Source organism: Pseudomonas sp. Irchel 3F6 (assembly GCF_900187595.1).
Lineage (GTDB): Bacteria > Pseudomonadota > Gammaproteobacteria > Pseudomonadales > Pseudomonadaceae > Aquipseudomonas > Aquipseudomonas siliginis.
On the sequence record NZ_FYDP01000001.1, the window covers coordinates 982,911 to 1,213,596 of the forward strand.

A 230,686-nucleotide genomic window follows, 5' to 3' on the forward strand; every position below is an offset into this window, starting at 1 on the left:
TACCACAGGGAAATCCGGGGCTGACCGGGCTTTGTGATTCGGCACATAGACTTGTGGGAGCTGGCTTGCCAGCGATTGCGGTGGGTCCGTCAAAGAAGGTGGTGGATGTGCCGACCAATCGCTGGCAAGGCAGCTCCCACAGGGATTCGGGGTGGAATGGACATTGTTGGTCACCACAAAAACCTGTGGGAGCGAGCCTGCTCGCGAAAACGGTGTGTCAGTCAATGTGGATGTGGCTGACCTGACGCCTTCGCGAGCAGGCTCGCTCCCACAGAGAAACCCGGGGCTGACCGGGCTTTGTGATTCGGCACATAGACTTGTGGGAGCTGGCTTGCCAGCGATTGCGGTGGGTCAGTCAAAGAAGCGGTGGATGTGCCGACCGAATCGCTGGCAAGCCAGCTCCCACAGAGAAATCCGGGGCTGACCGGGCTCTGTGATTCGGCACATAGACTTGTGGGAGCTGGCTTGCCAGCGATTGCGGTGGGTCAGTCAAAGAAGGCGGTGGATGTGCCGACCAATCGCTGGCAAGCCAGCTCCCACAGGGATTCGGGGTGGAATGAACATTGTTGGTCACCACAAAAACCTGTGGGAGCGAACCTGCTCGCGAAAGCGGTGTGTCAGTCAATGTGGATGTGGCTGACCTGACGCCTTCGCGAGCAGGCTCGCTCCCACAGAGAAATCCGGGGCTGACCGGGCTTTGTGATTCGGCACATAGACCTGTGGGAGCACACCCCTCTCCCACAATTTTGCGCTGGTCAGTCGTCCCCCGGCGCCAGCAACAGATTGGGCGCCAGGCGCTGATAACCGTCCTGGGCCAGGCGCATGTCCAGCAGCAAACTGCCGAGATCCGCCGACAACGCCTCGGCTTCGGCGTCGTTCTCCAGATAGAGCAATTTCAGGTAGCTGTTGCAACTCGGGCAGACTTCGGCGCGCAGCGGCGCCTGTTCGGCGCTGTGCCGGTCGTCTTCCTGGCTCAGATACTCAAGGCCCTTGCTCTGCTCGCAATACACGCACTTGACCCGCACCACATGCCATTCGCAGGCGCACAGCGAACACACCAGATAGCGCAAACCGTTGTGCTTGCCGCGATGGCGAATCACCCCGGCCATGGCCGGCGAACCACAGGCCGGGCATTGGCTGAGGCTGTCGCCAGGCTTGAGTTGCAGATTTGGCACACTGAGCAGCCAGTGGCTCCAGGCGGTTTGCAGGGCGGCGCCGAGAAACGGCACCAGCGCCGCCGGCACCAGCGAATACTGCCCACTGACCAGCGCCACCGCCCACGCGCGCAGCTGGCCGGAACTGGCGCCGCGCAGAGTGTCCAGCGCGTCGATCACTGCAGGTTGATCCGCTGGCGCATAGCGCTGCAGCAAGGCGTCAAGCCACGGCTGCCAGGCATCTTCGCGCACCAAGGTGTCTGCGGCGAACGGCGGCAGACCGTGCTGCTGACAGGCTTCGAAACGCTGCGCATCAAACGGCGCGGTGAGCGGCGGATCGTCGAAGACCTGCTGCTGCGCCCGGCACAATCCGGCCATCAGCCGCAGATAATCCGCCAACCCGTTGCCCTCGGCCAGACGCTCGAGGCGTTCAGCGCGCAGGGCAAACAGGTTACGTGGCGGCAGATACAGAAACGGCGGCGAACTGGCCGCCGCCTCGATTTCCCCAGGTTCAAGAATGCTTGGCAAAAGTCAGCCCTTTTTTGTCAGCGGTCGCTCGGGCACGTCCCGAGGCTGTTCGTCGCGGGTCACCTCGCGGTACCACAGTTCATGGTGTTTTCTCGCCCACGGCCGGCTGACCCAGCCATGCAACATGGCGTCGACCGAACCCTTGATCCACAAACCGGCGTAGATGTGCACGATGATGCTCAGCACCAGCACGAACCCGGCCAGCGCATGCAGCAGCATGGCCCAGCGGATCGTGGTGATGCCGAAGTACGCGCTGAACCACGCGCGCCAGATCACCAGCCCGGTGAACAGCAACGCGAGCATGCACAGCAGTAAAGTCCAGAACAGCAACTTCTGCCCGGCGTTGTATTTGCCTACCGGCGGCACGCTTTCTTCGTCGTTGACCATCACCCGGTTGATCCGCCGCAGCCACTGGCGATCATTGGCGATGAAGAAATTGGTGCGCCAGAAGCTGAACACCAGGCCGAGGAACAGCACGAACATGGCGATGCCCATGTACGGGTGCAGAATCCGCGTCCAGGTGCCGCCGCCGAACAGATTACTGAGCCAGAACAGCGACGGATGAAACAACGCCAGCCCGGACAACCCGGCCATGAAAAACAGAATCGCCACCAGCCAGTGATTGGTGCGCTGGTTGGCGCTGTAACGCAGGATCGTCTTGTTGCTCATGGCCGCTCCTCCCCGCGTGGATCGAAGGTGTGCACCGCCGGGTCGACCACGTGCACCGAGGTATCGGGTGGTGTCGGATGCTCATCCTCCTCGACACGATTCGGCCCGATGCGCACATAGTGGAAGAACCCGGCCAGCACCGCCGCACCCATCGCCAACAAGCCGAGGGGTTTGCTGATGCCTTTCCACAAGCCCACCAGCGGACTGATCGCCGGATGGTCCGGCAAACCTGCATAGATTTTTGGCGTGTCGGCGTGATGCAGCACGTACATCACGTGGGTGCCACCCACGCCAGCGGGGTCGTACAGACCGGCGTTTTCAAAACCACGGCTTTTCAGATCGACGATGCGTTCGGCGGCATGTTCCTTCATATCTTCCTTGGTGCCGAAGACGATGGCGCCGGTCGGGCAGGTTTTCACGCAGGCCGGCTCCAGCCCCACCGCCACGCGGTCGGAACATAGGGTGCATTTGTAGGCCTTGTGGTCTTTCTGCGAAATGCGCGGGATGTTGAACGGGCAACCGGTGATGCAATAGCCACAGCCAATGCAGTGGTCCTGATCGAAATCGACGATGCCGTTGGCATGCTGAATGATCGCCCCGGGGCTCGGGCACGCGGCCAGACAACCGGGCTCGGCGCAGTGCATGCAGCCGTCCTTGCGGATCAGCCACTCAAGGTTACCGGCGTCGGTTTCGTGCTCGGTGAAGCGCATCAGCGTCCACGAATCCGCCGTCAGATCCTGCGGATTGTCGTAGGTGCCGTGGTTGTGGCCGACCTCGTCGCGCAGCTCGTTCCATTCCGAGCAGGCGACCTGGCAGGCCTTGCAGCCGATGCACTTGGTCGTGTCGATCAGCTTGGCAACGCCCTGCTGAGTCCTTACCGACGGCGGCACGGTGGTGGTGGCCGAGCGGGCAATGATGTCTTGGCTGGCCATTTACAGTTTCTCCACGTTGACCAGGAATGACTTGGATTCCGGGGTCTGAGTGTTGCCATCGCCGAGGAACGGCACCAGGGTGTTGGTCAGGTAACCGTGACGCGTCAGGCCAGTGAAACCCCAGTGCAGCGGGATGCCGATCTGATGCACGACCTGGCCGTTGACCTGCAGCGGCCGGATCCGTTTGGTCACCACCGCCACCGCTTCGATAAAGCCGCGCTTGCAGCTGACCCGCACGCGATCACCGGCAGCGATGCCCTTCTCGTTCGCCAGCACTTCGCCGATTTCCACGAACTGCTCGGGCTGAGCGATCGCGTTCAACTTGCAGTGCTTGCTCCAGAAGTGGAAATGCTCGGTAAGCCGGTAGCTGGTGCCGGCGTACGGGAAGTCCTTGGCTTCGCCGAGGGTTTCCCAGACCGAATCGAAGATCCGCGCCGCCGGGTTGCTGGTGGCCTTCTTGTTTTGCGGGTGCAGCGGGTTGATGCCGATCGGCGTTTCGAACGGCTCGTAGTGCTCAGGGAATGGGCCTTCGTTCATCTTGTCCACGGCGAAGAACCGCGCGACGCCTTCGGGGTTCATGATGAACGGGTTCATCCCGGCTTCCGGCGGCACGTCGGCCTTGTAGTCCGGCACATCGGTGCCGGTCCAGGCCTTGCCGTTCCACCACACCAGCCGCTTTTTCGGGTCCCACGGTTTGCCCGCCGGGTCCGCCGAGGCGCGGTTGTAGAGAATCCGCCGATTCGCCGGCCAGGCCCAGGCCCAACCCTGATGCTGGTGCATGCCGAACGGGTCGGCGTTATCGCGCCGGGCCATCTGGTTGCCGGCCTCGGTCCAGCTGCCGGCGAAAATCCAGCAACCGGACGCGGTGCTGCCGTCATCCTTGAGCAAGCCGAAACCGGCCAGTTGCGTACCAGCCTTGACCGTAACGCCACTGGCGTCGGTGAAATCGCTGACAGCGGTGCCGTTGATTTCCCGCGCCAGTTCTTCCGGCGAAGGCTCGTCGGGGATCTTGTACGGCCACGACAGTTTCAGCAGCGGATCAGGAAACTTGCCGCCTTCGATCTGATAACGCTGGCGCAGGCGCAGGAACAGTTCGCTCATGATGCGAATGTCGGTCTGTGCTTCGCCGGGGCCGTCGGCACCCTTCCAGTGCCATTGCAGCCAGCGGCTGCTGTTGACCAGCGAGCCGTCTTCCTCGGCAAAACAGGTGGTCGGCAGGCGAATGACTTCGGTCTGGATTTCAGCGGTTTTCACGTCGTTGTACGGCCCGACGTTCTGCCAGAACTCCGAGGTCTCGGTGGCCAGCGGGTCCATTACCACCAGCCACTTGAGCTTGGCCAATGCGCCCATCACGCGGTTCTTGTCCGGTAACGCAGCGATCGGATTGAAGCCTTGGCAGAAGTAGCCGTTGACCTTGCCCTGGCTCATCAGGTCGAACATTTTCAGCACGTCGTAGTTGGGGATGTCGAGCTTCGGCAAATGGTCGAACAGCCAGTTGTTCTCGGCGGTGGCGTTGGCGCCGTACCAGGATTTCATCAGGCTGACGTGGAACTTGCTGTAGTTCTGCCAGTACGAAAGCTGCCCCGGTCTGAGCGGAACCTGCGTGCGTTTGAAGATGAACTGACCGTAATCCTGCTCGCTGTCGCTGGGCAGCGTGAGGTAGCCGGGCAAGGCGTTGGACAGCAGACCGAGGTCGGTCAGGCCCTGGATGTTCGAGTGCCCGCGCAAAGCGTTGACGCCACCGCCGGGCATGCCGACGTTGCCCAACAACAACTGCACCATCGCCGCGCTGCGGATGATCTGCGCGCCGATCGAGTGCTGCGTCCAGCCGAGCGCGTAGAGAATCGTCATGGTCTTGCCCGGTGTCGAGCAGGTGGCGATCTCTTCCCAGATTTTCTGCATGGCGTCGACCGGCATGCCGCAGATCTGGCTGGCCAGGTCGATGTTGTAGCGGCTGTAATGCTGCCTCATCAATTGATATACGCAGCGCGGGTCCTGCAGGGTCGGGTCGACGCGGACGAAACCGTCCTCGGCGAATTCGTAGCCCCAGCCGGACTTGTCGGTGTAGCTGCGTTTTTCCGCGTCGTAGCCGCTGAACAGACCATCTTCGAAGCCATAACCGGCTTTGACGATGAACGACACGTCGGTGTAATTGCGCACGTATTCGTGCTGGATCTTGTCCTCGGTCAGCAGGTAATTGATCAACCCGCCCATGAAGGCGATGTCGGTACCGGTGCGGATCGGCGCGTAATAGTCGGACACCGAAGCGGTCCGGGTAAAACGTGGATCGACCACGATCAGCCGCGCGGAGTTGTGCGCCTTGGCCTCGGTCACCCATTTGAAGCCGCACGGATGCGCTTCTGCTGCGTTGCCACCCATCACCAGGATCAGATTCGCGTTGGCGATATCGGTCCAGGTGTTGGTCATGGCACCACGGCCGTACGTCGGGGCAAGACTTGCCACCGTCGGGCCGTGTCAGACACGCGCCTGGTTATCGAACCCCAGCAGACCGAGGCTGCGAATCACCTTCTGAGTGATGTAGCCGGCTTCGTTGGATGCCGCCGATGCCGCGAGAAAACCGGTGGTCAGCCAGCGATTCACCGTTTGCCCGTTGGCATTTTTCTCGATGAAGTTGGCGTCGCGGTCGGCCTTCATCAGGTCGGCGATGCGATCGAGGGCTTCGTCCCAGCCGATGCGCGTCCATTCATTGCTGCCGGGTTTGCGCACTTGCGGGTACTGCAAGCGGCCGGGGCTGTGAATGAAGTCGAGCAGGCCCGCGCCTTTCGGGCACAGCGTGCCGCGATTGACCGGGTGGTCGGCATCGCCTTCGATGTGAATGATGTTTTGCGCCACGTTCTTGCCGGCATCGCCCTGGCTGTACATGATCAAACCGCAACCGACCGAGCAATACGGGCAGGTGTTGCGGGTTTCACGGGTGTGGGCGAGCTTGAAGTGACGCACCTGCTCGGCGAAGGCCGCCGTCGGGGCCATGCCCAACGCGCCCAGGCTTGAGCCTGCAAGGCCGATACCGGCGACCTTGAAGAACTGACGACGGCTGAGATCCATCGTGCACTCCTGATCAGGTGGAACCCGGTACTTGTGCCGGGCTTTATCTGGACAATCACGGTTGCGACGCCTTGACGCCGACTTTTTCACTGTAGACAAAGACCTTGCCGATTGTGTGAAAACCGACCGTCGGGTGTCTGGCCCGGATTTCCAGCCAGTACACACCCCCCCCTGTGGGAGCGAGCCTGCTCGCGAAAGCGCTGGGTCATCCAACTCGATGCTGCCTGACCCGACGTATTCGCGAGCAGGCTCGCTCCCACACAGGTCGCGTTGCGCATAGAATGTCCGGCAGAACCAACTCCGCCTCGACGAGACCGCGCATGACTTTCGATTTTGATCAGCTGTTCGACCGCCACCACACTGGCAGTACCAAGTGGAGCCGCTACCCGGCCGATGTGTTGCCGATGTGGGTCGCTGATATGGATTTCGCCGCGCCGCCGGTCATCGTCCAAGCCTTGCAACAGCGCCTGCTGCACCCGCTACTCGGTTACAGCGTGGCCCAGGACAACCTGCGCGACGCCATCGTCGCCGACCTGTGGAACAAGTACGCATGGCAGGTCAAACCGCAGGAGCTGATTTTCCTGCCGGGCGTGGAATCGGGATTCAACATGGCCCTCAAGGCTTTGGTCCAGGCGCAGCAGAATGTCGTCGTGCAAGTACCGAACTATCCGCCGCTGCGCCATGCGCCTGGGCATTGGGGCCTGAACAAGGTCGAGCTGGAATTCAACGCCCAGGCCGATGGCACTTACGCCACGCCGCTGGAATCTTTGCGTGAGTCGCTCGAAGGCGGCGGCGCCCTGCTGCTGAGCAACCCGCACAACCCGATCGGCAAGGTCTTCGATCGCGAAGAGTTGCAGGCAGTGGCGGATATCTGCGCAGCGCAGGACGCGTGGATCATCTCCGACGAGATTCACGCCGAACTGTGCTTCGACGGCCGCGTGCACATTCCCACCGCATCGCTGAGTCCGGAAATTTCCAAGCGCACGATCACCCTGATGTCGGCGAGCAAGGCCTACAACATCGCCGGTCTGAAGACCTCGTTCATGATCATTCAGGACGCCGCGCTGCGCGAACGCGTCAACCACGCCCGCTGCGGCATGGTCGACAGCGTCAACCCGCTGGGCATGGAAGCCACCCGCGTCGCCTACAGCGAAGCCGGGCCTTGGCTCGCGGAATTGAAAATCTACCTGCAGGCCAACCGCGACTGGCTGGTGAACGCCGTACGCACGCGGCTGCCGGGCGTGACCATCAATGTGCCGCAGGGCACGTATCTGGCGTGGCTCGATTGCACCGCGCTGGACCTGCCGGATCCGCAGCGGTTCTTCCTCGAACAGGGCAAGGTCGGGCTGAGTGCCGGGCTCGATTTTGGTGACCGGCATCAGCAGTTCGTGCGCTTGAACTTCGGTTGCCCGAGGGCGTTGCTCGAAGAAGGGATTGCGCGGATGGAGCGGGCGCTGGCCAGCCGAAAACGCTGATCCTTGCCCGGTATTCCCCTGTATAAATGACCCCCTGTGGGAGCGAGCCTGCTCGCGAAAGCGCAGTGTCAGTCGACATATTTATCGTCTGACAGACCGCTTTCGCGAGCAGGCTCGCTCCCACATTGGTTTTGCATCGCCAACCAGAATCCAGCGCAAATCCGATCGAACTCAAGGCAAAGCCACCGGGTCAACCCGGAACACTGGACTTGAAATCAGGAGACCCTGCGATGACTGACTATCCAAAACCACCCTTCCCGAAACAAGCCCAACCGGTGCCCGGCTCGCAACGCAAGATGGAACCGTATCCAGACTGCGGCGAGCAAAGTTACGTCGGTTCCGGCCGCCTCGCCGGCAAGATCGCGCTGATCACCGGTGCCGACAGCGGCATCGGTCGCGCGGTGGCGATTGCCTTCGCCCGTGAAGGCGCCGACGTCGCCGTGGCTTACCTGAATGAACACGAAGACGCCAAGGAAACCGCACGCTGGGTCGAGCAGGCCGGGCGTCAGTGCATCCTGCTGCCGGGCGATATCGCCGAGAAGGCTCAGTGCCAGGCGCTGGTCGACAAGACCGTCGAGCGCTTTGGCCGCATCGACATTCTGGTCAACAACGCCGCGTTCCAGATGACCCATGAAAACTTCGAGGAAATCCCCGATGACGAATGGGTGATGACCTTCGACGTCAACATCACCGCCATGTTCAGGATCTGCCAGGCAGCTATCAAACACATGCGCCCCGGCTCGTCGATCATCAACACTAGCTCGGTCAACTCGGACATGCCCAAGCCGACTCTGCTGGCCTACGCCACCACCAAAGGCGCGATCGCCAACTTCACCGGTGGCCTGGCGCAGATGCTCGGGCCGAAGGAAATTCGCGTCAACAGCGTCGCCCCAGGCCCGATCTGGACGCCGCTGATCGTCTCGACCATGCCCGATGAAGAAGTACAGAACTTCGGCGGCAGCACCCCGCTCGGCCGACCGGGCCAACCGGTGGAAGTCGCACCGATTTACGTGCTGCTGGCCTCCGACGAAGCCAGCTACATCACCGGCCAGCGCTACGGCGTGACCGGCGGCAAACCGATGCTGTAACCGTGCAGCAGAAAAACTGAACCCGAGCGGCATGGCATCTCTCCATACCTGTAAGCGCCTACGGGCCAACAGGAACAGGAGGTTGTCATGTCCGCCCCCCTCGTCAGACTCTTCACCCAACCCAACTTCGCCTGGACCGATATCCGCCGCGAAGAAGAAACCCATCCCCGCCACTACCTCGCGCATTTGCTGCTGCTCGCGCTGATTCCCGCCGTGTGCCTGTTCATCGGCACCACTCAAGTCGGCTGGAGCCTCGCCGCGGGTGAGAACGTGCGCCTGAGCACGGCCAGCGCCCTGCAATTGAGCGTGCTGCTGTACGTGACGATTGTCGCCGGTGTGGCGGTTATCGGCGGGTTTATCAGATGGATGTCGCGTTCATTCGATGCGCGACCAACGCTGAATCAATGCATCGGTTTTGCCGCTTACACGGTGACGCCGTTTTTCCTCGCCGGGATCGCCGGGCTGTACCCGAGCCGCTGGCTGGCGATTCTGGTGCTCGGCGCGGCGTCGATCTATTCGACGTTCTTGCTGTTCGTCGGCCTGCCGACCTTCATGCATGAGCGCAAGGAGCAAGGCCTGCTGTATTCGGCGTGCGTGTGGGGCGTCGGCCTGCTGGTGCTGGTGACCATGCTGGTGTCGATGATTCTGCTGTGGTTCAACGTGCTCATCCCCGAGTACCTGCGCACGACCGTGAGCTGACCCGGTGCGCCTGTCCTTGAGAATTCACCGAAGTGAGCGGTCATGAGTTTCGGCGTATGGGTCGCGGTGCTCGGCGCCGTGCTGCTGACGCTGGCTCTGACGTCGTCGTGGTTGCGCTGGATGCCGGTTACGACCTCGGCAGTGTGCCTGCTGCTCGGCATCGCCATCGGCCCCAGCGGCCTCGAACTTCTAAAACTGTCGCTGGAAGAATCATCATTGTGGATGGAGCACCTGACTGAAGTCGCGGTGCTGTTTTCCTTGTTCGTCTGCGGTCTGAAGCTGCGGTTGCCGTTGGCCCACAAGACCTGGCGTATCGCTTTTGGTCTGGCCGGGCCGGTAATGATTCTGACGATTATCGGCGTGTGCCTGCTATTGCATTGGGGCCTGCAATTGCCGTGGGGACCGTCGTTGCTGATCGGCGCGATTCTGGCCCCGACCGACCCGGTGCTCGCTGCACTGGTGCAGGTCAATGATGCGCAGGACGTCGACAGCGTGCGCTTCGGCCTCTCCGGTGAAGCCGGGCTCAATGATGGCGTGGCTTTCCCTTTCGTGATTCTCGGTCTGCTGTTGCTGCACGGTGACGGCAGCGCTGGCGAATGGCAGCACTGGGTGCTTCGCAGTCTGTTGTGGGCGGTGCCGGCGGGTTTGCTCACCGGTTACTGGATGGGGCGCGGCATTGGCCGCATCGCTCTGTTACTACGCATTCACAACGAGGACAGCACCCTCGGCCCGAACGATTACCTGACCCTCGCGCTGATCGCACTGTCCTACGTGGTGGCCGACGCCATTGGCGGCTACGGCTTTCTCGCGGTCTTCGCTGCTGGCCTGGGTCTGCGTCAGGAGGAAGTGAAATCCACGGGCATCACCCAAGCGCCTGCCGAGCATCTGGTGCAGCCGGTGGTCGGTCATCAGAACGTCGAACCACAGAACGCCGTGCATGGCGACACGGAGCAGTTGGAAGACAGCCAGGTCGCGGCGGGAATCATGATGGGCGACATGCTCGCATTCGGCAGTCTGGTCGAGCGGGCGATGGAAGTGTTTCTGGTGACCCTGCTCGGTGTCGTGCTGATTGCGCATTGGGACTGGCGGGCGTTGTGGATCGGCGCCGTGCTGTTCTGTCTGATTCGTCCACTGAGCGTGGCGTTGATGCCGTGGGGCAATCTGCTCAGCGGACCGCAGCGTTTGTTGATCGGCTGGTTTGGCATTCGTGGCATCGGCAGCCTTTTCTATCTGTTCTTCGCCCTGAACCATGGCCTCGATTCCGACGTGGCCAAGGTCTGTACCGACATCACGTTGTCGGTGGTGGCCCTGAGTATCCTGCTGCATGGCATCAGCACACAGCCGATGCTGGCGCGCTATGAAAGTCTGAAGCAACGAAAAAGCTGATTCTTCAACCGCTGCGCTTTGCCGAAAATCATCGAAGATTTTTCTACAAAAAAATGGATCGCCGGGCGCGACCCAAGGGTCACACCTTTAACCGCGCCAACCATCCAGCGCGACCCGGCAGGTTCGGTTCCCCTGCGGTGAACAGCCTATCAAACGGAACCCCGACACAAACAAGGTCACAGTCATGAACGAATGCTCGACTCCTGCGCAAATCAAGGCTTGCAGAGCACTGGCTCTGGAACGCAATCGTCAACTGTTCGAAGAAGCCCACGAACTGAACCGAGCGGCCAACGCGCTGCTGGAACAGACCCCGACCGACTTCGAACGCTTTGAGCAATACCGGGCACTGCGCAAGAAAGCCGATGCGAAATTTGAAGATGCGATTGATCATCTGTGTGTGCTGAATGAGGATTTTCCGCCGATTCCGGCAGCGGTGCAGAATGCTGTTACACCGCGGCGTGAGCTGGAAACTGCGTGATAAAAGTCAAAAGCCCCTCACCCTAGCCCTCTCCCCGAGGGAGAGGGGACTGACCGAGGTGTTCTCACGTGCTACACCGACCTGGCATACCGCGCCGAATGTAGATTTTGAAAAGCATGAAGATCTGCTCCCTTTCCCCCTCGCCCCCTTGGGGGAGAGGGCTGGGGTGAGGGGGTAAGATCTCACTAACACCACAAAATCCAGCACCTGTCCCCTGCCCCCGACCAATCCACCTCAAGGATTGGTCACCTGAATAAACACCGCATACACCCCCAACATCACCCAGAACGTCGCAAAAATCCAAGGCGTGCGCACTGAGAACAGCAGCGACTTGCGATAGCCCTTATGGCTCGATTCCATTTCGCTGAACAGTGGAGACTCGTCATACGCCGCGCCCATCACCGGCTCGCTGTGCAGCAACTGGCTCTGTTTGAAGTGCCAGTGATCGATGATGTCGTACGCCGCACGAATCCCCGGCCAGGCATTCAGCGAACTGAGCACACCAAGCAGCGCCAGAAACGGCGGCACGACAAGGGTGAACATCTTGCCCCACTCGGGATTGAGGTTGGCCATGCACGAGGCGAAAGCGATCACCAGAAACGACTGCGCCGCCAGATAGGCGTCGGTGCGGTTGGCGAGGATGCTGGTTTCGTACTGGATTTCCCGGCGGTAGAAATCCAGCCGCTCCTTGGGTGAGCCAAACATCTTGGCGTCGTGTTCGGCCAAGGCTTCTTCAACGGCGCTTGGCTGGGTCAATATGCGTGACAAGAGACGTGCCCTCCAAAAGTGAACAAGACTTTTGGAAAGGCACGCGTCAGCACTAGTTCAGCCGGATCGACCAGCGCGTCACTTCATCGATTGGGCGATGATCTGCACCAGATTCAACTGAGTGAACGGTTTCGGCAGACGCGGCAGATCGGCGGCGAAGCCTTCCAGGCGTTCGGCATATCCAGTGGCGAGAATGATCGGCAGATCCGGCTTGAGCATACGCAAGGCATGGGCCAGTTGCGCGCCGCTCATTTTTGGCATGGCCATGTCGGTGATCACCAGATCGATGACCTCGCGCTGATCGAACAGCGCCAGCGCCTGAGCGCCGGAAGTCGCGCCGATGACCCGATGACCGAGGTCTTCGAGCAACAGACTGGTGCTGGTCAGCACCAGTGAATCATCATCGACCACCAGCACGCTGAGCCTTGGGACCGCAATGGGCGCAGCGTTGCTGTACGCCGGGCGGCTGGCCGTTGGCTCAAGCGCCACTGGAATCCACAGTTCGGCCGCCGTGCCGTGGCCCTTCTCGCTTTTGAGAGTAAAGCGCCCGCCCAACTGCTCGATGAAGCCATGCACCATCGACAAACCGAGCCCGGTGCCTTTGCCCAGGCCTTTGGTGGTGAAGAACGGGTCGCGGGCGCAGGCCAGCGTGGCTTCGTCCATGCCTTCGCCGCTGTCGATCAGGCTCAGGCAGACGTAACGCCCCGCCGCCAGCGGTCGAATGAGTTTGTTCCAGCACCACTTCGGCTTGCGCCTGAATGATCACCGTGCCGCCCTCGGGCATGGCATCGCGGGCGTTGGTCGCCAGATTGAGGATCGCCAGTTCCAGCTGATTGCTATCGGCCAGCACTGGCTGCAGATCGTCGGGAAAGCGCGTTTCGATACGAATGCCCGGCCCGAGCGAACTGCGCAGCAGCCCGGTGATGCCTTGCACCAGTTGCGGGATATCCACCGATTCGGTCTTGAGTTCCTGACGCCGGGCGAAGGCCAGCATGCGCTGGGTCAGCGAGACACCGCGCAAGGCCCCTTGGGTGGCGTTCTCCAGCAGTCGAGCGATTTTCGGCGCGTCGCCGATGCGTTTCTGCACGATCTCGAGATTGCCGAGAATCACCGTCAGCAGGTTGTTGAAGTCATGGGCGATGCCGCCGCTGAGTTGGCCGATCGCCTGCATCTTCTGCGCCTGGAACAACGCCTCGCGGGTCTTTTCCAGGGCTTGCTGCGCCTCGTGCGCCTCGGTCACATCGCGGGTGATCTTGGCAAAGCCGAGCAGCGTGCCGGTGTCGCCGCGAATTGCATCGACGACCACATGGGCAAGAAACCGCGTGCCGTCCTTGCGCATCCGCCAACTGCGGCTCTCGAACCGGCCTTCGCGGGTGGCAATCTCCAGCGAGCGCTGCGGCTCGCCGAGTTCGCGGTCTTCGGGGGTGTAGAAAATCGAAAAATGCTGGCCGATGATTTCTTCCGGCAGGTAACCCTTGATGCGCTGCGCGCCCTGGTTCCAGTTGCTGACGCAGCCTTCGGGGCTGAGCATGTAGATCGCGTAGTCGGTGACGCCCTGCACCAGCAGGCGGAACTGCTGTTCGCTTTGCTTGAGGGTTTCCTCGGCCATTTTGCGGTCGGTGAGGTCGCGAGTGATCTTGGCGAACCCGAGCAGCTTGCCGTTGGGGTCGATGATCGGGTCGATCACCACGTGCGACCAGAAGTGCGTGCCGTCCTTGCGCACGCGCCAGCCCTCGCCTTCGAAGCGACCTTCACGGATCGCTGTGTCCAGCGCCCGTTGTGGCATGCCGTTGGCGCGGTCTTCCGGGGTATAGAAGCGCGAGAAATGCTCGCCGATGATTTCCGCTTCTTCGTAGCCCTTGAAGCGTTTGGCGCCGGAGTTCCAACTGGTGATGGTACCGTCGGGGTCGATCATGTAGATCGCGTAGTCGACAACCGCGTCGATCAGCAGCCGGAAACGGCTGTCTTCGATCGCTGCGGTACTGTTGTTTTCACTCATCACACTCACCAGCCACTGTCATGGGCTGAAGTATGCGTGAATCCACTGATTTGGAAAGTGCCGGCTCGCTTTTGATTGCCCACCACTGCGGCAGCAGTTGCTGGATGCGGCTTTCGGCAAAGCGGTCATCAATGAGCATGACCGTGCCGCGATCCTCACGGGTGCGAATCACCCGCCCGGCGGCTTGTACGACTTTTTGCATCCCCGGGTACAGATAGGTGTAATCGTAGCCGGCGCCAAAAATGGCGGCCATGCGCCGCTTTATCTGCTCGTTGACCGGGTTGAGCTGCGCCAGCCCCAGCGTGGCGATGAACGCACCGATCAGCCGCGCGCCGGGCAAATCGATGCCCTCGCCAAACGCCCCGCCCAGCACCGCAAACCCGACGCCCTGGCTGTCGGCGCTGAACTGGTCGAGAAACGCCTGCCGCGCGCCCTCGGCCATGCCCCGCGATTGCAGCCATTGAGTGATGTGCGGATGGCGCTCGGCCAATAAGGTCGCGACCTGTTGCAGGTAATCGAAACTGCTGAAGAACGCCAGATAGTTGCCCGGGCGCTCGCTGAACTGGCGCGCGATCAGTTCGACGATAGGCTCCAGCGAGGCCTGGCGATGGTTAAAACGCGTGGAGATCTGGCTGACGATGTGTACCTGCAATTGCTCGGCGCTGAACGGCGATTCGACGTCGACGCACACCGTGTCGGCGGGCGTGCCGAGCAGGTCGGCGTAATAGTTGCGCGGGCTCAGCGTGGCCGAGAACAGCACGCTGCTGCGCGCCGCTGTCAGGCGCGGGCCGATGAACGCCGCCGGCACCACGTTGCGCAGGCACAGTTGCGACAGCGGACGCTTGCGGTCGAGGTCGCGTTTGCTGATATCGAACAGGTAATGCTCGTCGTACAGCTCGGCGACCCGGGCAAATTGCAGCAAGTCGAAATAGAAGTTCTGCAGACCGCTGTCGAGGCCTTGCGGATGTTCGTTGAGGTAATCGCCAATGGCCGCGCAACACAGCGAGATGGCTTGCAGGAGCTTGTCCGGCGCCTTGTCGTAGGCCTGATACGCCGCCAGTTGCGGCGCATGCAGCGCGTTCCATTCGCGGTTGACCCGTTGCAGGGCATTCTTCAACGCTGCGGGCGCGGTTTTGCGCACGCTGGCGAGGGTGAACTGGTCGAGACTGGCGCTGTACATCTGCCGGCCGCGCTCGACCAGGTTGTGCGCCTCGTCGGCGAGCACCGCGACTTTCCACTGATTGAGCTGGGCCAGACCTAACAGCAGCGCGCTGAAGTCGAAGTAATAGTTGTAGTCGGCAACCACCACATCCGCCCAGCGAGCCATTTCCTGACTGAGGTAGTACGGGCACACGCTGTGCTGCGCGGCGACTTCACGCATCGCCGCCTGATCAAGCAGATTGATATGGCTGGCAGATTCGCGGGCGGCCGGCAAGCGATCATAAAAACCCTGGGCCAGCGGGCAGGATTCGCCATGACAGGCCTTGTCCGGATGTTCGCAGGCCTTGTCGCGAGCAACCATTTCCATCACCCGTAGCGGCAAGTCCGGCGTTTGCCTGAACAACACGTGGCTGGCATCCAGCGCCAGCTTGCGTCCGGGAGTCTTGGCGGTGAGAAAGAACACTTTGTCCAGTTGCTGCGGCGCCAGGGCCTTGAGCATCGGGAACAGCGTGCCAAGGGTTTTGCCGATGCCGGTCGGCGCCTGGGCCATGAGGCAGCGGCCGGTGCTGACGGCTTTGAACACTGATTCGGCCAGATGCCGTTGGCCGGGGCGAAAATCCGCGTGCGGGAACGGCAGTTGCTGCGCGGCCAGATTGCGCGCTTCGCGATGGGCCATTTCCTGCTCGGCCCATTGCAGGAACAAGCCGCACTGCTGCGTGAAAAACGTCTGGAGTGACTCGGCGCTGTGGGATTCGACCAGGCAGGTTTCCTTTTCGCTGACGACGTCGAAATACACCAGCGCCAGATTGATCTGCTGCAATTGCAGTTTCTGGCACATCAACCAGCCGTAGATTTTCGCCTGCGCCCAGTGCAACTGGCGGTGATTGGCCGGTTGCCTGCTCAGGTCGCCGCGATAGGTTTTGACTTCTTCCAGGCAGTTTTGCGCCGGGTCGTAGCCATCCGCCCTGCCCTTGACCTTCAGCTCGCCGAATTCGCCTTGCAGCGCCACTTCGCTCTGGTACTGCTCGCTGCGCCGCGACGCCACGGTGCGATGGCCGACGATGCCTTCGAGCGCCGTTGGTGACGGGGTGAAGCGCAGGTCGAGATCACCGGTCTTGGCGGTGAACTCGCACAGTGCACGCACGGCAACGCTGTAAGTCAAGCGCTCTGCTCCGCCCATTGCACGTAACACACCGCCACCGGCATCCGGTGCTCGTGGCAGAACTCCAGCCAGCGAAGTTGATTGTCCTGCAAGCGGTCGCCGGGGCCTTTGACTTCGATCATCCGGTAGGTCTTGTGCTGCGGCCAGAACTGGATCAGGTCCGGCATGCCGGCGCGGTTGGCCTTGATGTCGAGCAACAGGCGATTGAACCAGTGTTTCAGGTGTTCGGCGGGCAGACAGGCCAGCGCCTGCTCCAGCAAGTCTTCATTGAGCGCGCCCCAGAACACGAAAGGCGACTGGATGCCCCACTTGTCGACGAAGCGCTGGCGGATGGTCTCGGCGTAGCGGCCGTCATCGAGTTCGCCCAGGCAGGCCTGGAACAGCTCGGCGCGGCGCTCGAGGAAGTCTTCGCTGAGCAGATCCACCGGGCCGCGCTGGAACGGGTGGAAGAACGCGCCCGGCAACGGCGCGAAGATCGCCGGCCAGCACAACAGGCCAAACAGCGAATTGATCAGGCTGTTCTCGACGTAATGCACCGGGCCGTCATCGGCATGCAAGTGCGCTTGTACGTGAAATTCCACCGACCGCGCCGGATCGCTGCGCGGCAAATGCAAATCGAGGCGTTCGACCTCTCTGGCCTTGGCACGCTTGAGCGGCGAGCCACCGAGTTTGCGCCGCAGACGCGGGACGATGCGTTGCAAGCCCTGCTGCTCGGCGGCACTTTGCGGCGCCTGTTCGGCCAGCGTGCCGAGTTCCAACGCCAATGCATATTCGCCGCAACGTTCAAGCACACGGATCATCCGCAGTCGCGCACCAGGATAGGCGCAGTCGCGGTAAACACTCAGGGCCAGCGCAAAGTCGCCGATGCGCTCGGCATACTGGCCGATCTGGAACAACGCCTTGGCTTGCCGACGGCGTAGCCACGGGTTGTCGAACTGCACGGCGTTGATCTGTTCGACGATCTCTTCCAGCGGTTCGCCGGCCTCGAAACGCAGCTGGCATTGATGCAGAAACAGGCAGGCGTCGACGTCTTCACGACTGCGCAGGCCTCGGGAGTCGGCGCAGAACTCGACTTTTTCATAAGTGAAGATGCCGAGGTCGGCCAGCACGAACTCCGACCAGTCCTGATAAAGATTGCCGAAGAACATCAGGCGCAGGCGATCGCACAAATCCATCAGGGTCAGGCTGAACAGCCGGTCGGCCAGTTGCGGCGCCCAGGCGCGCAGGGTTTGCGCCTCGCTGAACTGTTCGGCCAGCACGGGCAGCCATTCGTCCTTGCGCCCTTTCGGTTGATCGATAAAGGTGCCGAACGCTTGCAGCAGCTCGGCCTTGAGCAGGACATCAAACAGCTCTGCCAGGGTCAGCGCAGCGTGTTCATCGAGCCAGCCGCGATCAAGCAACGGCTGCGCCGCCTCAGCGATGTCGCCGATTTCCAGATAATTGAGTTTGCTCGCGCGAAAGTGAATGCCCTTGCGCATGACCATGCGCACCAGCAATCCCTGCGAGGCTTGCGGCAGCGTATTGAAGTCGCGGATGAAGCCGTGTTCGCTTGCGCTCATCACATCGGCATAGCGAAGCCCAAGCCAATCAAGCACTTGCCGGAAGTTGTTGAGGTAATACAACGGATCGTCGAGAGGGTTGGAGGTCACGGGAATTCAAAGCCACGGCAAGCGAACACTGGTTATGCGTACAGATAACAGCTCAGCCCCGCCCGGCGCAAACGGAAAAAGATCAATGGCATTTTTTCGTGCCGCCATCGAACTTTTCCGCCGCTGCTGGCACCAACCGCGTTACAGGGCCGACAATGCCCGCAATCACATTCAAGCAAGGAGTCAGAGGTGGGTATGAAAATCAAGATGCTGGGTATTCCTGTAGCGGTCGCAGCCCTGTTGGCGCTGGGCGGCTGTTCGACCCAGACCGTGGTGACGCTGCAGAACGGCACCCAGTACCTGACCGAGGACATGCCGAAGACCGAGACCGAAGATGGTTTCTATGAGTTCGAGGATATTTCCGGCGCCAAGGTCAAGGTCCGCGCTGATGAAGTCGCGACCGTGCGCAAGGAAGACTGATCCGATAATTACCGCGTTATCCTTCAATCGCGGGCAAGCCCGCTCCCACAGGTCTTATGTCGTTCACAGCGTGGATGTACGACTCGGACTCTGTGGGAGCTGGCTTGCCAGCGATGGCGCCATTACTGGCGCCGCGTAACCATCAGGCAATCACGATCCCGTCGCTGTTGAGGCTGCCAAGCGCCACCCCCACCAACGTCACCGAATCCCCACCAAATGTCAGTACGGTATCCTGCCCGACCGCCGACGCATGGGCGCGCAAATCATCCCCCGGCAACACACCCTGTACGCCGAGAAACACCAGTTTGTCATCGGCCGTATAGCCAACGACCCGATCCTGGCCGAACGCGCCGTGGAACAGAAACGTATCCGCCCCGCCGCCCGATTCCAGCAGGTCATTGCCAGCGCCGCCGACAAACACATCATTGCCCGCGCCGCCGAGCAAATGATCATTGCCCTCAAGGCCAAACAGCCAGTCACCGCCGGTATGCGCCTTGAGCATGTCAGCAGCGGCCGTGCCTTTTACGCTCGATTCATAAACGGTGAGATTACTGCCGACTTTCAGCCCCGTGGCCGTGACGCTGTGCAACACGTCGTCCTTGAACACGCCCCAGAGAAAACCCGGCTCTTTGCTGACAATGCTGCCGATGTCGCGGGTAATGCTGATCCCGCCGTTGGCATCGCGGATGTACAGGTTGCCGGCACCGTCGTTGGCGAAATCAAAGTTCTTCACTGTTTGCTGCAAGTCGAGCGTGTTGTTGCCCTGCCCGCCCAGAATGACGTTGTAGCCGCCGTTGTCGCGGAAGCTGTCGTTGCCGGCGCCGCCCTCCAGATAGTCATTGCCGCTGCCGCCCTGGATCAGGTCACTGCCGTCACTGCCAATAATGAACGTGCTGCCCTTGTGGGTTTCGGCGTTACGGTTGAGGTCCTGTACCCAAGTGTTTGCCCGCGCCGGGTCGGAGAGGTTGGCGACGATGAGCGTCGAGTCGCGGCTGGTCAGATCGTAGAACTTCGACTCCAGCACGCGGGTCATGCCGTCGCCGTAGCCAGTGGGCAGGTGCGAAATCCAGGTCGGGATATTCAGGATCGAATACGGCAGCACGTTCCAGGCGTTCGAGGCGTAGTGATCGTTGAAGCTGACGAGGTTGTCGGTGGTGGATGTGTGCGGCGCATCGTGCACACCCACCGAGGCACTGCTGAAGGTCGAACCGTCGAGGGCGCGAAACACCGGGTCGTTTTCGTAGCCGATATTCAGCACCTTGTCGGTGCTGCTTTGCGTCGGTGAGGCGTAGGCGATGTAGTTGGAATCGGCGAAAAACCCGCCCCACTTGCCAGCGCTCAAGTCAGCCATGCTGTTCACCGCCAGACCGCCCAGGCTGTGGCCGCTGACCAGCACGTCCTTGCCGCTGAGGCCGTTGGCCCGGGCGAATGCGACGACATCGTTGAGCAGATTGCCGAAAGCTTCGCCGACGTAGTTTTTTGCGTAATCGGCCGGGCCGAACGCTGCGAGCAGATCGTTGATCACGTCGCCAATCGAATCACCAATGAGAATTTCGCGCGGACCGCTGGTGCCGCGAAAGGCGATACCCAGTTCGGTGAGATGCCCCTGGGCGTCGTATTTGCCGAGGATTTCCACTTGCGCGCTGGTGTAGCCAGCCTTCTCGCCGAAGAACGTCCCGCGTGCATCGGTCTTGCCGTCGTAGCCCAATTGCGCAGCGGTGATGGGCGTCCAGCCGGCCTTCTGTACGGCCTGGAGGGCGAGTTTTTCCGAATCGGGATTCCACGGGATACCGGGGATCACCCCTTGCGAATCGGTGCCGCCAATCAGCGCGGTGACCAGCGTCGCCGGCAGGCCCAGGCCGAAGCCGTTGTGCTGATAACCGGCGGCGAAGCCGTTATCGAGGTTGTGATAGGAATACAGCGTGATCGCCATGGCATCACTGAACAGCGCCTTGGAATCGGCTGTGCCGAAGTTCTTGTAGTCGCATACACCCATTGCCATTGCCTCTCTTGTTGTTGGAATTGTCAGAGATAGCTCACAGCCAGAGCGCGGGGCTCTGGAGCATTCGTTACATCTTGCACATCCTCTGTAGGAGCTGCCGAAGGCTGCGATCTTGTGGGACGCAGAGCGCCCCCGGCTGCATTCCCACGCAGAGCGTGGGAACGATCATGTGTACGCCGTACCTGTGGGAGCGAGCCTGCTCGCGAAGGCGGCAGCACATTCAACATCACAATCGCCTGACCCACCGCTTTCGCGAGCAGGCTCGCTCCCATAATGAGATCTCCTGCACCTTCGGAATCAGGCAAAGACGAAACTCGAGTCCGTCAGGTCAGTCACGCCGACGCCAACCAGCGTCACGGCAAAATCGCCGACCTTCAGCACGGTATCAGCGCCGGACTGCGCGGCATGCTGCTTGTAGTCATAACCCTGTCCGGCGCCCGCGACGCCCATGAACAGCAGTTTGTCGCTGCCTTGATAACCATTGATCGCATCGAAACCGAACGCGCCGCTGAACAGGAAGGTGTTGTGGCCACCCACCGCCGTCATCACGTCGTTGCCGGCGCCACCCACAAAAGTCACCTGCGACTTGTCGCTGATCAGTTGATCATCACCACCAAGCCCGAACAGCCAGTCGCCATCGGCCGTGGCATGCAAGGCATTGCCGTAGCCATCACTGCTGAGCGAATGGTTGTACTGGGTCAGTTCGCTGCCGTTGCTCAGGCCCTTGGCGGTGACGCCCCAGGTGATTTCCTTGCTGCCCCACCACGAACCGGCCTCTTTACTGACCAGCGCGCCGATGTCGCGGGTCAGGCTGATGCCGCCGTAGGCGTCGCGGACATACAGCGTGCCGTCGCCGTCGTTGGCGAAGCTGAAGTTCTGCAACGGTTTCTGCAGTTCGAAGGTGTTATGGCCCTGCCCGCCAAAAATGACGTTGTAGCCGCCGTCATCACGGAAACGATCGTCGCCGCCCAGCCCTTCAAGAAAGTCGTTACCCGCCCCGCCCTTGAGCCAGTCGCTGCTCTGCGTGCCGATGATGAAGGTGCTGCCGCTGTGCGGCTCGCCGCTGCGGCCCAGGTCCTCGACCCAGGTCTTGCTCCGCGATGCCTCTTCGAGATTGGCAACGATGATTGTCGAGTCGCGCTCGGTCAGGTTGTAGAACGCCGAATCGATCACCCGATTCAAGCCATCGGCGTAGCCCAGTGAACTGTGCGCCGACCAGTTCAGCGGATTGGCGATGCTGAACGGCACCAGGTTCTGCGCCGTGGAAGCGTAGTTATCGGTGAAATTGACCAGGTTGTCGGTGGTCGATTCGTGGGGCTTGTCGTGCTTGCCCATCGATGCCGTGCTGAACGTGGTGCCGTCGAGCACGCGAAATACCGGATCGTTTTCGAAACCGATGTTGAGCACCTGGGGGCCGGTGCTGCTCTGGGTCGGCGAGGCGAAGGCGATGTAATTGGCATCCTTGTAGAAGCCGCCCCAGTTGTCCGCGCTCAATTCAGCAACGCTATTAACCCCAAGCCCGCCGAGGCTGTGGCCGCTGATCAGCACATCGTTGGCGGCAATGCCGTTGGCGATCGCGAAATCGGCGACGGCGTTGAGCAGATTGTCGAACGCGTTTTTCGCGTAGTTGCTCGCGTAATCCGACGGCCCGACCGCCGCGAGCAGATTGTTTTTCAGATCACCGAAAGTGTCGCTGTAACCCAGCCCGCCAGTGCCGCGAAAGGCAATGCCAAGGCCGATCAACTTGCCAGCAGCGTCATACTTGCCGAGCACTTCGGCCTCGGCGCTGGTGAAGCCATCCTGTTCCCCGAAGAACGTGCCTTGCACGCCGACCTTGCCCTGATAGCCCAGCGCCGTCGCCGTGACCGGTGCCCACGCCGTGGCCGGCAACGGTTTGCCGGTGGGCGTATAGGCATACAGCGTCAGTGCGATGGCGTCGCTGTACAACCCTTTGCCGTCGGCATTTTTGTAATCGAACAATCCCATGTGCAGCGCTCCTTTTCCTTGAAAAACCGGCAGCCCGAGAAGCGCTGCCGGTTACGCCTCAGAACTGCCAGTCGAGGGTCAGACCGACGCCGTGATCCTTCTCGTTCGAGCCGATCAGGCCGTTGTAGTCAAGGTTGACCCGCACGTCGCGATTGAGCGCCAGCCCGGCGCGCACTCCGACCACAGCAGCGTCACGATCCATCGACACGCTCTGCACGGTGAACGCGCTGTTGCCGTTGGCGAAGGCCAGATGGCTGTCGGCATCGACGCTGCTCAGGTTGTGCTGCCAGCCGAGACTGGCGCCCAGTTCCAACTGACGCTGATCCGACAAGGCGAAGCTGCGCTTGGCGCGCACGCCGAGGGTCGACAGCACCACGTCGCGGTTGTCTTCACCACCCTTGAGCGCGGCAGCGTCACCCTTCTCGGTGAAGCTGTCGGTGTTGAGGTGCACGTAGGACAGATTGGCGAACGGCTCCAGGTTCATCGGTTGCAGGCCCAGATCGTATGCGGCCTCGGTGAACACTTGCGCGGTGGTCGCGTCGCGTTTGGTTTTCTGTTTGCCGCTGACGTCGCCGAACTGCAGATCACGTTTGACGTCGATGCGATGCCAGCTGTAGGCGCCGCCGACGGTCAGGCGCAACGCGTCGATTTCATGGCCCAGATACGCACCCAAGTGGTAGCTGTCGACCGACGCCGACGAATGCGTGCCGCTGCCCATGCTCAACGAGCTGTCGCTGTAACCGGTGACGAAACCGAGACGGGTATCTTCAGCAATCAGACCGTCGACGCCAGCCAGCAGCCCGCCGATGGAGCTATTGGAATCGGCATTGTCATGGCCGCCATCGCTTTCACCCCATGAGCCGAGGACCTTGACCCAGACGTTGCTGCGCTCATCAGTCGGCGCATCGGCGTTGAACAGATCACGCTCACGCAGGCGCTCGCCGACGGCTTCGCGCAGGTAGCGGCTGTCGTTGATCAGCAGCGTGCCGATGGCCGGGTGAATCTCGCCGGACAACTGTTGAAAGGCCTGCTGCGCCGACGCCGCGTTGGGCGACAGCAACAGGGTTTCGAACAGCGCGTTGCCCGCACCCAGACGTTCGGCAGCCGCACCGACGGCGCGCTGGTTCGGCGTCAGACCGACGCTGGCGAACGATGCCTCATTGCGCCCGACCGCCAGTTGAATGCCGCCCGCCGAATAATCCAGAGTGCCGCCAAGGAAGGCGTAATTCGGCAAGACCTGACCGAAGCGCCCTTCAATGCCGCCCGCCGCTTGCAGGATGTTGTAGCGAGTGCCGAGCAGGCTTTGCACTTCGCCGGTGCTGAGCAAGGTCGGGCTGTTTTCCAGCGACAGGCTCACCGTGGCACCGTCGATGATGGCTTTGCCGCCCGCAACGATCTGATCGCTGCTGGTTGGCGACAGCTCTACGGCGTAGGTCGAACCCGGCGCGAAGGTCACGTCACCGGCGACGTTCAAGGTGCCGATGGAGTTGCCCGGCGCCACCGTACCGCCGCTGTTCACTGCCAGCGCGCCGATGCGGCCATTGCCGCCGAGGATGCCGCCATTGTTGACAGTGACCGCCGATTGCAGCGAACCGTTGATGGCCAGTCGACCCTGATTGACCAGGGTCGGGCCGCTGTAAGTGTTATTGCCGGTCAGCACCAGGGTGCCGATGCCTTGCTTGGTCAGACCGCCGTGGCCGCCGATGTCGTTGCGCCAGGTGTCGAGGCCGCACGTGATATCGATGCACACGCGTTCGGTGGGTTTGCCCTGATCGATGATCGCACCGATGCCCGGCAAGTCAGCCACGAACTGGCCGGACCCGTAAGCGCCCTGCACGCGGAATTCTTCGGGAATGTCCTGCTCGGTCACGAACATCGCCGGGCCGTCGATGGCCTTGCGCAGGTTGATCATGCCCCAACCGTACAAGGCGTCGATGCCCGGCGCACCGAGGTCGGTCGCAGTGGTGCGCAACACGCTGGCGACCTGGTCGCCGCTCATGTACGGAAAACGCTCCATCAGTACGGCAATGGAACCAGCGACATGCGGCGCCGCCATCGAGGTGCCGTTGTAATTGGCGTAGCTGGTGGTCAGGTTGCCGGCGTTGGTGCCTTCGATGATCGAGCTATAAATCTTGGTGCCCGGCGCCGAGACGCAGTAACTCGCCGTATAGCCGCAGCGCGAGGAAAACGTGCTGATCACGTACGGATTGGCGCTGGCGGTGTCCGGGTTCTGCTGCAACGCGGCGACGGTGATCCAGTTCGGCGCGATGTCCGGGACGAAATAACCCAGGCCGGCAATGGCGTCGGGATTGTTCAGGTTGTAATCGTTGCCGGCGGCAAAAATGGTGACGATGCCGCTGCGAGCGGCGGCGATGGCGCCGTCGTAAGCGCCGCCGGGTTTGGTGCCGAGCAGCGTGCGGATTTCGTTGAATTGCAATTGCGCGTCGTTGACGGTGAAGTGCGGATACGCCGGATCGCGGCCGCCGAGGTCGAAGCGGTCGGTGATGCCGATGCCCCAGCTGTTGTTGATGATCCGCGCCCCGCTGGCGATCAGCGCATCCCAACCGGCCTTGTACACCGCACCATCGTTGCCGCGCACGATGCCGTCTTCCGGGCCTGGGTCGCCGTTATCGGCGCTGATGATCTGCGCACCGAATGCAACACCGTGCATCACCCCGCCGTCGCGACTGCCCGCCGCGATGCCGCCGACGTGCGTGCCATGGGCGCCGAGCTTGCCGTTGGAGCCGACCGAGGGTGAACCGTCATAGAGGAACGCATCGCCGGCCTTTACCGGGATGTACGGGTCGGTGTATTCGCGAATGCCGCTTGTGACCAGGGTGACGACTTTGTTGCTGCCGGAGAACTCCGGATGTGCGGCGTAGACCGGCTGATCGAAGATGCCCAGCTTCACGCCTTTGCCGGTGTAGCCGGCGGCGTAGGCGTAATCCGCGCCGATCGCGCCCAAGCCCCAGTCAGCCTTGAATTCATTGCTGCGCCAGCTCGACGGATCGCCGCTGCGGCCGTTTTCCACGTAAGGCGCTGCCTGTGCCATCGCACTGGCACAGAGCATGGCGACTGTCAGGGTTTTCAGGGCAAAGCGGCCACCCGATTGCGCGGGGGTATTGTTGTTATCCATCCACGACCTTCCTTAGTGATGTTGCGAAAAATCCGGTTGCCTTGATCGTTCCCACGCTCCGCGTGGGAATGCAGCCCGGGACGCTCCGCGTCCCATTGGAACGCGGAGCGTCCCTGGAGGCGTTCCCACGCAGAGCGTGGGAACGATCAATTCCCTTGCTGCACGTGGGAACGATCAGGTTTTGCGACTGCTGCGCAGTCGAGCGGGGATAAATCCCCTCGCCACGGTGACTCAAACACATGCAATCAGAACTGCCAGTTCAGGCTCAGGCCAACGCCATGCAGCTGCTCGCGGCTGGCCAGTTGGCCGTTGTAATCGAGGTTGACCCGCACGTCCTTGCTCAAGGCCAGACTGGCCTGCACGCCGACCAGTGCGGCATCGCGTACCAGCGCCGAGCTTTCCACGGAATACGGCGTGCCGCCGCTGGCAAAACGCAAATGCTGCTCTGATTCGATATCGCTGAGGCTGTGCTGCCAGCCGAGACGCGCGCTGACGTCCAGCGCTTGCTGGTTCGAAAGGTTGAAGGTTTTGCTCGCCCGCACGCCCAAGGTGCTCAGCGCCACATCGCGTCGATCTCCAGAGCTTTTGAGCGCAGCGGCATCGCCCTTTTCGGTGAAGCCTTCGGTGTCCAGATGCAGGTAGGTCAGGTTGGCGAACGGTTCCAGCGCCAACGTTTGCAGCTGCAAGCGATACGCCGCTTCGCCGAAGACTTGGGTGGTGGTCGCGTCAACTTTGGCTTTCTGCTTGGCGCTGACCTCGTCGTATTGCAGATCGCGTTTCACATCGCCGCGATGCCAGCTGTAGGCCGCGCCAGTGCTCAAGCGCCAGGCGCCGATGTCGTGCCCGGCGTAAGCACCAAGGTGATAGCTGTCGACTTTCGCCGAAGAATGCGTGCCCGAGCCCATGCTCAAGGAGCTGTCGCTGTAGCCAGTGACCAGACCGATGCGGGTCTGCTCGTCCAGCGCGCCGTCGACACCGGCCAGCAGGCCGCCGATCGAGGTGTTGTAGCCGGCCGTGTCGTGGCCCGAATCGGTGCTGCCCCAGGCGCCGAGGGCTTTGATCCAGCCGTTGCTGCGGGTCGCCGATTCATCGTGCAGCCGCTCGCCGACCGCATCACGCAACTGGCGGCTGTCATTGATCAGCATCGTCCCCAGCGCCGGATAAATCTCGCCGCTCAGTTGCTGGAAGGCTTGCTGCGCCGAGGCCTGAGTCGGTGCACGAAGCACACTTTCGTAAACCGAATTGCCGGCGCCCAGACCTTCAACTGCAGCGGCCACCGAACGCTGGTTCGGCGTTTGCCCGACGCTGGCGAAGCTTGTGGCATTGCGCTGGATATTCAGCTGGATGCCGCTTGCGGCGTAGTCAAGGGCGCCGCCGATGAACAGGTAGTTCGGCACTACTGCAGCGAACTGCCCCTGCACGCCGCCGGCCGCTTGCAGGATGTTGTACTGGCGACCGAGCAGGCTTTGCGCTTCGGCGCTGCTGAGCAAGGTCGGGCTGTTTTCCAGCGCCAGGCTGACACTGGCGCCGCTGACGGTTGCCGTGCCACCGGCAACGATGCGGTCACTGCTGGTGGGCGATAGCTCGACGGCGTAAGTCGAGCCCGGGGCGAGTGTCACATCACCAGCGACGTTCAAGGTGCCGATGGAATTGCCCGGTGCAACCCGGCCGCCGCTGTTGGCGGTCAACGCGCCGATGCGTCCGGAGCCGCCGAGGGTGCCGCTGTCGTTGACGGTGACCGCTGAGGTCAGCGAACCGTTGACGGTCAGCAGACCGCCGTTGACGGTAGTCGGACCGCGATAGGTGTTTGCGCCACTGAGCAGCAATTGCCCGGCGCCGGACTTGATCAGGCTGCCCTCATACACCCGGTTTGCCGCTGCCGCATCACGCAACATGCCGACGGCGTAATCGGTCTGGTCCTGCTGACTGGCGCCGGCCGGGACACCGTTCTCCCAGCCTTTGTCCTGCAGGGTTTGCTGCCAGGCGCTGTGCTCGGCGAGGTCTTCGCGCTGGCGCTGGAGCAGCGCCTTGTCAGAGATGTCATTGCTCCAGACATCGCGCTGCCCTGCCCCCAGATTCGCGTCGAACGCACCGAGCAATTGCCCCGGCCCGCGCATCGCCCGATTGAGATTGGCGACGCCCCAGCCGACCCGCTCGTTCGGTGCGTCGGTGACCGAGCCATCGAGCTGGGTGGCGGTGGTCAGCAGCACCTCGAGCGCCTGCTGATTGTTCATGTACGGATAACGTTCCATCACCAGCGCCAGGGCGCCGGTCGCGTGCGGCGCCGCCATCGAGGTACCGGACTTGATCGCATAACCGCCACCGGGAATGGTGCTGTCGATCTTCGCCCCCGGTGTGGTGATGCACCAGTATTTGGCGATGCCGCACTGGTTGTATTTCTGCTGATTGCTCTGATCGAGCCCGGACACCGCCAGCCAGTGACCTTCCAGATCCGGCTGAAAGTACGGCAGCGCCGAACGTACGCTGGCATTCGGGTAGCCGCTGTTGCCGGCGCTGAAGACATTGATCACGCCGCGCCGCGAAACATCGGCAGCGGCGTCGAGCCAAGTGCCCTTGTTCCAGTGCTGCGCGTAGGCGGCGTGCAGATCCGCGAGGGTGCGGTAACTGACATCCGGCGGCTGACTGCCCCAACTGTTGTTGATCGCCCGCACCCCGGCATTGGCGAGGCTGTCGTAGACCGCTTTGAAATAACGCGGATCAGGGCTGGGGCCGAAGAGGAAACTGTCGTTCTTGTTGGTGTTGCCGACGTAGATTTGCGCGTTGTACGCCACCCCGTGCATGCCGCTGCCATCACGGGCGGCGCCCATGGTGCCGACCACGTGGGTGCCGTGGGAATCGTTGTTGGGGTTGAGCGTGCCGTCGACGTTGAACGCTGAGCCATCGACGTAGCTGCCGCTGGCGGTTACCGGGTGATAACGGTCGGCGGAGAATTCGGGGTGGGCGGCATCGAAACCGGAATCGAGCGCGCCGATTTTCACGCCCTTGCCGGTGATGCCGGCTGCGTAGGCCTGATCGGCCTGCATGCGTTCCAGGCCCCAGTCGCGCAGGAACTCGGCACTGCGCCAACTGGCCGGATTGCCGGGCTGGCCGGGTTCCAGGTATTGCGCCTGCGTTGCCGAGGTCACCAGCAATAGCGTGCCGAGCGAAATCGGTTTGATGCGTACGTCCATGGTCATCATTCTCTTTTTTGTTGTTTTGTTCAGGGCTGATAGCGGTGTCGCCCGTTCCCCTCACCCCAGCCCTCTCCCAAAGGGAGAGGGAGCCGACCGTGTTGTCTTCAGTTATTCAGCGACCTGGAAAACCAGTCGATTACGGATTCAGCACAGCTCGTTCAAGTCGGTGCATCTCGCCAATCTCCCCGGATCGGTCCCCTCTCCCCCTGGGAGAGGGTTAGGGTGAGGGCTGTTGCGCGACCATAAATGCTTCGTCCACCCGCACCAGATCCTGCTCATTAACGTCTCGGTGCAAAGCCTCAGATCCTGCGGTGTCGCCCGTTCCCTTCACCCCAGCCCTCTCCCAAAGGGAGAGGGAGCCGACCGTGTTGTGTTCAGTTATTCAGCGACCTGGAAAACCAGTCGATTACGGATTCAGCACAGCTCGTTCAAATCGGTGCATCTCGCCAATCTCCCCGGATCGGTCCCCTCTCCCCCTGGGAGAGGGTTAGGGTGAGGGCTGTTGCGCGACCACAAATGCTTCGTCCACCCGCGCCAGATCCTGTTCGTTCAAAGTCCCGGCGTAGTAATGCAATTTGGTCCAGGCCATCAGGTAGTCGTAGCGTGCCTGGGCCAGGTCGCGGCGGGTGGTGAACAGTTGCTGCTCGGCGTTCAACGCATCGAGATTGGTGCGTTCGCCGCCCAAGATGCTTTGTCGGGTCGAGACCACCAGCGCCTCGGCCGACTTCAAGGCCTTCTGATAAGCACGCAATTTGCTCACTCCGGACAGGCACGCGCTGAACTGTCGGCGCAGTTCGATCAAGGTTTCGCGGGTTTTGCCATCCAGCTCGTACTCAGCCTGCTCCATGGTGCGGCTGGCCTGACGTGTGGAGGCCGACACCCCGCCGCCGGCGTACAGCGGCACGCTGACTTCCAGGCCGATGGTGTTGGTTTCGTAGCGCTGGTTATAGGTGTTGCCGCTTTCCGACTCGTTGTCGCGCATCGAGGCATAGGCGCTTACTTTCGGCAGATGTCCGGCGCGGTTGCGTTCGACTTCATAGCGCGCAACTTCCACGGCCTGCCGCTGCGAAGCGAGGTTCGGGTTGTTGCTGATCGCCAGTTCATGCCAAGTGTCGAAATTGGCCGGTTGCAGCGTGAAGGTCTGGAATTGCTGACCAAGCGGCGCCAGGTCGCCGATGTCCACTGCCGGCACGCCCACCAGCGCACCCAGCTCACGCAAGGCGGCATCCTGCTCGTTGCGCGCTTCGATTTCCTCGGCAGTCGCCAGCTCATAGCGTGACTCGGCTTCAAGAATATCGGTGCGCGTGCCCTCGCCCTGCTTGAACATGTGTTCGTTCTGCTGCAACTGCTGCTCGTAGGCCTTTTTCTTCGCCTGGGCGATGTCGATCTGGTCCTGGGCGAACAAGGCTTTGGTGTAGTTATCCAGCACTCGCACCAACAGTTCCTGACTCTTGCCGCGAAAGGCTTCGTCGGCAAATAACGACTGCGCCACGCCTTTGCGATACGCCGCGTAAGCTTCGTAATCAAGCAGCGGTTGCTGCACCGTCAGCGCCGAGCCGTAACTGTTGTAGTTGCGCTCATCGGTGCGGTTGCGCGCGCGATCATCCAGAGACGTAGCCTTGGACGAGTTGCGGCCCTTGTTGTAGGTGTAGCCGATCCGTGGCAGCAACCCGGCGCGGCCAATCGCGCGGTTTTCCAGGCCTGCATCGCGCTCCTTGATTGCACCGAGAAACACCGGATCGTTGCGCAATGCCTGCTCGTAGATCTCAAACGGCCCCATGGCCGCGATTGCCGAGTGACTCGCGAGCAGCGTCATTGCGGCCCCCAGCATGCAAAGCTTTTTCATACAGCCGAACATCCTTATTCCTCGGTCAACGCAGAACCGGCGCGATCGAGCAGCGGTTTGAACAAATAGTTGAGGAGTGAACGCTCACCGGTGCGCACGAACATTTCCGCCGGCATACCGGGCTTGATCACCAGGCCGTTGAGCTTTTCCATGGCCTGATCGCTGACGCTGCTGCGCAACACGTAATACGGCACGCCGGTTTTCTCATCGACCATCTGGTCGGCGGAGATCAGGCTGACTTCGCCGGGCACGCGCGGGGTTTTGCTCTGGTTGAACGCGGTAAACAGAATGTCCACCGGCAAATGCGTGCCGACCTTGTCGATCAGGTTGATCGGCAAATGCCCTTCCACTTCCAGGGTGGTGCCTTGCGGAACGATCTCCAGCAGGGTTTCGCCCTGACGCACCACAGCGCCTTCGGTGTGCACACCGAGGTTGACTGCCACGCCATCGGCGGTGGCGAGGATCTCGCTGTGTTGCAGGTCGAAACCGGCGGAGGTCAGCTGTTCGGACAGCGTCACGCTTTTGAGCTGGGCATCGGCCAGTTGCGTACGCACTTCCTTCTGGTATTCCTCGCCGTGCTGCTGCAACTTCAGGCGCGATTCAAGGATGCCCTGCTCCACGCGCCCGCTTTCACCGGTGTTTTCCGCCAGTTGCTGCTGCACTTGCGACAGTTGCCGCTGGTAGTCCATCAAGCGGTTGCGCGGGATGTAGCCGTTGTCGGCCAGCGGTTGCAGGTTGCTCAGTTGTTGTTGCAGGGAACTGGCCTGGGCATTGAGGTCGCTGCGCGCGCGGCGCATGCCGGCCAGTTGTGCGGTGGCGCCTTCGATATTGGCGCGCAGTGCCGCTTGTTCCCGGGAGAACGCTTCGCGGCGGCTGCTGAACAGTTGCCGCTGGCCTTCCAGCACCAGCGCCAGGCGCGGGTCCGGGTCGTTGCTCAGCTCGGCCGGAAAGGTCACTTGCTTGAGGTTGTCGCGCTCAGCTTGCCAACGCGCGAGGCTGGCCCAAGCCATGCGGTACTGCGCCTGCAGCGATTGCACGTCGGCGGCGACCTGCGTCTGATCAAGGCGGAACAACGGCTGGCCCTGCTTCACGATCTCGCCTTCGCGCACCAGAATCCGGCTGACCACGCCGCTGCTCATCGACTGCACGGCCTTGCGCTTGCCCGAGACCACCACAGTACCCTGCACCGGAATGCCCTGATCCAGCGGCGCCAGTGCCGCCCAGGTGAAGAAACTGCCAGCGCCGACGATGGCCAGAATCCAGCCCATGCGCGCGAAGAATTTCGCATCACGCTCCGGGCGCTCGGTGAGGTAGGCGTGTTCCATGTTCGCTTCGTTTTCAGTGTTCATGCTGGCGCTGCTCATACACCCGAATTCCTTGTCGAGGGCTGATACTGCCGGCTCATGCTGAGCCCGCCCGGTGCTTGTGCGGCTTTTTCGCGTTGCTGTTCGTGCTGGCCGGAAAGTGCCTTGAGCACATCCTGACTCGGGCCGAACGCCTGCAAACGACCATCGTTGAGCACGAGCAATTTGTCAGCCTGAGCCAGCACCGAAGAACGGTGCGTGACCAGAATCACCGTGGTGCCTTGCGCCTTGAGTTGCGCAATGGCGCTGGCCAGTGCGGCTTCGCCGACGGTGTCGAGGTTGGAATTGGGTTCATCGAGCACCACCAGACTCGGCGTGCCGTACAGCGCGCGGGCCAGGGCCACGCGTTGCTTCTGGCCACCGGACAAGCCGCTGCCGTCCTCGCCCAGTTGCGTGTCGTAGCCCTGCGGCAGGCGCAGGACCATCTCGTGGACACCGGCCTGTTGCGCGGCGGTGACGACTTTTTGCGGGTCGGCTTCGCTGAATCGTGCAATGTTTTCGGCAATGGAGCCGCTGAACAGCTCGATGTCTTGCGGCAAATAACCAATGTACGGGCCGAGCTGATCTCGGTTCCAGCGGTGGATATCAGCGCCGTCGAGGCGCACCGTGCCGCCCAGAACCGGCCACACGCCGACCAGCACTCGAGCCAGCGTCGACTTGCCGGAACCAGACGCGCCGAGCACGCCGAGCACTTCGCCAGCACTCAGATTGAAATTGACCATGTGCAAAGTGGCCGCACGCTGCCCCGGCGGGCCGGCGCTGACTTGTTCGAAGCTGATCTGGCCTTTCGGTGCCGGCAGTGCCATCGCCTCGTCGCTAGGCGGAAACGCCTGCAACAACGCATCAAGGCGCCGGTAAGCCAGCTTCGCCCCACTCCACTGCTTCCAAACGGCGATCAACTGATCGATCGGGCTCAGTACGCGCCCCATCAGGATCGAACCGGCGATCATCATCCCCGCAGTCATGTCGCCCTTGATCACCAGCAACGCGCCCAGGCCCAGCACCAGGGATTGCAGGCATAGACGCAAGGTCTTGCTCAGCGAACTGATCACCGCGCCGGTGTCGCTGGCCTGGTTCTGCAAGCCGAGAAAGCGCGAATGCACCCCGAACCAGCGCTTGCGCAGCGAGCCGAGCATACCCATCGCCTGAATGGTTTCGGCGTTGTGCAAGTGACTGGTAGCCAACTGACTGGACTGCTGGGAAAAACCGGCGGCTTCGCCCAGCGGTTTTTTGGTCATGTATTCGTTGAGGCAGGCCAGTGCGATCAGCAGCAACGCGCCTGCCGTGGCCAGCACGCCAAGCCAGACGTTGAACAGGTAAATGACAAACAGATAGACCGGGAACCACGGCGCATCGAAGAAGGCGAACAGCGCCGGGCCGGTGACGAACTGGCGGATGTGGGTCAGGTCGCCCAGCGACTGCCCGGCGTTACCCTCACCCTTGAACAGGTTGCGCTCGAACGCGGCCTGATAGACGCGCAGATTGAAGCGCCGCTCCAATTGGCTGCCGATGCGGATGACGATAAAGCTGCGGATCACTTCCAGCAGGCCGATGAAGGCGAAGAACCCGACCACCATCAACGACAGCATCGCCAGAGTGGTTTCGTTCTGTGACGACAGCACCCGGTCGTAAACTTGCAGCATGTAGATCGACGGCACCAGCATCAGCACGTTGATCAACGCAGTGAAACAACCGACGCTGATCAGAATGCTTTTATAGTCGCCCAATGCCTTGATTAACGGAGCGGCCGGAGACTTCGCCATCTTCATTGATTCTTCCTGAGTTCATAGTCTCGTCGGTGCGGACGAGCATTCCATTGATATTTCGCGTACCTGCCAAAGATCATTTGCAAGTAGTGCTTACAATTTCATAACAAGTTGATCGGCTTCGCGGTTATAACGCTCAGTTATTGCAGTACATCAACTTCGCGCAACTACCCAGCCACCGCTTAGTGCCCGACGCGTTCGAGCAAGATAAGCAATTGCGAACTCAACCTGCTTGTGTAAGAGCCATCCCCCCGGCGGCTGAAAAAGGCGATTTTCGAACCATCCTTGCCAGTGATGGCAATGCCATCGGGTTCTGGAAACCAACCAATCGGGGCTTCGCTCAACCACGCGCCCAGGCAATCGGCGCCCTCGCCCAAGGTCTTGTCTGGCGCAAGATCGACAACGCATGTGTTCGACGGCTTGTCTTGCAACGACCGCGTTTCGGGTGTGTCGTTGTGACCGGTCAATGTGGCCTGCCAGCGCCCGGCGAATGCCGAGGGTTCTTCGAGTCTGAGGCTGCTTGCCATGCTTGTCGCTCCGGTCATCATCAGCGTGACTGCCATCAGCCATGCCATCGTCGTGTCAGTTAAAACGTATCGAGTCATAGGAAATTTCACTTCCGCTCGTAGCCTTGCTCGGGGATCAGGCCGATGCAAGCGAAGAAAGCGACGCACGAGGCGCCGCTTTCCTTTCACATCACGCCACGATGTCGCTGGTCGCAGCCTGGCCCACGGTGCTGACGATGAAGTCAGCCACGCCATGCCCGGAGAAATCCACCGACAACAGGCTATTGCCGCCCGACGAGGTCAACACTGCGTCGCCGGCCGAACCGGTGAAGCTGTTGACGAAGTGCAGGCCCGCACCGTTGGTGATGCCGGTCAGGTCGATTTTGTCCAGACCGCTGACGAAATCGAGGATCTGATCGATCGCACCCGGCTTGGAGTCCGAGCTGGCGGCGAACACGAAAGTGTCCGAACCGGCGCCGCCCCACAGCTTGTCGGCACCGCCAGCGCCGTACAGGATGTCGTTGCCGGCACCGCCCTTCAGCTCGTTGGCCACGCTGTTGCCGATCAACAGATCGCTGCCCGAACCGCCAATCGCGTTCTCGATGACCGCGCCCTTGGCGATCGACACGTTACCGACCATGCCGCCAACGTCGGAGAACGAAGCGCTGTTGAGGTTGATCTTCTGGTTCTGGGTGAAACCGGAGAAATCCAGGGTGTCCTTGCCGCCGGCATCCCACACCGAGAACACCACTTTGTCGCTCGACGACGACGCGCTGAGGAAATCGCGGCCGGTATTGGAGTTGAAGCCGTAGGTGGTGTCGCCGGTGCGGGTGGTGGTGTTGGCGCCGTAGAGTTTCTGGATGGCTGCGATGTCGTCCATCAGCGGGCCGGACGAATAGGCTTCGACGCCGCCCTTGCTGAAGTTCTGGTTGGTGTTGCTCTCGCTCCAGTAACTCATGACGCTGTAGCCACGGGTGTCCTGGCCGTAGGTCGCGTCGTTGTAGGTCGGGTTGCCGTTGCCGGCGTTGTAGTCGCCAGGGTGAGCAAGGCCCAGGGTATGGCCGATTTCGTGGGTCAGGGTCTGACGACCGTAGTTGTTCAGATCCGGGTTCTTGTTCTGCGTGTAACCGCTGTTGATCAAGTACCACGAGGTGCCGTCATAACCGGCGCCGGTCCCCGGCAGATAGGCAAACGCCGCAGCGCCATCCTGGCCACCGCTGTAATTACCGAAGGTCATGTGCCCGTCGCCGCCCGAGGCTCTCTCGGTGAAAGTGACATTGGCCACATCGGCCCAGGACTGCATGGCGAGCTTGGCCTGCGCCTGTTGCTGCGCGCTGAACTGACTGAACCCGGTGATCCCGTGCTTGTTCATCGTGCTGTTCGAGGCCGAGGTCAGGAACGTATAGGTGAGTTCGATCTTGCCGCTGCTGTCCTTGTCCTGGTAGGCAGCGCCGTCACGCAGCAATTGCGTAGCCGCCTGGTCGACGGAGTACGAGGGTTTGCCATTGACCGTGAGGTTGCCGCCACGGTCATACTGATGGCTGAAGCTATTGATCTGGTTGTACGCCGAGCTGAAGGCGGCCAGCTGGAAAGCCTGTTCGGCGGAATCAACAGCATTGGTTTTAACTTTCGACATAAACACACTTCCTTGTTTAGCAATGGAACAGTTTTTGTCCGACAGGACGATCTTTGGCGAGATCGTCCTATCACTCGCCCAATGAAGGCGTAACGAACCTGACACAATTGGAAATCTGTCGTAAAGGATTTTTTTGCGATCCAATTTGGTGGTATCAGGAAACTGCCGTAAACAAAGCGTGCGGGGAGGAAAGATTGTTTTTAGTTGTAGCGAGGGCGCAAATTGTCTGACGATTTTCTATTTAAATATTAAATATCGCTAAGTTTGAATTTGTTGGGCAAGTCACACTTTCAGTCAGCGGTGCCAGTGCTTTGATATCAACTATGCTGATTCATTGAATAACAAATGTGGGAGCGAGCCTGCTCGCGAAGGCGCCAAGCCAGTCAACATAAGAGTCGAATGACAAACCGCTTCGCGAGCAGGCTCGCTCCCACAGGGGTCTTGTACGTTGGCCTGAAAAAACTCAGCTGCCGGTACGAATCTTGTTCCAGACCCGCGTACGAATCCGGTCGATATTCAGCGGCATCGCCTCCAGGGCGAACAGCTTGCCCATCATTTCCGGGCTCGGGTACACCTTGGTGTCGTTCTTGATCGCCGGATCGATCAGGCCGTCCGCCTGTTCATTGCCATTGGCGTAGTGCACGTAGTTGGTGATGCCCGCCATGACGTCCGGGCGCAGCAGGTAGTTCATGAAGGCGTAGCCGGCCTTTTCGTCCGGTGCGTCGGCGGGCATGGCGACCATGTCGAACCAGATGGCCGCCCCTTCCTTGGGAATCGCATAACCGATCTCGACGCCGTTCTTGGCTTCCTTGGCGCGGTTCTCCGCTTGCAGGATGTCGCCGGAAAAGCCGACTGCTACGCAGATGTCGCCGTTGGCCAGGTCACTGGTGTACTTCGAGGAATGGAAGTAGCTGACGTAGGGCCGCACTTTCATCAGCAAAGCTTCGGCTTTTTTGTAGTCTTCGGGATTCTTGCTGTGGTGCGGCAGGCCGAGGTAGTTAAGTGCCGCCGGGAGCAGTTCCGGGCCGTTGTCGAGGATCGCCACGCCGCACTTCTGCAGTTTTTCCATGTATTCGGGTTTGAAGATCAGATCCCAGGAATCCACCGGCGCGTCGTCGCCCAGCACCGCTTTGACCTTGGCGATGTTGTAGCCGATACCGGTGCTGCCCCACAGATAAGGGAAACCGTGCTCGTTGTTCGGGTCGTTGGTCTGCAAGGCTTTGAGCAGTGCCGGGTTGAGGTTCTTCCAGTTCGGCAACTGACTCTTGTCGAGTTTCTTCAGCGCCCCACCCTGAATCTGCCGCGCCATGAAGTGGTTCGACGGGAAGACCACGTCGTAACCGGATTTGCCGGTCATCAATTTGCCGTCGAGGGTTTCGTTGCTGTCGTAGACGTCGTAGGTGACGCCGATGCCCGTGTCTTTCTGGAAATTCTTCGTGGTGTCCGGGGCGATGTAGTCGGACCAGTTGTAGACCTTGACCGTCTCGGCCGCGTGACTGACGGAAGCGGCCAGCAGCAGCGGCGCCAATGCGAGGGTTTTCTGGATCATGGGGCGATTCCTGTATGGGCTTTTTTTGTTGGCAGGCAATCAAAGGATCGAACAATCAGAAAATCAGCACGTAGCTCTTGCGCACGGTTTCCTGGATATCCCAGATCCCGAGCGTGTTGGCTGGCAACATCAGTGCGTCGCCGCCTTGTATGTGCAGGGTTTCGCCGCCACCGTCGGGGGTGAAGGTGCAGCGCCCGGAAATGAAATGGCAGAACTCCTGCGCGGTGATCTGCCGCCGCCAGCGGCCCGGGGTGCATTCCCAGACGCCGGTTTCAACGCCGTCATCGCGCTCGACGCTGGTGGTCGAGGCAATTGCGACGCGCTCGCCGAGGGGCACGGCGACCGGGCTGGATTCATCGAGTTCGAGCGTGGCGGTGTTCTTGAATTGGGTGATGCTCATGACGTGACCTGTTTATTGAGGGAAACGGCGTTTAGTGCATGAAACCTTCCATGAACCCGGCGACTTGGCTGGCGAGCTTGCGCCGCCAGGGCGCAGTCGCCGGATTGGCCAGCGTCTGGTCTTCATGCACGAAACTTTTGATGATCGCGTTGTAGCCGAGCCAGCGGCATGGCTCTGGCTCCCAGGCACGCAGCGCGTGAATGCCACCGTCGGGCAGGACCCACGGTTGTTGGGTCAGCTCGCTGTCGCGCTCGAGAATCAGATCGGCCAGGGTGCGCCCGCCAAGGTTGCTGGCGCCGACGCCCTCGCCGCCGTAACCGCCAGACAACGCGATGCCGTTGGCGCGGTCGCAGAGCATGTGCGGCTTGAAATGCCGCGACATGCCAAGGTTGCCGCCCCAGGCGTGGGTGATCTGCACATTTTTCAGCTGCGGGAACAGTTCGCCGAACAGATAGCGGCGCAGTTCGACCTCATCGCGGGTGAGGTTGAAGTCATGGCGCAGCTTGCCGGCGAACTGATAACCGCCACGGGCGCCGAAGATCAGACGATTGTCGGCACTGCGCTTGCCATAGGTGACCTGACGGCTGAATTCACTGAAGGCCTGGCCGCGATTGAGGCCGATTTCGTCCCAGGTCGCAGCGGACAGCGGCTCGGTGGCGACAATCAGGCTTTGCACCGGCAATTGATAACGGCCAAGTGGCGGCAAGGTCACCGAATAACCTTCCACCGCCGGGACGATCCAACGGCTGCGCACGCTGGCCTTGGCGGTACGCAGACTGCCGGGTTGCCAGTGGGTGACCGGGCTGTTTTCGTAGATTTTCACGCCCATGTTCTGCACGGTCCGCGCCAGACCACGAACCAGTTTCGCCGGGTTAATGGTCGCGACATGGGGGGCGAAGATGCCGCCGTAGGGCTTGGCCACGCGGATCTGCTGAGCCAGTTGATCGGGACTCAGCCAGCGGTAATCGTCGTCAGTCAGGCCTTGGGCATGCAGCTTGCTCAGGTAATCGCGCAGAACGGTTTCCTGCTCTGGGTAGCGCGCGGCACAATAAAGCACCCCGCCCTTGCGGTAATCGCAGTCGATGCCTTCGCGTTCAACGACGATCTCCACTTCATCGGGGATGCTGTGCAGCAGATCAAACGAAGCCCTGCGCTGCTGCGGCGATAAGCCTGCGAGCAAGCGATCCTCGCCCAGCAAGTTACCCATCAGCCAGCCGCCATTGCGTCCGGACGCACCGAACCCGGCGGTTTGCGCCTCGATGATGGCGATATCCAGGCCGGGCGCCTGTTTTTTCAGGTAGTACGCCGTCCACAGTCCGGTGTAACCGGCGCCGATGATCGCCACGTCGACATCCAGGTCCCGCTCCAACGGAGGGCGCGCCAGCAGCGGCTCATCGAGCTGATCCATCCATAAACTGATCGTGCGCCACGCCGACATGCCAGACTCCGCCACTGAAAACCTTCGATGGCGTCGATCCTAGTGGCTGCCGTCAGTGGATGTCTTGCGCGCGTGCCCGCAGAGAAATTTGTTTGGCGTAGGCTTTGGGCGACTGACCGGTGTGCTCGCGAAAGCATTTGTAAAACGCCGACAGCGAATTGAAACCGGCGGCAAACGCCAGCTCGTCGACGCGCAATGGCGGTGCGGCGCTGTCCAGTGCACGCAGCAAATGCTGCAGGCGCGCCTGGTTGACGTAGCGATAAAAGCTTTGCCCGAGTACCTGATTGAGCAGATAGGAAATCTGATTGCGGCTGTACCCGCACTCCTTCGCCACCCGTTGCAGGTCAAGCTCAGGGTCCAGATAAGGCTGCTGCTTTTCGAAATACTGCTGCAGGTCTTCGGCCATGAAGCTCAGTTGGCGCGGTGACAGACCGAGACGACTGACCGCCGGACGGCTCGGTGCCGAACTGCCGTCGGTTTGGGTACGCACCAGCGAGGCGTATTCATTGACGCGCCATATCAGGCCGTCCTTGACCGTGATCGCTTCGCTGGAACGAAACGACACCAGGCCATCGCCGCCACGCAAGGTCACCTCGTACTGAATGAACGCGGTGTTGCCATCCACCCGGATGCGGTCGCAATGCTCGAGCAGTTCGTCGGATTCTCGCGGCATGCTCACGCGCACGTAGTCGCGTAACTCATCCAGTCTGAGTACGCGATTCTGAAAGAAATCGCTGTACTGGATATCGGCGTGATAAAGCGCCATGACGCTGTCCAGATCCCGGTGTTTCCAGCTCAGGTGATAGCGCATGACCGTGGCGGCCGTGGCCTGGGTCTGTTCTGGGCCGTCGTCATCGGCGTGCATAAGCGGCTCGGCAAAAAAGAACCGAGCTTGCCCAACTTCCTCTGCCGCTTCAATGGAAAATCCATGGTGGCGTTTTGGCGATAATCGATGAGCCAGTGACTTACATCAAAAAATGCGAATCAATCGCTAAACGGACTGAAAAAACTCACAGTTTTTTCACACACGGATGCTACTTTTAAAGCTCAAGCACTGGTTGAGCCAATGAAGGCTCTTCCCACCTAACATGAGCAAAAGGAAGCGCTCGATGAAGCAGGCGGGCAACACCATGAATAAAGGGTTCAGCAAAGTCACCTTTCCAAACGCCTGCCAGCTGATGCGCTGGCATTTTCATCCCATGGGTTTCGAGGCGACGATGGATGCGCCGGGCAGCCTGATCGCCCGTCTGTTTGATCGTGCCAGCGGCGAAACCATGATCGCCATTGCCGGCATTCCCTGCGCAACGGTGATGAACGCGGCAGACGTCGAGCGCATCATCGAAGCCATCGAAGATGAGCTGGAAGCTTTCACTCCTCCGGAATCCCTCAAGAACTACGCATAAGCGCCTGATTTATAACAAAAAGCCCGCAGCGATTCGGGCTTTTTTATTGATCAGGCGCTGGCCTTCTCGGTTCGATGATCGACGAAGAACGGCTTGCCCTTGGCAACTCGATCCGATGCCCTCGGCATGTTTACCGCTTGGGTTTCCTGCGGTTCGACGTACCAGTAGCAATGGCTGACGGCGCGCGTGATACCAACGTAGGCAAGGCGCAGGATTTCGTCTTTTTGCGCATTGTCGTACGGCTCGCTATCGCCACTTTTGCCCAATCCCGCCATGCGATACACCTGGTTCTTGTACGGAGAACTGGTCAGATGCTGGCAATCACCCAGCAGGAATACCGCATCAGCCTGCAAGCCTTTGGCGCTGTGATAGGTCAGCTGTTTCAGCCGCCGCGCATCATAGGGCAAGCTCGAATCCACATTAATTACAGGCTGAATATGCTGCTCAATCAATAACTTATCGCTGCTTTTTCGATAAAGCATCAGGATTGAATCACCCCGCCGGTAATGCTCGGCCAGACGCTGCCCCAACGCTTCATCGTCACGCTCAAGCACGTTGACCGGGTGAAGCGGCTTGGGCTCACCACTGGCCTTGGCCTTCTTGCCTGCGATCGCCGGCGCTGCACGGACAATGTGTTCGGCTGCGTCGATGATGTGCTGATGGCTGCGATAGTTGTCACTGAGCATCACTCTCGTGGTGCTCGGGGAAGGAAATTCCTTGTTGAACTCCATGAAGTAGCTCGGAGAACTGCCGCGCCAGCCGTAAATCGACTGCCAGTCATCACCGACGCACAATAGCGACGACCGCTGCGCCCCTCGCCCAACGTGCATGGCCGGGCCACGGCTGCGGATTTCATTGAGGCTGGCGCGAATCCACGAAACGATCTGCGGCGATACGTCCTGGAACTCATCGATCATCAAATGCGCCATAGGCCGCAGCAACTCATCGCTGAGCAGCTTGAGGTTTTCCGGCGAGTGCTCGCTGAACAGCGCGAACATGCGGTTGTAGGTCATCACTGGCGGTTTCTGATCCAGCAGATGATCTTCAAATGCGCGCCAGAACAGGCTCAGGGCTTCAAAGAAAAAGCGATCGGGATCGTCCTTGGCGAAGCTCATCCGACTGACCGCGTCCGGCACATCCAGGCCGAGGTTTTCGATAAAGCCTGCTGCGGCGACAAAACAATCCAGCAATGGCGCGGATGCCAGCTCGCCTTTGACCTTGTAATCAAAGCCGGGACCGGCGCTGGCATCTCCGACCAACGTCGCAAGAACGCGCCTGGATGACTCGTAACTATCCAGCCATATCAATGGCTTACGGCAGAAAGCTTGAAATAGGGTGCGCTTGACCGCCCACTCTGCACGGACACTCAGCTTGGCGTTGGGTCGGGTCAGCTGGGCGTTTTCCCTGGGATCAAAGCCGAGCACCACCCAGGCATCTAGGCTGGGAATATAGCCATGAGCGTGGAACTTCGAGCCATTGATTTCGAAGGCCTGCCGATTCGGCTCGATGCCTTTAATGGGCCACGCCCCTGCACGAAACCATAAATCTTCAATCACATCGCAGAGCTCTTCATCGCGCTTGGCCGCCAGTTCGGTGACCGCCATGCGTTTCTGCACATCGGGATGATCGCGATCCAGTTCCTTTAATTGCAAACCCGCGCGGGACAGCGGCTGGATCAATTGGCGGAAACGCTCATCCTCGTTGAACAAGCGGTGGTAGCAGGCATTGAGTTGCTGTCGTTGCGCGTCGTTGATCCGCAGGTCAAACGGATTGCTGTCGACCTCCTCTGCGCCACTTTGCGGGCGGTCGCTGAGGTTCTCGAAGGCCTGCAAGCGCTCGAAACCCGGCAGGCTGCGAACCATCGGCAGGATGCGCGAGTGGAAGGTTCGCACCAGTTCGCGCGCCTGCTTGAGGTTCAACGGCTGACCCCACAGCGTGAATATTTCGATGAGCTTGTTGATGAAGTCCTTGCGCGATTCACGGGTGAAGGTCACCACGGTCATCGAATCCAGCTCAAAACCCAGATAATGGCTGAGTAACAGAATGCGCAGCACCAATGTGGTCGACTTGCCGGCGCCCGCACCGGCGACCACCGAGGTGGACGGCGTATCGCTGAAGATCATTTTCCATTGCGCGGCGCTGGGCTGGGCGTGGGCCGGGAGCAAACGAGCGACGTCAGCCTTGATGCGTTTTTTCAATTCGGCGGTGAGCGGCAGGCGCCAGTCATCGAACAGGTGGTTATCGACGCTGGGCGGCCGATGCTCGGTGTTGCGGCTGTCGCGAATCAGCAGAACCTGGCGGCCTTCCTCCAGACCCTCAAGCTTGCCCTCCTTGAAACCATATTCGACGCCGGCTGTGTGGCCACTGCGAAATCCGTCAGCTTGCCCGTGCAGCCACGATGCCCGGTGCTGCGCGCGCAGCTTGGTCAGACCGTGACCAAAGAATCGCGCGGCCAGACGCTTGAACCAGGGCATCTCGGCCAGTGGACGAAGTTCAGGGGGAAGATCGGGGGTGTGTTGCGCCACGCTGACGGACTCCAGGGTGTGAGGCTGTGGCGGCTATGGTGTCTGGATTTGCTGATGAGTTCTAGCGAAATGCTTACAGGTCATCGGTTTAGGCGACGAATTGAAAGTCGGATAAGACGATTTCGAGGCACATTCCCATCAAATAAACTGATCATGATGCGGCAGTTTTTGCGCTTTTTATCGATGTTTACCTGATAGATGATCGTCGTCATCAACCACGGGGCCCGCCCCCTGACGAACCTAATTTAAGGAGACGATCATGCTTGAACTCAGACCCTTCAGCTCGCTGGGCGGCGCCCATCATGGCTGGCTGGACGCGCATCACCACTTTTCGTTTGCCGAATACTACGATCCGCAGCGGATGAGCTGGGGCAACTTGCGCGTGTGGAACGACGACATCATCGCCGCAGGCACCGGTTTCCCGCAGCATCCGCACCGCGACATGGAAATCATCACTTACGTGCGTGAAGGTGCCATCACGCACCAGGACAATTTGGGTAACAAGGGCCGCACCGAAGCCGGTGATGTACAAGTGATGAGTGCCGGCACCGGCATCGCCCACAGCGAGTACAACCTCGAAGACAAGGAAACCAAGATCTTCCAGATCTGGATTCTGCCGACCGAAACCGGTGCGCCGCCTTCGTGGGGAGCCAAGCCGTTTCCCAAAGGCGAGCGCGAAGGTTTTGTCACCTTGGCCAGCGGCAAGGACGGCGACGATGAGAGCCTGCACATTCGCGCCAATGCGCGCCTGGTGGCGGCGAACATCAAGGCCGGTGAAACCGCAGAATATCGACTGGATGAAGGACGGCGCGCCTATCTGGTTCCGGCCACTGGCGTGATCGAGGTCAATGGCTTGCGTGCCCAAGCGCGTGACGGTGTGGCGGTAGCCCATGAGCAAGTGCTGACGGTCACGGCGATCGAGGACAGCGAGATCGTACTGGTCGACCTGGCTTGATCGGCAAGGCAATAAAAAAGGGCAACCATTACGGTTGCCCTTTTTCATGTGCGCATCATTTGCTGGAAATGGCGCCGTCTACCAAAGTTTGCGCCTCGGCCACCAGTTGCTTGAGGTGGTCGTCGCCGAGGAAGCTTTCGGCGTAGATCTTGTAGATGTCTTCAGTGCCCGAAGGACGTGCGGCAAACCAGCCGTTTTCGGTCATGACTTTCAGACCGCCAATGGCCTGATCGTTGCCCGGGGCATGGCTGAGGATGCTCTGGATCTTTTCGCCTGCCAGCTCGGTCGAGGTAACCTGTTCCGGCGCCAGCTTGCTCAGCAGTGCCTTCTGCTCAGGGTTGGCCTTGGCGTCGACGCGTACCGAGAACGGCTCGCCCAGTTCGTCGGTCAGCGCGCGGTAGGCCTGACTTGGATCGCGCCCGGTGCGCGCCGTCATTTCAGCGGCGAGCAAGGCTGGAATCAGACCGTCCTTGTCGGTGCTCCATACACCGCCATCCTTGCGCAGGAACGAGGCGCCAGCACTCTCTTCACCGCCAAAACCCAGCGAACCATCGAACAGGCCATCGGCGAACCATTTGAAACCGACCGGCACTTCGTACAGGCGACGGCCCAGGCGCTTGGCCACGCGGTCGATCAGGCCGCTGCTGACCACGGTTTTGCCCACGGCGGCATCAGCGCGCCATTGCGGACGGTTCTGGAACAGGTAGTCGATGGATACCGCCAGATAGTTGTTCGGCGCGAGCAAACCACCGGACGGCGTGACGATGCCGTGGCGGTCGTGATCCGGGTCGCAGGCAAACGCCACGTCGAAACGCTCTTTCAGGCCGATCAGGCCCTGCATCGCGTGGCTGGACGATGGGTCCATGCGGATCTGACCGTCCCAGTCGACGGTCATGAAACGGAACGTTGAATCGACCTGTTTATTCACCACTTCCAGGTCGAGACGATAGTGTTCGGCAATGGCCGACCAGTAGCGCACCCCTGCTCCGCCCAGCGGATCGACACCCAGACGCAGCTTGGCGTCGCGGATGGCATCGAAGTCGATGACGTTGATCAGGTCGGCGACATAAGTGTTCAAGTAATCGTGGCGATGGGTGGTGCTGGCCTTGAGCGCCTGCTCGTAGCTGATGCGTTTAACCCCGGCCAGTTTGTTCGCCAGCAGCTCGTTGGCCTTGGCTTCGATCCACTTGGTGATGTGGGTATCGGCCGGGCCACCGTTGGTTGGGTTGTATTTGTAGCCACCGCTCTGTGGCGGGTTGTGCGACGGCGTGATGACGATACCGTCCGCCAGGCCGGAGGTGCGACCGCGGTTGTAGCAGAGAATGGCGTGAGAAACTGCCGGGGTCGGCGTGTACTCATCGCCTTCGGCGATCATCACGGTGACGCCGTTGGCGGCGAGGACTTCCAGCGCGCTGGCGCCGGCCGGGGTCGACAATGCATGGGTGTCGATGCCGACGAACAGCGGGCCGGTGATGCCCTGGGCTTCGCGATACAGGCAGATCGCCTGGCTGATGGCCAGAACGTGCCATTCGTTGAAACTTAAATCGAACGAACTGCCGCGGTGGCCGGACGTGCCGAACGCCACTCGCTGGGTAGAAATCGATGCATCAGGCTGGCCGGTGTAATAGGCCGTAACCAGTCGCGGGATGTCGACCAACAGTTCTGCCGGTGCCGGTTTGCCCGCAAAAGGACTGAGTGTCATGCAAAAACCTCTGAAATCGGAGTGGTTCAGGAAATGCAGCGCAGTTTACTGGCAGTTTGACCACTGTGCGACGGGATGTATCCGAAACTCGCCCGATGTTTTTTAACGTTATTGACCGGGCGACAGGCGCAAGGCATCGCCGAGCAAGCCGATGACACTCGGCAAATCCCGCTCGCCATGGTTCAGCGCGCTCAAACGCAGATGGTCCGCGTGCAAGCCCTGCAGACTGAACAGCTCGCCCGGCGCCACGATGATCTGTTGCTTGAGCAGGCGATGAAAGACGCTTGCCATGTCGACCGGGCGTAACGAACGCACCCACACCGTCGCCCCGCCCTGCGGCTCGACAATCTGCAGGGTATCGCCCAGACGTTCGCGCAGTACCTGAATCAACACGGCTCGCCGCTCACCCAGCATTCGCCGCAACACGAATAAATGCTGATCAAGCCGTCCGCCATTCAACAGCCGCGCAATCGCCTTTTGGCGAATGGGCGACAAGCGAAACGCCCGCAGCAGAAAATGGCGCTGCAATTCCTCGCGCCAGTGACGCGACAAGACAAAGCCGAATGGTGCTTCGGCGCCGATGAATTTCTCGAAAGTGGAAAACACCAGCAGACGATCAGGATCGAGCCAACTGCGCAAACGCTGCGAATCATTGCGCTCGTCAAGCTCGCTGTAGCAGTCGTTTTCCAGTACCCAGACGCCATGATGATTGAGCAACTGCGCCGTGGCCTGCTGACACTCGCGAGTGAAACCGTTGCCTTGGGGCATGCTCAGCACGGAAGACAGCAGGATCAAACGAACCGGCTCGTTCTTCAGCAGTGATTCGAGTGCCGACAGATCGAGCACGCCTCGGGCAAGCAATGGCCACTCGATCACGCGTACTCCGCACGACTCGAGCAGGCGCAGGATGACCCAGTCGCACGGTGATTCGACAATCACGGTGGCCTGACGCAATCCAAGCACCGAAATCAGAATCTCCAGGACCCCGCGCAGATCAGCACCGATATAAATGTCATCGGCGTGCCAGAAGTGCTCTGTCGAGCTGGTATACCGCGCCGCCAGCGCAACCCGCAGTTCCAGTTCACCGCAAGGCTGCACGAATGTCTGCAACTGACGCGGGTATTGACGCAAGAGCTCACGTTCCGAGGTCAGCAACGGACTGTCCAACGGTTGCAGCGAGGCCGGTTCGTCAGCACTCAACACACACATCCCGGGACGCCTGGCGTTGACGTACAGGGTCTCCAGCAGGTCATTGCCGTTGCCGGGTGCATCCATGCTGAACTGCGCTTGCGCGTAATACCCTGACTTGGCGATCGAATAGACCCGGCCTTCCTTTTCCAGAAGCGAATAGGCGTATTGCACAGTTGAGATGGAGACATTCAGCCGGTCCGCCAGTTGTCGCAAGGAAGGCATGCGTACCGCCCCACCACCTCCGGCAGCATCAATCAGCGTTGTCAGATATCGATAAACTGCCTGATAAACAAAGTCGTTGTCCCGCGCGCCCTTCACACCCTCATTTCCGTAGATATTGGTTCACAATCCAGGCTCTGGCTCACCGTCAGCGTTCCGTCGACCGCTCGAACGGAGCAGCCGAACGCGCCTCGTCCGACCCCGAACTCTCTGAGGAGAATTGCGCAGGTGCATCAATCTGCACAGGACCCATCGCATACAGGCGATTCAACAGCCTGACTGGCAAGCCGCTGACTTCCGTCAGCCACTTCATCACCTGCTCAGGTGCGTGCAGACCCTGCATGGCGCGGTGCAGGTCCGGCATGGCGACCAGCATGCCGGGATGACAGTTGCGCAGGAAGCGTTCGAGACCTTTGCCGTTGTCGATGAACGGCGCAAACAGCAGGCACGCCAACTGCGTTTCGGTCAATCCGAAACCATTACTGAGGTAATCCTCGGCAAGCATCCGCAGTTGTTCTGGCCCGCCGGCGTTGTCGTAGCTGGCCAGCAAGTGCTCGCAGACGGTTTCGGCAACCTGCTTTCGCCGCATGTCGGCCAGCGTGTGCCGGACGTAATCGTCGATGCCCGCCTCATAGGCGCGCCCCTCGATGAACCGTGCGTACAAACCTCGCACATGTGCCGAGATCAGAGGATCAGCAAACACCGCTTCGCCTTGGTATAGCGCGAGATCATCAGGTTCATAACCGAGAAACTCGCCCAACAGCGGCCAGCGGTCCTCGAGCTTGCCGACCATCATGTCGTTGATGTCGATAAAACTGGTGCGCCGGCAGGCTTCGAATTCACCTTCCGGTCGCCACACGGTCCGGTCATCATCGGCACGCAGTTCCCGGTAAAAGTCATCACCGAGCTCGTCGAGCAGAGGAAAAAGCGTTTCGAATCCGGCATTGACCAGGCCTGGAGCCGGTATTGCCACTCGCTGCATCGCGCGGTTCAGGCCTTCGAGGAAATGCTGCTGACTGCCTTTGGTTTCGGTGCTGATCATGGCGTCGACGCCGTTGTTCCAGCGCGCGATCTGGCTGTAGTACTCGGCCGTCGCCAGGTAGGCGTCATCCCATAATTCAGGTGTTTCCAGCCAGGTGCGACAGTGCCCCACCAGCAGCAGGTTGACCCGGCTGGCCTCGCGCCCTTCATTGCTGACAGGCGTGCGATGGTCGAACGGCAGGACCTCGCGGTTATCCACCATCAGCACCTCGACCCGCGGATCGTCATAAAGGAATAGCGCGCTGTAGCTGCGATGCAGGTTTTGCAGGGCGAGCGGGCTGTCGCCATTCCAGCGCAGGGAAGCCACGCGTAGCTGAAAGGTCGCCGGAGCACGACCGGCAATGGTCAACTGAGCGGCCCGGAGCAAGGCCAGGGTATAGCAGCCGTCACGCAGGCCGGACTGAGGCACCAGCACCTTGAACTGCCCGATGTTTTCCATGCCGCCAGCGGCCACCGCCAAGCGCTGTATCAGCAACTGCAATGCCGTGCGCTCGGCTCGGGAAAAGAAACTCAGCAAACGCTGCAATACTTGCTGATAGACATAGTTCATTGCCTGATCATGGATCGTGCTCATCGGTATTTACCCGGTATCAAAAGTTTCATGCCGTGCAGACATGACAGTAGGCGCGCGGCAATTGGATCAATAAGTAATAGACGCTGAAATGCTAACACTTACAAAGTTGTAGTTATTTGAAACACTTCACCTGAACAAAGCCTTCCAGATGCCAGGCTGGACGCTCAACCACCCGTATTCATTGGCCTTTCGCCACTCAACAATGTTCTGAGGAAACTTCCCACAACGTCCCACGCCAAATCACTACAAGAAAAAGAGAAGCAACTTCCGAGTCGCCCTACAGCAATTAAACAGAAATTGACGAAGCCAGCTGAACCAGCCATTTGATATTGCATCGGACAAATTGAATGCACAGCCATAGCTCATTCCTTGAGATGAAAGTAATCATTCAATTATCAGTGCTTATAGTGTGATTAGAAGATACAGATGAACGGCAAAAACCAGTTCAGTTGCTGAAAAGGCCAATGCTTCGATATCGGGGAGGGTTTACTGACAGCGAAGGGAATAAACAGAAAAGAGTCCGTGGGGGCCACGGACTCTGATGAGCGGATTTACGCGGTTTCCACTTGCAGGGCCACTCGCTCGCGGCATGGGCATTCGTCCATGTAGCGATGCGCTTCGACGAACTCGTTGAACGGGAATACACGAGTCTTGAGCGGCAGGAGCACGCGGTCAGCGGTCAACTGGTTGATGTCGCGCAGAGCACGCTGCAGAGCGACGTGGTCCTGGACAATGCCCAGCTCCGGCTTGCCGGTGAAGTTGCCGATGCAGTGCACAAAGAACTGAATGTTCTTCTGAAACGCTGCACACGCCGGGAACGGGGTCTGGTTACCACCTTGCAGCCCGTACAGCACCAGACTGCCGCGTGGCGCCAGCACATCGCCGAGCAACGACATCTGCGGACCGCCAAGACCATCGAACACCACATCGACGCCGCGGTTGTCGGTGATCTTGTTGATGCGCATCAACAGATCTTCCTCTTCGGTGACGATGACCTTCTCCGCACCGAGGGACAGCAGGTACTCCCGCTCCTCCGCCGATTTGGTCGCCGCGATCACTCGCACACCCAGCGCCTTGCCCAATTGCACAAAAGACGGGCCGGCGCAGTGGCTGGCGTCAGTCACCAGCGCAAATTGACCGGGTTTGACCCGCGCCAGATCGGCATAAGCGAAGTAGGCGATCAGCAGCGGCGTGTAATGCACGCTCGCTTCGATCGGGCTGAGCACATCTGGATAACGGGTCAGCGCGGTGCGCGGCAGGACGATCGACTCGCCGTACACCGGATAGTCGTTCGGGCTTTCCGCCGGAAAACTGGCCACTTTGTCGCCGACGGACAGGTCTTCGACATCAGCGCCCACCGCAGTGACCACGCCAGCCATTTCATGACCGAGGCCCGAAGGCAGACGTGCCTGGGACGACGCCAGATTCTGGCGCCACAGGGTGTCGTACCAACTGATGCCGATTGCCTCGACACGCACCTGCACTTCGCCAGGACCTGGCTGAGCAGCCGCATGCTCTTCGCATTTGAGCACCTCGGCCGGACCAAACTTGTGAAAACGGATCGTGCGGGACATCGCAAACCTCGTCAAAGTAACCTCTAATGCCATGAACTCTATCTGGGCTTTCGACCCAAGACCATCAGTGGCTATTAATAGTCGACATGCCTGTCATTGATTCCGCATCAAGGGCGGCATTGGCAAAATCCATGAAAAAAGGCCTGCCACCGTCGCAGTAAAGCTGAATTTTCCGGTGCAGAGTACCAGCCTTTCCCCGTAAGATTCATGCCGGCCATTGTTCTCATATGGCCGCCCTCGTCAAGTTTGATGACTCTGCCAGGACTCCAGATGAATCGTAATGACCTGCGTCGTGTCGACCTGAACCTGCTGATCGTGTTCGAAACATTGATGCACGAACGCAGTGTGACTCGGGCCGCGGAAAAATTGTTCCTCGGCCAACCGGCTATCAGTGCGGCGCTGTCGCGTCTGCGCAGCCTGTTTGACGATCCCTTGTTTGTCCGCACCGGTCGCAGCATGGAACCTTCCGCGCGCGCGGTGGAAATCTTCGCCCTGCTCTCGCCTGCCCTTGATTCGATCTCGACCGCCGTCAGTCGTGCCGCCGATTTTGATCCGGCGACCAGCACCTCGGTGTTTCGCATCGGTTTGTCCGACGACGTCGAATTCGCGCTGCTGCCCATGCTGCTCAAGCGTCTGCGCGCCGAAGCACCGGGCATTGTCCTCGTGGTGCGGCGGGTCAACTACATATTGATGCCGGGCCTGCTGGCCTCGGGCGAGATTTCGATTGGCGTCAGCTACACCACCGACCTGCCGGCCAACGCCAAGCGCAAGGTCCTGCGCCGCAGCGCACCGAAGCTGCTGCGCGCCGACACCGTGCCGGGGCCGCTGAGCCTGGACGACTACTGCGCCCGACCGCATGCACTGGTGTCGTTCGCTGGCGACCTCAGTGGTTTCGTCGATGAAGAACTGGAGAAACTCGGACGCAAACGGCACGTGGTGCTGGCGGTACCGCAGTTCAACGGACTGGGCACGCTGCTGGCGGGCACCGATATCGTCGCGACCGTGCCGGATTACACGGCTGAGGCACTGACGGCAGCTGGCGGTCTGCGTGCTGAGGATCCGCCACTGCCGACGCGTACGTTTGAACTGCACATGGCCTGGCGTGGGTCGCAGGATAACGACCCGGGAGAGCGGTGGTTACGGTCGCGGATTCAGATGTTTTTTGGGGATCCGGATAGCCTGTAGCCGGACCTACTTGCCACCCGTCACATCCAGAAAAGTCCCGGTGACAAACGAAGCCTCCGCGCTGGCCAGCCACAAGATGGCCCGCGCCACCTCTTCCGGCTGACCGCCCCGGCCCATCGGGATCGACTCCTTCACGCGATCCACCCGCCCCGGTTCGCCGCCGCTGGCGTGCATGTCGGTATAGATGTGCCCCGGGCGAATGCAGTTGACCCGAATCCCCTCGCGCGCGACTTCCTTGGCAAAGCCGATGGTGAAAGTTTCCAGCGCGCCTTTCGACGCTGCATAGTCGACGTATTCATTCGGGCTGCCCAAGCGTGCGGAGGCGGAAGAAACGTTGATCACTCCGCCACCTGTGCCGCCGTGCCGGTAAGCCATGCGTTTCACCGCCTGCTGCGCGCACAAGATCGGCCCCAACGCATTGACTGCGAAGATGCGCTGCATGCGTTCGAAGCTGAGGCCCTCCATGCGTGACTGTTTTGCCAGAACGCCTGCGTTATTGACCAGAACGTCGATCCGTCCAAATGAGCGATCGACGGCCGAGAACAGTTCAGCAACCTGCTCGGGGTCAGCACTGTCAGCACGCACCGCGATGCCTTTGCGCCCCAACGCTTCGATATCCGCCACCACCTCAAGAGCGGCAGACTCGTTGGCGACGTAGCTGATGGCGACGTCGTAGCCTTGCGCGGCGGCGAGTCGGGCGGTGGCGGCGCCGACTCCGCGACTGCCGCCGGTGATCAGAATCAGCGGTGCTTGTGAGACTTTATCCATGCGACGTTCTCCTGAGCAGTTGGCCTATGTCAGCCGATGATGATGGCGCCGCTGGCGATGACCACGCATGCCAGCATCCTGCGGACGGTGAGCTTTTCACCGAGGAACAAATAGCCGAGCAATGCCGCGAACAGCACGCTGGTTTCGCGCAGGGCCGACACCGCGCCCAGTGGCGCTTCGTTCATCGCGTAGATAACGATTGCGTAAGCCAGTAAGGAAACCAGTCCGCCGCCCACAGCGGCGAGCATGCCGGGCCGTACGGAAAACAGACTGCGGGCGTCGCGCAGGCCGATATACACCAATGGCATCAACACACCCCACAGGGCGCTCATCCACACCGTGTACGCGAGCGGCGCACCGGAAAGCCTGGCGCCAATGCCATCGACGACGCTGTAGGCGGCGATGAAACAACCGGTGCCCAGCGCATACGGCAGGCTCGGCACCGACAGGCTGCGCCCTCGGAACGCCAACGAAATGATCCCCCCGGACACCAGACCAATGCCGAGCAGTTCGCCGGGGGTTATGGTTTCGCCGGCAAACAGCGCGGCGCCGAGGGTGATCAGCGCTGGCGACGACCCACGGGAAATCGGATAGATCTGCCCTAGATCGCCGACCCGATAGCTGCGCACCAGAAACAGGTTGTAGCCGACATGCAGCAGTGCCGAGAGCAGCGCATACCCCCAGCTCTCAGGTGCAGGCGCGGCCATGAAAAAGGTGGCGATGAGGCAGACGATGGCGATGGCCACGCACATCATCGTCATCGACCAGAGCCGATCGGCGCCACCGCGCAGCAGCGCGTTCCAGCTGGCGTGCAGGAGCGCGGCGAACAGAACGAGGAGTACGAGATGGATTGGCATGCAGCATTCTAAGCATCCCTGGCATCGGCCTTACAGTGAAGTCTCCTCATTACACCGTGAGCAATTGCTCATACTTCAGCGCTGTGCGCTCTGCACCTTCAGCGCTTCACTGAGCAACCATTGACGAAATCTGAGGATGTGCGGCTGGGCTTCGATGCCTTTGGGACAGACGAAATAATAAGCAAGCGGCGAAGTGAACGGCACATCGAACAGCCTCACCAGACGGCCATCGGCGATTTCGTTTTCGACATGGCCGCTGCGCACCAATGCAACGCCCTGGCCGAGCAACGCAGCTTCCACCGTCATGTTGGTGTCACCAAATCTGACGCCTTCGCGCAGCGGTAAAAACTCCAGCCCGACGGACTGAAACCACACCTCCCATTTCGGCGCCAACTCGGCGCCGTCGCGAATGAGTAACGGCATCTGCAGCAACTCGGCGGGACTGCCCGGCCTGCCGACGCGCTGCAGCAGTTCGGGGCTGGCCACGGGAAACACCTGTTCGCCGAAGAGGAACTCTGAATACAGACCGGGGTAATTGCCCTTGCCCAAGCGGATTGCGACATCGGCTTCGCCATTGGCGAAGTGGATGATCTTGTCCGTGGTATCCAGCGACACCAACAGCTCCGGGTGCAGGCGCGACAGATTCGGCAAGCGTGGCAGCAGCCACTTCAACGCGAACGAATAGGTGGTGCTGACAGTCAGGCGAACCCTGTCCTTTTGCTCGCGCAGATCCTCCAGCGTTGCTTCAAGGCTGATGAAAAACTCGCGCACGATCGGCGCCAGCGTCGCCCCCGCTGTTGTAAGGCGCAACGCCTTGCCGCGCTCGAACAATTGCAAGCCCCAGAGTTCTTCAAGGTGCCGGAGCTGATGACTGACGGCGCTCTGGGTCACGTGCAACTCTTGAGCGGCAGCCGTGAACGTCGGATGTCGGGTGGCCACTTCAAAAGCACGCAGGGTCGCGGTCGGGGGCAGGTCGCGCATAAAAATGATCCGGGGACGATAAATGTCAGAGCATGAGGTTGCGCTCATGTTAGAGCGAAACTCCCTTGGTTGCCCGTTCCGCGACATTGGCGTATTGCTCCGGCAAGTGGGCGAGGTGCTGGTAACAGCGAGGTATTTAATCGCCGGATAATCCTCCGCGCGCAGCGTCGGTCGCAATCATTGCAGATCAAGCAACACAGAATTGCCTTCAGGCCGATTGTTAGCCCCCTAACGAAAGGTGCATGCTAGAGGGCTGCCTCGGCGCTTATATCATTCCGAATGATAGTTACCTTTGCTTCATTCGATTCGTGCCATCACACCCGCGCCGAGCATCATCCGCCCATCTTCAATACTTCGGCGGATTGCATCCATGGAACAATCACTCAAACATTTGCGCTTCCCGTTGGCCATGCTGGCCGTACTGGTGATGAGCGCCTGCGGCAAAACTCCGGAGACTGCCGGCGCCCCGCCCGCTGCCAAAGTCAGCGTGGCCAAGGTGCTGGAACAACCGGTCAACGAGTGGGACGAATTTACCGGGCGCCTCGAAGCGCCGGAAACCGTTGAAATCCGCCCACGGGTTTCGGGCCAGATCGATCAGGTCGCGTTCACCGAAGGCGCGCTGGTCAAGAAAGGCGACCTGCTGTTCCAGATCGATCCGCGTCCGTTCCAGGCCGAGGTACGCCGCCTCGAAGCTCTGGTTGCTCAAGCCCGCGCCACCGCCACTCGCAGCGAAAACGAAGCCGCTCGCGGTGAACGTCTGCGTACCAGCAACGCCATTTCCGCTGAACTGGCCGACTCGCGCACCAGCGCTGCCCAAGAGGCCCGCGCCGCCGTCGGTGCTCTGCAGGCACAATTGGACCTGGCCAAACTGAATCTGAGCTTCACCCGCGTGACCGCACCGATCAGCGGCCGCGTCAGCCGCGCCGAAATCACTGCCGGCAACCTGGTGACCGCCGATACCACCGCACTGACCAGCGTCGTCTCCACCGACAAGGTCTACGCCTATTTCGACGCCGACGAACGCGTGTTCCTCAAATACACCCAACTGGCCCGCAACGGCCAGCGTGGCGCCACTACGCCGGTATACATGGGCCTGTCCAACGAAGACGGCAACCCGCACCTCGGCCAGATGAACTTCGTCGACAACCAGGTCAATCCGAAAACCGGCACCATCCGTGGTCGCGCAGTCTTCGACAACGCTGACGGCACCTACACCCCGGGCTTGTACGCACGGCTGAAACTGGTCGGCAGCGGCACCTACAACGCCATGCTGATCAATGACGAAGCCGTGGGCACTGACCTGGGCAAGAAGTTCGTGCTGGTGATGGATGGCGACAACAAGACCGCCTACCGCGCCGTAGAACTCGGTCCGAAGATTGAAGGCCTGCGCATCGTCCGCAACGGTCTGAACAAGGACGACACCATCATCGTCAAGGGCTTGCAACGGGTTCGTCCTGGCTCACCGGTCACCCCTGAGGTGATTCCGATGGCCAGCGAGCAGACCCTCGCCGCCCTCGCTCAACAACGTCAAGCGCTGGAAGCCAGCAACCTGCCCAAAGTTGCCCCTTCCAAGGGTGCATCGGGTTCGGCTGCGAAGCTGGCTGCTACGACCCCACGCGGTTAAGGGACGACAACTCCGATGAATTTTTCCCAATTCTTCATTTCCCGGCCGATCTTCGCAGCGGTGCTGTCGCTGTTGATCCTGATCGCCGGTGCGATCTCGCTGTTCCAGTTGCCGATCAGCGAATACCCGGAAGTCGTGCCGCCGACCGTGGTCGTGCGCGCCAACTTCCCGGGCGCCAACCCCAAAGTCATCGGTGAAACCGTGGCCGCTCCGCTGGAGCAGGCCATCACCGGCGTCGAGAACATGCTGTACATGTCCTCGCAGTCGACCGCCGACGGCAAGATCACCCTGACCATCACCTTCGCCCTGGGCACTGACCTGGACAACGCGCAGGTGCAAGTGCAGAACCGGGTGACCCGGACCGAGCCGAAGCTTCCCGAGGAAGTAACGCGCATCGGTATCACCGTCGACAAGGCATCGCCGGACCTGACCATGGTTGTGCACTTGACCTCACCGGACAAGCGCTACGACATGCTGTACCTGTCCAACTACGCGATCCTCAACATCAAGGATGAGCTTGCTCGCCTCGGTGGTGTCGGTGACGTGCAGTTGTTCGGTATGGGCGACTACTCGCTGCGCGTCTGGCTTGACCCGAACAAGACCGCTTCACGCAATCTGACCGCCACCGATGTGGTGACCGCGATTCGCGAACAGAACCGTCAGGTCGCCGCCGGTCAACTGGGCGCGCCCCCTGCCCCGACCGCGCAAAGCTTCCAGCTGTCGGTCAACACCCAAGGCCGTCTGGTCTCCGAAGAAGAGTTCGAGAACATCGTCATTCGCGCAGGCGACGACGGTGAGATCACTCGCCTGAAGGACATCGCACGCATTGAACTGGGTTCCAGCCAATACGCCTTGCGCTCGCTGCTGAACAATCAGCCGGCTGTAGCGATTCCGATCTTCCAGCGTCCCGGTTCCAACGCCATCGACATTTCCAACGAAGTGCGCGGCAAGATGGAAGAGCTGAAGAAAGGCTTCCCGCAGGGCATGGACTACAGCATCGTGTATGACCCGACGATCTTCGTTCGTGGCTCGATCGAGGCGGTGGTGCACACCCTGTTCGAAGCGCTGATCCTCGTGGTGCTGGTGGTGATTCTGTTCCTGCAGACCTGGCGCGCCTCGATCATCCCGTTGGTGGCGGTGCCGGTATCGTTGATCGGTACGTTTGCGGTCATGCACCTGTTCGGTTTCTCGCTCAACGCCCTGTCGCTGTTTGGCCTGGTACTGGCCATCGGTATCGTGGTGGATGACGCCATCGTCGTGGTGGAAAACGTCGAACGGAACATCGAACTCGGCCTGACGCCGGTCGAAGCGACCAAGCGCGCCATGCGGGAAGTGACCGGGCCGATCGTGGCCACCGCACTGGTGCTGTGTGCGGTGTTCATTCCAGCGGCGTTCATTTCCGGCCTCACCGGGCAGTTCTACAAACAGTTCGCACTGACCATCGCTATCTCGACAGTGATCTCGGCGTTCAACTCGCTGACCCTGTCGCCAGCATTGGCCGCTGTGTTGCTGAAAAGCCACGACGCGCCGAAAGACCGCTTCTCGAAAGTGCTCGACAAGATCTTCGGCGGCTGGCTGTTCCGTCCGTTCAACCGTTTCTTCGACCGTGCCAGTCATGGCTACGTCGGCACCGTGCGCCGGGTTATCCGTAGCAGCGGCATCGCCCTGCTCGTATATGCAGGCCTGATGGTACTGACCTTCTTCGGTTTCTCCAGCACGCCGACCGGTTTCGTACCCGGCCAGGACAAGCAATACCTGGTGGCCTTCGCGCAATTGCCGGATGCCGCGAGCCTGGATCGCACCGAAGACGTGATCAAGCGTATGTCCGACCTCGCGCTGAAACAGCCGGGCGTGGAAAGCGCCGTAGCGTTCCCGGGCCTGTCGATCAACGGTTTCACCAACAGCCCGAACGCCGGCATCGTCTTCGTGACGCTGAAACCGTTCGACGAGCGTAAAGCCCCGAGCATGTCCGCCGGCGCGATTGCCGGCGCCTTGAACGGCCAGTACGCGAACATTCAGGAAGCGTACATGGCGATCTTCCCGCCACCGCCGGTACAAGGTCTGGGCACCATTGGTGGTTTCCGCCTGCAAATCGAAGACCGGGGCAACCTGGGCTACGACGAGCTGTACAAAGAAACCATGAACATCATCAACAAAAGCCACAACGTGCCGGAACTGGCCGGTCTGTTCACCAGCTACACGGTGAACGTGCCGCAGGTCGATGCCGCCATCGACCGTGAAAAAGCCAAGACCCACGGCGTGGCCGTCAGCGATATCTTCGACACCCTGCAGATCTATTTGGGTTCGCTGTATGCCAACGACTTCAACCGCTTCGGGCGCACCTATCAGGTCAACGTTCAGGCTGAACAGCAGTTCCGTCTTGAGTCCGACCAGATCGGTCAGCTGAAAGTACGCAACAACAAAGGCGAAATGATCCCGCTGGCGACCTTCATCAAGGTCAGCGACACCTCGGGACCGGATCGCGTGATGCACTACAACGGCTTCATCACCGCTGAAATCAACGGTGCCGCAGCCCCGGGCTACAGCTCTGGCCAGGCGGAAAAAGCCATCGAGAAACTACTCAAGGAAGAACTTCCGAACGGCATGACCTATGAGTGGACCGACCTGACCTACCAGCAGATTCTGTCCGGCAACACCGCGCTGTTCGTGTTCCCGCTCTGCGTACTGCTGGCGTTCCTGGTGCTCGCCGCCCAATACGAAAGCTGGAGCCTGCCACTGGCGGTGATCCTGATCGTACCGATGACGCTGCTGTCGGCCATCACCGGTGTGATCATTTCCGGCGGTGACAACAACATCTTCACCCAGATCGGCTTGATCGTACTGGTGGGACTTGCCTGTAAAAACGCGATTCTGATCGTCGAGTTCGCCAAGGATAAACAGGAAGAAGGCCTCGATCCGCTCGCTGCGGTGCTGGAAGCCTGCCGCCTGCGTCTGCGGCCGATCCTGATGACCTCCTTCGCGTTCATCATGGGTGTGGTGCCACTGGTGTTCTCCAGCGGTGCCGGTGCCGAAATGCGTCACGCCATGGGTGTGGCGGTGTTCTCCGGGATGCTCGGGGTGACCTTCTTCGGTCTGCTGCTGACGCCAGTGTTCTATGTACTGATCCGTAACTTTGTCGAACGCGGCGAGCAGCGCAAAGCAGCCAAGGCGCACACTCTTCAAAAGCCACTGGAGGCGCAACAATGAGTCTGAAAGTCTTCCTGCCGAGTCTGCTGGTGCTGGCCCTCAGCGCCTGCGCCGTCGGCCCCGACTACAAGACCCCAGCCACGGAGGCGGCCAACATCACGACCGCCACCGACGGCGCCGCCGGGCAAAAGAACTTCGACCGTTCGAAATTCGAAGGCGTCTGGTGGCAACAATTCGATGATCCGACTCTGAACCAGTTGGTGAGCCAGTCGCTGCAAGGCAACCGTGAACTGCGCGTGGCGTTCGCCCGCTGGAAAGCCGCCCGGGCGATCCGCGACGACGCCAGCAATGACGCGATGCCGACCATCACCAGCCGCGCCAGCAGCGACCTGGGCAAGGGCCAGATTCCCGGCCAGACCACCAACCGGGTCAATAGCGAGCGCTATGACCTCGGTCTGGACATGGCCTGGGAGCTCGACCTGTTCGGCCGCATCCAGCGCAATCTGGAAGCCAGTGACGCCGACCAGCAGGCCGCCGAAGCCGATCTTTACCAGTTGCAAGTCACCATGATTGCCGAACTGGTCGACGCCTACGGTCAACTGCGCGGCGCTCAGCTGCGGGAAAAAATCGCCGTGGCCAACCTCAACAACCAGCAGGAGTCGCGCAAGATCACCATCAGCCTGCGTGACGCCGGTGTCGGTGATCAGCTCGATGTCGAACGCGCCGATGCGCGTCTGGCCAACGTCGAAGCCACGGTGCCGCAGCTGCAGGCGGAACAGGTTCGGCAGAAAAACCGTATCGCTACCCTGCTCGGTGAGCGCCCGGACAAACTGACCGTTGATCTGAGCCCGAAAGATCTGCCGGCCATCGCCAAGGCGCTGCCGATCGGTGATCCGGGTGAACTGCTGCAACGTCGTCCGGACATTCTCAGCGCCGAACGGCAATTGGCTTCGGCCACTGCGCGCATCGGCGTGGCCAAGGCCGACCTGTTCCCGCGGGTCAGCCTCAGCGGCTTCCTCGGCTGGACCGCCGGACGTGGCTCGCAGATCGGTTCGTCGGCAGCCAACGCCTGGGCACTCGGCCCGAGCATCACCTGGGCTGCGTTTGACCTCGGCAGCGTCCGCGCCCGTTTGCGCGGTGCCGATGCTGACGCCGAAGGCGCGCTGGCCAACTACGAGCAACAGGTGCTGCTGGCGCTGGAAGAATCGGAAAATGCCTTCAGCGATTACGGCAAGCGTCAGCAACGTTTGATCTCGCTGATCCGTCAGAGCGAATCGAGTCGCAAGGCCGCTGATCTGGCAGAAATCCGTTATCGCGAAGGCACCACCGATTTCCTCGTCCTGCTCGACGCCCAGCGTGAGCGCCTGAACGCCGAAGACAGTCAGGCACAGGCCGAAGTCGAGCTGTATCGCGGCATCGTCGCGATCTACAAGGCCCTCGGCGGTGGCTGGCAACCGGAGACAGTTGCCAGCAAGTAAAGGTTGTTAAAGAGCTCCTTTGGTTGGCCGCAACCAACCAAATTTTTTGCCCCGCGTATCATTCGGTCGCGGGGTTTTTTTATGCCTGTTTGCAGCACTGGGATTTTTTGTGGGAGCGAGCCTGCTCGCGAAAGCGTCAGGTCAGACATATCAGCGGTGGCTGATACTCTGCCTTCGCGAGCAGGCTCGCTCCCACAATGGATCAGCGGTGATCCTCCAGGACGGTGACAGTGGCGGTGGTACCGGCGCGCAGGCGATGCTTGCCGGCAAAGTCACCATCAATCCCAATGCGCACCGGCACCCGTTGCGCGAGCTTCACCCAGGTGTAACTCGGGTTGATGTTTGCCAGCAATCGGCTGCCGGGCGCGTTTTCGCGGTCGGCGATGGCGAAGGCGATGCTTTCCACTGTGCCGCCGAAGCGCTCACCACTCATCAATTGAATGCGTACCCGATCACCCTCCGCGATTCGCGGCAGCTTGGTTTCTTCGAAATAGCCGCTGACGTAGAACGAATCACTGTCGACCAACGCCAGCAGTGCCCCGCCCGCCTGTGCGTAATCACCCTGGCGGGTAAGCAGGTTGGTGACATAACCGCTGACCGGCGATTCGACGCGGGTGCGCTGCAAGTCCAGTTCAGCCTGGGTCAGCGCGGCAATTGCCAGTTGCACATTGGCCTCGGCCAAGCCGAGGTTGGCCTGATTGCGCAACAGATCCGCCTGGGCAACCGCCACGTCGGTACTGGCCTTCTCCCATTCTTCACCGGAAATGGCGAAGCCTTGCTTCAGCGTACGTCGCCGGCGCTCCTCGCTCTGGCGTTGCTTGAGCAACGCTTCACTGGCGACGATTGCCGCTTGCGATTGCCCCAGCGAAGCCTTGGACACTTCAACCGAGCGTCGGGCATGCTCGACCGCCAGTTGATAGCGCGCCGGATCGATCTCCAGCAACAATTGACCTTTGTCGACATGCTGGTTGTCCTGCACCGCCAGTTTGACGATACGCCCCGAAACATCCGCCGACAGCGTCACCACATCCGCCCTCACCCGAGCATCCCGTGTCCACGGCGCGCGGGTGTAATACTCCCAGGCAAACCAGCCGAGGACGATCGCCAGGATCACCACTGCCACGGTCATCATTCGTGCAACTAGTGCTTTCAAGACATCAGGCTCCCATCAACAGAATCAGCGTGGCGCAGACACAGGCGTACAGCGCGCCTTCGAACAGCGCTTCATGCCAGACCAGGCGCAGTACGCCCAGGCGGCGCAAGCACCAGTCCAGCAACATGAAAATCGGGATCGCCAGTAACAGAGCCTGGGCAATCGGCGGCAGATAAACCCCGCCAATTTCGAAATCAATGGGCAAGTTGCGGTTCTCCTTCCAGACCTTGAGGTTGCAAATGTTCGCCGTGGCGCTCGAGGAACGACACCACAATCAGCAGCGCCACACGCATGCGAAAAACCGACCATAAATGTTCATGGCTGGCGGCGTGCAGCTCGTCCAGCTGATCTCCGAGTTGGTGCAACGTCGCCAGCAGCGCCGGCAGCTGCACATCCGCGCGTCCGGCAACCAGGCGACCGGTCTTGCGTAACGCCGATGCCAGGCGCTGGCTGAACGCATCGGTGAGTAACGCGTTGTTCTGCGCCTGCTGCCTCAGCTGATGCATGGCCACGCCCAGGGCTACGCAAGCCAGGCTGATTTCATACAAGCGTTGCATGGCGCGATCGTTTGCCGCTGGCAGCAGGCCGAGCATGCTGGTCAGGCGATCGGTCATCCGACTCTCGAAGGCGAATTGTTGTTCATCGGTGGCCGGCATTTTGCTCAGTTGGTACACCTGCTCCCGCGCTTCGCCGTACAGGCGCCGGATGCGCAAGCCCGGGCGGAACGGGAAGATCAGCGAATAAACGATCAGGGCCAGCATCGCTGCACTGACGTAGGCGCCGGCGAATTCGAACCATTGGATCGCCGTATTCTGCCCAGTGCCGGTATTTTGCGGCCCGAGCATGAGGAAACTGGACAGGCCAAGGCCCATGCCGATACCGGCGGTGGCCGGACTGGAAATGCCCACGGCAATGGCATACAGCAGCGGCGCCAGCAGCAAGGCCAGCAGCTCGAAATCACTGATCGCGGGCACCAGCATGAATTGATAGAACGCCGACACTACCAGCGCCAGACCCAAGCCTCGCGCATAGCTTTGCGCAGCCATCAGCGGACGCGGAAACGTCGCCATCAGCGAGCAGAGAATCCCCACCAGAATCATTCCGCCGCGCGCGCCATCCCACGCCGTTTCGATCCAGATCAATCCGCTGACCAACAGCGCGGTAAAGGCGCGAATGGCGTTCATCGAGGCCAGGGTGAAATCCAGATGCAACGGACTGCTCTGGCCGCGATAGACGCAACTGGCCGGGCGCCCTTCCTGAATGGCGTCGCTCAGTTCGAGAATCTGCTCCAGTTGCTGCAGCAGGCGCGCCTGCTCCCAACGCAGCGCCCAGGCCAGTGAACGCAGGGCCGCACTCATGTTCTCGGTCTGCTGCTCGGCCTTGTACGCCAACGCTTCGAACTGTTGCTGCAAGGTGACGAAACGTTGCCGGTCCGCGCCAGACAGCGCACGACCCTGTTGCGCCAGTTGCTCAAGCAACGCCAGTTCCTCGGCCCGCAGTTGCTGCACCTCCAGCGGCAGATCGCCCTCCCAGCGTTCGATGAGCAATTCGCGCTGATGCCGTAGCGCGGTCAGTCGCGACGTCAGCAGCATCAGTTGATTGCCGAGCAGCAACACCAGATTGTCGGCATCGCGCAAACGTGGGGCATCGAAATACAAATGGCGCCGCAACCCCTCCAATGCGCTGATCTCGCCGAGCAGTTGCATCTGCCGACGCTGAAAATCGGCTTCGCTTTCTTCCGTGCGAAGCACTTCGGCGGCGTGGCTGGCGGCCAGTTTGATCACCTGATCGATTTTGGCGAAATAACCTTTGGCCACTGCTTCAGGCCGGGCTGTGAGCAGGCTCACCACGCACACGCAGGCAACGGCCAGCAGGGTTTCGGTGACGCGGGTGACCGCTAGCAAAAACGTGCCTTCCTGGTCCGGGATCGCCAGCAAGGCCACCACCACCGCGGTGTAGCCACTGAGCACGAACGCCTGGGAACTGGTGTAGCGCAGCAAGGTGCCGCCCGCTGTGCACAGCGCCAGCCACAACGCCAATGTCGTGATGAACGGCAGCGGCGCCTGAGGGAAAATCGCCATGATCAGCACCGCCACCGCGGCACCCACGGTGGTGCCGATTACCTGGCCGAAACTGCGCGCCAGTGCCATCCCTGCCAGTGGCTGGCTGACGATCACCACGGCCATGATTGACCATTTGGGCTGTTCGAGATCGAAGATAAACGCCAGATAAAGCGTCAACAGCCCGGCGGCGATGGTCCGCAGGGCAAACAGCAGAACACCCTGACCGGGATGGATCAAAGCCTTGAAATAGGTGTACAGCGCAGACATGGGCACTCTCTTTAAAACGACTTCTGCAAGCGTAGACATTCCAGCAAAAGCCTGACGGATTTCACAGTCGACACGTGTTGTAGGACGATTCGCTGGCAACGGTTTGACTCACGCGCCAAGCTGAACGAAGCTTGCCGCTCTGCTCAAGTTCGAAGCTTTCGGAAACCCCGCATGACTCAGTCCCGCCGCAACCTGCTGATCGGCCTAGGCCTCGTACTGATCCTCGGCGTCGTCTGGCTGTCATGGCGCAGCAGCACACCGACCATCCCCGATGCTATCAAACATGGCTACAGCGAAGCGCTGAACGCCGCGCGCACTGGTGAACCCGGAGCGGCGCGCCAGTTGTACCAGCAATTGGGCCGCCCGGACATCTCGGTCAAACGCCGGGTCTGGCTGCACGGCGAGCTGCCCAACTACCCCAGCCCGCAGGCCTTGAAACTGGCTGACATCGACCTGCATCACGAAGCACCGCAAGTGCGCGTCGCAGCGATCAAAAGCATCGTCGGTCTGGTGCCCGGCGGGCAACGCAGTCTGCTGCTCGGACCGTTGCTCGATGATGAAGAACAAACTGTCCGTTTTGCCGCGATCAACGCCCTGCTCGGCCTGGCCCCGGACGAGCTCGGTCTGTATTTCGCACCGCTACAGCAGGCCATCGACGGCTGGCAACAGACCTTGGAAAGCCAGCCGGAAAGCGCCGCCAACTACGCGCAACTGGCCCGTCTCTATATCCACAACGCCGAATACAAACAGGCCCAACAGTCGTTGGACAATACCTTGCGTCTGGAACCGGGCAACCTGCCAGCGCTGGTCATGCAGATCGATGTGCTCGACCGCCAGGGCCAGAGCGATGCCGCTCGCCAGTTGCTCGCACGTCAACTCAAGGCGCAGCCTGCTTCCGCCTATCTGCAACATGCCCTCGGCCTGTGGCTGCTGCACCACGGCCAGCGCGAATACGCCCTGCTCGGCCTGTCCAAAGCGGTAGAACTGGAGCCGGACAACAAGGATTATCGCTACGACCTCGCCACCACTCTGCACAGCGCGGAAGAACTGGAAGCGGCGCAAAAACAGCTGCAGGAAATCGTCCAGCGCCACCCCGCCGACCGCAAGGCGCGGGTGTTGCTGATCAACTACTGGAAGGAAAGCGGCCAACTGCAGAATGTGCAGATCCTGTTGGCGCAACTGGAGCAGCTGAATCCGGACGACCCGGCCCTGCAACAAGGTCTTTAATCCAGTCAGGGCGGACTCAATTGGCCGCCCGTCCAAGAAAAAGCGGAACCGTGAACACGCCGTGAGGTCAAGTTACTCAGGCGGCTCACTCTAGCCAGCCGCCGGATTACCCTAGTCATAAGAGGGCGTTTTTTGACTACATCAAACGAGTTGATCAGTGCAAAGGCCGCCGTCGGCATTGTAGGCCTGGATGACATCCTTGCCGGTGGCTTGTCTCGCGGCCATGTGTTTTTGCTCGAGGGGGAACCCGGGACCGGCAAAACCACCGTGGCGTTGCATTTCCTGCGCGCCGGTGCGCTGGCCGGGGAACGCTGCCTGTACATCACTCTCTCGGAAACCGAGAAAGAACTGCGTCAAGGTGCGCTCTCCCACGGTTGGGAGCTGAACGAAAACATCAAGATCTTCGAGCTGACACCGCCCGAAAGCCTGCTCAATGCCGAACACCAGCAAAGTCTGCTGTATTCCTCGGACCTTGAACTGGGTGAGGCGACCAGGCAGATTTTCGAAGTGGTCGAACGTTTCAAACCGACTCGCGTTGTGCTCGACAGTCTCTCGGAGATCCGTCTGCTGGCGCAGAGCTCGTTGCGCTATCGTCGGCAGATTCTGGCGATCAAGCATTACTTCGTGCGCTACGACGCCACCGTCCTGCTGCTCGACGACCTGACCACCGAGTCCCTCGACAAGACCGTGCACAGTGTCGCCCACGGCGTGATTCGTCTTGAAGAGCTGACACCGAGCTACGGCGCTGAGCGTCGGCGCGTTCGAGTGGTCAAGTATCGCGGGCAGAAATACCGTGGCGGTTTCCACGACTTCACCATCATGGGCGACGGCGTCCATGTTTTTCCACGCTTGGTAGCGGCGGAACATCGCGGCGACTACCCACGTCTGCAGCTGTCCAGCGGCATCCCGCAAATGGACGCCCTGCTCGGCGGCGGCATCGAGACCGGCTCAAGCACGCTGATTCTCGGCCCGGCCGGTACCGGTAAATCGCTGATCTCAATGATCTTCGCCGCCGCAGCGGTGGCTCGAGGCGAAAAAGCCGCGCTGTTCATTTTCGATGAAGAGCTGGGCCTGCTGTTCGAACGCATGCGTCATCTCGGTATCGACCTCAAAGCCTTGCAGGCCACCGGTAATCTGCTGATCGAACAAGTAGACGCCGCCGAATTGTCTCCCGGTGAGTTGTCCCATCGCGTGCGGCGTTGCGTCGATGAGCTGGGTATCAAAACCGTGGTAATCGACAGCATCAACGGCTATCAAGCGGCGATGCCGGAAGAAAACGCGCTGGTGCTGCACATGCACGAGCTGTTGCTGTACCTGAACCGCAAAGGCGCGGCGACTTTCATGACGGTCGCCCAGCACGGCCTGGTGGGCGATATGCAGGCGCCGGTCGATATCACTTACCTGGCCGACACGGTGATTCTGTTGCGCTACTTCGAAGCCCTCGGCAAAGTCCGCCGGGCGATCTCGATTATCAAGAAACGTACCGGCAACCACGAGTCGACCATCCGTGAATACCGGATTTCCTCGCGTGGCATGACCATCGGCCAACCGCTGGAATCCTTCCAGGGCGTGCTGCGTGGCGTGCCGACCTACATGGGAGCGAGCAATCCATTGCTTGAGGATGAAAGCTTGTGACGGTCAACACGCCGTTGGCCGAGCGGGTGCTGGTGCTGGCGCCCATGGGTCGTGACAGCCAGATCGCGTTGATGATTCTCAACGAAGCCGGTTACGGCGGCATGGTGGCGCCGAATCTCGGCGCTCTGTGCACCGAACTGGAGGTCGGCGCCGGATTGCTGCTGATTGCTGCTGAGGCGTTGCGCGGACCGGAACTGGAAGGGCTTATCGCCTACCTTGACCAGCAGCCCGCCTGGTCGGACATGCCCATCGTGCTGCTGACTCATCATGGCGGCGATGAACAAGGGCCGCCGTCGCGCCTGAGCACCCTGCTCGGCAACGTGACTTTTCTTGAGCGCCCCTTCCATCCCGCGACGCTGGTCAGTCTGGTCTCCGCCGCCCTGCGTGGGCGGCGACGACAATATGAAGCGCGCGATCGGCTGATCGACCTGAGCGAAAGCGAACGACGTCTGCAATCAACTCTGGAAACCCTCGAACAACAGGTTGAAGAGCGCACCGCACAACTTCGCCACAACGAAGAAGCGCTGCGCCAATCGCAGAAAATGGAAGCGGTCGGCCAACTTACTGGCGGCATTGCTCACGACTTCAACAATATGCTCACAGGCATCATCGGTAGCCTGGAACTGCTGCGCCGGCGTCTGGCCCGGGGCCGCACCGAAGACCTCGACAGTCTGATCGATCTAGGCGTGACCTCCGCCAACCGCGCCGCCGGCCTGACTCACCGCTTGTTGGCGTTCTCGCGCCGGCAATCCCTCGACCCGAAAGCCGTGCAGATGAACACGCTGGTGCTGTCGATGGGCGAGCTGCTGCAACGCAGCCTCAATGAAAGCATTCATCTGGAAATGCGCCTGGACGACAACCTCTGGGTTGCCGAGGCCGATCCCAATCAACTCGAGAGCGCCCTGCTCAACCTGGTCATCAATGCCCGCGATGCGATGCCCGAGGGCGGCAAACTGGTGGTGGAAACCAGCAATCAGGTGCTGCATAGCGACTTCACCGCCGCTTACAGCAATCTGGAGCCGGGCGATTACGTGATGCTCAGCGTCACTGACAACGGTAGCGGCATGCCGCAGAGTGTGGTCAGCCGTGCGTTCGATCCGTTTTTTACCACCAAGCCGATCGGCCAGGGCACCGGCCTCGGACTGTCGATGATCTATGGTTTCAGCAAGCAGTCGCGTGGGCATGTGTCGATCGACAGTGAAATCGATGAAGGCACCACGGTAAAACTCTATCTGCCGCGTTTCCGGGGTGAGGAAGTAGAAATTCCCGTCTCGGATTCGCAGCAGGCTCCGTATGCGATGGATGGCGAAACCGTACTCATCGTTGAAGACGACCCTGCGGTGCGCGTATTGGTCAGCGCCGTGCTCAGTGAGCTGGGTTACGCGTTCGTCGAGGCCGGTGATGCCGACGGCGCCATGCCGATTCTCAATTCGACGCAACGTATTGATTTGCTCATCAGTGACGTTGGTCTGCCGGGGATGAACGGTCGTCAACTGGCGGAGGTTGGTCGGCAATATCGCCCAGGTCTGAAAGTGTTGTTCATCACCGGCTATGCCGAGCACGCTGCGGTGCGCGGAGGCTTCCTCGACTCGGGGATGCAGATGATCACCAAGCCATTCACCTTTGATCTGCTCACCGCAAAGGTGCGCGAGATGATCAATAGCTGAATCGATAGGAGCTGCCGACGGCAGCTCCTACATATCAGGCCAGCAATTCCTGAATCTTTTCCTGCAACACATCCAGATCAAACGGTTTTTCCAGAATCGGTGCGCTGTTGGTAATCGGGCTGCCGGTCTCACGGATTTCCTGCGGATAGCCGCTGATGAAAATCACTTTGAGGTCCGGTCGCAATTTCACCGCCGGATCGGCAATCTGCACGCCGGAGATCCCGCCCGGCAGGCGGAAATCGGTAATCAGTATGTCGAGATGAGGTTTGCTGGCGAGGATCTCGAAAGCCTGCTCGCCATTTTCCGCTTGCAACACGCGATAGCCCTGCCCCGACAGGTAATCCGTCAGGACCATCAAGATAACCGGTTCGTCTTCGACGACGAGTACTACATCTTGCGCATCTACGCTCATGGGAAGCCTTTGTTCGGTCAATAGCTGCTGATACGACCGTGTGGTCACTCAGAGGTTGCGTCGGATATGCCGTTTTCCTGGATTGGCAGACAAACGCGAAACAGGGCGCCCTCGTTGATTTCACTCTCGACGACGATGGAGCCGCCATGGGCGGCGACGATCTGCTCGGAAATGAACAGACCCAGCCCGAGCCCGGCCACCACCGTCTTGGCGGACACCCGTTCGAACTGCTGAAAAATACGCTTCTGGTTCTCGGCGCTGATGCCGATGCCGTGGTCTTGTACCTCGACCCGGGCCTCGTCATCTTCGCGATAGACGCGCACCTGAATCGGGCTGCGACCACCGTAACGCAAGGCATTGGTCAGCAGATTGGACACCACTTGCTCGATGCGGAACTCGTCCCAGCAACCTTCTACCGGCGCCGATGCCTCGAAGGAAACGCTGGTTTCTGCCGCTTCCATTTGCGAGGCAAAATTCTGCAGGAGATTGCTGACCAGTTGCACCAGATCGAAACGACTCGGTCGGATCGACAGTTTGCCGGTGCGGATTCGCGAGACATCGAGCATGTCTTCGATCAGGCGAATCAGGCTTTTGATCTGTCGCTCATCGCGGTCGACCATCGCTTGCATCTTGTCGAGGGTGAACGCTGAGGCGTTGTCTCGCGCCAGATGCATTTTACGCAACTGGGTTTCGAGAATCAGGCCATTGAGCGGTGTACGCACCTCGTGGGCAACGATGGACATGAAGTCATCACGCATGCGCACCGCTTGTTCCAGCTCCAGCTGGGTGCTTTGCAGCTGTTGCAGCAGCGCTTCCTGCTCACGCCGGGCCTGCTCCAACGCCTCGACCTGCTGCTTCATCGCCTTGCTCTGGCGATACAGATCGACGAAAACGTTGACCTTGCTCTTCACCGCATGGATATCCAGCGGCTTGTGCAGGAAGTCCACCGCACCGCTTTCATAGCCTTTGAACGCGTAGTTGAGTTCTCGGCCGGCAGCGCTGACAAAGATGATCGGAATGTTCTTGGTCTTCTCTGTACCGCGCATCAGCTCGGCGAGTTCGAAGCCGTTCATGCCGGGCATCTGCACGTCGAGAATGGCCATGGCGAATTCGTGCTGCAGCAACAGCGACAGTGCTTCGTCCGCCGACAGAGCCTTGTAGACCGTGCGATCCTCGCGCTTGATCAGCGCTTCCAGCGCCAGCAGGTTTTCTGGCAGATCGTCAACGATCAACAGTTTGGCTTGGATATTACTCAGCATGCGATTCGTTCCAGCTCGACTAGCAGACGGCCGATGCCGTGAATGGGTAGGACATGATCCGGCTGCAGAACGTTCAGTGCAGCCTGGGGCATGGTGGCAACTTGTGCATCCTCGGGGTCTTGAACAATGGTCAGGCCGGCGCAACGCTTGACGTAAGCGAGCCCGCGCGCGCCATCGTGATTGGCGCCGGTCAGCAGGACGGCGGCGAGTGTCTCGCCGTAAACGTCAGCGGCGGATTCAAACAGGTAATCAATAGACGGCCGCGAATGATGTACGCGGTCCTCCAGGCTCAGTGACAAGCTGCGATCCGCTTCGACCGACAAGTGATAACCGGGCGTGGCGAAATACACCGTGCCGGCTTCAATGTCCTGCTTGTCTTCAGCTTCCTTGACCGGCATCACCACACGGCGGGAGAACACTTCGGCCAGATGACTGCGGCGTTCTTCCGGCAGATGCAAAACGATGATGATCGGCAGCACATAGCCTTTGCGCAATGGCCCGAGCAGGGTCAGCAGCGCCTCGACACCGCCTGCGGAGGCGCCGATCACGACAGCCTCGATGCGAGGCAGGCTCGGGGTGTCGTTCATGATTTGCGGTAGATCCGTTCTTGTTTGACCAACGCCTCGAACTGATTCGAATAGTTGGAAAAATCCAGGGTTTCCTTGCTGCCCAACACCAGAAAGCCGCGATGCGACAGTGATTCATGGAACAGCCCGAATGCCCGGTCCTGCAGCTTCTTGTTGAAGTAGATCAGCACATTGCGGCAGGAAATCAACTGGGTTTCGGAGAACACGCTATCGGTGGCCAGGCTGTGGTCGGCGAATGTCACGTTCTCGCACAGGCTCTTGTCGAAAATCGCGTAGCCATAGGCTGCGGTGTAGTAATCGGCAAACGAACGCTGGCCGCCGGCCTGCTGGTAATTGGCGGTATAGGCGCGGACGTTTTCCATGGAGAAAATCCCTTGCTTGGCCTTCTCCAGCGAGCGCGGGTTGATGTCGGTGGCGTAGATGATCGTGCGGTCGAGCAGGCCTTCTTCGCGCAGCAGAATCGCCATCGAATAGACCTCCTCGCCCGTGCTGCAGCCGGCAATCCAGATCTTCAGCGACGGATAGGTGCGCAGCAGCGGCACCACTTCGTTGCGGATCGCCAGGAAGTGCGAAGGATCACGGAACATCTCGCTGACCGGGATCGTCAGCAGTTGCAGCAGCTGCATGAACGCCGTCGGGTCGTGCAGGACTTTCTCTTGCAGGGCCGAGATGGTCGCGCACTCGAACTGACTCAGCGCGTGCTGCACCCGGCGCTTGATCGAAGCGCCGGAGTAGTCGCGAAAGTCATAGCTGTACTTCAGGTAAATCGCCTCGATCAACAAGCGTAATTCGATTTCGCTGTTGCGCTCGGCTGAACTGCTGCGTTCCACTAGATGCGTTCCATTTTCGGTAACCACACACGTATCAGCGAGAACAGACGATCAAGGTCGATGGGCTTGGCCAGGTAATCGTTGGCGCCCGCTTGCAGGCAGCGCTCCTGATCGTCCTTCATGGCCTTGGCCGTTACCGCGATGATTGGCAACTTGCGCCAGCGCGGATCCTTGCGGATTTCCATGGTGGCTTCGAAGCCATCCATTTCCGGCATCATCACGTCCATCAGCACCAGATCGATGTCCTCGACTTCATGAAGTTTCTCAATCGCTTCGCGGCCATTACGGCCGATCACCACGACTGCGCCTTTGTGTTCCAGTGCACTGGTCAGGGCGAAGATGTTGCGCACATCGTCGTCCACCAGCAGCACTTTACGACCTTCAAAGACCTTGTCGCGGCTGCGCGCGGTCTTGAGCATCTTCTGCCGTTCATGGGACAGCTGCGATTCGACTTTGTGCAGAAAGAGTGTGACCTCGTCGAGCAACCGCTCCGGGGAGCGCGCGCCCTTGATGATGATCGAGCGTGAATACTTGCGCAGCTCGGCCTCTTCATCGCGGGTCAGGTTGCGGCCGGTGTAGACAATGACCGGCGGGAACGAGCAGATGTCCTCGGTGGACATGCGCTTGAGCAAATCGTTGCCGAGCATGTCCGGCAGCTTGAGGTCGATGACCATGCAGTCGTAGATGGTCGTGCGCAGCAATTCCAGGGCGTCCTGGGCCAGGCCGACTGCAGTGATTTCAATGTCTTCGTCGCCAATCAGCCGCGCGATGCTTTCGCGTTGCAGATCGTCGTCTTCGACCAGCAGCACGCGTTTGACCTTCTGCGTCAGCTTGGCCTCGAGACGGGCGAACACATCCTTGAGCTCTTCGCGGGTGGTCGGCTTCACTGCGTAGCCGATCGCGCCCATGTGCATGGCGGCTTCGACGCGGTCTTCCACGGAAATCACGTGCACCGGAATGTGCCGGGTTTCGGCGCGTTCTTTCAAGCGTTGCAGCACGGTCAGACCGGAATGATCCGGCAGGCGCATGTCGAGCAGGATCGCATCCGGCACGAATTCGCGCGCCAGGTCGTAACCTTCGTCAGCGCCGTGGGCGACCAGACACATGTAACCCAACTCATGGGCCAGGTCATAGAGGATACGGGCGAAGTTCGGTTCATCCTCCACCACCAGAATGCAGCGGGTGGCGAACGGCGCCTTGTCGCGATCGTCGGCGAAGCGCGGGATGACAGCCGGAATCGCTGACGCCAGCGGTGCCGCAACGGCCACTGGTGTAGCCACCGCAGGCGCGGTATGAAAAGTCAGCGGCGCGGCCGGCGTTTCGCCGAATTCGCGATACTGACGCGGCAACACCAGGGTGAACGTGCTGCCCTGCCCCGGTACGCTGTCGACGCTGATCGAGCCGCCCAGCAACGTTGCCAGATCCCGCGAGATCGACAGGCCGAGGCCGGTACCGCCGTACTTGCGGTTGGTGGTGCCATCCGCCTGACGGAACGCTTCGAAGATACTTTCCTGCTGATCCGCAGCGATACCAATCCCGGAATCCCTGACGCTGAAAGCGATGTGATCATTCGGCTGCGCGGTGATGCTCAGGCTGACGGCGCCGTGCTCGGTGAACTTGATCGCGTTGGACAGCAGGTTCTTGATCACCTGCTCCAGCCGCTGCCGGTCGGTGAACAGTAAGCCGGGAGCGTCCGGCTGGACCTCGACAGTGAAAGCAAGGTGCTTGTCGGCAGCAAGCGGTTCGAACATCGAGCGCAAGCCATCGACCAGACGATCGACGCGGGTGTTTTCGGCAATCACTTCAAGCTTGCCGGCCTCGACCTTGGAAATGTCGAGGATGTCGTTGATCAGGTTGAGCAGATCGTTGCCGGCCGAATAGATCGATTCGGCAAACTTGACCTGTTCCGCCGACAGATTCTGCTGCGGGTTTTCCGCCAGCAGCTTGGCCAGGATCAGCGAACTATTGAGCGGCGTGCGCAGTTCGTGGGACATGTTGGCGAGGAATTCGGACTTGTACTTGCTCGAGCGTTGCAGCTCTTCGGCACGCTCTTCGAGTTGAATCTGCGCCTGATTCAGCTCGGTGTTTTTCTTGTCCATCGCATCGCGCTGTTCGGCGAGCTGCTCGTTGGTCTGCTCCAGCTCCACTTGCTGGGTTTCCAGATGCGCCTGGGATTCCTTGAGAATCCGCGACTGTTCTTCCAGCTCTTCGTTGGCAGTCTTCAGCTCTTCCTGCTGCACTTGCAGCTCTTCATTGAGCTGCTGGGTTTCGGCGAGCACTTCCTGCAAGCGTTGACGGTAGCGCGCCGCCTCGATCGAGGTGCCGATGTTGCCGGCAATCAGCTCCAGCAATTCGATGTCGCGCTCGGACAGCGGACGCAGGAAGCCCAACTCGATTACGCCGTTGACGCGGTCGTCATCGCTGGTCGGCACCACCAGCACGCTGTGCGGCAGGCCTGCGCCGAGGCCGGAGCTGACTTTGAAATAGTCGCCAGGGACCGCGTCGAGACGGATCAGGCGTGCTTGTTCTGCGACTTGGCCGACGATGCCTTCACCGCTGTAAATCGTCTGGTTCAGCTCTTCCTGCTCGCGGGAGAAACCATAAGTCGCCACGCGCTTGAGGCCGCCATGTTCTTCACGCACATAAAGCGCAGCGACGGCAGTGCCAAGGTATTGCGCGCAGAATTGCAGAATGTTGCGCCCCAGCAGGTTCAGCGTCAGTTGCCCCAGCACCTGCTCGGCCAATTGTGTCTGGCCGTTGCGCAGCCACGCCTGCTTCTCCAGGCGTTCGGCGCTGGCCTGTTGCGCCGCGAGGTTGGCGCTGTAATTGGTCGACAGATTGACCAGGTCACGGCGGCCGATGTAGGCCAGCAAACCGCTGATACCAACGATGAAAATCAGATAAAGGGTGATGCTCCAGATGGTGGTGCGACGCACATCCTCGTTGCGCGTGGCGCGCAGCACTTGCTCGGTTTCGATGACGTCTTCGAACTGCTTGCGAATTTCGTCGGTCAGCCGCTTGCCCCGCCCGGCCTTGACCGCACCGCGATAATCGCCGCTGCTGCGCTGCAGGTCGATCATCGATTGCGCGTAGTTGGCCCATTCCACCTGCAACGCTTGCAGGCGACGCAAGCGGTCGGTCTGCACCGGATTATCGGCGGTCAGCTCCAGCAACGTATTGAGAGCGACGTCGATACGCGGCTTGGCAACTTCGTACGGGTCGAGAAAGTGCTCGTCACCGCTAAGCAGATAGCCGCGCATGCCGGTTTCGAGATCGACAGTGAGTTTCACCGCCTCATTGGCGTTATTGATCACCCGGTCGGTATGCTCGACCCACTGGATGACGGACAGCAAATAGGTGATCAGTGAGACGAAAAACACCGCACTGAGCACGCCGACGCCCAGCGGCAGGCTGACGTTGCGACTCAGAAGTTTGCGGAACCGTTGTTCATCAACCGAGGACGGAGAGGACATGGGGCAGCCTTGTCGAACTGTTGAAAACCCGAGAGTTTGCCCCAAAACCCCGCCATGGATCCATTTTTCTCACACAAATGATGGCATTTTCCTACGCACACCTGCGCATTGGACGACGCCAACGGTTATCCTTGCCGCACCACACTGACCTGTTCTTTTTTGTATCAGCTCGGGAACTTGTGGCTATGCGCCACTTACTCATGCAAGAGTCCGGCAAAATTCGCTTGCCCGGTATCCCCCGATTTCATTTTTCTGAGAGTCCTGCCATGTCTGCCACTCCATCCACTATCCTGGTCGTAGAAGACGACTCCATCGTGCGCATGCTTATCGTCGATGTGCTGGAGGAGCTGGAATACACGGTATTGGAGGCTGATGACGGCAACGCGGCACTCGAAATCCTTGCGGATCCTGGCAAAGCCATCGATTTGATGATGACCGACTACGGCCTGCCTGGCATGAATGGCCGCGAACTATCTCAAAAGGCCCGTCAGCTGCGCCCTGCTCTGCCCATCCTGTTCGCCAGCGGTTATGCCGAGAGTCTCGAAGTACCCGATGGCATGCATGTCATCGGCAAGCCCTTCTCCATCGATCAATTGCGCGACAAAGTTAAAGGCATTCTGAAATAAACGTGATAAATGTCCGTCGCAGATGCAACTTGTCACATCCGAAAATAATCAGCAACTAACTAACACTGCCATTGCTTAACCTGCCAGCTCTATCCTGAATAATTTTTGGCCGCGTTAATAAATAACGAAATACAGCCAGGGAACTTTCGATACTCATTCAGGATAGAGCCCATGCAGTTCATTTCTTCCGACGTGCCTGCCGCCGTCGATTGCTCCGCTTCCGACAAACAGGAACGCGCGCTTATTGTTCAGTCACTTGCCGAAGCCCTTAAGGCAACTGAGTTTGAAGTCTCGGCCGACAGTTACTCGGCAAGCGCCTCGCTGCCGGTCGCCACTGTATTTAATGTGCAAGATCGCTTCATACCCCGGGTCATCGGCAGCAGTTTTGACGAACACTGTGAACCAGCACGCAATGCCTTGAAAAATTTAATTGCAACCCCGGAGTTTGCGCAACTGTTACGCAACCATTCTTTTTCAGCTGATATTCAACTAGCAGTGGATACCGACGCCGGAGTTCTCGTTGTTTATGACTCAGAGTTCGAATCCCATCGTTTCAGCATTGCACTGGATAATGCTGAAGTTTCGGTGTTTTCCGAAGAACTCGATATGCTCGCCGATTTGGCGAAGAACATCGGCGGCGTCGTTTATTCCGGCCAAGTGATTGGCATAGTGCAATGGTTGAAGTTCAACGGTTACGACTTGCCGACGAACATTGCCGAAACCCGGGCACTGATTGAATGGCTGGCCTTCGAACTGCCCGAGCCACCCGCCTTGGGCGACTACCACGAATTGCTCCACGCCGATGAGTCATCACCGTTTCATCTATCGATAGCGGACCGCAAAGTCATAACCCAGACAGTGCATGAGCTGACCCAAGGTGCGACAAGCCTGTTGCAGGTACTGGCGTTCGCCAACTTCAACCTGATTCCGGCACAGGACATACGCGACAACGCGGACAAGTTCCTGCACAACTTCCTGAGGCGAAAAACCGCTCGCGCCCTGGGAGAAACCCTGCATGCACGCCTTGGCTGGCATCTGGAAGCCAATAACGCGGACGTGCGCGAACGCCAGGTCAATGAGTTAGTCATCGCTGCGCTGATCATCGACATGCAATTGCGCTCCGATCAGCCTCTTGTCGCCGGCTATGACTTCTATCAACCGGCGAATTCCACACTCAGCGCTGCCGAAGTACGCGTCCTGTTCGAACAGCATCTGGTTGATCTGGGCCTGAGCGAAGCGCACAACGCGCCACTGGCAGCGCATCTATTGATCGCGGGCGCAGCACCGGAGTTGCTGATCGACCAGATCCCGCCCGGGCTCACGCTGGACAAGCCAGGCTGGGTAACTGCACGCCAGAGCGCTGCCGTGGTCGAGCACGCCGCACCTGGCAGCTCGCGTGCAATGACGTTTGCACAACTCAAGGCGTTTTCCGAGCTGACCCCGGTTTCCGGTGAGCTCGACAAGTTGTACGAAGCGGCGGCGATCCCGGCGGTGGTGGACTGGGCGGTACTCAACGGAGTCATCCCTTACCGCAGCGACAAAGACTACGACAAGACCACGGTGATCAAGGCCAGCGCGTATTTCTCGCGTTACATGGAGGCTCTGGCCCAGTCTGAAACAGGCTTGTCCACCGCGCCACCGGACCGGCGCAAAATCGCTTTGCGTGCGCTGGAGCAAGTGATGCCCGCCGGCGCCTATCTCGAACAGCCGGCCTTCGAAATAAAGTACCTGGACAGTTTCGGCGAACGTAGCTGGCTCGAAGGGTTGAAGGCTGCGCATCCGGCGGGAATTCTCACCGAGTTCTGGAATTTCCTCGCCAGCGCCACTGACAACAACCAATACGCGATCAACGGCCTGTTGCGCCTACGCCTGTCGATTCTCGATCTGTATCTTTCCGGCGATCTGGTTGAAGACGGGCAACTTTCGGACAAATTCAAGACCCGCGACAACTTCCACCCCCCGGCCGATGCCTTCACCCGCCTGGCCGAACTGCAATCGCCGTCGCAACTGTTTGACCAGGCGTTTGATCGTTACTACCGGAACGTGCGCGAGGGTCTATCGTCCCTGATCAAAATGGCGATCACGCAGATGCCAGAGCATGATCGTCAGGCCTTGACCAGCGGCCAAATGACCTTCTACACCGTCAGGAAGGAAGTCAATCCACTGAATACGCAGCAAGAAACGCAAATCCAGCGAGATGAGGCCAATGGGCGTTACGGGATCATTCTTTGCTGCGACAACGGTGATCGGCTGCGCGCTTACGAACTGTTCACGCTGCGCGGCGTCTGCTACGAGCGTCCGGATCTGGCGCTCAAGCTGCAAGACACCGGCCTCATTCATCAACGGCCGACCCTTTCATACACTGGCAGCAAGTACGATTTTCAGGACAAGAACAAAGCCAGCGAGTGGCCCCTCGATTACGCCGCCTACCGCGAAGGCAGCGAACCACGCCAGGGCATGACTTCAAAAGTAGTGGTGGAGAAGCTCTGGCAGTTGCAACTGCAAGAGACTGATGTGCGCGCGGTTCCGCTGTTCTTTTCTGCGCAACTGGATGAGACCGCCCAATGCGTACTGGACAACCATCCTGTCGCCCGCCGCGAAGAGTTGTATGCCGCACTGGATGTGCGCAACGGCCTGGAAGAATGGCGCGACACCAGGGAGATCGTCGAGAACCTGGCAATCAACGTCATCGTGCCGTTCAAACAGTGCATTGAAGACATTCGTTCCGGACGCACCGACCGTGTCGCCGAAGGCATTGGTGGCTGCATTCTGGATGGCCTGTCGGTCATCGGCCTGCTGGTCGGTCTTGGCGCGTCGGCAGCGAGCATCATCGCCAAGACCGGGTCGACCACCCTAAAACTGCTGAAAGTCGCCAAAGCCGTGGCCCGAGCGGCCGTGTCGCTGATCAACCCGCTCGACGGTTTGCCCGCCCTCGCCCGCAAAGGTTTTCGTCTGGTCAAACGCGGCGTGGTCTTTGCCGGTGAAACCGCGCTCGACACCGCGCACACCGCCAGCGTGCAATTGAAAAGGTTGATCCATGGTGTCGAGAGTCGGGACTGGCTCAGGCTCTCCCACACCGGCGATGTGCGTCAGGCGACCTGGCGAGGCGCCGACGCGCTTGGCGAGGCGATCGACATCGCAGTGCTGGAACGCAACCAGGACTGGCACGCGCTGAGCATCCGCACCGGCGGTGCCTGGGGCCCGCGCCTGAAACTGCTCGACCTGGGTAACTTCGCCCCGTTGAAGCGCCTGTTCGGCCGCTTCAAGCCATTCAGTTACACCCGCGGTTATCTGAAAAAAGCCATTCCCCGCGCCCGGACCAAGCTGGACAACTCCATCAACGCGCTGTCGCAACTGTCTTCCAACGACGACATTCGCGCGGTGCTCAAGCATGTGTTCGGTAACGATTCCGATGAAGTGGCACAGCACGTGTCGAAACATCTCAGCGCGATGCGCAAGGATCTCGAGTCGATCAGTTTCAGCAATGTGACGTTCCGCCCGCATCAACCCGGCGTGATCGCCTCGCTTTCGCCACCGGCCTATAAGCGTTGGCAGACAGCGCTGCGCACAGGCGAAAAAATCGATGAGTCCGCAGGCCGGTTTCTGTCGATCTACCCGGACAATCTCGATGAGTTTTACAAGTTGTCGCGTTACGACGACGGCAGCGTCGCCGACGTGCTGATTCACGAAATGTCCCACGGTGGCCCGGACACCCTCGACCTGTACTACGGCAAGGTCTACCCGGAGTTGCATCAGGCGGAGTTCGATGCGGTCGGACTGCTGGAGCTGGCTCGGGACGCGCGCAAGGCGCATCCGGACAACCTGATCAATCCACATCACGCTCTGGCGCACCGACCGGGATTCGTCGAGTTCAACCAGGTAAAAACCAGTCTGCCGAAACTGGTCCAGGACCATCCGGCGCTGGCCAACGCTGAGTCATACATGCTTGCGGTATCGCTGCTCGATCAAGCACAAACGCGTCCGGCCATATTGAGCTTCAATGTGAAGACCATCGACGATGCCGTGCGCAACACCGCTGCAGGCAAGTTTCTACAAGGGCCGCTGCTGCTCAACCTCGCCAAACCGGTCATTTAAACGCTGAAACGGCTGGTCGGTGGACAGGGTGCATTTCAATCACTTCGCTGTGGTTTAATTGCGCCCTTTTTCTTCCATGGGTCAGAGGATCAGTCGTGAGCCATTCGCGTACCACCAAAGTTCTGGTCATCGGCTACGTCTGGCCAGAACCGCGCTCATCGGCGGCCAGCGGGCATGTCATGCAGATCCTCGAGACATTTCTCGATCAGGGATGGGACATCACGTTCAGCAGCCCGGCCGGCCCGGGTGAACACAAAGCTGATCTGACGGCGCTGGGCATTCGCGAAGTATCGATCGAGCTCAACAACAGCAGTTTCGACGTGTTCATCAGCGAGTTGGCGCCGGATATCGTGCTGTTCGATCAGTTCATGATGGAAGAACAGTTTGGCTGGCGGGTGGAGAAACACTGCCCGGGCGCCCTGCGCCTCCTGGAAACTTCCGACCTGCAAAGCCTGCGGCATGCGCGTCATCAGCGCCTGAAGGACCGGCTGAAAAGCAACGACGAGCAGACTGATTTCACCGGGCTGTTTGCACCGGCATTGCACGAAGAATTCCAGCTGATGGCCGGCACCGATCTGGCCAAACGGGAAATCGCTGCGCTGTATCGCTGCGACTTGAACCTGATGATTTCCGAAGTCGAGATCGACCTGCTGGTGGAGGAATTTGGCCTGCCCCGGCAAATCCTGCATTGGTGTCCGTTGATGATTGATCTTCCGGACACCACCCCGCCAGGTTTCGAAGAGCGGGAGCATTTCCTCAGCATTGGCAACTTCCGTCACGCGCCGAACTGGGATGCCGTGCTCTGGATGAAGACCACCCTCTGGCCGCTGATCCGCGCGCGCCTGCCTCGCGCGCAACTGCATATCTATGGCGCCTATACGCCGCCCAAAGCCACCGCACTGCACAACCCGGCCCAAGGCTTTCACATCATGGACTGGGCCGAAGATGCACTTGAAGTGATGTCGGCAGCACGAGTCTGCCTTGCGCCATTGCGCTTCGGCGCGGGAATCAAGGGCAAACTGCTCGATGCCATGCTCTGTGGCACGCCGAGTGTGACCACACCGATCGGCGCCGAAGCCATGCACGGCGAAGCTCCGTGGCCGGGAGCCGTCGCCCTCGACGCAAACACCTTTGCCGAACAGGCGGTGCAACTGTACGAAAATCCGGCGCGCTGGCAGCAGGCGCAGATTCAGGCTTCGGCACTTTTGCAGCAGCGTTATCAGCGCAGCGTACATGGCCCGCGTCTGATCAACCGGATAGATGATTGCCGACAACACTTGGCACAACTTAGAAACGACAACTTCACCGGCGCCATGTTGCGACATCACACACTCAAAAGCACTCAATACATGGCTCAATGGATCGAAGCCAAAAACCAGTTGAGCCCAACAGAGCGCTGATTACATCAATTACATGACTTGCATTAAAAGCCAACTTTCGCAATAACACGAACATGCTTATAAACATCCTGCGCGCAACTTACTAACCACTTCGCAGGATGTGCAACATGGAAAACTTCGACGATATACCAACCCATCAATGGATGGCTTATTCACCACAAATCGATAATCTTTCGTTATTTGAAATGACCCTGCCCGGCGCGCATAACGCCGGTTGTGACTGGGAAGCGTCTTACGCCCTTATTCCCGGGAAAAACTGGCTTGCCTGCCAGGACGTTTCCTTTTATTCGCAGTTGAATCGCAGCGCTCGCGCACTTGATGTACGCCTTGTTTACAACAGCAAGGCGAAACAACTGGCGAGATTCCGTTTCCACCACAATGGATTCAACTCTTCGCGAACGCTTGAAGACCTGATCAGGGACATCAAGGGGTTTTATGAAAGAAGCCCGAATGAGTTTATCATTCTGGACTTTCATGAACTTTCCAGCGCTACAGATCCATTCAACCATGAGGAATTCAAAACAGCTTTGCTGGAGCACCTTGGGGAACGGATCATTCCCACCGACAATCTGCATCTGACAATTGGCCAACTCAAAGCCATCAATCCATTGCAACGCATTATGGTGGCCGCGCCGATGACCTGGGAAAGCGAAGACTTTCGTTTCTACAGACCAATCAATCACAAGTGGATTGGCAAATCACAGGTCAGCACCTCGGATCTTTATGGCTACATAGACAACGTACTGAGCACACCTGTCAGTACGCTTCGCCCATGGTCGCTGTCGGCAACCAGTTACACACTCGGCGGCCCACAGCGGATCCTCGACAGTCTTGACGAGTGGTTCGACCCGGAAAAATCCGATTGGGCGCGCAAGTGCAACATTATCAATTTCGACTTCATCAAAAATTCCAACATCGTGCGTTTCTGCCAAATGGCCAACCTGCAAAAGGCACGCGACAAGCTCAGCTGAGCGGTAACCAAGGACGGCCGGTCGGAAGTGGCACAAATGGCAAAAAACGAGGCATGATCGCGCAGCGATAATAAAAAAGTGCCCCGTCATGACCCGAACCGCTCGCGTGACCGACCCTTCCTACGAGTTGATGGACGACCATAACGGTTTGTCCATCATCTACCGCCAGCACGGCTTCCCCTGCCCGCTGGTGCGCTGGCATTTCCACAAGGAGTACGAGCTGCACCTGATCGTGGCCAGCTCCGGCAAGGTGTTCATCGGCGATTACATCGGCAACTTCTATCCAGAGACTTTGTTTTTGACCGGTCCCAACCTGCCGCACAACTGGATCAGCCAGGTCGCCGAGGATGAAGTGGTGGAGAAGCGCGACATGCTGGTCAACTTCACCGACGAATTGTTCGAGAGCGGGCACCAGGTGTTCGCTGAGCTGAAATCCCTGGCGCCACTGCTTGAGCGTGCGCAGTACGGCATCGAATTTCGTTGCAAGCGCACGATCCGTCAGGCCATGACACTGATGCAGCGGATCGCCGACAGCACGGGCATCACTCGCCTCGGGCATTTTTTCATCCTGATGGAATTGCTCGCGGCCAGTGATGACTTCCAGTTGTTGTCCGGCGCCACCACGCCGCAACTGGCCGACGAACACAACATCGACCGCACCAACCGCGCGGTCGATTACATCTTCAGCCACTACGCGCGGGACATCTCACTGGAAGAAGTGGCCGAGCACCTGGGCATGACACCGACCTATTTCAGCCGGGTATTCAAACAGGCCACCGGGCGCAACTTCATCGAATTCGTCAATCGCCTGCGCATCAGCAAATCCTGTGAGCTGCTGGCCGATGGTGACAAACCGGTGACCGAGGTGTGCTTCGAGTCGGGCTTCAACAATATTTCCAACTTCAATCGACGCTTCCAGCAACTCAAGGGCATGACGCCGTCGCACTATCGACGGCTGGCGGTGCAGAGGCTGACTGAACAGAACCATCTCTGACGACACGCCACCTGTGGGAGCGAGCCTGCTCGCGAAAGCGGTCTGTCAGTGAAAAATCCTGTGGCTGACACACCATCTTCGCGAGCAGGCTCGCTCCCAAAAAAAACCGTGCCCCGGCTGGCGAAATCTGTACGCATTCGCTAACGCCCCCTCGCGCAAAACCCCTTCCCTGCGTTCACCCGCTCAAACCCCAGTGCAAAAAAGTATCGACAAAAGTGCTAGGGATGATTTGTCAGCTCCGCCGTGGAAGGCTGTAATCAGCGCAGATTCTTCCTGCATTCGGAAGACACAAAAACAATAACTGTCCTTCTGCCCCGTCGGGTGTCAGAAAAGGAGTGCACGATGCAACCCACTGCAAAAGCTCTGCTCGCTCTCACCTGCATGACCCTCAGCAGCGTCAGCCTTGGCGCCCAGACCCTGACCATCGCCACCGTCAACAACAGCGACATGATCCGCATGCAGAAACTCTCGAAAACCTTCGAGAGCGAGCATCCGGACATCAAGCTCAATTGGGTGGTGCTGGAAGAAAACGTCCTGCGTCAGCGCCTGACCACCGACATCGCCACACAGGGTGGCCAGTTCGACGTGTTGACCATCGGCATGTACGAAGCCGCACTCTGGGGCGGCAAGGGTTGGCTGGAGCCAATGAAGGACCTGCCGGCCAGTTACGCCCTCGACGATGTCTTTCCGTCGGTGCGCGAAGGCCTGTCGGTGAAGGGTTCGCTGTATGCGCTGCCGTTTTACGCGGAGAGTTCGATCACCTATTACCGCACCGACCTGTTCAAGGAAGCCGGGCTGACCATGCCGGAGCGTCCGACCTGGGAAGAGATCGCCGGGTTTGCGGAAAAACTCACCCACAAAGACAAAGAGCAATACGGCATCTGCCTGCGCGGCAAGGCTGGTTGGGGCGAGAACATGGCGCTGGTCACCACGGTCGCCAATGCTTATGGCGCGCGCTGGTTCGATGAGCAGTGGAAGCCGGAGTTCAGCGGCCCGGAATGGAAAAATGCGCTGAATTTCTACGTCAACACCATGAAGAAATCCGGCCCGCCGGGCGCATCCAGCAACGGTTTCAATGAAAACCTCGCCCTGTTCAACAGCGGCAAATGCGCGATCTGGGTCGACGCCAGCGTCGCCGGCTCGTTTGTCACCGACAAGACCCAGAGCAAGGTCGCCGATCACGTCGGTTTCACTTTCGCTCCGCATCAAGTCACGGATAAAGGCTCGGCGTGGCTGTATTCGTGGGCGCTGGCGATTCCGACCAGCTCCAAGGCCAAGGACGCAGCAAAAACCTTCAGCGCCTGGGCCACGTCCAAAGAGTACGGCGAACTGGTTGCCAAGACCGATGGCATCGCTAACGTGCCGCCGGGCACCCGCGCTTCGACCTACAGCGATGCTTACATGAGCGCCGCGCCGTTTGCCAAAGTGACGCTGGAATCGCTGAAAGCCGCTGACCCGAGCAAACCGACGCTGAAACCGGTGCCGTACATCGGCATTCAACTGGTGACCATTCCTGAATTCCAGGCAGTCGGCACCCAGGTCGGCAAGCTGTTCTCGGCAGCGCTGATCGGCCAGACCACGGTGGATCAGGCGCTGGCGGCGGCGCAGCAGACCACGGAACGCGAGATGAAGCGCGCGGGTTATCCCAAGTAACCGCTGAATGCCTTGCTCCTGCCTCTTGTGGGAGCGAGCCTGCTCGCGAAGGCGTCGTGTCAGCCAACACACATGACACTGACCCAGCGCTTTCGCGAGCAGGCTCGCTCCCACATGGGGATCTCCATAGGTCTGTATGACTCGGTTGTGAATGCCATGAATACTTCAACTGCCAAAGCCCACATCGACCTGTCGCCACCGCAGCGCAAGCTGCGCGTGCGCAATCCCGGCTGGTTTCTGGTCAGTCCTTCGGTGGCGCTGTTGCTGCTGTGGATGATCGTGCCGCTGGGCATGACCCTGTACTTTTCGATGATCCGCTACAACCTGCTCTACCCCGGCGAGAATGAATTCGTCGGGCTGGAGAACTTCACCTATTTCCTCACTGATTCGGGTTTCATGCCCGGCGCGACCAATACATTGCTGCTGGTTGGCAGCGTGTTGCTGATCAGCGTGGTCTTCGGCGTATTGATCAGCGCGGCGCTGGAGGCCAGCGAATTTCTTGGTCGCGGTCTGGTGCGGGTCATGCTGATCTCGCCGTTCTTCATCATGCCCACCGTCGGCGCGTTGATCTGGAAAAACCTGATTTTCCACCCGGTCTCGGGGATCCTCGCCTACATCTGGAAGCTGTTCGGTGCGCAACCGGTGGACTGGCTGGCGCACTACCCGCTGCTGTCGATCATCATCATTGTTTCGTGGCAATGGCTGCCCTTCGCGATCCTGATTCTGATGACCGCGATGCAATCGCTGGATCAGGAACAGAAAGAAGCCGCGCGCCTGGACGGCGCCGGCCCGATCGCGATTTTCTGGCACCTGACCCTGCCGCATCTGGCGCGGCCGATTGCCGTGGTGGTGATGATCGAAACGATCTTCCTGCTCTCGGTGTTCGCCGAAATCTTCACCACCACCAACGGTGGCCCCGGCTACGCGTCGACCAACCTCGCCTACCTGATCTACAACCAAGCGCTGGTGCAGTTCGACGTCGGCATGGCTTCGGCGGGCGGTTTGATTGCCGTGGTCATCGCCAACATCGCCGCGATCATTCTGGTGCGAATGATCGGCAAAAACCTGACTGACAAAGCGTGAGGCCTGCCATGACCCTCCAACAATCCCGTCGCCTGCAAAGCCTGCTGCTCGGCACGCTGGCCTGGGCCATCGCGATCGTGATTTTCTTCCCGATCTTCTGGATGGTGATGACCAGTTTCAAGAGCGAAATCGACGCTTTCGCCACGCCGCCGCAGTTCATCTTCACGCCAACGCTGGAGAACTATCTGCATATCAACGAGCGCAGCGACTACTTCAGCTTCGCCTGGAACTCGGTGGTGATCTCCTTCAGCGCCACCGCCCTGTGTCTGTTGATCGCGGTGCCGGCGGCGTACTCGATGGCGTTCTATGAAACCCAGCGCACCAAAGGCACGCTGCTGTGGATGCTCTCGACCAAGATGCTGCCGCCGGTGGGCGTGCTGATGCCGATCTACCTGCTGGCCAAGAGTTTCGGCCTGCTCGACACGCGCATTGCGCTGATCGTGATCTACACGCTGATCAACCTGCCGATCGTGGTCTGGATGGTTTACACCTACTTCAAGGACATCCCCAAAGACATCCTCGAAGCCGCCCGCCTCGACGGTGCGACGCTGTGGCAGGAAATGGTCCGCGTGCTGCTGCCAATCGCCAAGGGCGGCCTCGCCTCGACCGTGCTGCTGTCGCTGATCCTGTGCTGGAACGAGGCGTTCTGGTCGCTGAACCTGACCTCATCGAATGCCGCACCGCTGACCGCGCTGATCGCCTCGTATTCAAGTCCCGAAGGGCTGTTCTGGGCCAAGTTGTCGGCCGTATCGACCCTGGCCTGTGCGCCGATTCTGATCTTTGGCTGGATCAGCCAGAAGCAACTGGTGCGCGGTCTCTCGTTCGGCGCCGTGAAATGAACATCCCGAATCCAACCCTATCCCCTGTGGGAGCGAGCCTGCTCGCGAAAGCGGAGTGTCATTCAACCCTGATGTCGACTGACACGGCCCCTTCGCGAGCAGGCTCGCTCCCACAGAAAAGCCGATCTGGTTTAACCCAATAATAAATTGCGGAGGCCCATCTCATGGCCAACCTGAAAATCAAAAATCTGCAAAAAGGCTTCGAAGGCTTTTCCATCATCAAGGGCATCGACCTTGAAGTGAACGACAAGGAATTCGTGGTCTTCGTCGGCCCGTCGGGCTGCGGCAAATCCACCCTGCTGCGCTTGATCGCCGGCCTTGAAGAGGTCAGCGGCGGCACTATCGAACTTGATGGCCGCGATATCACCGAAGTCAGCCCGGCCAAGCGCGATCTGGCGATGGTGTTCCAGACCTACGCGCTGTACCCGCACATGACCGTGAAAAAGAACATGTCGTTCGCCCTCGATCTGGCCGGCGTGCCGAAAGCCGAGGTCGAGCGCAAGGTTGGCGAAGCGGCACGTATTCTTGAACTCGGGCCGATGCTCGAGCGCAAACCCAAACAGCTGTCCGGCGGTCAGCGTCAGCGCGTGGCGATCGGCCGCGCCATCGTGCGCAACCCGAAGATTTTCCTCTTCGATGAGCCGCTGTCCAACCTCGACGCGGCGTTGCGCGTGCAGATGCGTCTGGAACTGCTGCGCCTGCATAAAGACCTGCAAGCGACGATGATTTATGTGACCCACGATCAGGTCGAAGCGATGACCATGGCCGATAAAGTCGTGGTGCTCAATGGCGGTAGAATCGAACAGGTCGGCTCGCCGCTGGACCTCTATCACAACCCGGCCAATCTGTTTGTCGCAGGCTTCCTCGGTACGCCGAAAATGGGTTTCCTCAAAGGCAAGATTGCCCGCATCGACGGCCCGAGCTGTGAAGTTTCGCTGGACGCAGGCACGCGCATCACCCTGCCGTTCAACGCCGCCAACCTCAGTGTCGGCAGCGCAGTCACGTTGGGCATTCGCCCCGAACATCTTGAGCTGGCGCAACCCGGCGACTGCACGTTGCAGGTGACTGCCGACGTCAGCGAACGCCTCGGCAGCGACACCTTCTGCCACGTCACCACCAGCGCTGGCGAAGCCCTGACCATGCGCGTGCGCGGCGATCTGGCCAGCCGTTACGGCGAGCAATTGAGCCTGCGCCTGGACCCGACTCACTGCCATCTGTTCGATGCCGAAGGTGTGGCGCTGACCCGTCCGCTGCGTGCTGCGGCCTGATTTCGAGACTATCCGATGAAACTCAACCAACAGAACCTCAATCGCCTCGCCGCCCAAGTGCAACTGCCGGGCTACGACCTCGGCGCCACACGCCAGGGCATCGCCCACATCGGCGTCGGTGGTTTCCATCGTGCGCATCAGGCGTATTACACCGATGCCTTGATGAACACTGGCGAAGCGCTGGACTGGGCAATCTGCGGCGTCGGGCTACGCCCGGAAGATCGCCGCGCCCGCGATGATCTGCGCGAGCAGGATTACCTGTTCACCCTGTTTGAACTGGGCGACAGCGATGACACCGAAGTGCGCGTCATTGGCGCGATCCGCGACATGCTGCTGGCCGAAGATGGCGCCCAGACGCTGATCGAAAAACTCGCCGGACCACAGATCCGCATCGTCTCGCTGACCATCACCGAGGGCGGCTACTGCATCGACGACAGCAACGGCGAGTTCATGGCGCATCTGCCGCAGATTCAACACGACTTGGCCCATCCCGAGGCGCCGGGCACCGTGTTCGGTTTCCTCTGCGCCGCGTTGGCCAAACGCCGTGCGGCGGGTGTTCCGGCGTTCACTGTGATGTCCTGCGATAACCTGCCGCACAACGGCGCGGTCGCGCGCAAGGCGCTGCTGGCTTTCGCCGCCCTGCGTGATCCGGATCTGCGCGACTGGATCGACCAGAACGTCAGTTTCCCCAACGCCATGGTCGATCGAATCACACCGATGACCAGCACCGCGCATCGCCTGCAACTGGCCGACAAACACGGCGTCGACGATGCCTGGCCGGTGGTCTGCGAACCGTTTGTGCAGTGGGTGCTGGAAGATAAATTCGTCAGCGGCCGCCCGGCATGGGAAAAGGTCGGCGTGCAGTTCACCGACGATGTGTCGCCGTACGAAGAGATGAAGATCAAACTGCTCAACGGCAGTCACCTGGCGCTCACCTATCTGGGTTTCCTCAAGGGTTATCGCTTCGTCCACGAGACCATGAACGATCCGCTGTTCGTGCGTTACATGCGCGCCTACATGGACCTGGATGTCACGCCGCAACTGGCGCCGGTGCCGGGCATTGATCTGAGCGAATACAAGGACACGCTGGTGGCGCGGTTTTCCAATCAGGCGATTGCCGATCAGCTGGAGCGTGTGTGTTCGGATGGCTCGTCGAAGTTTCCCAAGTTCACCGTGCCGACGATCAATCGGCTGATCGCCGATGGCCGCGAGACCAAACGCGCGGCGCTGGTCGTCGCGGCGTGGGCGCTGTATTTGAAGGGCGTGGATGAGAATGGCGATACGTATTCGATTCCGGACCCGCGAGCGGCTTTCTGTCAGGGATTGGTAGCGGACGATGAGTTGATCACCGAACGCCTGTTGGGCGTGGAAGAGATTTTCGGCACAGCGATACCGAAGTCGGCGGAGTTTGTTGCAGCGTTCGAGTGGTGCTGCCAGAGTTTGCGCGAGGTTGGGGTTTCGGGGACTCTGGAACGGGTGCTCGGCTGAAAAGCCCCTCACCCTAGCCCTCTCCCGGAGGGAGAGGGAACCGACCGCGTGGTTCTTCCGTTATTCATCGACCTGAAATTCCGAGTCGAATACAGAGTGTGAAAGGCATGAAAATCTGCTCCCTTTCCCCCTCGCCCCCGTGGGGGAGAGGGCTGGGGTGAGGGGGTAGCTCTTGATCTTCAGCGCAATCTGACAGGCCCATACATGACAACAACAAAGCTCTTCCTGGGTATCGACTGCGGCACCCAAGGCACCAAAGCGATCATCCTCGACGCCGACAGCGGTCAGGTGCTCGGTCTGGGCGCGGCGCCGCACACGATGATCAGCGGCGCCAACGGCCGCCGTGAACAAGACGTTCAGCAATGGCTCGATGCATTCGTCAGCGCCACCCGCCAGGCCTTGCAAGCGGCAAACGTCGACGGCCAAGCGATCCTCGGCGTTGGCGTCTCCGGCCAGCAACACGGCCTGGTGCTGCTCGATGAGCAAGGCGCAGTGCTGCGCCCGGCCAAGCTCTGGTGCGACACCGAAACCACGCCGGAAAACGACCGCTTGCTCGCGCAACTGGGCGGCGAGCAAGGTTCGCTGGAACGCCTCGGCGTGGTCATTGCGCCGGGCTACACGGTGTCGAAACTGCTCTGGACCAAAGAGCAGCATCCCGACGTGTTCTCACGCATCGCCCGAATCCTTTTGCCCCACGACTACCTCAATTACTGGCTCACCGGCCGCGCTTGCAGCGAATACGGCGATGCCTCCGGCACCGGTTATTTCAACGTGCGCACGCGGCAATGGGATGTGCAGATCCTGCGCGACATCGACGCCAGCGGCCGTTTGCAAACCGCGCTGCCGGAGCTGATCGACGCGCACGCCGCCGTCGGCACCCTCCTCCCGGCAATCGCCGAGCAACTCGGCATCAACCCCAACGCGGTGGTTTCCAGCGGCGGTGGCGACAACATGATGGGCGCCATTGGTACCGGCAATATCCAGCCCGGCGCGATCACCATGAGCCTCGGTTCGTCCGGCACGGTCTACGCCTATTCGGAGGAGCCGAACGTCAGCGCCGATGCCTCGGTTGCCACGTTCTGTTCCTCCAGCGGCGGCTGGCTGCCGCTGATCTGCACCATGAATTTGACCAACGCCACCGGTGCGATTCGCGAACTGTTCAGGCTCGATCTGCCGACCTTCAACCAACTGGTCGCGCAGTCGCCGATCGGTGCCGAAGGCGTGAGCATGTTGCCGTTTCTCAACGGCGAACGCGTGCCCGCCCTGCCCCACGCCACCGGCAGCCTGCACGGGCTGACGATGGACAATCTGACCCAGGCCAATCTGTGCCGCGCGGCTGTCGAAGGCACCACCTTCGGTTTGCGCTATGGGCTGGATTTGCTCCGCCAGAATGGTTTACAAAGCCTGCGCATCTGCCTGATCGGCGGCGGCTCGAAGAGCGCGGTGTGGCGGCAGATCGTCGCCGACATCATGAACGCCCCGGTGATCTGCACAGAACAAAGCGAAGCCGCCGCACTGGGCGCGGCGATTCAGGCAGCGTGGTGCGCGTCGCGCTCGAACGGCGATGATGTGTCCCTGGACGATCTGTGCAAGCGCTGCGTGAAACTCGACGCGGGCAGCGAAACCCTGCCGATCGCCGCCAATGTCGCGGCGTTCCAGCAGGCCTACGAACGCTATCAACAGCATGTCGCAACCCTATAACGAGCAAACAACTATGTACCTGGTGTGTGGCGAAGCCCTGTTTGATTTTTTCAGCGAAAACGACGCCAGCGGTCTGGCCTCGAAAGTCAATTTCAAGGCAATTGCCGGCGGCTCGCCGTTCAACGTTGCCGTAGGTTTGCGGCGTTTGGGCGTGGACTCGGCGCTCTTCGGTGGGCTGTCCACCGACTACCTCGGCCGCCGTTTGCAGCAAGTGCTGCAGGACGAAGGCGTGCGCCCGGATTATCTGGTGGATTTTGCCGCGCCGACCACCCTGGCGATGGTCGCGGTAGGCGCCAATGGCTCACCGCACTACAGCTTCCGTGGCGAAGGCTGTGCCGATCGGCAACTGAGCGAGGCGCATCTGCCGACACTCGGCGACGAGGTGCGCGGCCTGCACATCGGCTCGTTTTCGCTGGTGGTACAGCCGATCGGCGACACCTTGCTTAAGCTGGTTCAGCGCGAAAGCGGCAAACGCCTGATCAGCCTCGATCCCAACGTGCGCCTCAATCCCGAGCCGAACATCGAGCTATGGCGCGAGCGCATCGCCACGCTGGTGCGCCTGGCCGATCTGATCAAAGTCAGCGACGAGGATCTGAGCCTGCTCTATCCCGAGCAGGATCCGCAGCATGTTATTGAAAGCTGGCTCGAGCATCGCTGCCAGATCGTGTTCCTGACACGCGGTGGCGACGGCGCAACGGTGTTCAGTCGCACCCATGGCTCGTGGTCGGTCCCGGCCAACCCGGTGAAAATTGCCGACACCGTTGGCGCTGGCGACACCTTCCAGGCGGCGCTGATCACCTGGCTGACCGAACATTCGCTGGACTCGGTAGAAGGCGTGCAGCAGCTCAGTCGCGAGCAAATCGACGGCATGCTCAGGTTCGCCGTACAAGCCGCCGCGCTGACCTGCAGCAAAACCGGTCCGGATCTGCCCTATCGTCATCAATTGAGCTGAGCGCGTAGACTGTCGGCCTTTTTGCGCACGACGGAAAACAGCTCTTGAATCACAGGCACATCCTCGCCCTTCTGACCCTGGCCACCCTGCTGAGCGGTTGCGGCACCTCGCCGCCCCGCTCCCCGGAAGACATCTGCGCAATCTTCCGCGAGAAAAGCGATTGGTACGACGCTGCGCAAGTCACGCAGAAACGCTGGGGCGTGCCGATCCAGGTGCCGTTCGCGATCATGTATCAGGAATCCGGCTACCGCTACGACGCCAAGACGCCGCGCAAATACCTGCTCTGGGTGATTCCTTGGGGCCGCGTCTCGACCGCGTCCGGCTACGCGCAAGCCAAGGACGAAGTCTGGGCCGACTACCAGAAAAGCACCGGCCGCAACTGGGCCGATCGCGAAGACTTCGACGACGCCATCGACTTCGTCGGCTGGTACATGGACAAGACCACCTCGATCAACGGCGTGCACAAATACGACGCCTATAACCAGTACCTGAACTACCACGAAGGCTGGGGCGGCTTCCGTAACAAGACCTACGCGAGCAAAGCCTGGCTACCGCCGACCGCGCGCAAGGTGCAGAACCGTTCGGATCTGTATGCGCAGCAGTATGCCGGGTGCAAGGAAGACCTCAATCGCGGGTTCTGGAGCCGGTTCTGGCATTGGTTGTAGAAGCCGTTCGCGAGCAGGCTCGCTCCCACAGGACCTTAGTGAACGCCGATTTTGTGTACACCCGAGAAACCTGTGGGAGCGGGCTTGCCCGCGATGGCAATCTCTCAAACACCATCAAAGTCTATGAAAGGCCCGATTTCACTGACCCAAACCGCCCTCCTAAGGGTTTTCCCTATGACATCAAGGCCCCACACCTACGCCATTTGCGCCTTGAATGAGGCCGTCTAATCCTGCAACATCCATCACCTGCTTATTCAACGGACGGAATTCAAGGCATGCTGGACGCCAATGCAACCCACATCACCCTCTCGATCGAAGACGCCAACGCCGACCTGCAAGTCCTCAGCTTCACCGGTCGCGAAGCCCTCAACGAACCGTTCCGTTTCGACCTCGAACTGGTCAGCGCCCGCCCCGACCTGAAGCTCGAAGAGCTGCTGCACAAGCGCGCCTGCCTGACCTTCGGCGCTACCGGCGAAGGCAAGATTCACGGCCAGGTCTATCGCATCGAGCAGGGCGACTCCGGCAAGACCCTGACCCGCTACAGCATCAGCCTGATGCCGCAACTGGCGTATCTGCAGCACAACCATGATCAGCAGATCTTCCAGCAACTGACGGTGCCGAAAATCATCGCCCAGGTGCTGGAAGATCGCGGCATTCTCTCTGACGCCTACAGCTTCCAGCTCGGCGCCGAGTATCCGGAACGCGAGTATTGCGTGCAATACGATGAGTCCGACCTGCATTTCATCCAGCGTCTGTGCGAAGAGGAAGGCATCCACTTCCACTTCCAGCACAGCAGCAGCGGCCACAAACTGGTGTTCGGCGACGACCAGACGGTGTTCCGCAAACTGAAGCCGGTCAGCTACCAGCAAGACTCCGGCATGGCCGCCGAGAAGCCGGTGATCAAGCGCTTCAACCTGCGCCTGGAAACCCGCACCACCCGCGTCAGCCGTCGCGACTACGATTTCGAAAAACCCAAGCTACTGCCCGAAGGCGCGGTCAAATCCGAATTCGCCCCGGACCTGGAAGACTACGACTACCCCGGCCGCTTCACCACCCGCGAGCGCGGCAAGTTCCTCTCGACCCGCGCCTTGGAACGCCATCGCAGCGACTACAAACTCGCCGAAGGCAAAGGTGATGAACCGACGCTGACCAGCGGCCATTTCCTCACGCTCGCCGAACACCCGCGCGCCGAGTGGAACGACCTGTGGCTGCTGCTGGAAGTCTTCCACGAAGGCAAACAGCCGCAAGTGCTCGGCGAAAACGTCACCAGCGACGTCACCGACAACAAAAGCGATTTCCATCAGGGCTACCGCAACAGCTTCCTCGCCACCCCGTGGGACGCGCACTACCGCCCTGCCCTCGAACATCCGAAACCGAAAGTCCTCGGCAGCCAGACCGCCGTCGTCACCGGCCCTGCCGGTGAAGAAATCCACTGCGATCAATACGGCCGCATCAAGGTGCAATTCCACTGGGACCGCGACGGCCAGTCCGACGATAAAACCACCTGCTGGATGCGCATCGCCAGCGGCTGGGCCGGCGCAGCCTACGGCGGCATTGCCATCCCGCGCATCGGCATGGAAGTCCTCGTCACCTTCCTCGAAGGCGACCCCGACCAGCCCCTCGTCACCGGCTGCCTGTACCACAAGGAAAACGTCGTCCCCTACGACCTGCCGGCCAACAAGACCCGCAGCACCTTCAAAACCCTCAGCTCCCCGGGCGGCAAGGGCTACAACGAATTCCGCATCGAAGATAAGAAAGGCGCCGAACAGATCTACATCCACGCCCAGCGCGACTGGGACGAAAACATCGAACACGACCAGAAAATCCGCGTCGGCAACGAACGGCATGACACTGTTGAAGCCAACGTATTGAGCGAGTTCAAGGTCGAAGAACACCGGATCACCCACCTGGACCGCATCAGCGAAATGCGCGCGGATGATCACCTGACAGTGGGTGTGACGCAGCATGTGAAGGTTGGGACTGGGCAGTTTGTTGAGGCTGGCAACGAAATCCATTATTACGCCGGCCAGAGAGTCGTGGTCGAAGGCGCCATGGAACTGACCGCCAAGGCTGGCGGCAGCTTCGTCAAGGTCGATGCGGGTGGCGTGACCATCAGCGGCGCTGAGGTGAAGGTCAATACCGGCGGCTCGCCCGGGGTGGGCACGCCGGCGGCGCCGTTGTTGCCGGGGCCGATGAAGGTTGTGGATGCGGATAAGGCGGGGAAAGCACCGCTCCCTGCCCGTCTTAATGAGTCAGGTATCACCCCGCTGTGCGGAAAACAGAGTAACGGCGCTTGCAGCCGTAAGGATTGCACATGCATGTAAAAGCGCTGAGCGCTCTCCTCGCCGAGCCTCGTTACGACTTTTCAGACCTGCCCGCTACAAGCGAATCGCTGTGTTTCATCATCGACCAAGGGCTCCAGCCAGACGCTTTGGGTCGTCTTTATCGATTAGGCGAACCCGTCGTCGCTCAAGGTCTGTTTGTAGGGACAGACCTTGCAGAGATTCCTGACGAGCCATTGTGGCTGGTGGCCCCAAAGGGCGGCAAAGTGGCAAAGGTCGCTGTGGAACTATGTGAGGAACGCTTTTCGGGAATTGCAATCTCAACCCGGGATCCTGAAAAAGCTCTGGCTCATGCGCGCTGGCTGCTTAAGGCAAACGATGGTTCAGGTGGCCAAAGTCTGCTGAGTTTCCACAAGCCGAGTTTATGGGCTGCGCTGGCCTACACCGCCGATAAAGCATTCGACCAGTTACTAGGCTGCTGGGAGGCGGTCTACAGCCCTGCGCCGATTCATTTCGGTCAAGAGCGTGGGCGATGGCTGACCTGGAAGGCCACCGATCAATCAACGTGGGACGGTGACAGAGCGGCGTTCAATCTGCCCGAGGCGGCCGCGAAAGTACAAGCGCGCCTGGGCTGGATGTACTGGATCGATGAGGAATACACAGCATTCAATGAGCCATCCGATGACCGCTTGAATGACATGGCGGACAACCTCGACATGCTGCTCAAAAACAACATTTATGATGGCGATCACCTGCTCAAGCTTGGCCATGTCGTGAACGGTCCGCTGTTCGAGACCCAGCCTGGGATCATGGCGATCCTGCAATCAAAGGACGAGTCGTTTATCAAAGTAGATCGGCTCCTGGAATCAGCCGCCGTTGCCCAACACTAAGGCGACGCGACAACAGAACGGAATCACCATGGAAATTACAAATCACGCCGTAATGCCCGGCGAAACTCTGGGCCAGATTGCTACGCGCTACAACACTACTGTGGCGCAACTTCGTCAGATGAACCCCTTCATCACCAACCCGGATAATGTCAAAGTCGGATGGAACCTGAGCGTTCCAAAAGCCGCTCAATCGCCTGCTGTGCCTGCCGCTCAGACACCTGCCGCAGCTCAACCGCCCGCGCAAACGACCCCGGAAGCCGCAACTCAGTGCTCTGCGGAGGATCTGGTTGAACTGGAGCCTGTCAAAGACACCCCAGATCAGAGCTCAAAGACTTTCAAACCGCACGCGCCTCCCTGCTCGAAAAAGTTTGCCAGTGCGATTTATGCCACCGAAGAACAAGAATTTTGGCTGCTTCCCGAACGGGCAAAGTCCGCTATCAAAGAATCCATGTTTGCCTTGGATAAAATGATTGCGCCCAGCAAATCACGTGATGCACGCCTGAACGGGTTGCAGGAATCTGGTTTGCTGGAATACTTCCTTGAGCCCAAGTTGAGCAACTTTCTCACTGGCGCGCAGCGTGCACGCATGGAAGAGTTTGAAGCGATGGGCGATGAGATCGAAATCGATCCCGCCACCGCTAAAAAAAGGCAGAACGACGCTAATGGAAACAAACCGGCAGTCGCTCCTGCTCAGTCCACGGATGAGGACACGCCGGTATCTCGCCTCGACCGTCTAGCGACAGACATAGCTACTGACCAGCACGTTCACAAAGCATATGCCGATTTTTACAAGCGGCGGGCTGAGTGGGTCGCGCTAAAAAAAGAAGCGGTAGCGGCCGCTAAGTTGGAAGGCTACACCTACGAAAGCGGCTCGCTGTACTCCAAGAAGGCGATTGAAGCGCGGGCACGTGTGCAAGCTTATCTGGAGGCTCGCAAGAAGTTCCTCGGCAACAAAGACTTCAAGCAGGTATCGCTGGAAGACGTTGCCAAAGCCTTGGCGGAAAAGAAAAAAAGTTACGACAATATCTGCAGTGGCATGACTGACTGCACCGCCGATCTGGTCGGTTATGTCTACACACTACACAAAAATGGCGAAGCGCTTGATTACCACGCTTATACTGAATCCATCATCAAAGCGTCCGAGTATGGTCTTGCTCTTCCGGAATTCGCCTTGATCAGTGACGGACTCCCTTCCGGTATCGAGCAGTTTAAACTGTATCTGGACACAGAGAAAAAGCAGGTAGAAGTTACAGCGCAGCTTCAAGAGAAATACAAACGCTGGATCGAGGCAACAGGCCAAAATGCCCAGGCGCCAGCCGGCCTCGTTGATGCAGAACGTGCCAAGTGGGATCAACTACAAAAAATCAAAGATGACCTCCAGGCCACAGCCCAAAAAAATGTCAGCACCAGTAAACCTGGTCGTTATTTAATTTGGGAACCAGAAGAGTTCCAACCGAAACCAATCGACCGTATGGTAAAGCCAGGCTTTCCACTGCGTGAAGTCAGCCTTTCTGACGCCAAGGGCACGCCCCTTGGATGGTTCAGCATGGCGAACCTGAAAGATGCAAAAAAAATCATCAAAGAAGATTTAAAAAAGGCGGCTGGCTCAATAAAGAAGGTAAAAGAAAGTCTACCAACCGATGCTACCGAAGGCTCCGATAAAAACAGTGAAATCAGTTCGTTCCGCCAATGGCTCTTGGATCAGGGCGCAATAAAAATCAGTGATCAGGCTGGCGACTGTTTCGACGAAAAAGGCTGGTTCAAAGCTAAAGACTTTTACGCGCACTTGAAAAAGCAAGGTTATGAGGTTACTGAACTAGAAGACGACGCGGCCCTAACTAACTGGGGCAAGCACCTTCAGCAACTAGTGTTCCAGAAAAGTGTGCGCGGCGAAGTAAGGCTGTTTGATGCAAGTCCTCAGGCTCAATTCGTCCGCTGCCTGACTCCTCCACAGCCGAGCATTCACGGTGAACTGAAGCTAGAAGGCCCGAAGATGTCCGCCGCGGAAGGCTTCCAGATATCTGGGGAGATGGGATTGAGCCTGGACTTGGCACGGGGCGAAGTTCAGTTAATGAAAGTGGACATGCCTGCCAAAGCCAACGCTCAAGAAATCATGCTTGACTATCTCTTGGACGGCAGCCCACGACAAATGAGTTTCGGCCGCTTCTCCTTTCACTTTGGTGCAAAGGCCTGGGGTTACGCTGGAGCGTCGTTATTGTTAGCTGGCAGCGTCGAGCTGAGCCCTATCTTCGGCAACGTCAAATATGGAGCGTCGCTGAGCCCGGTAAAACGCGCACAACGTGAAGACGCTTCTGCAAAAGAAGAACGCGCCGATCACGCAGCCGCCAAGCAAGCAAAAACCGATAGCGGTGACGATAGTCCTACTCCTGATCTTGAACACAAGTCGAAATCCGGCACCTACGCCGACTCCAAAAGCACAGAGCAACTGCGCGGCGGACGTTTCGCAAAAGTACAAATCGAAAACGGCGCAAAAGCCAGCTTCAATGTCTTTGGGGGTTTGCAAGCCGCCATTGAGCTTACCGGCGTATTGAACTGGGCGCCGCCAAAAGAACTCGCCGCCTTACGCACCGCACCTTCAACGGGGATTGGCAGCGCTAAAGACGCGAAAAATGCAAATCCATGGTTGACGCTGGCCAAGTTGAGCGGTTCAGTTGGGGTGGCGTTTGGCGCGGGCTTTCAGGGAACGGCGCAGGTGTCTCTCGATAAGGGGCGTTTTATTTTGAACTTGAAAGCGGCTGTGGTACTTGGCCCAGGTGCAAATGGTAGCTTCAAGTTCGAAGTTGGTTATGAGGCAGTGGTTGACCTTGTAAACTTGTATCGCCGGGAGTTGCACAGAGCCAAAGGCAGAAAAGTGGAGTGGATGGAGACAGAAGCGGGACAGTTTGCATCGGCGCTGAACGCATTAGGAGCTGCTGGGCTTAGTGTGGAAATGTCTTACCTGATGGGTTGGAGTGTTGTCATGGACTTGTATGACGCGATGACCAGCGGAGGAAAAGGTGGTCCGATTGCTCATGCTATTATTGAATACCAAAATCCAGACGAGTTAAAAAAATGGGTTGTAGAGGCCACCCCTGCCGCGTTAGGCCCGATTTTGTTGACACTGATATCTAATCCGGAGGAGTTCGCCATAGCCACAGCGAAACAAACTAGCATTAGCGCTTCAAACGATGGCAAGAAAAAATATACTAGAGATACAGCATATTTAGCGCAACAGACAGCGATCGAGATGATAATTACTCATATAACTACTAACGCTCAAGAGAAAGGAAGCCTACCGGAGGCTCAAAAACAATTTGAGCTAGCTTGCGCATGCATGAACAAATTCGGGGTCGAACCGGTTGATACAGGGCAAAAATACTGTGAAAACCGCTATTTGTTGGACAATTTCATGAGCGAACCAGTGCTTGCGGTAACTGAAGCACTCGGAAACACTACTAGGGCTCGATATAAGAAAAATGCTTCGATATTAGGTGGGCCGATTGATGGATCCTGCAAAATTGTTATGCATGAAAACAGCTACATACCAAGGCCTTCTGTGAAATTTTCAGCTCCAGCGGGAGAATCAAATTGATAAACTTAAAAAAATTGTTCGCTACAACCTTCTGTGTCCTCCTTATATTTCTCTGCAATACCGCTAATGCAACACTAACAAAAGAGCAAGAAGAAGCGAAGAAGAAAGGCATTGAGCTCTACAATCAATACAAAGCAATATCCGCAATCGAGTTTTTAGAAATCGCTGCAAAGGGTGGTGATAATGAAGCACTTTACTATCTAGGAGAATCAATAAGAAAAAACAACAGATATATGACCCAAGAAGCGCAAAAGGCTTACGAGGAGTCAGCAAAGAAAGGCAATATTTACTCTATGATTCGGCTCGGCGGCGCGGATCAAGATTTGTGCGTAACTATGAATAATTGTTCTTCCTCTGAGCAATCGCCTAAAGATTGGATGAACAAAGCCAAAACCCTTGCTACAGATCAGGCATCTCATGGTGACGCTGAGTCGATGTACCTACTATGGGAGATAACAGGAAACGATGAATGGCTTGAAAAGTCCGCAGAAAAAGGTTTTGCATTAGCGCAATTTCGTTTAGCGACCAAGTATCAAGAGGGGGGAGGCATGTTCCTACTACCCTCTAGCAGATCAGATGAAATCGAAAAATGGATGAAAGCCGCTGCAGAGAATGGTTATCCACCAGCCATGATGGGATTTGCCGCTACGAGGATTGAAAAAGCCGATTTGTCATCATTTAGAAAATGGAATGAAAAAGCTGCAGCCTCAGGCTATGCATCTGCAGTTTTTGGTTACGCGTCATATATTGGCGAAGCTGAACCAAAATACGGATTCGAATCAGACCCGGTAAAGTCATACGCACTATTGTCGAATCTACTGGAGCTTGATGGTGGTGGAAACGTAATAAACAACGTTAACGACGTATTGCCGGAAGTAGAAAAAAAGCTGTCAAAAGAGCAACTAGAAAAAGCAAAAGAACTCGCAAAAACGTGGAAGGCCACTCACCCACCGCTCTCGTTTTTTCCAGATAAGTTAGGGTACTGAAATTTAGCAGCACAGCCTTATCATTAATTTTTTTCGAGCACGTCAAAGCCCGTACCCTAATGATTCATATCGCAAACGACAAATGCCCGAGACAAGGGAAAAGCAACCGTAAATAACTCAGCTCATGTTCACATCGGTTAACTCAGCCTTAACGCCACAGTCAGAGACTCCATATCACCGCACACCCTCAGCTCTCCCCCGCTGACGCCCAGTGCGGCAGGCTCGCCCGGCTTCGTGCCGGGCGCCTACCCGCAACGCTGGAGTCCTCTCATGAACATTCGTCCCTTCCTGCTCACTGCCACCCTCGCCTGCAGCTCATACGCCGCACTGGCCCAAGCCAACGTCACCTCCGCCACATCGAATCAAACACCCTACCAATACGGCATGCCCCTCCACGTGGCAAAGGTGCTTTCGCTAACCGAGCCGCCGACCTCGGAATGCAAAGTCATCACCGCCGACATGAAATACATCGACAACACCGGCAAGCCCGCACAAATCAGTTACAGGAAATTATCTGACGCTTGCAGTCAACAGAACTGACAGACGCTTCTGATTTTCCGGTTGGCCATAGGCTTGGGGTGGCTTCGGCGGTTATGCTCGGGGCCTTCCCTACTGCCGCAAGGATTGGCCATGCAGTTGTCGTTCCGCACGTTGTCGAGCTTCACTTCAATCCTGTGTTTTCTGCTGGCGCTGGTCTGGGGATTTTTTCCGGAGGCGTTGCTGGCGATCTGGAGTATTGGCTATTCGGAAGGCACTGGCGTAGTCGCTCGGCGCAGCGCGGTGCTGTTTGCGGCGTTGGGGGTCATGTTTTATTTGCTGCGCAATGCTCCGCCGTCAGTGGCACGCAGTGCACTGAGCAATGGTTTTATCGTCGGCTGTTTCGGTTTGGCGGCGTTGGGTTTTGGCGAATGGCTCAATGGTCATGCCGGCCCCGGGATCTTGCTCGCGGTGCTGGTCGAGTTCGCGCTGGGCCTTGGTTTTGTGCAGGCCCGGCGCGTGACGGACGAACTGGGTGAGACGGTGGGTTAAACGGCTCGAGAACGAGCGCTGGTTTGATGTGTCGTGGTCTGTTGCGCGAGGTCGGAACGCAGGCCAGCGACCAGGTTGTTGATTTCACGGCAGCTGTTCAGGCGGCTGGCGTCGATTCCACTGACGTAGAGATCGGCTTGGTCGGTTCGATGGTCGCCAAATACTTTGACGGACATCGACAAGTCTGGTGTCAACGTGCACTGGCAGCGTTTCGGCAGGAAGCTGCTTTCAATGATGTTGCGTAATTCCAAGGCAGATAAAAACATGGCGAACCCTCTCCTTTCTGTGCGATTGCCAATCAAGTATTCACGCTGACCCTCTGCTGCGCCTTCACGGGTGTGCCCCCGCTGTTTCCCTGGTGCGGCAAGTGGTGGTACTGCGAAATGCCCATTGGAGTGTAGGCGCCCAAATCCTGTGCGCCTCACCAAAAGAACGCATAAAACGTGCCTTTGATCGGTTCGTTTTGCTCCCTTCAAAATCAAGCACTTGGAAATGTGGCCAGTATCCTGCTATTTGCAAATTGCATGAATCGACCACCCGTCCCCTGCAATCTGCAATCTCCGGGCAAATTTGCTTTCGAAGACTATGACGGCAAGAATGTCTCCCATGCAATTCAACCCGCACGGAGGCCTTCATGAATTCCTTAAGCGTTTGCGCGATCACCGGTCTGTTGATCGCCAACCTTTCCACCCTCGCCCACGCCGCCAAGCTCGAAGACATCGCGCCGTATCCCAAAGCCGAAGCCGGGTTTACCCGACAAGTCATCCATCTGCCCAAGCAAGAGCAGGAAGAGAATTTCCAGGTTGAAATTCTCGCCGGCAAAACCCTCGAAGTGGATTGCAATCGCCAGCGTTTGGGCGGTGTGCTCGATGAAAAGAATCTGCAAGGTTGGGGCTATCCGTTCTATCGCCTGGAAAAGGTCGTCGGCCCGATGAGCACGATGATGGCCTGCCCGCCTGGCAGCAAGAAAAAGCGCGCTTTCGTTCCGGTCGTCGGTGATGGCTTCATGTTGCGCTACAACAGCAAGCTGCCAGTCGTGGTATACGCGCCTTCGGACGTCGAAGTGCGCTATCGCATCTGGTCGGCGTCGGACAAAGTCGGCACCGCCCTGCAGGAATAACCGGAGCCCAGCCCTTGATTACTTGCCACGTCAGATATGTGATCGATCCTTACCAGTTACCCGCTTTCGAAGCCTATGCCAAAGCGTGGCTCGACATCGTTGAGCGCTTGGGCGGCACCCACCACGGCTACTTCCTCCCCTCGGAGGGCGCGAGCAACATTGCTTATTGCCTGTTCAGTTTCCCGTCGCTGGCCGATTACGAAAGCTATCGACATATTGCAATGACAGACCCGGAAAGCACCGCACTGGTTGCCGATCTGGTCGAGAAGAAATTCATCGTCAGTTACGAGCGCACGTTTCTGCGCCCGCTGCTGCCCTGATCGACATCACGCCGGCACGCCGCAAGCAGCGGCGCGTTCGGCGACATGGCGCAGGCTGTCGAAGTTGATGTTGGCCCCGGAGTCGATGGCGACGAATGTCTGATCGCGAACCCCACTGCGCGCCACGTACTGCTTGATCCCCGCAACAGCCAGCGCACCCGAAGGTTCAGTGATCGAACGGGTATCGTCGTAGATATTCTTGATCGCGGCGCAGAGTTCGTCATTGCTGACCGTGATCACTTCATCTACACAGAAGCGGCAAACCTCAAAGCCATACGCGCCAATCTGCGCTACCGCTACGCCATCGGCGAAGGTGCCGACACTGGGCAGGACCACCCGCTCGTCCGCACTTAAAGCCACTTGCAGGCACGCCGAATGTTCGGATTCGACGCCGATGATCCGCACTTCCGGGCGCAGGTATTTGACGTAGGCCGCGATACCGGCGATCAAACCTCCGCCGCCGACCGGGATGAAGATCGCGTTCAGCGTGCCTTGATGCTGGCGCAGGATTTCCATAGCCACGGTGCCTTGTCCGGCGATTACGTCAGGATCATCGAAGGGTGAAACGAACGTGCATCCGCTCTGCTCGGCCAAATGCAACGCGTGGGCCAGAGCAAAGGGAAAACTCTCTCCATGCAGCAGGGCTTCGGCACCGCGACTGCGCACGCCGAGCACTTTGAGCTCAGGGGTGGTAGACGGCATGACGATCGTCGCGCAGATGCCCAACTCCCGTGCCGCCAGCGCTACACCCTGCGCGTGATTACCCGCCGACGCAGTGATCACTCCCCGCGCTCGCTGCTCATCGCTCAGTTGCACGAGTTTGTTGTAAGCACCACGGATCTTGAAAGAGAACGTCGGTTGCAGATCTTCGCGCTTGAGCAGGACCCGATTGCCCAATGCTTGCGACAATGCCGGCGCAGGCTGCAACGGGGTACGCACCGCAATGTCGTACACCGGCGCGGCCAGGATTTTCTTTACGTAGTGCTCGAGCAGGGCTTGCTGGTCGGGGCTGTGCGGCATGGTCGTCTCCTGACATTTATCAGAACCCCGGAGACAGAAAGTAAAAACCCGCCTCTAGGGCGGGTTGGGTGCTGCAGTCGTGAGCTAGCCCGCCAAATGAGGAATGGCGGTAATAATGCTTGGCTGGCAGCGCGATACGGTGAAAGTCATGGGCTGGAAATTAGCCTGCCAGCGGATGACAAGTCAATGGCCCGCTGCAGAACTTTGAATCTTCCGCAGAACTGAGCAGTCACTGCAAAGGAGAACAACAACTTCTGCTCCAAGCCGATGAAAGTGGAGATCGACCATGAATATTCGCCAAATGCTGTTCGCCGTCCCGCTGCTGGTCGCCGCCCTGTCCAGCCCTGCTGCTTTCGCCGTCGATGAAAGCGACGCCGTGAAGAAGCCCGAATGTCCGAAAGGCCAGGTGTGGGACAGTAAAACCCAGCAATGCGTGCTGCAGACCAGTGGTTGACAGAAGCCCTGCTAAACTGGCCGAGGTTTTATTCTCAGGAAGATTTCCCCGTGTCCATTACGTCCCGCGCTGCATTGCTGGTCATCGATGTTCAAAACGACTTCATTCCCGGCGGTCAATTGCCGGCGCCTGAAGGTGACCGGATTGTGCCGCTGATCAACCGCCTCGCGCGGCAGTTCAGGCAAGTCGTGATTGCGCAGGACCGGCACCCGAGCGGGCATATCTCGTTTGCGTCCAGCCATCTTGGGCGCCAGCCCTACGATGTCATTGAGTTACCGTACGGCGCACAAACGTTGTGGCCCGATCACTGTGTGCAAGCCGGTGTCGGCGCCGAATTTCATCCGGAACTGGATCTACCGCACGCGCAATTGATCATCCGCAAGGGCTGCAATCCCGATATTGACAGCTACTCGGCTTTTCTCGAAGCGGATCGAAGCACCACCACCGGGCTCGCCGGCTATTTGAAAGAGCGCAGCATCGACACCGTTTACATGGTTGGCCTGGCGCTGGATTTCTGTGTAATGTTTTCGGCGCTGGATGCGCGCGCGGCGGGTTTTAATGTCTGTGTAGTGCTGGATGGCTGTCGCGCGATTGATCTGGACGGTTCGCTGGCAGCCGCCATAGCGCGGATGCAAGAGGCCGGCGTCAGCCTGATTCAATCATCAGATGTCCGTTAGGATATTCAGGCCGTGGCCGGCAACCACAGCCTGAATCGCGCTCCACCCAACGGCGAACCTTCAACCGTCAAAGTGCCGCCCTGCGCTTCGAGCGCTCGGCGGCTTATTGCCAAACCGAGGCCGAACCCACCCGTCGCGCGATCACGGCTGCGGTCGAGCCGGTAGAACGGTTCAAAGATCCGCTCGCGCTCGTCGTCGGGAATGCCGATGCCATCGTCGTCAACCCAGATCTCACACCCGCCAGCAATGACCTGCACGCCAATCTGAATGCGCTTTTCGCAATAGCGCATGGCATTGCGCAAAAGGTTCTGGATGGCCCGGGCGGTCAGGCGCGGATCCAGCGCGAAGCGTTCGAGCTGACCGTGCAGCAGAACGTCAATCACGATGTCTGGCGACTCCAGTTCCTCATCGACGCTGCCGAGAATGCTGTCGATGAATTCGTCCAGCGACACCTCGATGCGCTCAGGCGACTGCGCCGGATTCTGCAAACGGCTGTAGGAAAGCAACTCCAGCACCAATTCATCCAGCTCACGAATATGCGCGACCAAACTCTGCAGGCGCTCGCGGCTGGCGGCCGGCAAGTCTTCTGACAACGCCAGCGCCAGGCCGAAATCCAGACGCGTCAACGGCGTACGCAGCTCATGGGAAACAGCGTTGAGCAAGTCGCGCTGCTGATTGAGCAGGTTTTCTATATCGCCGGCCATGGTGTCGAACACGTTGGCGAGGCTGCCGATGTTCGAACTCGGGGCGATTCTGGTTCGCTCGCTCAAGTGGCCTTTGCCGAAGCGTTCGGCGGTGCCTTTCAGGCGCTCGAGATCGCGCCAGTGCGGGCGCAACCAGAGCAGCAGGCAGCCGAGCAACATGGCGCCGATCAGCACGTTGATGCTCCAGTACAACAGATCGACGTCGACCGGATCCGGCGGTACGACCATGCGCACGGCCATGTCCGCATTCAGCGGAGTCACCGCCAGCGTTCGCCAGCCCCAATCGCCGATGCGCACCACGTTCTCACCACGGTGCAACCGTTCCTGCTCGATGGGCGTGAACACCGGGTCGTCGATTGGCGTCAGGACGATGTGCAGCGGCTGGAATTCCTTGTCCATCGCCGCCGCAATCGCCGGCCATTGCTCTTGCGGCGCAGCATGAAACTGCTTGGTGATCAGCGATTGCAGACCTCGGGAGAATTCCAGATTGTAGGTGACGAAGCGATCCCGAAAGGCCATGACCACTAGATCCGGCACCAGATAGATCGCCGCACTATAGGAGACGATCGTCACCAGATACAGGCGAAACAGAATGCGAAACATCAGCTCAACATTCCCATTCGGAGCGGCTGAACAGATAGCCCTTGCCCCACACGGTCTTGATCTTGCGCGCCTCGCCGGCGTGATCATCGAATTTGCGCCGCAGCTTGGAAATCGCCACGTCCACCGAGCGGTCAGTGCCATTGAATTCAATACCGCGCAGCCGCTGAAGAATCTGATCGCGACTCAGCACTTCGCCGGCATGTCGGGCCAGCACCACCAGCAAATTGTATTCGCCGCTGGACAGTTCAACCGCTTGATCACGCCAGGTCACGGTGCGCTCGGACAGATCAATGCACAGATTGCCCATGACGATCCGATCGTTGACCGCCAGCGGTTCGCCGAGGCTGCTGCGCCGCAACAACGTGCGCACCCGCGCCAGCAGCACTCGTGGCTCGCAGGGTTTGGTGACGTAGTCGTCAGCGCCCATTTCCAGGCCCAACACCTGATCATGGCTGTCATCGCGAGCCGTGAGCATGAGGATCGGCAGTGTCGCCGAATCGGCACGCAGCAAACGGCACACCTGCAAGCCGTCGAGGCCCGGCAGCATGAGGTCGAGGATCACCAGATCCGGCGGACTGATCCGCGCCCGCTCGCGCACATGGTCGCCACGGCCGATGACGCTGACGGAATAACCGTTGCGCTCCAGGTAGCTGGAAATCAGTTCGGCGAGGGCGGTGTCGTCTTCGACCAGGAGGATGTTGGGCATGGGGTGTTCCAGAGAATGCTGTGGCGACAGTCGGGACTCATTCGCTCGCACATTGAAATGCGATCTCCTGTGGGAGCGAGCCTGCTCGCGAAAGCGATCGAACTGTCGCAATAAATTTCAAGGCCTGCAGGATATACGCCCTCGCGCACCACCGAGCAAAACCCTTACACAATTTCACACAGCAGCTACAAAGCTTCACCGCTAACCTCCCCGTCTGGCCGTAGGATGCGGCCTTCAATATTGGGGGTTGTACATGTCTGGAAAACTGCTGGCCGGGCTCGCCCTGATCGCATTGGCGCAGACGCTGAGCGCCTGTGACTCATCCTCGAACGCCGAAGAGCAAGCACCACCAGCCACCGTGCGCATCGAGACCATCAAAACCCAGCCATTGTCGATCAGCAGCGAACTGAGCGGCCGCATCGCCGCGCCACGGATTGCCGAAGTGCGCGCACGCGTGGCCGGCGTGGTGTTGCAGCGCACCTACCGCGAAGGCAGTGACGTAAAAAAAGGCGATGTGCTGTTCCGCATCGACCCGGCACCTTTCAAGGCGGATCTGGACAGTGCCGAAGCCGCGCTGCGCAAAGCCGAGGCCAACGCCTTTCAGGCCAGATTGCAAGAACAACGCTATGCGCAGTTGATCGAGGACCAGGCCATCAGCGGTCAGGACTACGACAACGCCCGCGCCGCTGCCCGGCAGACGGCAGCTGATGTCGCGGCCAGCAAAGCGGCGCTTGAACGGGCGAAACTGAACCTCGGCTATGCCACCGTCACCGCGCCGATTTCCGGCCGTATCGGTCGCGCCTTGGTCACCGAGGGTGCGTTGGTCGGGCAGAACGAAACCACGCCGCTGGCGTTGATTCAGCAACTCAACCCGATCCATGCCGACCTCACCCAGTCGACCCGCGAGCTCAATGAACTGCGCCGGGCATTGCGCTCCGGGCAGTTGCAGGAAGTCGGTCAGGATCAAGCGAAGGCCACGCTGATTCAGGATGACGGTAGCGTGTATCCGTTGCCCGGCAAGCTGCTGTTCAGCGACATCACTGTCGATCCCGGCACCGGGCAGATCATTGTGCGCAGCGAGTTTCCCAATCCGGATCTCGACTTGCTGCCGGGCAGCTTCATCCGCGTACGCCTTGAGCAGGCAACCATCCAGAACGGCATCACCGTACCGCAACGCGCGGTGCAGCGTGACAGTGCCGGCATTGCCCAGGTGCTGACTGTCGATGAACAGATGCGCGTGGCGCAGCAACCGGTGCAACTGGGTGCGGTGCAGAACAATCGCTGGATCGTCACCGGCGGCCTGAAGCCCGGCGACCGTGTTGTCATCGAAGGCCTGCAACACGCCCGTCCCGGGGAAAAGGTGCAGATCGACGAAACCCCACTTCCACTTGCCCAGACCACTGGTCAGTAAGCAGGACGCTTCTATATGCCGCAGTTCTTTATCGACCGCCCGGTGTTTGCCTGGGTGGTCGCCCTGTTCATCCTGTTGGCCGGTGTGCTGGCCATTCCGCAGTTGCCGGTGGCGCAATACCCCGACGTCGCCCCGCCGCAAATCGAGATTTACGCCGTCTACCCTGGCGCCTCGGCGCAAACCGTCGATGAAAGCGTGGTCAGCCTGATCGAGGAAGAGCTCAACGGCGCCGATCACTTGCTCTACTTCGAATCACAAAGCAGCCTGGGCAGCGCGACGATCAAGGCAACCTTTCAGCCGGGCACCAATCCCGAGCTGGCGCAGGTCGATGTGCAAAACCGCCTCAAGGTGGTCGAGTCGCGCCTGCCGCAAGCGGTCAATCAGCAGGGGTTGCAGGTGGAGAAGGTCTCTTCCGGTTTCCTCTTGCTGATCACCCTGACCTCCAGCGACGGCAAGCTCGATGACGTTGCGCTCAGCGATTATCTGGCGCGCAACGTGATGAACGAGATAAAGCGTCTGGACGGTGTCGGCAAGGCGCAGTTGTATGGTGCCGAGCGGGCTATGCGCATCTGGATCGATCCGCAGAAGCTCATCGCGTTCAACCTGACGCCGGCCGATGTCAACGACGCCATTGTTGCGCAGAACGCCCAGGTTTCGGCAGGTAGCATCGGTGATCTGCCGTCACCTTCGACGCAGGAAATCACCGCGACAATTCTGGTCAAAGGCCAATTGTCGACGCCGCAGGAGTTTGCCGACATCGTGCTCAAGGCCAATCGCGACGGCTCCACGGTGCGCATCGGTGATGTTGCGCGGGTCGAAATCGGCAGCCAGGAATATCAGTTCGGCACACGCCTGAACGGCAAGCCGTCCACCGCCGTTGGCGTGCAGCTTTCTCCAGGCGCCAACGCGCTGAACACCGCGACACTGGTGCGGGCGAAGATGGATGAACTGGCGCGCTACTTCCCGGCCGGCGTGGAATACAAGATTCCTTACGACACTTCGCCATTCGTCAAAGTCTCGATTACCAAAGTGATCTACACCCTCGGCGAAGCGATGCTGCTGGTATTTGCAGTGATGTTCCTGTTCCTGCAAAACGTGCGCTACACGCTGATCCCGACACTGGTGGTGCCGGTGGCGTTGATGGGCACTTTCGCGACCATGCTGGCGCTGGGGTTCTCGATCAACGTGCTGACCATGTTCGGCATGGTGCTGGCCATCGGCATTCTGGTGGACGACGCCATCGTCGTGGTGGAGAACGTCGAGCGCATCATGGCCAGCGAGGGCCTGTCGCCCAAGGAAGCCACGCGCAAGGCGATGACGCAGATCACCGGGGCGATCATCGGCATAACGCTGGTGTTGGTCGCGGTGTTTATTCCGATGGCGTTCATGCAGGGTTCGGTCGGGGTGATCTACCAACAGTTCTCGCTGTCCATGGCCACCTCGATTCTATTCTCGGCGTTCCTTGCTCTGACGTTGACCCCGGCATTGTGCGCGACCTTGCTCAAGCCTGTTGCCAAGGGCGAGCACCACGAGAAGTCCGGATTTTTCGGCTGGTTCAATCGTCGCTTTGAGCAATTGACCGACCGCTATCAGGGTTGGGTCGGCTATGCGCTCAAGCGTACGGGTCGCTACCTGATGATCTACGTGGTCCTGCTGATTGGACTCGGAATCTGTTTTGCGCGCCTGCCCTCCTCGTTTCTGCCGACCGAGGATCAGGGCTACACCATTACCGATATTCAATTGCCACCCGGCGCAACGAAGAACCGTACTGTACAAGTAGCCGAGCAGCTCGAAGCGCACAACGCCGGTGAGCCGGGAATCAGTGACAGTGTGGTGATCCTGGGTTTCAGTTTCTCCGGTAGCGGGCAGAACGCAGCGCTGGCGTTTTCGACGCTCAAGGATTGGTCGGAACGTGGCAGTGACGATACTGCCAGCTCAATCACCGACCGCGCCAACGCGGCGCTGAGCCAGATCAAGGACGCCATGGCCTTCTCGGTGCTGCCGCCGCCGGTGGATGGCCTTGGCACGTCCAGCGGTTTCGAGTTCCGCTTGCAGGATCGCGGTGGTCTGGGCCATGCGACGTTGATGCAGGCGCGTACGGAACTGCTCGCCGCCGCCGAGAAAAGTCCGGTATTGATAAACGTCCGTGAAAGCGCGCTGGCAGAAGCACCGCAGGTGCAACTGATCGTAGACCGCAAGCAGGCGAATGCCTTGGGCGTTTCGTTCGCCGACATCGGCAACGTGCTGTCCACTGCCGTGGGTTCGAGCTACATCAATGACTTCCCCAATCAGGGCCGCATGCAGCGGGTAGTCGTGCAAGCCGAAGGTGATCAGCGCAGTCAGGTGGATGATTTGCTGAAAATGCATGTGCGCAACAACGCCGGGAACATGGTGCCGCTGTCGGCCTTCGTTCAGGCCAACTGGATTCAAGGCCCGGCGCAGTTGACCCGGTACAACGGCTATCCGGCGATCGCGATATCTGGTGAACCGTCACCCGGGCACAGTACCGGCGAGGCCATGGCGGAAATCGAACGACTGGTTGCGCTGGGGCCGAAAGGTCTGGGTCAAGAGTGGACCGGTTTGTCGTTGCAGGAACGCCTGTCAGGCAATCAGGCGCCGGTTCTGCTTGGCCTGTCGCTACTGGTGGTATTCCTGTGTCTGGCGGCGCTGTACGAGAGCTGGTCGATTCCGACCTCTGTATTGCTCGTTGTCCCGCTTGGTGTGCTCGGCGCGGTACTCGCCGTGACACTGCGCGGCATGCCCAACGACGTGTTCTTCAAGGTCGGACTGATCACCATCATTGGTCTGTCGGCGAAAAACGCGATCCTGATCATCGAGTTCGCCAAGAGCTTGTATGACGAAGGTCACGATCTGATCGATGCGACGTTGCAGGCCGCGCGTTTGCGTCTGCGGCCGATCGTGATGACATCGCTGGCATTCATTCTCGGCGTAGTGCCGCTCGCGATTGCAACTGGCGCGAGCTCGGCAAGTCAGCAAGCAATCGGCACAGGTGTGATTGGCGGGATGATCACTGCGACACTGGCGGTAATCTTCGTGCCGGTGTTTTTCGTCGTGGTCATGAAGCTCGTACAACGATTCACCAAACAACGCTGATCAAACTGTGGGAGCGAGCCTGCTCGCGAATGCGTCCGGTCTGCCAACATTAATGTTGAATCTGCTGACGTCTTCGCGAGCAGGCTCGCTCCCACAAGGATTGGCCAACATCATGCGCAGTGGCCACATCTGTCAACGCTGGGCTAAGGTGGTGAAACCTCCCTCGCCTACCGAGCTTTCATGCGCTTCCTCGCCCGCACCCACCCTCGCCTTTCCGCTGCCGCCTCGCTCGGTCTCGCCAGCGGCCTGTTGGTCCCGGCCGATTCCATCGTCAGCAAAATCCTCATTGGCTGGAACGCCGGTGTCTGGACTTACCTGATCCTGATGTTCTGGCTGACCATACGCGCCAAGGCCCCGGACGTGCGACGCATCGCCGAAGTCGAAGACGAGAACGCCGGGCTGGTGCTGTTTGTGGTGTGCATTGCCGCGTTGGCCAGTCTCGCCACCATCACCCTTGAACTGGCCGGCAGCAAAGACCTGGAAACTTCACGCAAACTCATGCACTACGGGTTCACAGCGCTGACAGTGACCGGCTCATGGCTGCTGATAGGTGTGATCTTCTGTGTGCACTACGCCAGATTGTTTTACACCTGGGACGGCAAAGAGCCGGCGCTGCGTTTTGCTGAAGGACTGACCACCCCCAATTACTGGGATTTTCTGTACTTCTCGTTCACCATCGGCGTGGCTGTGCAGACTTCGGATGTGGGTGTTGCAACGCGGGATATTCGAAAAATTGTGCTGGCGCAGTCGTTGATCGGTTTTGTGTTCAATACGGCGATCCTCGGGTTCTCGATCAACATTGCAGCAGGATTGTTCGGCTGAAAAACACGGCTTGTTCTGGCAGTTCAAAGCTCACAAAAACGTACGCCTGTAAACTGTCAACACTGACAGTTTACAGGCGTACTGTATTCACGCTTCCATACAACATCCAGAAGTAGGACGGGTCAGTCTTTGGATGTCCCCAACCATATTGTATGGAGATAAAACTCATGAGCTATGCAGCCCGAGCCTACACGACGATCTCTCCGGTTTTAGCGCCGACCTATTTGTCAGCCACTATCAACGGCGATGCCAACCCAAACTACAGGTTTGTCAAAATCCCTCAATTCATGGAGTTTCGATCTACCTCTGTACCTTCCTTCGGGCCGAAGCCCTACCCGGAAGGCCTGCGTTACGTTCTGACAGCTGGACACACTAAGGATGGTGTGACGCGTACGCTTGAGTTTGTGTTCCCTTTTAAACCCCAATCGTCGACCTATGACCTCTCCAAAGATAGCGATGATGTCAGAAGTACCTACTATTCCAATCCTGCGACGGGTGATCTGCACGTCTCTGTGAGCGGGAGCCTGACATTGAAATATGACGACATTGAAAAAACCCTGAGTGGCACTTGGTCCGGCACATATGACCATGGTGGAGAGAACGGCAACGAAGAGTTTCCGATCACTGGGGAGTTTGTCGCTACCGCAGACCTGAGCAAGAGAAAAAACGCTAACTGACTACGACAAAAAGGAAGCTGCGAGGCTTCCTTTTTTTAATGCTGATGCAATCAGAAACTGAAGCTCAGCCCGACACTCCCTCCTAGCTCCTGATCAGCTTTGCTGCCCCTGCTGGTCCCTATCTCGCCATACAGTTGCCATTTGTTATTGGCCGGCACCCAATTGAGGCCCCCGGTCAGCTCTAGGCTGGTGCTGGACAAATCGTTGTTGAATCCAGTGTCATTCACGCTGACACGATTATTGTTGACGAATTCATGACTTAACGCCGCGTGCAGCCTGGGTTGCAATTTTCCGCCATTGTTCAGCACCACCTCGCGGCCAACGGTCATTCCGACCTTGCCGAGCAATGAGCGGGTCTCGTTGCTGTCTACCTGCAGTCCGTTGTCCAACTTGTAGTCCTTGCCTTTCACCGTCGCAACACCAATCTGAGCAGAGGGCTCGATGAAGTAACCTCGGTTAAAGACTATATGCTTACCCACTTCGACGGTTCCACTGATGCCGAGATTATCGAAGTCACCCTTTGTTCGAGTGTCATCGCTCAAGGTGACTTTGACGTCATTACTGAAACGGTTGATTTTGCCAACGGTATCCACGTAATACCCGGTCGTTTCGTCATACCAGGACAGATACATCCCGCCATAGGTGCTGTTGATCGTGCCGGCGCTGCCGCGGGCCAGGTTAAGGCGAGTGGTGCTGTAGCCACCAAAAACCCCGATCAACCATTGGCCATCACCTATCGGTAGTGGCGTGTCCACCCCCAATGAGACGCCAGTCTGATTTTGTTTATAACCATCACCGTAGGCATTCTTGACGTTGTACTGATTGGCATGAGTGCGTATCCACAGGCCGCTGGTCGCGTTTTGATTATCTGAGTCCAGTGCCGCAATCGATCGCGATCGCGGCTGAGTGCCGGCCATGCGACGGTCGCCGAGGCGAGTATTGAGAGTGGTCATTTCCGAATAGATAACCGTAGGAGCGGTACCGGCAATAGCCAATGCTGTTTGTGAACCTGTACTCGGCGTTGTCCCATCAGTCCGCAGGAAAATACCTTCGCCCTCTCGCACCAGTTTGTACGCCAAAGCACCACGATCAACCTGACCGTTTCTCAGATCGAACTCAGCATCCCCGCCAGCGATGTTAGCCACTTGAAGCGGTGCACCGGTGACAGGTTCGCTGGCGCTTGCACCAACTACCAGCTCGTGACGGCCACTGGCCGATTCCGTGACATTGAGAAAGTCCGTTTCACCGGTGGACACGTCAGCATCCAAAAAAACCGGCCGTTGCCTGACAGGTTGGCAACATCCAGACGGACGAACTCGGCGGGCGTGCCGAATCTGACGTTCCCGCCCTGCATTTCGAGATTCGATAACGAATTGCTGCCATCCAGGTTCCATTCAGCGCCACGCCCGATGGACATAGCGCTAACGCCAGTAACCGAACCGTGCAGGATCGAGTCGTTATCCAGCATCACGACGCCAGCCCCGGAGCCCTGAATGTTACCGGTGAGTATGCTTCGGGTATCAAGCGAAACAGAATCGACGTTGGTCAAATCGCCGTCAAGGCTGGCATTGTTTTGCAAGAAAACCGCGGCGGTCCCGCCGTCAGCAACCGCTACATTGCCGGTCAAATGGCTGTCGTCGATTTGAAAGCGCGCTGCTGCGCCATCCATAACCTCGAGGATATTACCGTTGCCGCCGATCAGATTCGAACGGTTAGCTATCTCGATCAATACCGGTTGATCGTCCGGCGTCGCAAAATCGACATTGATCGCTGCGCCGGTGCGGCCCTGCACGGTTGACCCATCAATCTTCAGTACACTCTGTGCGGTGACATCGCTCGGGTTCAGGACAGTATCCTCGCCAAAGATGATCCCATCCAGTTCTCCGATGACCTCGCTGGCTGCACTGATGTTGGCGTTGCCGCCGTAAAGTTCGAGGCCAACACCGTCTGCGTCGGTCCCTTCAACCCGGCTGTCCACCAGATTCAACGTACTGAGGGATGTCACCGCTGCACCCGAAAAACCGCCTGTCAACGTACTGCCAGTGACGGTCGCTGTTGAGCCAACGGGTATATTCAGGTCGCGCGCAAGCGACATTGCTCTGCCATCGCTGGACAGCGTACTGCCGGATACCACTGCCGAGCTGTCGGTCAAGCTCAGCGCAGTGTCGAAATTGCTAGCCGTCACCGTTGCCGCGTCCAGAGACACTCGGGCGTCTGCTGAGGCTTCAATCTGTGAAGTGCTGGCGGAAATCGCGTTTAACGTCCCACCGCCGACAACGATGTTCAGCGTATCACCGCCATTGACGTTAAGCGTGGCAGTGGCAGGGATGAACCAGGCTTCTGGCGTAGCACCGACGGATACGGTTTCGACTTCACCAGGATTGAGATTTCGGGAAAAGGCCGTCTCGGATATTGCGATCAGTAATGCTGCACAAGAGAGCGTGCCAGTGAGTTTCAAAACTGTCGGTCCCAAGCTATTTTCAAACGTCATATACACTTCTCGTTGAGGTTTATCGGGACGGAAGAAGGACGGTTCAGACGTACATATTCCATCAGACGACCTTTGTAGGCGACGCCGGAGAATACCTGCTAGTCTGGACTTTCTCTGTAGGACTAATCCTCTTAGTAGGTGGGCTTAATCGCCCACTCGCGACATTTCGAGATATTTCTTGCTTCCCCAATTAAATTGCATTGCCTGAAGAGGCTGGCTCTCCGGCAATGCAATGATCGCGAATGCCGTTTATGGAGCAGGCGCAGGATCCCAGCCCGGTTCCGATTCGCAGTACAAGAAGTCAGCATTGAGCAGGTAGACAATCATTTCCTGAACTTCTGACGTGGTTACAATTGGCGTCGAATACCAGATTTTTACATAACCTGCGTAAAAGTCGGTCGGATCAGGCGTGGTAGCAGGTGGACGAGGAAGATTACGAATAAAAGGTGCGTATGGCACTTCCCAAAGCATCCCCTCCGTTAACTCGAGCGAAGTGATCGCACGAGTATCGGAAAAAACCGTATCCGGCGGTGCGTCTATGGTGTATTTATCGTCATGCCAGCCTTGCCAATTGAATGTGATATTCATCCCATCGGTGAAATGATCATTAGGTTTGATCTTGAACGTCGCAACGTGATCATCCCCCGTCAAGCTCTCGCAAATAATGTATGGGTCTTCGGTGCCATCTGTAGGTGGGCGTTGGAATTCTGGCTTATCGAGAACGATGACTACAGTATTGACAGTTACCGTCTCCTTTGCCGAGTCTTGAGTATTATTCCGGGCGGGGTTTTCATATGTCCACCAAGCCTCTTTAAGCCCGATACCACCCGGACCGACAACGGTATATGGCAAATCTATCTGAACGACATTATTGATATTCGACTGAGTCATTTGAATGGAATTAACGATAATTTCGCCTTGATCCCCAAGATACTTCAGGGTAACCAGATCGCCCGGTTCGGGATCGGGAAACGACGTCCCGGCGGTGACAGGCGAGACATCGATGTGAGCCTTGGCTGTCTGATCGACATCCTGAGGGCCCAGTAAGTTATCCGTGACAGGTGGCTGTCCGCGGACGATCAGTTTCCGGAATTCGGGATTAACTTCAGGGGGCGGGGTCGTCGGGTCGACGGTATAAGGCGGATGCGTCGAGAAATCTGTTTTGACAGTTGTTGATCCGTCGTCGATGGATAAGCCGCCACGCATCAAGTCAGCTTTGACGACCACGTCCAATTCAAAATTCGTACCCGTCTGGTTATCAAAGTATTGTTTGCTCAGACTCGACCAAGGAATGGTGAACTCCAGCTCCGTGAGTGCGTTGAATGGCAGATCCTGGGCTGGTTGAGCGCCGTATGTCAGGCTCACTACGTCGGTGCCGATTGTATCTACCAACCGGCTGACTTTTACCTTCACACCTGCACGCGCATCTTTTAAATCGATCAGACCATCTTCGTTTGCCGGGACGGTAATGACGCCCAGTTTGGGCAGTGGCAGAAAACGCACGTTTTTGAAATACACGCCCCATGCGCTCTGGTTGCCAGCAGCGTCAGTAATGATGAACCAGATGAAGGCCCGGCCGCTCGTTACCTTGCGTAGCTCTGCGGTCGGGATGGACAGCTTGCCATCGGTGGGCATCGGTCCGTTGAAAAAAGGGGGCACCTGCGGAGGGTTGGTACGTGTACCTGCCACGTACAGGGTCAACGTGTCATCCGGCTGAACGTTGGCGTAGCCGGTATCAATTTGTACCTGCAATCCCCCTTCGTTACCTGGCTGACCTGCCCATGTGTCATCCAGATCCCCGGGGGCATTTGGAAACGTGGCTGGCGGAATTGTTCTGGCGCCTGGAACCTGTCCTGGATTTGTACCTGTTTGTGCAGGTTTCGCTTGCCAGGCACCAGTACGGTCGATAAAAAACTTCATCACAGGACCGGTCAGCGGGTTGAGCCCCCGCTCATACAGCACGCTACGCACCCAGATCGGCGTCGGCCCCACCGGGGTTGCATCCTCACCCAGAAATTCGGTAGGCACTGTGATCGGAAAATCTACAGGACGGCTGGCCACGTCGCCGAGGTTTACCCTGTTTAACCGCGTGAAGTCTGTCGGCAGCGGATTGGCAGGAGGCTGGGTTCGCGTAACGTCAAGGGCGATCTGATCTCTGCTGTTAGGATTCGACCACACATTGGTCTTGACCATAAGTGTCAGCGCGGCGCCCACAGGTATCGCAGCTATCGGAATGATGTCCTTGTTCGTGCCGCGCCCGTCTGGCAATTCGGGGGTAGGTGCGACCAGAACGCCCAAGGGTGTGCCTGACTCCGCAGTTTGAATACTTGTCATGTGCCTTCTCCATTGCGTAGAAAATGTTTTTTGATCCATGCATCTTCGACAATGACGAATGTCGCCAACTGCAGTCGTAATATCGCTGCTACTGTTGCGGCCTGATCACTTCATCCAACTTGCATCCGAGCAATACTTGCTTTCTCCCGGAATTTTCCTGTCTACCTTCACCAGCCCGGTAAACGAGCGAAAGATAGGTACACCGTCGCGCAATAGTTGGTAATTAACTAAGGCCGAATCTTTTTCCTCCATGGGTTCTATATGTGAAGCAAAGGGCTTGATTACAATCTTCACTGGCTCCTTGGTCACAACATCTGTCACAACCTCAGTAAAGTTAAACACCTGTGTCAAAGGGTTTCCCGACCCGTTTAAAGAATCCCATGCCTGCCAATCCAGGCTGAGGACATCCGTAAGCTGAAACAAGTCATCGAAAGGAATTTCGATACGTACCCCTTCCCAGATAAACAAGGCTTCCGGATCGCCGGGATGGTTCTTGTAACATCCGATATATCCCCAAGCATCCGCATCGGGAAAAGTAACCTCCTTCAAAAGTTGCGGCGGCTTAACTATCGCAAAAGTCAGGCGTCGTGAAGGTGACGTAGTAGGGTTGATCGAACGTACTGTGTAGAAAAGCTCAAACGAAGCCACATCCGGAAGTTTCTCGGGAGCTACTGGAATACGAAACTCCGGCGCATCGTCCGCGGCCCCATACTCGCCAAAGGCGACGAAATCAGGGTTACCAACAATGAAAATTTCAACACGATCTTTATTCACGCCTGAAACAGGAAAGTTCGGCCAGCGGTCAATAATACAAACGATGCCCACCTGTTTTGCGTCCGGCGGCAATGTTCCGGCCGGGTCAAGCGGATCGACGCCTTCCACTCGTGGCAGGCTCAGAAGCACGCCGGGATTCAATGGATTGCTGGAGGTAGTCGGCGTTTCGATCGGCATGGAATTTCTCACTGGCTGGTCATCTAGGCCTGAAAGAAATTAAGCGCTGGTATTGGAAAGATGCCTACTGTCAGATCTGACAGGTAAAGCAACCGTTTGTCGGAAATCCATTTTGCCGTGACTGCTTCCGCTGCATTTGAAGGTTGACGGCTCAAGGTCAGATAGTGTCTTCTGAAACCGGTTTCAGCGGTATCCATGCCGTTAAAACGCTACATTTCAAAAATAAGGTCTGCCCCATTGAACGACTTCTCCGCCGCCCAGCGCAGCCGCGTGACCATGCTTGATGTTGCCGAACGCGCCGGTGTATCCAAGGCCAGCGTCTCGCGTTTCATCGGCGATGACCGCGCGCTGCTCTCCGATGCCATTGCCCGGCGCATCGAGCAGGCGATTGATGAACTCGGTTACCGCCCCAACCAAATGGCCCGTGGCCTGAAACGCGGGCGCACTCGGCTGATCGGCATGCTGGTGGCCGATATCCGTAACCCCTATTCGATTGCCGTGATGCACGGGGTGGAAACCGCCTGCCGTGCGCACGGCTACAGCCTGGTAGTGTGCAACACCGACCGCGATGACGAGCAGGAACGCCAGCATCTGGCGCTGTTGCGCTCGTACAACATCGAAGGGCTGATCGTGAACACGCTGGGCCATCACCGGGACGAACTGCATGAGCTGCGCCGCGAGATGCCTATGGTGTTGGTGGATCGCAAGGTCGACGGGCTCGACAGCGACATGGTCGGGTTGAACAACTCGCAAGCAGTACAGATGGCGCTCGCGCATCTTGAGCAGCGCGGATATCGGGACCTATTGATGGTCACCGAACCGTTTGACGGCACCAGCTCGCGGATCGAACGGGTCAGCAGTTTTCAAGCGCAGATTGCCCAACGCTCGGCCCTGACCGGGGCGGTGCTGGAAACCGGCGATGATCTGAAGGCGCAACTTCAAACTTTTTTAAACACCCACGTTGACGGTCCGAAAGCACTGTTTTGCGCCAACGGCGTGGCGGCGCTGGCGGCGACTCACGCGTTGCGCGCACTCGGTGTGCGCTTGTTCGAGGATGTCGGGCTGATTGCCCTGGATGATCTGGATTGGTATCCGCTGGTGGGCAGCGGGATTACCGCGCTGGCACAGCCGACGCAAGAGATAGGCGCGCGGGCGTTTGAGTGTCTGCTCAAGCGCTTGCGCGGGGATGATGAGGTGGCGCGAATTGTGGATTTTGCGCCGGTGCTGATTGAGCGGGGTTCGACCCGAGGGATTGGCGGCGTCTGATCTGGCGCTTTCGCGAGCGGGCTCGCTCCCACAGGTGACCGTGTTGCAAATGTGGGGCGAGCCTGCTCGCGAAAGGGCCTGCAAAAAACTACAGAATCACCTGATTTTTTTTGAACAAAAATGAAACCGGTTTCAGAGGTCAATAACAATGAATAAACCCGCCGTTTCCATCAGTCTGTCCAGCTACGGTGCCGAGCTCGTGCGCCAGCGTGGGCAGGATTGTTTTATCGACATCCTCGCGGCAGCCGGGGCGAATCGCATCGAGTGGCGTGAAGAGCTGCTGACCCGTGAAGACCCGGCGCAACTGGCTCAGGCTACCCAGGCGCAGGGCCTGCAAAGCATTTATTCCTCACCTACCGAACTCTGGCTCGCAGGGCAAGCGCAGCCAAATCCCGAACTGATTACCGCGCTGCAACAGGCCCAGGCATTCGGCTCGAAATGGCTGAAAGTGTCCCTCGGTTATTTCACCGACAACTCTGATTTGCAGGCACTGGCCGAGCGACTCAAGCAAAGCCCGGTGCAACTGCTGGTGGAGAACGACCAGACCTTGCAAGGCGGACGTATCGAGCCGTTCCAGCGTTTCTTTACCGCCGTCGAGCAACACAACCTGCCGATCAAGATGACCTTCGACATTGGCAACTGGCACTGGCAGGACCAGTCCGCCGCCAGCGCCGCACGCGCGCTCGGCCGTCACGTCGGTTATGTGCATTGCAAAGCCGTTGCGCGCCGCGCCGACGGCAAACTGGTTGCCGTACCACCCGCCATCAGCGACCTGCATCTGTGGGAACAACTGCTGCGACACATGGACCAAGGCGTTATGCGCGCCGCCGAGTACCCGCTGCAAGGCGATGATCTGGTGCAACTGACCCGCGAACACGTCGCCGCCCTCGCCCGCCTCGGTCAATCGCGCCTGGAGCCAGCTCATGTCTGAGATCGATATTCTTTCTTTCGGTGAAACCATGGCGATGCTGGTCGCCGAGCAGACCGGCGATCTGGCCAAGGTCGAGCAGTTTCACAAACGGATTGCCGGGGCCGACAGCAACGTCGCGATCGGCTTGTCGCGCTTGGGTTTCAACGTCGCGTGGCTGAGCCGGGTGGGTAATGATTCGCTCGGACGCTTTGTGGTGGAAACGCTGATCAAGGAAGGTCTGGATTGCAGCCACGTCGAAGTCGATAAAAACCAGCCAACGGGTTTCCAGTTCAAATCGCGCAACGACGATGGCAGCGACCCGCAGGTCGAATATTTCCGGCGCGGTTCGGCGGCCAGTCATTTGTCGCCGAACTCCATCAGCGACAACCTGCTGAGCGCCCGCCATTTGCACGCCACCGGTATTCCGCCGGCGCTGTCAGGCTCCAGCCGGGAAATGTCCTTCGAGCTGATGACCCGGATGCGCAACGCCGGGCGCAGTGTGTCATTCGACCCGAATCTGCGCCCCAGCCTGTGGGCCAGCGAGGGCGAGATGATCCGTCAGATCAACCGCCTCGCCGCCCTTGCCCACTGGGTGCTGCCGGGGTTGAGCGAAGGTCGCTTGCTCACCGGTTTCGACGACCCGGCCGACATTGCTGCGTTCTATCTGGATCAGGGCGCCGAGGCCGTGGCGATCAAACTCGGGCCTGCGGGTGCTTATTACCGCACGCAGCTGGATCAGGGTTTCGTTGCCGGCGTGCCGGTGAGCAACGTGGTCGATACCGTGGGTGCCGGAGATGGCTTTGCGGTCGGCATGATCAGCGCCCTGCTCGAGCACCAGAGTTTTGCCGAGGCAGTGCAGCGGGCGAACTGGATTGGCAGTCGCGCGGTGCAGAGTCGTGGCGACATGGAGGGGTTGCCTTCTCGCTTGGAGTTGACCGCTGAATTCGCGAGCAGGCTCGCTCCCACAGGGGAACGCATTTCACATGTGGGAGCGAGTCTGCTCGCGAAGAAGCCCGCCTGATCACCGCAAATCAATGAACCTGCTGCGACAAAAACAACAAGCTCAGGAGTCACACCGATGAAAACTGCAACCCTCGCCACCCGCCGCTGGTGGTACATCATGCCGATTGTGTTCATCACATACAGCCTGGCCTATCTTGATCGCGCCAACTACGGTTTTGCCGCCGCGTCGGGCATGGCCGAAGACCTGATGATCACACCGGGTCTGTCCTCGCTGCTTGGTGCGCTGTTCTTTCTCGGTTACTTTTTCTTCCAGGTTCCCGGCGCGATCTACGCGCAAAAGCACAGTGTGAAGAAGCTGATTTTCGTCAGCCTGATCCTCTGGGGTGGTCTGGCCACGTTGACCGGCGTGGTGTCCAACGCCTATTGGCTGATCGTCATTCGCTTCATGCTCGGCGTTGTCGAAGCGGCGGTGATGCCGGCGATGCTGGTGTATCTGTGCCATTGGTTCACCCGTGCCGAACGTTCGCGGGCCAACACCTTTCTGATCCTCGGCAACCCAGTGACGATGCTGTGGATGTCGGTAGTCTCGGGTTATCTCGTACAGCATTTCAGCTGGCGCTGGATGTTCATCATTGAAGGTCTGCCGGCGGTGTTGTGGGCGTTTATCTGGTGGCGTCTGGCCGATGATCGACCAGCTCAGGCCAAGTGGCTCAATGAGCAGGAAAAACACGATCTGGAAAGCGCCCTCGCCGCTGAGCAGGTCGGGATCAAAGCCGTGAAGAACTACGCCGAGGCTTTCCGTTCGCCGAAGGTGATCATCCTGGCGCTGCAGTTTTTCTGCTGGAGCATCGGCGTCTACGGTTTCGTGTTGTGGCTGCCGTCGATCCTCAAGGCCGGCGCGCAGATGGACATGATCGAGGCTGGCTGGCTGTCGGCGCTGCCGTATCTGGCGGCGGTGATCGGCATGCTCGCGGTGTCGTGGGGTTCGGACAAGTTGCAGAAGCGCAAACGCTTCGTCTGGCCACCGCTGCTGATCGCTTCGATTGCGTTTTATGGCTCTTACGCCTTGGGCGCCGAGCATTTCTGGTGGTCGTACACGCTGCTGGTGATTGCCGGCGCCTGCATGTACGCGCCATACGGGCCGTTCTTCGCCATCGTCCCGGAGATCCTGCCGGCCAACGTTGCCGGTGGCGCCATGGCGCTGATCAACAGCATGGGCGCGCTCGGTTCTTTTGGCGGCTCGTATCTGGTCGGTTATCTGAACAGCTCCACCGGTTCGCCCGGCGCTTCCTATCTGCTAATGAGCGGCGCGCTGTTGCTGTCGGTGGTGTTGACCATTTTCCTCAAGCCCGGCGCCAGTGATCGCGTCGTCGCCAAAGCCGTCGCCACACCGCGTGTGCCGGCGCATTCCTGAAAGGACTTTTGCCATGAAAAAACAGGTCGTGTTGTACAAGAAACTTTCGCCCGTGCTGATGGCGCGCCTGCAAGAGCAGTTTGACGTAACGCTGATCGAAAGCCTCGACGCCGATGGCCTCATGCAGTTGCGCGATGCCCTGCCCCGCGCCCACGGTTTGCTCGGCGCCAGCCTGAAACTCGATGCCGCGCTGCTGGATCTGGCGCCGCAACTGGAGGCGATTGCCAGCGTCTCGGTGGGGGTCGACAACTACGCCATCGAGTATCTGAATCGGCGCAAGATTCTGCTGACCAACACCCCCGACGTGCTCACCGAAACCACCGCCGACACCGGTTTCGCCCTGATCCTCGCTGCCGCGCGGCGGGTGGTCGAACTGGCGGACATGGTCCGTGGTGGGCAATGGAGCCGCAACATCGGCCCGGCGCATTTCGGCACCGATGTGCACGGCAAGACGCTGGGCATCATCGGCATGGGCCGCATCGGCGAGGCCCTGGCCCAGCGCGGGCATTTCGGTTTCGGCATGCCGGTGATCTACCACAGTCAGTCGCGCAAACCGGCGGTCGAGGAGCGTTTCGACGCACAATATCGCAGCCTCGAAGAGTTGCTCCAGCAGGCCGATTTCATTTGCCTGACCTTGCCGCTGACGGCGCAGACCGAACGCTTGATCGGCGCCGAGCAATTTGCGCTCATGCGGCCGGAAAGCATTTTCATCAATATCTCGCGGGGCAAGGTGGTTGATGAGGCGGCGATGATCGAGGCGTTGCGCAGCAAGCGGATTCGCGCGGCGGGGCTGGATGTGTTCGAGCGCGAGCCGTTGAATCATGATTCGCCGTTGTTGCAGTTGAGCAACGTGGTGGCGACGCCGCACATGGGCTCGGCGACCCACGAAACGCGTGAGGCAATGGCGCGGTGTGCGGTGGAGAATCTGTTGGCGGCGTTGAATGGACAGCGGCCGGCGAATCTGGTGAACGCCTCTACTTGGCAAAACTGAGATCTTTATTGCCGGCTCTGGCCTCATCGCTGGCAAGCCAGCTCCCACAGGATTCGGGTCGTCCATGAGTGTCATGGACACTGAAAAACCTGTGGGAGCTGGCTTGCCAGCGATTTGGCCAGTGAAGACACAGCAAATCCATCAGGCACTGCGCGCCTGCAACAGCTGCACCGCACACAACGCAATCCGCGCGCAGGCATCCGCCAGTTTGACCCGATCCACCACCAGCCCGATGCGAATATGCCCCGCCGCGCTCGGCCCGAACGCTTCACCGGCCAACACTGACACCCCGTAACCTTCCAGCAAGTGCTCGACAAATGCCTGGGCGCCGAGGCCAGTCTGGCGCACATCGACCATCACGAACATGCCGCCATCCGGGCGAATCGGCTGCAACCCGGGGCAACCGTGCAAACGCTCGCACACCAGATCGCGCCGCAAGCGGTATTCCTCGCGCATTTGCGTGACTTCCGGCAGATCACTTTGCAGCGCCACTTGCGCGGCTTTCTGTACGAAATCCGGCAGACCGAAGAGCATGCTCAGCGACAGATTCTCCAGATGCTCGGCCAAGGGTTTCGGGCCGATCATCCAGCCGATACGCCAACCGGTCATCGCATGGGATTTCGACAGACTGTTGATCGTCGCGGTGCGCTCGGCCATGCCCGGCAGGCTCGCCGGGCTGATGTGCTCGCCTTCATATAACAGCTCGCTGTACACCTCATCGCTGATCAACCACAGGTCATGGCGAATGCACAGCGCTGCCAGCTCCTGCCAGATCAGCAAGGGCAAGCTGGCGCCGCTGGGATTGTTCGGGCTGTTGAGCAGCATGGCGCGAGTTCGCGGGGTAATGCGCTCGGCAACATCGGCCGGGTCGACACGGAAACCGTTGTCGGGGCGTACCGGCACCGCAATCACCTTGGCACCGCAGGCGCCAAACACACCTTCGTAAGTGACGTACATCGGCTCGGCGACGATCACTTCATCGCCCGGATCGAGCAGGCACTGCGCCACCGAGTACACCGCGCATTGTGCGCCGGGCAGGACAATCACCTGATCAGGATCAACCCGTTGACCACTGCGCTGGCGATGACGCTCGGCAATCAGCCTGCGCAGCTCAAACCGCCCACGCACATCGGCGTAATGGGTATCGCCGGCCAACAGGCTATCGATCGCGCCATGGACGATCGGCAACGGCGTATCGAAATCCGGATCGCCGACGCTCAACAACAAAACATCAACGCCCTCGGCGCGCAGTTCCAGCGCTCGGTCGTGAATCTGCCAGGCAGCGGCACCCTCCCCGGCGATTCGTTGGGTCAAGGCTGAATAGCGCATGTACGTCTCCTGTTAGCGCGGTTTCCAGCCTTCACCGTATCTCAAATCACGAAACGCGCCACCATGGCGTTCAAATCCACTGCCAGTCGCGACAGTTCGTGGGTCGCGGCACTGGTCTGATTGGCGCCGGCGGCCGATTGCGTGGCGAGGTCGCGGATGTTGACCAGGTTGCGATCGACTTCGCGCGAGACTTGCGCCTGCTCTTCCGACGCACTGGCGATGACCAGGTTGCGTTCGTTGATCTGGTGAATCGATTGCGTGATCTGCTCCAGCGCCACGCCGGCCGCGCGGGCCATTTCCAATGTGGTCTGGGTGCGCTGATTGCTTTGCTGCATCGAGGAGACAGCTTCACCGGTACCGTTCTGGATGCCGGCAACCATTTTCTCGATTTCCTGGGTCGACTGCGCGGTGCGATGGGCCAAGGCGCGCACTTCGTCAGCCACCACGGCAAAGCCACGGCCAGCCTCGCCGGCACGCGCCGCTTCAATTGCAGCGTTGAGCGCCAAGAGGTTGGTCTGCTCGGCGATGGCCCGAATCACGTCCAGCACCTTGCCAATGTCACGACCTTGCGCGGCGAGGCCTTCGATCATCTGCGCAGTGTTCTGCACGTCGTGGGTCATGGTCTGGATCGCGTCGACGGTTTTCACCACCTGATCACGACCTTCGCGGGCGGCGTGGGTCGACTGGTTTGACGCTTCGGAAGTCGAGACGGCGTTGCGCGCCACTTCTTCCACCGCAGCGGTCATTTCGTTGACAGCAGTGGCGGCCTGTTCAATTTCGTTGTTCTGTTGTTGCAGGCCGCGCGAAGCCTCTTCTGTAACAGCGCTGAGTTCTTCGGCAGCGGCGCCCAGTTGCGTGGCAGAGCCGGCGATCTGCTCGATGGTTTTACGCAGGTTGGTCTGCATCGTGGCCAAGGCTTCGAGCAAGCGCGCCGGTTCATCCTTGCCGTCGACTTCGATGGCTTTGCTGAGGTCACCGCCGGCAATGGTTTGCGCGGCGAGCACGGCGCGGTTGAGCGGCGTGACGATGCTGCGGGTCAGCAACCAGGCGAGCAACACGGTGGCCAGCGCCGCAATCACGGCGACGATGATGATCCCGGTAATGGCGCTGTCATAGTTTTCACCGGCCTTAATGGCCGCCGCTCTGGCCCCGGCGGTATTCATGCCGATCAGCTTGTTTAGCTGCTCGCCCATCTGATCGGTGCCTTCCTTGATGCGTGTGTTGATCAACGCGCGCATCGCTTCCAGATCGCCTTGGCGCGACAGCTCAAGCATCCGGTTCTGGGCTTGCAGGTAGTTATCGAGGGTGGTCGAAAACGTCTGGAAAACTGCGTGCTCTTCAGGACCTGCCGGCAACGCAGCGTAGCTGGCCTGAGCTTTGCGCACCTTGTCGACCAGCACCGCGATGCGGGTTTCTGCCTCTTGCAGGCTGGCCGGTTCGCGATTGACCAGCACACGGAACGAGAGAATGCGCATGCGCAGGACGTTTTCCGTGACCACGCTGAGGTGGGTCACGCTTGGCAATTGGTTGGTGTCCATGTCGATCGACGCCTGACGAATGACCGTCATGCGGCTGACGGCGAATACGCCGAGGACAATCACCAGCAAGGCGATAAAGGCAAAACCGAGGAAAGCACGTGGCGCGATATTCAGGTTACGCAGGGACATGGTCGGACTCTCGAAAGAAAGAAACTGCGAGCGTCCATGCCGTGAGCACTGGCCCATAGCGGGCGACAGTCCGGCGGCACTGAATTGTGGTTTTGTGTGCGCCTGACCGTTGTATCGGCCAGGCTTGAGGAAGGTTTCGGGTCTGCGGTAAATATTTTTCAGGACGTGGCAACAATCAAAAACTGCTCCGCTGCCCTTGGTAGGAGCTGTCGAGTGCAACGAGGCTGCGATCTTTTGATCCTGCTTTTAAAAGTCAAAAGATCGCAGCCTCGTTGCACTCGACAGCTCCTACATAGGCAAGCCGATCAGCGTTGGGCGGCAAGTTGCCAGACCCGAGCAATATCGGTGGCGCGTTCACGCAGCAGGCGCGGTGCTTCGGCGCAGGCTTGTTCGAGTGTCATCGGTCCGCTGGTCACGGCGAAAGCGGCGTCGATGCCGTGTTGATAGAGCTCCTGATAGCCCTCGCCCAAGGTCCCGGCAATCACGATCACCGGCACAGCGTGTTGTTTGGCAACTCGCGCAACACCGAACGGCGTTTTGCCGCGAAGGGTTTGCGCATCGAAGCGGCCTTCTCCGGTAATCACCAGATCCGCACCCTTGACCGCGTCAGCGAGCCCGACCAGTTCCGCTACCACCTCGACGCCCGCCTGAAACTGCGCACCGAGAAAAGCCTTGGCGGCAAACCCCAGACCACCCGCCGCGCCGCTGCCCGGTTCATCGCGCACGTCCCTGCCCAATGCTTGCGCGCAGAGTTCGGCAAAGTGCCCCAGCGCCTGATCAAGTTGCTCAACCTGCGCAGGCGACGCGCCCTTCTGAGGGCCGAAAATGGCCGAGGCGCCGTGGGGGCCGCAGAGCGGATTATTGACGTCGGCGGCGATGTCGAAACGCACATCGGCCAGACGTCGATCAAGCCCAGCCACATCGAGTCGCGCCAGTTGCGCCAAGGCCAGGCCGCCGGGCACCAGCGACTGATTCTGCGCATCCAGCAACTTCACCCCCAGCGCCTGCATCGCCCCGGCGCCGCCGTCATTGGTCGCGCTGCCGCCAATCGCCAGAATCACCCGTTGCGCGCCGGCATCCAGCGCAGCACGAATCAATTCACCAGTGCCAAAGGTGCTGCTGATGCAGGCATCGCGCTGTCCCGGCGGCACCAGTTGCAGACCGCTGGCCTCGGCCATTTCGATGATCGCGGTATGGTTGTGCGGCAGCCAGCCCCATGCGGCTTCGACCGGCGCGCCCAGTGGACCGCGCACGCGGGTGCGGCGTAACTCACCTTCGCAGGCTGCGAGAATCGACTCGACCGTGCCTTCGCCGCCATCGGCCATCGGGCATTTGATCAGCGTCGCCTGCGGCCAGACCTGGGCCAGTCCGAGGGCAATGGCTTCGGCAACGCCTTGGGCACTCAGGCTATCCTTGAACGAGTCGGGGGCGATGACGATTTTCATGGGAATTCTCCGGTTGCAGTGGCATTCATGCTGCCAGTCGGCCTGCGCCTTGACGCCGGTCGAGTGCACAAGTGGCGTCGGCGTTTATTGTTCATTTCCACAAAAGATATGTGTTGGTCGTACCGGCCTCATCGCTGGCAAGCCAGCTCCCACAGGGTTCTGCGGTGGCTATGGAAGTTATGAACGCCTTCTGACCTGTGGGAGCTGGCTTGCCAGCGATGGCGGCCTCAAGGACAACTCATGTCAATGGATCAGTCTGCGGCAGCAGCTGCACCCCAAGATACAACGCCAGCATCCCGTCCAGCTTCAACGGATCAACCCCGCTCAACTCGGCAATCCGCTCCATGCGATAACGCAGACTATTGCGATGAATGCCCAACGCCTCGGCGCAGGCCTGGCTCTGCCCGTCGTGCTCGCACCAACTGCGCAGGGTCGCCAGCAACTGGCCGTTGCTGTCCTTGGCGATGACCTGGCGCAGCGGCTTGAGCAGTTCGTCCAGCGCATCATCGTTGCGATGACGCCACAGCATGACCGGCAAGCGATAACGATTGAGCGTCAGCAGTCTCGAATTCGGCAGCACGTCACGACCATAAGCGAGCAAATCGCCGACTCGTCGGTAACAGCGACGCAACCCGGCCAGACCATCCGCCTGCCCGCCGACGGCGATGCGCAAAATCTTCCAGCCGAGGCCATCGAGTTTTTCCAGCAGTCGATCGTGCTCGACGTTCTGGCTCGCCGGGCGACACCACAACAACGAAGACTTCGCCGAACTCACGCACCAACTGTCCGGATAACGCGAGGTCAGCCACGCACTCAGTGCCTCGACGGTTTGCCCCGGCCCGTGCTCAAGCCCCAGTTCGAACAGATACGGCACGCGGGTCAATTGCGGCTTGAGCCCTAGTTGCTGCGCCTCATCGATCAGACGCGGCGAATCCCCCGCCTCGCTCAGCAGCAACGCCAGCAGATCATCGCAACGCTGCCGTCGCCACTGTTGCTCGGCCTGCTGGTTGCGCTGGCCGACCAGCATTTCAGCGGTCATGCGCACCAGCTCGGCATAGGTGCGCAATTGCTCCGGCTCGCCGGTGATGCCGAGCACGCCGATCAAGCGCTGATCGAGCAGCAGCGGCAGATTGATCCCCGGTTGCACACCTTTGAGATGCACCGCCGTCTGCGCGTCGATTTCCACCACACGCCCGTTGGCCAGCACCAGTTGCGCGCCTTCATGCCGGGTGTTGATGCGTTCCGGTTCACCGCTGCCGAGGATCAGGCCCTGACTGTCCATGACATTGACGTTGTACGGCAAAATGGCCATGGCCCGGTCGACGATGTCCTGGGCAAGGTCGTGATCGAGTTCGAACATAGCGGCGGCAATCCTTCAGTTCAGGCACGAACGGTTGTTCAGCCGCACAGGGTCTGGCGGCAAACCCTGTGCTCAGGCACAAAGACAATCCGGCCAAAGGTGGCCGAGACTCTCAGGGCGATCAACGTTACCCTTTGCATCGCAAAAAATCATAATAAAGAGAGAGCCGCTATGTCGCAGAGCGCCGCAGCTACCCAGACCATCGACGACGGTAAAAACGCCGTCTACAAACGCATCACCCTGCGTTTGATTCCCTTCATTTTCATCTGCTACCTGTTCAACTACCTCGACCGGGTCAACGTCGGCTTCGCCAAATTGCAGATGCTCGACGCACTGAAATTCAGCGAAACCGTATATGGCCTCGGCGCCGGCATCTTCTTCATCGGTTACGTGCTGTGCGGCGTGCCGAGCAACCTGGCATTGACCCGCTTCGGTCCTCGGCGCTGGATTGCCTTGATGATGATCACCTGGGGCACGCTGTCGACCTGCCTGTTGTTCGTCACCACCCCGACCGAGTTCTACACCCTGCGCTTTTTCACCGGTGCGGCTGAGGCGGGTTTCTTCCCGGGCGTCGTGCTGTACCTCTCGCAGTGGTTCCCGACGTTCCGCCGTGGCCGGATCATGGCGCTGTTCATGTCGGCGATCCCCGTCTCCGGGCTGCTCGGCAGCCCGTTTTCCGGCTGGATCCTCAACCACTTCGCCGCCGGCCAGGGTGGCCTGGCCGGTTGGCAGTGGATGTTCCTGCTGCAAGGCATTCCGACCGTGATCCTTGGTGCGCTGGCATATTTCCTGTTGAGCGACAGCTTTGCCAACGCCAAATGGCTGACCGCGCACGAACGTTCGGTGCTCGAAGCCGACCACGCCGAAGACCTCGCCAATAAACCTAAAACCGCCACCGACTCACTGCTTGCGGTGTTCAAGAACCCTGCGATCTGGGCCTTCGGCCTGATCTATTTCTGCATCCAGAGCGGCGTGTACGCGATCAACTTCTGGCTGCCGTCGATCATCAAGAACCTCGGCTTCAGCGACAACCTGGTGATCGGCTGGCTGAGTGCGATTCCGTATCTGCTCGCGGCGGTGTTCATGCTGGTCGTCGGCCGCTCGGCGGACTTGCGCAAGGAGCGCCGCTGGCACCTGGTGGTGCCGATGCTGATGGGCGCGATCGGGCTGGTGATCGCAGTGAACTTTGCGGCCAATCCGGCGATTGCGATTCTCGGCCTGACCATCGCGACCATGGGCGCACTGACCGGCCTGCCGATGTTCTGGCCGGTGCCGACCGCCATGCTGAGCGCGGGCGCAGCGGCTGGTGGGCTGGCGCTGATCAACTCGATGGGGCAGATGGCCGGGTTCCTCAGCCCGTACCTGGTGGGTTGGGTCAAGGACAGCACGGGTTCGACGGATGCAGCGTTGTACGTGCTGGCGGCGGTGATCGTCGGCGGGAGTCTGCTGGCGTTGCGGATGACTCGGACGTTGCGGGCCTAATCAGACGCGCAGATCAAAAGATCGCAGCCTTCGGCAGCTCCTACTCTGGAATGCGTTCCCTGTAGGAGCTGCCGAAGGTTGCGATCTTTTTGCGTTTAAGCGGTGCAATCATGCATAGCGCCAGTCGACGCAACATCTATGCTGAATCTGCCGGCCTCTTCGCGAGCAGGCTCGCTTCCACAGGATTTGTGGCTCCTGGATGTGGGAAATAATGAGCATCCGCTCAATATTCAGCACAAAAACCACGTATCCTGCGCGCCCCGTTCAACCATCACGTCGCGAGGACAGTTTGTCTAAAGGTATCGCTCTATCGGTTTCAGCCTCCGTGCTGTTTGCCGTCATGTATTACTACACGTCGCTGCTGACCCCTCTGAGCGGCGTGGAAATCTTCGGCTGGCGCATGCTTCTGACCGTGCCGTGCATGACGGTGTTCATGCTGGTTTCCGGGGAATGGCGGCGGGTGCTGGAGCTGTTCCGATTGATGGCAGCCAGGCCGAAGCTGATTGCCGGGCTGCTGGTTTCTTCAGCCCTGCTCGGGGTTCAGCTGTGGCTGTTCATGTGGGCACCGCTCAATGATTACAGCCTGGATGTATCACTGGGCTATTTCCTGTTGCCACTGGCGATGGTGCTGACCGGGCGGATTGCCTATGGCGAGAGCCTGTCTTACCTGCAGAAAATCGCGGTATTTTTCGCCAGTCTTGGCGTGTTGAACGAGCTGTATCAGGTTGGCGGATTTTCCTGGGCGACGCTGATGGTCGTGGTCGGTTATCCGCTGTACTTCGTACTGCGCAAATACCTGAAAACCGACAACCTCGGTGGCCTGTGGGTCGACATGACCCTGATGCTGCCGGTCGCCTACTGGTTTGTGCAGGGCGGCGAACAGGGCCTGGCCGTGTTCGATCAATATCCGGGGCTGATGTGGCTGATTCCACTGCTCGGTCTGATCAGTGCGTCCGCGCTGGTGGTGTATATCATCGCCAGCCGCTTGCTGCCGTTCAGTCTGTTTGGGTTGTTGAGTTATGTCGAACCGGTGCTGTTGCTCGCGGTGGCATTATTGCTGGGAGAGAGCATCAAGTCGGGCGAGTGGCTGACTTACATCCCGATCTGGCTGGCGGTTGTGGTGCTGGTGTTCGAGGGCTTCAAACACTTGACGCGCCAACGCCGCTCTTGAATGCAACACAAGACAAATGTGGGAGCGAGCCTGCTAGCGAAGTCGTCAGACCAGTCAACATGACTGTTGAATGAAAGTCCGCATTCGCGAGCAGGCTCGCTCCCTCAGGTTTTGTATGAAGCAAAAAAATCCCGGCCCTGCATTTCTGCAGGCCGGGATTTTTTCATTTCAGATTACTCGGTGGTCAACACACCACGACGCACCTGGTCACGCTCGATCGATTCGAACAGGGCCTTGAAGTTGCCCTCGCCGAAGCCATCGTCGCCCTTGCGCTGGATGAATTCGAAGAACACCGGCCCCATCAGGGTCTCCGAGAAAATCTGCAGCAGCAGACGCTTGTCGCCCTGCTCCGATGCGCCATCGAGCAGGATGCCGCGCGATTGCAGCTGATCGACCGGCTCGCCGTGATTCGGCAGGCGACCTTCGAGCATTTCGTAGTAGGTATCCGGCGGCGCGGTCATGAAGCGCATGCCGATTTTCTTCAGTTGATCCCAGGTCTTGATCAGGTCGTCGGTGAGGAACGCGACGTGCTGGATACCCTCACCGTTGAACTGCATCAGGAACTCTTCGATCTGCCCGGCGCCCTTGGACGACTCTTCGTTGAGCGGAATGCGGATCATGCCATCCGGTGCGGTCATGGCCTTCGAGGTCAGGCCGGTGTACTCGCCTTTGATGTCGAAGTAACGGATTTCACGGAAGTTGAACAGCTTCTCGTAGAAGTTCGCCCAATAGGCCATGCGACCGCGATAAACGTTGTGGGTCAGGTGGTCGATGATCTTCAGGCCAGCGCCAACCGGGTTGCGATCAACACCTTCGATGAACACGAAGTCGATGTCGTAGATCGAGCTGCCTTCACCGAAACGGTCGATCAGGTACAGCGGCGCACCGCCAATACCCTTGATTGCCGGCAGGTTCAGCTCCATCGGACCGGTCTCGATGTGAATCGGCTGAGCGCCGAGTTCGAGTGCGCGAGAATAGGCCTTCTGCGAATCCTTCACGCGAAACGCCATGCCGCAAACGGACGGGCCGTGTTCGGCGGCGAAGTACGAGGCGACGCTGTTGGGTTCGTTATTGAGGATCAGGTTGATTGCGCCCTGACGATACAGGTGCACGTTCTTGGAACGGTGGGTCGCGACTTTGGTGAAGCCCATGATCTCGAAGATCGGCTCCAGTGTGCCAGGAGTCGGCGCTGCGAACTCGATGAATTCAAAGCCCATCAGGCCCATTGGGTTTTCGTATAAATCTGCCATGGTGACGCCTCATCATTTCTTATCAATTAACCAGGGTTATTTGTCAGGAAAGTGATGTGGAGGGCGGCGCGCAGGAGATGCCACGCACGCTGCGCGCGAGGAAGTCTCCGTAGATCAGTTGAAACCCGAATATCTTCATTGTCGACCCAAGGCTCTTGCGGGCGAGGCTTCTGCTGCCAGAAGACGATTATTATTGTATGCGTAACCCGATTCTACACAGCGTAACCAGACCTGTCTGCCCTCTGTATAAAATCCGCTTTTTTACCTACGGCGCAAGCGCCATCTGCCATCTATTCTCCTCTCTGGCTCAATTGTTTATCGGGTCGGATTTCTAAACCACAGGATGTGTCCATGCCACTGACCCACCGATCCCGCCGCAAACGCAGCACCCGAATCGCCGTGACTTTGCTCACCGGTCTGCTGCCAATCGTGCTGGGCAGTGGGATTCTTTATATGCAGGCAAAACGAACGCTGGAGCAAAGTGCCGGGGAAACGGCCGAACAAGCGTTGCAACAGTTCGATCTGATGCTCGACAACACGGCAGAAGCCGCTCGGGTTCTGCTGCCTCTGGCCGGGAAAAATTGCGAAGACGTGAAACTGGCCCTGCGCGAACAAGTGACCCGACGCCCCTTCGTGCGCTCGACCAATCTGGTCTGGGACAACACGCTCTACTGCAGCTCACTGTTCGGGCAGTTCAAGGAAGCGGTCAATGCCGGGGACTATCATCAAGGCAAACTGTGGTTGATGAAAGGCAATCCCGTCACTCCCGACACGGCATTGTTGATCTACCGCCTCAGCGACGGTCGTGGCGGCGCGCTGACCACGCTTGATGGTTATCACCTGAGCAACATCCTGCGCCTGATCGGCCGCCAGACATTACTGATGTTGCAAGTGGGCGATAACTGGCTGTCCGCCGACGGCAGAGTGCATCAAGGGCCCCTGCCCGCTTTGCCAGTCGCGCATAGCATGCTCGAATCCGAACGATACGGTTTCAACGTGTCGGCGGGTTTTCCCGAAGGAGAAACCTGGCGTTACATGGCGGCCAATTATCCGCCGTTGTTCAGCCTGCTGATATTTTTCGGCGTGATCTCGGGCGCCATCGGCCATGTCGTGCAGAAACGCTCGAACTCGCCCAGTCACGAAATGCTTCGCGCACTCGAGGCCGGGGAATTCATTCCTTACTTCCAGCCGGTGGTTCACGGTGACAGCAAGCAGTGGTCCGGCGCTGAAGTGCTGATGCGCTGGAATCACCCGAAAGAGGGCCTCGTACGCCCGGATCTGTTCATTCCATTTGCCGAGCATTCAGGCTTGATCGTGCCGATGACCCGCTCGCTGATGCAACAGACTGCCGCCATGCTGGGACCGCATTCTGCGGCCTTCGCCAAACCTTTCCATATCGGCATCAACATCACTGCCAGCCATTGCAAGGATCTGGAACTGGTCGAAGACTGTCGCGACCTCCTGGCGGCGTTTGCGCCCGGCAGCGTCGAGCTGGTGCTGGAATTGACGGAGCGCGAGCTGATCGAACCGAACGACATGACCCTGCAACTGTTTGAGCAATTGCACGCACTTGGAGTGAAAATCGCGATCGACGATTTTGGTACAGGCCACTCAAGCCTCGGCTACTTGCGCGCCTTCAAGGTCGACTTTCTCAAGATCGATCAGAGCTTTGTCGCCATGATCGGCATCGATGCGCTATCACGGCATATTCTCGACTCCATCATTGAACTGTCGGCAAAGCTGGATCTGGCCATTGTTGCCGAAGGTGTCGAGACACAGGCCCAAGCCGATTACCTGACGGAGCATCAGGTGGATTTCATGCAAGGTTATTTGTTTGCCAAACCGATGCCGGCAGCAGATTTCATCAGCGCATTAAGTGATCGTTAACTCATTAGCATAGCCCGTCCAACAACCGCACCAAATTGATACAAAAAGTCATTGTTGTTACATGGCGACAACATCAGGATTTACTCTTGTCGCATTAACTACTACAATTTTTTCAACCTGAGCCAGACTGACAGGTGAGCCAATTATCACCGAGTCGCTTCCAGGCTCTTGGCTTATAGCTTTGTTTGCGGTTGGTATCAGCCAAACACACTATTGGAGTAAAGATATTGTCCAGACTCGCTGAATTTCGCGCAGCTGAAAAGGCCCTTCAGGAACAGCTCAAACAGCTGGAGTCACTGAAGAATGACGCCGGGCTCAAGAAAGAAATCGAATTCGAAGAAAAGCTCCAGGGACTGATGAAAACCTATGGCAAAGGCCTGAAAGATATCATCGCTATCCTCGACCCGAACCCGGCGAAGTCCGGTCTGCAGGCCGCCCCAGCGCCGAAGACCCGCCGCGCCCGCGTCGTCAAGGTTTACCAGAACCCGCACACTGGCGAGCTGATCGAAACCAAGGGCGGCAACCATCGCGGCCTGAAAGCCTGGAAAGAACAGTACGGTGCGGCCACCGTGGATTCATGGTTGCGCGGTTAATCTGACGCCAACAAAAAGCCCTGCGCGATGCAGGGCTTTTTTATTGACAATATCTAACAAATGAAATGATTTTCATCGAACAAGTTGGAAAATTGTGTAACGTTACTGAGTCATCACGCTAAACATTTTGCTGCGCGATGTTGCTGCAAACGATGAATCAAACTTTGTGCTTAATCCTTTCCGGCATTCAAAACACCGCGAGTTAGTACGGACGTTTATAATTTCAGGCTGTTACGTGCCGCCTCTATGTCGTCGGCGCTCGCCTTATAAACCTCAGCCTGACCGGCATATGAAAGTACATAAGCCTTGTCTGTTTCCACGGCAGCCACCAGCGTTTGTGATAATACGTGCCGGCCGTTCTCGGTGATCGTGCAGGTCGTCTCCAACCCGGTCAATGATCCGAACGCAGCCGGATGGATTCGGTTGCAGACGCTCTGATAACCACTGCGGAAGAAATCCTTCTGGATGGATTTACGCATCTCCAGCAGCACGCCTTGCAAATTGACCTGATGCCCCGCCTCCACTTGCGTCATGGTCAACTCCATCACCATCACCTGATTGCCGTCGGCATCGAGCTTCACTGCCCTTTGCCGCGAGACTGGCGGCGCGGTATCCGGCAACACTTCAACCTTCCAGCCCGCTGGCCAGGTGATGCTCGGTTCGGCCATGGCCGGGAAAACCACGGCCAATGACAAAGCAAAAAAAACAAACACGGATTTGAACAGTCGGATCATTGCCGGACGCACTCGAAGGTAGAGAGCAAAGTCTGAGCCCCGCCCTCGCGCAGGGCAAGCCCGCCTTGCATTTGGCGATGCCGGCCGGCATGCGTATCATTGCGCCCATTCACTCGCCCATTGTTATTGGAGGGCCCATGAGCCTCAACGAACTGAACACTTTCCCCGGCGTGACCGCCACGCCAGACAGCGCAACCCGCAACTTCGTGTTCAACCACACCATGCTGCGCGTGAAGGACATCACCAAGTCGCTGGATTTCTACACCCGCGTCCTGGGTTTCTCGCTGGTCGAGAAGCGTGATTTTCCGGAAGCCGAATTCAGCCTGTACTTCCTTGCGCTGGTCGATAAAGCGCAGATCCCGGCCGATGCTGCTGCGCGTACCGAATGGATGAAATCGATTCCAGGCATTCTCGAATTGACCCACAACCACGGTACCGAAAACGATGCCGACTTCGCCTATCACAATGGCAACACCGATCCGCGTGGCTTTGGTCACATCTGCATTTCGGTGCCGGACATCGTCGCAGCGTGTGCACGCTTTGAAGAGCTGGGTTGCGATTTCCAGAAGCGCCTGACCGACGGCCGGATGAAGAGCCTGGCGTTCATCAAGGACCCGGATGGCTACTGGGTCGAGATCATTCAGCCTGCGCCGCTGTAAAAGCTGAAAGCCCCTCACCCTAGCCCTCTCCCAGAGGGAGAGGGGACTGATTGCGGGATGTTGGAGAATTACACCAACTTGATCGATTGGCGGTGAATCCATAATCGACCGGCTCTCTCAGGTCGATGGATGACTTCAGACACCTCGGTCGGCGCCCTCTCCCTCGGGAGAGGGCTGGGGTGAGGGGTGGCTTTCCACGCGCAAAAAAAACCCATGATCGCTCATGGGTTTTTTCGTTTTCGACCTGGCAGTTACGCCGGGGCCGAAGTCCGGATCAAGTGATCGAACGCACTCAGCGAAGCCTTGGCGCCCTCGCCCACTGCAATCACGATCTGCTTGTACGGCACAGTCGTCACGTCACCCGCTGCAAAGATTCCCGCAATGGAAGTCTCGCCACGGTTGTCGACAATGATCTCGCCACGCGGCGACAGCTCGATGGTGCCCTTCAGCCAATCGGTGTTCGGCAGCAGACCGATCTGCACGAAGATGCCTTCCAGCTCAACCGTGCGCAGTTCATCGGTAGTGCGGTCCTTGTAGCGCAGGCCGTTGACCTTCTCGCCATTGCCGGTGACTTCAGTGGTTTGCGCACTGGTGATCACGGTAACGTTCGGCAGGCTGTGCAGCTTGCGTTGCAGCACGGCGTCGGCGCGCAGTTGCACGTCGAATTCCAGCAGCGTTACGTGCGCCACGATACCCGCCAGATCGATCGCCGCTTCAACGCCGGAGTTACCGCCGCCGATCACCGCTACGCGCTTGCCCTTGAACAGCGGGCCGTCGCAGTGCGGGCAATACGCCACGCCTTTGTTGCGGTATTCCTGCTCGCCCGGAACGTTCATTTCGCGCCAGCGTGCGCCGGTCGCGAGAATCACGCTCTTGGCTTTCAGGGTTGCACCGCTGGCGAAGTGGACTTCATGCAGCTCGCCATTCTTGCCCGGGATCAGCTTGTCAGCGCGTTGCAGATTCATGATGTCGACGTCGTACTGCTTGACGTGTTCTTCCAGCGCCGTGGCCAGTTTCGGCCCTTCGGTTTCCTGCACGGAAATGAAGTTCTCGATGGCCATGGTATCCAGCACCTGACCGCCGAAGCGCTCAGCCGCGACACCGGTGCGGATGCCTTTACGTGCGGCGTAGATAGCGGCCGAAGCACCGGCCGGGCCACCGCCGACGACCAGCACGTCAAAGGCTTCTTTGGCGCTGATCTTCTCGGCCTGACGCTCAATAGCGCCGGTGTCGAGTTTGGCGAGAATTTCCTCCAGGCCCATGCGGCCCTGACCGAAGTTTTCGCCGTTGAGGTAGATGCTCGGCACAGCCATGATCTTGCGATCGTTGACTTCGTCCTGGAACAGCGCGCCGTCGATGGCGACGTGGCGGATATTCGGGTTGAGCACGGCCATCAGGTTCAGCGCCTGAACGACGTCCGGGCAATTCTGGCAAGACAGGGAGAAGTAAGTCTCGAAGCTGAACTCGCCTTTGAGCGAGCGGATCTGCTCGATCACTTCAACGCTGGCCTTCGACGGGTGGCCACCGACTTGCAGCAGAGCCAACACCAGCGAGGTGAATTCGTGGCCCATTGGAATGCCGGCGAAACGCAGACTGATGTCGGCTCCAGGGCGATTGATCGAGAACGATGGCTTGCGGGCATCGTCACCGCTGTCGATCAGGGTAATCTGGCTCGAAAGACTGGCAACGTCTTTCAGCAGGTCCAGCATTTCACGGGATTTCGCACCGTCGTCGAGGGATGCAACGATCTCGATCGGTTGGGTGACCCGTTCCAGGTACGATTTCAACTGGGCTTTAAGATTGGCGTCCAACATACGGGCGATTTCCTTTATTTGAGGCGAAAAAAAGCCCGAGCGAATCTCGCCCGGGCATTTTTATTGGGCGGTGCAGCTAACTTAAGAAGGTGCGGCGTGCCGCCCTGCGTTGCATGTCACAGACTTAGATCTTGCCGACCAGGTCCAGCGACGGAGCCAGAGTGGCCTCGCCTTCTTTCCACTTGGCCGGGCAAACTTCGCCTGGGTGTGCAGCGACGTACTGAGCAGCCTTGATCTTGCGCAGCAGCTCGGAAGCGTCACGGCCAACGCCGCCATCGTTCAGTTCAACGATTTTGATCTGGCCTTCAGGGTTGATCACGAAGGTGCCACGGTCAGCCAGACCAGCTTCTTCGATCAGCACGTCGAAGTTGCGGGAGATGACGTGGGTAGGGTCGCCGATCATGGTGTATTCGATTTTGCCGATGGCTGGCGAAGTGTTGTGCCAGGCAGCGTGAGCAAAGTGGGTGTCGGTCGAAACGCTGTAGATTTCCACGCCCAGCTTCTTGAACTCAGCGTAGTTGTCAGCCAGGTCTTCCAGCTCGGTTGGGCACACGAAGGTGAAGTCGGCTGGGTAGAAGAACACTACGGACCACTTGCCTTTCAAGTCAGCATCCGAGACTTGAACGAAGTCGCCGTTTTTGAACGCGGTAGCTTTGAACGGTTTTACTTGGCTGTTGATGATAGGCATCGATGACTCTCCGTCAGGGGTTATGAAGTTGATGGGTGAATCCTACCCACTCACTCGACGGAAGGCTCATTGGCAAACCTGATACTGCTGATTTGTTTTCGCTATTAGCTGACTGTATTAATAGAAGAAAACGATCTCTACGGCTGATCCGGCTTATCCATAATCCGAGCCATTCCCTGGAATGGGCTGACCTCAACATAGCGCATGGCGGATTTCATGTCCTTCCAGCCAACGTAGCTCATCAGCGATTTCAGGTCCCAGCCGCTTTGATGCGCCCATGTGGCAAAGCCACGCCGCAGTGAATGGCTGGTGTAATTGGCGGCGGCAATCCCGGCGCGCTGCAACGCCTGTCTCAACAGCGGAATGATGCTGTTGGCGTGCAGCCCCTCCTCGCTCAGATTGCCCCAGCGATCAATGCTGCGGAACACCGCGCCGCGCACCAGCGCAGCCTCTGTAATCCAATCGATATAGGCCTGCACCGGGCACAGCTTCAGCAGCGCCGGGGCCTGATAAGTCTGCCCGAGGTTTTCCCGGTCGCCCTTGCTGCGCGGCAAATACAAAGTGATTCCTTTGCCAGCACTCGCCTGCACATGCTCGATCTGCAAGCGGCACAACTCGTCGCTGCGAAAGCCGCGCCAGAAGCCCAACAGAATCAGCGCGCGATCCCGATACGCCTTGAGCAAGGTCGGGCGGTCCTGTTCTTCCCGGGCCGTCTGCACCTCCTGCTCAAGCCAATCGATCACGCGCTGCAGATCCTGCAATTGGAGCGGCTCAGCCTGTTTTTCCTGCGCCGGGTGCAAAGCACGAATGCCCTTGAACACCTTGCGCACCACTGGCGCCTTGGTGGGATCGGCAAACCCCTGACTGTTGTGCCACTGCGCCAGCGCCGACAGACGCAGCTTCAGCGTGTTGATCGATAGCACGCCAGCGTGCGCCACCAGATAGCGCGCAACGCTGTCGGCAGTAGCCGGCAGAAATCCGCCCCACGTCACCTCGAAGTGCTCGATCGCCATGCGATAGCTGCGGCGAGTGTTGTCCCGGGTGGCGGCTTGCAGATATCGATCAATGTCGCTCATGGGCAGTTTTCTCGCTGGCGTACGGGTTCAGGCATGCAGATGCGCATTTTGCCCCCTGACATTGGGTAATACCAGTATATCCCGCCTGTTTTACCTTAACGATTTACCTATATTTTCAGCATGGTACACTGCGTACTTTAGTGGCATGTACCACAGTACGCAAACGTAGGAGTTCACATGGCCCGTGGCGGCATTACCAAAGCACTGGTGCAAATCGCACGCACAGCGATCCTGGCTCGCGGCGAACACCCAAGCATCGATGCAGTACGCATTGAAATGGGCAACACCGGCTCGAAAACCACGATCCATCGCTATCTGAAAGAACTGGACGACGGTGCCCAGCCGAATGAGGCGTCAGCAGAACCGATCGATGATGAGCTCACCGCCCTCGTCTCTCGACTCGCCCAGCGCCTGAAAGAACAAGCACAGGAACCCATCAAGCAAGCCCGCGAACAGTTCGAGGAGCAACGCCAAGCACTGGAAGCCGAGCTGAAGCAGACGCGCCAGGCGCTGGAAAAACTCGAGCACGACCACGACATTCAAGGCGCCGCACTGCAACGCGAATCCGAGGCGCTGAGCAACACCCGCTCGATGCTGCAAACCGAACAGACGCGCAACGCCGGCCTCAACCAGGCATTGGCCGACTTTGAATTGCGCTTGCAGGACAAGGACGAACAGATCCGCTCACTGGAAGAAAAACACCTGCACGCCCGCGATGCGCTGGAGCATTACCGTAACGCCACCAAGGAACAGCGCGAGCAGGAGCAGGCCCGCCATGAAGGGCAACTTCAGCAGATACAGGCAGAATTGCGTCAAGCCCAGCAGAGCGCGTTGGTGCGCCAGGACGAGATCACGCAGTTGCACCGCGACAACGAACGCCTGCTTACCGAAAACCGTGGCACCCAGCGCGAGCTGAATCTTGTGCAGGATCAGCTCAAGCACAGCAATCAGCGTCAGGATCAGTTGCTCGAGCAGGCCACGCGCATGGACAGCGAGCGCACCCTCCTCCAGGAACGTCTGCGCGTGGCGGCACTGGAAAGCCAGGCGCTCAAGCAGAGCGTCGACGAACAAACGCAGCTCAATCAGTCATTGGAAAGGGAATTGCTCAAGGTTCAGGCAAGCCTTGAAGACAGCCAGCGTCTGGCGTCTGCCGTTGCGGCAGCGCCAGACTCGGCCAAAGCGACAGACGCTTAAGCGCTGACCGGCGTACGCATGGTGACGAACTCTTCGGCGGCCGTCGGGTGCACCCCGATGGTGTCGTCGAAGTCGCGCTTGGTCGCGCCGGCCTTCAAGGCGATCGCCAGACCTTGCACGATCTCGCCAGCGTCCGGGCCGACCATGTGGCAGCCAAGCACCCTGTCGGTTTTGGCGTCGACCACCAACTTCATCAGGGTTTTCTCCTGGCAGTCAGTCAGGGTCAGCTTCATCGGCCGGAAGCGGCTCTCGAAGATCACCACCTCGTGGCCGCATTCGCGCGCTTCCTCTTCGCTCAAACCGACCGTGCCGATGTTCGGCAGGCTGAACACGGCGGTCGGAATCATCTTGTAGTCCACCGGACGGTATTGCTCCGGCTTGAACAGACGCCGCGCCACGGCCATGCCTTCAGCGAGCGCGACCGGTGTCAGCTGCACGCGACCAATGACGTCGCCCAGCGCCAGAATCGACGGCTCGGTGGTTTGATACTCGTCGTCGACTTTGATGAAGCCCTTGTCGTCGAGTTGCACATCGGTGTTTTCCAGGCCCAGATTGTCCAGCATCGGACGCCGGCCGGTGGCGTAGAACACGCAGTCGGCTTCGAGTACGCGACCATCCTTGAGCGTCGCCTTCAAGCTACCGTCGGCCTGCTTGTCGATGCGCGCAATGTCGGCATTGAATTGCAGATCGAGGCCACGCTTGGTCAATTCTTCTTGCAGATGCTTGCGCACCGCACCGTCGAAGCCGCGCAGGAACAGATCGCCGCGATACAGCAGCGTGGTGTTGGCGCCGAGGCCATGGAAAATTCCGGCGAACTCGACGGCAATATAACCGCCGCCGACCACCAGCACACGCTTGGGCAGCTCTTTGAGGAAGAACGCTTCATTCGAACCGATCGCATGCTCATGCCCCGGAATTTCAGGGATCTGCGGCCAGCCGCCGGTGGCGATCAGAATGTTTTTCGCGGTGAAGCGCTCGCCATTAACCTCGACCTCGTGCGGCCCAACGATTTTCGCGTGCGCCTCATGCAGGGTCACGCCACTGTTGACCAGCAAATTGCGATAAATGCCGTTGAGGCGATTGATCTCGCGATCCTTGTTGGCGATCAGCGTGGCCCAGTCGAAGTTGGCTTCGCCCAGGTTCCAGCCGAAACCGGACGCCTGCTCGAAGTCCTCGGCAAAGTGCGCGCCGTAGACCAACAGCTTTTTCGGCACGCAGCCGACGTTGACGCACGTGCCGCCCAGGTAACGGCTTTCGGCCACCGCCACTTTCGCCCCGAAGCCGGCGGCAAACCGCGCAGCCCGCACACCGCCGGAACCGGCACCGATCACATAAAGGTCAAAATCGTAGGCCATTTCTATCTCCTCGGCAGACCATCAGCATACCCGCAGCCATTCATTGGGCAAGCACTGCCATCCATATAAGGGCGGAAAATGAAAAAGCCACCCGAAGGTGGCTTTCTTTTGCAGACGCGGCGAAGACTATTAGTAAGCCTTGCCAGTCTTGTAGAAGTTTTCGAAGCAGAAGTTGGTCGCGTCGATGTAGCCTTCAGCGCCACCGCAGTCGAAACGCTTGCCCTTGAACTTGTAGGCCATGACGCAGCCGTTCTGGGCCTGCTTCATCAGGGCGTCGGTGATCTGGATTTCGCCGCCCTTGCCTGGCTCGGTCTGTTCGATCAGGTCGAAGATGTCCGGGGTCAGGATGTAACGACCGATGATCGCCAGGTTCGACGGCGCGTCTTCCGGCTTTGGCTTCTCGACCATGCTGTGCACGCGGTAGATGTCGTCGCGGATCATTTCGCCGGCGATGACACCGTACTTGTTGGTTTCCTGCGGATCGACTTCCTGGATCGCGACGATCGAGCAGCGGAACTGCTTGTACAGTTTGACCATCTGGGTCAGTACGCCGTCGCCGTCGATGTTGACGCACAGGTCATCCGCCAGGACCACGGCGAACGGTTCGTCACCGATCAGTGGGCGGCCAGTCAGGATTGCGTGGCCCAGACCTTTCATTTCGGTCTGACGGGTGTAGGAGAACGAGCACTCGTCCAACAGCTTGCGGATACCGACCAGGTACTTTTCCTTGTCGGTGCCCTTGATCTGGTTTTCCAGCTCGTAACTGATGTCGAAGTGGTCTTCCAGAGCACGCTTGCCACGGCCGGTGACGATGGAAATCTCAGTCAGGCCCGCGTCCAGTGCTTCTTCAACGCCGTACTGGATCAGTGGCTTGTTTACCACCGGCAGCATTTCTTTAGGCATGGCTTTGGTCGCTGGGAGGAAGCGAGTGCCGTAACCGGCTGCTGGAAACAAGCATTTCTTGATCATATAAGTCCTTGAAAAGGCTGTGTGTACGAGTTTCGAGGCAGTCTAATCAGGCGGCGTGCGCCTTACAATGCCCCGCGCTGGCTAACCGATGCCAACATAGAGAAATATTCGCGCGGATAGTTCCATCCGGGTATTTCAGCGGCGGCGTCAGCGTAGCTCAAGATCCGGGCAAACAGGATCACCATACGCTTATCAGCCCCCATTGCGAGCATTTGCCGCTATCATGGCGCCTTTGAACCAGCGAATGAGACAGACTAGATGGCTGCGGTAAAAATCATCAACGGGTATGTGATCGACAAGAAAGACGGCAAGTGGACGCTGACCACTACCAATGGCGAACATATCGCCGGGCCTTTCGACAGCGAGCAGATGGCGACAGATGTGGCCTCGGTGTTCACTGATACGCCTGCTTCTTCCAAGCGCCGAGGCAAAGATCAGGACTGATCCTTTTAGCACTTGCGCCAAGCCCTGCCAGCATGCAGGGCTTTTTTGTGCTTTGTTGGCAAACAAGTGGCCAATCGCTATAACCTTTTCATCGCGGCGCTGTCAGAGCAACCAGTCCCCCACTTGAAGACCTCGCAACCATGAACCTGAACAAACTGCAGCCGCTTTTCGCGGTATTGGTACTGAGCGGCTGTGCCACTTCGCAGCCCACCTATCTGAACAATGGCGAACAGGGTCTGAGCATCGACTGTTCCGGCGAAGCCAACTCATGGGCCATGTGCTACGAAAAGGCCGATGCATCCTGCGCCGGCACCGGCTATCGCATCGTCGGCACTGATGGCACACCGGCGCCCAAGGAAGATGACAAAACCCTGGGCGTTGACGTTGGCAACTACAAGACGCGCAACGTCGTGGTCGTCTGCAAGTAAGCCTTACATGTGGATTTCGGCGAATTTGATCCCGAGGCCACGGACGACCTCGATCAGGTCGTCGAGCCGATTGAAGGACTCGACTTCATCATTGTCATCCACCAAAAAGTAGCTGCGCCCTGCACTCTTCTTGAAAAACACGATCCATTCACCCGGATTCGCCGGGTTCTGGATGACATGAGTGGCAGAGATAAGGCCCTCTGCGTGGCGCTCCCGCACGTGCTCTCGCTTCATTGCGACTCCATAAATGACAATGCCGCCACAGCAGGACTGTGACGGCATCGGGTGCTGATGTTCGATAGTCTATCAGCCGGAAATACAGGCGTTCGCAGCTTTCTGTACATCGCGAGGGCGAACCGGCACGTTGGACATGCGCTCATGCAGCTTGATGCTGCTGCCGCCGGCGCGATCTTCGATATCAAACACGGCTGCCGGGCCTGACGAAAGTTTGCCGGGAACGATGACTCGTACACCGTCTTTCTGCGGCTGGACTTGCAACGCACCACGACTGTCAGCGAGCTTGTCGGTCAGACACTGCGCATACTCCTGGGGCTTTTTGCCGGAGATCACGCTCATGGTTGGCAGCGTTTCATTGATTTCGGAAACATTTGCACAACCGGCCATCGCCAGAATCAACGGCACACACACCACACCCCACTTCATATAAATCCTCCGTTAAAGACCGTCCGACAGCACAAATGCCGCTTTTCTCCGGGGCCTTGTGCATTTAACCCGCCCGCCATGGCGAAGTTCTGTTCAAAATTTGTCAAAGCAACGCCCGACGGCCAGATAATAACCCGTGCGGGCTGATAAACTGCGCCCATCGACAAGCTATCGTTTTGATTTAGTAGAAAAAGCCCTTCTGGAGGCGCCCATGAAATTCATTCACCAGCGCGAGCACCTCAACGAAGACGACATCGTCGTCATTCAATGCTCGCAGATGTGCAACATCCGTTTGATGAACGACGCCAACTTCCGCAGCTTCAAAAACGGCGGCCGTCACACCTATCACGGCGGCGCGTTCGACACGTTCCCGGCACGCATCACCGCACCGAGCACCGGCTTCTGGAACATCACCATCGACACCGTCAACCGCCGCGCAATCAGCGTGACGCGCAAGCCGACGCTGACCCACTCGATCAAGATCATCCGTCGCTCCAGCACTAAACTGAGCTGAGACGCGCAGCCTATTCTGAAAGGGAAACATGACCGTGGCGCAAAAAACCAAATACGTGATCAAGTACAAACTGGACGGTGAACAGCGTTTCGAATTCGCTGAACTGGAAACCGGCACTGACGAGGAAGCGAAGGCGGCGCTGAAGAAAATGCACGCTGACGAAGAACTCAGTGACATCAAGGTCAGCAAAGCGCTGTAACCGAATCATGCAACCGACCACGTTTGACCTGTTCGCCGACAACGAACCCGTACAGCAGCCCCGCGCCGAGCAGATCGGCGAACAATCGTGGGTGCTGCGCGGATTCGCCTTGCCACAGGTCGAGCAACTGCTGACCGAGCTCGACGCCATTCTTGCCGCCGCCCCGCCACGCCACATGGTCACGCCCGGCGGTTTCAGCATGTCGGTCGGCACCAGCAGTTGCGGACAGCTGGGTTGGATCACCGATCGCAGCGGTTACCGTTATTCCAGCGTCGATCCACTCAGCGGCTTGCCGTGGCCGTCGATGCCGGCGGTGTTTGCCGAACTGGCACACCAAGCGGCTGAGCGCGCCGGTTTCCCGGATTTTCAGGCCGACTCCTGCCTGATCAACCAATACGTCCCCGGCGCCAAGATGTCGCTGCATCAGGACAAAGACGAAAAAGGTTATGCCGCGCCCATCGTTTCGCTGTCGCTGGGTTTGCCGGCAATGTTTCTGTTCGGCGGCTTCGAACGCAGCGATAAAACCCAGCGCATCCCGCTGTTGCACGGCGACATGGTGGTCTGGGGCGGCGTGGACCGCCTGCGCTATCACGGCGTGCTGCCAATCAAACCTGGCCGTCACCCGCTCTTGGGCGAGCGGCGCATCAACATCACCTTCCGCGTCGCGGGCGCTCAATAAAAGTTTGACCGCAAGGCGCGGAGTGTTGCGGGTTACGATGCTGGTTAACCTGAATCAAACAGGTCAACGGATTCCCTCTCATGGACACGCTTTCGAAGACAATCAGCATTGAACACGATCCCCGCTGGGCCGCTGTGGTGGCGCGCGATCCGCGTGCCGACGGGCAATTTGTCTATGCGGTCAAAACCACTGGCATCTACTGCCGGCCGAGCAGTCTGGCGCGCCTGCCGAAACCGCAGAACGTCGAGTTTTTCGACACCGCCGAACTGGCCGAAGCTGCCGGATATCGGCCGAGCAAACGCGCCAGCAAGGACCAGAATGACGCGCAACATGCGGCGATCATCGCAGCAGCCTGCCGGCAGATCGAAGCGTGCGAGACATTGCCCGCGCTCGACAGCCTCGCCGCCAGCGCCGGCCTTAGCCCTTTCCATTTTCATCGAGTATTCAAAGCCGCGACCGGCCTGACGCCCAAGGCTTACGCCACGGCGCATCGCTCACGCAAACTGCGTGCGCGCCTGGCGGACGGCGGCTCGGTGACCGACGCGCTGTATGACGCTGGCTTCAACTCCAACAGCCGCTTTTACGAATCAGCCGATCAACTGCTGGGCATGAAGCCCACCGACTATCGCGCTGCCGGGCAGAACAACGACATTCGCTTTGCCGTTGGCCAATGCTCGCTGGGGGCGATTCTGGTGGCGCAAAGCGAACGTGGGATCTGCGCGATTCTGCTCGGCGACGATCCGCACCAGCTGGTCTGCAACCTGCAGGATCAGTTTCGCAAGGCCAACCTGATCGGCGCCGACCGCGAATTTGAACAGTTGATCGCCAGCGTCGTCGGCTTTGTCGAAGCGCCCGCGACGGGCCTGAACTTGCCGCTGGATATACGCGGCACAGCGTTTCAGGAGCGCGTCTGGCAGGCGCTGCGTGAGATCCCCGCAGGCAGCACCGCAAGTTACGCCGAAATCGCGCAACGCATCGGCGCGCCGACTTCGATGCGCGCCGTGGCCCAGGCTTGCGGGGCCAACCGTTTGGCGGTGGCGATTCCCTGCCACCGCGTGGTGCGCAGTGACGGCAATCTTTCCGGCTACCGCTGGGGCGTCGAGCGCAAACGCCAACTGCTTGAGCGCGAACTCAACGATTGACGTCGACCACCACCCTGCCCCGCAGTTGCCCGGCGAGTAATCTGGGCGCGGCCTCAAGGGCTTCGCTCAAGCTGATTTCGTGACTGATCAATTGCAATAACGAGAAATCCAGATCCTTGGCCAGTCGGCCCCAGGCCTCGATACGGCGCGCCTTGGGCTGGGTCACGCTGTTGATCCCGGCCAGCGTTACGCCGCGCAGAATGAACGGTGCTACCGAGGCCGGGAAATCCATGCCTTGCGCCAACCCGCATGCCGCGACCACGCCTTCCGAGCGTGTGCTGGCGCAAGCATTCGCCAGCGTATGACTACCGACCGAATCGACCACCGCCGCCCAGCGCTCTTTCGCCAACGGCTTGCCCGGTTCGGACAAGGTGGCTCGATCGATGATGTCGGCAGCACCCAATTGCTGCAGGTATTCATGCTCGGATACACGGCCGGTGGATGCCACCACGCGGTAGCCCAACTTGCTGAGCAAGGCGATGGCAAAGCTGCCGACCCCGCCATTGGCGCCGGTGACCAGCACTTCGCCGTGATCCGGTGTCAGGCCATGGCGCTCCAGCGCCAGAATGCACAGCATTGCCGTGTAACCTGCGGTGCCGATGGCCATGGCTTGCGCCGGCGTGAAAGCTTCGGGCAACGGAATAAGCCAGTCACCATTGAGCCGAGCCTTTTGCGCCAGCCCGCCCCAGTGGCTCTCACCGACGCCCCAGCCGTTGAGCAGCACTCGGTCGCCCGCCTTGAAATCGGCATGCGAACTGGACTCGACAGTCCCCGTCAGATCGATCCCCGGCACCATGGGAAACTTGCGTACTACCGGGCTGCTGCCGGTGATCGCCAGGCCGTCCTTGAAATTCAGGGTGCTGTACGCCACGTTCACGCTGACGTTGCCTTCGGGCAGTTGCTGCTCATCGATTTGCTGCAGATTGGCGCGATAACCGCTGTCGTCTTTGTCGATCAGAATGGCATTGAACATGACGGCCCCTCGAAAATAATGGGAAGAAAGCGTGCCCTGAAATAACACATCGCAACACATTGCCACACTCGACTTTCGCTAAGCCACCCGCACCGACGCTGAAAAACTGCACGTAATGTTCAGAATTTCAGACTGGCCCCGCAGCCGGTTTTGCTGCTAAAACCGCTTGCCGTCCCTGCCCGTTTCATCGTTCGGAGAATTGCTTTATGAGCCAGTGGCCAGACACCCGTATCCTTGATCTTCTCGGTATCGAACTGCCGATCATCCAAGGCCCGATGGCCGGTGCGACCAATTCTTCGATGGTGATTGCCGTGTGCAATGCCGGCGGCCTCGGTTCAATGCCGGCAGCGATGCTGAGCATCGAGCAACTGCGCGAAGAACTGAAGACGATTCGCCAGCACACCACCAAGCCGTTCAACGTCAATTTCTTCTGCCATCAGCCACCGGCGCCTGATGAGCAGCGAGCCCGGGACTGGAAAAATCTGCTCGAACCTTACTACCGCGAACTCGGTGCCGATTTCGAGGCGCCGACGCCGGTGTCCAACCGTGCTCCGTTCGACGAGGCCGCGTGTGCCGTGCTCGAAGAATTCCGCCCCGAAGTGGTGAGTTTTCATTTCGGGCTGCCGGAGAAAAATCTGCTTGATCGGGTCAAGGCAACCGGGGCGAAAATCCTTTCGTCTGCCACCACGGTCGAAGAAGCGATCTGGCTGGAGCAACACGGCTGCGATGCGATCATCGCCATGGGTTATGAGGCCGGGGGCCATCGCGGGATGTTTCTCAGCGATGATCTGAGCACCCAGGTCGGCACCTTCGCCCTGGTGCCGCAGGTGGTCGACGCGGTGAAAGTGCCGGTGATCGCGGCGGGCGCGATCAGCGATGCGCGAGGCGTTGCCGCAGCTTTCATGCTCGGCGCCTCGGCGGTGCAAGTCGGCACGGCGTACCTGTTCACGCCGGAAGCCAAAGTCAGCGCCTCACACCACAAGGCCCTGCGTACCGCCAAGGAAAGCCAGACCGCCATCACCAACATTTTCACCGGACGTCCGGCGCGGGGCATTGTCAATCGGGCGATGCGCGAACTCGGCCCGATGTCAGCGCAAGCGCCAGCCTTTCCGTTGGCCGGCGGCGCGCTGATGCCGCTGCGAGCCAAGGATGACGCCGATTTTGCCAATCTGTGGGCCGGTCAGGCGCTGACGTTGGGCAAGGATATCGGCAGCGCTGAACTGACCCGGCAACTCGCCGAGGGCGCATTGGCGAAACTCAACCGTCATTGAATTTACGCGGCGAGCGGATTTATTCCCTCGCCACTTGGCGGCATATCGCTATATATTTCCGTATACAGCGATTGCGCCCGTGTATCGGCGTTATCCAAAGCAAAGCATTCAATGCCGATCACGGAGCCTTTACATGACACCTGCTGCCACACGCCTCGCCCCTGCCTGTCTCGCCTCATTCCTCGCATTTTTCAGCATCGGCGCCGCGCAGGCTGACGAAGTGCAAGTGGCGGTCGCCGCCAATTTCACCGCGCCAATCCAGGCCATCGCTGCCGACTTCGAAAAAGACACCGGGCACAAACTGGTCGCTGCTTACGGCGCAACCGGCCAGTTCTACACCCAGATCAAAAACGGCGCGCCCTTCCAAGTGTTTCTCGCCGCTGACGACAGCACCCCGGCAACGCTCGAGCAGGAAGGCGAAGCCGTCAAAGGCTCGCGCTTCACCTACGCCATTGGCACGCTGGCGCTGTGGTCGGCAAAAGAAGGTTATGTGGATGCACAGGGTGACGTGCTGAAAACCAACCAATACCAGCACTTGTCCATCGCCAACCCGAAAGCCGCGCCATACGGTCTCGCCGCCACCCAGGTGCTGGAAAAACTCCAGTTGAGCGAAGCCACGAAAAGCAAAATCGTCGAAGGCCAGAACATTACTCAGGCCTACCAGTTCGTCTCCACCGGCAACGCCGAACTGGGCTTTGTGGCGCTGTCGCAAATCTTCAAGAACGGCAAAATCAGCAGCGGCTCGGCATGGATTGTTCCGGCCACCCTGCATGATCCGATCAAACAGGACGCGGTGATCTTGAACAAAGGCAAGGACAGCGCTGCTGCCAAGGCCCTGGTCGATTACCTCAAAGGGCCGAAAGCCGCTGCGGTGATCAAATCCTTCGGATATGAACTGTAAATGTCGCTGACCAGTGCCGACTTCGCCGCGATCTGGCTGACCCTGAAACTGGCGTCGCTGACCACCGTCATCCTGCTGATAATCGGCACACCGATCGCGTTATGGCTGTCGCGCACCTCGTCGTGGTTGCGTGGCCCGATTGGCGCCATCGTCGCCCTGCCGCTGGTGCTGCCGCCGACGGTGATCGGCTTTTATCTGCTGCTGGCGCTGGGGCCGCACGGTTTTCTCGGCCAGTTCACTCAATGGCTGGGGCTGGGCACGCTGACGTTCAGTTTCACCGGGCTGGTGATCGGCTCGGTGATCTATTCCCTGCCGTTCGTGGTGCAACCGCTGCAAAACGCTTTCTCGGCAATCGGCACCCGCCCGCTGGAAGTCGCCGCGACGTTGCGCGCCAATCCCTGGGACACGTTCTTCAGCGTGATCCTGCCGCTGGCGCGCCCCGGTTTCATCACCGCAGCGATCCTCGGTTTTGCCCACACCGTCGGTGAGTTCGGCGTGGTGCTGATGATCGGCGGCAACATTCCCGACAAGACCCGCGTGGTCTCGGTGCAGATTTACGACCACGTCGAAGCGCTGGAATATGCCCAGGCGCACTGGCTGTCCGGGGCGATGCTGGTGTTCTCGTTTCTGGTGTTGCTGGCGCTGTATTCCAGCCGCAAAACCCGCGCAGGCTGGAGCTGATCGATGATTGATGTACGCCTGAAACGCACTTATCCGGGGTTCGAACTGGATGTTGATCTGCAAGTGCCGGGCCGGGGCGTCACTTCGCTGTTTGGCGATTCCGGCTCCGGCAAAACCACCTGCCTGCGCTGCATCGCCGGGCTGGAGCGCGCCGAGCAGGGTTTTGTGCAGATCAATGACGAGATCTGGCAGGACAGCGCCAACGGCATCTTCGTACCGCCGCATAAACGTGCGCTTGGCTACGTGTTTCAGGAAGCCAGCCTGTTCCCGCATCTGTCGGTGCTGGCCAATCTGGAGTTTGGTCTCAAACGCATCGCCAAGTCGCTACGCCGGGTCAATATCAACCAAGCGACCGAACTGCTCGGCATCGGCCATTTGCTTGAGCGTCACCCGCAGCATCTGTCCGGCGGCGAACGGCAGCGCGTCGGCATCGCCCGCGCCCTGCTGACCAGCCCGAAACTGTTGCTGATGGACGAACCGCTGGCGGCTCTCGACAGCCGGCGCAAAAGCGAAATCTTGCCGTACCTGCAACGCCTGCACGACGAACTGGATATTCCGCTGCTGTACGTCAGCCATGCCCAGGACGAAGTCGCGCGTCTGGCCGATCATCTGGTATTGCTCCGTGACGGTAAAGCTCTCGCCAGCGGCCCGATCGGTGAAACCCTTGCGCGCCTGGATCTGCCTTTGGCGCTGGGCGATGACGCCGGGGTCATCATCGAAGGCCAGGTCAGCGCCTACGACGCCACCTATCAATTGCTCAGCCTGCAACTGCCGGCCACTGCAATGAACATTCGCGTCACCCATGCGCCGATGGCCGTGGGCCAGGCTCTGCGCTGCAAAGTGCACGCCCGCGACATCAGCCTGGCGCTGAACAATGATGCAGCCAGCAGCATTCTCAATCGTCTGCCCGTTACGGTCGTCAGCGAACAGGCCGCTGACAACAGTGCCCATGTGCTGATCCGCCTCGATGCCGGCGGCACGCCGCTGCTGGCGCGGATCACCCGCTTCTCGCGTGACCAATTGGGCGTGCATCCGGGCCAGCGGCTGTGGGCGCAGATCAAGGCGGTGGCGGTGCTCGCGTAAATCATTCGGCACGACGGCCAGCGCCTGCGGTCAATCAGTTACAGACTGCCGTATGACCGAAGGAAACCGCCATGCCCGATACCGTGCTGACAGATGCCCTGCCCGCCGATCTGCATTACGTCGATGACACTCAGCCTGGTATCACCCGGAAAAAACTGCGCGGCAAGTTCGTCTATTTCGAACCGTCGGGCCAGCGCATCACCGACCCGGACGAAATCAAACGCATCAACGCCCTCGCGGTGCCGCCGGCTTACACCGATGTGTGGATCTGCGCCGACCCGCGCGGTCATCTGCAAGCCACCGGCCGCGATGCGCGCGGGCGCAAGCAGTACCGTTATCACGCGCGCTGGCGCGAAGTGCGCGACGCCGACAAATACTCGCGCCTTCGCGAATTCGGCCTGGCCCTGCCCAAACTGCGGCGCCAGCTTGAGGCGCTGCTCGACGCCCCGGGCTTCAGCCGCGACAAGGTCATGGCCACGGTCATCACCTTGCTCGACGCCACGCTGATCCGCGTCGGCAATACCCAATATGCGCGAGACAATCGCTCTTATGGCCTGACCACGCTGCGCAGCCGCCACGTCGAGGTCAATGGCAGCGCGATCCTGTTCCAGTTCCGCGGCAAGAGCGGCATCGAGCACCAGATCACCGTCAAGGATCGGCGTCTGGCGCGAATCATCAAGCGCTGCCTGGAGATTCCCGGGCAAAACCTGTTTCAGTACCTTGACGAACACGGCGAACGGCACACTGTCACCTCCTCCGACGTCAACGCCTATCTGCAAAAGCTCACGGGCGCTGAATTCACCGCCAAGGATTACCGCACCTGGGCGGGCAGCGCATTGGCTTTGGCAGTGCTGCGCGAGCTGCAGCATGAGTCGGAAACCGAGGCCAAGCGCCATGTGGTCGAAGCCGTGAAGAACGTCGCCAAACAGCTGGGCAACACGCCAGCGGTGTGCCGCAAATGCTACATCCACCCTGCGGTGCTCGAACATTTCATGCTCGGCGCGCTCGCCGAACTGCCCCGCCCTAGAGTGCGCAAAGGCCTGCGCGCTGAGGAAGTAGCCTTGGCGATGTTTCTCGAGCGGATGTGTGAGGTGAGCGAGGCGTCCTGAGTCGCACAAACCCCCTGCAGGCTCACTCCTACAAGATTTGCCGATGAGCTGAGCTGGGTATTTTTTGCACGATCGCGCGGGGCTTCTATAGTTGATCTGAAGGTTCGCGCCATGCGGGCTTTTTGTTGCAACTCAGCCGTTTCAGCGAACGGAGGTGTTTCATGTCCGAGAAAGAGTCCATCACCACCCTCCTCACCCTGCTCGACGCCCGTCAGGCGCGCCTGGCAGCCGCCTGCAAAGAGATCGCCGACTGGGTTGATCATCAAGGCGGGCATCCGACAGCTTTGCGCATTCGCGACCGACTGCATGACATCGAAAAAGATGCGCCGCTTATTCGCGATACGCTTTCGACGCTCAAGCCAATTGATCGGCCGTTGCCACGATTCAGATAGTCGAGGTTCAATTAACTTCAACAACCGGCTCGGCATCGGTGTAAATGTTTTTCTTTATTATCCATTGCGATTGAGCGTAGCCCTTTTAGTTATATGTGCCCTACTGGCCAATACAAGTTGAAAGTGCAGACACCGCTCATCGGATCAATTAAAAAAAATCAAAACACCGTGAACCGATATGTAATCGAAGTAGGTGTCCATGACGAAAACGGACATCACTAGCGAAACGTTAATAGATATCGGAGAGCTATCATGACCACCGGAAATAAAAATACAGGTAACGCCGGCAACGATCGTGACAAGATGCAAGAGTCCGGGAAAAAAGGCGGACAGTCTGGCGGCAACTTCGCCAACGATCGTGAAAAAGCATCCGAAGCTGGTCGCAAAGGCGGACAATCCAGCCACAGTGGAGGTCGCAAGTCGTAAATGAGCAATACAAGGGCAGCCTCGCTGCCCTTGTAATATTCGACGGAGCGCAAAGATGAACACCTCCACACATACGCCTCCAAGCCAGTTACACCAACACGAAGGCGCTGAAGTTGTAGCAGAAGCGACGCGAAGCTCCCCGGAGAAACTGCCGGACAACGCTGTGTCTCCGTGCATTGAAAGAAAACCTGGCCACCCGCAGCACAGCGATCGTGCCCAACATGAATGTTACGAGCGCAGGCAGTTGCTCGTTGACTCTGAAAACTCTCGAGAAACGCAAACGACGCCAACGTACGAACGCAGCTCCTGACTGACGAGCACCAGTCCTTGCGCAAAGAGCCCGTTTGCAGAGCCCCGGCCCGTCGAGGAAATTGCCATGCCTGTTCACGTGATTAACTTTACCGGCCCGATCAATGCTTCAACCTGCGGTCAGCTGATTGACAGAGCCTCGCGTGCGGTAAAGGAAGATGCCCCCAGGTTGATTCTGAACATCGCTACCATGGGTGGCGAATGCAGTTACGGTTTCACGATGTACAACTTTCTGATGGCGCTGCCCGTGCCGGTACACACGCATAACCTGGGAACGGTCGAGTCGATGGGCAATATCGTTTTCCTCGCCGGCCAGCGCCGCACCGCGTGCACTCATAGCAAGTTTCTGTTTCACCCTTTTCATTGGCACTTGCAGGGAGCGGTTGATCATTCGCGCATGTCGGAATATGCCATGAGCCTTGATTACGACTTGCATCTGTACGCGCAGATTGTGGCCGAGCGTATCAGTAACGGGAAAAATGCGTTGGAGACAGAAAAATACCTGACAGCGGCTCCGCGCATTATCAATCCTGAAGAAGCTTTGCATGCAGGTCTGATCACAGCGGTTGAAGACACCGAGATTCACGCAGACTTTGTCTGCTCATGCATTTACTCCTGAAGCCCCTCCTGAATAACGCGCCGTTTTAGATGCGTTTCATTCTAGTGAGATCGCCACTCTCAGCAGCGACATTACAAGATCATGTAGTGCATTGGCGCATCAACTTGTACACGCCCCAACGGGCGGTATAACGCAAAACAAGCGGCGTATGCCGGTCATCCCAGCCAAAAGAATTTTCTCTGAATTATTTATTTCGCCAGACATCCCTCTTTTTAACAGCCGGAGGAAATGTATGAGCGCAGTGGACTTGTACGTGATCGAGTACCTGTTACATGGAAAGCCCAGGTCATTCGTCATTCGCACAAAAAACATGAACAACGCCGAAGCGTGGCAGTGGGCAAGTTGCGACGCAGGAATCGCGCCCATCCCGCGCCCCGGTCGGCCTCCGTTGAAACGTTTTTCCAAACCAATGGCGGAACGCTTCGGCGTAACCGAGGTGCAATGGCGCGAGTCGGTGCCTCTGGTGTGGGAGGAGGATCACGCAAAATGAATGAGCGCACGTTGAAATTCGGTTTCGGCCGATCGTGGGATGACGAGATGGCAGAAAACGCCGCGATGTTCCGCGAGGCCGACCTGCTGGAAGAGGCGGCCTACAGAATCATTGAGCATGACGCCGACAGCCCTGAGTCTTGGGCTCGCTTCAGCGAAGCAAAAGCCTTGGCCGACGCCAAGCGAACGGCGGCCTATCAGGATTGGATGCGCATCAAGCGCGCAATGAGCAAGCCGCGCTCGAAATAGCAGCCTGGCAGGTCATGGTTTGAGGATCAGCAGCGGCTCGCCTTTCGGCACGACGTAAGTGGCCAGTTCCACGCCCTTTTCGCTGCCAATGTTTTTCGCCACATGCGCCACGCCCGCCGGAATGAACAACGAATCACCGGCCTTGAGTATTACCGGCGCCCGCCCTTCGAGCTGATACTCGAACGTGCCGCTGATGACATAGGCCACTTCCACGCCGGGATGAGCATGCCGAGGCGAGGTGACGCCAGCGTCGAAATCGATACGCGCCTGAATCACCTCGCGATTGTCAGCGCCGAGATCCTGGCGAACCAGATCAGTACGGCTCAGACCTTTCTGCCAGCTCGTCGCCGGCGCATCTGCCGCATGGGCGAAACCGGCAAGGGAGGCGAAGACAACGGCAGAAGCCAGAAACAGTGGACGGTACATGGTGGTGCCCTCTTGAACGTAGTGTTGGTGTGAGGGCTACTTTGGGCTCGGCATGTAAGGCGGATGTGTCTCGAAAGCGCAGTTTGGTGTTGCCGTGTGTATCCGCTGAGGGCTGATACACGCTTATACAAACGTGTCGCGGTCCCCGTCCGGGCCATGGTGGGAAAGAATCTGTAAACTGCCGCAATCTTCATTCACCCAAACAAGAGATGCCCATGGCCAATCAAGACATCATCTTCACGCCTGATCCGGACACCGATTCGATTTCTTCCGACGTCGCCACCTTTGGCGGGATCATGGTCTCGACGCAAATCCCGACCCGCGCCGATGGCAGCCTGGAACTCGGCGGCATCACCGAGCAAAGCGAGTGCACGCTGCAAGCGCTGAAAGTCGCCTTGGAACGTGCTGGCAGTTCGATGGACCGGGTGCTGCACCTGACCATTTACCTCACCGACATGGGCGATCGCGGGGCTTTCAATGAAGTGTACAAACGCTATTTCGCCAAGCCTTGGCCAGTGCGGGCAGCGGTGGGCGTCGCCTCGCTGGCGGTTGAAGGGATGCGTGTGGAGGTGACGGCGATGGCGGCCAAGGGCTGATTTGCGGAAATACTGCGTAGGCTGCCGCCACGATTCCGGTTGCGGCGTACGCAGTGAAATACTCAAGGGCGCGCGCCAAACACAGCAGCCACCAGGATGCGGCCGTTTGGCATGCGCTGGCTCGCTCGTTGAGCGAATTGGCGTCAACGGTCTATTCACAAAACTTAAAGGGGACCACTAGCTATAACAAACAGTTTACCTTCTGATACCCGGTATGTTTGCCCGCGGTGCTCGATTTCAAAATTGAATGTTGCCGTAATCGAATCGATGCCTTCTTCGTGTTTGCGAGCAAACTCTATTGTTCCTGTTTTCGCATATAAGATTTCATGCGACATAGTCATCAATCCCGCGACAGGGCTTCCGAACCCGCCAATTTCATGCGTACCGTCCGTAAGGGAGCGATCTATCACAAATGAAATGATCTCACCCACCTCGTCCGTAAAATATTGACCAATAACGCTAAACGTCTCTTTTGTGCCGAAATAAAGATGCCGAGTAGCGGAGAATATTGGCTTGCCTATGCCCGGATGATCGGGTGACACGACCGCTTTGTAATACACTTCGGCCGTCTTGCGAGGACGCGGTTTAAACGACGCGAAATCCGAGATACCAATCGTCGCGAAGGCGTTATTACCTTTCATGATATTAATCTCCAATGTCTTGCGTGATATAGGCCAGAGCGACTTTCCCGCTCCCACCTGATGTTCACGCTTTGGACGCGGGCGGACAACTGACAGTCTTTACAGTTATGCATTGCCTCGTATTGTGCTAGGTCCTTCGTACCTGATATCGGCACGCTGATGCCGCCCAAGTGTTTCACAGGTACAATGCGCCCCTTGCCCGTGACCGCCTGACTAAAAAAACTATGTCCTTGCCCAAGCATCACCTGGAATTGCTCAGCCCTGCCCGCGATGTCGCCATTGCCCGCGAGGCCATCCTGCATGGCGCTGACGCCGTGTACATCGGCGGCCCGAGCTTCGGCGCACGCCACAACGCCTGCAACGAAGTCAGCGAAATCGCCGAACTGGTCGAGTTCGCCCGCCGTTACCACGCACGCATCTTCACCACCATCAACACCATCCTGCACGACAACGAGCTGGAGCCGGCGCGCAAGCTGATCCATCAGTTGTACGACGCCGGCGTCGATGCGCTGATCGTTCAGGATCTGGGCGTAATGGAGCTGGACATTCCGCCGATCGAGCTGCACGCCTCGACCCAGACCGACATCCGCACCCTCGAGCGAGCGAAGTTCCTCGATCAGGCCGGTTTCTCGCAGTTGGTGTTGGCCCGTGAGCTGAACCTGCAGGAAATCCGCGCCATCGCCGATGAAACCGACGCGGCCATGGAATTCTTCATCCACGGCGCGCTGTGCGTGGCCTTCTCCGGCCAGTGCAATATTTCCCACGCGCAGACCGGCCGCAGCGCCAACCGGGGCGACTGCTCCCAGGCTTGCCGCTTGCCGTACACCTTGAAAGACGAAAAGGGTGGCGTGATCGCTTACGAAAAGCACCTGCTGTCGATGAAAGACAACAACCAGAGCGCCAACATCCGCGCGCTGGTCGAAGCAGGCGTGCGTTCGTTCAAGATCGAAGGTCGCTACAAGGACATGGGCTATGTGAAGAACATCACCGCCTATTACCGCCAGCGTCTGGACGACGTGCTCGAAGACCGCCCTGACCTGGCCCGCGCCTCCAGCGGCCGGACGGTGCATTTCTTCCTGCCCGACCCGGAAAAGACCTTCCACCGTGGCAGCACCGATTACTTCGTGACCGATCGCAAGATCGACATCGGCGCCTTCGATTCGCCAACCTTCACCGGGCTGCCGGTCGGCACGGTGGAAAAAGTCGGCAAGCGTGACATGCAGGTTGTCACTCACGAGCCGCTGTCCAACGGCGACGGCCTGAACGTGCTGGTCAAGCGCGAAGTGGTCGGTTTCCGCGCCAACATCGCCGAGGCCAAAGGCGAGTTCGAAGAAGACGGCGAGAAGCGCTACCGCTACCGCGTCGAGCCGAACGAAATGCCCGAGGGCCTGTTCAAGCTGCGTCCGAGCCACCCGCTCAATCGCAACCTCGATCACAACTGGCAGCAGGCGTTGCAGAAAACTTCTTCGGAACGTCGCGTGGCCCTGAGCTGGTTCGCTCGTCTGCGTGAAGAACAGCTGGAAGTGACCGCGACCAGCGAAGAAGGCATCAGCGCCAGCGTCACCCTCAACGGGCCGTTCGGCGTTGCCAACAAGCCGGAGCAGGCGCTGGAGCAACTGCGCGACCTGCTTGGTCAGCTCGGCACCACGCAGTACCACGCCACCGACGTCAAGCTGGATGCGCCGCAAGCGTTCTTCATTCCCAACTCGCAGCTCAAGTCGCTGCGTCGCGAAGTGATCGAAGCGCTGACTGCGGCGCGTGTCGCCGCGCATCCGCGTGGCAGCCGCAAGGCCGAAACCACGCCGCCGCCGGTGTACCCGGATTCGCACCTGACCTTCCTCGCCAACGTCTACAATCAGAAGGCCCGCGACTTCTACCACCGTCACGGCGTCAAGCTGATCGACGCGGCGTACGAAGCTCACGAAGAGCCAGGCGAGGTGCCGGTGATGATCACCAAGCACTGCCTGCGTTTCTCCTTCAACCTGTGCCCGAAACAGGCCAAAGGCGTGACCGGCGTGCGCACCAAGGTCGCGCCGATGCAGTTGATCCACGGCGATGAAGTGCTGACGTTGAAGTTCGATTGCAAGCCGTGCGAGATGCACATCATCGGCAAGATGAAAGGCCACATTCTGAACCTGCCGCAGCCGGGCAGCGTGGTCGGCCACATCAGCCCTGAAGACCTGATGAAAACCATCCCGCGCGCACCGCACTGAGTGACCGGCGTGCGCGGTGCTTCGGCATCGCGCACGCATGCCTGGCTCGAGCGCGGTAAATCGCAGGCATAAAAAAACGCCAACTTCTTGCGAAGTTGGCGTTTTTTCGTAGATGGCAGGGGCGGCTGGATTCGAACCAACGCATGGCAGGATCAAAACCTGCTGCCTTACCGCTTGGCGACGCCCCTGTAGCTCTGATCAGCGGCTCCGTTAGGATCGCTGTGAGAACGGGCCGCAATTTAACAACATTCATTTCATTTGGGAAGCCCGAAATAAAATTTTTTTTGTTTTAAAACAGCGACTTATTATTTTCGCGCGAAAACTCACCGTTTCATCGCCATGTATCACACTGTGTACGCGCCCCGCTGCTACACAACCCAATGCAAAAACGCTCTCTGGCGACACAGAGCAGATACCTCGCCACGCTTCAATGCACCCAGGGTTTCAAGGGTTCATCCAGCCCCTTGGCCACAGGCTCGCAAAGGAGACGTCAGCATGAAACAGGCTCTGCACACCTCTAAAATCACCGCCGCGCTCGGCTTGTCAGTCCTGGCACTGTCACTGTTCGGCGCCGTCGGCAGCGCTCAGGCGCAAACCACAGAACCCGCCGCCGTCAGCTATTCCGCGCCCTCGCCTTTCGGCCCGCTGAAGCACATCAAGGCTGGCTTGCTCGACGTGGCCTACGCCGAAACCGGCCCCGCTGATGGCCCAGTGGTGATTCTGCTGCACGGCTGGCCCTACGACATTCACAGCTACGACGAAGTCGCACCACTGCTCGCGGCCAAGGGTTACCGCGTGCTGATGCCGTATGCACGCGGTTATGGCGACACGCAGTTCCTTTCCAAAAACACCCTGCGCAACGGCCAACCGGCGGCGCTGGCCAGCGACGTGATCGACTTCATGGATGCGCTGAAGATCAAGCAAGCAGTGCTGGGCGGCTACGACTGGGGCGCGCGTTCGGCGGACATCGTCGCAGCATTGTGGCCGGAGCGCGTCAAGGCGTTGGTGGCGGTCAGCGGCTACCTGATCGGCAATCAGGCCGCCGGGCAAAACCCGCTGCCGCCGAAAGCCGAATTGCAGTGGTGGTACCAGTTCTACTTCGCCACCGAACGCGGCCGTGCCGGCTATGAAAAGAACACCCACGACTTCGCCAAACTGATCTGGCAGCTGGCTTCGCCGCAGTGGAAGTTCGACGACGCCACTTTCGACCGCAGCGCCCAAGCGTTGCAGAACCCCGATCACGTCGAAATCACCGTGTTCAACTACCGCTGGCGGCTGGGCCTGGTGCAGGGCGAGGCGAAATATGCCGCGCTGGAAGAGAAGCTTGCGACTGCCCCGTCGATCAGCGTGCCGACGATTACCCTGGAAGGCGATGCCAATGGTGCGCCACATCCCAAGCCTGAGGACTATGCCAAGCGTTTTACCGGGAAATATCAGTTCCGGTTGATTGAGGGTGGGGTTGGGCACAATTTGCCCCAGGAAAGCCCGGCGGCGTTTGCGCAAGCTGTAATCGATGCTGATCGTCTCTGACAGACCCGCCCTCAATACCCCTCACCCTAGCCCTCTCCCGGAGGGAGAGGGAACTGATTGGGGGATATTCGAGATTTACGCCGACCTGAAAGCGCTGTATTGAATCCAAAGTCGACGCCCATCTTTCAGGTCGATGTACAGCGCAAGATACCTCGGTCGGCTCCCTCTCCCTCTGGGAGAGGGCTGGGGTGAGGGTTTTTGGGGATTGCACCGGTCGATCTATTTAACCAGCCGTTTTTCCTTCGAAGGCCGATAACCGAAATACGAGCTGTAGCACTTGCTGAAATGGCTCGGTGAAACGAAACCACACGCCACCAGCACTTCCACCTGCGACAGCTCGGTGTGTTGCAGCAGGCGCCGTGCTTCGGTGATGCGCAGTTCCAGATAGTAGCGCTGCGGCGTGGTGCCCAGTTGTTCCTTGAACAAGCGCTCGAGCTGGCGCCGTGAGCGGCCGGCGTAGACCGCCAGTTGTTCCAGCTCCAGCGGTTCTTCGAGGTTGGCGTCCATCAGCTTGATCACTTCCCGCAACGGCGCGCTGACGCAGATGTTTTCATCCGGTTTGATTCGCCGGTAGCGCGATTCCTCGAACGCCAAAATGTCCTCGACACCCTCGACCAGCGCCTTGCCGTGCAGGCCTTTGATCCAGTCCAGCGCCATGTGGAAAGCCCCCGATGGGCTCGACGCGGTGAGCCGGTCGCGGTCGATCACATAAGGCTCGCTGCTGACGTGCGTAGCCTTGGCAATTTCCGTCAACGCGGGGCGATGTTCCGGGTGAATCGCGCAACGGTAGCCGTCGAGCAACCCGGCACGCCCGAGAAACCACGAACCGTTCCACAACCCGGCCAGACTGACGCCCCGCTCCGCCGCGAGTTTGAGCAAGTGCACAAACCCATCGCTCGCTCGCAGTTCAGTGCGATAACCGCCGCAGACCACCAGCAGATCCAATTCCTCGAGCGCTGCTGAGTCCAGACGCGCATCGGGGCGGATCACCAGCCCCAGGTCGCTGATGACCTCGCCCTCACCCAGCCCGAAGGTGCGCGAGGTAAACAGCCCCGGGCGCAACAGATTGGTAGTCACCACGGCGTCCAGCGTCTGCGTAAAGGCCGGTAGCGAAAAGTGTTCGAGCAGCAGAAAACCGGTGCGCGTCAACTGCGCGTTATCGCTTTGCTCATTCAGATAGCGGAGGTTTTTCCCCTTCATGCCTCCGCTGAATTGGCGTCGTTCGGTCAAGTTTCAATCCATCGGTCACATTGTTGTGCGCCGATAGTTGGCCGGAACCGGTAAAGAGTCAATCACGTCATCAGGCCACACCTTCAAACAACCCATGGCCGTCGCCCCGGGTATCTCAAACGATCGTATTCAACCCCGCCCCGAGCCGACCTTCGAGGCGCCCAAACAGGACGTAGTGTTGATAGCCACTGGAGAAGGCGCCTGTGGCGATTGCAGTCTTTACGTCGGCATTGAGGCGCAAATATTGCTCCTCATCGAAGTGCTCGGCGCTGACTTCACCTGTACGGCCCAGACGTTCGCTATCGATCGGCTGTTCGAGAATCGTGCGTCGTTGAAAGTCGATGATGCGATTGACCGCATGACTTTCCAGCGGCCCCTTGTTGGGCGATGCGGAGTAGATGTGCAGACCGTTCTTCGCGCAGCGGTTGCACAAGTCCACGCAGTTCTTTTGCGTGGATTTGCGACTCATCAATTCCTGTACCGGCATGTCCAGATACTTGCCGACGCTGTATTCCGCCTGATTGAAAATCGTGCAGCACAGCACGGTATTGCCATTGCAATCGAGTACCAGCCAATCATCTTTCAGGGTGCACGCCTGTTTGGGGTATTGCTTGACCAGATTGACCAGGTCTGCATACGGTGGCAACGCCAGGCGCTTGAGGGTTTCCCGGTCCGTGTCGGTGACCGAGGCATCGTCTTCGACGATAGCGAAGGTTTTTTCCAGCGGCATCATCACCGAGTAGCCGGTGGAGAAATTGAAACCCAGGCGCTCGCTGAACTGGCGCATCAGCCCCTCTTCTTCGAGGTTATCCAGATAGCGATGGTAATAGACCTCGATAAGCGTATTCAGGCCGTGACGCTGCTTGAGGTCATGCAGCTTGATCATGTTCTGCTTGACCACTTCGATGTCGCCGCCGACATGCCCTTGGCGGTAGGTATCCTGGTGGAACCCGGACAGGGAGACACGGAAGAACCAGGGATTGGCGAGCATCGCGCTTTCAATGTTCTTGGCCAGGTTAAGGTTGGAGCTGATGCCGCTTTGCAAGCCAGCTGCGTTGATGATTTCGACGAACTCACCAATGCGCGGGTGAATCAACGGCTCGGTCCAGTTGTACAAGAAGATCGCCTTGACCCCTTCACGACGTGCCTTATCGACAATCTGCGTGAACATATCGAGCTGCATGGCTTTCTTGAAATTGGCATTTTCCGAATTACCCATCGGGCATGACGGGCAGCTCAGATTGCAGGCGCCGACGATATCGATGTACATATTCATTACGCGCATAGCTCCTTGGGTCGAACGTGCGCCTCTCATCACGAGCACGTTCGGGTCGCCGGGTTGGTTGTTTTTCTGACGACCTGCCTTCACGTAAAGCAATAAGCGCACCAGAGCCCTACGCCATTAACGCCACAATCCAGTCGATAAATACCCGCAATTTCAAGCTGACATGCCGGTTCGGCGGATACGCGACGTAAAGCGGCATGCTTTCCAGGCGCCAGCCCTCAAACAACGGCACGAGCTCGCCGCGCGCGACATGCGCATCGGCCATATACGTCGGCAACCACAACACCCCCATGCCCGCCAGTCCCGCCGCTAGATAGGCATTGCCGTCATCTACCGCAAGCACATGCCGGCCCTTGATCTGCAAGCGCTCGGTGCCGTTGTGCAACGTGTACGGAAGAGGTTTACCAGTGCGAGCCCAAAGAAACGCGACCACCCGATGATGGGAGTCTTCCAGTTCGCGTGGATGGTCGGGCGTACCTTCGCGAGCCAGATAAGCCGGCGCGGCAAATACCCCCAATGGTAGATCGGCGAGCTTGCGCGCCATCAGCGATTGATCGAGCAATTCGCCGCCGCGCACCACGCAATCGACGTTCTCATCGATGATGTCGACGATGCGGTCGCTGACGCCCATGTCGATCTGGATGTCCGGGTAGCGCGCATGAAACTCCGGCAACGCCGGCACCAGAATGTGCCGCGCGAACGGGCTCGGCACGTCGATGCGCAAGCGCCCCCGTGGCCGTGCGGCGGCACCGGGCAGGCTGGTTTCGGCGTCGTCCATGTCGGCCAGCAACTTGATCACCCGCTCGTAATACGCCGCACCATCGGCGGTGACGTTGACCTTGCGCGTAGTGCGATTGAGCAGCTTGACCCGCAGCCGCGCCTCCAGCTGCTGCACCAGTTGCGTCACCGTGGTCTTGCTCATGTGCAGGGTTTCGGCAGCTTTGGTGAAACTCCCCGCCTCGACCACCCGGGCAAAGGCCTGCATCGCATCGAACCGGTCCATCCGCGCCTCTCGATTGTTTGGAATTTGCAAACAGTGAACGCCAAGCTTGCGCGTTTATCCGGCAGCTGCAAATACCTAAAGTCACCCCATCAACCACTGATGGAGTCAGCCCCATGTCCAAGCGCGATGTAGTGTTCCCACCCGCCCGCCACGCCCTGTATGAGCGTCACCGTTACTCGCCGGCGATTCGCTCCAACGGGTTTCTGTTTGTCTCCGGACAAGTCGGCAGCCGTGAGGATGGCTCGCCCGAGGCCGATCTGCGCGATCAGGTGCGCACCGCCTTCCACAACCTCAACGCGATCCTCGCTGCGGCCGGTTGCAGCTTCGATGATGCGGTGGATGTCACCGTGTTCATGGTCGATCCGCACTCGACGTTCGAAACGATCTGGACTGTGGTGCCGGAGTTCTGGGGCGAAGCGCCGTTTCCGACCATCACCGCTGTCGGCGTGACCTGGCTGGCGGGTTTCGATTTTGAAATCAAGGTGATTGCCAAACTGCCGGAAGCGGCTTGACCGCAACCGTACACAAACAGACACACCGCGCCGGCACGGAGGCTGGCCAATCTCCTCGCGAATGCGTATAACCTCGCCGTTTCGTCTACCCTGACGTGGCGCGCCGCCCGGTAGCGGCTGCCCTTCGAATGTTGACGCTTACGAAACGGAGAATTCTATGTTCAAGCGTACCCTCGCCCTCACCGCCGGTCTGGCGCTGTCCTTTTCTGCCCTGATGACGCAAGCCGCTGATGTCCTGCGCGTCAGCGCGATTCCCGACGAAGCCCCGACCGAGCTGCTGCGCAAGTTCGAACCGCTGGGTGCCTATCTTGAGCAGCAGTTGGGCATGAAGGTGCAGTTTGTGCCTGTCGCCGACTACCCGGCGGTGGTTGAAGCGCTGGCCACCGATCGCCTCGACATGGCCTGGCTCGGCGGTTTCACTTTTGTGCAGGCACGTTTGAAGACCGACGCCACTACACCGGTGATCCCGCTGGTGCAGCGCGAACAGGATGCGCAGTTCACCAGCAAATTCATCACCGCCGACCCGAACGTGAAAAGCCTCGCCGATCTGAAGGGCAAAACCTTCGCCTTCGGTTCGGTGTCGTCCACCTCGGGCAGCCTGATGCCGCGTTACTTCATGCTGAAAAACGACGGCATCAAGCCTGAAGGCTATTTCAGCCGTGTCGCCTACTCCGGCGCGCATGACGCCACCGTTGCCTGGGTGCAGGCCGGCAAGGTCGACGCTGGTGTATTGAACGCCAGCGTCTGGCAGAAACTGGTCGACGCCGGCAAGGTCGACACCAACAAGGTCAAAGTCTTCGCCACCACCCCGACCTACTTCGATTACAACTGGACCGTGCGCGGCACTCTTGATCCGAAGCTGGCCGCGAAGATCAAGCAAGCCTTCCTCGACCTCGACCCAGCCAATCCTGAGCAGAAGAAGATCCTCGATCTGCAGGCCGCCAGTCGCTTCATCGAGACCAAGCCCGAGAACTACAAGGGCATCGAGGAAGCCGCCCGCGCCGCCGAACTGCTGAAATGACCCTACGCCTCACCCAGGGCAGCCTGCGCCATGCCAATGGCGTCGATGCCCTTCGTAACATCGACGTGCAGATTGGCGCTGGCGAACAGGTCGCAATCATCGGCCCGTCCGGCGCTGGCAAGTCGAGCCTGCTCAATCTGCTGGCCACCGCGCTCAAGCCCAGCAGTGGCGACATCGAAGTGCTTGGCGAACGCGCCTGGCACTTGTCGGCGCACCAGCGGCAGCGCCTGCGTGCGCGCATCGGCCTGGTGCATCAGGCGCCGCCGATTCCGCCGCGTCAGCGGGTCATTACGGCGGTGCTGGCCGGCAAGCTCGGTCAGTGGAGTCTGGGCAAAAGTCTGCTGAACCTGCTGCATCCACTGGATGTGGCGGGCGCTCGCGCGGCGTTGGCGCGGCTGGATCTGGGCGACAAACTGTTCGCCCATTGCCAGCAGTTGTCCGGCGGGCAATTGCAGCGCGTCGGCATTGCGCGAGTGCTGTATCAGGCGCCGGAAATATTGCTTGCCGACGAACCTGTCTCGGCCATGGACCCGGTGCTTGCCGGCCATACGCTGTCGATCCTTTCGCGTCACGCCCGCGAGCACAACGTCACGCTGGTGGCGAGCCTGCACGCGGTGGATCTGGCGCTGGCGCACTTTCCACGGATCATCGGTTTGCGCGACGGGCAGATTCTTTTCGATTGCCCATCCGATCAAGTCAGTCGCGACAAACTCGATGCGCTGTACGCCAATGAACAACTGCAATCGCCTGCGCCGGCGGTCGCGCCTTTGATTGTGCAGATTCCGCGATGCTGAAAGCCGATTCACGGGACCCGGCGGCGTGGCCGCGATTGTTGCTGACGCTGCTGGCGCTGGCCCTGCTGTGGCCGGGCATTCAGCTCAGCGAGCTGGACCTGGGCGTGCTGTTTCAGGCCGATAGCCAGAACGAAATGGGCCGTTTTGTTTCGGCATTCTGGCCGCCGGCGCACGATCAGGCGTTCCTGCAACTGTTGCTCAAAGCCACCCTGCAAACCCTGGCGATTGCCACAGCGGGAATGGCCCTGGCGTTGCTGCTGGCAGTGCCGGCAAGCCTGATCGCCAGTCGCGCGTTGTCGCTCTCGGCGGCGTCACGGGGCGGCGTGCCGAGCCTGCCCGGGCGCTTGCTGCGCTGGCCGGTACGCGGCTTGCTGATCTTTTTGCGCAGCGTGCCGGAGATCGTCTGGGCGCTGTTGTTTGTGCGTGCCGTTGGCCTCGGCCCGGCGGCGGGCGTGTTGGCCATCGCCATCACCTACAGCGGTATGCTCGGCAAGGTTTACGCGGAGATATTCGAGTCCACCGACCAGCGCCCGGCGCACGCATTGTTGCAGGCCGGCAGCGGTCGACTGGCGGCGTTTGCCTACGGCACGTTGCCGAATGTCGCCGCCGAACTGCTCTCGTACACGGTGTATCGCTGGGAGTGCGCGATCCGTGCCTCGGTGGTGATGGGCTTTGTCGGTGCCGGTGGGCTGGGGCAACAGATCGATCTGTCGATCCGCATGTTTGCCGGCGGTGAAGTCGCCAGCATGTTGCTGACGTTCCTGCTCCTGGTGCTGTGCGCTGATCAACTCAGCCGCTTGCTGCGCTGGAGGCTGACATGAGGCGCCTGATCAACCTGCTGCTGATCGTCGTGATCGCATTTGCGGTGTTCGCTTCCTTCGCTTATCTGGAACTGGATCTCGCCGAACTCGGCAGCGCCAATAGCCTCAAGCAGATGGGCAGTTACGTGCAGCGCTTTCTAAGTCCCGACTTGAGCGCCGGTTACCTGAAAGCCATTGCCCACGGTTCGCTGGAAACACTGGCCATGTCCGCGTTGGGCACCCTGCTTGCGGCACTGTTCGGCATCGTTCTCGCGCTGCCCGCTGCCGGGCGTTTCGGCTGGCCGCTGCAAAGTGCGGCGCGCCTGCTGCTCAACGGCTTGCGGGCGATTCCAGAGCTGGTTTGGGCGGCGCTGATGGTGCTTGCCGCCGGTCTCGGACCGAACGCCGGCACCCTCGCCCTTGCCCTGCACACCACTGGGGTGCTCGGTCGGCTATTTGCCGAAGCATTGGAAAACACTCCGCCACAACCGGCCGAGGCGATCCGTTTGCAGGGCGGCAATCCGATCCTCGCGTTCTGCTACGGCACCCTGCCTAACCTTGCCCCGCAACTGCTCGCCTACTGCCTGTATCGCTGGGAAAACAACATCCGCATGGCCAGCGTGCTGGGCTTTGTCGGTGCTGGCGGCCTGGGCCAGATGCTGTATGTCAGCTTGAGTCTGTTCCAGGAAGCCCAGGCCAGTACGGTGATTCTGGCGATGCTGTTGCTGGTGTTTCTGGTCGATTGGTTGAGCGCCTGGAGCCGGCAGCGTTGGGTCAAAGCGTAGGCCGAGTGGATATCTGGCAAAAGCTGATTATGCTTCAGGAAACCTTGCAGCCCTGCGAGGCGGTCAGACTGTGCAAGCTTCACGCTAGAGCAACGGCGGCAGATGCCAACGGGCCAGAGTGCGACAGGCAGTAACGGGGGACTCCGGCCTACAACAATAAGCACGACGGAGAACACCCATGGCCACAATCGACACAGCATCCACCGGCACGCCACCGCGCAGCGGCGGTATCACGAAGGAGGAGCGCAAGGTCATCTTCGCTTCCTCGCTGGGCACGGTTTTCGAGTGGTACGACTTTTACCTCTACGGCTCGCTGGCGGCGATCATCGCCAAACACTTCTTCGCCGGCGTCAACGAAACCACCGCATTCATCTTTGCCCTGCTGGCCTTCGCCGCCGGGTTTGCGGTGCGGCCGTTCGGCGCCATCGTCTTCGGGCGTCTGGGTGACATGATCGGGCGCAAACACACGTTTCTGATCACCATCGTGATCATGGGCGTGTCCACAGCAATCGTCGGTTTGCTGCCCGGCTACGCCACCATCGGCGTCGCTGCCCCGGTGATTCTGATCACCCTGCGCTTGCTGCAAGGCCTGGCGCTGGGTGGTGAATACGGCGGCGCGGCGACCTACGTAGCGGAGCACGCACCACGCAATCGCCGTGGCTTTTTCACTTCGTGGATTCAAACCACCGCCACCCTCGGTCTGTTCATGTCGCTGCTGGTGATTCTCGCCTGTCGCACGGCGCTGGGTAACGAGGCGTTCGAGGCTTGGGGCTGGCGGATTCCGTTTCTGCTGTCGATCATTCTGCTGGCCGTGTCGGTGTACATCCGCCTGCAACTGAGCGAGTCGCCGGTATTCCAGAAAATGAAGGACGAAGGCAAGGCCTCGAAAGCGCCGCTGACTGAATCCTTTGCACGCTGGGACAACCTCAAAGTGGTGATCATGTCGCTGCTGGGCGGCACGGCCGGGCAAGCAGTGGTCTGGTACACCGGGCAGTTCTATGCGCTGTTCTTCCTGTTGCAAACATTGAAGATCGACGCGCAAACCGCCAACCTGCTGATCGCCGGATCGCTACTGATCGGCACACCGTTCTTCGTGATTTTCGGCAGCCTGTCCGATCGCATCGGGCGCAAACCGATCATCATGGCCGGGTGCATTCTGGCTGCTTTGACCTACTTTCCGATCTTTACTGCGCTGACCCAGTACGGCAACCCGGACGTGTTCGTCGCTCAGGAAAAAAATCCGGTCAAAGTGATCGCCAATCCTGATCAGTGTTCGTTCCAGTTCGATCCGGTGGGCAAGGCCAGATTCACCAGTTCCTGTGACTTGGCGAAAACCTTGCTGGCGAAACGCGCGATCCCGTACGAGAACGTCGCCGCCGAACCGAACACCGTCGCGCAGGTGCGCATCGGTGACCGCGTTGTCGAGAGCTTCGAAGGCAGCGCCCTCACCGCCGCCGACTTCAAGGCCCGCAACGACGCCTTCACCGCCAACCTCGGCGCGGCGTTGAAAGACGCCGGTTACCCGGAAAAAGCCGACCCGGCGAAAATCAATTACCCGATGATGCTACTCCTGCTCACCGTGCTGGTGATCTACGTGACCATGGTTTATGGCCCGATCGCCGCGTGGCTGGTCGAACTGTTCCCGACGCGCATCCGCTACACCTCGATGTCGCTGCCCTACCACATCGGCAACGGCTGGTTCGGCGGCTTCCTGCCGACCGTGGCGTTCGCCATGGTCGCCGCCACCGGTGACATCTACTACGGGCTCTGGTACCCGATCGTGATTGCAGTGGCGACGGCAATACTCGGCACGTTTTTCCTGCCGGAAACCAAGGATCGCGACATTCTCAAGGACTGAAAAAAGCCGCAGCGCCCTCTCCTGCGGGAGAGGGCCTCGCCGCTGAAAAATTTCGAACGTCTGCCGCCGCGCTGTCTCCAATGTGTACACCCACAGGAGGCCAGCGCCATGAACCCCAACGACGACAAAACCCCCAACGCCCCACCCACCGATGCCAGCGGCAAACCGGTGAACGTGGTCGAGCGCGATCTGCAGGACCGCGACGGCAAAACCGAAGGCGTGGACAAAATCATCACGCCGTCTTCCACTCGGGTCAAAGAGCAGGAAGCTGAAGAGCTACAGCGCAAAGTCGATGAGATCGAGCGTAAGGTTGCAGACGGTAACTGAGTGCAGCGTGGCTGTGGCCGCGGCGTTGAGCGGCGGCTGTCAGCCCGATGACCAAAAGCTGATTTCCTACAGAATTGAACTACACAGCTGATCGACTTCACGTGCATCACAAGCGAAGCGTCTGACAGATTTGCATCGTCTGTTTGCGGATGATGCCTCCCTCGTCCCGCCAGTGACGACAACGAGCCCACATCCCCTTAGACTGCTTCACATTGATCATGGAGGTCATGATGAGCGCTGAACTTTCACTTATCGTTTCAGACTTCGAAACCGAAGAAGAGGCTGCGGATTACGATCTTTGGTATCGCGCCAAGGTACAAGCCGCACTTGATGATCCACGTCCGCCTATCCCCCACGATGAGGCAATGGTGCTGCTAGGTCAGATGCTGGAAGAGAGACGCAAGAATCGACGCGCTGCCGGTTAGCTGGAGTAAACCGGCTCTTGGAGACTTGGCTGACATCATCGAATACGTAGAACAACGCAACACTGTCGCTTCAGTTGCACTGCACCAAAGGCTCAGCGCCGCAGCGCGAAGGCTTTCCTGGATACCGCATGGTTTCCGCTCCGGCCGAATACCGGGCACTCGCGAAATGGTCATCAACTCGAATTATTTACTGGTCTATCAGGTGACAGACCACATCAAAATTCTGACCGTGCTGCACGCCCGAAAAAAATATCCATAACCATTCATAAAAAAAGGCGGCCAACCGGCCGCCCAAACGTACTGCACGAGAGTCTTTTACAACGTCAGCTGCCCACGCTCCTCTTCGGTCAGCTGCTGCTTCGCCTGTTCATCCAATGCCCCGGCGCCGAGCACCTGCACCGGGCTGTCCGGGTTGTAACCGGTCGCTGGCGCGCGACTGGCACCATCGCGCGACGGTGCCAGTTGCTCGTTGCCGAAGCTGAGTACCTGCACAGTGAACACCGAAGCCTGGTTCTGCCGCGCCGCTGCCTGTTGCTGCCGGGCGACGTCTTCCGCCGCTTGCGTAGCGGAGGATGCCGCCGAACTGGCCGAGGTGATTGCGCCGGTATTCACCGCGGACACCACCGGCACGCCGGTCGCTTTGCCCTGCACCGAAATGTTCGCGGCGTTGACCACCGTCAGCGCGGCGATGTTAACGTTGCCCGACACGCGAATCCCCGCCTCGCCGGCATCGATGGTGCCCAGTGGCGCAATGAGGTCGATGTTGCCCGGCGCCACTTCGGCGATCGGGTTGAGCGTGGCGATACCGGCACCGGTACTCGGCACCGACGGCGACAGCGTGACGTTGCCCCAGTTGTCGTAGACACGTTTTGGCGGCGTGTAGACCACGGTGGTTTTCGAGCCGCGACCGGCGTTGATATCGCCCTCGGCGGACCAGCCGAGAATCGAGCCGCCGAAGGTGGTCATGATCCGGCTCTGGCCGAGCAGAATGCTGCCTTGCGAGTACAACTGAATGTCGCCCGAACCCTGAGTGATGATCCCCGCCGTTGACGGTGGCGCCGCGCCTTCGATGCCGAACACCTGACCACCGCCCGGCGTGAGCATCTGGATATCGCCGCCAAACAGCGTCTTGACCCCGGCGCCACCGTACATCGTGATATCGCCGTCGTAACGGATCGGATTGCCGGCGACATCAGTGGTCGGGAACAGCGCCGCAATGGCGTTGCGACCGCGCAGGTAGCTGCCAGTGCGCGGACCACTGGCATCGGTGTATTCCAGGCCGCCGGCACGCAGTTCGGCGAAGTACACCTGGCGGGCGAAGATCGCCTGCTCGGTACTCGGCAGTGAGGCGAAGAAGGCTTGCGCCTGTTCGTCGCTACCCTTGAAGCCATAACCCAGGCTCAGCCAGCTCTGCAGTTCTTCGACGTAGGTCTTGACCACTTTGCCCGGCTGCGCGCTCAGGGCCACCGCTGAATCCGCGACGTTTTGCGGGTTCAGATAACGCGCAATGAACCGTGAGTAATCCGGCCCCTGCGCGCCCGCACCCGCTTGCATCACGATGCTCGCAGCGGGGCGCTGATCGCCTGCCACGACAGGACCGAGGCTGGTGATGCTGGCGCGATCTTCCATCAGGATATTGCGCCCGGCATTGACGTCCAGAACACCCGGGCCGGCAATGTCGAAGCTGCTGTAGAGAATGTCTCGCCCGGCCGAAATCCGCGAAATGTCGCGCGCATCGTTATGCACGAACAGATTGCCGGTAGACGCGATCTGTTCGTTATTGCGACCCATGCCCCCAACGGGCGCAAACGTGGGTTGCCCCAAATTGGTACCGGACGCCACGATGTCACGCCCCGCCACCATCCACACCGGGCCTGCCGATTCATACCAGGTGCGCTTCGTGGTCGCGAACGCCAGCGTTTCGCCCGTGCGAATTCCTACCAGGTCACCGGTCAGTGCATAGAAGCGCGCCGGCCCCTGAACACTGCTCAACCCCGAGTAGCTATCGGGACCAAAGGCAAACAGTGGATAGCGCGAATTGGTTTGCGCCAGCACACCATCGCTGCCGGCGTTGGTCGTAATCGGCCGAGCGGACTGGTTGTTGCCGTAGCCATTGAACGCGGGTGCAAACGGTGTGGCGAGCGCCGCCGGGCTGGCCCCTGACTGGTTGATGGCGTAGCCGCCGGCATAGATCGAATCCCCAGCGATCAGTTCAAGCTGCCCCGCGCTGGAAGGTGCCAACAGCAATGACCAGGCCAGAGCCGGCGCCGGGTTGCCTATGCCGTAGGCCGCTGATGGTCCCGCATAAATCGAGCCCTGACCGGCCACGGCACGCAATATCGAAGGAAAGACGAAGCGGTCATCGGTCGGTGACCCGTTAAGCCCGGCGACGGGGTCCTGCCCGGTGGTTTCCATCAACTGGGTGCTGGGCGTCAGGTTGCCGCCGGCCGAGAACAAATCGATGGCCGTGTGATCGGTCCACAGCGAGAAACCACTCAAACCGCCACCGGCATGGTAAATGCCATCCTCCGTGGTAAACGGTGTGGAGTTCTGCAACCTCACGCGGCCCGGATCGGCGGCGCCACCCAACACCAGATCGCCGCGGGTGTTGAGGCGCATGCCGGAGTCACCGGGAATCAGCACCAGCCCACCACTGGCATTACTGGCCGTCGAGTTGAACGGGTCGAAGGCGCGCGTTTCCCGTGGGTCATGAAACAGCGCCGAGGCGCCGTACTGCAGATTGATACCGCCCAACGCGGCGCCCGTCAGTTGCGCCGCACCGCGCAGGTTGATAAGCGCGCCCTGCAAGTCGTGCGTCGGCGTGCCGGTACCCGCCAGGCCGGCACGTGCCTGCAGAGACGGATTAAGGACACCGCCCAGACGAATATCCAGGTCTCCGCCACCGGTCAGTTGCAGGTTCCCGTCACTGTCCACGCGGCCCGTACTGCCGACAGCCACGATCAACCCCTGACTGCGAGGGTACGACGCATACCTGTCGTCGCCCATGGCCTTGAGCATGCCTGCATCCCCGCCGGCGCTCAGACTGATGTTGCCGCCGCCCAGCGTACCGAACCCGGTAAAGCCCACCAGATAAGGTCTGGTTTCCTCGCCCAGCGCTGGCAATGGCTGCGCAGCGTAGCTGCCGAAATTGATCCACCAGGCAGTCGGTACATCGTTGTTGCCGGTGCCCTGGCGCCAGAGCCAATTGCCCACCGCCACACTGGGCACCTGCTCCCGCGTACCGTCGCCCGTGGCGACCGAGCGACGGCCAAGCACATCACCCGACACAGACCCGCCGGCATTGATCGTCAGGTTACCGCCCATCTGCGGATACCAGGCCTGATAGAGGTTGGCACTGCCGCCATCGACCCATTTTTCGTAATCGCTGCCAACGCTGCCCAATACCGAGCCATCAGCCGACAGCCTTCCGCGGGGCTGGTTATAACGCGCGTCGACGTCTGCCGATTGGGTGCCGGCGGTGTAGACGCCGAAAGGTGAGGCCATGCTCAGGTTACCGGCCGCCATCAAATCCAGGTCGCCGGTGCCAGTACGCAAAACGCTGAACATCTGCGTGTGGGCCTGGGCGCTCTTGCTCGGATTGTTTTCAATGCACAGTGCCGGGTCGATGGAGCACCAGAACAATTCGTCATCGTTCATCGGTGTGTAATCCGGCATGCCCATCCAGTTGCCAGGCGCCCACACACTGCGCGCCATGGGCGCGCAAGAACCGGGAGCGATATCACAGAGCACAAGGTATTCCTCGGGAACCGGTTCGTACGGTGTAAAGCCATACTCGTTATCCACCGCCCAGACCAGTTTGCCGGCCACCTCGATCATGCTCACACCATAGTGAGTGTCGGCCATCTGCAAGTTGCCAACGCTGGCCTGAGGTTTCACGCTACGGCTGTCGGCCGCGGTCAGATCGGCCCCTGCCACCATGCGCATCGACCACGACGCACTGCCCGCCGGCAGCATGCTGGCGATCGCCCAGTTTCGACCTTGCTGGTTTCCATTGGCAGGACGCAGGTCGAGGAATACCGTGCCATCGGCGAGCTTCACGTTGGTCATGGAGGGGATCAGCGAACCCCGCAACAGCGCCAACGTTCCGTTCAACACAACACCCACCGTTTTATTGTCGGCATCAACCGCACCCGGCAGCGGCACGCCTTTGGGCCAGAGCAGGGCCTGCAGTGCGGTGGCGTTGTTCAAGCGGATACCTGCACCCAAACGACTGCCGGCCGGCAGGGTCACAGCGTTGTCGAGCAACGTACCGGCGGCATACATCAGGTTACCCGCCGCGTCATGCACATCGCCGGCCAGCACCGTTCCACCCTGTAACACGTAAGGTGCGGCCAAAGTGCTCTGAACCGGCAACACCGTGCCCGCGGCCAGTGTGGCGGCTTGAATCGGCAGGTCGTAATTCAAGGTGGCGCCAACCGGAAAGAGCGTCCCTTCGGCAAGGCTGACACCACTGCCCGGTACGATCAGGTCACCGCCGAAAGGCTGTATCCCCGGCAACAGTTTCCAGCCGGCGTCGTCCACGGTTTCCGGCGGCGGTGCGAAACCGTCGTTGATGCTGCCGTAGATATCGAGGTTGCCACCGGCACGGATCAACAGGCTGCCCGCTTCCCCGCTGCCATACCCCGAGGTCCGGCGAGTGTGCGGGTTGAGGCTGGCGTAACGGTAGCCGGACAAGTCGAGATCGCCCTGCACCACCAGATCGCCGTCAGCGGTTTTGCTGACGATTTCCACCCCCGGGCGCAGATGAAACGCATCGGCATAGGTCGCATTGTTGAGGCCGGCCAGTTTGCGTTGTAGCAGATCACTGTTACCCAGCGCCGCATCGATAAAGCCGCTGCTGTCTGAGTGAATGCGATCCAGGTAGGCTTGATCGATCACTTGATACGGGCGACCGCTGGCCGCCGGATCGGTGCCATCGGCAGCATCACTGTAACTTCGCACGGCATTCAGCCCGATGGAGCGGGCACCTTGAATACTCAACGTACCGCTGGCATCCACCGCAATGTCACCGCCGCCCAGGCGCGGTGCATTCAGCTCCAGCGTCCCACGCAACACGTCATCGCGTTGTCCCGCCTGGTTTCCAGGCACTGCATCGGTGCCGTGACGCAGATCAATCCGTGCACCAGCGGCCAGCGTCAGCACGCCGTCACCTGAATTGAGTTCAACCATGGCGCGGTTCGGTGCGTCGATGATTTTGCCGTAGCTGTCGACGCGCAGTACGCGGCCATGGGCATCGAGCAGCGCGTTGCCTGTCAGGTTCAAACCGTTTTTGCCGGCAAGGCGAATGCTGCCGACCCGTTCACCACTGGCATCGATCACCCCGTCCACGGTCAGGTTGCCGTTGTCCACCGAGACATTGACTTGGCCCGCTTTGAGTTCGTTACCGATACGCAGATTGCCCTGCTTGAACTGGAAGCTTCGACTGCCCACTACCCCGCCGGCATTCAAGCGCAGGTTAAGGCTGGCAAAGGCCTCGCTCAAATCACCCGCCAGGCGCTGGGCGCGAATGTCCACGCCAGCGGCCTTGTACGGCACCCACGTACCGCCCGCGTCGTAATAGCCACTGCTGCTGCCGACAATCTGCCCTTGCAGATCAACCTGTCCAGCGTCAGTGGCCAGGGCCACAACGTTCAATTGCCCGGCCTGATTGTTGACGGCGGACAGATCGATTCGCGAGCCCGCCAACTGACGAATATTGCCGTTGTTGCTCTGCAACGACACGTCGCCGCCCCAGCTGAATTTCTGCACATCATTGAACGGCAGAACCCGGCCCGCCATGTCCACCTGCGCGCCGCTGCCAAGCAGCAGATCATCCTCGGCATTGACCAGCAGCTTGCCGCTGGCGAGGACGATGCGACTGTCGAGCACAACACTGCGTGCCGTCAGGCTCAGTTGCGCACCGAGGGCATCCGCGGCAGCCGTTGTGGCGCTACCACTCAGAGTCAGGTTGTTGCCCGCCTTGAGTTCACTGACCGAGGCGGCCTCGGCGGTCAGCAATGGCGTGCGCAGATTGAGATTGCCGCCGCTGTAGCTGAATCCCTTGACCGCGTCATAAGCTCCTTGGGATTCGTACACCGCCAGACTGCCCTTGTGGTTGGCGGTGATGCGCTCGCTGGCGTTGAAGTTGACGTTGGCAAATCCCAGGGCCAGTCGGTTATTGCGATCCAGGCCATTGGGCTGCGGGTTCGGGCCATAACCCAATTCGATCCGCTGCGCCTGAATATCCAGCGTGCCGTGCCCGTTGCCGGCGCCGTCGTTGACCACCGTACCCGGGGCCTGAGTCGCCCCGTTCCAGATCAGATTGCGGGTGCGGATCGTCGCGACATCGGTGGCAGCGCCCGAGCCGTAGATAGCCGGGCTACCCAACACCAGATTCTGCAAACGGCTCTGGCCGGTCTGCGGATCAATGGTGTCGAGGGTCACGCTGCCGAAAAAGTTGAACGCATCGCGGGCCACCAGACTCAGGGTTTCCAGGGCGGGGGCGCCAGATTGCGTGTCGCCCTGCAACAGGCGATCCAGCACGTTCTGGTTAAGCGTCAGGCCCGCGGGTGTGCGGCCGCTGGCTGCGGCCAGTGCTTGCGGACTGCCGGCATTGACCACACCGACCGAAAGCCCGAGTTGGCGAGTGCCAAAGCGCACGCTTTCGCCCAGTTCGAAGTCTTTGTCAGTGGCGGCGATGATGCTGCCGTTGGAGTACAGCAACGCCGCAGCGGTGCAATCGGCCGTCGGACAGTTGCCGATACGAATGCTCCCGCCCCCGCCATCGGTGGGCGCAAGCACCGGCGTCCAGCCGTTGGACACCACCAGCAGGCTGGAGCGCCCCGGTTCGTAGACGAAACCGGCTGCGGCATCATACGGGACGTTACCTCGCCCCAAGGTATTGACGCCCGCTCCCGCATCGATGGTGATGCCGCCATTGGCGCTGTTACTGCTCAACACAACCTCTGGCGCCGAGAGGATCGCGCCTTCGCGCAGACGAATCGCCGAGGTATTGCCGATCACCTTGATCGAGCCGCCCTCCGAACCGTAATACACGGTTGGGGTGCCACCGATGGTCAAACGTCCGGCATTCAAACGGTTGAGGGTGTCGGCGTACAGCGATACACCGTCGAACCCTGGCGTTCGCGTATGCCCGGCTCCGAGAATTTCAAACTCTGCGCCGGTATAACCGCCCTGAACGACCGCCGTACCAATGACCCCGCCGCTGGCAGGTTTGAACAGCACCTGCCCGTTGAAGTCCAGGGCTGAGTCGTGCTCGCCGCCACTGACCATGCGCAGGTGCAGCGTGTTGCCGTCCAGCGGTGTGCGGGCGCGCGGCAGACCCCGGCGGGCAGCATCATTGAGCACAAATTGGCTGAACCCGGTTTCGTTGTACTGTGAATAGCGCCGCAGCACATCGGCAGACGTCACGATGACCTGGCTGGGCAAACTGTCGCGGATACCGGTGTTGGCAATCGACAGCTGTCCGGCCGTGGTCCACGAGCCATTGCGCAACTTCAACGCGCTGTCCATCGGCCCCGCAATCGCTTGACCATTGATTTCGACCCGCAAGGCGCCCGGTAACAAGGCAAAGGTCGATGGCAACAAGGTGTAGGTGCCGGGTGCCAGTCCGGCAACGCCGGTCCCGAGGGTGATCTGCTGGCCGATACGCGGGTCGACCGCGCCGGCCTCGGCCAGCATCGGCGCATAGCGGCTCTGGTCACCGGCCACGATTGCATACACGGGATTGTTGGCCAGCCCCGGCAAACTGAAGGTGCCATCGGTGGCATTGCGTACCAGCGGATTGAGACGTGCATCGGTGGAGCCACCTCGTCCGGAGACAAAACCGGCACCGCGCAAATCGCCGCCGCCCGAAAGGTCGATCACCGCCCCGGCCTGCACATTGGTGTATTGCGCATCAAGGATGACCCCGGAGGTCGCTCCGGCAATGCCATTCAACATCACCGACTTACCGTTGTACCGATAGTCGATACCGTCGGTGGTTCCTCCATAGGGCATGACCAGTCCGGCGGCGCTGACTGAAGTCACGCTGCCCGGCAGAAGGTGAAGTTCACGGGTTTTGACAATGACGTCATCACCCAGGGATATCAGCCCCAAAGGCGCACGAATGACGCCGCCCTGCTCGATCTGTCCCGCACTGAGTGTCAGGCTGCCGAACACCGAGTAAGGCAAAGCGGTCGGCGCCGCCCCGTGATTGCCGATACGCAACGTATGCTCCGGCACCGATCCGGCCATACTTTGATAGCCCACTCGCACCTCAGCCGAGACGCCGCTGGCCGGGTAGATCTGCGCAGCCCGCATGTGCATGTCACCCGCAGTCCACAGACGGCTGCGCTGCTGTTCATCGGTTGGCGCGAGGAAGCGCAGGTCGCCCTGGCTGTCGAGCGTGACCAGACCAAAGCCACGGCGGCTGACCGTCAGCGCCGGTGCGGCCGATTGCACGAGAGTCCCTTCGGTGCCGAATGAAAGCGAGTTGCCCACGTCCAGCAGGTTCGCGCTGGCGGTGAATTGCGCGCCGGACAACTGCGCTGTCGGATTGCTCATCACCCGCGGACGCACTTTGACTTCCGAGCTCAAATAGGTGCCCAGCCCTGACAGGCGCAGGTAAGGTGCGCTGAGGTTGACCCGGGCGCTGTCACTCGCCGACTCGGCCAATGAAAGAGAACCGGCGAACAGGCTCAGGCCCTGCCCCATATGCAGGTCGACATCGCCGTCGAACGTCATCAGACCGTTGCTCAGCAGACTCACGCTGCCGAAGCCACCGCTCACCAGTTGATCGGCACTCAAGCGTGCACGCCCGTAGCGTAAAAGTGGCGAAGCCTCACCCGCTCGCAGCGGCTGCGGCAGTGCCGGCGCGGACCCTTGGCCAATGATCATTTCACGTGGCACGCGCACCGCATTGCTCAAGTTCGCGGGACCGTACGCCGGTGTATCCAGAGCGATCTCCAGACGCCCGCCCGCCGCACCTGCACCGCCAGCACTGGCCTGCAGACTGCCCTCGATGAACAGACCATTGTAGGAACTCAGGGTGATCCGTCCGCCATCGGTGGCCACACGAGCGGGGCCTTGCCCACCGCTATCGAGCACGGCTTGCGCACCGGACGCTTCCAGTCGCGCACCTTGGCGGATGATGACGTAAGCATCGGCAGCGGTCGCCGTGATTTTCTTCACATCAATCTCGCCACCGACAATGATCGAGCCACCCTTGCCGACCTGGCCGTAGACGCGGCCCAGCGCATCGACAGCGGTCGCTGCCCGACCGGCGACATCGATCAAGGCATGTTCACCGATCCAGATCGAACGGTTATGCGGGGTCGGATCGGCCTCTTGCAAGGACGTCGCCACATCAATCGCGCCGAACTGCTGTTGACGGATATCGACAATACCGCCCCAGGCGTTGAGTTCACCATCAAGCGTGATCTGGCCTGCCCCGCGCAAACCGATGCGCTGGCCGGGATCGACACTGATCCGTGAGCCTTCGCCAATCGACAACGGACTGCTGGCGGGATCAATCAAGCCAGCAAGCGTCGCGCCGGCCTGCAATGCGACAGAAGCGCCGGCCCTTTGCGTCAAGACGCGCTTGAGCGGGTCTTCCTGAAATAACGCGGGCGTCCATAGCTCCAGCGCAGCGCGCGGCGACATACCGGAGACAATGGTCGAGGGGGATTCGCCACATCGATAGACCGGCATCTGCACATCGATCGCGCTTTGCGCGGCGACCTCCAGCCCCTTCAGACCGATGATGTTGTAGGCGCTGAACCCCGTGCGGAACAGCTCCGGCGTCAGGCGCAGGGTCTGTTCTTCGGACACTTCGCCGGAAGCGCCGATCCGCACCTTGCTGGCCTGCACGGTCAAGGTGCCGCCGCCGTTCACGCCATAGCCCTGCACCTCGCCATCGAGCACCATGCGCGACAGGCCTGGCGCACTGTTGGCGCTGGATTCAAGCGTCACGTCGCCACCCTTGCCGCCACGCGTCTTGCCGTTGGCCAATACCGCACCGCCCGACGAAACATCGACCAGACTGCCATTGGCCAGCAGAATGTCGCCGGTACTGCGGATCGACACCGTCCCGCCAGTGAGGTACGCCAGGCCGCCCGCGTCGTCCGGGTTACTCGACAGGTTGCGCCACAGACCGCGTGTCTGCAGCTGCACACCCTTGGCAACCGTCACTCGCGCTTGCTTGCCTGCTGAAACCTGGAGACTGGTGTCATCACGCCGATCGGTGGCGAGCTGGTTCAAAACATTGCCCAATTGCAGGCTGCCGCCTTGCGCAATCAGATCGGCATTGACCTGCACGTCAGGGCTGAACAGGGTGATGTTGCCACCGTGATCCACCGTCACGCCTTCATTGACTTCAATCGTGTTTTTCGCCGAAATCTTCAGCGCGCCCAGCGCGAAACCATTGAGCAGCCCGGCATCGAGGAACAGTTTGCCTGCGCGTTCTGCCGCGACCGCGTCGGTCAGCCCTGCGTTCGCTAAGCTGGCATGCGCGCCCCCCACTTGCACCTGATCGAGCAACGGGTCGAGTTGATAGAGCAGGCCGGCACTGGCAGCGACATAAGCAGCATCGTAACTGCCAACCACCAACTGCCCTCGCCGCGCCCGGGCGGTCTGGGTCTGGGCATAGCCGTCCAGACCTGCCCGCGGTGCCTGGATTTGCCGTTCGCCCTGAAACACCTCACCCAACAGCTGGCCTTCCAGCACGGCGTTGCCCGTTGCGATCACCAACTGGCCGGCATCCCGGCCAACGGTGTAACCCGCTTCCTGACGACGCGTCGGCGCGATCAGCGGGCTATAGAAATAATCCGTCTGGCCCCAGCGCTCGCTGTGACTTTCGTAACCTTTGTAAAGACCGTTGTAGAGAATATCGCCCGGCGCACGCGACACTTCGTATAACCGCCCGTCCGCACCGCGCAGCCAGCTCTGGCGAATCTCGCCGTCCTGCACATCAAGCGTGCCGCCGGACACATTGATCAGCGAACCTTTTTCGCTGATCACGTCCTTTCCGGAAAACCGCACCTCACCGCCCTGCGCCATCCATTCACCAACGCCATGGCCCTGAGTGCCGAGGTATCCGCCGACCTCCAACAACCCACCGGCGGTGTACCAGCGGTCGGTGGCGTAACCGTTGGTGCCCGCCGGCACGAATACCAGCTCACGGACATCGACCCAGATGTCGTTACTGTTGAGCGCGCCGTTCTCGCGATTGACCGGCGCATCACGCTGCTCGTTGCCCTGGACGTTGATCTTGATGTTGTTGTTTGCCATCGCCACTTTGACGCCGAGGGCGCCGGACACGTCGATCACCGCCCCCTCGCGCAATAGACTGCGCTGTCCGGCGGCAACTGCCACCTGCCCACCGGTGGCAAGGGTGATCGAGCCGCTTTTGAATTCGACGGTGCCGCCGCTGCCGATGTCGATACGTGACTGATCGCTGCGGATCCGGTTGTTGGCGTTGACGCCGGTCAGCGCCGCCTCGCGCTGGCTGTCCAGGGCGGTGAGATCACTGCTGTCGAGCAGAATCGCACTGACGCCATTTTCGCCGAGGGTCACACGGCCTTGGGCATCGCTGGCCGGATTGAGCAGATGCACGGTGCCGCGCGTCGCCACCGAAGTGCTCGCCAGCAGCACACCGTTTTGCACAACATCGCGGCCGGTCAGGGTGATGTCGCCGGTGGATGCCTGGATCAGGCCGGTGTTGCTGACTTTGCCCGAGCTGTCAGCCTTGAAACCGGGAATGACCTCACTGCCGAAAGTGGTTGAATAACCATTACCGTCGGTACCCGAGCCCTTGCGGATATAGAAACGGTCCCCCGCACCCAGCACCGTCTGACCTTTGGCCGTACTGATCGAGCCGTCGTTCTGCACGTCCTGGCCGAGCAGCAAGGTATAGCCGCCGGCGTCGGTGGAGAGCGCAGGTTGATGCGTTTGTATGGCTGCGCCACGCTCCACCAGGACTTTGCCAGCAGCGTCGGTAAAGGTCGGCTGACTGCCGGTGCTGTCGAAATACAGACCCCGATCGCGAAATTGTGCATCGGTCATGTTCGCGGCTGCCGCTACCAGATTACGCACATTGACCTGGCTGCCACCACTGAAGACGATGCCGTTGCGGTTGATCAGCATCACCGTGCCGTCCGCTTTGATCTGCCCCTGAATCTGGCTGGCCCGTGCGCTCGGATCGTTGACGCGATTGAGCACCGCCCAGTTGGCCTGCTGGGCAAATTCCACTGTGGTATTGCGGCCGACGTTGAACGTTTCCCAATTGAGAATCGCCTTGTCGGCGGTCTGCTCGATCTTCACCGTGGTCTTGCCGTCGGCCTGGGTTTGTTGCGGGCCTTTGGCGTTCATCCAGCCCTGGCTCAGGCTGTTATCGACCTTCAGGCCGCCCTCGCCCAATCCGTCCGGAACCACTTGCACACTGCCCAATGCGGCGGCACGTCCAGCGGCTTGTGCGGCCTGCTGAGCGGCAATCGCTGCCACGGTGTTATTGAGTGTCTGCAAAGAGCGCTGCAACTGCTGGCTGGCCCGTTGCTGCTGTGCCAGCGGTGGGGTCATCCCCGGCAGACCGCTCCCACCCGGACGCGACGCCGAAGCCTGCTGCGCTGCGCCCTTCGCGGCAAACCAGGTGGAACTGAACGCTGTCGCCGCCTCGGCACTGCCCGCCACCAGACACAAGGCGACGGCTTGCGCCAATGGCTTGAGCAGCCACTGTGCGGGATCGCCCGCGCCACGTTTGATCGGCCGGATACGGTTACTGTGACGGGAGGTGCGAGCAAGCATCACTACAGGTCCTTTTGGGTGGCAGGTCGGATCAGCCCTGCTGTTACGACATAGGCAGTTGGCGAGCCTCACGACCGAACGGATGTCACACAAACTTCATGTTCGAGGAGTAAATCGGCAAAAAAAAACAGCAGCCCGAAGGCTGCTGCCGTTTCATTGCAGTTGAGACAAGGCTTACAAAGGACGACCAATGCCGTTGCAGGCGTTGGCGTTGTTGATGTCCAGGTTATTGCCCGAGGTGTTGGTGATGAAGTTGGCGGTCACAGCGGTTTTCCAGTTGTTGGGAACCGGCGTGAAGCTGTGGGCGACGGTGGCGACGTTGTTGCCCGGGTTGCTGTAGTGGGTGGTCAGGAAGTTGCGCACGGCGGTGGCCACGGCTGCATCTTTGTAGCACTGGCCGAAGATGAAGTTGGTGTAAGCCACAATCGGGTAACCGCTTGCCGGGTTAGGCACGACCGGGGCCCAGCCAGCCGGGTTGGCAGGTGCGCTTGGCACCGGTGCAGTGCTCAGCGCCAGCGTCACGTTAGCGTTGGTTGGCTGGACGCCATTGACGCGGGCAACCACAGCGTTGCTGGTGGCGTTCACGCCGTCCGGCCCCACATAGCCGATCGAACCGTCCACGGCGTTCACCGCAGTGGCCACATCAGCGGTGTTGGCTACGCCGACCCAAGTCGATGGCAGCGCGGAACCGGCCGGCAGACGAGCGTTGGTGAAGGTGGAGTTGACGGCGAATTTGCCTGGGCAAACGGCGTTCAGGTGGCGACTGAGAATTTCAGTGGTGCCACTGGACACGCTGCGGTAAACCACACGGATCGGCGTGCTGTCGGCGTTACCCAGCAGAGCGCCCCAAGTGGTGGCGGTGCCCGACAGCGCATCGCACAGTTGAGCGCTGGTCAGGTTGAGCGCGGTCTGACCGGATTTTTTGTACGGAATGGCAACCGAAGTGGCCACCGATGGCAGCTGGATCAGCGGGCCGTAGGAAGCACCGAAGTTGGTGGTGTAGGTGCTGAGTTCTGAAGCGCTGAGGATCGAGTCGCTAGCGGCGAAGTGCACAGTGCCGGTGGTGCTGAACTGGGCAGCGTTGTTGGTCAGGAAAGCGCTTTTGCCGACGCCGCTACCGGTCACGGCGTAGCTGAAGTTGGCTGGCAGGATGCTGTTGGCAGAACCTTTGTACAGCGCGGCGGGCAGCGAGGCGCCACCACCGGTTACGGCCATGGCCTGGGCGGAAGCCAGAGCGGCGACGGTCAGTGAGGCGGCGATCAGAGTGCGCTTGAACATGAAGAATCTCCTTTTCAACTTGGTTTGGAACACAGGTTTCGGAAGGCTTGCATGACACCGGGAGGGTCCACCGCAGTGGAGCCGCAGGGAGAAATTCGCAGCTTCCGGTGACAGATAAAGGAAAAAACCTCGGGAGCTGCGGGGCGTTTTTTGCGCGGATTTCTCGGGTGTTTGCGCGGTGTCGCGGCATGTCTGGATCGGGGGTTTGGCTTAATCGGGCTGGAGCCGTTGGCGGGTGGTTGCAGATGACAGAATGGAGAACCCGAGGATGGCGGATCGGGACTCGGGTGAGGGTCAGGCCGGTGCAAAATATTTGAGTTTTGTGTTGTCGGGACTGGCGCTTTCGCGAGCAGGCTCGCTCCCACAGTTGAAATGCGTTCCTCCTGTGGGAGCGAGCCTGCTCGCGAAGAGGCCGGCCCGGCCAACATCAAAAGCGGCTACTGCACCAACTGATTGATCTCAATAATCGGCAACAACACCGCCATCACAATCACCAGAACCACCCCGCCCATCACCACAATCATCAGCGGCTCCAGCAGCGCGGTCATGCCCATCGCCCGTCGTTCAATGTCCCGGGAAAGCGTCTGCGCCGCGCGCTCGAGCATCGGCGGCAGCGAACCGGTTTTCTCGCCGCTGGCGATCAGGTGAATCAGCACCGGCGGAAACACATTCTCCACCCGCAGCGCGGCGGCGAGGTTGACGCCTTCGCGCACCTTTGCCGTGGCCTCGCTGACGCTCAGGCTCAAGCGGTCGTTGGACAAGGTCTGCCGCGCTGCTTCCAGCGCACGCAACAACGGCACCCCGGCGCCGCCGAGAATTGCCAGGGTCGAGGCGAATCGCGCGGTGTTCAGGCCGAGAATGAAACGCCCGAACAGCGGCAACTTCAGAACCCGGTGATGCCAGCTCAAGCGCGCCGCCGGATTGCGCAAATACAGACGCCAGCTCCAGAACGCCCCGGCCATCAGCGCCGCACACAACCAGCCCCAGGCGCGAATGAAATCACTGGCGGTGAGCATCGCCAGGGTCAACCCGGGCAAATCCTGCCGCGCCTGAGAAAACGCGCTGACCACCTGCGGTACCACGTAGCTGAGCAGGAAAATCACAATGCCGATCGACACCAGCCCGACCACGCCCGGATAGATGAACGCGGTAAGAATCTTGCCGCGCAGGTTGTTGCGTTCCTCGATGTAATCGGCCAGCCGTTCCATCACCTGCGCCAGATCGCCGGACTCTTCGCCAGCGGCAATCAGCGCGCGGTAAATCTCGGGAAAATCCCGTGGCCGCGACGCCAGCGATTCCGCCAGACGCATGCCGCTGCGCACATCGGCGCGCACGGCGCTAAGGGTCTGGGCGATGTGCTTTTTCTCGGCCTGCTCGACCGTGGCGCTCAGCGCTGCTTCGAGCGGAAGACTGGCGCCGAGCAGGCTCGCCAGTTGCCGCGTGGCCCAGGCGAGGTCGTTGTCGGAGAGTCTGGCGCTGAACAAACCGCCGCCGCCGTGTCGGGCGACGTTGCTTTCCTCGTGCACCGACAGCGCCGTCAGGCCACGCCCGCGCAAGGCACTGAACGCCGCGCTCTGGCTGTCCGCCTCAAGGTGCCCGGACTCGATTTTCCCGGTGGCATCCGCCGCTTCAAAGCGATAGCGATTCATCAGGCGTCCCGTGTCACACGAAGGATTTCTTCCGGCGCGGTGGCACCGCTGCGAATCCAGCGCTCACCGTCCTCACGCAGGCTGAACATCCCCGCTTTCGACGCCGCCGCGCGCAGGGCCTGCTCCCCTGCTCCTTGGTGAATCAGCGTGCGGATGTTGTCGTCGATGCAGAACAATTCGTGGATGCCGGTGCGGCCGCTGTAACCGGTGTGATTGCACGCCGCGCAACCGACCGGACGCCAGGTGCCGGGCGTCGCCGGGTCTTCCTGTTTGCACTGATTGCACAGGCGTCGCACCAGGCGCTGCGCAAGCACGCCGAGCATGGATGACGCGAGCAAGAACGGCTCAACGCCCATATCGATCAGGCGATTGACCGCCGACACCGCGTCGTTGGTGTGCAGCGTCGCCAGCACCAGATGCCCGGTGAGCGAGGCCTGCACGGCGATTTGCGCGGTCTCGAGATCGCGGATCTCGCCGATCATGATGATGTCCGGGTCCTGCCGCAGAATCGCCCGCAGCGCGAGGGCAAAGGTCATGTCGATCTTGGCGTTGACCTGAATCTGGCTGATCCCCGGCAGGTCGTATTCCACCGGATCTTCCACGGTGAGGATGTTGCTGGTGCTCGCATCCAGCCGCGCCAGCGCCGCGTAGAGGCTGGTGGTCTTGCCGCTGCCGGTCGGCCCGGTGACCAGGACGATGCCGTGGGGCTGGCGGATCAGGTGATCGAGTTTGGCCAGCACCTGCGCATCCATGCCCAAGGTTTCCAGATGCAAGCGCCCGGCCTGTTTGTCGAGCAGGCGCATCACCACGCGCTCGCCGTGGCCGGTGGGCACCGTCGACACCCGAATATCGATCGGCCGCCCCGCTACGCGCAAGGCAATGCGACCGTCCTGCGGCAAGCGTTTTTCGGCAATGTCGAGCTGGGCCATGATCTTGATCCGCGACACCAGCGCACCGTGCAACGCCTTGCGCGGCGAGACCACATCGCGCAGGGTGCCGTCGACGCGGTAGCGCACCACCGAATGGGTTTCGAACGGTTCGATGTGAATGTCGCTGGCCCCATCGCGCGCGGCCTGGGTGAGCAAGGCGTTGATCATGCGAATCACCGGCGCGCCGTCCTGGGTGTCGAGCAGGTCGGTGATCTCCGGCATGTCCTGCATCAGCCGATCGAGGTCGACTTCGTTTTCCGCCGCGCCGACCACCGCCGCCGCACTGCCGGTATCGGCGTAAGCACTGGCGAGCAGCCCGTCGAGCTCGTCATCACGCACCCGCTCAACCTGCGTCGCACCGAACTGCCGACGCACTTCGCTGATCGACCAGCCGGGCGTCGATGGGCACACCGTCAACACGCCATCGCGCAAAAGAATCCGCTGCGCCTTGGCCCAGGCATACGGCAATACACTCATCGCCCACCCTCCCCAGAATCCACCGTGGTAATGGGATCCCTTGTGGCAATGAGATCCCCTGTGGCAATGGGAACCTCTGTGGCGAGGGGATTTATCCCCGTTGGGCTGCGAAGCAGACCCAAAACCTGAGAACCGATTTCTCCAGGAAAATCGCGTGTGCCCGGTTTACGACTGCTGCGCAGCCGAGCGGGGATAAATCCCCTTACCACAGTCATCATCTCAGTCAAAACCGCGTGCTCCCTTCAATCGGTACCGTGGCAATGGGATCCTCAGTGACAATGCGATCCTCTGTGGCAATGAGATCCCTTGTGGCGAGGGGATTTATCCCCGTTGGGCTGCGAAGCAGACCCAAAACCTGAGAACCGATTTCTCCAGGCAAATCGGGTGTGCCCGGTTTACGACTGCTGCGCAGCCGAGCGGGGATAAATCCCCTCACCACAGTCATCATCTCAGTCAAAACCGCGTGCTCCCTTCAATCGGTACCGTGGCAATGGGATCCTCTGGGGCAATGCGATCCTCTGTGGCAATGAGATCCCCTGTGGCGAGGGGATTTATCCCCGTTGGACTGCGAAGCAGACCCAAACCTTGAGAATCGGTTTCTCCAGGCAAATCGCGTGTACCGGTTTTACGACTGCTGCGCAGCCGAGCGGGGATGAATCCCCTCGCCACAGTCATCATCTCAGTCAAAACCGGGTGCTCCCTTCAATCGAAACCGTGGCAATGGGATCCCTTGTGGCAATGGGATCCTCTGGGGCAATGAAATCCTCTGGGGCAATGAGCCCCCCTGTGGCGAGGGGATTTATCCCCGTTGGGCTGCGCAGCAGACCCAAACCTTGAGAACCGGTTTCTACAGACAAATCGCGAGCACCGGTTTTACGACTGCTGCGCAGCCGAGCGGGGATGAATCCCCTCGCCACCGTCATCATCTCAGTCAAAACCGGGTGCTCCCTTCAATCGGTACCGTGGCAATCGGATCCCTTGTGGCAATGGGATCCTCTGGGGCAATGCGATCCCCTGTGGCGAGGGGATTTATCCCCGCTGGGCTGCGAAGCAGACCCAAAACTTGAAAACCAGTTTCTACAGGCAAATCGCGTGTACCGGTGTTACGACTGCCGCGCAGCCGAGCGGGGATAAATCCCCTCGCCACAATCATCATCTCAGTCAAAACCGCGTGCTCCCTTCAATCGGTACGGCTTTGATCGTGGCCCGTGGGCCTGATGTCGGCCCCGGCGCTGGCACGCCTTGCGCGGTGCTTGGCAATTGCGGTGCCTGCATGTCGGGCATCGCCCAGCTGCGTTCCGGTTGCAAGCCGCCCTGGGCGCGGCGCATGAAGTCGTAGCGGTTGAGGGTGATGCTGCGCCCGGCTTCGCTGTCGCGGATGATGTACGGGCGCAGGAACACCATCAGGTTGGTCTTGGTGATCGCCCGGCGTTCGTTGCGAAACAGCGCGCCGATGCCCGGCAGGCTGCCCAGCCACGGCACCGCATCATTGCTCTGGCTGTAACCGTCCTGCAGCAACCCACCGAGGACCATGATCTGCCCATCGTCGAGCAGAATGCTGGTGTCGATCGCCCGTTTGTTGGTGACGATGCCCGCCGCGGTCACGCTGTTGGACGCGCGCTCATCGATGCTGCTGACTTCCTGATAGATATCCAGCTTCACCGTGCCGCCCTCGGAAATCTGCGGGCGTACGTTGAGCTTGAGGCCGACCTCTTCGCGGGTCACGGTCTGGAACGGGTTGTTGCTGGTGCCCCCGCCGCCGGTGACGTAGCTGCCGCTGACAAACGGGATGGTCTGGCCGACAAAAATGCTCGCCGCTTCGTTGTCCAGGGTCAGCAGGTTCGGCGTCGACAGCACGTTGGTGCCGCCCTTGCTCTTCAACGCCCGGGCCAGCACTTTCAGGTCGAGAATCTTGCCGATGCCGGGGATGTCGACCGTGCCGTTGACGTAGCCAAGGTTCAAACCCTGCGGCAGTACGTCGATGCTGTTCTTGGCACCGGTGTTGAGCCCCGCGCCACCCAGATTGGCGCCACCGATCACGCCCTTGCCGCCAAGATTGCCGGTCTGCCATTGCACACCGAATTCGCTGGCATCGTCCTCGCCAACCTCGACGATCAGGCTCTCGATCACCACTTGCGCACGGCGCTGGTCGAGCAGATCGATGACCTCACGCAGATTGCGATAAAGCGGCTCCGGCGCGGAAATCAGCAGCGTGTTGGTGGTGGCGTCAGCCTGAATCGTCACCCCGCCAGCGCTGAACGCAACGTTCTGTTCGCTGCTCTGCGTACCGCCACTGCTGCTGCCGCCACCACTACCCTGCGCATAACTGCCGCCGCTTGCGCCGCTGCCAGTCGTCGTTGAAGTCCCAGTGCTCGGCGTGCTGCTCTGGCCGTTCTGCCCGGCATTGCCGCCGGTGCTGCTGCCCATCGCGCTGAGCACCGACCGCGCCGCGTCGCTGCTGCCGCTATCACTTTCGCCGGTGAGCAAACCGCGCAGCGCCTGCGCCAGTTTCGCCGCTTGGGCGTTGCGCAGATAAACCACGTGCAGATTGCTCGGATTGCTCTGCGCGTTGTCGAGTTTGTAGATCAGGTTGCGCGCCAGCTCGGTACGCTCGGGGCTGCCGGCGCGGATGATGATGGTGTTCGAGCGTGGGTCGCCAATCACCGCGATTTTCTGCGTCGGATCGTTGCCCGGCGCGTCGAGCAAGTCGGCCACCATCGGCGCGATGTCGGCGGCGATGCCGTTCTGGATCTGCACCACATCGGTGTCGATCGCGCTCGGCGTGTCGATGCTCTCGATCAACTGCGCGACGCGGGTGAGGTTCTCGGCGTAATCGGTGATGACCACGGTGTTGTTGCCGGGATAAGCGTTGATCGGATTGTTCGGCGAGACGATCGGGCGCAGCACCGGGATCAGATTCACCGCGTTTTCGTATTGCAGGCGAAACGTGCGCGTGAGCATGCCGTTGCCGGCCGGTTTATCCGCGCTGTAGATCGGCCCGCCGAGCAGTTTCGCGTCGGCCTCGGGAACCACCTGCGCCACGCCGCCGACATCGACCACGCTGAAGCCTTGCATGCGCAACGCCGCGAGCAGCATGTCGTAAGCCTGGCGGGCCGGCACCTGACCTTCCGAGACCAAGGTCAGATTGCCCTTGACCCGTGGATCGACGAGAAACTGCTGCCCGGTGGCCCGCGACAGCGCCCGCACCACCGCCTGAATATCGGCCTCGACGAAATTCAGCGTCACCGGTTGCTCGCCCAACGGATTGCGCGGGATCGCATTGCTCGGCGCCGCGCCAGCACTGCGCCCACGCTGACTGATGTTGTGCAATTGCTTTGGCACCGGCCGCGCCTGAGCCTGCGCCCGTTCGCGATCGGCCACCGCATCGCCGCTGCGCTGGGTGTTGGCCAGCGGCCGCCCGAGTTCGCTGTCGACCAATAGCGGCGGCTGATTCTGCGGCGCCGTAGTGCTGTTGCACGCGCTCAATGCCATCAGCAACAACGGCAGCGCCAGACGTGCCGGTTTGCAGCGTGACTCCTTCATGAAGCTTCCTTAGCGCCCTGCGCCTGATCCATGCGAACGGTGCCTGACAAAGTGCCGGCGGTGACTTCGGTCGAAGCCTCACTTGCGCGCTGCAACTGCGCCTCGACCACCTGCAGAGAAAGTTGTGACGGCTGGCTGAGCAGCCAGTCGAGCAGCGCATCGGCCGGCGCGGCGTCGACATTCAACTGCCACGCGCCATCCTCCGCCGCTTGTAATTGGTAGTGCCCAGCCAGCCCCGCCGCTTGCAGACTTTGCTCCAGCGACTGGCCAACGCTTTGCCCCTGCGGCCGGACGTTGACGCTGCGCAACAGCACTTCCAGCGCCTCGGTTTGCGCGCGCAACTTAGGCGTTTCGCTCTGCCAGAAAGCGATCCTGGCCAATGGCGGCTTGACCAGCGTCAGCCAGATCAGCAGACCGACAAGCACCAGCGCCATGCCGGCGACCATGCGTTTTTCACGCAACGCCAACGGCTGCCAACGCGCCTGCAACTGGCTGCGCAAGCGCTGCCAGCGCGCACGGTAAATCGCCAGCGTCGCCCTACTCATCGTCTGCTCCGCTGTCGTCGTCTTCGTTGGTGTTGGCGCTGGATTCATCGCTCGGGCGCAAGGTCCAGCCATCGTCATCGGCAGTGACGCTGATGCCGGCCTGGGCCAACGTGCTTTGCCAGCCCTTGTCGTTGCCGCCACGGTTTGCATCGCTTAGCAAGGCCAGCTGCAAGACGCCGTCGCGATAGGTCAGACGCTCGACACTGCCAGCCATGAACGGCATGCCGGTGCCGGCCTGCAACACCAGTCGATTGAAATTTTGCGCCGGGTCATCGACCGCGCCTTTTTGCCGCTGCTCGAGTTGCTGACGCGCCTGTTGCAGCGGGTTGAGAATCACCGGCAATTCGGGGAACGCCTGCTTCACCCGCTGGCTCATCTGCGCCTTGAGCTGCTGGCCCTGCCGCGCTTCGCGGGCGGCGTAGAGATTCAGGCCAATCACCCAGACCACCACGGCCAAAGCCACACACCCGACAGCACGACCCCAGCCACGTTGCTCGCCGCCGGCTTGCTGCAACCCCCCGAGCAACCCCCAACCGGGCAATGGACCGATCCAGCGTTGTGCTGATCCGGCTTCAAACGATGCCTCATCAACTTCGTCACCGAGCAACGGCTCAACCTGCGCACTGTTCAAACTCTCGCGCCGGAGCAAATGCCCGTCCGCCACACAAGCGACAACCCCCGGCAGCACTGGCAGGCTGTACGGCGCCGGATACAAACCGCGCAGCGTCAACCCCGCCTGCTTGAGTACCGCAGCCAGACGCTGCAAATGCTGCCGCGCCACCCAGGCGATTTGCACCTGCCCACTCGCATCACGCGGGCTGTGAGCGATATGCATCTGGCTGCTGTCGCCGAGCATCAACGCCTGCGCCGCGCACTGCACAGCGGCCGCCGTTTTGTTCGCGGGCAGTGGCGGTAGATCAATGCTGGCGAGCAGGCTGTCGGCCGGATGCAGAAAACACAGCAGCGGTGGTTGCTTCGGCCGTTGCCCCAACTGACTCAAAGTCAGTCGTTCCTTACGACTGACCTGCCCCTGACGATCCAGCCAGGCGCAGCTCACTTCGCTGTGCAACTCCAGCTCCGCCAATGGCGGCAACCCGACGCGCAACTGGCTCATGCGCCCACCCGCGACCAGATCACCTGCGGCAGGCGATCTTCGCTGCGGTGCAGCAAAGCATCGAGGCTGACCCGGCGCTGATCACGCCGCGCCTCACCGCGCAAACGAAACCAGTCACTGGTTATGCCGACTTTGACGCTGCTCATTTCCAACTGCGGCATGCGCAAGCGGTTCACAAAATCGCCGCGATTGATAAACCAGCGCCCGGCGTCACGCTCCGCGATCAACGCCGTCGCCCGCTCCAGCGAAAGCCCCGGCACATACGCCGCCAGCACCTGCGCCGTGGCGGTGTTGCCGTTGATCCACGTCGTCGCCGGAATCACCGTCACGTACGGCGCCAGTTGGCCGATCAGCGCATCGGTCACGCCTTCGACGCTGCGCAAATCATCCAGCGTGCGCAGCATCGGCAGCTTCGGCGGTGGCGGTTTGTGATCGGCATCGGGCGAAGTCGCGCGGCCACTGTCGAAACCCGCTTTGCCAGTCGCGCCAATCTGCGCATTGAGCAAATGCGGATAACCGGCAATCACCCGCTCGCGGATGCGCTGGCTGACAACGGCGCTCACACCGATCAACTCGCACAAGCGCTCGAACGCCTGCACTTGCGCCGCATCGATCCGCTCGTTGGCCACCAGATTGCGCAGGTTGAACTTGCCCTGCTCGTCCTCCAGCCGCCCGGCAAAACCCGCCGCCAGCAACGGCTGCGCCCAAGGCTGATCAAGCCGGGTCAACGGATCACGCAGGCGCGCATCCCAGAGCAACTGCCGGCTGATCTCCAGACCACCCTGCGCCAGCCAACGCCCCTGCACCCGCTGCTGATCGGCCTCCAGCGCCCGGGTCGCCACGCTCTGGCGCGTCAACATACCCGCCGCAATCACCGCCACCACCGCCGCGATCAACAACGCACTGATAATCGCCATGCCCCGTTGCTTCGCCCCGTTGAGCGAACCTGTGTTCACGGCCGGCCTTACAACTGCCAGGAACCGATATCGGCATTCACGCCATCGCCGTCAGGCTGGCCATCGGCGCCGAGGGAAAAGATATCGACCTCACCATTCGCGCCCGGGTTGAGGTACTGATAAGGCCGGCCCCACGGGTCATTCGGCAAACGCTCCAGGTACGAACGCCAGTTGCTGTTCTTCGCATCCGCCGGCCGCTCGACCAACACCTTCAGCCCCTGATTCATGCTCGGATACGTGCCGTGATCGAGGCGATACAACTTCAACGCCTGCATCAACCCGCCAATATCCTGCTTCGCCGCCGTCGCCCGCGCCTGATCCGGCCGGTCGAGCACCTTGGGCACCACCATCGCCGCCAGAATCCCCAGAATCACCACCACCACCATGATCTCGATCAAGGTAAAACCCTGCTGGCTCCGCGGCATGCGCGGCGACTGACTGAGCGTTTTCAAAGGTGCGATATCCATCTCGACATTCCCTGGCTTGATCCGAATTCGACGCGCAGTGTTGCAAGAAGATATGTCAGGGATGTTGAAAATCCTCGGGTGTTTCCGTCGTCAAGCCGTCAAGGACGGGGGTTAGCGTCGAGGGCTGGGTTTTACTTTTAGGCCATGTATGCGCGCGCGAACGCGAGAGGAAGGTTTCACCCTGATTGAAGTGCTGGTGGCACTGTCGATCATCGCCGTCGCCATGTCCGCCGCCGTGCGTGTGGCAGGGTTGATGACGCAGAGCAGTGGGGTTTTAAGGGATCGGTCGGTGGCGATGATTGCCGCGCAGAGCCGGATGGCTGAGCTACGGCTGGAGGGGCGATTGCCGAATGGGATGAAGGCTGTTGAATGTGATCAAGGAAGATTGTTGTTGCGCTGTGAACAGGTGATCGCTAGCGCAGAGAATGGGCGACTGCTCAAGGTTGGAATTCAAGTATTCGACCGCAACCAAGACGCCCCGCCGTTGGCCAGACTGGAGACCCTGTTGCCACGGCCAGGAAGCCCCTCACCCTAGCCCTCTCCCGAGGGAGAGGGAACCGATACGGGGATGTTCCAGAGATACGCCGACCTGAACGTATCGCTCTGAATCCAGCATTGCTGAAGCCCAGCAAAGCCATAGTCGCTAAGGTCTTCCAGGTCGATGTATAACGCAAAACACCTCGGTCGGCTCCCTCTCCCTCCGGGAGAGGGCTGGGGTGAGGGGCTCTTCTGCCGCGGTGCATAAGCATCAAAAATCCATAATCAACACGCTCGTCCAGGTCGATGCACAACGCAAGACACCTCGGTCGGCTCCCTCTCCCTCCGGGAGAGGGCTGGGGTGAGGGGCTTTTCTGCCGCACCTAAAATCCCAAGGCCCAGCGCCGGATCAAGGCCAACGACATCACCCCGCCACCTCCAAATTATCCATCACCCGATTCACCGCCAACTCCCCCAACATGATCAGTTGAGCAACCCCTAACAACGCCCGCCGCTGCGGCGCCGGCAGCAAACTGGAAATGTCCTGAGCAATCGTCTTCGCCGAAGCAAGCGTTTCACTCGCATCCGCCAGCAGTTCTTCATTCTTGGTATCCGCCGTCACCGCATACATCCCACGCGCCTTACGCGGCGGAGGCAGGAGATTGTTTGGCGACAGGTAATGATCGAGCGCGCGGTCGGCGGCTTCGTGGAGCTTGTTTGAATCGAGGGATTCGTACGGGGATGTGGGATCGGTTTCGGGTGGGTTGGGTGTTGGTTTGATCATGGTAAAGCTCCTTGATGACTGAAGCCGCCACCGTTCGCGGTCAAACAAACAAGGTGGCAGCTGTACGCGGGTTGACCGACCGGACATCAAGGAATCCGGCACACCCGAAGGTGTCCCACGCACAGCCACCGCAACAGAAATTCAGACAATGCCTGAATACGTGCAGAACGCTGGCGCGCCTTGATATTGGGCGGACGGTCAAATCCGATCGCTGATTTGTCAGCGACCGCACCACAATAGAACCCGCCCCCTAAGCGCACAAGCCGGCGGATTCTGGCGTAGCTGTAGGCAAAGGCGCAAGGATGTGTAGCCTGGGAGCGTGACTGGAGATGTCTTTTTAAACGTTGGTGTTTATCGGGACCTTGATGCCGAGGACTGATTTAAGAATCGGGTGGTAGGTTAAAACGATGCCCTTTTTCGCCAACCTGGTGAGTTGCCTTTTAATCTCGGCAAACAGTCGAGCGCGCCTATCGGAAAACTCTGAGCTACGCAAGTGACCGTATCGCGGAAAATTTTCTGATGCAGAATTTCGATTGCCTTCAGAGAGGTTTTAACGTCGCCCAAGACCTTGACGAAGATCGATTCATCAACACCGATTGATGTCGAGCCTTGCGAAAGACGGATTCTGTCTGGTTCTGATAGCGAACCATGAAGCTCTCTTCTTCGTCAGCCATGGGCTTGAGTGCCGCATCCCCTTTCCGAGGCTCTTCCATGACCAACACTTCGTTACGTGCACGCGGCGGATTGTTCGGATCGCTCAAAATTATGCCGCCCTTGGCCATGAGCGGAGTCTCATGGAGGACCGCACCGGGCCAAAAGCGATCATTATGTCGCTAAAAAGCAGGAGCTATTCATCTGATGGGGATAGAGAACCATCCAGCGCGAGCCCATTGCTGATGGTGCTACAATGCTATCATCTAAGAATCAGGGATGACGCACGTGCTCAAAATACGCATGCTTAAAGCTGGCAATGGCGACTGCATCAGCATAACCACCGAATCTGAATTTATCTTGATTGACGGAGGCACCGCTCAATCATTTGAGGATTGGAAAGAACATATAATTGATAAAACAAAAGTTATAAATACCCTCATTGTAACGCATATAGATAACGATCATGTTAATGGCATTATAAAGCTTCTTCAGCACGAAAAATGTCCTGAAATCCTAAACATCTTATTTAATGGCGCCGAACAATTTTTTGGTAAGCCACATGAAGATCGTGCAACAAGTTACTTGACAGATCGCAAGTTGCAAGCACTCGCTTGTGAGCTAACAACCCCAGAGGAAAACATACGCATAGGGTACTCAGAGGGTACATCGCTTTCGTATACTATTAACACGAGAGGACTCAAGTGCAATGAGGTAGTCTCCGGCGAGGCTATCTACAGGGAAAAACTCCCCCGATTCAATATGGGCCTGATTAAATTCACAATTATTGGACCACAAAAATCATCACTCGACGCATTAATAAAAAGCTGGAAGGACCAACTAAACTCAAAGCTAATTAAACCTAAAATAATAAACAAAACATATTATGAAGCCTTTGATTTATATGCCAGCTCTCTAACCCCATCGCCAATCGACTACCCGATATCCAACATAACATCGCGCACTATTAAATCGCTGGCTAGCGAACCTTTTGTGGAAGACACGTCACCAACCAACATGAGCAGCCTCTCCTTATTAATAGAGCATGGCGATAAACGCATCTTGTGTCTTGGCGACTGCTATTCAAGCACAGTAATTTCGTGGCTTGACGACAATAATATTCAAAAGCTAAAAGTGGACGCTGTAAAAATTTCTCATCACGGGAGTAGAAGCAGTACAAGCATGGAGTTGCTAGATCGTCTCGACTGCTCCATTTATATGATCAGCACAAACGGCAAGTCTCACGGGCACCCAAACCTTGAAACTTTAGCTAGAATTGCAGAAACAAATAAATCAAAAACCACGCGAATAATAACAAACTATCGGCTTGAGAATATCCCTCAATGGTTCTTTAAAGAAATCCAAGACGAATACTCAAAAGTTACCATAGAGATAGATGACCGCGAGATTGAACTGTGAGCACTACAATCCCAAGCGAATACAAATCCGATTCAGTGTATATTCTAGAGGCGATCAAAAAGGATGACAGCGGCAACATCCTAAATGAAGTGCGCGGCACTTGCTTTGCGATATCACCGACATTAATACTTACCGCCAATCATATAATTGCTGATTCAGACGAGCTTAGAATCTATTTCTCAAGTGACGACTTTGATAAAAGTATCTTTTCATTTGCCAAATGCGTTTATTCGAATGAATCAAAAGACTTCTGCATTCTTGAAGCTGAGGACGTAGCACCAAACTTTATCGGACTATACTCAACCAGCATTAGCTTGGATGTAGAAGTTAAATCTTGTGGATTTCCAATTGAGAAACAGCATTATTGCACCCCCATAAGCGTAAAGGTATCTAACGTATTTGAGCACATTACCAGCAGACAATACAGCTTTGAAGTTTCGCAGTCGGATTACGTTAGCATATACAAGGGCATGTCGGGTTCCCCGGTGTTCATGACGGATTATGCGTAGGTCTTCTGCTCGTACAACAGGGCAGTAATACCTTATATGCTGTATCAGTCAAAGATATTTTAGCCGACTCGGCAGCGCTTGAGATCACCCATGCTTTGAATCTAGATGTCAGGATCCAAGAGGGAATACATTATACCGCTCCTGATCATCCGGCATCACCATTCACTTACTGCATAAATTGCAATGTCGGACAACCAAACATTAAAGGGATCGATATCGGATTCACGATGAAAGTGTGGAATCTTAGTAATTTGACAGAGACTGTTTATGACTGGATCATTGACTATTGCCATTCACATAAAGAGAAGGCAAATTTTAGTGGCCCCGAAAGAGGTCTATTCAAACACGCAAGAGCTAATTATCCCGCCAACGACATGAATGCATTAGGCGATTTATTTTTGCATATCGCCATACGTGATTCATATAAAACGATCCCTATCATGAACAAAGTATTCGATATGAACAACAAGACTTTCTCTTGCACTCATGTCGTATTAAATCTTGACGACATTGAATTATGGATCGGCGCCTCCTCAGTTAGCACCAACATCGATGAAGCCGTAACTGCCGCCATTAGGAACATTGAGTACATAGTAAGCTTGACAACATTAAAGCAGCGATTATTTATGCTTACAGCGGAAATCGACGAATCTTGGCCACATACAGACAAGCTTAAAAGACTGGCTAACTCTGGCCTCACCATTGACGAAAGATTCGACAAAATAATTATCCCAGTGTTTTTGATGCATGATAGTTCAATAATCACTAATTACGACCAAAACTCATTCATCCAACTTTTCAACGACCGCATACAAGAGTGTAGAAACATCCTTGTCAAGGCAATCAGATCAGATCTAATTGATCTAATAAATTTACGAATTTTTTATTTTCCCGTTTCGGATGTTTCAATCGTAAATGAGGCCTTAGTAAAGGAGCTTAATTCATGACCTCTTGGTACGAAGATTCAAAAGCCAGCTTAAGCAATCCTAAGTTCGATCAATGGGATGATTTTCTGATATCGCTTGTGAACGAATATAACAGACACGAGCAGCAGCACTTAATACAAGATATTGTTATCAGATCAATGGAGCGAAAAGGGGAAATAGAAAATTCTTTCATTTTGGATCATTTGCTAGGTGAATTAGGATTATATCCTTACGTTGAAACCACCGATAATACAAGTAAGGATTTATTTAGGCGTAGCATTTTTACCACACCTCAAGATGAAAACAAGATATTTCACATCCGCCAAGCCGAGGTATTTCACAGAATAATAAATGGCGAGAATATTATCCTGAGTGCGCCTACCAGCTTTGGGAAAAGCTTAATCATAGAAGCACTAATTGCAAGCCGGAAATTTACTAATATTGCCATTGTTGTTCCTACGATCGCATTGATGGACGAGCTTAAAAAGAAGCTATATAAGTATAGTAAAACCTATAAAATCATTACTCAGGTTACGCAAAGATCAGATCAGAGCAATATATACATCCTGACTCAAGAAAGGGTACTTGAACATATAGATCTTGGGAAAATAGATTTCTTTATAATAGACGAATTTTACAAATTAGCACCTACAACAAAAAATGATGAGCGATGTGATAGATTGAACCTTGCTTTCAAAAAGCTCTATGCGAAATGCAAACGTTTTTACATGCTGGGCCCGAGAATAAATGGGTTAGCGGCGGGAATTGAAGACGAGCTTAGATGTACTTTTTTGAAATTTGACTCTTACGCTACTGTAGCTACTAACGAATTTTTCCATCCGATAGTTAGCAATGGGAAAGACGCTGATAAGGACTTGGAAAGGGATGCCATACTTTTACATATTTTAAAATCCTTTGAGAAGGATGAGCAAACTGTTATCTACTGCAAGTCCCCAAAAAGAGCTAGTTCCCTGTTGGTCAAGTTACTTGACTCTGGACTGTTCAATCAAAAAAAACGCAATGAAGATTTTTCAATCTGGCTTGGCGAAAACTTTCATTTTGACTGGTCGCTAGTTGAAGGACTCAAACACGGTAACGCCTATCATCACTCGCAATTACCGAGAGCAGTTGCTTCTTTGATAGTAGACCACTTTAACAGTTCGGATATCAATATTATCATTTGCACTTCCACACTTATCGAGGGAGTCAACACCAACGCCAAGAATATCATTATATATGACGACTGCATTACCAGAAGAACCAAGCTTGATATGTTTACATTTAACAATATCGCGGGCAGATCTGGAAGGATGTTTGAGCACTTTGTGGGAAATGTTTTTATCCTTGGTGAAAAGCCTCAAAATGAACTGCCGTTCATCGACATGCCGATAATCACGCAGAGTGAAAATGCATCTGATTCACTCCTTTTGCATATGGGCAATGAAGTTAGCGGATCGAACAAAGAAAAGATACAAAGATATTATGAGCAGGAAGCCATTCCTATTTCGTTAATTCTTAAGCACCAGGGAATCCATCCGAGCAAGCTTGTCGAGTTTGCTAATGCACTGATCGAAAAGTGCAATACCTGGAACAGTCTTATGCGCTGGGAGGGCATATACCCAACTAGCAGCCAACTGATGCATCTATCCAAGATATTATTCAAATATTTCAATGTATCATCAATGGGCGGCGGCGCCGTCCGCACCGACATACAATTACATAAAAAAATGATTGATATCATCAACAAGGTTGACGACAAGGTACTAATCATCCAAGACCAAAAATTTTGGGCTAGTCGCTCGGCCAGCTACAACATTGATGATGCGATACAGGCTGTTTTTAACTTTAAGAAAAACCTAATAAACTACAACCTTCCGAAAATAATTTATGCAATAAGTGATATTCAAGAACTGATATTCAAACGATTTTCCTATCCATTTGGCGACTACAAACCTTTCGCTTCCACGCTTGAAAATTTCTACTTCCCCCCTGCTGTGAACTCGCTTGAGGAATTCGGCATCCCGATTCAGATTACAAAGAAGATTCTTGATAATAATAATTTTGACGACATGAATATAGACCAATATATAACAAAACTAAAGTCAATCCCTATGAAAAACCTTACATATCTTACTGAGTTTGAAACGCACATTTTGAAACACGCTCTTTCTTACATGTAAAGGTTACAGCAATGAAAAATACATTAGCATTCGGTCATCACAACCATTCTATCCAACAACCAAACCATAATATACAAACCATAAGTGGACATCATTTATAACTGCGTCATCGGGCCATTGTGGTGCGACTGCGCGAAAAACTCGAATCTACGCGAGCGCAGTGCACCCGCCTATTGAGCACTTTCACTTGCCTTATCGTGTTTGCCGATGGACTACAGACAGTGGCATCGCCCATAATTATTCAGTCTTCTCAACTTTACTAGTTAATAAAGCGTCACAGTTTAAAATAAAACGATAGTTCCTTTTCGGCCGACAGTTTTCACTCATATGATACTTTTTCCACCCGAGAGCAAGCATTAGTATTCGTCGTCTTTAAGTCTAATCCTTAACAAGCTACTTTTGCTGGCAACCCAGCAAACGGCAAAGATAGTGACCTCAACCCTATAAATCACGGCCTCATCAACCTCGGCAAAACTACCCCCTCCCCCAACCTCTCCACCCCCAACCTCACCCTCTCCCCACCCCGCTCAATCACCACCCCATCCCCCTCAACCCCCACCAACTTCACCCCAACCCCAACCTTCTCCCCCACCAAAAAACTCCTCGGCGCGCCATCATTCAAACTCAATATCGCCACCGTCCCACTCCCGCCCGCGATGACCCCGCTCACCTTGATATCCACCGGTGCGGTCTCATTGGAGAACCACTGCAACGCCGGGCTATCACTCCTCGCCGCGAGCACTTGCGGGGTGGCTGCGGGTGTGTGGGATTCCGCCGAGGTCAGCAGCAGCGACGACCACGTCGCGACGCCCACCAGGGCGGCGAGCAGGGCCAGGGCCTGGACGGTTTGTGCCGGGGTAATCCGTGTGGTGAATTTCATGGGTTGTCGCTCCTTGTTGTCCCTGTTGCCAGCCTACGCGGCAATTCTCTCCGTTTTATTTCACATGCCTTACATGTTCGCCGGGCACGATGGGGTGGGACGCCAAGGAGCGCGTGGGTGATGAGCAGGCAGCAGGGTTTTACGTTGATCGAGTTGATGGTGGTGCTGGTGATCATCGGGATTGCCAGTGCGGCGATCAGTTTGAGTATCAGGCCTGATCCGTTGCAGTTGTTGCGCAAGGATGCCGAGCGGGTTGCGCAGTTGTTGCAGGTGGCGCAGGCGGAGGCTCGCGCGGATGGGCGGCCGATTGTGTGGGTGACGGATGCCAAGGGGTTTCGCTTTGGTCGACGTGGGGATGATGGCGTGGGGTTTGAGTCGTTCAAGGAGGATGCGCAGTTGCGCCCGCGTGCGTGGCAGAGCCCGAAGGTGGAGGTGCGTGTGGAGCCCCGGCACACGGTGGTGCTGAGTGCCGAGTGGATCAATCCGCCGTTGCGGCTGATTTTGTCGGATGGGGCCAATCGACTGAGTGTGCTGCGCGATGGCAGTGGGCGGATCAGTATTCAATGAAGACTCAGCAAGGGTTCACTCTGATTGAGGTGATGGTCGCGATTCTGCTGATGGCGGTGGTGAGTCTGATTGCTTGGCGCGGGCTGGACAGTGTGACGCGGGCGGACAGTCATTTGCAGGCGAGCAGTGAGCAGAGCGATGGGTTGTTGCGGGTGTTGAATCAGTTGCAGCGCGATGTGGACATGCGCGCGGGGGTGGAGTTGAGCGAGCCGCGCAAGGTCGGGGCTGAGGATGAGGCGCCGACCGCGCCGCCGGCGGTGACGGTGCGCAGCAGTGATAGTAAGGGGTTTCGGCTGGACATTATTCGCAGCGCGGCGGATCAGCCGGGGGCGTTGCAGCGGGTTCGGTGGTGGGTCAAGGGGGATACGTTGTATCGGGCGGTGGCTGAGGCGCGCAGTCGCTATCCGTTGCCGGCGCCTGGGAATGGGGTTGCGGTGTTGAGTGAGGTGAGTGATGTGCAGGTGCGGGTTTGGGAGGTGGATAAGGGATGGCGGCAGTTGAGCGGGAATCGGCGGGAGGATCCGTTGGGGTTGGAGATTCGTTTGAGTCGGCAGACGGCGCAGGGGGTTGAGCGGTATCGGCAGGTGATTGGGTTGTTGCAATAGCCGGGGTCACCGCAGCTTTTTTTGTAGGAGTGAGCCTGCTCGCGATTGCGGTGGGTCAGTCAATATTGTTGTCACTGGTAGACCGCTTTCGCGAGCAGGCTCGCTCCCACAATTGGGTTGGGGGCGGTCAGTTGCAGGTTGGTTGGCTGTTAGGCCGTCATCGCTGGCAAGCCAGCTCCCACAGGGGTCGAGTGCGACCGGAAGATATTGGTCAGTTGGGCAACCGCTTTCGCGAGCAGGCTCGCTCCCACAATTGAATTGGGGGCGGTCTGTTAGGCCGTCATCGCTGGCAAGCCAGCTCCCACAGGGTTCGAGTGCGACCGGAAGATATTGGTCAGCTGGGAAACTGCTTTCGCGAGCAGGCTCGCTCCCACAGAAAGCAGGATCAAGATCAGAAGATCGCAGCCTTCAGCAGCTCCTACAGTTGGATTGCGCTGGGCTTTGGTTAGCTGAGGACGACGACGCCGCCGGGCAGTTCGGTGCATTTGACGCCGTAGGCGTCGCGGATCAGCAATGCGACGCCGGCGAGTTGGTCGAGGTTGAAGCGGGCCTGGACGCGGCGTTGGCCGAGTTCGCGGTTGAGCAGCAGGAGCATGCCGGGGCGGTAGCGGTTGATTTCGTCGATCATCTGGCTGAGGGTCGCGCCGTTGAACACCAGCACTTGTTGGCGCCAGTTCATCACGGCGGCGGTGTCGACGGTTTGCACGTTGCCGATTTGCCGTGCGTCGTAGGTGACTTGCTGGCCCGCTTCGAGACGCAGGTTGCGGCCTTCGATGGCGACGTCGACCGTGCCGTCGAGGCAGGTCACGCAGACTTGCTGGTCGGTGTTGCGCAGGTTGAAGCGCGCCTGACTGGCGCGCAACCACCCTGCCCCGGCCTGCATCGCCAGTGGCAGACGTGCGGTTTGCACTTCGACTTCGCCGCTGAGCAGTTCAAAGCCCTGCACGCCGTTTTCGACGCTGCGCTGGTTGATGCGGGTCTGGGTGTTGAGTTCGAGGCTGACGCCTTGCGCCGGTTCGACTCGGCGCTGTTGGCCGACTTCGGTGATGTAGTCGGCGCCCAGCCCTTCGAAGCCACCGGGAATCGTGCCGCGCACCAGCAGGAATGCGGCGGATGCGGCAATCGCGCCGCCGAGAAATGCCCGTCGGCCGAAGCTGCTGCGGCCCTGCACGGCTTCGGCGGCCGGTTGCAGGTGATGCCACAGCCGCTTGGCTTCTTCGAAGGCCCGGGCATGTTCGCCGCTTTGCGCGCACCATTCGCGCAGGGCGCGGGCGTCGGCGACGGTGGCGCGGCCCGAGGTCAGCAGGATCAGCCAGTCGCGGGCTTCGCTGTGCAGCAACTCGTCGGCCGATGGCTCGGCAGGTTTCAGTCGAAAGATGTTCAAACGCGCAAATTCTCAACGGATTAATCGGGTCACTATTCGCTAGACGGTTTTCCGGCCCCGCGACCGAACCGCTGAAACACTTTTCTTTCAAGTTTCGCTGCGCAGAAGCCCAGCGCGGCTTTGATTTCCTTCTCGACCATGCGCGTGGAGATGCCGAAACGCTGGGAGATTTCCAGGTGCGGCGCCTCTTCCAGCCGCGCGGCGATGAAGATTCGCCGACGTCGTGCGGGCAGTTCGTACAAGGCGCTGAGCAGGGCCTGCATCTCCTTTTGTCCGCCGACCACCCGCGCCGGGTCGAGGGCCTCGTCGCTCAGTTGCAGCAGTTCCTCGACTTCGGTGCCGGTGAGCAGGCGCGCATCGGCCTGACGGCGGTCGGCGGCAATGTTGAGGGCCATGCGATACAGGTAGGCGTTGGGCTTGAGCAGGTTCGGCGGGGTCTCCATGCGATCGACCCGCAGCCAGGTTTCGTGCAGCACGTCGTTGGCCAGGTCCTCGGAGCCGAGGCGGCGGCGCAGGCGCACGCGAAAATCCTCATAGGAGCTGAGGAACAACTGGCCCATCACGCTTTGTCCGGCGTCTTTCATCCCCCGGAAACTCCTTCCCATCTCGTGCATTCCATGCGTTTCCCTGACGACTCCGGTAACAACAGCAACGTGACCGGCTGGCGCAAGGCGCTGGGCGTCGGCCGATCGATTGTGAGGTTGCGAAAACTTTCCACCAGCGCGTTATCGCGCCGTACATCGCCGGTCGAAGTGACCAACCGGTTGTGCTGCACCACGCCGTCGCGCCCGACCCACACCTGCAACACCGCGCGATAACTGCCCGGGCGGGTCAGCGGCGAACGACACAGCTTGCGCTCGATCGCCGCTTGCACCGCCGTCGCGTAACTGCGGTTGACCGCGACAGCGGCCGGCGTGGGTTTGTCCGTCGGCACTGGCAGGTCTTCCACCTGCGCCGCTTGCAGGGTGAACGCATCGGCGCGGGCGTAACGCGCCATCAACCCGGTGCCGCCGAGCAAATGGCGCAAGGCATCGGCGGCGGTGTATTCGCCATCCACGGCAAGGGAGCGGCGGCCCCGGCTCAACTGGCTATCGACCAGCACCGCGACGCCCGTGGCGCGGCTGTACTGATCCAGCGCCCGGGCCAGCTCCTGAGCCGGGATGTGCAAGGTCATGCGCATGTCCGCCGCTGCTGGATCAGCATTGGCCGCGTTGGCCAGCAGACCGAGCAGCCACCCCAGACCCGCGCGGCGCACAAGCGTCGCCGAGCGCTGAAGACTGATCCGCGAACTGCCTCGCTGCACGACTGGCGCACCCCTGAAAATCGCTATCCTGCGGGGCATTTATGACTCTGGTATGACGGGCGGTGCAAAAAAACCATCACGGGTTTTGCGGCGCGCTTGCACTAGACTCAAACCCATAGCGGCCCATTCGGGCGGGCCAGGAGGCGGACATGAAAACACGGTGGATGTGGGTCTTGCTGCTGATGGTGAGTGCGGCGCAGGCGGAAGAGCCGCTGGGCTGTGTCGAGGTCACGGTCGGCGGTTACAAGGCGCCGAATTACGATTGCCTGAGCCAACAGATGGGCAACAATCCCGACGGCGCGGCGGCGGCGCAGAAGAACATGGAAGCGTTGAATGTGCCGGTGCACAAGCGCGCGCCGAATCAGGTCGGGCTGGCGACCCCGGCGGCGACCAGTACGCGGATGGGGAATACGTTTGGCACCTCGGTGAAACCGCAGCGGCCGGCGAATTGAATCGCACTGTGGGTGCTGAGGGATTTAGCACCTGTGGTGAGGGGATTCATCCCCGTTGGGTTGCGCAGCAGCCCCGAAGTCGCCTGACTCTGATCTGTCAGATAAACCGATTTCACCGTTTTGGCGTCTGCTGCGCAGCCGAACGGGGATAAATCCCCTCGCCACAGGGAGGGGGGCTTTTCAGTCACTCGGGGTCTGACGGAAGCTGACAGCCAAACGATTCCAGCTGTTGATGGTGCTGACTGCAACCGTCAGGTCCACCAGTTCGCCTTCATCGAATTGCTCGCGCGCTTGCTGGTAGACGTCATCCGGCACGTGGCTTTCGGCCAACAGCGTCACTGCCTCGGCCCAGGCCAGCGCCGCCCGTTCGCGGGGATTGAAGAAGTTGCTGTCGCGCCACACCGCGACCGCATAGAGGCGCCGATCACTCTCCCCGGCTCGTCGCGCGTCCACCGAGTGCATATCGGTGCAGAATGCGCAGCCGTTGAGTTGCGAAGCGCGGATCCGGATCAATTGCAGCAGCGGCGCTTCGATGCTCAAGTTGGCGGTCAGCGCCTCCATGGCAATCATCGCTTTCATCGCCTTGGGCGAAGCGTTGTAGTAATCCAGACGCAGGGACATGGCGCGGCTCTCGGCAGGCGGAATGATGAGTTCACGGTAAGGGCTGTGCGGGCTGTGTTACAGCCCCAATTCCATGAATTCCGGCTACACCAATGAACCTCGGCCAAACGCAATACCTGTGGGAGCGAGCCTGCTCGCGAAAGCGGTTTCCCAGACAAATATTCATCCACTGCACCACCGCCATCGCTGGCAAGCCAGCTCCCACAAGGTTTAACGTCGTTCACAAGATTTGTGCACGCCGCAAAAACTGTGGGAGCTGGCTTGCCAGCGATAGCGGAGTGTCAGACAACGAATCTGTTCAATGACACACCGCCTTCGCGAGCAGGCTCGCTCCCACAGGGACTTGCGCCAATTTGCGGTTTTTACTCCACGCAACTACTGCCAAAAGCCCAACAACGCTAATCTGACCGACACTTCACTCAACACCCGGGAGCCTCGTCGGTATGGAACTTCATGTCGTGATCAACGGCCGCAAGGATCTTGCCGGTCAGTTGTATGAGCAGTTGCGCGCGGCGATTGAATCCGGGCGGTTGGCGGCGGGTACGCAGTTACCGCCGAGCCGCTTGCTGGCCGAGCAATTGGGCATTTCGCGCAAGACCATTTCCGACACTTATGCGCAGCTGACCTACGAAAACTTCCTCACCGGGGTGATCGGCAAAGGCACCTACGTCAACGCCCGACCGGCGCAGGTGCAGCGCAAGCAGAGCCACACCGAGCTGGCCAGTGCCGAGGTGATCGAGAGCTGGCGCAATCTGCCGGTGTTCCTGCGTCACCCGACGCTGGAAGGTTCGCTGCGCTACGACTTTATCGGCGGCGCCACCAGCAAAGGCCAGTTCCCCCACGACGACTGGCGCCGCTGCGTCGCCCACGCGATGCGGCAGATGGCGCAGTCGAAGGGTTTTTACAGCGTTGCCGAAGGCTTGCCGGCGCTGCGCAATGCGATCGCCCGGCACATCGCATTTTCCCGTGGCATCAACTGTCAGGACGAGGACATCGTCGTGTGCAACGGCGCGCAGCAGGCGCTGGACCTGATTGCCCGCGTATTGACCCGTCCCGGCAGTCTGGTGGCCATGGAAGATCCCGGCTATCCGCCCGCGCGCTTGTTGTTCGGCACGCATGGCGCGGAGGTGGTCGGGGTGCCGGTGGATGCCGAGGGCATTCAGGTCGAGCACATTCCCGATGGCACCCGGCTCATCTATGTGACGCCATCGCATCAGTTTCCGCTGGGCATGGCGATGAGTCAGGCGCGCCGCGAGGCCCTGCTCGCCCGTGCTCACGATCTCGGCGCGATCATCATTGAGGACGACTACGACAGCGAATTCCGCTACGAGGGCCGACCCACCGATTCGCTGTACAACCTCGATCAGCGCGGCATCGTCGCCTACGTCGGCACCTTCTCGAAAACCCTGCTGCCAGAGTTGCGCCTGGGCTACGCGATCTTGCCGCCGTCGATCATCGAGGCAGTGATCCGCGCCAAACAGCTCACCGATCTGCACGCCTCGACCCTGCCGCAATGGGCGCTGGCCAAGTTCATCGCCGAGGGTTGCCTGCTCAAGCACATCCGCCGCTGCCATACGATCTACGCGCAACGCCGCGAACGCATCCTGGAGCGCATGGCGACGGATCTGGCGCCATGGCTGCAAGCCGTGCCGGCCAGCGCCGGGTTTCACATGGCGGTGTTCTGCAAGGTGCCTATCGATTTGCCGTTGGTCATCGAGCTGGCAAAAAAGGTCGAGGTCGGCCTGTATGCGATCAGTGGTTTCTACTACCAGCAGCCGGCGAAAGAAGGCCTTTACTTCGGTTTCGGCGCCATCGAAACCCTCGACATCGACATTGCCCTCGATCGCTTGCGCGACATCCTCGAACAGCTGTCATGAGCCGTTGGTATAAGGCTTTTACCGCCGATTGGTTATTGGTGATTCATGGCGACAGGCCTATTCTGCACAGGCGTTATCCCTCAGTGAGCAGGATTCGTCCGGCCTGATTCAGGAGTGTGAGCAATGTCCAACGAAGTGATCAACACGGTTCAGGTGAAGGCTGTTGCGGGCCGCTCGGAAGAGCTCGGCAAGCAATTGCAGAAGATCGTCGACACCCTGCGCGAAACCCCGGGCTGCGATTCCTACCTGGTCGACCGCTGCCCCGAGGACAGCCACCGCTGGACGGTCAGCGCGCGCTGGCAGTCGGAAGCGGCGATGCAGGCGCATTTCAACCGGCCCGAGGCACAGGGGTTTATCGACCTGATCGATAGCCGCCTGGCCAATAGCGTCGATTTCAACAGCTTTCCTATCGTCTAAAAGCAAGATCAAAAGATCGCAGCCTTCGGCAGCTCCTACTCTGGAATGCGTTCCCCTGTAGGAGCTGCCGAAGGCTGCGATCTTTGCTTTTGAACCAGAATTGGTCACCTGATCTTCGCGAATATTGGCCGTTTGAACCGGCCACATTGCGGCCTACTGTGAGCACACCCCCACCATCACAGGTAACCCGCCATGAAAGCCCTGCACCTCGTCGCCGCAGCCCTCGCCTTCACCTTCTCCGCTTCGGCAATGGCCCACGATCCATCCGAAAAAATCACCGTCCTGCAGGAACAACTGCTGAAAAACGCCCCCGGCAAGAAAGCCATGATGATCGAAGTCGACTACCAGCCCGGGCAATCCTCGATCGCCCATAAGCACGAAGGCACGGCGATGGCTTACGTGCTCGACGGCGAAGTGATTTCCCAAGTCAAAGGCGAACAGGCGATCACTTACAAAAAGGGCCAGTTCTGGTACGAGCCGGCCGGCTCCGAGCATCTGGTGTCGAAAAACGCCAGCTCAACCAAGCCTGCCAGGTTGCTGGTGTTCATGGTGATGGCCCCGAACGAGCAGGTGCTGATCCCGCTGGAAAACTGATGGCTGCCTGATCACATTTGGAATGCGATCAACCGTGGGAGCGAGCCTGCTCGCGAAGGCGCCAGACCGGACACCACAAAATCCCTCAGACATTAAATCCCCGGCAAGACAGGCCATCCCGTCTTCCAAATCCACAATCATCCGCCGCTGTCCACTGTCAGGTCTGACAGTGGACAGCGCGACCGAAAGCTCCCCAAATACCAGCACTGCGTTGATTTGCCGGTCCCTATCGACTGATCGCTTTACGCAAAAACAGCGTATTCGAGGAGCAGACCATGACTGAAGTAAAAGACACCGCTGTGCATAATCTGGACCCCACTTTCGGCCCCGATAAAAATGGCCTCACCTGGTTTAAATATCCCGATCAGGAAAACGGCTTCGCCAACGCAGTTGCCGTCGCGGCGGACGGCAAGCTGCTGATCGCCGCAAGTCCGGGCAACAAGTTCGCCATTGTGCGATTGAAGCCTGATGGCACACAGGACACTTCGTTTGCCCGGGATGGCGTAGCCAGCGGGGTTTTCGCTCCGGGCTATAAATCCACTGGTGGCAGCATCAGCATCCTCAAGAACGGAAATCTGTTGCTTCAGGGTGCCTTTTATCTACACGAATACGCACAGCCACAACGCTGCCTGGCAATGTTTCGCAATGACGGAACGCCCGAGACCGCATTTGGCGTCAACGGCGTAGTCTTCGTTGATCCGATTCCGGTGCCCGCGCTCACGTCGTCGGAGATCAAACTTGGGCAAAAACGCACTACGGCATCCGATTACAGTGGCCATGCCATTGAACTGGACGACGGAAAACTGATGGTGTTGAGCAACCATCGATATTCCCCCAATGACCAATGCGGTCTTTTGATCAGACTGCAAAGCAACGGCGCCCTGGACACTGCGTTTGGCCAGGGGAAGGGTTACGTCGTGATTCGATACCTGGCCAACTTCACGTGGGCTGGCTCACTGATCCGGCTCAAGGACGGCAAATTCGCCATCGCAGGTTACGTTTCACGTGAAAACCGCTACCGCGCAATGATCGCCCTCTTCGACGCCACAGGTAAGCCTGTCAGCAGCTTTGGCGATAACGGTTTTGCCCTGTTCGACCGCCTGGACAAGCTCAGTCAGATCAACCAACTGGTCGAAATGCCTGGTGGCAACATCCTTGGCATCGGTAGCGCCACCTCGAAGGATTTTGTTCACCAGGGCGTCCTGGTTTGTGTCGACAGGAACGGGAAATACGCCATCGACTTCAATGAAGGGAGGCCAGTCCTGACGTCCTATCCAAAAGCCCTTTTCGGCATCCAATGGACTGCTGGCACGCTGAGGGACGGACACATCGTTGTGCTTTCCAGCACCCACGGCGAACAAGACTCGGAAATCGTCATTGCCCAGTTCAAATCGGACGGCTATCCAGATCGCGATTTTGCCGACGACGGTGTGCTGGTCATCAATCTGACCGGCGTGCTCGACATGGCGGGAGGCCTTGCCATTCAGGACAATCAGATTGTCGTAGCCGGAACATCCCTGCCCCGTACGGACGGCGTCGGTAGCTTCGCCTTTCGCTGCGCCGATACGTTCTGAATGACAGACAAGAAAAAGCCCCGCCTCTTTCGAGAGCGGGGCTTCTTCATTCAGCCACTACTTACGCCAGTTCAAGCTCGGCATTCGCAGTGATCGCAGGCACGATCGCTTGCCCACTCAACGCCAGATCCAGCAGCTCACGGTTGGCCACCGCGTACATGGCGTAGTCCGTACCGCTCGCAGCACGGATTTCCACCAACATGGCGCGCCAGCGTTCGATCATGCTTTCGTGCTGGGCCATCCACAGCGCCAGGCGTGCTTCCACGTCCTGCGAGCCGTCGCCCTGTTGCAGGACGGAGATGGTGATCGCCCGCTGCTGCCAGTCGACGTCATCACGGAACGCTTCACGGGCCAGAGCCTGCCAGTTGTTTTCCACCGGCAGCGCGCTGATCTGTTGCAGGTACCAGGTGATGTCCAGCGCAGAGCCGACGGCGAAGTAGGCCTTGGCCACTTCGGCCGGGTTCTGCCCGGTGACGTCTGCGGCTTCGATGATCGGCAGCAGCGTGTACAGGTGCGAAGTGCCCGCAACCATACGCGCCAGCAGTTCCGGCACACCGGCTTCGACGTACGCTTGATAACGCGACTGCCAGTTCTCGCGGATTTCGCCGCTGAGCAGTTCGTCGAGTTTCAGACCCAGTTCTTTCAGGTGCGGACCGAAATGCGCGACGTCACGGGCAGCGTTCTGCTCGTTGCGGCGGGCACGCAGGAACCAGCGCGTGGCGCGACGGCCCAGACGCATCAGCTCGTCCATCAGTTCCAGCTGCACGTCAGCGGAAACCTGATAGTCCAGCGCTTCGATCTGACGGAACCAGTGCGGGAGGTGGAAGATGTCGCGCACGATCACGTAAGCGCCAGCCACGTTCGCCGGGCTCATGCCGGTCGACTCTTTGAGTCGCTGCACGAAAGTGATGCCCATGTGGTTGACCAGATCGTTGGCGATCTGCGTGCTGACGATCTCGCGCTTCAGACGATGACGACGCATGGCTTCGGAGAACTTGCTGACCAGGGTCGGCGGGAACGCCGTTTCCATGTCGCGTGTCAGGTAGTCGTCGTCCGGCACCAGCGAGCCCAGCAGTTGCTCTTTGAGGTCGATCTTGCTGTAGGAAATCAGCACCGACAGCTCAGGACGGGTCAGGCCGTGGCCCTCTGCGACGCGCTCGGTCAGTTGCTCTTCGGTCGGCAGGAATTCGATGGCACGGTCCAGCTTGCCACGGCCTTCCAGATCGCTCATCAGACGCTTGTACTCAGCGATGCGCGCGTAGGCACGGCGCGCCGCCAGGGACAGGGCCTGAGTCTGCTTGTAGTTGTTGCCCAGCACCAGATTGCCGACTTCGTCGGTCATGCTCGCCAGCAACTGGTTGCGTTGCTTGTCGGTCATGTCACCGGCCTGAACCACTTCGTTCAGCAGGATCTTGATGTTCACTTCGTGGTCGGAGCAGTCCACGCCACCGGCGTTGTCGATGAAGTCGGTGTTGGAACCGCCGCCATTGAGACCGAATTCCACGCGACCCAGTTGGGTCATGCCGAGGTTACCGCCCTCGCCCACGACTTTGCAGCGCAGCTCGTTGCCGTTGACGCGCAGTGCATCGTTGGCCTTGTCGCCGACATCGGCGTGGCTTTCGGTGCTGGCCTTGACGTAGGTGCCGATACCGCCGTTCCACAACAGATCCACCGGCGCCTTGAGCAAGGCATTGAGCAGTTCGGTCGGGGTCAGCTTGTCAGCCTGGATGTCGAAGCGTTCTTTCATCTGCGGCGAGATCGCGATGCTCTTCGCGCTGCGCGAGAAGATACCGCCACCTTCGGACATGATGCTGGTGTCGTAGTCGGTCCAGGCCGAACGCGGCAGGTCGAACAGACGCTGACGCTCGACGAAACTGGTCGCCGGGTTCGGGTTAGGGTCGATGAAGATGTGCATGTGGTTGAATGCCGCGACCAGTTGCAGCTTGTCGGACATCAACAGGCCGTTACCGAACACGTCGCCGGCCATGTCGCCGACACCAACCACGGTGATGCTGTCTTCCTGGACATTGATGCCGCGCTCGCGGAAGTGGCGCTGTACGCCGACCCACGCGCCCTTGGCGGTGATGCCCATTTTCTTGTGGTCGTAACCGGCCGAACCACCGGACGCAAACGCGTCACCCAGCCAGAAGCCGTAATCGATGGCAATGCCGTTGGCGATGTCGGAGAAGGTTGCAGTGCCCTTGTCCGCCGCGACCACCAGGTACGGGTCATCATCATCATGACGCACGACGTTGACCGGCGGCACCAGGGCGCCGTCCTTCAGGTTGTCGGTGATGTCCAACAGGCCGGAAATGAAGATGCGGTAGCAGGCGATGCCCTCGGCCGCGATCTCGTCACGGCTGCCGCCAAGTGGCAGACGACGCGGCAGGAAGCCGCCCTTCGCACCCACCGGCACGATGACCGAGTTTTTCACTTGCTGGGCTTTTACCAGGCCGAGCACTTCGGTACGGAAGTCTTCTTCACGGTCGGACCAGCGCAGGCCACCACGAGCAACGTTGCCGAAGCGCAGGTGCACGCCTTCGACGCGTGGCGAGTAGACGAAAATTTCGAACTTCGGCACTGGCTTGGGCAGCTCAGGGATCGCATGCGGGTTGAACTTGAAGCTGAAGTACGACTTGTTCTGGCCGTTGGCGTCAGTCTGATAGAAGTTGGTGCGCAGGGTGGCTTTGATCAGGTCGAGGTAACGACGCAGGATGCGGTCTTCGTTGAGCACCTGAACATCGTCCAGTGCAGTCAGAATCGCTTGTTCCAGACGCAGTTGCTTGTCTTCCAGATCGTCGCTGCCGAGCTTGCGTGCCAGGTAGAAACGGGTCTTGAACAACCGGGTCAGCTCGCGAGCGATGTCGGTGTGGTTGTTCAGGGTGCTGGCGATGTAACCCAGATCGAAGCCCAGACGAATCTGCTTCAGGTAGCGGGCGTAGGCACGCAGCAGCGCCACGTCGCGCCATGGCAGACCAGCGGTCAGCACCAGACGGTTGAACGCATCGTTCTCGGCATCGCCGCGCACGATGTGGACGAACGCGTCCTGCAGGGTGTCGTTGAGTTGCTGGATGTCGAGGTCCAGACCTTCAGCGGCGGTGAAGGCGAAATCGTGAATCCAGAATTCGCGGCCGTTGGTGTGGCGCAGGCGGTACGGGAATTCACCCAGTACGCGCAGGCCGAGGTTTTCCAGAATCGGCAAGACGTCGGACAGCGCCAGCGGCGTGTCGGCGTGATACAGCTTGCAATGCAGCTCGCGCTGGCCGGAGACCTGACCGAGCGGCTGATAGAAGCTCATCACCAGCGGATTTTTTTCGTTGAGGCTCAGCAGGTGCTGCATGTCGACCACGGCCGAATGCGCGGCAAAACGCTCGCGGTAACCGGCCGGGAAGCCTTTCGGGAAGTCGGCCAGCACGTTGGTGCCGTGGGCTTCGCCGAAGCTTTCGACGGTCAGTGCGGCGTAGTCGTCCTGCCAGCTGCGGCAGGCCTGAACCACTTCTTTTTCCAGCAGCAGCGGGTCGATGTCGAGGCGGTTCTTCGGATCGACGCGCAGGATCAGCTGCACACGGGCCAGCACGGATTCCGAGAAGAAGGTCCAGAATTCGCAATCGGACGCCTTCAGGCGCTCCATCAGCACTTGCTGGATCTTCTGGCGCACTTCGGTGGAATAGATGTCGCGCGGCACGTAGGCCAGGCAGTAGCAGAAGCGACCGTACGGGTCTTTGCGCAGGAACACGCGGATCTTGTTGCGTTCCTGGATCTGCACGATCGACATCACGGTGGTGAACAGTTCGTCGACCGGGGTCTGGAACAGGTCGTCACGCGGTAGCACTTCGAGGACCTGTGCCAGTTCCTTGCCCAGGTGAGCCTTGGACTGGAAGCCGGAGCGGCGCTCGATTTCTTCGACCTTGCGGCGGATGAACGGGATGACCCGCACGCTCTCGCCGTACACCGACGAGGTGTACAGGCCCATGAAGCGGTGTTCCTTGATGACTTTGCCGTCGGCGTCGATTTCGCGGATCGACACGTAGTCCGGGTAAGCCGGACGGTGCACACGGCTCGGGTGCGCAGCCTTGGCGAACGACAGCAGGGTCGGTTCGCGCAGATAGGAAACGGCGTAGTCTTCGATGCGCAGGTCTTCGTAGGTCAGGCCGGTGCGCAGCAGTTTGGTCAGGCCGAGGAAGGAGTTCCGGTCGTACTCGATGTGGCCGCCATCGGCCTGATCGGTGACCACGAACTCTTCGTAGCCGAGGAAGGTGAAGTGGTTGCCCACCAGCCATTCCAGGAAGCTCTTGATTTCGTTCTTTTCGTCGGCATCGACCGGATAGGCGCTGTTGTCGAGCTGGGTGAGGATGTCCTGCACCTTGGCTTTCATCGGCTCGAAGTCAGCAACGGCGACGCGCACTTCACCTAGCACCTGCTCAAGCTCTTTGCTCAGCACATTCAGCTCGGCCGCGTTGGCGCAACGGTCGATTTCCAGGTACATCAGCGATTCGTGCAGCACGCCTTCGCCGGTGCTGCCTTTTGGCAGGATTTCCAGCAGTTCGCCCTTGCTGCCACGACGCACGCTGAGCACGGTGGTCTGCAGGGTGTGAATGCTGTAGCCGCGACGGTTCAGCTCGGTACGCACCGAGTCGACCAGAAATGGCAGGTCGTGGTGCAGCACTTCGACCGCGGTGTGGGTCGACTGCCAGCCGTGGCGTTCGTAATCGGGGTTGTAGACACGCACTTGCGGTTGCGCGTGATCGAAGCGCTCAAGCAGGCGCCACGCAGAGAGAGTACAGCCAGCGAGGTCGGAGAGACGACGTTGAGTCAGCTCGTCCAGGGAAATGATGCCGAAGAATTGTTCAGCGAACAGCGCCACTTGTGGCAGTGCCTGTTCACTGATGTGCTGCGCCAGTGCCGCTTGCAGTTGGTGCTGGAAGTCGGCTTTGCTGGCTGCGGTGAAGAACGCCATCTGTGGTACTCCGCTTAAGCTTGTTATTGATGGAAAGCGTCGCGTGCAACACCCCTTTCGGGGCTGGTGTCGCCCTGTTCCTGATTCTCGGGCAGAGGAAACAGGGAGACAGGTGGGTGAAGCTGGACGGGACACTCAGGTCACATTCACCTTCCATGAATGAGCATCTGCAAAAGCGACTGCCAGCACTGCCGACAATGCCTTTCCGGGTGCTCATCCGTTGCGCAGCTTAATGGGTGCGACAATGTGTCTGCTTGCGGTGCTGCGACATATTCGGTCATTGGCACGTAAATGCAGGGTTTCGCCTGCTTCAACACTAGCAGGCGTGAGCTTAAATGCAGGCTCGACACCCCGGTTTCACGGGACTTTCGTGCCAGGTCGGTCGCCGAGGACGTTACATATCCGGAAACGAAAACGCCCAAGGCCCTGTTATCGACCCTGAGCGTGGCATCCGGTTCAGCGCTGGCGGTTGACGCGGATCAGTCCGGCAGTTCCTCAAAGGCTCTGAATTTGCTCACCGTGGCGCAGTCGTAGCACATCGTCTGCAGGATCTGCTTGTCCATGCTGGCGTCGATGTTGCTTGAATCGCACTCGCGGCAGAACAGGCGCAGATGGCTGAGCAAGTCGCTGTCGAACGCCACGGCGGAAAAGAATTGCGGGACCAGTTCGTCACGCCAGTACATGCCCGGCGATTTGGAAAATCCGGCGCCGCTGTCCTTGAGCACCACGTCGTAGAGCAAGCGCTGCAAGGCCGTTTGCGGCACCCGCGCATCGCGATGGGCGTTCTTGCGCCAATTGCGCGCGAGCGCGTCCTGCGCCGTGCCCAGCATGTTGCGCGGGATGGTGTTGGAGGCATGGCTGCGTCCCTTGGAATTGCCGGTGGCATAGAAATGCGCGGCGTTTCTCACGGCCAGCCGGGCGAAGTAATACAACTGACTCACCGAGAAGTCCTGCAGCAACTGCCCGACCACCTCCTCGGCACGGGCCTCGGCCGTGAAGGCGAAATCCACCTCACTGGCCAGCACACGAATGTATTGAAGCGACTCTTCGCGGGCGAGACTGAAGACCAGCGAATAGATTTCGCTCTTCCAGGCGGCTTTGACGCTGCCCGACAACTCCTGATACAGCACCTGATACAAATTCTCGCGGGCACAGCGCGTTACGCCGTCGAGCGTGACGCTGGGCAGCCAGCGCACCGCGCTGTACTCGCGGATATTGCAGCCCTCGCTGCGATCGAAGGCGTTGATGTCGGAATCGGTGGAAACCGCCAGCACCCCGGCTTCGTGCAGGCTTTTGAGCAACTCTTCCCGCGCCTCGAACGTCAGGGCAAGCAGCTCTTCTCGGGATGGCGCGTTCAACGGCGCAATCCATTCAACGTTTGCGCCGTAGCCATCATCAAGCAAGGCGAGCAACGTCAACTTTTGCACAAAGCCCAGATTGGCGTAAGGCACTGCAGGGAGTTGCGCGCCATATCTGGCCTGCAACTCCAGACGGTCCCGCGCTGCCCGGGCGGCCAGTTGCTGCTGGCGAACCTTGAAACATTCTGTGCAGTTGCACGCTGTGTGGCGGCCATTGGCGCCGGGGACACTGTGCTGGTGTTCACAGCGTACGCATTTGAACTGACCCCGCAGTGAGAGCGGAGTACCTCTGGCGTATCGGCGCACCCACATCGGAAGTTCACAGTAAGGACAGGTAAGGTCTGCACTGACAATCGGTGGCAGAACCTTGAGCAGACTGCGCACCCTGGAAGGAATCTGGAATTGCTCCATCAGCTGCGAAGTTTTCTCACCTTCCAGATAGCGCTTGTAGATCTCCTCGATCTGTTCGTCAGACAGGTGGCGAATTTCTTCGGCGCGTTCGAAATATTGGGTCATGGCAAAGGTCCTTTTTTGGGGTTTTGGTAACGCACTCCGTTGCGCAAGAGCGGCGAAACTAACGGCAAAACGGTGGCGATCACAAGCGAAATATCGCAATTTCGGGTGGATTCTGCGCATCCGGTAATTGCCTTACGCTGGCGTCGGATTTTCCCTTCTCGCTACTCGGAACCGGGCGACGGAAATGTCCTGCTTTGCGACTTTTTGCCGATGCAGGCAGCGCGAACGAGCAGAGACTGGCAAAATCGCGCCTTCGAACAGATTCACCGCCGCCACTGCCCAGGATTTCCCCCATGCAAATGACCACCGCCCTACTGATCGTCAACCCGTGCGACGACGAAGAAGACAACATGGCCATGCTCTGCTGCCACAGCGACAAGGGCGAGATGTTCCTGATGAGCCGTTATCCGGATGAGGATGAGCTGGAGATCACCCTGGATGGCGAGCCTTCGACGCTTGACGGCGTGAAGGTCACGCTGACGTCGGAACTGCTGAAGATCGAGATTGCTGCGGCGGATGCCGATGCGCTGAATGGCGATGATGTGCTGGAGATCAGTTTCAATCCGAATATGGTGGATATGGATGAGGTTGTTGAGACCTTGAAGAATATTCTCGATGGGACAGGAACTTTTGTAATTAATCTGGAATAACCAGTTCGGCTCGCATGACAAGATAAATGACGACGGCATTTGATCGCCCCTTATGCCATCGTCATTAATTCCACGCTGATCGATACCTCTACAAGCTCTAAACACCTGAAAACCATAATTCGCGCTAATTTTCCGCATAGAACGCCGCTGTGTTTAACAGCACGAAGCTCGATCCTACTACTCCTCAAGAAGTGCCCTACGCAATCATCGGAAGCCGTCTGATTGCGGGCCCACCCCTCCCTTGTTATTACTCGTTGCGCTTGCAAAAAAACATGCAAGCTCGGCGCACAAAAAAGTGCCGACAACGTGATATTCAATGGAGTCATATGTAATGGGTAGAAAACGTTCTGAAATAAACACCTTCGAGGATTTGCCTTATGGCTCGGGCCACTTTGAAGGTTTCCTGGCGACGGAACTGGACTTCTTCGCCTCACTGACCCGCTGACTCGGCCTCCCGATCAGCCAATCCTGAAAATGCCGAAAGTCGATCTTTCGGCATTCAAGCCTACGAGGCTCACCATGTCAGAGCGTGAGATTTCATCCAGCGAAGCGTTTGTCCGAATAAACAATGTTATTCAGACACTGGGTTTGAAAGCGCGAGTGCGCTATGTCGATGACGGTAATCTGGTCGCTACTGCCGAACTCTATAACGAATACGACACGCTGATTGAATCAGGCGCAGGCAAAGGTCCCGACGCGCTTGTAGGTGCACTTGCTGAAAGCCTTGAGCACTACGCGATGTTTCACGCCGAGCCGCCATTTTGCACAACGCTTGGTTGCAGTGACATCGCTTCGCAGAACGGGGTCGAGTCGGACGGCATTTTCACAAGTCTGCGAAAAAACATCGAGCCTCTACAGTGTCTGCAGCTTGCAGCACTCGACGGCTGCGCCGGGCTTTTTGTGCCATGCGCCCTGCTGTATCCGGTCAAAGATGAACGTAAAACAACGAGTCAACCGACGCGCTTTTTAAATCGCTACGCCTCTAACTCAGGAACTGCTTTCGGCTGCACGAAATCAGAAGCACTGCTGCACGGTACCCTGGAACTGATTGAGCGACACCTGTTGTCCCGGTTTTTCATGGCCGTCTGCAGACTGATACCTGCGATAGATCTCTACTCACCGTCGGCGCCCCTGCTTGCGCAAGCCCTGTTCAACAACTCATACGCGCTACGGGCTGCCGAAGCTTTGCAGATCATCATTATCAAAGACGAGTCAGAAGTTTATCTGGCGGTTGCATTCCCACGAACCGGCCCCGGCGACCGACATATATCCGCAATCGGCTCCGGCTGTTCTTTGGACATATTTATCGCCATCCAAAGAGCGGTAACGGAGCAATTCCAATCAAACGCCTTATACGACGCCAACGATGAAATCGCGGACCGAAAGGTACTTGATGTGCTTTGTCAATCCGAGAAACTGAAACAGCTGATAGACTTTGCACCCGTTAAAAACTTGAAACTCAATACCCTGGCGCCGCCAAAAAGCCTGCTTGCACTCTCTGTTCCTGAACAACTTGCCTTGCTCCGAAAAAACCTGAGCGGTATGAACAAAGTCCTATTTTCCAGAACAGTCATGGAGTACCCGGGGACCAACGTAGTTACCCAGACTTATATCCCGGGTCTCGACCGATTCAACATAATCAGAAATGGCCAACCCGTAGCTCCTCAGCACATTTTGCTCGGCACCAGGAGCACGCCAACGGCGTGATCCAAAACGACCACAGGCCCATACTCATGCAGACATTTATAAGAACAGCCTGCGAGAAACATCGACTCCTGCTGGTGATGACAATAGGCGCGACCATCACCCTGAAAATCCTGGCCCTGGCCCCTCCTTTGTTATTGGGCAAGATCGTCGATTCACTAAACGATGCCGATCACACAACGCTGCGTACGCTGCTTTTTTTCACCGCAGCTTTTACGCTGGCCGGTTGCATTCAGTCGATGACCACCCCCCTGCAAACGCTGCTGCTCTCAAAGCTCGTCCAGCGAATTGTCATGGATGCTTCCATCAATTGGATGGCGCGGTTGATGGGCAAGGATTTTTCCCAGTTTGGCACGTGGCGAGTAGGACACTTCATCAAGTCGGTCGAGCGCGGAATCACTGCCCACGAACAGTTGCTGATGTTCTTCGTCACTACGGGTTTTCCCCTGTGCCTGGAATTTCTTATTGTGGCCGGCGCATTCTGGTATATGGGCGGAGCCTGGGTTTTCTGCGCGCTAGCTGGCCTCGGTGGCTGTTATCTCTATGCAACTCACCGGATCATTCGATGGCGCAGAAAACACATCGATGCTGTTAATGACCAGGAGGATGAGCTGAGTGCAACCTTGGTCAATACTTTGAGGGCTGGTAAATCGATAAAACTGGAACGCGCCGAACGCACGGCCCTGCAACTCTTGAACCGAGCGTTTGAGCGCTACGCCAATGCTGCGGTGACCGTAGCAGGCTCGGGCGGACTGTTGAGCGCGGCGAAGATTTTGTTTATCAGCCTGTCCACCGGCGGTTTGTTGGCTTGGGGAGTCATGGATCAGACGTCCGGACAAGCAAGTATCAGCGTCGGTCAGTTGGTGGCCATTTCCTCTATTGCTGGTACGTTCCTGTTGAATGTATCGGCGCTGACCGAAGGCTATCGGGTGCTGGATCAATTTTCGGCTGATCAACGGCGACTCAAAGAATTACTTGCAACTGCTGACTTCGATAACGATCGCCGCAATGACTCTGATGCGTTGCATAACCTATCAACATTACGGCTCGAGCCCTGCGAGATCACCCATAACGGTGTTGCGCAGCTATCAATTGCCAGCCAGATCAGCTTCCGACAGGGCCAATCCGTTGCGATCATCGGGCCCAGCGGCGCTGGCAAATCGACGTTACTCGAAGCGCTGGCAGGACTGGATTTTTCGGTGCGGCCCCGGCTGTTCATCGACGAGCTGTGCATAGATCGCTTAAATGCTCGCGTTCATCTGGAAACGGTGCGTTACAGCCCCCAGTCTCCGCAGTTCCTGGAAGGAAGTTTTGAACAGTCCGTACTTTTCGGTGTTGAGCAGTCGAAAACATTGAACGAGGCAATTCAATGCCTCCAGCTTGATGAAATCATTGGCCGAGGTCACATCGCTGAAAACGCCACCAATATCTCCGGAGGTGAAGCGAAGCGGCTTTCGTTGCTGCGACTTCTGAATCGACCGGGCAAATTCAATCTGTTTGATGAGCCGAGTGCTTCGATTGAACCGAAACTCGCTACACCAGTGTGGGATTTGCTATTCAAGACATTCGCTGGACAGGGCCTTATATGTGTCACCCATGATGTTGAACATCTCCATCGTTTTGACCGCGTGCTCGTCATGCAGCAAGGCGCCATCGTTGATGAAGGCAAATGGTTCGAACTGCTTGAGCGCCCCGCCATCAAGGTCATATTGCACAGCTTGCACACGCAGACCTGAATCGCAAAAACGTCCAGAAACGGCCCCACGCAGTGCAAACGAGGGCCGATACTGACAAATCGCGCAAATGCCGTTAGTCGCCGCCCCCCACGATGGATTAAAGTAACGCCCCCAGCCCCGGCGTTATCCGAACGCCCCGGCCACCCCCTTTCCAGGAACAGTCACCGATGGAACATCGTGAAGCGCTGCTGGCGCTGCGAACCTTTCTTTCAACGCAGATTCTCGGCCAGGAAAAACTCATCGAGCGTTTGCTCATCGCCCTGCTCGCCGACGGCCACATGCTGGTTGAAGGCGCTCCCGGTCTGGCCAAGACCAAAGCGATCAAAGAACTCGCCGAGGGCATCGAAGCCCAGTTCCATCGAATTCAGTTCACCCCCGACCTGCTGCCGGCCGACATCACCGGCACCGAAATCTACCGTCCGGAAACCGGCAGCTTCGTCTTCCAGCAAGGGCCGATCTTTCACAACCTTGTGCTGGCGGACGAAATCAACCGTGCGCCGGCCAAGGTGCAATCGGCCTTGCTCGAAGCGATGGCCGAGCGCCAGGTCAGTGTCGGGCGCAGCACCTATGAGCTGTCGCCGCTGTTTCTGGTGATGGCCACGCAGAACCCGATCGAACAGGAAGGCACCTATCCGCTGCCGGAAGCTCAGCTCGACCGTTTCCTCATGCACGTCAAGATCGGCTTCCCTGACGCCGCCGTCGAACGGCGCATCCTGCAACAGGCGCGTGGCGAGGCGTTGAACGGCGAGACCAAGCCCGAGCGTCGGGTCAGCCAGCAGGCGATCTTCGCCGCGCGCAAGGAAATCCTCGGTTTGTACATGGCCGACGCCGTGGAGGAATATCTGGTGCAACTGGTCATGGCCACGCGCAACCCGGCCAAGTTCGACCCGGAAATGGCCGAGTGGATCGCCTATGGCGCCAGTCCGCGCGGTTCGATTGCCCTCGACCGCTGCGCCCGCGCCCACGCCTGGCTGGCCGGTCGCGACTTCGTCAGCCCGGAAGACATTCAGGCCGTGCTGTTCGACGTGTTGCGCCATCGCATCATTCTGTCGTTCGAAGCCGAAGCCGCTGGCATCGATCAGGACCGCGTGGTGCAGCGGATTCTCGACGTCGTCGCCGTCGCTTGACCCCCATGAACGCCGCCCTGCCCTCCGAACCCGGTATCCGCATCAGCCTAGCCGAGCTGATCGAGATGCGTCACCGCGTGCGCGAGGTACAGCTGTTTTCCACGCCGAGTCAGCGCAGCCCGCTGATCGGCCTGCATCACTCGAAATTCCGTGGCCGTGGCGTCGACTTCGATCAGGTGCGGGTGTATCAGGCCGGTGACGACGTGCGCACCATCGACTGGCGCGTCACCGCGCGCACGCAGGAGCCGCACACCAAGCTGTTCCATGAAGAACGCGAGCGGCCGATTTTCATCATGGTCGAGCAAAGCACGCGGCTGTTTTTCGGCTCGGGGCTGATGTTCAAGTCAGTGCTGGCGGCGCAGGTTGCAGCGTTGATCGGCTGGGCCGCGCTGGGGCACAACGACCGCGTTGGCGGGCTGGTGTTCGGCGACAACGAGCACTACGAAATCAAGCCTCGGCGCAGCAAGCAGAGCCTGCTGCAATTGCTCAACCGGCTGGTCAAGGTCAATCAATCGCTGCACAGCGAGCGCGAGCCGGATCGCGATGCCTTCGGCGTGGCCTTGCGCCGGGCGCGGGAAGTGCTGCGGCCGGGCAGTCTGGCCATCGTTATTTGCGATGAGCGCGCGTTGTCCGACAGCGCCGAACAACAACTGAGTTTGCTGGCGCGGCATTGTGATTTGCTGATGTTGCCGCTGTCCGATCCGCTGGATCATGCTCTGCCCGCCGCCGGCCTGCTGCGCTTCGCCGAACGTGGCGCGCAACTGGAAATCGACACGCTGAACTTCGATCTGCGCCAGACCTACCGCGCCCAGGCCGAAGCGCGCATCGCCCGTTGGGAATTGCTCGCGCAAAAGCTGCGGGTGTTGCTGATGCCGTTGAGCACGCAGAGCGAAATGGTCGAGCAGATGCGCGAGTTCCTGAACCCGCAGCGTCCGGGGAAAGGTCGATGAACGGCCTCGAACAACTGCAACCGCTGATCTCACCGCCGCCGATCGCGTTCTGGCCGCCGGCGCCGGGCTGGTGGCTGCTGCTTCTGCTGTTGCCGCTGCTGGGTTTCGCCGTGTGGAAGCTACGGCGTTTCATTCCGATGAAGAAACGCCCGTTGGTGCGCGCCGAGCAGCCGCTGGATCCGGTGCGCATCGCCGCGCTCGCCGAACTGGCGCAAATGCCCAAACCCTACGACGGTGCACCCGCCGGTGCCTGGCTGCAACAACTCAACGGCCTGCTCAAACGCCTGTGCCGCAACCACTATCCGTACAGCCAGAGCCACACCCTCAACGGCCGCAAATGGCTGGCCTTCCTCGATAATCGCTGCCCCGCTGCCGGCCTGACGCGCTGGATGGTGCTGGTCGAAGGCGCGTACAAACCGGAATGCAAACTTGACGACAAAGCCATCGCCGGCCTGACCCAAGCGGTCGACACGTGGATTCGCAAACATGTTTGAGTTCGCCTGGCCGTGGATCTTCGTGCTGTTGCCGCTGCCGTGGCTCATGCGTCTTGTCCTGCCGGTGGCCGACAGCGGCGAGCCGGCGCTGAAAGTCAGTTTCCTCGCCGACCTCGAAGGCCTCGCCCGCCGCCGCGCGCGTGCGAACTTGCCGGCGTGGCGGCAGCAGGCGCCGTTTATCTTGCTATGGCTGATCTTGCTGATCGCCGCCGCGCGCCCGCAATGGCTCGGCGAACCGCTGCCGATTGCCGCCAGTGGCCGTGATCTGCTGGTGGCGGTGGACGTGTCTGGTTCGATGGATTTTCCCGACATGCAGTGGCAGGACGAAGAAGTCAGTCGTCTGTCGCTGGTGCAGCACTTGCTCGGCGATTTCCTTGAAAGCCGCGACGGCGATCGCGTCGGTCTGATCCTGTTCGGCAGTCAGGCCTACCTGCAAGCACCGCTGACCTTCGACCGGCGCACCGTGCGCGTCTGGCTCGACGAGGCGCGGATCGGCATCGCCGGCAAGAACACCGCGATCGGCGATGCCATCGGCCTGGCCCTGAAACGCCTGCGTCTGCGCCCGGCGCAAAGTCGCGTGCTGATTCTGGTCACCGACGGCGCCAACAACGGCGGCGAAATCAATCCGCTGACCGCCGCGAAACTGGCCGCCAGCGAAGGCGTCAGAATCTATCCGATCGGCATCGGCGCCAATCCCGAGGACAGCGGCTCGACCGGCCTGCTCGGGGTCAATCCGAGCCTCGATCTGGATGAGCCGGCACTCAAGGCCATCGCCGAAATCACCGGCGGCCAGTACTTCCGCGCCCATGACGGCAAAGAGCTGCAAGCGATCAAGGACACCCTCGATCAGCTCGAACCGGTGACTCAGCAACCGACTCAGGCACGCCCGGCGCAAGCCTTGTATCACTGGCCGCTGGCGTTGGCGCTGTGGTTGAGCCTGTTGCTGGTCGTCCGCGAACTGTGGCCGGACAATCCGCTGCAACGCCTGTTTACCAAACAACTGTATTTACAAAGTCCGCTGCCGGACTGGCGTGAGCGCTTGCAGCGTTTGCGCCTGCGGAGGCGCCGATGATCGCGCTCTGGCCGCACTGGTTCCGCCCTTGGTGGCTGTTGCTGTTGCCGCTGCTCGGCTGGCTGCTCTGGCAACTCTGGCACCGGCAGAAACGCGCCGGGCGCTGGCAGATGATTCTGCCGCCGGCATTTCACGCTGCGCTGCTCAGTGGCGGCAGCGGGCGCCAGAGCAAACTGCCGTGGATCGCCCTAGGCGTGGCGTGGTTGCTGACCATTCTGGCCTTGCTCGGGCCGAGCTGGGAGCGCGTCGAACAGACCAGCCAGAAGCCTGCCGATCCATTGGTGGTGGTGCTCGAACTGACCCCGGAAATGCTCGCCACCGACTCGCCGCCGACGCGTCTGGAACAGGCGCGGCGCAAGCTGTTCGACCTGTTGCAGGCGCGCAGCGATGCGCAGACCGCCATCGTCGTTTATGCCGGCAGCGCGCACACGCTGGTGCCGCTGTCGGATGATCTGGCGACCAGCCGCAATCTGCTCGACGCGCTGAAGCCGTCGCTGATGCCGGAAGCCGGCCACCGCGCCGATCTGGCCGTGGACAAGGCGCTGGCGTTGCTCAAGCAAGGTGCGCTGGGACAGGGACGGATTCTGTTGATCGGTTCGTCGCTCAATGAAGAGGAACGGCGCGGCATTCGCCGTGCGCTCAATGGCGAGTCGACGCAACTGCTGATGCTCGGCATCGGCACCGCCGAAGGTGCGCCGATTGCCCAGGAGGACGGCAGTTTCCTCAAGGACGAGCAAGGCGCGATCCGCGTGCCGCAACTCGACAGCCCCGGTCTGGCGACTTTCCTCAACAGCGTAGGCGGTGAGTATCACCCGGCGCGTCTTGACGAGGCTGATCTTGGCGCCCTTGGCCTGCTCAACGGCCCCCGCAGCCTGCGCGACGACGGCCAGACCGTGCGCCTCGATACGTGGGCCGATCAGGGCTATTGGCTGCTGTTGCCGCTGCTGTTGCTCGCCGCTTGTGCCGGGCGCCGTGGCTGGCTGTTCTGCCTGCCGCTGCTGTGGTGCCTGCCGCAACCGAGCTACGCTTTCGACTTCGAAGACTTGTGGTTGCGCCCCGACCAGCAAGGTTTGCACCTGCTCAAGCAGAAACGCCCGGCCGAAGCCGCGCAGCATTTCGATGATCATCAGTGGCAAGGGGTGGCGTTGTACGAGGCCGGCGACTACAGTGGCGCCGCTCAGCGTTTCGCCGAGGGCAGCGATGCCCGCGCCCACTACAATCGTGGCAACGCCCTGGCCAAAAGCGGCGAGCTGGAAGCAGCAATCGACGCCTATGAACAGGCGCTCGAGCTGCAACCGGATCTGCGTCCGGCGCAGACCAACAAGGCGCTGGTGGAAAACCTGCTGAAGCAGAAAAACGCCCCGCCGCCGCCCGAACCGGACAACCAGCCCAACGAACAAAGTCTGCCCGGCGATGAGCCTTCGCCCACCACCGCGCCCCCTCCGGCGGTGAGCAGTGAAACCCAGAGCGAGGCGCAACCGGCCGAGTCGGCCAGCGAACCGCCGCCGACCGCCCCGCCGCTGCCCGGCCCCAATGAAATCCCCGGCAGCAACGAGGAAGAGGAAACCGACACGGTGCCGACCCTGCGCCCGAGCGAGAACAACCTCGAAGGCGAGCAGCGTCAGGCGCTCGAACAATGGCTGGGCAAGATCCCGGACGACCCGGGCGAACTGCTCAGGCGCAAATTCTGGTACGAACAGCAACAACATCAGGATCAGGAAAACAATCGATGACCCG

At 59.3% G+C, this 230,686-nt stretch carries 181 protein-coding genes, 1 tRNA gene and 3 pseudogenes (1 of these 185 running past the window's edge); 102 read left to right on the top strand and 83 right to left on the bottom strand.

Features of this window, described 5'->3' with window-relative positions; all coding sequences use genetic code 11:
* Positions 1 to 755 precede the first annotated feature (755 nt).
* The 4 genes from fdhE to fdnG are packed head-to-tail and all read right to left on the bottom strand — an operon-like array spanning position 756 to position 6,349.
* Positions 756 to 1,682 carry a formate dehydrogenase accessory protein FdhE gene (gene fdhE / locus CKW30_RS04360; RefSeq protein WP_095180076.1) on the bottom strand — a complete coding sequence of 309 codons (927 nt, stop codon included), beginning with the start codon at positions 1,680 to 1,682 and terminating at the stop codon, positions 756 to 758.
* Between the two features lie 3 nt (positions 1,683 to 1,685).
* Positions 1,686 to 2,351, bottom strand: a complete 666-nt coding sequence (locus CKW30_RS04365; protein ID WP_041480299.1) for a formate dehydrogenase subunit gamma — start codon at positions 2,349 to 2,351, stop codon at positions 1,686 to 1,688.
* On the bottom strand, positions 2,348 to 3,283 hold the full coding sequence (fdxH, locus tag CKW30_RS04370; protein WP_016774818.1) for a formate dehydrogenase subunit beta: 936 nt from the start codon (positions 3,281 to 3,283) through the stop codon (positions 2,348 to 2,350). Before fdxH ends, CKW30_RS04365 begins: the two co-directional genes overlap by 4 nt.
* Positions 3,284 to 6,349, bottom strand: coding sequence for a formate dehydrogenase-N subunit alpha (gene fdnG / locus CKW30_RS04375; protein WP_143497881.1), 3,066 nt, complete (start codon positions 6,347 to 6,349; stop codon positions 3,284 to 3,286).
* 320 nt (positions 6,350 to 6,669) lie between these two features.
* Between fdnG and CKW30_RS04390 the strand changes: the two genes are divergently transcribed.
* The 5 genes from CKW30_RS04390 to CKW30_RS04410 all read left to right on the top strand — a co-directional run bounded on the left by CKW30_RS04390 (position 6,670) and on the right by CKW30_RS04410 (position 11,475).
* A complete protein-coding gene (locus CKW30_RS04390; protein WP_095180079.1) occupies positions 6,670 to 7,824 on the top strand; it encodes a MalY/PatB family protein in 1,155 nt (384 codons plus the stop codon).
* A gap of 230 nt (positions 7,825 to 8,054) precedes the next feature.
* Positions 8,055 to 8,912, top strand: a complete 858-nt coding sequence (locus tag CKW30_RS04395) for a glucose 1-dehydrogenase (RefSeq protein ID WP_016774822.1) — start codon at positions 8,055 to 8,057, stop codon at positions 8,910 to 8,912.
* Between the two features lie 87 nt (positions 8,913 to 8,999).
* Positions 9,000 to 9,611, top strand: coding sequence for a Yip1 family protein (locus tag CKW30_RS04400; RefSeq protein ID WP_056786193.1), 612 nt, complete (start codon positions 9,000 to 9,002; stop codon positions 9,609 to 9,611).
* 42 nt (positions 9,612 to 9,653) lie between these two features.
* Positions 9,654 to 10,997, top strand: a complete 1,344-nt coding sequence (locus CKW30_RS04405; RefSeq protein ID WP_041480294.1) for a sodium:proton antiporter — start codon at positions 9,654 to 9,656, stop codon at positions 10,995 to 10,997.
* 184 nt (positions 10,998 to 11,181) lie between these two features.
* Positions 11,182 to 11,475 (top strand): hypothetical protein, encoded by a 294-nt coding sequence (locus tag CKW30_RS04410; RefSeq protein ID WP_039761510.1) that lies wholly within the window; start codon positions 11,182 to 11,184, stop codon positions 11,473 to 11,475.
* 234 nt (positions 11,476 to 11,709) lie between these two features.
* Here CKW30_RS04410 and CKW30_RS04415 read toward each other — a convergent pair whose 3' ends face one another.
* From CKW30_RS04415 to CKW30_RS04430, 4 genes and pseudogenes are all read right to left on the bottom strand, one after another.
* Positions 11,710 to 12,243 (bottom strand): hypothetical protein, encoded by a 534-nt coding sequence (locus CKW30_RS04415; RefSeq protein ID WP_016774826.1) that lies wholly within the window; start codon positions 12,241 to 12,243, stop codon positions 11,710 to 11,712.
* A 78-nt stretch (positions 12,244 to 12,321) separates the two neighbouring features.
* A pseudogene (locus CKW30_RS04420) lies at positions 12,322 to 14,242 on the bottom strand (PAS domain S-box protein).
* A complete protein-coding gene (locus CKW30_RS04425) occupies positions 14,235 to 16,565 on the bottom strand; it encodes an ATP-dependent DNA helicase (protein WP_143497884.1) in 2,331 nt (776 codons plus the stop codon). The pseudogene CKW30_RS04420 and the gene CKW30_RS04425 overlap by 8 nt, the downstream one beginning before the upstream one ends.
* Positions 16,562 to 18,214, bottom strand: a complete 1,653-nt coding sequence (locus CKW30_RS04430) for a VRR-NUC domain-containing protein (protein ID WP_095180080.1) — start codon at positions 18,212 to 18,214, stop codon at positions 16,562 to 16,564. The genes CKW30_RS04425 and CKW30_RS04430 overlap by 4 nt, the downstream gene beginning before the upstream one ends.
* 195 nt (positions 18,215 to 18,409) lie before the next feature.
* On the opposite strand from CKW30_RS04430, the gene CKW30_RS04435 reads away from it, so the two are divergent.
* Positions 18,410 to 18,634: a YgdI/YgdR family lipoprotein gene (locus CKW30_RS04435; RefSeq protein WP_016774830.1), complete on the top strand. Its 225-nt coding sequence runs from the start codon at positions 18,410 to 18,412 to the stop codon at positions 18,632 to 18,634.
* A gap of 142 nt (positions 18,635 to 18,776) precedes the next feature.
* On the opposite strand, the gene CKW30_RS04440 is transcribed toward CKW30_RS04435, so the two are convergent.
* From CKW30_RS04440 to CKW30_RS04500, 13 genes are all read right to left on the bottom strand, one after another.
* On the bottom strand, positions 18,777 to 20,630 hold the full coding sequence (locus tag CKW30_RS04440) for a polyurethanase (protein WP_095180081.1): 1,854 nt from the start codon (positions 20,628 to 20,630) through the stop codon (positions 18,777 to 18,779).
* Positions 20,631 to 20,933: 303 nt separating this feature from the next.
* Positions 20,934 to 22,622: a polyurethanase gene (locus tag CKW30_RS04445; RefSeq protein WP_095180082.1), complete on the bottom strand. Its 1,689-nt coding sequence runs from the start codon at positions 22,620 to 22,622 to the stop codon at positions 20,934 to 20,936.
* A gap of 58 nt (positions 22,623 to 22,680) precedes the next feature.
* The gene (locus CKW30_RS04450) at positions 22,681 to 25,758 is read right to left on the bottom strand and encodes an autotransporter serine protease (RefSeq protein WP_095180083.1); all 3,078 of its coding nucleotides are present in this window, start codon (positions 25,756 to 25,758) and stop codon (positions 22,681 to 22,683) included.
* Between the two features lie 245 nt (positions 25,759 to 26,003).
* The gene (locus CKW30_RS04455; protein WP_095180307.1) at positions 26,004 to 28,949 is read right to left on the bottom strand and encodes an autotransporter serine protease; all 2,946 of its coding nucleotides are present in this window, start codon (positions 28,947 to 28,949) and stop codon (positions 26,004 to 26,006) included.
* Between the two features lie 490 nt (positions 28,950 to 29,439).
* Positions 29,440 to 30,810 (bottom strand): TolC family outer membrane protein, encoded by a 1,371-nt coding sequence (locus tag CKW30_RS04460; RefSeq protein WP_095180084.1) that lies wholly within the window; start codon positions 30,808 to 30,810, stop codon positions 29,440 to 29,442.
* Between the two features lie 2 nt (positions 30,811 to 30,812).
* Positions 30,813 to 32,162, bottom strand: a complete 1,350-nt coding sequence (locus CKW30_RS04465; protein WP_095180085.1) for an HlyD family type I secretion periplasmic adaptor subunit — start codon at positions 32,160 to 32,162, stop codon at positions 30,813 to 30,815.
* Positions 32,159 to 33,931 (bottom strand): type I secretion system permease/ATPase, encoded by a 1,773-nt coding sequence (locus CKW30_RS04470; protein WP_095180086.1) that lies wholly within the window; start codon positions 33,929 to 33,931, stop codon positions 32,159 to 32,161. Before CKW30_RS04470 ends, CKW30_RS04465 begins: the two co-directional genes overlap by 4 nt.
* Positions 33,932 to 34,110: 179 nt before the next feature.
* Complete coding sequence (locus tag CKW30_RS04475) at positions 34,111 to 34,533, bottom strand: AprI/Inh family metalloprotease inhibitor (protein ID WP_159894617.1); 423 nt, start codon at positions 34,531 to 34,533, stop codon at positions 34,111 to 34,113.
* A gap of 91 nt (positions 34,534 to 34,624) precedes the next feature.
* The gene (locus tag CKW30_RS04480; RefSeq protein ID WP_095180087.1) at positions 34,625 to 36,070 is read right to left on the bottom strand and encodes a serralysin family metalloprotease; all 1,446 of its coding nucleotides are present in this window, start codon (positions 36,068 to 36,070) and stop codon (positions 34,625 to 34,627) included.
* A 463-nt stretch (positions 36,071 to 36,533) separates the two neighbouring features.
* Positions 36,534 to 37,619, bottom strand: a complete 1,086-nt coding sequence (locus CKW30_RS04485; protein WP_095180088.1) for a polyamine ABC transporter substrate-binding protein — start codon at positions 37,617 to 37,619, stop codon at positions 36,534 to 36,536.
* Positions 37,620 to 37,674: 55 nt separating this feature from the next.
* Positions 37,675 to 38,019: a cupin domain-containing protein gene (locus CKW30_RS04490; protein WP_095180089.1), complete on the bottom strand. Its 345-nt coding sequence runs from the start codon at positions 38,017 to 38,019 to the stop codon at positions 37,675 to 37,677.
* 31 nt (positions 38,020 to 38,050) lie between these two features.
* Positions 38,051 to 39,457, bottom strand: coding sequence for an FAD-binding oxidoreductase (locus tag CKW30_RS04495; RefSeq protein WP_095180090.1), 1,407 nt, complete (start codon positions 39,455 to 39,457; stop codon positions 38,051 to 38,053).
* Positions 39,458 to 39,509: 52 nt separating this feature from the next.
* Positions 39,510 to 40,322, bottom strand: coding sequence for a nuclear transport factor 2 family protein (locus tag CKW30_RS04500; RefSeq protein ID WP_095180091.1), 813 nt, complete (start codon positions 40,320 to 40,322; stop codon positions 39,510 to 39,512).
* Positions 40,323 to 40,587: 265 nt separating this feature from the next.
* On the opposite strand from CKW30_RS04500, the gene CKW30_RS04505 reads away from it, so the two are divergent.
* Positions 40,588 to 40,860, top strand: coding sequence for a DUF1652 domain-containing protein (locus tag CKW30_RS04505; RefSeq protein WP_041480416.1), 273 nt, complete (start codon positions 40,588 to 40,590; stop codon positions 40,858 to 40,860).
* 50 nt (positions 40,861 to 40,910) lie between these two features.
* Here CKW30_RS04505 and CKW30_RS04510 read toward each other — a convergent pair whose 3' ends face one another.
* A complete protein-coding gene (locus CKW30_RS04510) occupies positions 40,911 to 43,385 on the bottom strand; it encodes a UvrD-helicase domain-containing protein (RefSeq protein WP_095180092.1) in 2,475 nt (824 codons plus the stop codon).
* A gap of 259 nt (positions 43,386 to 43,644) precedes the next feature.
* Between CKW30_RS04510 and CKW30_RS04515 the strand changes: the two genes are divergently transcribed.
* Positions 43,645 to 44,340, top strand: a complete 696-nt coding sequence (locus CKW30_RS04515; protein WP_016774845.1) for a pirin family protein — start codon at positions 43,645 to 43,647, stop codon at positions 44,338 to 44,340.
* A 55-nt stretch (positions 44,341 to 44,395) separates the two neighbouring features.
* Here CKW30_RS04515 and pgm read toward each other — a convergent pair whose 3' ends face one another.
* From pgm to CKW30_RS04535, 4 genes are all read right to left on the bottom strand, one after another.
* Positions 44,396 to 46,042 (bottom strand): phosphoglucomutase (alpha-D-glucose-1,6-bisphosphate-dependent), encoded by a 1,647-nt coding sequence (gene pgm, locus CKW30_RS04520; RefSeq protein WP_095180093.1) that lies wholly within the window; start codon positions 46,040 to 46,042, stop codon positions 44,396 to 44,398.
* A gap of 108 nt (positions 46,043 to 46,150) precedes the next feature.
* Entirely contained in the window at positions 46,151 to 47,551 is a 1,401-nt protein-coding gene (locus tag CKW30_RS04525) for a PLP-dependent aminotransferase family protein (RefSeq protein ID WP_095180094.1), read from the bottom strand.
* Between the two features lie 49 nt (positions 47,552 to 47,600).
* Positions 47,601 to 49,067 (bottom strand): hypothetical protein, encoded by a 1,467-nt coding sequence (locus CKW30_RS04530; RefSeq protein ID WP_095180095.1) that lies wholly within the window; start codon positions 49,065 to 49,067, stop codon positions 47,601 to 47,603.
* 551 nt (positions 49,068 to 49,618) lie between these two features.
* A complete protein-coding gene (locus CKW30_RS04535; RefSeq protein ID WP_095180096.1) occupies positions 49,619 to 50,641 on the bottom strand; it encodes a zinc-dependent alcohol dehydrogenase family protein in 1,023 nt (340 codons plus the stop codon).
* A gap of 270 nt (positions 50,642 to 50,911) precedes the next feature.
* Here CKW30_RS04535 and CKW30_RS04540 point away from each other — a divergent pair, with 270 nt between their 5' ends.
* A complete protein-coding gene (locus tag CKW30_RS04540; protein WP_016774850.1) occupies positions 50,912 to 51,826 on the top strand; it encodes a LysR family transcriptional regulator in 915 nt (304 codons plus the stop codon).
* 6 nt (positions 51,827 to 51,832) lie between these two features.
* Here the strand turns inward: CKW30_RS04540 and CKW30_RS04545 are convergent, their stop codons facing one another.
* The 3 genes from CKW30_RS04545 to gcvA form a co-directional block, all read right to left on the bottom strand.
* Positions 51,833 to 52,594: an SDR family oxidoreductase gene (locus CKW30_RS04545; protein ID WP_095180097.1), complete on the bottom strand. Its 762-nt coding sequence runs from the start codon at positions 52,592 to 52,594 to the stop codon at positions 51,833 to 51,835.
* 29 nt (positions 52,595 to 52,623) lie between these two features.
* The gene (locus CKW30_RS04550) at positions 52,624 to 53,451 is read right to left on the bottom strand and encodes a DMT family transporter (RefSeq protein ID WP_041480272.1); all 828 of its coding nucleotides are present in this window, start codon (positions 53,449 to 53,451) and stop codon (positions 52,624 to 52,626) included.
* 75 nt (positions 53,452 to 53,526) lie between these two features.
* A complete protein-coding gene (gene gcvA / locus CKW30_RS04555; protein ID WP_076562754.1) occupies positions 53,527 to 54,432 on the bottom strand; it encodes a transcriptional regulator GcvA in 906 nt (301 codons plus the stop codon).
* A 370-nt stretch (positions 54,433 to 54,802) separates the two neighbouring features.
* Here gcvA and mexE point away from each other — a divergent pair, with 370 nt between their 5' ends.
* From mexE to CKW30_RS04570, 3 genes are read left to right on the top strand one after another with little or no spacing between them, the layout of a single operon-like run.
* On the top strand, positions 54,803 to 56,056 hold the full coding sequence (gene mexE / locus CKW30_RS04560; protein WP_095180098.1) for a multidrug efflux RND transporter periplasmic adaptor subunit MexE: 1,254 nt from the start codon (positions 54,803 to 54,805) through the stop codon (positions 56,054 to 56,056).
* 15 nt (positions 56,057 to 56,071) lie between these two features.
* Entirely contained in the window at positions 56,072 to 59,263 is a 3,192-nt protein-coding gene (locus CKW30_RS04565; protein WP_095180099.1) for an efflux RND transporter permease subunit, read from the top strand.
* On the top strand, positions 59,260 to 60,681 hold the full coding sequence (locus CKW30_RS04570; RefSeq protein ID WP_095180100.1) for an efflux transporter outer membrane subunit: 1,422 nt from the start codon (positions 59,260 to 59,262) through the stop codon (positions 60,679 to 60,681). Before CKW30_RS04565 ends, CKW30_RS04570 begins: the two co-directional genes overlap by 4 nt.
* 202 nt (positions 60,682 to 60,883) lie before the next feature.
* Here the strand turns inward: CKW30_RS04570 and CKW30_RS04575 are convergent, their stop codons facing one another.
* The 3 genes from CKW30_RS04575 to CKW30_RS04585 are packed head-to-tail and all read right to left on the bottom strand — an operon-like array spanning position 60,884 to position 64,164.
* On the bottom strand, positions 60,884 to 61,813 hold the full coding sequence (locus CKW30_RS04575; RefSeq protein WP_371857526.1) for a biotin/lipoyl-binding protein: 930 nt from the start codon (positions 61,811 to 61,813) through the stop codon (positions 60,884 to 60,886).
* 25 nt (positions 61,814 to 61,838) lie between these two features.
* On the bottom strand, positions 61,839 to 62,039 hold the full coding sequence (locus CKW30_RS04580) for a DUF1656 domain-containing protein (RefSeq protein WP_016774855.1): 201 nt from the start codon (positions 62,037 to 62,039) through the stop codon (positions 61,839 to 61,841).
* Positions 62,029 to 64,164, bottom strand: a complete 2,136-nt coding sequence (locus CKW30_RS04585; protein ID WP_095180102.1) for an FUSC family protein — start codon at positions 64,162 to 64,164, stop codon at positions 62,029 to 62,031. Before CKW30_RS04585 ends, CKW30_RS04580 begins: the two co-directional genes overlap by 11 nt.
* Positions 64,165 to 64,335: 171 nt before the next feature.
* Between CKW30_RS04585 and CKW30_RS04590 the strand changes: the two genes are divergently transcribed.
* The 3 genes from CKW30_RS04590 (at position 64,336) to CKW30_RS04600 (ending at position 68,693) form a co-directional block, all read left to right on the top strand.
* Positions 64,336 to 65,391 (top strand): tetratricopeptide repeat protein, encoded by a 1,056-nt coding sequence (locus CKW30_RS04590; RefSeq protein ID WP_095180103.1) that lies wholly within the window; start codon positions 64,336 to 64,338, stop codon positions 65,389 to 65,391.
* 132 nt (positions 65,392 to 65,523) lie between these two features.
* Complete coding sequence (locus CKW30_RS04595; protein ID WP_095180104.1) at positions 65,524 to 67,026, top strand: ATPase domain-containing protein; 1,503 nt, start codon at positions 65,524 to 65,526, stop codon at positions 67,024 to 67,026.
* The gene (locus CKW30_RS04600; RefSeq protein WP_095180105.1) at positions 67,023 to 68,693 is read left to right on the top strand and encodes an ATP-binding protein; all 1,671 of its coding nucleotides are present in this window, start codon (positions 67,023 to 67,025) and stop codon (positions 68,691 to 68,693) included. The genes CKW30_RS04595 and CKW30_RS04600 overlap by 4 nt, the downstream gene beginning before the upstream one ends.
* Positions 68,694 to 68,727: 34 nt before the next feature.
* Here CKW30_RS04600 and CKW30_RS04605 read toward each other — a convergent pair whose 3' ends face one another.
* The 5 genes from CKW30_RS04605 to CKW30_RS04625 are packed head-to-tail and all read right to left on the bottom strand — an operon-like array spanning position 68,728 to position 75,254.
* A complete protein-coding gene (locus tag CKW30_RS04605; protein WP_056789776.1) occupies positions 68,728 to 69,105 on the bottom strand; it encodes a response regulator in 378 nt (125 codons plus the stop codon).
* A 44-nt stretch (positions 69,106 to 69,149) separates the two neighbouring features.
* Positions 69,150 to 70,364 (bottom strand): hybrid sensor histidine kinase/response regulator, encoded by a 1,215-nt coding sequence (locus CKW30_RS04610; RefSeq protein ID WP_041480260.1) that lies wholly within the window; start codon positions 70,362 to 70,364, stop codon positions 69,150 to 69,152.
* The gene (locus CKW30_RS04615) at positions 70,358 to 70,951 is read right to left on the bottom strand and encodes a chemotaxis protein CheB (protein ID WP_095180106.1); all 594 of its coding nucleotides are present in this window, start codon (positions 70,949 to 70,951) and stop codon (positions 70,358 to 70,360) included. The genes CKW30_RS04610 and CKW30_RS04615 overlap by 7 nt, the downstream gene beginning before the upstream one ends.
* Positions 70,948 to 71,781 (bottom strand): protein-glutamate O-methyltransferase CheR, encoded by an 834-nt coding sequence (locus CKW30_RS04620; protein ID WP_016774863.1) that lies wholly within the window; start codon positions 71,779 to 71,781, stop codon positions 70,948 to 70,950. The genes CKW30_RS04615 and CKW30_RS04620 overlap by 4 nt, the downstream gene beginning before the upstream one ends.
* Positions 71,781 to 75,254 (bottom strand): response regulator, encoded by a 3,474-nt coding sequence (locus CKW30_RS04625; RefSeq protein WP_095180107.1) that lies wholly within the window; start codon positions 75,252 to 75,254, stop codon positions 71,781 to 71,783. Before CKW30_RS04625 ends, CKW30_RS04620 begins: the two co-directional genes overlap by 1 nt.
* Before the next feature lie 266 nt (positions 75,255 to 75,520).
* Here CKW30_RS04625 and CKW30_RS04630 point away from each other — a divergent pair, with 266 nt between their 5' ends.
* From CKW30_RS04630 to CKW30_RS04720, 19 genes are all read left to right on the top strand, one after another.
* Positions 75,521 to 75,880, top strand: coding sequence for a response regulator (locus CKW30_RS04630; RefSeq protein ID WP_095180108.1), 360 nt, complete (start codon positions 75,521 to 75,523; stop codon positions 75,878 to 75,880).
* A gap of 171 nt (positions 75,881 to 76,051) precedes the next feature.
* The gene (locus tag CKW30_RS04635; protein WP_095180109.1) at positions 76,052 to 79,975 is read left to right on the top strand and encodes a hypothetical protein; all 3,924 of its coding nucleotides are present in this window, start codon (positions 76,052 to 76,054) and stop codon (positions 79,973 to 79,975) included.
* Positions 79,976 to 80,070: 95 nt separating this feature from the next.
* The gene (locus tag CKW30_RS04640; RefSeq protein ID WP_095180110.1) at positions 80,071 to 81,375 is read left to right on the top strand and encodes a glycosyltransferase; all 1,305 of its coding nucleotides are present in this window, start codon (positions 80,071 to 80,073) and stop codon (positions 81,373 to 81,375) included.
* Positions 81,376 to 81,482: 107 nt separating this feature from the next.
* The gene (locus tag CKW30_RS04645) at positions 81,483 to 82,346 is read left to right on the top strand and encodes a phospholipase (RefSeq protein ID WP_095180111.1); all 864 of its coding nucleotides are present in this window, start codon (positions 81,483 to 81,485) and stop codon (positions 82,344 to 82,346) included.
* An 88-nt stretch (positions 82,347 to 82,434) separates the two neighbouring features.
* Complete coding sequence (locus CKW30_RS04650; RefSeq protein ID WP_056789758.1) at positions 82,435 to 83,340, top strand: AraC family transcriptional regulator; 906 nt, start codon at positions 82,435 to 82,437, stop codon at positions 83,338 to 83,340.
* A 342-nt stretch (positions 83,341 to 83,682) separates the two neighbouring features.
* Entirely contained in the window at positions 83,683 to 84,993 is a 1,311-nt protein-coding gene (locus CKW30_RS04655) for a sugar ABC transporter substrate-binding protein (RefSeq protein ID WP_056789755.1), read from the top strand.
* A 156-nt stretch (positions 84,994 to 85,149) separates the two neighbouring features.
* The gene (locus tag CKW30_RS04660) at positions 85,150 to 86,076 is read left to right on the top strand and encodes a carbohydrate ABC transporter permease (RefSeq protein ID WP_095180309.1); all 927 of its coding nucleotides are present in this window, start codon (positions 85,150 to 85,152) and stop codon (positions 86,074 to 86,076) included.
* A gap of 8 nt (positions 86,077 to 86,084) precedes the next feature.
* Entirely contained in the window at positions 86,085 to 86,915 is an 831-nt protein-coding gene (locus tag CKW30_RS04665; RefSeq protein WP_016774872.1) for a carbohydrate ABC transporter permease, read from the top strand.
* A 164-nt stretch (positions 86,916 to 87,079) separates the two neighbouring features.
* Positions 87,080 to 88,183 (top strand): ABC transporter ATP-binding protein, encoded by a 1,104-nt coding sequence (locus tag CKW30_RS04670; protein WP_095180112.1) that lies wholly within the window; start codon positions 87,080 to 87,082, stop codon positions 88,181 to 88,183.
* A gap of 15 nt (positions 88,184 to 88,198) precedes the next feature.
* A complete protein-coding gene (locus CKW30_RS04675) occupies positions 88,199 to 89,671 on the top strand; it encodes a mannitol dehydrogenase family protein (protein ID WP_095180113.1) in 1,473 nt (490 codons plus the stop codon).
* A 204-nt stretch (positions 89,672 to 89,875) separates the two neighbouring features.
* Positions 89,876 to 91,372 carry a xylulokinase gene (gene xylB, locus CKW30_RS04680; protein ID WP_095180114.1) on the top strand — a complete coding sequence of 499 codons (1,497 nt, stop codon included), beginning with the start codon at positions 89,876 to 89,878 and terminating at the stop codon, positions 91,370 to 91,372.
* A gap of 13 nt (positions 91,373 to 91,385) precedes the next feature.
* Positions 91,386 to 92,324 carry a carbohydrate kinase gene (locus CKW30_RS04685; RefSeq protein ID WP_095180115.1) on the top strand — a complete coding sequence of 313 codons (939 nt, stop codon included), beginning with the start codon at positions 91,386 to 91,388 and terminating at the stop codon, positions 92,322 to 92,324.
* 44 nt (positions 92,325 to 92,368) lie between these two features.
* The gene (locus tag CKW30_RS04690; protein ID WP_095180116.1) at positions 92,369 to 92,989 is read left to right on the top strand and encodes a hypothetical protein; all 621 of its coding nucleotides are present in this window, start codon (positions 92,369 to 92,371) and stop codon (positions 92,987 to 92,989) included.
* Positions 92,990 to 93,264: 275 nt separating this feature from the next.
* On the top strand, positions 93,265 to 95,313 hold the full coding sequence (locus CKW30_RS04695; protein WP_095180117.1) for a type VI secretion system tip protein VgrG: 2,049 nt from the start codon (positions 93,265 to 93,267) through the stop codon (positions 95,311 to 95,313).
* Positions 95,304 to 96,161, top strand: a complete 858-nt coding sequence (locus CKW30_RS04700; RefSeq protein ID WP_095180118.1) for a DUF4123 domain-containing protein — start codon at positions 95,304 to 95,306, stop codon at positions 96,159 to 96,161. Before CKW30_RS04695 ends, CKW30_RS04700 begins: the two co-directional genes overlap by 10 nt.
* A gap of 28 nt (positions 96,162 to 96,189) precedes the next feature.
* The gene (locus CKW30_RS04705) at positions 96,190 to 99,753 is read left to right on the top strand and encodes a LysM domain-containing protein (RefSeq protein WP_095180119.1); all 3,564 of its coding nucleotides are present in this window, start codon (positions 96,190 to 96,192) and stop codon (positions 99,751 to 99,753) included.
* Complete coding sequence (locus tag CKW30_RS04710) at positions 99,750 to 100,739, top strand: tetratricopeptide repeat protein (protein ID WP_256584157.1); 990 nt, start codon at positions 99,750 to 99,752, stop codon at positions 100,737 to 100,739. Before CKW30_RS04705 ends, CKW30_RS04710 begins: the two co-directional genes overlap by 4 nt.
* A 270-nt stretch (positions 100,740 to 101,009) precedes the next feature.
* Positions 101,010 to 101,279 carry a DUF2790 domain-containing protein gene (locus tag CKW30_RS04715; protein ID WP_095180120.1) on the top strand — a complete coding sequence of 90 codons (270 nt, stop codon included), beginning with the start codon at positions 101,010 to 101,012 and terminating at the stop codon, positions 101,277 to 101,279.
* Positions 101,280 to 101,369: 90 nt separating this feature from the next.
* Entirely contained in the window at positions 101,370 to 101,768 is a 399-nt protein-coding gene (locus tag CKW30_RS04720; protein WP_095180121.1) for a hypothetical protein, read from the top strand.
* On the opposite strand, the gene CKW30_RS04725 is transcribed toward CKW30_RS04720, so the two are convergent.
* Complete coding sequence (locus CKW30_RS04725; RefSeq protein WP_041480220.1) at positions 101,765 to 102,034, bottom strand: DUF1652 domain-containing protein; 270 nt, start codon at positions 102,032 to 102,034, stop codon at positions 101,765 to 101,767. The two genes, CKW30_RS04720 and CKW30_RS04725, sit on opposite strands and share 4 nt — an antisense overlap.
* Positions 102,035 to 102,402: 368 nt before the next feature.
* Here CKW30_RS04725 and eco point away from each other — a divergent pair, with 368 nt between their 5' ends.
* Both eco and CKW30_RS04735 read left to right on the top strand, forming a co-directional pair.
* Entirely contained in the window at positions 102,403 to 102,888 is a 486-nt protein-coding gene (gene eco, locus CKW30_RS04730; RefSeq protein WP_095180122.1) for a serine protease inhibitor ecotin, read from the top strand.
* 14 nt (positions 102,889 to 102,902) lie between these two features.
* Positions 102,903 to 103,208 (top strand): NIPSNAP family protein, encoded by a 306-nt coding sequence (locus tag CKW30_RS04735; protein ID WP_056789713.1) that lies wholly within the window; start codon positions 102,903 to 102,905, stop codon positions 103,206 to 103,208.
* Between the two features lie 30 nt (positions 103,209 to 103,238).
* On the opposite strand, the pseudogene ilvA reads toward CKW30_RS04735, so the two are convergent.
* A pseudogene (gene ilvA / locus CKW30_RS04740) lies at positions 103,239 to 104,228 on the bottom strand (threonine ammonia-lyase, biosynthetic); the annotation flags it as partial.
* 286 nt (positions 104,229 to 104,514) lie between these two features.
* On the opposite strand from ilvA, the gene CKW30_RS27195 reads away from it, so the two are divergent.
* Together CKW30_RS27195 and pncA are read left to right on the top strand one after the other, a co-directional pair.
* Positions 104,515 to 104,682 carry a hypothetical protein gene (locus tag CKW30_RS27195; protein ID WP_159894620.1) on the top strand — a complete coding sequence of 56 codons (168 nt, stop codon included), beginning with the start codon at positions 104,515 to 104,517 and terminating at the stop codon, positions 104,680 to 104,682.
* Positions 104,683 to 104,732: 50 nt separating this feature from the next.
* Positions 104,733 to 105,359: a bifunctional nicotinamidase/pyrazinamidase gene (gene pncA, locus CKW30_RS04745; protein ID WP_095180124.1), complete on the top strand. Its 627-nt coding sequence runs from the start codon at positions 104,733 to 104,735 to the stop codon at positions 105,357 to 105,359.
* A gap of 5 nt (positions 105,360 to 105,364) precedes the next feature.
* On the opposite strand, the gene CKW30_RS04750 is transcribed toward pncA, so the two are convergent.
* Both CKW30_RS04750 and CKW30_RS04755 read right to left on the bottom strand, forming a co-directional pair.
* Positions 105,365 to 106,666, bottom strand: a complete 1,302-nt coding sequence (locus CKW30_RS04750) for an ATP-binding protein (protein ID WP_095180125.1) — start codon at positions 106,664 to 106,666, stop codon at positions 105,365 to 105,367.
* A gap of 4 nt (positions 106,667 to 106,670) precedes the next feature.
* Entirely contained in the window at positions 106,671 to 107,372 is a 702-nt protein-coding gene (locus CKW30_RS04755) for a response regulator transcription factor (RefSeq protein WP_016774890.1), read from the bottom strand.
* A gap of 253 nt (positions 107,373 to 107,625) precedes the next feature.
* Between CKW30_RS04755 and CKW30_RS04760 the strand changes: the two genes are divergently transcribed.
* From CKW30_RS04760 to CKW30_RS04775, 4 genes are all read left to right on the top strand, one after another.
* Positions 107,626 to 108,783, top strand: coding sequence for an efflux RND transporter periplasmic adaptor subunit (locus tag CKW30_RS04760; RefSeq protein ID WP_095180126.1), 1,158 nt, complete (start codon positions 107,626 to 107,628; stop codon positions 108,781 to 108,783).
* 15 nt (positions 108,784 to 108,798) lie between these two features.
* A complete protein-coding gene (locus CKW30_RS04765) occupies positions 108,799 to 111,897 on the top strand; it encodes an efflux RND transporter permease subunit (RefSeq protein ID WP_095180127.1) in 3,099 nt (1,032 codons plus the stop codon).
* 180 nt (positions 111,898 to 112,077) lie between these two features.
* Entirely contained in the window at positions 112,078 to 112,719 is a 642-nt protein-coding gene (locus tag CKW30_RS04770; protein ID WP_095180128.1) for a DUF1345 domain-containing protein, read from the top strand.
* Positions 112,720 to 112,886: 167 nt separating this feature from the next.
* Positions 112,887 to 113,396, top strand: a complete 510-nt coding sequence (locus CKW30_RS04775; protein ID WP_095180129.1) for a hypothetical protein — start codon at positions 112,887 to 112,889, stop codon at positions 113,394 to 113,396.
* Between the two features lie 50 nt (positions 113,397 to 113,446).
* Here the strand turns inward: CKW30_RS04775 and CKW30_RS27440 are convergent, their stop codons facing one another.
* The 4 genes from CKW30_RS27440 to CKW30_RS04790 all read right to left on the bottom strand — a co-directional run bounded on the left by CKW30_RS27440 (position 113,447) and on the right by CKW30_RS04790 (position 119,172).
* Entirely contained in the window at positions 113,447 to 114,652 is a 1,206-nt protein-coding gene (locus CKW30_RS27440; protein WP_256584158.1) for an autotransporter outer membrane beta-barrel domain-containing protein, read from the bottom strand.
* A complete protein-coding gene (locus tag CKW30_RS27445; RefSeq protein ID WP_256584159.1) occupies positions 114,586 to 115,887 on the bottom strand; it encodes a hypothetical protein in 1,302 nt (433 codons plus the stop codon). The genes CKW30_RS27440 and CKW30_RS27445 overlap by 67 nt, the downstream gene beginning before the upstream one ends.
* A gap of 249 nt (positions 115,888 to 116,136) precedes the next feature.
* The gene (locus tag CKW30_RS04785) at positions 116,137 to 118,221 is read right to left on the bottom strand and encodes a hypothetical protein (protein ID WP_056789691.1); all 2,085 of its coding nucleotides are present in this window, start codon (positions 118,219 to 118,221) and stop codon (positions 116,137 to 116,139) included.
* Between the two features lie 105 nt (positions 118,222 to 118,326).
* Positions 118,327 to 119,172, bottom strand: a complete 846-nt coding sequence (locus CKW30_RS04790; protein ID WP_095180130.1) for a hypothetical protein — start codon at positions 119,170 to 119,172, stop codon at positions 118,327 to 118,329.
* Between the two features lie 237 nt (positions 119,173 to 119,409).
* Here CKW30_RS04790 and CKW30_RS04795 point away from each other — a divergent pair, with 237 nt between their 5' ends.
* From CKW30_RS04795 to CKW30_RS04815, 5 genes are all read left to right on the top strand, one after another.
* Entirely contained in the window at positions 119,410 to 120,438 is a 1,029-nt protein-coding gene (locus CKW30_RS04795; RefSeq protein WP_095180131.1) for a LacI family DNA-binding transcriptional regulator, read from the top strand.
* A 148-nt stretch (positions 120,439 to 120,586) separates the two neighbouring features.
* On the top strand, positions 120,587 to 121,369 hold the full coding sequence (locus tag CKW30_RS04800; protein WP_095180132.1) for a sugar phosphate isomerase/epimerase: 783 nt from the start codon (positions 120,587 to 120,589) through the stop codon (positions 121,367 to 121,369).
* A complete protein-coding gene (locus tag CKW30_RS04805; RefSeq protein WP_095180133.1) occupies positions 121,362 to 122,369 on the top strand; it encodes a sugar kinase in 1,008 nt (335 codons plus the stop codon). The genes CKW30_RS04800 and CKW30_RS04805 overlap by 8 nt, the downstream gene beginning before the upstream one ends.
* 57 nt (positions 122,370 to 122,426) lie before the next feature.
* Positions 122,427 to 123,725 (top strand): MFS transporter, encoded by a 1,299-nt coding sequence (locus CKW30_RS04810; protein WP_041480189.1) that lies wholly within the window; start codon positions 122,427 to 122,429, stop codon positions 123,723 to 123,725.
* Positions 123,726 to 123,738: 13 nt separating this feature from the next.
* A complete protein-coding gene (locus tag CKW30_RS04815; RefSeq protein ID WP_095180134.1) occupies positions 123,739 to 124,716 on the top strand; it encodes a D-glycerate dehydrogenase in 978 nt (325 codons plus the stop codon).
* Between the two features lie 141 nt (positions 124,717 to 124,857).
* Here CKW30_RS04815 and CKW30_RS04820 read toward each other — a convergent pair whose 3' ends face one another.
* The 4 genes from CKW30_RS04820 to CKW30_RS04835 form a co-directional block, all read right to left on the bottom strand.
* A complete protein-coding gene (locus CKW30_RS04820; RefSeq protein WP_095180135.1) occupies positions 124,858 to 126,045 on the bottom strand; it encodes a pyridoxal phosphate-dependent aminotransferase in 1,188 nt (395 codons plus the stop codon).
* Between the two features lie 41 nt (positions 126,046 to 126,086).
* Complete coding sequence (locus CKW30_RS04825; protein ID WP_095180136.1) at positions 126,087 to 127,712, bottom strand: methyl-accepting chemotaxis protein; 1,626 nt, start codon at positions 127,710 to 127,712, stop codon at positions 126,087 to 126,089.
* A gap of 305 nt (positions 127,713 to 128,017) precedes the next feature.
* Positions 128,018 to 129,157: a glycerate kinase gene (locus CKW30_RS04830; RefSeq protein WP_095180137.1), complete on the bottom strand. Its 1,140-nt coding sequence runs from the start codon at positions 129,155 to 129,157 to the stop codon at positions 128,018 to 128,020.
* 238 nt (positions 129,158 to 129,395) lie between these two features.
* On the bottom strand, positions 129,396 to 130,517 hold the full coding sequence (locus CKW30_RS04835) for a sugar diacid recognition domain-containing protein (RefSeq protein WP_056789661.1): 1,122 nt from the start codon (positions 130,515 to 130,517) through the stop codon (positions 129,396 to 129,398).
* Positions 130,518 to 130,688: 171 nt separating this feature from the next.
* On the opposite strand from CKW30_RS04835, the gene CKW30_RS04840 reads away from it, so the two are divergent.
* Together CKW30_RS04840 and rarD are read left to right on the top strand one after the other, a co-directional pair.
* On the top strand, positions 130,689 to 131,999 hold the full coding sequence (locus CKW30_RS04840) for an MFS transporter (protein WP_073476652.1): 1,311 nt from the start codon (positions 130,689 to 130,691) through the stop codon (positions 131,997 to 131,999).
* A gap of 289 nt (positions 132,000 to 132,288) precedes the next feature.
* A complete protein-coding gene (gene rarD, locus CKW30_RS04845) occupies positions 132,289 to 133,170 on the top strand; it encodes an EamA family transporter RarD (protein WP_095180138.1) in 882 nt (293 codons plus the stop codon).
* A gap of 173 nt (positions 133,171 to 133,343) precedes the next feature.
* Here rarD and hppD read toward each other — a convergent pair whose 3' ends face one another.
* On the bottom strand, positions 133,344 to 134,420 hold the full coding sequence (hppD, locus tag CKW30_RS04850; RefSeq protein ID WP_016774910.1) for a 4-hydroxyphenylpyruvate dioxygenase: 1,077 nt from the start codon (positions 134,418 to 134,420) through the stop codon (positions 133,344 to 133,346).
* 351 nt (positions 134,421 to 134,771) lie between these two features.
* On the opposite strand from hppD, the gene CKW30_RS04855 reads away from it, so the two are divergent.
* On the top strand, positions 134,772 to 136,307 hold the full coding sequence (locus tag CKW30_RS04855) for an EAL domain-containing protein (RefSeq protein ID WP_095180139.1): 1,536 nt from the start codon (positions 134,772 to 134,774) through the stop codon (positions 136,305 to 136,307).
* Between the two features lie 227 nt (positions 136,308 to 136,534).
* Positions 136,535 to 136,900 (top strand): histone-like nucleoid-structuring protein, MvaT/MvaU family, encoded by a 366-nt coding sequence (locus CKW30_RS04860; RefSeq protein WP_041480175.1) that lies wholly within the window; start codon positions 136,535 to 136,537, stop codon positions 136,898 to 136,900.
* A gap of 215 nt (positions 136,901 to 137,115) precedes the next feature.
* Here the strand turns inward: CKW30_RS04860 and CKW30_RS04865 are convergent, their stop codons facing one another.
* The gene (locus CKW30_RS04865; protein WP_095180140.1) at positions 137,116 to 137,634 is read right to left on the bottom strand and encodes a DUF4946 domain-containing protein; all 519 of its coding nucleotides are present in this window, start codon (positions 137,632 to 137,634) and stop codon (positions 137,116 to 137,118) included.
* A gap of 137 nt (positions 137,635 to 137,771) precedes the next feature.
* Between CKW30_RS04865 and gloA the strand changes: the two genes are divergently transcribed.
* Positions 137,772 to 138,293, top strand: coding sequence for a lactoylglutathione lyase (gene gloA, locus CKW30_RS04870; RefSeq protein ID WP_039762746.1), 522 nt, complete (start codon positions 137,772 to 137,774; stop codon positions 138,291 to 138,293).
* Between the two features lie 251 nt (positions 138,294 to 138,544).
* Here gloA and ahpF read toward each other — a convergent pair whose 3' ends face one another.
* The 3 genes from ahpF to CKW30_RS04885 form a co-directional block, all read right to left on the bottom strand.
* The gene (gene ahpF / locus CKW30_RS04875) at positions 138,545 to 140,107 is read right to left on the bottom strand and encodes an alkyl hydroperoxide reductase subunit F (protein WP_095180141.1); all 1,563 of its coding nucleotides are present in this window, start codon (positions 140,105 to 140,107) and stop codon (positions 138,545 to 138,547) included.
* A gap of 124 nt (positions 140,108 to 140,231) precedes the next feature.
* Positions 140,232 to 140,795 (bottom strand): alkyl hydroperoxide reductase subunit C, encoded by a 564-nt coding sequence (ahpC, locus tag CKW30_RS04880; protein WP_016774916.1) that lies wholly within the window; start codon positions 140,793 to 140,795, stop codon positions 140,232 to 140,234.
* Between the two features lie 137 nt (positions 140,796 to 140,932).
* The gene (locus CKW30_RS04885) at positions 140,933 to 141,871 is read right to left on the bottom strand and encodes a site-specific integrase (RefSeq protein ID WP_056789641.1); all 939 of its coding nucleotides are present in this window, start codon (positions 141,869 to 141,871) and stop codon (positions 140,933 to 140,935) included.
* Between the two features lie 177 nt (positions 141,872 to 142,048).
* Between CKW30_RS04885 and CKW30_RS04890 the strand changes: the two genes are divergently transcribed.
* Positions 142,049 to 143,065 (top strand): DNA-binding protein, encoded by a 1,017-nt coding sequence (locus CKW30_RS04890; RefSeq protein ID WP_095180142.1) that lies wholly within the window; start codon positions 142,049 to 142,051, stop codon positions 143,063 to 143,065.
* On the opposite strand, the gene gorA is transcribed toward CKW30_RS04890, so the two are convergent.
* Positions 143,062 to 144,420, bottom strand: coding sequence for a glutathione-disulfide reductase (gorA, locus tag CKW30_RS04895; protein ID WP_095180143.1), 1,359 nt, complete (start codon positions 144,418 to 144,420; stop codon positions 143,062 to 143,064). The two genes, CKW30_RS04890 and gorA, sit on opposite strands and share 4 nt — an antisense overlap.
* Positions 144,421 to 144,549: 129 nt before the next feature.
* A complete protein-coding gene (gene galU / locus CKW30_RS04900; RefSeq protein ID WP_024013124.1) occupies positions 144,550 to 145,389 on the bottom strand; it encodes a UTP--glucose-1-phosphate uridylyltransferase GalU in 840 nt (279 codons plus the stop codon).
* Positions 145,390 to 145,647: 258 nt separating this feature from the next.
* On the opposite strand from galU, the gene CKW30_RS04905 reads away from it, so the two are divergent.
* Together CKW30_RS04905 and CKW30_RS04910 are read left to right on the top strand one after the other, a co-directional pair.
* Positions 145,648 to 145,833, top strand: coding sequence for a hypothetical protein (locus CKW30_RS04905; RefSeq protein ID WP_016774922.1), 186 nt, complete (start codon positions 145,648 to 145,650; stop codon positions 145,831 to 145,833).
* Positions 145,834 to 145,973: 140 nt separating this feature from the next.
* The gene (locus tag CKW30_RS04910) at positions 145,974 to 146,261 is read left to right on the top strand and encodes a hypothetical protein (RefSeq protein ID WP_016774923.1); all 288 of its coding nucleotides are present in this window, start codon (positions 145,974 to 145,976) and stop codon (positions 146,259 to 146,261) included.
* A gap of 3 nt (positions 146,262 to 146,264) precedes the next feature.
* Here the strand turns inward: CKW30_RS04910 and CKW30_RS04915 are convergent, their stop codons facing one another.
* Both CKW30_RS04915 and CKW30_RS04920 read right to left on the bottom strand, forming a co-directional pair.
* A complete protein-coding gene (locus CKW30_RS04915; protein ID WP_016774924.1) occupies positions 146,265 to 146,495 on the bottom strand; it encodes a hypothetical protein in 231 nt (76 codons plus the stop codon).
* 72 nt (positions 146,496 to 146,567) lie between these two features.
* Entirely contained in the window at positions 146,568 to 146,924 is a 357-nt protein-coding gene (locus tag CKW30_RS04920; protein WP_016774925.1) for a hypothetical protein, read from the bottom strand.
* 211 nt (positions 146,925 to 147,135) lie between these two features.
* Between CKW30_RS04920 and CKW30_RS04925 the strand changes: the two genes are divergently transcribed.
* The 4 genes from CKW30_RS04925 to ada all read left to right on the top strand — a co-directional run bounded on the left by CKW30_RS04925 (position 147,136) and on the right by ada (position 149,458).
* Positions 147,136 to 147,438 (top strand): DUF1883 domain-containing protein, encoded by a 303-nt coding sequence (locus CKW30_RS04925; protein ID WP_007912251.1) that lies wholly within the window; start codon positions 147,136 to 147,138, stop codon positions 147,436 to 147,438.
* Positions 147,439 to 147,466: 28 nt separating this feature from the next.
* Positions 147,467 to 147,637 carry a hypothetical protein gene (locus tag CKW30_RS27265; protein ID WP_016774926.1) on the top strand — a complete coding sequence of 57 codons (171 nt, stop codon included), beginning with the start codon at positions 147,467 to 147,469 and terminating at the stop codon, positions 147,635 to 147,637.
* Positions 147,638 to 147,644: 7 nt separating this feature from the next.
* Entirely contained in the window at positions 147,645 to 148,316 is a 672-nt protein-coding gene (gene alkB, locus CKW30_RS04935) for a DNA oxidative demethylase AlkB (protein WP_095180144.1), read from the top strand.
* An 80-nt stretch (positions 148,317 to 148,396) separates the two neighbouring features.
* Positions 148,397 to 149,458, top strand: a complete 1,062-nt coding sequence (gene ada / locus CKW30_RS04940; protein ID WP_095180145.1) for a bifunctional DNA-binding transcriptional regulator/O6-methylguanine-DNA methyltransferase Ada — start codon at positions 148,397 to 148,399, stop codon at positions 149,456 to 149,458.
* Here ada and CKW30_RS04945 read toward each other — a convergent pair.
* Positions 149,448 to 150,431, bottom strand: a complete 984-nt coding sequence (locus CKW30_RS04945) for an MDR family oxidoreductase (RefSeq protein WP_095180146.1) — start codon at positions 150,429 to 150,431, stop codon at positions 149,448 to 149,450. The two genes, ada and CKW30_RS04945, sit on opposite strands and share 11 nt — an antisense overlap.
* A 206-nt stretch (positions 150,432 to 150,637) precedes the next feature.
* On the opposite strand from CKW30_RS04945, the gene CKW30_RS04950 reads away from it, so the two are divergent.
* From CKW30_RS04950 to CKW30_RS04995, 10 genes and pseudogenes are all read left to right on the top strand, one after another.
* A complete protein-coding gene (locus CKW30_RS04950) occupies positions 150,638 to 151,702 on the top strand; it encodes a nitronate monooxygenase family protein (protein ID WP_095180147.1) in 1,065 nt (354 codons plus the stop codon).
* 133 nt (positions 151,703 to 151,835) lie between these two features.
* Positions 151,836 to 152,603 (top strand): molybdate ABC transporter substrate-binding protein, encoded by a 768-nt coding sequence (gene modA / locus CKW30_RS04955; protein WP_095180148.1) that lies wholly within the window; start codon positions 151,836 to 151,838, stop codon positions 152,601 to 152,603.
* Entirely contained in the window at positions 152,604 to 153,284 is a 681-nt protein-coding gene (gene modB / locus CKW30_RS04960; RefSeq protein ID WP_095180149.1) for a molybdate ABC transporter permease subunit, read from the top strand.
* A 3-nt stretch (positions 153,285 to 153,287) separates the two neighbouring features.
* A complete protein-coding gene (gene modC / locus CKW30_RS04965; protein WP_095180150.1) occupies positions 153,288 to 154,367 on the top strand; it encodes a molybdenum ABC transporter ATP-binding protein in 1,080 nt (359 codons plus the stop codon).
* A gap of 71 nt (positions 154,368 to 154,438) precedes the next feature.
* Positions 154,439 to 155,476: a DNA topoisomerase IB gene (locus CKW30_RS04970; protein WP_095180151.1), complete on the top strand. Its 1,038-nt coding sequence runs from the start codon at positions 154,439 to 154,441 to the stop codon at positions 155,474 to 155,476.
* A 161-nt stretch (positions 155,477 to 155,637) separates the two neighbouring features.
* The gene (locus CKW30_RS04975; RefSeq protein ID WP_016774936.1) at positions 155,638 to 155,868 is read left to right on the top strand and encodes a hypothetical protein; all 231 of its coding nucleotides are present in this window, start codon (positions 155,638 to 155,640) and stop codon (positions 155,866 to 155,868) included.
* 309 nt (positions 155,869 to 156,177) lie between these two features.
* Positions 156,178 to 156,294: pseudogene (locus CKW30_RS04980) on the top strand (general stress protein); the annotation flags it as partial.
* Positions 156,295 to 156,670: 376 nt separating this feature from the next.
* Complete coding sequence (locus CKW30_RS04985) at positions 156,671 to 157,222, top strand: ATP-dependent Clp protease proteolytic subunit (protein WP_095180152.1); 552 nt, start codon at positions 156,671 to 156,673, stop codon at positions 157,220 to 157,222.
* 232 nt (positions 157,223 to 157,454) lie between these two features.
* Positions 157,455 to 157,712, top strand: a complete 258-nt coding sequence (locus CKW30_RS04990) for a DUF6555 family protein (protein ID WP_041480147.1) — start codon at positions 157,455 to 157,457, stop codon at positions 157,710 to 157,712.
* Positions 157,709 to 157,960 (top strand): hypothetical protein, encoded by a 252-nt coding sequence (locus CKW30_RS04995; protein ID WP_095180153.1) that lies wholly within the window; start codon positions 157,709 to 157,711, stop codon positions 157,958 to 157,960. The genes CKW30_RS04990 and CKW30_RS04995 overlap by 4 nt, the downstream gene beginning before the upstream one ends.
* 12 nt (positions 157,961 to 157,972) lie before the next feature.
* Here CKW30_RS04995 and CKW30_RS05000 read toward each other — a convergent pair whose 3' ends face one another.
* Positions 157,973 to 158,386, bottom strand: a complete 414-nt coding sequence (locus CKW30_RS05000; protein ID WP_056789598.1) for a cupin domain-containing protein — start codon at positions 158,384 to 158,386, stop codon at positions 157,973 to 157,975.
* Positions 158,387 to 158,601: 215 nt separating this feature from the next.
* Between CKW30_RS05000 and CKW30_RS05005 the strand changes: the two genes are divergently transcribed.
* Positions 158,602 to 158,982, top strand: coding sequence for a RidA family protein (locus CKW30_RS05005; protein WP_024013136.1), 381 nt, complete (start codon positions 158,602 to 158,604; stop codon positions 158,980 to 158,982).
* Between the two features lie 164 nt (positions 158,983 to 159,146).
* On the opposite strand, the gene CKW30_RS05010 is transcribed toward CKW30_RS05005, so the two are convergent.
* Positions 159,147 to 159,623 (bottom strand): hypothetical protein, encoded by a 477-nt coding sequence (locus CKW30_RS05010; RefSeq protein WP_095180154.1) that lies wholly within the window; start codon positions 159,621 to 159,623, stop codon positions 159,147 to 159,149.
* Between the two features lie 224 nt (positions 159,624 to 159,847).
* Here CKW30_RS05010 and CKW30_RS05015 point away from each other — a divergent pair, with 224 nt between their 5' ends.
* A complete protein-coding gene (locus tag CKW30_RS05015; RefSeq protein WP_095180155.1) occupies positions 159,848 to 161,836 on the top strand; it encodes a U32 family peptidase in 1,989 nt (662 codons plus the stop codon).
* A 113-nt stretch (positions 161,837 to 161,949) separates the two neighbouring features.
* Here the strand turns inward: CKW30_RS05015 and CKW30_RS05020 are convergent.
* A tRNA-Gln gene (locus CKW30_RS05020) sits at positions 161,950 to 162,024 on the bottom strand.
* Positions 162,025 to 162,331: 307 nt separating this feature from the next.
* On the opposite strand from CKW30_RS05020, the gene CKW30_RS05025 reads away from it, so the two are divergent.
* Positions 162,332 to 163,366, top strand: coding sequence for an alpha/beta fold hydrolase (locus CKW30_RS05025; protein WP_095180156.1), 1,035 nt, complete (start codon positions 162,332 to 162,334; stop codon positions 163,364 to 163,366).
* 219 nt (positions 163,367 to 163,585) lie between these two features.
* Here the strand turns inward: CKW30_RS05025 and CKW30_RS05030 are convergent, their stop codons facing one another.
* The 3 genes from CKW30_RS05030 to CKW30_RS05040 form a co-directional block, all read right to left on the bottom strand.
* Complete coding sequence (locus tag CKW30_RS05030; protein WP_177342730.1) at positions 163,586 to 164,596, bottom strand: GlxA family transcriptional regulator; 1,011 nt, start codon at positions 164,594 to 164,596, stop codon at positions 163,586 to 163,588.
* A 115-nt stretch (positions 164,597 to 164,711) separates the two neighbouring features.
* A complete protein-coding gene (locus CKW30_RS05035) occupies positions 164,712 to 165,872 on the bottom strand; it encodes a radical SAM protein (protein WP_056789581.1) in 1,161 nt (386 codons plus the stop codon).
* A gap of 118 nt (positions 165,873 to 165,990) precedes the next feature.
* Positions 165,991 to 166,884, bottom strand: a complete 894-nt coding sequence (locus tag CKW30_RS05040) for a LysR family transcriptional regulator (RefSeq protein WP_056789579.1) — start codon at positions 166,882 to 166,884, stop codon at positions 165,991 to 165,993.
* Between the two features lie 113 nt (positions 166,885 to 166,997).
* Here CKW30_RS05040 and CKW30_RS05045 point away from each other — a divergent pair, with 113 nt between their 5' ends.
* The 9 genes from CKW30_RS05045 (at position 166,998) to CKW30_RS05085 (ending at position 173,665) form a co-directional block, all read left to right on the top strand.
* Positions 166,998 to 167,396, top strand: coding sequence for a RidA family protein (locus CKW30_RS05045; RefSeq protein ID WP_041480136.1), 399 nt, complete (start codon positions 166,998 to 167,000; stop codon positions 167,394 to 167,396).
* Positions 167,397 to 167,553: 157 nt separating this feature from the next.
* Positions 167,554 to 168,417, top strand: coding sequence for a putative selenate ABC transporter substrate-binding protein (locus CKW30_RS05050; RefSeq protein ID WP_041480134.1), 864 nt, complete (start codon positions 167,554 to 167,556; stop codon positions 168,415 to 168,417).
* Positions 168,414 to 169,211, top strand: coding sequence for a phosphonate ABC transporter ATP-binding protein (locus tag CKW30_RS05055; protein ID WP_056789573.1), 798 nt, complete (start codon positions 168,414 to 168,416; stop codon positions 169,209 to 169,211). Before CKW30_RS05050 ends, CKW30_RS05055 begins: the two co-directional genes overlap by 4 nt.
* Entirely contained in the window at positions 169,205 to 170,032 is an 828-nt protein-coding gene (locus CKW30_RS05060; RefSeq protein WP_024013147.1) for an ABC transporter permease, read from the top strand. The genes CKW30_RS05055 and CKW30_RS05060 overlap by 7 nt, the downstream gene beginning before the upstream one ends.
* On the top strand, positions 170,029 to 170,796 hold the full coding sequence (gene phnE, locus CKW30_RS05065; RefSeq protein ID WP_095180157.1) for a phosphonate ABC transporter, permease protein PhnE: 768 nt from the start codon (positions 170,029 to 170,031) through the stop codon (positions 170,794 to 170,796). The genes CKW30_RS05060 and phnE overlap by 4 nt, the downstream gene beginning before the upstream one ends.
* Positions 170,797 to 170,974: 178 nt before the next feature.
* Positions 170,975 to 172,654 (top strand): MFS transporter, encoded by a 1,680-nt coding sequence (locus CKW30_RS05070; protein ID WP_038861763.1) that lies wholly within the window; start codon positions 170,975 to 170,977, stop codon positions 172,652 to 172,654.
* Between the two features lie 108 nt (positions 172,655 to 172,762).
* Positions 172,763 to 172,981, top strand: a complete 219-nt coding sequence (locus CKW30_RS05075) for a hypothetical protein (protein ID WP_056789562.1) — start codon at positions 172,763 to 172,765, stop codon at positions 172,979 to 172,981.
* A 230-nt stretch (positions 172,982 to 173,211) separates the two neighbouring features.
* Positions 173,212 to 173,406, top strand: coding sequence for a hypothetical protein (locus CKW30_RS05080; RefSeq protein WP_056789559.1), 195 nt, complete (start codon positions 173,212 to 173,214; stop codon positions 173,404 to 173,406).
* Between the two features lie 25 nt (positions 173,407 to 173,431).
* Positions 173,432 to 173,665, top strand: a complete 234-nt coding sequence (locus tag CKW30_RS05085) for a type II toxin-antitoxin system RelE/ParE family toxin (RefSeq protein WP_256584160.1) — start codon at positions 173,432 to 173,434, stop codon at positions 173,663 to 173,665.
* A 56-nt stretch (positions 173,666 to 173,721) separates the two neighbouring features.
* On the opposite strand, the gene CKW30_RS05090 is transcribed toward CKW30_RS05085, so the two are convergent.
* The 9 genes from CKW30_RS05090 to gspG form a co-directional block, all read right to left on the bottom strand.
* Positions 173,722 to 186,207, bottom strand: a complete 12,486-nt coding sequence (locus CKW30_RS05090; RefSeq protein WP_095180159.1) for a filamentous haemagglutinin family protein — start codon at positions 186,205 to 186,207, stop codon at positions 173,722 to 173,724.
* A gap of 174 nt (positions 186,208 to 186,381) precedes the next feature.
* A complete protein-coding gene (locus CKW30_RS05095) occupies positions 186,382 to 187,485 on the bottom strand; it encodes a substrate-binding domain-containing protein (protein ID WP_095180160.1) in 1,104 nt (367 codons plus the stop codon).
* A gap of 437 nt (positions 187,486 to 187,922) precedes the next feature.
* Entirely contained in the window at positions 187,923 to 189,134 is a 1,212-nt protein-coding gene (gspF, locus tag CKW30_RS05100) for a type II secretion system inner membrane protein GspF (RefSeq protein ID WP_041480124.1), read from the bottom strand.
* Positions 189,134 to 190,540, bottom strand: coding sequence for a type II secretion system ATPase GspE (gene gspE, locus CKW30_RS05105; protein WP_095180161.1), 1,407 nt, complete (start codon positions 190,538 to 190,540; stop codon positions 189,134 to 189,136). Before gspE ends, gspF begins: the two co-directional genes overlap by 1 nt.
* A gap of 1,161 nt (positions 190,541 to 191,701) precedes the next feature.
* The gene (gene gspD / locus CKW30_RS05110; RefSeq protein ID WP_095180162.1) at positions 191,702 to 194,083 is read right to left on the bottom strand and encodes a type II secretion system secretin GspD; all 2,382 of its coding nucleotides are present in this window, start codon (positions 194,081 to 194,083) and stop codon (positions 191,702 to 191,704) included.
* Positions 194,080 to 194,628 carry a type II secretion system protein GspM gene (gene gspM / locus CKW30_RS05115; protein WP_095180163.1) on the bottom strand — a complete coding sequence of 183 codons (549 nt, stop codon included), beginning with the start codon at positions 194,626 to 194,628 and terminating at the stop codon, positions 194,080 to 194,082. The genes gspD and gspM overlap by 4 nt, the downstream gene beginning before the upstream one ends.
* Positions 194,621 to 195,742, bottom strand: a complete 1,122-nt coding sequence (gene gspL / locus CKW30_RS05120) for a type II secretion system protein GspL (RefSeq protein ID WP_095180164.1) — start codon at positions 195,740 to 195,742, stop codon at positions 194,621 to 194,623. The genes gspM and gspL overlap by 8 nt, the downstream gene beginning before the upstream one ends.
* Positions 195,739 to 196,659: a type II secretion system minor pseudopilin GspK gene (gspK, locus tag CKW30_RS05125; protein ID WP_095180165.1), complete on the bottom strand. Its 921-nt coding sequence runs from the start codon at positions 196,657 to 196,659 to the stop codon at positions 195,739 to 195,741. Before gspK ends, gspL begins: the two co-directional genes overlap by 4 nt.
* A 47-nt stretch (positions 196,660 to 196,706) precedes the next feature.
* A complete protein-coding gene (gspG, locus tag CKW30_RS05130) occupies positions 196,707 to 197,165 on the bottom strand; it encodes a type II secretion system major pseudopilin GspG (RefSeq protein ID WP_042606813.1) in 459 nt (152 codons plus the stop codon).
* A gap of 148 nt (positions 197,166 to 197,313) precedes the next feature.
* Between gspG and gspI the strand changes: the two genes are divergently transcribed.
* Positions 197,314 to 197,700 (top strand): type II secretion system minor pseudopilin GspI, encoded by a 387-nt coding sequence (gene gspI, locus CKW30_RS05135; RefSeq protein WP_095180166.1) that lies wholly within the window; start codon positions 197,314 to 197,316, stop codon positions 197,698 to 197,700.
* Positions 197,701 to 198,066: 366 nt separating this feature from the next.
* Here gspI and CKW30_RS05140 read toward each other — a convergent pair whose 3' ends face one another.
* The gene (locus CKW30_RS05140; protein ID WP_016774969.1) at positions 198,067 to 198,426 is read right to left on the bottom strand and encodes a DUF6124 family protein; all 360 of its coding nucleotides are present in this window, start codon (positions 198,424 to 198,426) and stop codon (positions 198,067 to 198,069) included.
* Positions 198,427 to 198,965: 539 nt separating this feature from the next.
* A complete protein-coding gene (locus CKW30_RS05145; protein ID WP_095180167.1) occupies positions 198,966 to 199,208 on the bottom strand; it encodes a hypothetical protein in 243 nt (80 codons plus the stop codon).
* Positions 199,209 to 199,365: 157 nt separating this feature from the next.
* Between CKW30_RS05145 and CKW30_RS05150 the strand changes: the two genes are divergently transcribed.
* The 4 genes from CKW30_RS05150 to CKW30_RS05165 all read left to right on the top strand — a co-directional run bounded on the left by CKW30_RS05150 (position 199,366) and on the right by CKW30_RS05165 (position 204,111).
* A complete protein-coding gene (locus CKW30_RS05150; protein ID WP_159894623.1) occupies positions 199,366 to 200,496 on the top strand; it encodes a ComEC/Rec2 family competence protein in 1,131 nt (376 codons plus the stop codon).
* On the top strand, positions 200,493 to 201,005 hold the full coding sequence (locus CKW30_RS05155) for a serine protease (RefSeq protein WP_095180169.1): 513 nt from the start codon (positions 200,493 to 200,495) through the stop codon (positions 201,003 to 201,005). The genes CKW30_RS05150 and CKW30_RS05155 overlap by 4 nt, the downstream gene beginning before the upstream one ends.
* 227 nt (positions 201,006 to 201,232) lie before the next feature.
* Positions 201,233 to 201,952: a Hachiman antiphage defense system protein HamA gene (locus tag CKW30_RS05160; protein WP_095180170.1), complete on the top strand. Its 720-nt coding sequence runs from the start codon at positions 201,233 to 201,235 to the stop codon at positions 201,950 to 201,952.
* Positions 201,949 to 204,111, top strand: a complete 2,163-nt coding sequence (locus tag CKW30_RS05165) for a DEAD/DEAH box helicase (RefSeq protein ID WP_095180171.1) — start codon at positions 201,949 to 201,951, stop codon at positions 204,109 to 204,111. Before CKW30_RS05160 ends, CKW30_RS05165 begins: the two co-directional genes overlap by 4 nt.
* 448 nt (positions 204,112 to 204,559) lie before the next feature.
* Here CKW30_RS05165 and CKW30_RS05170 read toward each other — a convergent pair whose 3' ends face one another.
* Positions 204,560 to 204,991, bottom strand: a complete 432-nt coding sequence (locus tag CKW30_RS05170) for a type II secretion system protein N (protein ID WP_095180172.1) — start codon at positions 204,989 to 204,991, stop codon at positions 204,560 to 204,562.
* Between the two features lie 120 nt (positions 204,992 to 205,111).
* Between CKW30_RS05170 and CKW30_RS05175 the strand changes: the two genes are divergently transcribed.
* Both CKW30_RS05175 and CKW30_RS05180 read left to right on the top strand, forming a co-directional pair.
* Complete coding sequence (locus tag CKW30_RS05175; protein ID WP_095180173.1) at positions 205,112 to 205,558, top strand: GspH/FimT family pseudopilin; 447 nt, start codon at positions 205,112 to 205,114, stop codon at positions 205,556 to 205,558.
* Positions 205,555 to 206,163 carry a prepilin-type N-terminal cleavage/methylation domain-containing protein gene (locus CKW30_RS05180; RefSeq protein ID WP_095180174.1) on the top strand — a complete coding sequence of 203 codons (609 nt, stop codon included), beginning with the start codon at positions 205,555 to 205,557 and terminating at the stop codon, positions 206,161 to 206,163. Before CKW30_RS05175 ends, CKW30_RS05180 begins: the two co-directional genes overlap by 4 nt.
* A gap of 445 nt (positions 206,164 to 206,608) precedes the next feature.
* Here CKW30_RS05180 and CKW30_RS05185 read toward each other — a convergent pair whose 3' ends face one another.
* Genes CKW30_RS05185 through CKW30_RS05195 form a run of 3 tightly spaced genes read right to left on the bottom strand, consistent with a single transcriptional unit; the run spans position 206,609 to position 208,850 of the window.
* Positions 206,609 to 207,547, bottom strand: a complete 939-nt coding sequence (locus CKW30_RS05185) for a DUF4880 domain-containing protein (protein ID WP_095180175.1) — start codon at positions 207,545 to 207,547, stop codon at positions 206,609 to 206,611.
* 32 nt (positions 207,548 to 207,579) lie between these two features.
* The gene (locus CKW30_RS05190) at positions 207,580 to 208,131 is read right to left on the bottom strand and encodes an RNA polymerase sigma factor (RefSeq protein ID WP_095180176.1); all 552 of its coding nucleotides are present in this window, start codon (positions 208,129 to 208,131) and stop codon (positions 207,580 to 207,582) included.
* Positions 208,128 to 208,850, bottom strand: coding sequence for a secretin and TonB N-terminal domain-containing protein (locus CKW30_RS05195; protein WP_095180177.1), 723 nt, complete (start codon positions 208,848 to 208,850; stop codon positions 208,128 to 208,130). The genes CKW30_RS05190 and CKW30_RS05195 overlap by 4 nt, the downstream gene beginning before the upstream one ends.
* A gap of 164 nt (positions 208,851 to 209,014) precedes the next feature.
* Between CKW30_RS05195 and CKW30_RS05200 the strand changes: the two genes are divergently transcribed.
* Positions 209,015 to 209,302 (top strand): hypothetical protein, encoded by a 288-nt coding sequence (locus tag CKW30_RS05200; RefSeq protein WP_371857527.1) that lies wholly within the window; start codon positions 209,015 to 209,017, stop codon positions 209,300 to 209,302.
* Positions 209,303 to 209,482: 180 nt separating this feature from the next.
* Here CKW30_RS05200 and CKW30_RS05205 read toward each other — a convergent pair whose 3' ends face one another.
* Positions 209,483 to 209,923 (bottom strand): carboxymuconolactone decarboxylase family protein, encoded by a 441-nt coding sequence (locus CKW30_RS05205; RefSeq protein WP_095180179.1) that lies wholly within the window; start codon positions 209,921 to 209,923, stop codon positions 209,483 to 209,485.
* A 443-nt stretch (positions 209,924 to 210,366) separates the two neighbouring features.
* Here CKW30_RS05205 and CKW30_RS05210 point away from each other — a divergent pair, with 443 nt between their 5' ends.
* The 4 genes from CKW30_RS05210 to CKW30_RS05225 all read left to right on the top strand — a co-directional run bounded on the left by CKW30_RS05210 (position 210,367) and on the right by CKW30_RS05225 (position 214,385).
* Positions 210,367 to 211,800 (top strand): PLP-dependent aminotransferase family protein, encoded by a 1,434-nt coding sequence (locus tag CKW30_RS05210; protein ID WP_095180180.1) that lies wholly within the window; start codon positions 210,367 to 210,369, stop codon positions 211,798 to 211,800.
* A 123-nt stretch (positions 211,801 to 211,923) separates the two neighbouring features.
* Positions 211,924 to 212,217, top strand: a complete 294-nt coding sequence (locus tag CKW30_RS05215; protein WP_064363423.1) for an antibiotic biosynthesis monooxygenase family protein — start codon at positions 211,924 to 211,926, stop codon at positions 212,215 to 212,217.
* Positions 212,218 to 212,409: 192 nt separating this feature from the next.
* On the top strand, positions 212,410 to 212,811 hold the full coding sequence (locus CKW30_RS05220) for a cupin domain-containing protein (RefSeq protein WP_095180181.1): 402 nt from the start codon (positions 212,410 to 212,412) through the stop codon (positions 212,809 to 212,811).
* 275 nt (positions 212,812 to 213,086) lie between these two features.
* Positions 213,087 to 214,385 (top strand): hypothetical protein, encoded by a 1,299-nt coding sequence (locus CKW30_RS05225; protein ID WP_095180182.1) that lies wholly within the window; start codon positions 213,087 to 213,089, stop codon positions 214,383 to 214,385.
* Between the two features lie 61 nt (positions 214,386 to 214,446).
* On the opposite strand, the gene CKW30_RS05230 is transcribed toward CKW30_RS05225, so the two are convergent.
* Positions 214,447 to 219,342 carry an NAD-glutamate dehydrogenase gene (locus CKW30_RS05230; protein ID WP_095180183.1) on the bottom strand — a complete coding sequence of 1,632 codons (4,896 nt, stop codon included), beginning with the start codon at positions 219,340 to 219,342 and terminating at the stop codon, positions 214,447 to 214,449.
* A 479-nt stretch (positions 219,343 to 219,821) separates the two neighbouring features.
* Positions 219,822 to 221,216 (bottom strand): hypothetical protein, encoded by a 1,395-nt coding sequence (locus tag CKW30_RS05235; protein WP_095180184.1) that lies wholly within the window; start codon positions 221,214 to 221,216, stop codon positions 219,822 to 219,824.
* A gap of 293 nt (positions 221,217 to 221,509) precedes the next feature.
* Between CKW30_RS05235 and CKW30_RS05240 the strand changes: the two genes are divergently transcribed.
* The 9 genes from CKW30_RS05240 to CKW30_RS05280 form a co-directional block, all read left to right on the top strand.
* Entirely contained in the window at positions 221,510 to 221,866 is a 357-nt protein-coding gene (locus tag CKW30_RS05240) for a hypothetical protein (protein WP_095180185.1), read from the top strand.
* A gap of 519 nt (positions 221,867 to 222,385) precedes the next feature.
* Positions 222,386 to 223,573 (top strand): YcaO-like family protein, encoded by a 1,188-nt coding sequence (locus tag CKW30_RS05245; protein ID WP_095180186.1) that lies wholly within the window; start codon positions 222,386 to 222,388, stop codon positions 223,571 to 223,573.
* Positions 223,574 to 223,599: 26 nt separating this feature from the next.
* The gene (locus CKW30_RS05250; RefSeq protein WP_095180311.1) at positions 223,600 to 225,306 is read left to right on the top strand and encodes an ATP-binding cassette domain-containing protein; all 1,707 of its coding nucleotides are present in this window, start codon (positions 223,600 to 223,602) and stop codon (positions 225,304 to 225,306) included.
* 167 nt (positions 225,307 to 225,473) lie between these two features.
* A complete protein-coding gene (locus tag CKW30_RS05255; RefSeq protein WP_007913915.1) occupies positions 225,474 to 226,433 on the top strand; it encodes a MoxR family ATPase in 960 nt (319 codons plus the stop codon).
* A 5-nt stretch (positions 226,434 to 226,438) separates the two neighbouring features.
* Complete coding sequence (locus CKW30_RS05260) at positions 226,439 to 227,383, top strand: DUF58 domain-containing protein (RefSeq protein WP_016774988.1); 945 nt, start codon at positions 226,439 to 226,441, stop codon at positions 227,381 to 227,383.
* Entirely contained in the window at positions 227,380 to 227,877 is a 498-nt protein-coding gene (locus CKW30_RS05265) for a DUF4381 domain-containing protein (protein ID WP_095180187.1), read from the top strand. The genes CKW30_RS05260 and CKW30_RS05265 overlap by 4 nt, the downstream gene beginning before the upstream one ends.
* Entirely contained in the window at positions 227,870 to 228,949 is a 1,080-nt protein-coding gene (locus CKW30_RS05270; RefSeq protein ID WP_095180188.1) for a VWA domain-containing protein, read from the top strand. Before CKW30_RS05265 ends, CKW30_RS05270 begins: the two co-directional genes overlap by 8 nt.
* A complete protein-coding gene (locus CKW30_RS05275; RefSeq protein ID WP_076562558.1) occupies positions 228,946 to 230,682 on the top strand; it encodes a VWA domain-containing protein in 1,737 nt (578 codons plus the stop codon). The genes CKW30_RS05270 and CKW30_RS05275 overlap by 4 nt, the downstream gene beginning before the upstream one ends.
* Positions 230,679 to 230,686 carry the 5' portion of a BatD family protein gene (locus CKW30_RS05280; protein ID WP_095180189.1) on the top strand. Its footprint extends 1,624 nt past the window's final position, so the window shows 8 of its 1,632 coding nt (coding positions 1-8); its start codon is at positions 230,679 to 230,681; its stop codon lies beyond the right edge, outside the window. The genes CKW30_RS05275 and CKW30_RS05280 overlap by 4 nt, the downstream gene beginning before the upstream one ends.

Excerpts from the sequence above, each read along its gene's own strand:
- hppD (WP_016774910.1), bottom strand. The coding sequence starts at position 134,420 with ATGGCAGATTTATACGAAAACCCAATGGGCCTGATGGGCTTTGAATTC.
- CKW30_RS04495 (WP_095180090.1), bottom strand. The coding sequence starts at position 39,457 with ATGTCGGCGTGGCGCACGATCAGTTTATGGATGGATCAGCTCGATGAG.
- CKW30_RS04460 (WP_095180084.1), bottom strand. The coding sequence starts at position 30,810 with ATGTTCGGCTGTATGAAAAAGCTTTGCATGCTGGGGGCCGCAATGACG.
- gspE (WP_095180161.1), bottom strand. The coding sequence starts at position 190,540 with ATGAGTGTATTGCCGTATGCCTGGGCCAAGGCGCAGCGGATTCTTTTG.
- gspI (WP_095180166.1), top strand. The coding sequence starts at position 197,314 with ATGCGCGCGCGAACGCGAGAGGAAGGTTTCACCCTGATTGAAGTGCTG.
- CKW30_RS04700 (WP_095180118.1), top strand. The coding sequence starts at position 95,304 with ATGCATGTAAAAGCGCTGAGCGCTCTCCTCGCCGAGCCTCGTTACGAC.
- CKW30_RS04590 (WP_095180103.1), top strand. The coding sequence starts at position 64,336 with ATGACTCAGTCCCGCCGCAACCTGCTGATCGGCCTAGGCCTCGTACTG.
- xylB (WP_095180114.1), top strand. The coding sequence starts at position 89,876 with ATGACAACAACAAAGCTCTTCCTGGGTATCGACTGCGGCACCCAAGGC.
- gspF (WP_041480124.1), bottom strand. The coding sequence starts at position 189,134 with ATGAATCGCTATCGCTTTGAAGCGGCGGATGCCACCGGGAAAATCGAG.
- ahpF (WP_095180141.1), bottom strand. The coding sequence starts at position 140,107 with ATGTTGGACGCCAATCTTAAAGCCCAGTTGAAATCGTACCTGGAACGG.
- CKW30_RS05220 (WP_095180181.1), top strand. The coding sequence starts at position 212,410 with ATGAAAGCCCTGCACCTCGTCGCCGCAGCCCTCGCCTTCACCTTCTCC.
- CKW30_RS05175 (WP_095180173.1), top strand. The coding sequence starts at position 205,112 with ATGAGCAGGCAGCAGGGTTTTACGTTGATCGAGTTGATGGTGGTGCTG.
- CKW30_RS04855 (WP_095180139.1), top strand. The coding sequence starts at position 134,772 with ATGCCACTGACCCACCGATCCCGCCGCAAACGCAGCACCCGAATCGCC.
- CKW30_RS04465 (WP_095180085.1), bottom strand. The coding sequence starts at position 32,162 with ATGAGCAGCGCCAGCATGAACACTGAAAACGAAGCGAACATGGAACAC.
- CKW30_RS04530 (WP_095180095.1), bottom strand. The coding sequence starts at position 49,067 with ATGAGCACGATCCATGATCAGGCAATGAACTATGTCTATCAGCAAGTA.
- phnE (WP_095180157.1), top strand. The coding sequence starts at position 170,029 with ATGAGGCGCCTGATCAACCTGCTGCTGATCGTCGTGATCGCATTTGCG.
- CKW30_RS04450 (WP_095180083.1), bottom strand. The coding sequence starts at position 25,758 with ATGGATAACAACAATACCCCCGCGCAATCGGGTGGCCGCTTTGCCCTG.
- CKW30_RS04820 (WP_095180135.1), bottom strand. The coding sequence starts at position 126,045 with ATGCGCTATTCAGCCTTGACCCAACGAATCGCCGGGGAGGGTGCCGCT.
- modC (WP_095180150.1), top strand. The coding sequence starts at position 153,288 with ATGATTGATGTACGCCTGAAACGCACTTATCCGGGGTTCGAACTGGAT.
- alkB (WP_095180144.1), top strand. The coding sequence starts at position 147,645 with ATGCAACCGACCACGTTTGACCTGTTCGCCGACAACGAACCCGTACAG.
- CKW30_RS05075 (WP_056789562.1), top strand. The coding sequence starts at position 172,763 with ATGAACCCCAACGACGACAAAACCCCCAACGCCCCACCCACCGATGCC.
- gorA (WP_095180143.1), bottom strand. The coding sequence starts at position 144,420 with ATGGCCTACGATTTTGACCTTTATGTGATCGGTGCCGGTTCCGGCGGT.
- CKW30_RS05180 (WP_095180174.1), top strand. The coding sequence starts at position 205,555 with ATGAAGACTCAGCAAGGGTTCACTCTGATTGAGGTGATGGTCGCGATT.
- CKW30_RS05145 (WP_095180167.1), bottom strand. The coding sequence starts at position 199,208 with ATGGCCAAGGGCGGCATAATTTTGAGCGATCCGAACAATCCGCCGCGT.
- CKW30_RS05235 (WP_095180184.1), bottom strand. The coding sequence starts at position 221,216 with ATGACCCAATATTTCGAACGCGCCGAAGAAATTCGCCACCTGTCTGAC.
- CKW30_RS05205 (WP_095180179.1), bottom strand. The coding sequence starts at position 209,923 with ATGTCCCTGCGTCTGGATTACTACAACGCTTCGCCCAAGGCGATGAAA.
- CKW30_RS04470 (WP_095180086.1), bottom strand. The coding sequence starts at position 33,931 with ATGAAGATGGCGAAGTCTCCGGCCGCTCCGTTAATCAAGGCATTGGGC.
- pgm (WP_095180093.1), bottom strand. The coding sequence starts at position 46,042 with ATGACACTCAGTCCTTTTGCGGGCAAACCGGCACCGGCAGAACTGTTG.
- CKW30_RS04790 (WP_095180130.1), bottom strand. The coding sequence starts at position 119,172 with ATGCCGATCGAAACGCCGACTACCTCCAGCAATCCATTGAATCCCGGC.
- eco (WP_095180122.1), top strand. The coding sequence starts at position 102,403 with ATGAATTCCTTAAGCGTTTGCGCGATCACCGGTCTGTTGATCGCCAAC.
- CKW30_RS05025 (WP_095180156.1), top strand. The coding sequence starts at position 162,332 with ATGAAACAGGCTCTGCACACCTCTAAAATCACCGCCGCGCTCGGCTTG.
- gspL (WP_095180164.1), bottom strand. The coding sequence starts at position 195,742 with ATGAGCCAGTTGCGCGTCGGGTTGCCGCCATTGGCGGAGCTGGAGTTG.
- CKW30_RS04440 (WP_095180081.1), bottom strand. The coding sequence starts at position 20,630 with ATGGGTGTATGCGACTACAAGAACTTCGGCACAGCCGATTCCAAGGCG.
- CKW30_RS04650 (WP_056789758.1), top strand. The coding sequence starts at position 82,435 with ATGACCCGAACCGCTCGCGTGACCGACCCTTCCTACGAGTTGATGGAC.
- CKW30_RS05190 (WP_095180176.1), bottom strand. The coding sequence starts at position 208,131 with ATGAAAGACGCCGGACAAAGCGTGATGGGCCAGTTGTTCCTCAGCTCC.
- CKW30_RS05225 (WP_095180182.1), top strand. The coding sequence starts at position 213,087 with ATGACTGAAGTAAAAGACACCGCTGTGCATAATCTGGACCCCACTTTC.
- ahpC (WP_016774916.1), bottom strand. The coding sequence starts at position 140,795 with ATGCCTATCATCAACAGCCAAGTAAAACCGTTCAAAGCTACCGCGTTC.
- CKW30_RS04480 (WP_095180087.1), bottom strand. The coding sequence starts at position 36,070 with ATGTCGAAAGTTAAAACCAATGCTGTTGATTCCGCCGAACAGGCTTTC.
- CKW30_RS04500 (WP_095180091.1), bottom strand. The coding sequence starts at position 40,322 with ATGCACGCCGATGACGACGGCCCAGAACAGACCCAGGCCACGGCCGCC.
- CKW30_RS04435 (WP_016774830.1), top strand. The coding sequence starts at position 18,410 with ATGAAAATCAAGATGCTGGGTATTCCTGTAGCGGTCGCAGCCCTGTTG.
- gcvA (WP_076562754.1), bottom strand. The coding sequence starts at position 54,432 with ATGCGCGACCTGCCCCCGACCGCGACCCTGCGTGCTTTTGAAGTGGCC.
- CKW30_RS04505 (WP_041480416.1), top strand. The coding sequence starts at position 40,588 with ATGAATAAAGGGTTCAGCAAAGTCACCTTTCCAAACGCCTGCCAGCTG.
- modA (WP_095180148.1), top strand. The coding sequence starts at position 151,836 with ATGACACCTGCTGCCACACGCCTCGCCCCTGCCTGTCTCGCCTCATTC.
- CKW30_RS04545 (WP_095180097.1), bottom strand. The coding sequence starts at position 52,594 with ATGGATAAAGTCTCACAAGCACCGCTGATTCTGATCACCGGCGGCAGT.
- CKW30_RS05095 (WP_095180160.1), bottom strand. The coding sequence starts at position 187,485 with ATGTTCAAGCGCACTCTGATCGCCGCCTCACTGACCGTCGCCGCTCTG.
- gspD (WP_095180162.1), bottom strand. The coding sequence starts at position 194,083 with ATGAAGGAGTCACGCTGCAAACCGGCACGTCTGGCGCTGCCGTTGTTG.
- CKW30_RS04445 (WP_095180082.1), bottom strand. The coding sequence starts at position 22,622 with ATGGGATTGTTCGATTACAAAAATGCCGACGGCAAAGGGTTGTACAGC.
- CKW30_RS04990 (WP_041480147.1), top strand. The coding sequence starts at position 157,455 with ATGAGCGCAGTGGACTTGTACGTGATCGAGTACCTGTTACATGGAAAG.
- CKW30_RS04535 (WP_095180096.1), bottom strand. The coding sequence starts at position 50,641 with ATGTCCCGCACGATCCGTTTTCACAAGTTTGGTCCGGCCGAGGTGCTC.
- CKW30_RS04765 (WP_095180127.1), top strand. The coding sequence starts at position 108,799 with ATGCCGCAGTTCTTTATCGACCGCCCGGTGTTTGCCTGGGTGGTCGCC.
- CKW30_RS04915 (WP_016774924.1), bottom strand. The coding sequence starts at position 146,495 with ATGAAGCGAGAGCACGTGCGGGAGCGCCACGCAGAGGGCCTTATCTCT.
- galU (WP_024013124.1), bottom strand. The coding sequence starts at position 145,389 with ATGATCAAGAAATGCTTGTTTCCAGCAGCCGGTTACGGCACTCGCTTC.
- CKW30_RS04630 (WP_095180108.1), top strand. The coding sequence starts at position 75,521 with ATGTCTGCCACTCCATCCACTATCCTGGTCGTAGAAGACGACTCCATC.
- CKW30_RS04995 (WP_095180153.1), top strand. The coding sequence starts at position 157,709 with ATGAATGAGCGCACGTTGAAATTCGGTTTCGGCCGATCGTGGGATGAC.
- CKW30_RS04825 (WP_095180136.1), bottom strand. The coding sequence starts at position 127,712 with ATGTCCCTGCGTAACCTGAATATCGCGCCACGTGCTTTCCTCGGTTTT.
- CKW30_RS04645 (WP_095180111.1), top strand. The coding sequence starts at position 81,483 with ATGGAAAACTTCGACGATATACCAACCCATCAATGGATGGCTTATTCA.
- CKW30_RS04635 (WP_095180109.1), top strand. The coding sequence starts at position 76,052 with ATGCAGTTCATTTCTTCCGACGTGCCTGCCGCCGTCGATTGCTCCGCT.
- CKW30_RS05165 (WP_095180171.1), top strand. The coding sequence starts at position 201,949 with ATGACCTCTTGGTACGAAGATTCAAAAGCCAGCTTAAGCAATCCTAAG.
- CKW30_RS05270 (WP_095180188.1), top strand. The coding sequence starts at position 227,870 with ATGTTTGAGTTCGCCTGGCCGTGGATCTTCGTGCTGTTGCCGCTGCCG.
- fdxH (WP_016774818.1), bottom strand. The coding sequence starts at position 3,283 with ATGGCCAGCCAAGACATCATTGCCCGCTCGGCCACCACCACCGTGCCG.
- CKW30_RS04760 (WP_095180126.1), top strand. The coding sequence starts at position 107,626 with ATGTCTGGAAAACTGCTGGCCGGGCTCGCCCTGATCGCATTGGCGCAG.
- CKW30_RS05005 (WP_024013136.1), top strand. The coding sequence starts at position 158,602 with ATGGCCAATCAAGACATCATCTTCACGCCTGATCCGGACACCGATTCG.
- CKW30_RS05210 (WP_095180180.1), top strand. The coding sequence starts at position 210,367 with ATGGAACTTCATGTCGTGATCAACGGCCGCAAGGATCTTGCCGGTCAG.
- CKW30_RS04605 (WP_056789776.1), bottom strand. The coding sequence starts at position 69,105 with ATGAGCGTAGATGCGCAAGATGTAGTACTCGTCGTCGAAGACGAACCG.
- CKW30_RS04660 (WP_095180309.1), top strand. The coding sequence starts at position 85,150 with ATGAATACTTCAACTGCCAAAGCCCACATCGACCTGTCGCCACCGCAG.
- CKW30_RS04490 (WP_095180089.1), bottom strand. The coding sequence starts at position 38,019 with ATGAGCATCACCCAATTCAAGAACACCGCCACGCTCGAACTCGATGAA.
- CKW30_RS04925 (WP_007912251.1), top strand. The coding sequence starts at position 147,136 with ATGAAATTCATTCACCAGCGCGAGCACCTCAACGAAGACGACATCGTC.
- CKW30_RS04725 (WP_041480220.1), bottom strand. The coding sequence starts at position 102,034 with ATGTTTTTATCTGCCTTGGAATTACGCAACATCATTGAAAGCAGCTTC.
- CKW30_RS05275 (WP_076562558.1), top strand. The coding sequence starts at position 228,946 with ATGATCGCGCTCTGGCCGCACTGGTTCCGCCCTTGGTGGCTGTTGCTG.
- CKW30_RS05200 (WP_371857527.1), top strand. The coding sequence starts at position 209,015 with ATGTGGGTCTTGCTGCTGATGGTGAGTGCGGCGCAGGCGGAAGAGCCG.
- mexE (WP_095180098.1), top strand. The coding sequence starts at position 54,803 with ATGGAACAATCACTCAAACATTTGCGCTTCCCGTTGGCCATGCTGGCC.
- CKW30_RS04755 (WP_016774890.1), bottom strand. The coding sequence starts at position 107,372 with ATGCCCAACATCCTCCTGGTCGAAGACGACACCGCCCTCGCCGAACTG.
- gspG (WP_042606813.1), bottom strand. The coding sequence starts at position 197,165 with ATGGATATCGCACCTTTGAAAACGCTCAGTCAGTCGCCGCGCATGCCG.
- CKW30_RS05070 (WP_038861763.1), top strand. The coding sequence starts at position 170,975 with ATGGCCACAATCGACACAGCATCCACCGGCACGCCACCGCGCAGCGGC.
- CKW30_RS05265 (WP_095180187.1), top strand. The coding sequence starts at position 227,380 with ATGAACGGCCTCGAACAACTGCAACCGCTGATCTCACCGCCGCCGATC.
- CKW30_RS04675 (WP_095180113.1), top strand. The coding sequence starts at position 88,199 with ATGAAACTCAACCAACAGAACCTCAATCGCCTCGCCGCCCAAGTGCAA.
- CKW30_RS04885 (WP_056789641.1), bottom strand. The coding sequence starts at position 141,871 with ATGAGCGACATTGATCGATATCTGCAAGCCGCCACCCGGGACAACACT.
- CKW30_RS04570 (WP_095180100.1), top strand. The coding sequence starts at position 59,260 with ATGAGTCTGAAAGTCTTCCTGCCGAGTCTGCTGGTGCTGGCCCTCAGC.
- CKW30_RS05035 (WP_056789581.1), bottom strand. The coding sequence starts at position 165,872 with ATGAATATGTACATCGATATCGTCGGCGCCTGCAATCTGAGCTGCCCG.
- CKW30_RS04610 (WP_041480260.1), bottom strand. The coding sequence starts at position 70,364 with ATGCTGAGTAATATCCAAGCCAAACTGTTGATCGTTGACGATCTGCCA.
- CKW30_RS04585 (WP_095180102.1), bottom strand. The coding sequence starts at position 64,164 with ATGTCTGCGCTGTACACCTATTTCAAGGCTTTGATCCATCCCGGTCAG.
- CKW30_RS04665 (WP_016774872.1), top strand. The coding sequence starts at position 86,085 with ATGACCCTCCAACAATCCCGTCGCCTGCAAAGCCTGCTGCTCGGCACG.
- CKW30_RS04785 (WP_056789691.1), bottom strand. The coding sequence starts at position 118,221 with ATGACAAGTATTCAAACTGCGGAGTCAGGCACACCCTTGGGCGTTCTG.
- CKW30_RS04775 (WP_095180129.1), top strand. The coding sequence starts at position 112,887 with ATGAGCTATGCAGCCCGAGCCTACACGACGATCTCTCCGGTTTTAGCG.
- CKW30_RS04770 (WP_095180128.1), top strand. The coding sequence starts at position 112,078 with ATGCGCTTCCTCGCCCGCACCCACCCTCGCCTTTCCGCTGCCGCCTCG.
- CKW30_RS04910 (WP_016774923.1), top strand. The coding sequence starts at position 145,974 with ATGAACCTGAACAAACTGCAGCCGCTTTTCGCGGTATTGGTACTGAGC.
- CKW30_RS04685 (WP_095180115.1), top strand. The coding sequence starts at position 91,386 with ATGTACCTGGTGTGTGGCGAAGCCCTGTTTGATTTTTTCAGCGAAAAC.
- CKW30_RS04720 (WP_095180121.1), top strand. The coding sequence starts at position 101,370 with ATGCAGTTGTCGTTCCGCACGTTGTCGAGCTTCACTTCAATCCTGTGT.
- CKW30_RS04670 (WP_095180112.1), top strand. The coding sequence starts at position 87,080 with ATGGCCAACCTGAAAATCAAAAATCTGCAAAAAGGCTTCGAAGGCTTT.
- CKW30_RS04455 (WP_095180307.1), bottom strand. The coding sequence starts at position 28,949 with ATGGACGTACGCATCAAACCGATTTCGCTCGGCACGCTATTGCTGGTG.
- CKW30_RS04400 (WP_056786193.1), top strand. The coding sequence starts at position 9,000 with ATGTCCGCCCCCCTCGTCAGACTCTTCACCCAACCCAACTTCGCCTGG.
- CKW30_RS05015 (WP_095180155.1), top strand. The coding sequence starts at position 159,848 with ATGTCCTTGCCCAAGCATCACCTGGAATTGCTCAGCCCTGCCCGCGAT.
- CKW30_RS05240 (WP_095180185.1), top strand. The coding sequence starts at position 221,510 with ATGCAAATGACCACCGCCCTACTGATCGTCAACCCGTGCGACGACGAA.
- CKW30_RS04565 (WP_095180099.1), top strand. The coding sequence starts at position 56,072 with ATGAATTTTTCCCAATTCTTCATTTCCCGGCCGATCTTCGCAGCGGTG.
- CKW30_RS05000 (WP_056789598.1), bottom strand. The coding sequence starts at position 158,386 with ATGTACCGTCCACTGTTTCTGGCTTCTGCCGTTGTCTTCGCCTCCCTT.
- CKW30_RS04985 (WP_095180152.1), top strand. The coding sequence starts at position 156,671 with ATGCCTGTTCACGTGATTAACTTTACCGGCCCGATCAATGCTTCAACC.
- CKW30_RS04625 (WP_095180107.1), bottom strand. The coding sequence starts at position 75,254 with ATGTCCTCTCCGTCCTCGGTTGATGAACAACGGTTCCGCAAACTTCTG.
- CKW30_RS04970 (WP_095180151.1), top strand. The coding sequence starts at position 154,439 with ATGCCCGATACCGTGCTGACAGATGCCCTGCCCGCCGATCTGCATTAC.
- CKW30_RS04975 (WP_016774936.1), top strand. The coding sequence starts at position 155,638 with ATGTCCGAGAAAGAGTCCATCACCACCCTCCTCACCCTGCTCGACGCC.
- CKW30_RS05010 (WP_095180154.1), bottom strand. The coding sequence starts at position 159,623 with ATGAAAGGTAATAACGCCTTCGCGACGATTGGTATCTCGGATTTCGCG.
- CKW30_RS05245 (WP_095180186.1), top strand. The coding sequence starts at position 222,386 with ATGTCAGAGCGTGAGATTTCATCCAGCGAAGCGTTTGTCCGAATAAAC.
- CKW30_RS05215 (WP_064363423.1), top strand. The coding sequence starts at position 211,924 with ATGTCCAACGAAGTGATCAACACGGTTCAGGTGAAGGCTGTTGCGGGC.
- CKW30_RS04815 (WP_095180134.1), top strand. The coding sequence starts at position 123,739 with ATGAAAAAACAGGTCGTGTTGTACAAGAAACTTTCGCCCGTGCTGATG.
- CKW30_RS05060 (WP_024013147.1), top strand. The coding sequence starts at position 169,205 with ATGCTGAAAGCCGATTCACGGGACCCGGCGGCGTGGCCGCGATTGTTG.
- CKW30_RS04800 (WP_095180132.1), top strand. The coding sequence starts at position 120,587 with ATGAATAAACCCGCCGTTTCCATCAGTCTGTCCAGCTACGGTGCCGAG.
- CKW30_RS05160 (WP_095180170.1), top strand. The coding sequence starts at position 201,233 with ATGAAAGTGTGGAATCTTAGTAATTTGACAGAGACTGTTTATGACTGG.
- CKW30_RS04890 (WP_095180142.1), top strand. The coding sequence starts at position 142,049 with ATGGCCCGTGGCGGCATTACCAAAGCACTGGTGCAAATCGCACGCACA.
- CKW30_RS05040 (WP_056789579.1), bottom strand. The coding sequence starts at position 166,884 with ATGGACCGGTTCGATGCGATGCAGGCCTTTGCCCGGGTGGTCGAGGCG.
- CKW30_RS04750 (WP_095180125.1), bottom strand. The coding sequence starts at position 106,666 with ATGTTTCGCATTCTGTTTCGCCTGTATCTGGTGACGATCGTCTCCTAT.
- CKW30_RS05260 (WP_016774988.1), top strand. The coding sequence starts at position 226,439 with ATGAACGCCGCCCTGCCCTCCGAACCCGGTATCCGCATCAGCCTAGCC.
- CKW30_RS04575 (WP_371857526.1), bottom strand. The coding sequence starts at position 61,813 with ATGATGACCGTGGCAGTGGTGATCCTGGCGATCGTCCTCGGCTGGTTT.
- gloA (WP_039762746.1), top strand. The coding sequence starts at position 137,772 with ATGAGCCTCAACGAACTGAACACTTTCCCCGGCGTGACCGCCACGCCA.
- CKW30_RS04945 (WP_095180146.1), bottom strand. The coding sequence starts at position 150,431 with ATGTTCAATGCCATTCTGATCGACAAAGACGACAGCGGTTATCGCGCC.
- CKW30_RS04390 (WP_095180079.1), top strand. The coding sequence starts at position 6,670 with ATGACTTTCGATTTTGATCAGCTGTTCGACCGCCACCACACTGGCAGT.
- CKW30_RS04905 (WP_016774922.1), top strand. The coding sequence starts at position 145,648 with ATGGCTGCGGTAAAAATCATCAACGGGTATGTGATCGACAAGAAAGAC.
- CKW30_RS04805 (WP_095180133.1), top strand. The coding sequence starts at position 121,362 with ATGTCTGAGATCGATATTCTTTCTTTCGGTGAAACCATGGCGATGCTG.
- CKW30_RS04830 (WP_095180137.1), bottom strand. The coding sequence starts at position 129,157 with ATGAAAATCGTCATCGCCCCCGACTCGTTCAAGGATAGCCTGAGTGCC.
- CKW30_RS04810 (WP_041480189.1), top strand. The coding sequence starts at position 122,427 with ATGAAAACTGCAACCCTCGCCACCCGCCGCTGGTGGTACATCATGCCG.
- CKW30_RS05170 (WP_095180172.1), bottom strand. The coding sequence starts at position 204,991 with ATGAAATTCACCACACGGATTACCCCGGCACAAACCGTCCAGGCCCTG.
- CKW30_RS04865 (WP_095180140.1), bottom strand. The coding sequence starts at position 137,634 with ATGATCCGACTGTTCAAATCCGTGTTTGTTTTTTTTGCTTTGTCATTG.
- CKW30_RS04715 (WP_095180120.1), top strand. The coding sequence starts at position 101,010 with ATGAACATTCGTCCCTTCCTGCTCACTGCCACCCTCGCCTGCAGCTCA.
- ada (WP_095180145.1), top strand. The coding sequence starts at position 148,397 with ATGGACACGCTTTCGAAGACAATCAGCATTGAACACGATCCCCGCTGG.
- CKW30_RS04695 (WP_095180117.1), top strand. The coding sequence starts at position 93,265 with ATGCTGGACGCCAATGCAACCCACATCACCCTCTCGATCGAAGACGCC.
- CKW30_RS04920 (WP_016774925.1), bottom strand. The coding sequence starts at position 146,924 with ATGAAGTGGGGTGTGGTGTGTGTGCCGTTGATTCTGGCGATGGCCGGT.
- CKW30_RS04835 (WP_056789661.1), bottom strand. The coding sequence starts at position 130,517 with ATGTTCGAACTCGATCACGACCTTGCCCAGGACATCGTCGACCGGGCC.
- CKW30_RS04405 (WP_041480294.1), top strand. The coding sequence starts at position 9,654 with ATGAGTTTCGGCGTATGGGTCGCGGTGCTCGGCGCCGTGCTGCTGACG.
- CKW30_RS04515 (WP_016774845.1), top strand. The coding sequence starts at position 43,645 with ATGCTTGAACTCAGACCCTTCAGCTCGCTGGGCGGCGCCCATCATGGC.
- gspK (WP_095180165.1), bottom strand. The coding sequence starts at position 196,659 with ATGGCGATTATCAGTGCGTTGTTGATCGCGGCGGTGGTGGCGGTGATT.
- CKW30_RS27265 (WP_016774926.1), top strand. The coding sequence starts at position 147,467 with ATGACCGTGGCGCAAAAAACCAAATACGTGATCAAGTACAAACTGGAC.
- CKW30_RS04485 (WP_095180088.1), bottom strand. The coding sequence starts at position 37,619 with ATGATCCAGAAAACCCTCGCATTGGCGCCGCTGCTGCTGGCCGCTTCC.
- CKW30_RS04475 (WP_159894617.1), bottom strand. The coding sequence starts at position 34,533 with ATGACTCGATACGTTTTAACTGACACGACGATGGCATGGCTGATGGCA.
- CKW30_RS04840 (WP_073476652.1), top strand. The coding sequence starts at position 130,689 with ATGTCGCAGAGCGCCGCAGCTACCCAGACCATCGACGACGGTAAAAAC.
- CKW30_RS04365 (WP_041480299.1), bottom strand. The coding sequence starts at position 2,351 with ATGAGCAACAAGACGATCCTGCGTTACAGCGCCAACCAGCGCACCAAT.
- CKW30_RS05090 (WP_095180159.1), bottom strand. The coding sequence starts at position 186,207 with ATGCTTGCTCGCACCTCCCGTCACAGTAACCGTATCCGGCCGATCAAA.
- CKW30_RS04615 (WP_095180106.1), bottom strand. The coding sequence starts at position 70,951 with ATGAACGACACCCCGAGCCTGCCTCGCATCGAGGCTGTCGTGATCGGC.
- CKW30_RS05140 (WP_016774969.1), bottom strand. The coding sequence starts at position 198,426 with ATGATCAAACCAACACCCAACCCACCCGAAACCGATCCCACATCCCCG.
- CKW30_RS04540 (WP_016774850.1), top strand. The coding sequence starts at position 50,912 with ATGAATCGTAATGACCTGCGTCGTGTCGACCTGAACCTGCTGATCGTG.
- CKW30_RS04950 (WP_095180147.1), top strand. The coding sequence starts at position 150,638 with ATGAGCCAGTGGCCAGACACCCGTATCCTTGATCTTCTCGGTATCGAA.
- CKW30_RS05055 (WP_056789573.1), top strand. The coding sequence starts at position 168,414 with ATGACCCTACGCCTCACCCAGGGCAGCCTGCGCCATGCCAATGGCGTC.
- CKW30_RS04655 (WP_056789755.1), top strand. The coding sequence starts at position 83,683 with ATGCAACCCACTGCAAAAGCTCTGCTCGCTCTCACCTGCATGACCCTC.
- CKW30_RS27195 (WP_159894620.1), top strand. The coding sequence starts at position 104,515 with ATGAATATTCGCCAAATGCTGTTCGCCGTCCCGCTGCTGGTCGCCGCC.
- CKW30_RS05255 (WP_007913915.1), top strand. The coding sequence starts at position 225,474 with ATGGAACATCGTGAAGCGCTGCTGGCGCTGCGAACCTTTCTTTCAACG.
- CKW30_RS04410 (WP_039761510.1), top strand. The coding sequence starts at position 11,182 with ATGAACGAATGCTCGACTCCTGCGCAAATCAAGGCTTGCAGAGCACTG.
- CKW30_RS27445 (WP_256584159.1), bottom strand. The coding sequence starts at position 115,887 with ATGACGTTTGAAAATAGCTTGGGACCGACAGTTTTGAAACTCACTGGC.
- CKW30_RS05080 (WP_056789559.1), top strand. The coding sequence starts at position 173,212 with ATGAGCGCTGAACTTTCACTTATCGTTTCAGACTTCGAAACCGAAGAA.
- CKW30_RS05230 (WP_095180183.1), bottom strand. The coding sequence starts at position 219,342 with ATGGCGTTCTTCACCGCAGCCAGCAAAGCCGACTTCCAGCACCAACTG.
- CKW30_RS05250 (WP_095180311.1), top strand. The coding sequence starts at position 223,600 with ATGCAGACATTTATAAGAACAGCCTGCGAGAAACATCGACTCCTGCTG.
- CKW30_RS05050 (WP_041480134.1), top strand. The coding sequence starts at position 167,554 with ATGTTCAAGCGTACCCTCGCCCTCACCGCCGGTCTGGCGCTGTCCTTT.
- gspM (WP_095180163.1), bottom strand. The coding sequence starts at position 194,628 with ATGAGTAGGGCGACGCTGGCGATTTACCGTGCGCGCTGGCAGCGCTTG.
- CKW30_RS04395 (WP_016774822.1), top strand. The coding sequence starts at position 8,055 with ATGACTGACTATCCAAAACCACCCTTCCCGAAACAAGCCCAACCGGTG.
- CKW30_RS04550 (WP_041480272.1), bottom strand. The coding sequence starts at position 53,451 with ATGCCAATCCATCTCGTACTCCTCGTTCTGTTCGCCGCGCTCCTGCAC.
- modB (WP_095180149.1), top strand. The coding sequence starts at position 152,604 with ATGTCGCTGACCAGTGCCGACTTCGCCGCGATCTGGCTGACCCTGAAA.
- CKW30_RS04705 (WP_095180119.1), top strand. The coding sequence starts at position 96,190 with ATGGAAATTACAAATCACGCCGTAATGCCCGGCGAAACTCTGGGCCAG.
- CKW30_RS05045 (WP_041480136.1), top strand. The coding sequence starts at position 166,998 with ATGTCCAAGCGCGATGTAGTGTTCCCACCCGCCCGCCACGCCCTGTAT.